The 222,273-nt window shown below is 63.6% G+C and carries 213 protein-coding genes, 1 tRNA gene and 5 pseudogenes (1 of these 219 cut by a window edge); 94 read left to right on the top strand and 125 right to left on the bottom strand.

Annotated elements, in window-relative coordinates:
• From MJ8_RS26195 to MJ8_RS26165, 7 genes are all read left to right on the top strand, one after another.
• Nucleotides 1–94, top strand: partial view of a glycosyltransferase family 2 protein gene (locus MJ8_RS26195; RefSeq protein ID WP_201411525.1) — the final stretch only. Its footprint begins 842 nt before the window's first position; only the last 94 of its 936 coding nucleotides appear in the window; its start codon lies beyond the left edge, outside the window; its stop codon occupies nt 92–94.
• Entirely contained in the window at nt 94–966 is an 873-nt protein-coding gene (locus tag MJ8_RS26190) for a glycosyltransferase family 2 protein (protein WP_201411524.1), read from the top strand. The genes MJ8_RS26195 and MJ8_RS26190 overlap by 1 nt, the downstream gene beginning before the upstream one ends.
• Nucleotides 963–1,706 (top strand): hypothetical protein, encoded by a 744-nt coding sequence (locus MJ8_RS26185; RefSeq protein WP_201411523.1) that lies wholly within the window; start codon nt 963–965, stop codon nt 1,704–1,706. Before MJ8_RS26190 ends, MJ8_RS26185 begins: the two co-directional genes overlap by 4 nt.
• Nucleotides 1,707–1,770: 64 nt before the next feature.
• Nucleotides 1,771–2,862 carry a DNA topoisomerase IB gene (locus MJ8_RS26180; RefSeq protein ID WP_201411522.1) on the top strand — a complete coding sequence of 364 codons (1,092 nt, stop codon included), beginning with the start codon at nt 1,771–1,773 and terminating at the stop codon, nt 2,860–2,862.
• Nucleotides 2,863–2,973: 111 nt separating this feature from the next.
• Nucleotides 2,974–3,348 (top strand): YciI family protein, encoded by a 375-nt coding sequence (locus tag MJ8_RS26175; protein ID WP_201411521.1) that lies wholly within the window; start codon nt 2,974–2,976, stop codon nt 3,346–3,348.
• Complete coding sequence (locus MJ8_RS26170; protein ID WP_201411520.1) at nt 3,345–4,619, top strand: RNA polymerase sigma factor; 1,275 nt, start codon at nt 3,345–3,347, stop codon at nt 4,617–4,619. Before MJ8_RS26175 ends, MJ8_RS26170 begins: the two co-directional genes overlap by 4 nt.
• 226 nt (nt 4,620–4,845) lie before the next feature.
• The gene (locus MJ8_RS26165; RefSeq protein ID WP_201415592.1) at nt 4,846–6,360 is read left to right on the top strand and encodes an aldehyde dehydrogenase family protein; all 1,515 of its coding nucleotides are present in this window, start codon (nt 4,846–4,848) and stop codon (nt 6,358–6,360) included.
• A gap of 149 nt (nt 6,361–6,509) precedes the next feature.
• On the opposite strand, the gene MJ8_RS26160 is transcribed toward MJ8_RS26165, so the two are convergent.
• From MJ8_RS26160 to MJ8_RS26135, 6 genes are all read right to left on the bottom strand, one after another.
• The gene (locus MJ8_RS26160; RefSeq protein ID WP_201411519.1) at nt 6,510–7,586 is read right to left on the bottom strand and encodes an ABC transporter ATP-binding protein; all 1,077 of its coding nucleotides are present in this window, start codon (nt 7,584–7,586) and stop codon (nt 6,510–6,512) included.
• Nucleotides 7,573–8,511, bottom strand: coding sequence for a PfkB family carbohydrate kinase (locus tag MJ8_RS26155; RefSeq protein ID WP_201411518.1), 939 nt, complete (start codon nt 8,509–8,511; stop codon nt 7,573–7,575). The genes MJ8_RS26160 and MJ8_RS26155 overlap by 14 nt, the downstream gene beginning before the upstream one ends.
• Nucleotides 8,511–9,527 (bottom strand): SIS domain-containing protein, encoded by a 1,017-nt coding sequence (locus tag MJ8_RS26150; protein ID WP_201411517.1) that lies wholly within the window; start codon nt 9,525–9,527, stop codon nt 8,511–8,513. Before MJ8_RS26150 ends, MJ8_RS26155 begins: the two co-directional genes overlap by 1 nt.
• Before the next feature lie 2 nt (nt 9,528–9,529).
• Nucleotides 9,530–10,375 carry a carbohydrate ABC transporter permease gene (locus tag MJ8_RS26145; RefSeq protein WP_201411516.1) on the bottom strand — a complete coding sequence of 282 codons (846 nt, stop codon included), beginning with the start codon at nt 10,373–10,375 and terminating at the stop codon, nt 9,530–9,532.
• Nucleotides 10,375–11,259 carry a carbohydrate ABC transporter permease gene (locus tag MJ8_RS26140; RefSeq protein WP_201411515.1) on the bottom strand — a complete coding sequence of 295 codons (885 nt, stop codon included), beginning with the start codon at nt 11,257–11,259 and terminating at the stop codon, nt 10,375–10,377. Before MJ8_RS26140 ends, MJ8_RS26145 begins: the two co-directional genes overlap by 1 nt.
• Before the next feature lie 188 nt (nt 11,260–11,447).
• A complete protein-coding gene (locus MJ8_RS26135) occupies nt 11,448–12,686 on the bottom strand; it encodes an extracellular solute-binding protein (RefSeq protein ID WP_201411514.1) in 1,239 nt (412 codons plus the stop codon).
• A gap of 188 nt (nt 12,687–12,874) precedes the next feature.
• On the opposite strand from MJ8_RS26135, the gene MJ8_RS26130 reads away from it, so the two are divergent.
• The gene (locus tag MJ8_RS26130) at nt 12,875–14,101 is read left to right on the top strand and encodes an ROK family transcriptional regulator (protein WP_412177076.1); all 1,227 of its coding nucleotides are present in this window, start codon (nt 12,875–12,877) and stop codon (nt 14,099–14,101) included.
• 13 nt (nt 14,102–14,114) lie between these two features.
• On the opposite strand, the pseudogene MJ8_RS26125 reads toward MJ8_RS26130, so the two are convergent.
• Nucleotides 14,115–14,839: pseudogene (locus MJ8_RS26125) on the bottom strand (hypothetical protein).
• 245 nt (nt 14,840–15,084) lie between these two features.
• A complete protein-coding gene (locus MJ8_RS26120; protein WP_201411512.1) occupies nt 15,085–15,951 on the bottom strand; it encodes a hypothetical protein in 867 nt (288 codons plus the stop codon).
• Nucleotides 15,952–16,473: 522 nt separating this feature from the next.
• Between MJ8_RS26120 and MJ8_RS26115 the strand changes: the two genes are divergently transcribed.
• The 3 genes from MJ8_RS26115 to MJ8_RS26105 all read left to right on the top strand — a co-directional run bounded on the left by MJ8_RS26115 (nt 16,474) and on the right by MJ8_RS26105 (nt 19,426).
• Nucleotides 16,474–17,244: an SDR family NAD(P)-dependent oxidoreductase gene (locus MJ8_RS26115; RefSeq protein WP_201411511.1), complete on the top strand. Its 771-nt coding sequence runs from the start codon at nt 16,474–16,476 to the stop codon at nt 17,242–17,244.
• An 18-nt stretch (nt 17,245–17,262) separates the two neighbouring features.
• On the top strand, nt 17,263–18,018 hold the full coding sequence (locus MJ8_RS26110; protein WP_225248047.1) for an SDR family NAD(P)-dependent oxidoreductase: 756 nt from the start codon (nt 17,263–17,265) through the stop codon (nt 18,016–18,018).
• Nucleotides 18,019–18,133: 115 nt separating this feature from the next.
• Nucleotides 18,134–19,426 carry an RsmB/NOP family class I SAM-dependent RNA methyltransferase gene (locus tag MJ8_RS26105; protein ID WP_201411510.1) on the top strand — a complete coding sequence of 431 codons (1,293 nt, stop codon included), beginning with the start codon at nt 18,134–18,136 and terminating at the stop codon, nt 19,424–19,426.
• A gap of 129 nt (nt 19,427–19,555) precedes the next feature.
• Here the strand turns inward: MJ8_RS26105 and MJ8_RS26100 are convergent, their stop codons facing one another.
• The 6 genes from MJ8_RS26100 to MJ8_RS26075 all read right to left on the bottom strand — a co-directional run bounded on the left by MJ8_RS26100 (nt 19,556) and on the right by MJ8_RS26075 (nt 29,571).
• The gene (locus MJ8_RS26100; RefSeq protein ID WP_201411509.1) at nt 19,556–22,318 is read right to left on the bottom strand and encodes a hypothetical protein; all 2,763 of its coding nucleotides are present in this window, start codon (nt 22,316–22,318) and stop codon (nt 19,556–19,558) included.
• Nucleotides 22,315–23,517 carry an SIR2 family protein gene (locus tag MJ8_RS26095; protein WP_201411508.1) on the bottom strand — a complete coding sequence of 401 codons (1,203 nt, stop codon included), beginning with the start codon at nt 23,515–23,517 and terminating at the stop codon, nt 22,315–22,317. Before MJ8_RS26095 ends, MJ8_RS26100 begins: the two co-directional genes overlap by 4 nt.
• Before the next feature lie 381 nt (nt 23,518–23,898).
• Nucleotides 23,899–25,932, bottom strand: a complete 2,034-nt coding sequence (locus MJ8_RS26090; RefSeq protein WP_201415590.1) for a YgiQ family radical SAM protein — start codon at nt 25,930–25,932, stop codon at nt 23,899–23,901.
• Nucleotides 25,933–26,014: 82 nt separating this feature from the next.
• Nucleotides 26,015–26,830, bottom strand: coding sequence for an alpha/beta hydrolase (locus tag MJ8_RS26085; RefSeq protein WP_201411507.1), 816 nt, complete (start codon nt 26,828–26,830; stop codon nt 26,015–26,017).
• Between the two features lie 8 nt (nt 26,831–26,838).
• On the bottom strand, nt 26,839–28,287 hold the full coding sequence (locus tag MJ8_RS26080; RefSeq protein WP_412177075.1) for an NAD-dependent succinate-semialdehyde dehydrogenase: 1,449 nt from the start codon (nt 28,285–28,287) through the stop codon (nt 26,839–26,841).
• A gap of 57 nt (nt 28,288–28,344) precedes the next feature.
• A complete protein-coding gene (locus tag MJ8_RS26075) occupies nt 28,345–29,571 on the bottom strand; it encodes an iron-containing alcohol dehydrogenase (RefSeq protein ID WP_201411505.1) in 1,227 nt (408 codons plus the stop codon).
• 218 nt (nt 29,572–29,789) lie between these two features.
• Here MJ8_RS26075 and MJ8_RS26070 point away from each other — a divergent pair, with 218 nt between their 5' ends.
• The 5 genes from MJ8_RS26070 to MJ8_RS26050 all read left to right on the top strand — a co-directional run bounded on the left by MJ8_RS26070 (nt 29,790) and on the right by MJ8_RS26050 (nt 34,731).
• On the top strand, nt 29,790–30,488 hold the full coding sequence (locus MJ8_RS26070; protein WP_201411504.1) for a GntR family transcriptional regulator: 699 nt from the start codon (nt 29,790–29,792) through the stop codon (nt 30,486–30,488).
• 8 nt (nt 30,489–30,496) lie between these two features.
• Nucleotides 30,497–32,068, top strand: coding sequence for a sugar ABC transporter ATP-binding protein (locus MJ8_RS26065; protein WP_201411503.1), 1,572 nt, complete (start codon nt 30,497–30,499; stop codon nt 32,066–32,068).
• Complete coding sequence (locus MJ8_RS26060) at nt 32,065–33,057, top strand: ABC transporter permease (protein ID WP_201411502.1); 993 nt, start codon at nt 32,065–32,067, stop codon at nt 33,055–33,057. Before MJ8_RS26065 ends, MJ8_RS26060 begins: the two co-directional genes overlap by 4 nt.
• 60 nt (nt 33,058–33,117) lie before the next feature.
• Nucleotides 33,118–34,068 carry a substrate-binding domain-containing protein gene (locus MJ8_RS26055; protein ID WP_201411501.1) on the top strand — a complete coding sequence of 317 codons (951 nt, stop codon included), beginning with the start codon at nt 33,118–33,120 and terminating at the stop codon, nt 34,066–34,068.
• A gap of 69 nt (nt 34,069–34,137) precedes the next feature.
• Nucleotides 34,138–34,731, top strand: a complete 594-nt coding sequence (locus tag MJ8_RS26050) for a DJ-1/PfpI family protein (protein WP_071032570.1) — start codon at nt 34,138–34,140, stop codon at nt 34,729–34,731.
• A gap of 73 nt (nt 34,732–34,804) precedes the next feature.
• Here the strand turns inward: MJ8_RS26050 and MJ8_RS26045 are convergent, their stop codons facing one another.
• The 6 genes from MJ8_RS26045 to MJ8_RS26020 form a co-directional block, all read right to left on the bottom strand.
• Nucleotides 34,805–35,539 (bottom strand): ribonuclease activity regulator RraA, encoded by a 735-nt coding sequence (locus tag MJ8_RS26045; RefSeq protein WP_201411500.1) that lies wholly within the window; start codon nt 35,537–35,539, stop codon nt 34,805–34,807.
• A gap of 25 nt (nt 35,540–35,564) precedes the next feature.
• Nucleotides 35,565–36,728 (bottom strand): mandelate racemase/muconate lactonizing enzyme family protein, encoded by a 1,164-nt coding sequence (locus MJ8_RS26040; protein WP_201411499.1) that lies wholly within the window; start codon nt 36,726–36,728, stop codon nt 35,565–35,567.
• Between the two features lie 29 nt (nt 36,729–36,757).
• Nucleotides 36,758–37,855, bottom strand: coding sequence for an ABC transporter ATP-binding protein (locus tag MJ8_RS26035; protein WP_201411498.1), 1,098 nt, complete (start codon nt 37,853–37,855; stop codon nt 36,758–36,760).
• A 12-nt stretch (nt 37,856–37,867) separates the two neighbouring features.
• Nucleotides 37,868–38,758: a carbohydrate ABC transporter permease gene (locus MJ8_RS26030; RefSeq protein ID WP_201411497.1), complete on the bottom strand. Its 891-nt coding sequence runs from the start codon at nt 38,756–38,758 to the stop codon at nt 37,868–37,870.
• Nucleotides 38,755–39,714, bottom strand: coding sequence for a carbohydrate ABC transporter permease (locus MJ8_RS26025; RefSeq protein WP_201411496.1), 960 nt, complete (start codon nt 39,712–39,714; stop codon nt 38,755–38,757). Before MJ8_RS26025 ends, MJ8_RS26030 begins: the two co-directional genes overlap by 4 nt.
• Before the next feature lie 74 nt (nt 39,715–39,788).
• Nucleotides 39,789–41,270 (bottom strand): ABC transporter substrate-binding protein, encoded by a 1,482-nt coding sequence (locus tag MJ8_RS26020; RefSeq protein ID WP_201411495.1) that lies wholly within the window; start codon nt 41,268–41,270, stop codon nt 39,789–39,791.
• Between the two features lie 214 nt (nt 41,271–41,484).
• On the opposite strand from MJ8_RS26020, the gene MJ8_RS26015 reads away from it, so the two are divergent.
• The 5 genes and pseudogenes from MJ8_RS26015 (at nt 41,485) to MJ8_RS25995 (ending at nt 46,454) form a co-directional block, all read left to right on the top strand.
• Nucleotides 41,485–42,195: a GntR family transcriptional regulator gene (locus tag MJ8_RS26015; RefSeq protein WP_201411494.1), complete on the top strand. Its 711-nt coding sequence runs from the start codon at nt 41,485–41,487 to the stop codon at nt 42,193–42,195.
• Between the two features lie 47 nt (nt 42,196–42,242).
• Nucleotides 42,243–43,409, top strand: a complete 1,167-nt coding sequence (locus MJ8_RS26010) for a mandelate racemase/muconate lactonizing enzyme family protein (RefSeq protein ID WP_201411493.1) — start codon at nt 42,243–42,245, stop codon at nt 43,407–43,409.
• Nucleotides 43,410–43,463: 54 nt separating this feature from the next.
• The gene (locus tag MJ8_RS26005; protein WP_201411492.1) at nt 43,464–44,822 is read left to right on the top strand and encodes a mandelate racemase/muconate lactonizing enzyme family protein; all 1,359 of its coding nucleotides are present in this window, start codon (nt 43,464–43,466) and stop codon (nt 44,820–44,822) included.
• A gap of 98 nt (nt 44,823–44,920) precedes the next feature.
• Nucleotides 44,921–45,245 (top strand): annotated as a pseudogene (locus MJ8_RS26000) (NIPSNAP family protein).
• Between the two features lie 9 nt (nt 45,246–45,254).
• Nucleotides 45,255–46,454 carry a mandelate racemase/muconate lactonizing enzyme family protein gene (locus MJ8_RS25995; RefSeq protein WP_201411491.1) on the top strand — a complete coding sequence of 400 codons (1,200 nt, stop codon included), beginning with the start codon at nt 45,255–45,257 and terminating at the stop codon, nt 46,452–46,454.
• A gap of 57 nt (nt 46,455–46,511) precedes the next feature.
• Here MJ8_RS25995 and MJ8_RS25990 read toward each other — a convergent pair whose 3' ends face one another.
• Together MJ8_RS25990 and MJ8_RS25985 are read right to left on the bottom strand one after the other, a co-directional pair.
• Nucleotides 46,512–47,396, bottom strand: a complete 885-nt coding sequence (locus tag MJ8_RS25990; RefSeq protein WP_201411490.1) for an NAD-dependent epimerase/dehydratase family protein — start codon at nt 47,394–47,396, stop codon at nt 46,512–46,514.
• A 61-nt stretch (nt 47,397–47,457) separates the two neighbouring features.
• Nucleotides 47,458–48,615: a mandelate racemase/muconate lactonizing enzyme family protein gene (locus tag MJ8_RS25985; protein WP_201411489.1), complete on the bottom strand. Its 1,158-nt coding sequence runs from the start codon at nt 48,613–48,615 to the stop codon at nt 47,458–47,460.
• Nucleotides 48,616–48,876: 261 nt separating this feature from the next.
• Here MJ8_RS25985 and MJ8_RS25980 point away from each other — a divergent pair, with 261 nt between their 5' ends.
• Complete coding sequence (locus MJ8_RS25980; protein ID WP_318528196.1) at nt 48,877–49,890, top strand: aldo/keto reductase; 1,014 nt, start codon at nt 48,877–48,879, stop codon at nt 49,888–49,890.
• Nucleotides 49,891–49,960: 70 nt separating this feature from the next.
• Here MJ8_RS25980 and MJ8_RS25975 read toward each other — a convergent pair whose 3' ends face one another.
• Nucleotides 49,961–50,656 (bottom strand): FadR/GntR family transcriptional regulator, encoded by a 696-nt coding sequence (locus MJ8_RS25975; RefSeq protein WP_225248046.1) that lies wholly within the window; start codon nt 50,654–50,656, stop codon nt 49,961–49,963.
• Between the two features lie 352 nt (nt 50,657–51,008).
• On the opposite strand from MJ8_RS25975, the gene MJ8_RS25970 reads away from it, so the two are divergent.
• From MJ8_RS25970 to MJ8_RS25950, 5 genes are all read left to right on the top strand, one after another.
• Nucleotides 51,009–52,289 (top strand): ABC transporter substrate-binding protein, encoded by a 1,281-nt coding sequence (locus tag MJ8_RS25970; RefSeq protein WP_201411486.1) that lies wholly within the window; start codon nt 51,009–51,011, stop codon nt 52,287–52,289.
• A 2-nt stretch (nt 52,290–52,291) separates the two neighbouring features.
• The gene (locus MJ8_RS25965) at nt 52,292–53,215 is read left to right on the top strand and encodes a carbohydrate ABC transporter permease (RefSeq protein ID WP_201411485.1); all 924 of its coding nucleotides are present in this window, start codon (nt 52,292–52,294) and stop codon (nt 53,213–53,215) included.
• Entirely contained in the window at nt 53,212–54,090 is an 879-nt protein-coding gene (locus MJ8_RS25960; protein ID WP_201411484.1) for a carbohydrate ABC transporter permease, read from the top strand. The genes MJ8_RS25965 and MJ8_RS25960 overlap by 4 nt, the downstream gene beginning before the upstream one ends.
• 77 nt (nt 54,091–54,167) lie before the next feature.
• Nucleotides 54,168–54,923 carry a ribonuclease activity regulator RraA gene (locus MJ8_RS25955; protein ID WP_201411483.1) on the top strand — a complete coding sequence of 252 codons (756 nt, stop codon included), beginning with the start codon at nt 54,168–54,170 and terminating at the stop codon, nt 54,921–54,923.
• A gap of 26 nt (nt 54,924–54,949) precedes the next feature.
• Nucleotides 54,950–55,999, top strand: a complete 1,050-nt coding sequence (locus tag MJ8_RS25950; protein WP_201411482.1) for an ABC transporter ATP-binding protein — start codon at nt 54,950–54,952, stop codon at nt 55,997–55,999.
• Between the two features lie 29 nt (nt 56,000–56,028).
• Here MJ8_RS25950 and MJ8_RS25945 read toward each other — a convergent pair whose 3' ends face one another.
• Complete coding sequence (locus MJ8_RS25945; RefSeq protein WP_201411481.1) at nt 56,029–56,196, bottom strand: hypothetical protein; 168 nt, start codon at nt 56,194–56,196, stop codon at nt 56,029–56,031.
• A 79-nt stretch (nt 56,197–56,275) separates the two neighbouring features.
• Nucleotides 56,276–56,352 (bottom strand) — tRNA-Met (locus MJ8_RS25940).
• Between the two features lie 251 nt (nt 56,353–56,603).
• Between MJ8_RS25940 and MJ8_RS25935 the strand changes: the two genes are divergently transcribed.
• Nucleotides 56,604–57,569: a Gfo/Idh/MocA family protein gene (locus MJ8_RS25935; protein WP_201411480.1), complete on the top strand. Its 966-nt coding sequence runs from the start codon at nt 56,604–56,606 to the stop codon at nt 57,567–57,569.
• Between the two features lie 18 nt (nt 57,570–57,587).
• Here MJ8_RS25935 and mnmA read toward each other — a convergent pair whose 3' ends face one another.
• Nucleotides 57,588–58,778, bottom strand: coding sequence for a tRNA 2-thiouridine(34) synthase MnmA (gene mnmA / locus MJ8_RS25930; RefSeq protein WP_201411479.1), 1,191 nt, complete (start codon nt 58,776–58,778; stop codon nt 57,588–57,590).
• A 254-nt stretch (nt 58,779–59,032) separates the two neighbouring features.
• Between mnmA and MJ8_RS25925 the strand changes: the two genes are divergently transcribed.
• Entirely contained in the window at nt 59,033–59,308 is a 276-nt protein-coding gene (locus MJ8_RS25925) for a DUF1153 domain-containing protein (protein ID WP_006203587.1), read from the top strand.
• A 62-nt stretch (nt 59,309–59,370) separates the two neighbouring features.
• Here MJ8_RS25925 and MJ8_RS25920 read toward each other — a convergent pair whose 3' ends face one another.
• Nucleotides 59,371–60,297 carry an NADP-dependent oxidoreductase gene (locus MJ8_RS25920; protein ID WP_201411478.1) on the bottom strand — a complete coding sequence of 309 codons (927 nt, stop codon included), beginning with the start codon at nt 60,295–60,297 and terminating at the stop codon, nt 59,371–59,373.
• A 91-nt stretch (nt 60,298–60,388) separates the two neighbouring features.
• Here MJ8_RS25920 and MJ8_RS25915 point away from each other — a divergent pair, with 91 nt between their 5' ends.
• Complete coding sequence (locus MJ8_RS25915; RefSeq protein ID WP_201411477.1) at nt 60,389–60,790, top strand: winged helix-turn-helix transcriptional regulator; 402 nt, start codon at nt 60,389–60,391, stop codon at nt 60,788–60,790.
• A gap of 83 nt (nt 60,791–60,873) precedes the next feature.
• On the opposite strand, the gene MJ8_RS25910 is transcribed toward MJ8_RS25915, so the two are convergent.
• Nucleotides 60,874–61,251: a flagellar export protein FliJ gene (locus MJ8_RS25910; RefSeq protein ID WP_149791168.1), complete on the bottom strand. Its 378-nt coding sequence runs from the start codon at nt 61,249–61,251 to the stop codon at nt 60,874–60,876.
• Nucleotides 61,252–61,700: 449 nt separating this feature from the next.
• Between MJ8_RS25910 and ctrA the strand changes: the two genes are divergently transcribed.
• The gene (gene ctrA, locus MJ8_RS25905) at nt 61,701–62,396 is read left to right on the top strand and encodes a response regulator transcription factor CtrA (RefSeq protein WP_006203583.1); all 696 of its coding nucleotides are present in this window, start codon (nt 61,701–61,703) and stop codon (nt 62,394–62,396) included.
• 67 nt (nt 62,397–62,463) lie between these two features.
• Here ctrA and MJ8_RS25900 read toward each other — a convergent pair whose 3' ends face one another.
• Both MJ8_RS25900 and chpT read right to left on the bottom strand, forming a co-directional pair.
• Nucleotides 62,464–62,832 carry a response regulator gene (locus MJ8_RS25900; protein WP_040997008.1) on the bottom strand — a complete coding sequence of 123 codons (369 nt, stop codon included), beginning with the start codon at nt 62,830–62,832 and terminating at the stop codon, nt 62,464–62,466.
• Nucleotides 62,833–63,055: 223 nt separating this feature from the next.
• A complete protein-coding gene (gene chpT / locus MJ8_RS25895) occupies nt 63,056–63,685 on the bottom strand; it encodes a histidine phosphotransferase ChpT (protein ID WP_040997007.1) in 630 nt (209 codons plus the stop codon).
• Nucleotides 63,686–64,068: 383 nt separating this feature from the next.
• On the opposite strand from chpT, the gene MJ8_RS25890 reads away from it, so the two are divergent.
• Both MJ8_RS25890 and MJ8_RS25885 read left to right on the top strand, forming a co-directional pair.
• Nucleotides 64,069–64,605: a DUF1134 domain-containing protein gene (locus MJ8_RS25890; RefSeq protein WP_225248331.1), complete on the top strand. Its 537-nt coding sequence runs from the start codon at nt 64,069–64,071 to the stop codon at nt 64,603–64,605.
• A 142-nt stretch (nt 64,606–64,747) separates the two neighbouring features.
• Nucleotides 64,748–65,884, top strand: a complete 1,137-nt coding sequence (locus MJ8_RS25885) for a hypothetical protein (protein ID WP_201411475.1) — start codon at nt 64,748–64,750, stop codon at nt 65,882–65,884.
• A 159-nt stretch (nt 65,885–66,043) separates the two neighbouring features.
• Here the strand turns inward: MJ8_RS25885 and MJ8_RS25880 are convergent, their stop codons facing one another.
• The 6 genes from MJ8_RS25880 to MJ8_RS25855 form a co-directional block, all read right to left on the bottom strand.
• Complete coding sequence (locus MJ8_RS25880) at nt 66,044–66,841, bottom strand: TrmH family RNA methyltransferase (protein WP_201411474.1); 798 nt, start codon at nt 66,839–66,841, stop codon at nt 66,044–66,046.
• Between the two features lie 52 nt (nt 66,842–66,893).
• Nucleotides 66,894–67,232: an ArsR/SmtB family transcription factor gene (locus MJ8_RS25875; protein ID WP_201411473.1), complete on the bottom strand. Its 339-nt coding sequence runs from the start codon at nt 67,230–67,232 to the stop codon at nt 66,894–66,896.
• Between the two features lie 167 nt (nt 67,233–67,399).
• Entirely contained in the window at nt 67,400–68,161 is a 762-nt protein-coding gene (locus MJ8_RS25870; RefSeq protein ID WP_201411472.1) for a HugZ family protein, read from the bottom strand.
• Nucleotides 68,162–68,197: 36 nt separating this feature from the next.
• The gene (locus tag MJ8_RS25865; protein WP_201411471.1) at nt 68,198–69,385 is read right to left on the bottom strand and encodes a CaiB/BaiF CoA transferase family protein; all 1,188 of its coding nucleotides are present in this window, start codon (nt 69,383–69,385) and stop codon (nt 68,198–68,200) included.
• A gap of 5 nt (nt 69,386–69,390) precedes the next feature.
• Nucleotides 69,391–70,152 carry a 3-hydroxyacyl-CoA dehydrogenase gene (locus MJ8_RS25860; RefSeq protein ID WP_201411470.1) on the bottom strand — a complete coding sequence of 254 codons (762 nt, stop codon included), beginning with the start codon at nt 70,150–70,152 and terminating at the stop codon, nt 69,391–69,393.
• A 27-nt stretch (nt 70,153–70,179) separates the two neighbouring features.
• Nucleotides 70,180–70,785: a GNAT family N-acetyltransferase gene (locus MJ8_RS25855; protein ID WP_201411469.1), complete on the bottom strand. Its 606-nt coding sequence runs from the start codon at nt 70,783–70,785 to the stop codon at nt 70,180–70,182.
• A gap of 314 nt (nt 70,786–71,099) precedes the next feature.
• Between MJ8_RS25855 and MJ8_RS25850 the strand changes: the two genes are divergently transcribed.
• On the top strand, nt 71,100–72,086 hold the full coding sequence (locus MJ8_RS25850; RefSeq protein ID WP_201411468.1) for a glutathione S-transferase family protein: 987 nt from the start codon (nt 71,100–71,102) through the stop codon (nt 72,084–72,086).
• A gap of 19 nt (nt 72,087–72,105) precedes the next feature.
• On the opposite strand, the gene MJ8_RS25845 is transcribed toward MJ8_RS25850, so the two are convergent.
• Nucleotides 72,106–72,579: an ABZJ_00895 family protein gene (locus MJ8_RS25845; RefSeq protein WP_201411467.1), complete on the bottom strand. Its 474-nt coding sequence runs from the start codon at nt 72,577–72,579 to the stop codon at nt 72,106–72,108.
• A gap of 71 nt (nt 72,580–72,650) precedes the next feature.
• Nucleotides 72,651–73,154: an NUDIX domain-containing protein gene (locus MJ8_RS25840; RefSeq protein WP_201411466.1), complete on the bottom strand. Its 504-nt coding sequence runs from the start codon at nt 73,152–73,154 to the stop codon at nt 72,651–72,653.
• Between the two features lie 68 nt (nt 73,155–73,222).
• Here MJ8_RS25840 and MJ8_RS25835 point away from each other — a divergent pair, with 68 nt between their 5' ends.
• Nucleotides 73,223–74,158, top strand: coding sequence for a metallophosphoesterase family protein (locus MJ8_RS25835; RefSeq protein WP_201411465.1), 936 nt, complete (start codon nt 73,223–73,225; stop codon nt 74,156–74,158).
• Here the strand turns inward: MJ8_RS25835 and MJ8_RS25830 are convergent.
• From MJ8_RS25830 to leuA, 4 genes and pseudogenes are all read right to left on the bottom strand, one after another.
• Nucleotides 74,148–74,765 (bottom strand): hypothetical protein, encoded by a 618-nt coding sequence (locus tag MJ8_RS25830; protein WP_201411464.1) that lies wholly within the window; start codon nt 74,763–74,765, stop codon nt 74,148–74,150. The two genes, MJ8_RS25835 and MJ8_RS25830, sit on opposite strands and share 11 nt — an antisense overlap.
• A 156-nt stretch (nt 74,766–74,921) precedes the next feature.
• Nucleotides 74,922–75,728 (bottom strand): alpha/beta fold hydrolase, encoded by an 807-nt coding sequence (locus tag MJ8_RS25825; RefSeq protein WP_201411463.1) that lies wholly within the window; start codon nt 75,726–75,728, stop codon nt 74,922–74,924.
• Between the two features lie 307 nt (nt 75,729–76,035).
• Nucleotides 76,036–77,817: pseudogene (locus MJ8_RS25820) on the bottom strand (tetratricopeptide repeat protein).
• Nucleotides 77,818–78,012: 195 nt separating this feature from the next.
• Nucleotides 78,013–79,749 (bottom strand): 2-isopropylmalate synthase, encoded by a 1,737-nt coding sequence (gene leuA, locus MJ8_RS25815; RefSeq protein ID WP_201411462.1) that lies wholly within the window; start codon nt 79,747–79,749, stop codon nt 78,013–78,015.
• A gap of 430 nt (nt 79,750–80,179) precedes the next feature.
• Here leuA and MJ8_RS25810 point away from each other — a divergent pair, with 430 nt between their 5' ends.
• From MJ8_RS25810 to MJ8_RS25795, 4 genes are all read left to right on the top strand, one after another.
• Entirely contained in the window at nt 80,180–81,346 is a 1,167-nt protein-coding gene (locus MJ8_RS25810; RefSeq protein WP_201411461.1) for an ATP-grasp domain-containing protein, read from the top strand.
• Between the two features lie 4 nt (nt 81,347–81,350).
• Entirely contained in the window at nt 81,351–82,127 is a 777-nt protein-coding gene (locus tag MJ8_RS25805) for an esterase family protein (RefSeq protein ID WP_201411460.1), read from the top strand.
• Between the two features lie 155 nt (nt 82,128–82,282).
• Nucleotides 82,283–82,597 (top strand): nuclear transport factor 2 family protein, encoded by a 315-nt coding sequence (locus tag MJ8_RS25800; protein ID WP_201411459.1) that lies wholly within the window; start codon nt 82,283–82,285, stop codon nt 82,595–82,597.
• 91 nt (nt 82,598–82,688) lie between these two features.
• On the top strand, nt 82,689–83,834 hold the full coding sequence (locus MJ8_RS25795) for a siderophore-interacting protein (protein WP_225248045.1): 1,146 nt from the start codon (nt 82,689–82,691) through the stop codon (nt 83,832–83,834).
• A gap of 12 nt (nt 83,835–83,846) precedes the next feature.
• Here the strand turns inward: MJ8_RS25795 and MJ8_RS25790 are convergent, their stop codons facing one another.
• The 3 genes from MJ8_RS25790 to MJ8_RS25780 all read right to left on the bottom strand — a co-directional run bounded on the left by MJ8_RS25790 (nt 83,847) and on the right by MJ8_RS25780 (nt 88,820).
• Entirely contained in the window at nt 83,847–85,064 is a 1,218-nt protein-coding gene (locus MJ8_RS25790) for an MFS transporter (RefSeq protein ID WP_201411458.1), read from the bottom strand.
• The gene (locus tag MJ8_RS25785) at nt 85,064–87,175 is read right to left on the bottom strand and encodes a TonB-dependent siderophore receptor (RefSeq protein ID WP_201411457.1); all 2,112 of its coding nucleotides are present in this window, start codon (nt 87,173–87,175) and stop codon (nt 85,064–85,066) included. The genes MJ8_RS25790 and MJ8_RS25785 overlap by 1 nt, the downstream gene beginning before the upstream one ends.
• 109 nt (nt 87,176–87,284) lie before the next feature.
• A complete protein-coding gene (locus MJ8_RS25780; protein WP_201411456.1) occupies nt 87,285–88,820 on the bottom strand; it encodes an MFS transporter in 1,536 nt (511 codons plus the stop codon).
• A gap of 145 nt (nt 88,821–88,965) precedes the next feature.
• On the opposite strand from MJ8_RS25780, the gene MJ8_RS25775 reads away from it, so the two are divergent.
• The gene (locus MJ8_RS25775; protein WP_201411455.1) at nt 88,966–89,871 is read left to right on the top strand and encodes a LysR family transcriptional regulator; all 906 of its coding nucleotides are present in this window, start codon (nt 88,966–88,968) and stop codon (nt 89,869–89,871) included.
• On the opposite strand, the gene MJ8_RS25770 is transcribed toward MJ8_RS25775, so the two are convergent.
• From MJ8_RS25770 to MJ8_RS25745, 6 genes are all read right to left on the bottom strand, one after another.
• Nucleotides 89,872–90,636: an SDR family NAD(P)-dependent oxidoreductase gene (locus MJ8_RS25770; RefSeq protein WP_201411454.1), complete on the bottom strand. Its 765-nt coding sequence runs from the start codon at nt 90,634–90,636 to the stop codon at nt 89,872–89,874.
• Nucleotides 90,637–90,679: 43 nt separating this feature from the next.
• Nucleotides 90,680–91,783, bottom strand: a complete 1,104-nt coding sequence (locus MJ8_RS25765) for an AbrB family transcriptional regulator (RefSeq protein ID WP_201411453.1) — start codon at nt 91,781–91,783, stop codon at nt 90,680–90,682.
• A gap of 52 nt (nt 91,784–91,835) precedes the next feature.
• A complete protein-coding gene (locus tag MJ8_RS25760; protein ID WP_201411452.1) occupies nt 91,836–92,081 on the bottom strand; it encodes a type II toxin-antitoxin system Phd/YefM family antitoxin in 246 nt (81 codons plus the stop codon).
• A gap of 39 nt (nt 92,082–92,120) precedes the next feature.
• Nucleotides 92,121–92,432 carry a putative quinol monooxygenase gene (locus tag MJ8_RS25755; protein ID WP_201411451.1) on the bottom strand — a complete coding sequence of 104 codons (312 nt, stop codon included), beginning with the start codon at nt 92,430–92,432 and terminating at the stop codon, nt 92,121–92,123.
• Between the two features lie 52 nt (nt 92,433–92,484).
• Nucleotides 92,485–93,258 (bottom strand): SDR family NAD(P)-dependent oxidoreductase, encoded by a 774-nt coding sequence (locus MJ8_RS25750; RefSeq protein ID WP_201411450.1) that lies wholly within the window; start codon nt 93,256–93,258, stop codon nt 92,485–92,487.
• Between the two features lie 64 nt (nt 93,259–93,322).
• On the bottom strand, nt 93,323–93,757 hold the full coding sequence (locus tag MJ8_RS25745; protein ID WP_201411449.1) for a DsrE family protein: 435 nt from the start codon (nt 93,755–93,757) through the stop codon (nt 93,323–93,325).
• A gap of 201 nt (nt 93,758–93,958) precedes the next feature.
• Here MJ8_RS25745 and MJ8_RS25740 point away from each other — a divergent pair, with 201 nt between their 5' ends.
• Nucleotides 93,959–95,059 (top strand): hypothetical protein, encoded by a 1,101-nt coding sequence (locus MJ8_RS25740; RefSeq protein ID WP_201411448.1) that lies wholly within the window; start codon nt 93,959–93,961, stop codon nt 95,057–95,059.
• Between the two features lie 144 nt (nt 95,060–95,203).
• Here the strand turns inward: MJ8_RS25740 and MJ8_RS25735 are convergent, their stop codons facing one another.
• The 6 genes and pseudogenes from MJ8_RS25735 to MJ8_RS25710 form a co-directional block, all read right to left on the bottom strand.
• A complete protein-coding gene (locus MJ8_RS25735; RefSeq protein ID WP_201415588.1) occupies nt 95,204–96,133 on the bottom strand; it encodes a cation diffusion facilitator family transporter in 930 nt (309 codons plus the stop codon).
• A 23-nt stretch (nt 96,134–96,156) separates the two neighbouring features.
• Complete coding sequence (locus MJ8_RS25730) at nt 96,157–98,346, bottom strand: anthranilate synthase (protein WP_201411447.1); 2,190 nt, start codon at nt 98,344–98,346, stop codon at nt 96,157–96,159.
• Between the two features lie 239 nt (nt 98,347–98,585).
• A pseudogene (locus tag MJ8_RS25725) lies at nt 98,586–99,637 on the bottom strand (succinylglutamate desuccinylase/aspartoacylase family protein).
• Nucleotides 99,638–99,730: 93 nt separating this feature from the next.
• A complete protein-coding gene (locus MJ8_RS25720; protein ID WP_201411446.1) occupies nt 99,731–100,903 on the bottom strand; it encodes an MFS transporter in 1,173 nt (390 codons plus the stop codon).
• A 114-nt stretch (nt 100,904–101,017) separates the two neighbouring features.
• Nucleotides 101,018–102,394, bottom strand: coding sequence for an FAD-containing oxidoreductase (locus MJ8_RS25715; protein WP_201411445.1), 1,377 nt, complete (start codon nt 102,392–102,394; stop codon nt 101,018–101,020).
• Entirely contained in the window at nt 102,391–102,852 is a 462-nt protein-coding gene (locus MJ8_RS25710; protein ID WP_201411444.1) for a DUF4126 domain-containing protein, read from the bottom strand. Before MJ8_RS25710 ends, MJ8_RS25715 begins: the two co-directional genes overlap by 4 nt.
• A 157-nt stretch (nt 102,853–103,009) precedes the next feature.
• Between MJ8_RS25710 and MJ8_RS25705 the strand changes: the two genes are divergently transcribed.
• On the top strand, nt 103,010–103,567 hold the full coding sequence (locus MJ8_RS25705) for a sugar O-acetyltransferase (protein WP_201411443.1): 558 nt from the start codon (nt 103,010–103,012) through the stop codon (nt 103,565–103,567).
• On the opposite strand, the gene MJ8_RS25700 is transcribed toward MJ8_RS25705, so the two are convergent.
• Entirely contained in the window at nt 103,554–104,540 is a 987-nt protein-coding gene (locus MJ8_RS25700; protein ID WP_201411442.1) for a helix-turn-helix domain-containing protein, read from the bottom strand. The genes MJ8_RS25705 and MJ8_RS25700 overlap by 14 nt on opposite strands.
• A 122-nt stretch (nt 104,541–104,662) precedes the next feature.
• On the opposite strand from MJ8_RS25700, the gene MJ8_RS25695 reads away from it, so the two are divergent.
• From MJ8_RS25695 to MJ8_RS25685, 3 genes are all read left to right on the top strand, one after another.
• Nucleotides 104,663–105,304, top strand: coding sequence for a cysteine hydrolase family protein (locus MJ8_RS25695; RefSeq protein ID WP_201411441.1), 642 nt, complete (start codon nt 104,663–104,665; stop codon nt 105,302–105,304).
• 164 nt (nt 105,305–105,468) lie between these two features.
• Complete coding sequence (locus tag MJ8_RS25690; RefSeq protein WP_127235488.1) at nt 105,469–105,684, top strand: hypothetical protein; 216 nt, start codon at nt 105,469–105,471, stop codon at nt 105,682–105,684.
• A 16-nt stretch (nt 105,685–105,700) separates the two neighbouring features.
• The gene (locus MJ8_RS25685) at nt 105,701–107,014 is read left to right on the top strand and encodes a hypothetical protein (RefSeq protein ID WP_201411440.1); all 1,314 of its coding nucleotides are present in this window, start codon (nt 105,701–105,703) and stop codon (nt 107,012–107,014) included.
• 68 nt (nt 107,015–107,082) lie between these two features.
• On the opposite strand, the gene MJ8_RS25680 is transcribed toward MJ8_RS25685, so the two are convergent.
• From MJ8_RS25680 to MJ8_RS25645, 8 genes and pseudogenes are all read right to left on the bottom strand, one after another.
• On the bottom strand, nt 107,083–108,762 hold the full coding sequence (locus MJ8_RS25680; RefSeq protein WP_201411439.1) for a formate--tetrahydrofolate ligase: 1,680 nt from the start codon (nt 108,760–108,762) through the stop codon (nt 107,083–107,085).
• Between the two features lie 315 nt (nt 108,763–109,077).
• Nucleotides 109,078–110,202 carry a DUF2333 family protein gene (locus MJ8_RS25675; RefSeq protein ID WP_201411438.1) on the bottom strand — a complete coding sequence of 375 codons (1,125 nt, stop codon included), beginning with the start codon at nt 110,200–110,202 and terminating at the stop codon, nt 109,078–109,080.
• A gap of 103 nt (nt 110,203–110,305) precedes the next feature.
• Entirely contained in the window at nt 110,306–111,613 is a 1,308-nt protein-coding gene (locus MJ8_RS25670) for a DUF6638 family protein (RefSeq protein WP_201411437.1), read from the bottom strand.
• A gap of 225 nt (nt 111,614–111,838) precedes the next feature.
• Entirely contained in the window at nt 111,839–113,749 is a 1,911-nt protein-coding gene (locus MJ8_RS25665; RefSeq protein ID WP_201411436.1) for an AAA family ATPase, read from the bottom strand.
• Nucleotides 113,750–113,773: 24 nt separating this feature from the next.
• Nucleotides 113,774–114,922 (bottom strand): hypothetical protein, encoded by a 1,149-nt coding sequence (locus tag MJ8_RS25660; protein ID WP_201411435.1) that lies wholly within the window; start codon nt 114,920–114,922, stop codon nt 113,774–113,776.
• A gap of 136 nt (nt 114,923–115,058) precedes the next feature.
• Nucleotides 115,059–116,147 (bottom strand): hypothetical protein, encoded by a 1,089-nt coding sequence (locus MJ8_RS25655; RefSeq protein ID WP_201411434.1) that lies wholly within the window; start codon nt 116,145–116,147, stop codon nt 115,059–115,061.
• A gap of 385 nt (nt 116,148–116,532) precedes the next feature.
• Nucleotides 116,533–116,922, bottom strand: coding sequence for a c-type cytochrome (locus MJ8_RS25650; protein WP_201411433.1), 390 nt, complete (start codon nt 116,920–116,922; stop codon nt 116,533–116,535).
• 133 nt (nt 116,923–117,055) lie between these two features.
• A pseudogene (locus MJ8_RS25645) lies at nt 117,056–117,615 on the bottom strand (thymidine kinase).
• Nucleotides 117,616–117,863: 248 nt separating this feature from the next.
• Between MJ8_RS25645 and MJ8_RS25640 the strand changes: the two are divergent.
• The 4 genes from MJ8_RS25640 (at nt 117,864) to MJ8_RS25625 (ending at nt 122,101) form a co-directional block, all read left to right on the top strand.
• Complete coding sequence (locus tag MJ8_RS25640; RefSeq protein ID WP_201411432.1) at nt 117,864–118,799, top strand: choline ABC transporter substrate-binding protein; 936 nt, start codon at nt 117,864–117,866, stop codon at nt 118,797–118,799.
• Nucleotides 118,800–118,921: 122 nt separating this feature from the next.
• Nucleotides 118,922–119,776, top strand: coding sequence for a choline ABC transporter permease subunit (gene choW / locus MJ8_RS25635; protein WP_201411431.1), 855 nt, complete (start codon nt 118,922–118,924; stop codon nt 119,774–119,776).
• Entirely contained in the window at nt 119,773–120,954 is a 1,182-nt protein-coding gene (gene choV, locus MJ8_RS25630; protein WP_201411430.1) for a choline ABC transporter ATP-binding protein, read from the top strand. The genes choW and choV overlap by 4 nt, the downstream gene beginning before the upstream one ends.
• A gap of 109 nt (nt 120,955–121,063) precedes the next feature.
• The gene (locus MJ8_RS25625) at nt 121,064–122,101 is read left to right on the top strand and encodes an MBL fold metallo-hydrolase (protein ID WP_201411429.1); all 1,038 of its coding nucleotides are present in this window, start codon (nt 121,064–121,066) and stop codon (nt 122,099–122,101) included.
• 10 nt (nt 122,102–122,111) lie between these two features.
• Here MJ8_RS25625 and MJ8_RS25620 read toward each other — a convergent pair whose 3' ends face one another.
• Nucleotides 122,112–124,121, bottom strand: a complete 2,010-nt coding sequence (locus tag MJ8_RS25620; RefSeq protein WP_201415587.1) for a transcriptional regulator — start codon at nt 124,119–124,121, stop codon at nt 122,112–122,114.
• A 237-nt stretch (nt 124,122–124,358) separates the two neighbouring features.
• Here MJ8_RS25620 and MJ8_RS25615 point away from each other — a divergent pair, with 237 nt between their 5' ends.
• The gene (locus MJ8_RS25615) at nt 124,359–125,444 is read left to right on the top strand and encodes a PLP-dependent cysteine synthase family protein (RefSeq protein WP_201411428.1); all 1,086 of its coding nucleotides are present in this window, start codon (nt 124,359–124,361) and stop codon (nt 125,442–125,444) included.
• A gap of 81 nt (nt 125,445–125,525) precedes the next feature.
• The gene (locus MJ8_RS25610) at nt 125,526–127,007 is read left to right on the top strand and encodes a pyridoxal phosphate-dependent decarboxylase family protein (protein WP_201411427.1); all 1,482 of its coding nucleotides are present in this window, start codon (nt 125,526–125,528) and stop codon (nt 127,005–127,007) included.
• Nucleotides 127,008–127,026: 19 nt separating this feature from the next.
• On the opposite strand, the gene MJ8_RS25605 is transcribed toward MJ8_RS25610, so the two are convergent.
• The 3 genes from MJ8_RS25605 to MJ8_RS25595 form a co-directional block, all read right to left on the bottom strand.
• On the bottom strand, nt 127,027–127,401 hold the full coding sequence (locus tag MJ8_RS25605) for a YciI family protein (RefSeq protein WP_201411426.1): 375 nt from the start codon (nt 127,399–127,401) through the stop codon (nt 127,027–127,029).
• 95 nt (nt 127,402–127,496) lie between these two features.
• The gene (locus tag MJ8_RS25600; protein ID WP_201411425.1) at nt 127,497–128,906 is read right to left on the bottom strand and encodes an ATP-binding protein; all 1,410 of its coding nucleotides are present in this window, start codon (nt 128,904–128,906) and stop codon (nt 127,497–127,499) included.
• Nucleotides 128,903–129,619, bottom strand: a complete 717-nt coding sequence (locus tag MJ8_RS25595; RefSeq protein ID WP_201411424.1) for a response regulator — start codon at nt 129,617–129,619, stop codon at nt 128,903–128,905. Before MJ8_RS25595 ends, MJ8_RS25600 begins: the two co-directional genes overlap by 4 nt.
• Nucleotides 129,620–129,856: 237 nt before the next feature.
• On the opposite strand from MJ8_RS25595, the gene MJ8_RS25590 reads away from it, so the two are divergent.
• The 4 genes from MJ8_RS25590 to clpS all read left to right on the top strand — a co-directional run bounded on the left by MJ8_RS25590 (nt 129,857) and on the right by clpS (nt 131,344).
• Nucleotides 129,857–130,159, top strand: coding sequence for a hypothetical protein (locus MJ8_RS25590; RefSeq protein WP_201411423.1), 303 nt, complete (start codon nt 129,857–129,859; stop codon nt 130,157–130,159).
• Nucleotides 130,160–130,196: 37 nt separating this feature from the next.
• Nucleotides 130,197–130,442: a hypothetical protein gene (locus MJ8_RS25585; protein WP_201411422.1), complete on the top strand. Its 246-nt coding sequence runs from the start codon at nt 130,197–130,199 to the stop codon at nt 130,440–130,442.
• Between the two features lie 150 nt (nt 130,443–130,592).
• Entirely contained in the window at nt 130,593–130,907 is a 315-nt protein-coding gene (locus MJ8_RS25580) for a hypothetical protein (RefSeq protein WP_201411421.1), read from the top strand.
• 131 nt (nt 130,908–131,038) lie between these two features.
• On the top strand, nt 131,039–131,344 hold the full coding sequence (gene clpS / locus MJ8_RS25575) for an ATP-dependent Clp protease adapter ClpS (RefSeq protein WP_040989718.1): 306 nt from the start codon (nt 131,039–131,041) through the stop codon (nt 131,342–131,344).
• 171 nt (nt 131,345–131,515) lie between these two features.
• On the opposite strand, the gene MJ8_RS25570 is transcribed toward clpS, so the two are convergent.
• From MJ8_RS25570 to MJ8_RS25555, 4 genes are read right to left on the bottom strand one after another with little or no spacing between them, the layout of a single operon-like run.
• On the bottom strand, nt 131,516–133,603 hold the full coding sequence (locus MJ8_RS25570) for a hypothetical protein (RefSeq protein ID WP_201411420.1): 2,088 nt from the start codon (nt 133,601–133,603) through the stop codon (nt 131,516–131,518).
• Between the two features lie 3 nt (nt 133,604–133,606).
• A complete protein-coding gene (locus tag MJ8_RS25565; RefSeq protein ID WP_201411419.1) occupies nt 133,607–136,429 on the bottom strand; it encodes a DUF4159 domain-containing protein in 2,823 nt (940 codons plus the stop codon).
• Entirely contained in the window at nt 136,426–137,340 is a 915-nt protein-coding gene (locus MJ8_RS25560; RefSeq protein ID WP_201411418.1) for a DUF58 domain-containing protein, read from the bottom strand. The genes MJ8_RS25565 and MJ8_RS25560 overlap by 4 nt, the downstream gene beginning before the upstream one ends.
• Nucleotides 137,340–138,344 (bottom strand): AAA family ATPase, encoded by a 1,005-nt coding sequence (locus tag MJ8_RS25555; RefSeq protein ID WP_201411417.1) that lies wholly within the window; start codon nt 138,342–138,344, stop codon nt 137,340–137,342. Before MJ8_RS25555 ends, MJ8_RS25560 begins: the two co-directional genes overlap by 1 nt.
• Nucleotides 138,345–138,498: 154 nt before the next feature.
• On the opposite strand from MJ8_RS25555, the gene MJ8_RS25550 reads away from it, so the two are divergent.
• From MJ8_RS25550 to MJ8_RS25540, 3 genes are read left to right on the top strand one after another with little or no spacing between them, the layout of a single operon-like run.
• Nucleotides 138,499–139,158 (top strand): DUF1285 domain-containing protein, encoded by a 660-nt coding sequence (locus tag MJ8_RS25550; protein WP_201415586.1) that lies wholly within the window; start codon nt 138,499–138,501, stop codon nt 139,156–139,158.
• Entirely contained in the window at nt 139,158–139,790 is a 633-nt protein-coding gene (locus tag MJ8_RS25545) for a CoA pyrophosphatase (RefSeq protein ID WP_201411416.1), read from the top strand. Before MJ8_RS25550 ends, MJ8_RS25545 begins: the two co-directional genes overlap by 1 nt.
• Entirely contained in the window at nt 139,787–141,055 is a 1,269-nt protein-coding gene (locus tag MJ8_RS25540) for a CCA tRNA nucleotidyltransferase (protein ID WP_201411415.1), read from the top strand. Before MJ8_RS25545 ends, MJ8_RS25540 begins: the two co-directional genes overlap by 4 nt.
• A gap of 94 nt (nt 141,056–141,149) precedes the next feature.
• Here the strand turns inward: MJ8_RS25540 and MJ8_RS25535 are convergent, their stop codons facing one another.
• From MJ8_RS25535 to hemF, 5 genes are all read right to left on the bottom strand, one after another.
• Entirely contained in the window at nt 141,150–142,115 is a 966-nt protein-coding gene (locus MJ8_RS25535) for a S8/S53 family peptidase (protein ID WP_225248044.1), read from the bottom strand.
• 72 nt (nt 142,116–142,187) lie between these two features.
• The gene (locus MJ8_RS25530; RefSeq protein ID WP_201411413.1) at nt 142,188–142,766 is read right to left on the bottom strand and encodes a hypothetical protein; all 579 of its coding nucleotides are present in this window, start codon (nt 142,764–142,766) and stop codon (nt 142,188–142,190) included.
• 271 nt (nt 142,767–143,037) lie between these two features.
• The gene (locus tag MJ8_RS25525; RefSeq protein ID WP_040989704.1) at nt 143,038–143,223 is read right to left on the bottom strand and encodes a DUF1059 domain-containing protein; all 186 of its coding nucleotides are present in this window, start codon (nt 143,221–143,223) and stop codon (nt 143,038–143,040) included.
• Between the two features lie 295 nt (nt 143,224–143,518).
• Nucleotides 143,519–143,779 (bottom strand): DUF1344 domain-containing protein, encoded by a 261-nt coding sequence (locus MJ8_RS25520; protein WP_201411412.1) that lies wholly within the window; start codon nt 143,777–143,779, stop codon nt 143,519–143,521.
• A gap of 255 nt (nt 143,780–144,034) precedes the next feature.
• A complete protein-coding gene (gene hemF / locus MJ8_RS25515) occupies nt 144,035–144,955 on the bottom strand; it encodes an oxygen-dependent coproporphyrinogen oxidase (protein WP_412177074.1) in 921 nt (306 codons plus the stop codon).
• 113 nt (nt 144,956–145,068) lie between these two features.
• On the opposite strand from hemF, the gene MJ8_RS25510 reads away from it, so the two are divergent.
• A complete protein-coding gene (locus MJ8_RS25510; protein WP_042639873.1) occupies nt 145,069–145,326 on the top strand; it encodes a hypothetical protein in 258 nt (85 codons plus the stop codon).
• A 131-nt stretch (nt 145,327–145,457) separates the two neighbouring features.
• Here MJ8_RS25510 and soxR read toward each other — a convergent pair whose 3' ends face one another.
• Both soxR and MJ8_RS25500 read right to left on the bottom strand, forming a co-directional pair.
• Complete coding sequence (gene soxR, locus MJ8_RS25505) at nt 145,458–145,952, bottom strand: redox-sensitive transcriptional activator SoxR (RefSeq protein WP_201411410.1); 495 nt, start codon at nt 145,950–145,952, stop codon at nt 145,458–145,460.
• 145 nt (nt 145,953–146,097) lie between these two features.
• Entirely contained in the window at nt 146,098–146,559 is a 462-nt protein-coding gene (locus MJ8_RS25500) for a tRNA (cytidine(34)-2'-O)-methyltransferase (protein WP_201411409.1), read from the bottom strand.
• Between the two features lie 461 nt (nt 146,560–147,020).
• Between MJ8_RS25500 and MJ8_RS25495 the strand changes: the two genes are divergently transcribed.
• From MJ8_RS25495 to MJ8_RS25475, 5 genes are all read left to right on the top strand, one after another.
• On the top strand, nt 147,021–147,431 hold the full coding sequence (locus MJ8_RS25495) for a hypothetical protein (RefSeq protein WP_225248043.1): 411 nt from the start codon (nt 147,021–147,023) through the stop codon (nt 147,429–147,431).
• A gap of 26 nt (nt 147,432–147,457) precedes the next feature.
• A complete protein-coding gene (locus tag MJ8_RS25490; RefSeq protein ID WP_201411407.1) occupies nt 147,458–149,332 on the top strand; it encodes an ABC transporter ATP-binding protein in 1,875 nt (624 codons plus the stop codon).
• Between the two features lie 68 nt (nt 149,333–149,400).
• Nucleotides 149,401–151,443 (top strand): ABC transporter ATP-binding protein, encoded by a 2,043-nt coding sequence (locus MJ8_RS25485; protein ID WP_318528195.1) that lies wholly within the window; start codon nt 149,401–149,403, stop codon nt 151,441–151,443.
• Nucleotides 151,440–153,323, top strand: a complete 1,884-nt coding sequence (locus tag MJ8_RS25480; RefSeq protein WP_201411406.1) for an ABC transporter ATP-binding protein — start codon at nt 151,440–151,442, stop codon at nt 153,321–153,323. The genes MJ8_RS25485 and MJ8_RS25480 overlap by 4 nt, the downstream gene beginning before the upstream one ends.
• Nucleotides 153,324–153,332: 9 nt before the next feature.
• Nucleotides 153,333–153,644 carry a DUF6665 family protein gene (locus MJ8_RS25475; RefSeq protein WP_201411405.1) on the top strand — a complete coding sequence of 104 codons (312 nt, stop codon included), beginning with the start codon at nt 153,333–153,335 and terminating at the stop codon, nt 153,642–153,644.
• Nucleotides 153,645–153,706: 62 nt separating this feature from the next.
• Here the strand turns inward: MJ8_RS25475 and MJ8_RS25470 are convergent, their stop codons facing one another.
• From MJ8_RS25470 to MJ8_RS25460, 3 genes are read right to left on the bottom strand one after another with little or no spacing between them, the layout of a single operon-like run.
• Complete coding sequence (locus MJ8_RS25470; RefSeq protein ID WP_201411404.1) at nt 153,707–154,051, bottom strand: cupin domain-containing protein; 345 nt, start codon at nt 154,049–154,051, stop codon at nt 153,707–153,709.
• A 5-nt stretch (nt 154,052–154,056) separates the two neighbouring features.
• Nucleotides 154,057–154,476, bottom strand: a complete 420-nt coding sequence (locus MJ8_RS25465) for a type II toxin-antitoxin system VapC family toxin (protein ID WP_201411403.1) — start codon at nt 154,474–154,476, stop codon at nt 154,057–154,059.
• Nucleotides 154,476–154,766: a type II toxin-antitoxin system Phd/YefM family antitoxin gene (locus tag MJ8_RS25460; protein ID WP_201411402.1), complete on the bottom strand. Its 291-nt coding sequence runs from the start codon at nt 154,764–154,766 to the stop codon at nt 154,476–154,478. The genes MJ8_RS25465 and MJ8_RS25460 overlap by 1 nt, the downstream gene beginning before the upstream one ends.
• Nucleotides 154,767–155,086: 320 nt before the next feature.
• Between MJ8_RS25460 and petA the strand changes: the two genes are divergently transcribed.
• The 5 genes from petA to MJ8_RS25435 all read left to right on the top strand — a co-directional run bounded on the left by petA (nt 155,087) and on the right by MJ8_RS25435 (nt 159,369).
• Entirely contained in the window at nt 155,087–155,587 is a 501-nt protein-coding gene (petA, locus tag MJ8_RS25455; RefSeq protein WP_245431489.1) for a ubiquinol-cytochrome c reductase iron-sulfur subunit, read from the top strand.
• Nucleotides 155,588–155,603: 16 nt separating this feature from the next.
• Nucleotides 155,604–156,905, top strand: coding sequence for a cytochrome b (locus MJ8_RS25450; RefSeq protein ID WP_201411401.1), 1,302 nt, complete (start codon nt 155,604–155,606; stop codon nt 156,903–156,905).
• Between the two features lie 20 nt (nt 156,906–156,925).
• Nucleotides 156,926–157,795: a cytochrome c1 gene (locus MJ8_RS25445; RefSeq protein ID WP_201411400.1), complete on the top strand. Its 870-nt coding sequence runs from the start codon at nt 156,926–156,928 to the stop codon at nt 157,793–157,795.
• Nucleotides 157,796–157,935: 140 nt separating this feature from the next.
• A complete protein-coding gene (locus MJ8_RS25440) occupies nt 157,936–158,631 on the top strand; it encodes an acid phosphatase (RefSeq protein WP_201411399.1) in 696 nt (231 codons plus the stop codon).
• 192 nt (nt 158,632–158,823) lie between these two features.
• On the top strand, nt 158,824–159,369 hold the full coding sequence (locus MJ8_RS25435) for an adenine phosphoribosyltransferase (RefSeq protein ID WP_127236412.1): 546 nt from the start codon (nt 158,824–158,826) through the stop codon (nt 159,367–159,369).
• 163 nt (nt 159,370–159,532) lie between these two features.
• Here MJ8_RS25435 and MJ8_RS25430 read toward each other — a convergent pair whose 3' ends face one another.
• The 5 genes from MJ8_RS25430 to MJ8_RS25410 all read right to left on the bottom strand — a co-directional run bounded on the left by MJ8_RS25430 (nt 159,533) and on the right by MJ8_RS25410 (nt 163,343).
• On the bottom strand, nt 159,533–160,003 hold the full coding sequence (locus MJ8_RS25430) for a MaoC family dehydratase (protein WP_201411398.1): 471 nt from the start codon (nt 160,001–160,003) through the stop codon (nt 159,533–159,535).
• Complete coding sequence (locus tag MJ8_RS25425) at nt 160,000–160,461, bottom strand: MaoC family dehydratase (protein WP_201415584.1); 462 nt, start codon at nt 160,459–160,461, stop codon at nt 160,000–160,002. The genes MJ8_RS25430 and MJ8_RS25425 overlap by 4 nt, the downstream gene beginning before the upstream one ends.
• 103 nt (nt 160,462–160,564) lie before the next feature.
• A complete protein-coding gene (gene ychF / locus MJ8_RS25420) occupies nt 160,565–161,668 on the bottom strand; it encodes a redox-regulated ATPase YchF (protein WP_201411397.1) in 1,104 nt (367 codons plus the stop codon).
• Nucleotides 161,669–161,953: 285 nt separating this feature from the next.
• The gene (pth, locus tag MJ8_RS25415; protein ID WP_201411396.1) at nt 161,954–162,676 is read right to left on the bottom strand and encodes an aminoacyl-tRNA hydrolase; all 723 of its coding nucleotides are present in this window, start codon (nt 162,674–162,676) and stop codon (nt 161,954–161,956) included.
• 22 nt (nt 162,677–162,698) lie between these two features.
• Nucleotides 162,699–163,343 carry a 50S ribosomal protein L25/general stress protein Ctc gene (locus tag MJ8_RS25410; RefSeq protein ID WP_201411395.1) on the bottom strand — a complete coding sequence of 215 codons (645 nt, stop codon included), beginning with the start codon at nt 163,341–163,343 and terminating at the stop codon, nt 162,699–162,701.
• 347 nt (nt 163,344–163,690) lie between these two features.
• Between MJ8_RS25410 and MJ8_RS25405 the strand changes: the two genes are divergently transcribed.
• On the top strand, nt 163,691–164,335 hold the full coding sequence (locus MJ8_RS25405) for a glutathione S-transferase family protein (RefSeq protein ID WP_201411394.1): 645 nt from the start codon (nt 163,691–163,693) through the stop codon (nt 164,333–164,335).
• Nucleotides 164,336–164,377: 42 nt separating this feature from the next.
• Here the strand turns inward: MJ8_RS25405 and MJ8_RS25400 are convergent, their stop codons facing one another.
• The gene (locus tag MJ8_RS25400) at nt 164,378–164,821 is read right to left on the bottom strand and encodes a MarR family winged helix-turn-helix transcriptional regulator (protein WP_201411393.1); all 444 of its coding nucleotides are present in this window, start codon (nt 164,819–164,821) and stop codon (nt 164,378–164,380) included.
• A 149-nt stretch (nt 164,822–164,970) separates the two neighbouring features.
• On the opposite strand from MJ8_RS25400, the gene MJ8_RS25395 reads away from it, so the two are divergent.
• On the top strand, nt 164,971–165,843 hold the full coding sequence (locus MJ8_RS25395; RefSeq protein WP_201411392.1) for an alpha/beta fold hydrolase: 873 nt from the start codon (nt 164,971–164,973) through the stop codon (nt 165,841–165,843).
• 261 nt (nt 165,844–166,104) lie between these two features.
• Nucleotides 166,105–167,385: a glycosyltransferase gene (locus tag MJ8_RS25390; protein WP_225248042.1), complete on the top strand. Its 1,281-nt coding sequence runs from the start codon at nt 166,105–166,107 to the stop codon at nt 167,383–167,385.
• A 191-nt stretch (nt 167,386–167,576) separates the two neighbouring features.
• On the opposite strand, the gene MJ8_RS25385 is transcribed toward MJ8_RS25390, so the two are convergent.
• Nucleotides 167,577–168,806: an MFS transporter gene (locus MJ8_RS25385; RefSeq protein WP_201411390.1), complete on the bottom strand. Its 1,230-nt coding sequence runs from the start codon at nt 168,804–168,806 to the stop codon at nt 167,577–167,579.
• 163 nt (nt 168,807–168,969) lie between these two features.
• On the opposite strand from MJ8_RS25385, the gene MJ8_RS25380 reads away from it, so the two are divergent.
• The 3 genes from MJ8_RS25380 (at nt 168,970) to MJ8_RS25370 (ending at nt 171,656) form a co-directional block, all read left to right on the top strand.
• Nucleotides 168,970–169,839, top strand: a complete 870-nt coding sequence (locus tag MJ8_RS25380) for an AraC family transcriptional regulator (RefSeq protein ID WP_201411389.1) — start codon at nt 168,970–168,972, stop codon at nt 169,837–169,839.
• A gap of 126 nt (nt 169,840–169,965) precedes the next feature.
• A complete protein-coding gene (locus MJ8_RS25375; protein WP_201411388.1) occupies nt 169,966–170,529 on the top strand; it encodes a dihydrofolate reductase family protein in 564 nt (187 codons plus the stop codon).
• Nucleotides 170,530–170,690: 161 nt separating this feature from the next.
• Nucleotides 170,691–171,656, top strand: coding sequence for an IS481 family transposase (locus MJ8_RS25370; RefSeq protein WP_201410648.1), 966 nt, complete (start codon nt 170,691–170,693; stop codon nt 171,654–171,656).
• On the opposite strand, the gene MJ8_RS25365 is transcribed toward MJ8_RS25370, so the two are convergent.
• The 8 genes from MJ8_RS25365 to MJ8_RS25330 all read right to left on the bottom strand — a co-directional run bounded on the left by MJ8_RS25365 (nt 171,653) and on the right by MJ8_RS25330 (nt 178,058).
• On the bottom strand, nt 171,653–172,588 hold the full coding sequence (locus MJ8_RS25365) for a ribose-phosphate pyrophosphokinase (RefSeq protein WP_040989656.1): 936 nt from the start codon (nt 172,586–172,588) through the stop codon (nt 171,653–171,655). The two genes, MJ8_RS25370 and MJ8_RS25365, sit on opposite strands and share 4 nt — an antisense overlap.
• Nucleotides 172,589–172,772: 184 nt before the next feature.
• Nucleotides 172,773–173,396, bottom strand: a complete 624-nt coding sequence (locus MJ8_RS25360; RefSeq protein ID WP_201411387.1) for a hypothetical protein — start codon at nt 173,394–173,396, stop codon at nt 172,773–172,775.
• Between the two features lie 55 nt (nt 173,397–173,451).
• Nucleotides 173,452–174,603, bottom strand: a complete 1,152-nt coding sequence (locus MJ8_RS25355; protein ID WP_040989654.1) for a M24 family metallopeptidase — start codon at nt 174,601–174,603, stop codon at nt 173,452–173,454.
• Nucleotides 174,603–175,391, bottom strand: a complete 789-nt coding sequence (gene pgeF / locus MJ8_RS25350; RefSeq protein ID WP_201411386.1) for a peptidoglycan editing factor PgeF — start codon at nt 175,389–175,391, stop codon at nt 174,603–174,605. The genes MJ8_RS25355 and pgeF overlap by 1 nt, the downstream gene beginning before the upstream one ends.
• Nucleotides 175,392–175,479: 88 nt before the next feature.
• Complete coding sequence (locus MJ8_RS25345; RefSeq protein ID WP_201411385.1) at nt 175,480–176,547, bottom strand: class I SAM-dependent methyltransferase; 1,068 nt, start codon at nt 176,545–176,547, stop codon at nt 175,480–175,482.
• The gene (gene lgt / locus MJ8_RS25340; protein WP_201411384.1) at nt 176,544–177,398 is read right to left on the bottom strand and encodes a prolipoprotein diacylglyceryl transferase; all 855 of its coding nucleotides are present in this window, start codon (nt 177,396–177,398) and stop codon (nt 176,544–176,546) included. Before lgt ends, MJ8_RS25345 begins: the two co-directional genes overlap by 4 nt.
• A gap of 100 nt (nt 177,399–177,498) precedes the next feature.
• Nucleotides 177,499–177,801 (bottom strand): type II toxin-antitoxin system RelE/ParE family toxin, encoded by a 303-nt coding sequence (locus MJ8_RS25335; RefSeq protein WP_201411383.1) that lies wholly within the window; start codon nt 177,799–177,801, stop codon nt 177,499–177,501.
• Nucleotides 177,798–178,058 (bottom strand): type II toxin-antitoxin system ParD family antitoxin, encoded by a 261-nt coding sequence (locus MJ8_RS25330; protein WP_201411382.1) that lies wholly within the window; start codon nt 178,056–178,058, stop codon nt 177,798–177,800. The genes MJ8_RS25335 and MJ8_RS25330 overlap by 4 nt, the downstream gene beginning before the upstream one ends.
• A 135-nt stretch (nt 178,059–178,193) precedes the next feature.
• Here MJ8_RS25330 and MJ8_RS25325 point away from each other — a divergent pair, with 135 nt between their 5' ends.
• The 3 genes from MJ8_RS25325 to MJ8_RS25315 all read left to right on the top strand — a co-directional run bounded on the left by MJ8_RS25325 (nt 178,194) and on the right by MJ8_RS25315 (nt 179,687).
• On the top strand, nt 178,194–178,496 hold the full coding sequence (locus tag MJ8_RS25325; RefSeq protein WP_112126796.1) for an accessory factor UbiK family protein: 303 nt from the start codon (nt 178,194–178,196) through the stop codon (nt 178,494–178,496).
• Nucleotides 178,497–178,808: 312 nt separating this feature from the next.
• Nucleotides 178,809–179,309, top strand: a complete 501-nt coding sequence (locus tag MJ8_RS25320) for a YbjN domain-containing protein (protein WP_040989643.1) — start codon at nt 178,809–178,811, stop codon at nt 179,307–179,309.
• A gap of 18 nt (nt 179,310–179,327) precedes the next feature.
• Entirely contained in the window at nt 179,328–179,687 is a 360-nt protein-coding gene (locus MJ8_RS25315; protein WP_127251739.1) for a tRNA-binding protein, read from the top strand.
• Here MJ8_RS25315 and MJ8_RS25310 read toward each other — a convergent pair.
• The 4 genes from MJ8_RS25310 to MJ8_RS25295 all read right to left on the bottom strand — a co-directional run bounded on the left by MJ8_RS25310 (nt 179,679) and on the right by MJ8_RS25295 (nt 183,714).
• Nucleotides 179,679–180,743, bottom strand: coding sequence for a glycosyltransferase family 4 protein (locus MJ8_RS25310; RefSeq protein ID WP_225248330.1), 1,065 nt, complete (start codon nt 180,741–180,743; stop codon nt 179,679–179,681). The two genes, MJ8_RS25315 and MJ8_RS25310, sit on opposite strands and share 9 nt — an antisense overlap.
• 264 nt (nt 180,744–181,007) lie before the next feature.
• Entirely contained in the window at nt 181,008–182,423 is a 1,416-nt protein-coding gene (locus tag MJ8_RS25305; RefSeq protein WP_201411381.1) for an ATP-binding protein, read from the bottom strand.
• A 51-nt stretch (nt 182,424–182,474) separates the two neighbouring features.
• Nucleotides 182,475–183,194: a response regulator gene (locus tag MJ8_RS25300; protein ID WP_040989639.1), complete on the bottom strand. Its 720-nt coding sequence runs from the start codon at nt 183,192–183,194 to the stop codon at nt 182,475–182,477.
• Nucleotides 183,181–183,714 carry a MarR family winged helix-turn-helix transcriptional regulator gene (locus MJ8_RS25295; protein WP_201411380.1) on the bottom strand — a complete coding sequence of 178 codons (534 nt, stop codon included), beginning with the start codon at nt 183,712–183,714 and terminating at the stop codon, nt 183,181–183,183. The genes MJ8_RS25300 and MJ8_RS25295 overlap by 14 nt, the downstream gene beginning before the upstream one ends.
• A gap of 262 nt (nt 183,715–183,976) precedes the next feature.
• Here MJ8_RS25295 and MJ8_RS25290 point away from each other — a divergent pair, with 262 nt between their 5' ends.
• The 3 genes from MJ8_RS25290 to MJ8_RS25280 all read left to right on the top strand — a co-directional run bounded on the left by MJ8_RS25290 (nt 183,977) and on the right by MJ8_RS25280 (nt 186,096).
• Complete coding sequence (locus MJ8_RS25290; RefSeq protein ID WP_201411379.1) at nt 183,977–184,870, top strand: branched-chain amino acid aminotransferase; 894 nt, start codon at nt 183,977–183,979, stop codon at nt 184,868–184,870.
• 146 nt (nt 184,871–185,016) lie between these two features.
• Nucleotides 185,017–185,325: a hypothetical protein gene (locus MJ8_RS25285; RefSeq protein WP_040989635.1), complete on the top strand. Its 309-nt coding sequence runs from the start codon at nt 185,017–185,019 to the stop codon at nt 185,323–185,325.
• A 129-nt stretch (nt 185,326–185,454) separates the two neighbouring features.
• Entirely contained in the window at nt 185,455–186,096 is a 642-nt protein-coding gene (locus tag MJ8_RS25280) for an MBL fold metallo-hydrolase (protein WP_201415583.1), read from the top strand.
• Between the two features lie 168 nt (nt 186,097–186,264).
• On the opposite strand, the gene MJ8_RS25275 is transcribed toward MJ8_RS25280, so the two are convergent.
• From MJ8_RS25275 to MJ8_RS25265, 3 genes are all read right to left on the bottom strand, one after another.
• Nucleotides 186,265–186,681 (bottom strand): BA14K family protein, encoded by a 417-nt coding sequence (locus tag MJ8_RS25275; protein WP_201411378.1) that lies wholly within the window; start codon nt 186,679–186,681, stop codon nt 186,265–186,267.
• Nucleotides 186,682–186,911: 230 nt separating this feature from the next.
• Nucleotides 186,912–187,124 (bottom strand): cold-shock protein, encoded by a 213-nt coding sequence (locus tag MJ8_RS25270; RefSeq protein ID WP_006202521.1) that lies wholly within the window; start codon nt 187,122–187,124, stop codon nt 186,912–186,914.
• Between the two features lie 236 nt (nt 187,125–187,360).
• The gene (locus tag MJ8_RS25265) at nt 187,361–187,573 is read right to left on the bottom strand and encodes a cold-shock protein (protein ID WP_006202520.1); all 213 of its coding nucleotides are present in this window, start codon (nt 187,571–187,573) and stop codon (nt 187,361–187,363) included.
• A gap of 448 nt (nt 187,574–188,021) precedes the next feature.
• Here MJ8_RS25265 and MJ8_RS25260 point away from each other — a divergent pair, with 448 nt between their 5' ends.
• Entirely contained in the window at nt 188,022–188,414 is a 393-nt protein-coding gene (locus MJ8_RS25260) for a Kazal-type serine protease inhibitor domain-containing protein (protein ID WP_201411377.1), read from the top strand.
• A gap of 295 nt (nt 188,415–188,709) precedes the next feature.
• Complete coding sequence (locus MJ8_RS25255; protein WP_201411376.1) at nt 188,710–190,350, top strand: tetratricopeptide repeat-containing sulfotransferase family protein; 1,641 nt, start codon at nt 188,710–188,712, stop codon at nt 190,348–190,350.
• A 267-nt stretch (nt 190,351–190,617) separates the two neighbouring features.
• Here the strand turns inward: MJ8_RS25255 and MJ8_RS25250 are convergent, their stop codons facing one another.
• From MJ8_RS25250 to MJ8_RS25215, 8 genes are all read right to left on the bottom strand, one after another.
• The gene (locus MJ8_RS25250; RefSeq protein WP_201411375.1) at nt 190,618–190,971 is read right to left on the bottom strand and encodes a DUF1428 domain-containing protein; all 354 of its coding nucleotides are present in this window, start codon (nt 190,969–190,971) and stop codon (nt 190,618–190,620) included.
• A gap of 101 nt (nt 190,972–191,072) precedes the next feature.
• Nucleotides 191,073–191,489 (bottom strand): VOC family protein, encoded by a 417-nt coding sequence (locus MJ8_RS25245; protein WP_095766546.1) that lies wholly within the window; start codon nt 191,487–191,489, stop codon nt 191,073–191,075.
• Between the two features lie 146 nt (nt 191,490–191,635).
• Complete coding sequence (locus MJ8_RS25240; protein ID WP_201411374.1) at nt 191,636–191,818, bottom strand: hypothetical protein; 183 nt, start codon at nt 191,816–191,818, stop codon at nt 191,636–191,638.
• Between the two features lie 91 nt (nt 191,819–191,909).
• Nucleotides 191,910–192,299 carry a nuclear transport factor 2 family protein gene (locus MJ8_RS25235; RefSeq protein WP_201411373.1) on the bottom strand — a complete coding sequence of 130 codons (390 nt, stop codon included), beginning with the start codon at nt 192,297–192,299 and terminating at the stop codon, nt 191,910–191,912.
• Nucleotides 192,300–192,737: 438 nt separating this feature from the next.
• Nucleotides 192,738–193,370: a hypothetical protein gene (locus tag MJ8_RS25230; RefSeq protein WP_201411372.1), complete on the bottom strand. Its 633-nt coding sequence runs from the start codon at nt 193,368–193,370 to the stop codon at nt 192,738–192,740.
• A gap of 139 nt (nt 193,371–193,509) precedes the next feature.
• The gene (locus MJ8_RS25225) at nt 193,510–193,971 is read right to left on the bottom strand and encodes an SEC-C domain-containing protein (protein WP_201411371.1); all 462 of its coding nucleotides are present in this window, start codon (nt 193,969–193,971) and stop codon (nt 193,510–193,512) included.
• A gap of 70 nt (nt 193,972–194,041) precedes the next feature.
• On the bottom strand, nt 194,042–197,176 hold the full coding sequence (gene uvrB, locus MJ8_RS25220; RefSeq protein WP_201411370.1) for an excinuclease ABC subunit UvrB: 3,135 nt from the start codon (nt 197,174–197,176) through the stop codon (nt 194,042–194,044).
• A gap of 177 nt (nt 197,177–197,353) precedes the next feature.
• The gene (locus MJ8_RS25215) at nt 197,354–198,604 is read right to left on the bottom strand and encodes a hypothetical protein (protein WP_412177129.1); all 1,251 of its coding nucleotides are present in this window, start codon (nt 198,602–198,604) and stop codon (nt 197,354–197,356) included.
• Between the two features lie 130 nt (nt 198,605–198,734).
• Between MJ8_RS25215 and MJ8_RS25210 the strand changes: the two genes are divergently transcribed.
• Nucleotides 198,735–199,778 carry a CapA family protein gene (locus MJ8_RS25210; protein ID WP_201411368.1) on the top strand — a complete coding sequence of 348 codons (1,044 nt, stop codon included), beginning with the start codon at nt 198,735–198,737 and terminating at the stop codon, nt 199,776–199,778.
• An 82-nt stretch (nt 199,779–199,860) separates the two neighbouring features.
• On the top strand, nt 199,861–200,832 hold the full coding sequence (locus tag MJ8_RS25205) for a DUF3137 domain-containing protein (RefSeq protein WP_201411367.1): 972 nt from the start codon (nt 199,861–199,863) through the stop codon (nt 200,830–200,832).
• A 3-nt stretch (nt 200,833–200,835) separates the two neighbouring features.
• On the opposite strand, the gene MJ8_RS25200 is transcribed toward MJ8_RS25205, so the two are convergent.
• On the bottom strand, nt 200,836–201,318 hold the full coding sequence (locus tag MJ8_RS25200) for a YegJ family protein (RefSeq protein ID WP_201411366.1): 483 nt from the start codon (nt 201,316–201,318) through the stop codon (nt 200,836–200,838).
• A 177-nt stretch (nt 201,319–201,495) separates the two neighbouring features.
• Between MJ8_RS25200 and MJ8_RS25195 the strand changes: the two genes are divergently transcribed.
• Nucleotides 201,496–202,122 carry a hypothetical protein gene (locus MJ8_RS25195; RefSeq protein ID WP_201411365.1) on the top strand — a complete coding sequence of 209 codons (627 nt, stop codon included), beginning with the start codon at nt 201,496–201,498 and terminating at the stop codon, nt 202,120–202,122.
• Nucleotides 202,123–202,265: 143 nt separating this feature from the next.
• Here the strand turns inward: MJ8_RS25195 and MJ8_RS25190 are convergent, their stop codons facing one another.
• Nucleotides 202,266–202,781, bottom strand: coding sequence for a hypothetical protein (locus tag MJ8_RS25190; protein WP_201411364.1), 516 nt, complete (start codon nt 202,779–202,781; stop codon nt 202,266–202,268).
• 822 nt (nt 202,782–203,603) lie between these two features.
• Here MJ8_RS25190 and MJ8_RS25185 point away from each other — a divergent pair.
• The gene (locus tag MJ8_RS25185; protein ID WP_201411363.1) at nt 203,604–204,542 is read left to right on the top strand and encodes a diacylglycerol/lipid kinase family protein; all 939 of its coding nucleotides are present in this window, start codon (nt 203,604–203,606) and stop codon (nt 204,540–204,542) included.
• 114 nt (nt 204,543–204,656) lie between these two features.
• On the opposite strand, the gene MJ8_RS25180 is transcribed toward MJ8_RS25185, so the two are convergent.
• From MJ8_RS25180 to MJ8_RS25165, 4 genes are all read right to left on the bottom strand, one after another.
• Nucleotides 204,657–205,637 (bottom strand): ankyrin repeat domain-containing protein, encoded by a 981-nt coding sequence (locus tag MJ8_RS25180; protein ID WP_201411362.1) that lies wholly within the window; start codon nt 205,635–205,637, stop codon nt 204,657–204,659.
• Between the two features lie 164 nt (nt 205,638–205,801).
• Nucleotides 205,802–206,713: an NAD(P)-dependent oxidoreductase gene (locus MJ8_RS25175; RefSeq protein WP_201411361.1), complete on the bottom strand. Its 912-nt coding sequence runs from the start codon at nt 206,711–206,713 to the stop codon at nt 205,802–205,804.
• On the bottom strand, nt 206,710–207,921 hold the full coding sequence (locus MJ8_RS25170) for a mandelate racemase/muconate lactonizing enzyme family protein (protein WP_201411360.1): 1,212 nt from the start codon (nt 207,919–207,921) through the stop codon (nt 206,710–206,712). Before MJ8_RS25170 ends, MJ8_RS25175 begins: the two co-directional genes overlap by 4 nt.
• Nucleotides 207,918–209,534 carry a GMC family oxidoreductase gene (locus tag MJ8_RS25165; protein WP_201411359.1) on the bottom strand — a complete coding sequence of 539 codons (1,617 nt, stop codon included), beginning with the start codon at nt 209,532–209,534 and terminating at the stop codon, nt 207,918–207,920. Before MJ8_RS25165 ends, MJ8_RS25170 begins: the two co-directional genes overlap by 4 nt.
• A 188-nt stretch (nt 209,535–209,722) precedes the next feature.
• Here MJ8_RS25165 and MJ8_RS25160 point away from each other — a divergent pair, with 188 nt between their 5' ends.
• On the top strand, nt 209,723–210,118 hold the full coding sequence (locus MJ8_RS25160; RefSeq protein WP_042646168.1) for an acyl-CoA thioesterase: 396 nt from the start codon (nt 209,723–209,725) through the stop codon (nt 210,116–210,118).
• A 489-nt stretch (nt 210,119–210,607) separates the two neighbouring features.
• Here MJ8_RS25160 and MJ8_RS25155 read toward each other — a convergent pair whose 3' ends face one another.
• Nucleotides 210,608–210,976, bottom strand: a complete 369-nt coding sequence (locus tag MJ8_RS25155) for a winged helix-turn-helix transcriptional regulator (RefSeq protein WP_140754492.1) — start codon at nt 210,974–210,976, stop codon at nt 210,608–210,610.
• Nucleotides 210,977–211,066: 90 nt separating this feature from the next.
• On the opposite strand from MJ8_RS25155, the gene MJ8_RS25150 reads away from it, so the two are divergent.
• Together MJ8_RS25150 and MJ8_RS25145 are read left to right on the top strand one after the other, a co-directional pair.
• Complete coding sequence (locus MJ8_RS25150; RefSeq protein ID WP_201411358.1) at nt 211,067–211,672, top strand: NADPH-dependent FMN reductase; 606 nt, start codon at nt 211,067–211,069, stop codon at nt 211,670–211,672.
• A 184-nt stretch (nt 211,673–211,856) separates the two neighbouring features.
• The gene (locus MJ8_RS25145) at nt 211,857–212,222 is read left to right on the top strand and encodes an avidin/streptavidin family protein (protein WP_201411357.1); all 366 of its coding nucleotides are present in this window, start codon (nt 211,857–211,859) and stop codon (nt 212,220–212,222) included.
• A gap of 112 nt (nt 212,223–212,334) precedes the next feature.
• On the opposite strand, the gene MJ8_RS32590 is transcribed toward MJ8_RS25145, so the two are convergent.
• A complete protein-coding gene (locus tag MJ8_RS32590) occupies nt 212,335–212,742 on the bottom strand; it encodes a winged helix-turn-helix transcriptional regulator (protein ID WP_201411356.1) in 408 nt (135 codons plus the stop codon).
• A 98-nt stretch (nt 212,743–212,840) separates the two neighbouring features.
• Between MJ8_RS32590 and MJ8_RS25135 the strand changes: the two genes are divergently transcribed.
• The 4 genes from MJ8_RS25135 to MJ8_RS25120 all read left to right on the top strand — a co-directional run bounded on the left by MJ8_RS25135 (nt 212,841) and on the right by MJ8_RS25120 (nt 217,179).
• On the top strand, nt 212,841–213,821 hold the full coding sequence (locus MJ8_RS25135; RefSeq protein WP_201411355.1) for a quinone oxidoreductase family protein: 981 nt from the start codon (nt 212,841–212,843) through the stop codon (nt 213,819–213,821).
• 148 nt (nt 213,822–213,969) lie between these two features.
• Complete coding sequence (locus tag MJ8_RS25130) at nt 213,970–214,515, top strand: winged helix-turn-helix transcriptional regulator (RefSeq protein ID WP_201411354.1); 546 nt, start codon at nt 213,970–213,972, stop codon at nt 214,513–214,515.
• A complete protein-coding gene (locus MJ8_RS25125; protein WP_201411353.1) occupies nt 214,512–215,606 on the top strand; it encodes an HlyD family secretion protein in 1,095 nt (364 codons plus the stop codon). Before MJ8_RS25130 ends, MJ8_RS25125 begins: the two co-directional genes overlap by 4 nt.
• A 7-nt stretch (nt 215,607–215,613) precedes the next feature.
• The gene (locus MJ8_RS25120) at nt 215,614–217,179 is read left to right on the top strand and encodes an MDR family MFS transporter (RefSeq protein WP_201411352.1); all 1,566 of its coding nucleotides are present in this window, start codon (nt 215,614–215,616) and stop codon (nt 217,177–217,179) included.
• Between the two features lie 28 nt (nt 217,180–217,207).
• Here the strand turns inward: MJ8_RS25120 and MJ8_RS25115 are convergent, their stop codons facing one another.
• The 3 genes from MJ8_RS25115 to MJ8_RS25105 are packed head-to-tail and all read right to left on the bottom strand — an operon-like array spanning nt 217,208 to nt 221,995.
• Nucleotides 217,208–218,959, bottom strand: a complete 1,752-nt coding sequence (locus tag MJ8_RS25115; RefSeq protein WP_225248041.1) for an autotransporter outer membrane beta-barrel domain-containing protein — start codon at nt 218,957–218,959, stop codon at nt 217,208–217,210.
• On the bottom strand, nt 218,956–221,700 hold the full coding sequence (locus MJ8_RS25110) for a beta strand repeat-containing protein (RefSeq protein WP_201411351.1): 2,745 nt from the start codon (nt 221,698–221,700) through the stop codon (nt 218,956–218,958). The genes MJ8_RS25115 and MJ8_RS25110 overlap by 4 nt, the downstream gene beginning before the upstream one ends.
• Nucleotides 221,669–221,995: a hypothetical protein gene (locus tag MJ8_RS25105; RefSeq protein ID WP_201411350.1), complete on the bottom strand. Its 327-nt coding sequence runs from the start codon at nt 221,993–221,995 to the stop codon at nt 221,669–221,671. The genes MJ8_RS25110 and MJ8_RS25105 overlap by 32 nt, the downstream gene beginning before the upstream one ends.
• Between the last annotated feature and the right edge of the window lie 278 nt (nt 221,996–222,273).

Raw genomic sequence — 222,273 nt, 5'->3', positions numbered from 1 at the left:
GGGCGCGGATGCCTGGCGCTGCATGCGCTATCGGCTGAAGATCGCGCTCAGGCGCCGATTCTCGGCGCCGGCCGTCCAACTGCAACGCGCCTGATGGCCGGTAGGACGGATCTTGCGGTCGTGGTGATTGGTTTCCGGGCGCCCGCCTCACTGGCGGCCGCGGTAAGGTCGGTGCTCGACCAGAACGTTCCGCTCGAGATCGTGGTGGTGAATTCCGGCGGCGGCAGCGCCAAGGCGCTGCTTGCCGATTGCGGCATCGAGGTACCAGTGATCGATGTCGAAGAGCGTCTGTTTGCCGGCGCCGCGCGAAATCGCGGCATTGCCGCAACGCAGGCTCCGTTCGTCGCCTTTCTCGCCGATGATTGCCTGGCCTGTGCGGGATGGGCCGAAATTCGGCTGCGGCGTCACCGGGAAGGCGAGGCGGCTGTGGCGAGTGCCGTCCTCAACAGCCATCCGCGCAGTCTGGTTGCCTGCGCGGCGCATCTCGTCACCTATATGCGACGCCTGCCCGGTCTTCCGGCCGGGAAGGCGCAGTGTTACGGCGTTTCGTTCGACAGGACGCTGTTCGATCGATATGGAGCGTTCGACGAGCGGCTGACGACCGGAGAAGATACCGAATTCATGGCCAGGCTGCCGGAGGCTTTGCGGCCGGTCTGGGAACCGAGGGTTCTGACCATCCATCGCAACGAGACGCGCCTGCTCGGCTTGCTTGCCGACCAGTATCGCCGCGGGCGCCGCTACGGCGCTTATCTCCGGTCCCTCGAAACCGGAGAACCCATACGTCCATTCCGCAAGGTGTTCCGCGACCGTCGCAATGTCGGCAAGCTGATTACGGAGGGGTTGTCCGGCAAGGACAGGACCTTCGCAAGGCTGTCGATGCCGATCGTGTGGCTGGCATTGTTCGCCAAATCGCTCGGCGCATCGGTCGGCGCCCGGCATGGCAATGCGGCGGAAGACAGGCGATGATCACCGTCGAGATGAAGCCGCAGCGCCGGCGGCGTGGCCGATGGCTTTGGTCGCGGCGCAAGATCGTCGCTGTCTTCAGCTATCGCTACGATCAGCATCTCGTGCCCGACCTCATCGCCAACCTCGCTCCTGTCGTCGACGGCTGGATCGCCTATGACGACCGCGCCGCGGAGGGGCTTTTCACCAGCGAGCCGCAGAGGCGGCGCGCGCTTATCGCCGCGGCGCATGAGGTGGGCGCCGATTGGGTTCTGGCCATGGATCCCGACGAAAGGCTGGAACAGGCCGTCGCCGGCCGGATCGGCCGGTTGACCAGCGGGTCCAGGCGCATCGCCTGGGGATTCCGCTGCCGGGAGATGTATACGCCGGCCAGCTACAGGGTCGACGGCCCCTGGGGCCAGAAGATGCAGCACAGGCTTTTTGCTGCCTACCACCCCGACCGCTACCGATCGAAGGAGCTGCACGGCGCCTGGTTTCCCGAGGACATCGGCTTCAGCCTGAAGGACAGCGGTCTCAATCTCTATCATTTGAAGATGATCGAGCCCAAGCGGCGGGCGGCGCGTCGCGACCTCTACAATCGCCTCGATCCCGATCGGCGGCTGCAACAGATCGGCTACGACTATCTGGCGGACGAGTCGGGAATGGTCCTCGAGGTCGTGCCGGCCGGGCGAGAGTACTTTCCCGCTCATGCCGACGACGGCGGGCTCTGGATGGCTGACCTCGTCGCCCACCGGCCGGACTGAAAACCTCGTTCGGAACCAGTCTTCGGCGCGCGGCTTTATCTACGGGTCTTTTCGCGGAGCCGGCATGCTGCAGCATTCACAATTGTCATCGGATCGTTCGGCGCGGGACGAGGAAACCCGAAGGAACGGCGCCCGCGCTTCGGCCGAAGGCACGTCGCTCAACTATGTAAGCGATGCGGATCCCGGCATCCGCAGATTGAGGAGGGGTGCGGGATTCACCTATGTCCGGGCCGATGGCGGAACCGTTGACGAAACGACGCTTGCACGCATCAAGGCGATCGTCATCCCGCCGGCCTGGACGGATGTATGGATATCTCCCGATCCGGACGGGCATATCCAGGCAACCGGCCGGGACCAGCGCGGCCGCAAGCAGTACCGTTATCATCCGCAATGGACCGAGGAACGCGACGGCGTCAAATATTCAAGTCTCGTCGCCTTCGCCGAAAGCCTGCCTGCTCTCAGGCGGCAGATCGATGCCGATTTGCGCCGGCACGGATTGCCTCTGGAGCGTGTCGTCGCCTCGGTGGTCTGGTTGCTCGACAACACCATGATCCGCATCGGCAACGCGGCTTATGCGCGCGACAACAAGAGCTTCGGGCTGACCACCTTGCGCGACCGACACGTCGAAATCACCGGATCCAGCCTGCGCTTCGCCTTCAAGGGCAAGTCGGGCAAGGAATGGAAGCTGAAGCTGGTCGATCGCCGGATAGCCAAGGTCGTGCGCGGCGCCCAGGACCTGCCGGGACAGAAGCTGTTTCAGTATCTCGATGAAGAAGGCGACCGGCGGCCGGTGCGCTCGGAGGACGTCAACCGCTATATTCGTGATGCATCCGGCGCCGAATTCAGCTCAAAGCACTTCCGCACCTGGGGCGGCACGATCCATGCTGCGTCGCTGTTTGCCGGGACCGAGTTGCCGGAAAGCAAGACACAGCAAAAACGGGTGATCAACAATGTCGTCGACAAGGTCGCCGAGCGGTTGGGAAACACCCGGGCGGTTTGCCGCAGATGCTACATCCATCCGTTGGTTTTCGAGGCGTGGAGCGAAGGACGGCTGCTCGACGAAATGGCAGAGGCCAACAAGCGCAAACGCCTGATATCGGGCCTCGACGAGGAAGAAACGCTGGTGCTCAGGTGGCTGCAGGCGCATGGCGCCTGACAGGCTGGCGCGGAGATCGCCAAGTCCGTGATCCTTCGATAAATTTTTTTATCGACCTTGTGTCGGGAAGGGTCCTAGTGTCGCGTCCTTTGATACGAAAAGGACAACACCATGCTCTATGCCATCCTTTGCTACGCTTCCGAAGACGTCGTCTGCTCCTGGAGCAAGGAACAGGACGACGAGGTCATGGCAAAGATCCTCGACGTGCAGGACAAATACGCCAAGGCCGGCCGGCTAGGCCCCGTGGCGCGGCTTTTGCCGACGACGGCGGCCACGACGCTGCGAAAGGTCAAGGGCGAGCCGGTCGTGCTCGATGGCCCGTTCGCCGAGACCAAAGAACAATTCCTCGGCTTCTACACGCTCGAATGCAACGATCTCGACGAAGCCGTCGAGTTCGCGCGCGAACTCTCCGAGGTCAATCCGAGCGGCGGCTCCTACGAGATCCGTCCGGTTTCGGTCTTCAATCCGACAAAGGTCGCGGTATGACGGATCTCGCCTGGATAAGCACCGCAATCAGCAACGCCCGTCCGCAGGCGATGGGCGCGCTGCTGCGCTACTTCCGCGACCTCGACGCCGCGGAAGAGGCTTTCCAGGAGGCGTGCCTGAAGGCGCTCAAGAACTGGCCCAAGAACGGGCCGCCGCGCGATCCGGCCGCCTGGCTGATCTTCGTCGGCCGCAACAGCGGCATCGACGCGGTGCGCAAGCGCGCCAAGCAGGCGCCGATGCCGGAAGAAGACCAGGTGTCCGATCTGGAGGATGCCGAGAGCGACATGGCCGAGCGGCTGGACGGCGCGCATTATCGCGATGACATCCTGCGGCTCCTTTTCATCTGCTGCCATCCGGATCTGCCGGCGACACAGCAGATCGCGGTGGCGCTGCGCATCGTCTCCGGCCTCACCGTCAAGCAGATCGCGCGCGCCTTCCTCGTTGGTGAGAGCGCCATGGAACAGCGCATCACCCGCGCCAAGGCGCGCATTGCGGACGCCGGCGTGCCGTTCGAGACGCCGGGCGCGGTCGAGCGCTCGGAACGGCTCGCCGCGGTTGCCGCGATGGTCTATCTGATCTTCAACGAGGGCTATTCGAGCAATGGCGGGGAGGCGCCGGCCCGCGCGCCGCTTTGCGAAGAGGCGATACGGCTTGCCCGGCTCCTGCTCAGGCTGTTCCAGCAGGAACCGGAAATCATGGGGCTAACGGCGTTGATGCTTCTACAGCATGCGCGGGCGCCGGCGCGTTTCGACGAGCATGGCGAGATCGTCCTGCTCGAGGACCAGGACCGCTCGCTGTGGAGTCGCAAGATGATCGACGAGGGCCTGGCGCTGGTCGACAAGGCGCTGCGCCACCGCAAGCCCGGCCCCTATCAGGTGCAGGCGGCGATCGCGGCGCTGCATGCGCGGGCGGCGACGGCCGAGGATACCGACTGGACCGAGATCGACCTGCTCTACGGCCTGCTGGAGCAGATGCAGCCGTCGCCGGTGGTGACGCTGAACCGCGCCGTCGCGGTCAGCAAGGTGCGTGGCCCGGAAACGGCGCTTGCCATGATCGAGCCGCTGGAAGAGCGGCTCTCGGGCTATTTCCACTTCTTCGGGCTGAGAGGCGGGCTGCTCATGCAGCTTGGCCGCAACGAGGAGGCGCGCGTCGCCTTCGACCGCGCCATCGCCTTGGCCAACACTGCCGCCGAGGCGGCGCATATCCGCATGCATATCGACCGGCTCATCAAGGAGAGCGCCGAGAAGTCGTCGATCCAGAAGGCGCGGTGAGGCGCGTTTATATTGGCCTGACCTGAATCTCGACACGCCTTGGCCTCGGTTTGCGGATCTGGCCCAATTTCGCAGCCCGGCCTTAGACCATGCCGGGGTGGCGGTTTTTCCCTGAAACGAGTAATGCCACGCCATCAAAGCGCCCAGGCGTGCCTGAGGGCACACCCAAGGCATGGCGCATGGCTCTATTCCCACTCCATAGAGGCGGGACCTGAAAGGGATGAAAATGACATTAGCGAAGGAAACGGCTTCACTTCTGGAGAAACTCGGCGTTGCCAAGGAGGCGCTGGCCGGAGGCGACCTCGCCGTGCGCAGCCCGGTGACGGGCGAACAGATCGCGGCGTTGAAGTCGATCTCCGCGGAGAATGCCGGCAAGGCCATCGATGCCGCGCACACGGCCTTCCAGGCCTGGCGGCTGGTGCCGGGTCCGAAGCGCGGCGAACTGGTGCGCCTGCTCGGCGAGGAATTGCGCGCGCACAAGGACGAACTCGGCCGGCTGGTCTCGATCGAGGTCGGCAAGATCCCCTCCGAGGGACTGGGCGAGGTCCAGGAGATGATCGACATCTGCGATTTCGCCGTCGGTCTTTCCCGCCAGCTCTATGGCCTCACCATCGCCACCGAACGCCCAGGGCACCGCATGATGGAGACCTGGCACCCGCTCGGCGTCGTCGGCGTGATTTCGGCCTTCAACTTCCCGGTCGCGGTGTGGTCGTGGAACGCGGCCCTTGCTTTCGTCTGCGGCGATGCCGTGGTGTGGAAGCCGTCGGAAAAGACGCCGCTGACGGCGCTCGCCTGCGAGGCGATCTTCAGGCGCGCCGCCAAGCGCTTCGGCGCTGATGCCCCGGCAGGACTGCTGCAGGTGCTGATCGGCGACCGCGCGGTCGGCGAGGTGCTGGTAGACCATCCGAAGGTCCCGCTGGTCTCGGCCACCGGCTCGACCCGCATGGGTCGCGAGGTCGGTCCGCGGCTCGCCAAGCGCTTTGCGCGTGCCGTGCTGGAGCTCGGCGGCAACAATGCAGGCATCGTCTGTCCCACCGCCGATCTCGACATGGCGCTGCGCGCCATCGCCTTCGGTGCCATGGGCACCGCCGGCCAGCGCTGCACGACGCTGCGGCGCCTGTTCGTGCATGACAGCGTCTATGACGCGCTCTTGCCGCGCTTGAAGAAGGCGTATGAGACCGTTTCGGTCGGCAATCCGCTGGAAGGCAAGGCGCTGGTCGGCCCGCTCATCGACAAGGCAGCTTTCGACAACATGCAGAAGGCGCTCAAGGAAGCGCAAGCGCATGGCGGCAAGGTGACGGGCGGCGCGCGCGTCGAGAACGGCCATCCGGACGCCTATTATGTGCATCCGGCGCTGGTCGAGATGCCGAAGCAGGTTTCGCCGGTGACGGAGGAGACCTTCGCGCCGATCCTCTATGTGATGAGATACACCGATTTCGACGAGGCGCTGGAGCTGCACAATGCGGTGGGCGCAGGGCTGTCGTCATCGATCTTCACCCGCGACCTGCAGGAATCGGAGCGCTTCCTCGGCGTCGACGGCTCGGATTGCGGCATTGCCAACGTCAACATCGGCACTTCGGGCGCCGAGATCGGCGGGGCGTTCGGCGGCGAGAAGGAGACAGGCGGCGGCCGCGAGAGCGGCTCGGATGCCTGGAAGGCCTATATGCGCCGCGCCACCAACACGGTGAACTTCTCCAAGGCGCTGCCGCTGGCACAGGGCGTGTCCTTCGACATCGACTGAAACCAAGGCGTTTCACCGTTTCACGGAAACGGCGAAACGCCTTCTATTTGTTTTAACGCAATTCCGGACGGAAAACCGCCTACACTTTTCCTGGAATTGCTCTATCGAGCGGTTCTGCTTGAAGAAGCCGAACCGCTCGCTATTGCTCCTCAGAAAGCCTTGCCGGTCGGCGGGTCGAACAGGCGAAGCGCGTCTTCGTCGAACGCAAACGCGCATCGCTCGCCCTTCGCAACGCGGGCCTGCGGCGGCAGGGTTGCGGTCAGCCTTTGCGCGCCGATCCGGGCGGTCGTGACCTGCTCGGGCCCGGTCAGCTCGACGACATCGATCTCGACCGGCAGAGACAGTTCGGGGCCGCTGCCTGGCCCAAGACGGAGCGCTTCGGGCCGAATGCCGACAACGACTTTCGCCCCGTCGCGGGCCGCTCGCGCATAGCGCGCGGGCAGCGCCAGCCGCGCATCCGTACCGACGACCGCGAGCTTGCCGTCCTCGACCATCGCATCCAGCATGTTCATCGAAGGCGCGCCGACGAAGCCCGCGACATAGAGCGTCGCGGGCTGGTTGTAGATTTCTTCCGGCGTGCCGAGTTGTTCGATCCGGCCGTCGCGCATAACGGCGATGCGGGTCGCCAGCGTCATCGCCTCGATCTGGTCGTGGGTGACGTAGACGACCGTGGTCTTGAGCATCTCGTGCAGGCGCTTGAGCTCGGTGCGCATTTCCAGGCGCAGCTTGGCGTCGAGGTTGGAGAGCGGCTCGTCGAACAGGAAGACCTGCGGCTTGCGCACCAGCGCCCGGCCGATAGCGACGCGCTGGCGCTGTCCGCCGGAGAGCTGGCCGGGCTTGCGGTCGAGCAGGTTCTCGATCTGCAGGAGCTTCGCCGTCTCGCGCACCGCTTTGTCGCGCTCGGCGGCGGGAACCTTGCGCATCTCCAGGCCAAAGCCGATGTTGCGGCTCACCGTCAGGTTCGGATAGAGCGCGTAGGACTGAAAGACCATGGCGATGTCGCGGTTCTTCGGATGCACGCCAAGCACCGAACGGCCGCCGATCAGCACGTCGCCGCTGGTTGCTTCGGCGAGACCGGCGATGATGTTGAGCAAGGTGGACTTGCCGCAGCCCGACGAGCCGAGCAGCACCAGGAACTCGCCGTTCTCAAGCGCGATGTCGATGCCTTTCAGTGTCTCGACGCTGCCGTAGTTCTTGCGGACATCGCGGATTTCAAGCGCGCTCATGGGCGGCATCCTCGAATTGGATCGGCCCGCCATAGTCGCGGGGCAGGGTTGAGATGGCGCGCGACGCCACCTGAATGGCGGCGCAGAGGCAGTCCTCCAGCGGCCGCCCTTGCGCCAGCGCAGCTAGGAAAGCGGCGTTGAAGACATCGCCGGCGCCGATCGTGTCGACGACGGTGACGCGAGGCGCTGCCGCTTCGATGAGCCTGCCATCGGGGCCGATGGCGATCGCCCCATCCGGCCCACGCTTGACGACGACCGTCGCGCCACTCCTCATGCCGTCGCGGATCTTGCGCGCCGCTTCCGCCGGACTTGCGAGACCGGCCAATGTCGTCGTCTCGACCTCGTTGAAGAGCGCCAGTTCGCAGCGCGACAGCCAGCCGCGCGCAGCGGCGCAGTTCGCCTCGGTCCAACCGTCGATCGGCCAGCCCGTGTCGAGCGCGACGGCGATGCGGTGCGCCTCGGCCCAGTCGAAGAAGGCATCGTAATCGCGCGTCAGGTCGTCGGTGAGGAAAGAGCCGCAGAGCAGCGCATAGCCCCCGGAAAGCCGTTTGCCGTCGACCACCGCGAGCACATCGCCCAGGCTGAAGCGTGGCAGATGGCCGCGCGTGGTGAAGAAGGTGCGCTCGCCGTCAGGATGGGTCATGCCGACCGACAATGTCGTGCCTTCGGGACGAACCGGCCATTTCTGCGCCCGGCGTCCGAAGGCTTCGCGCAGCCACCGCCCGAACTGGTCGTCGCCGAGATTGGCCGCGATCTCGAAATCAATGCCCAGCGCCTGCCATGCAAGCGCCGTGTTGCCGGCCTGGCCGCCGACCCGCAGATCGTCATGGTCGACGACGGTCTCGGTGCCGGCCTTCGGCCAGGGCGCGACCGGCCCGACGATCAGATCGACATTGACGTTGCCGATCACCGCGAGCGGCCGCATCACTCGCTCCTGGTGATCTTGGTGGTGCGCACCGGCGTTCCGGCGTTCTCGACGCGGGAATCGGCGAAGGCGATCATCAGGCGTTGCGCCACCGGCAGCATGGCGAAGATCGCCGCCAGGCCCGTGGCGGGTTTGAAGGTCAGTGTCACGGCACCCGCGACCGGCGGTTTGCCCGAAGCGTCGAAGACGATCAGCGGCGCGCCGGTCTCGACCACGGACAGGGCCATGGCGGTGACGAGGTCGGCGGTCGGATCGTTGGCGCGGAAGAGCACGACGCCAATGCTTGGCCCCAGCATCTCCATCGGTCCGTGGCGCAGTTGGCCGCCTTCGAGCGAGAAACAAGGCAGACGCGACAGCTCGGTGAAGCCGAGCGCCAAGGCTTCGGCTACGCCTTGAAGCTTGCGGCCGGACGTGACGATGGTCGCGACCGTCTTAAGCGCCGCGAGCGCGGCATCGATCTCGACCATCTCAGGCGCCTTGAGCACGGCGAGCGCGCCGGCGGGGTCTTCGCCAAGCGAAGCCAAAATGGCGAGATGCAGGGCGAAGGTCACGGTCAGGCTGCGGGTCGCGGCAAAGGCTAGCTCGGTGCCGCCGGCGCCGACGAGGCAAGGCACGGTACGGCCGAGGAAGGAACCGGCCTCCAGCGTCAGGCCGAAGGTATCAGCCTGCGGAACCGTTTCGGAGAACCACCGCAGCACCTCGGCGCTCTCGCCGGACTGCGAGGTCACGATCACCGTCCTGCCGCCAAGTGGCAGCGGCTGGCCAAGCTGTTCCGAGAGCGGCAGCGCGATGGCGTCGATGCCATGCGCGCGATACAGCGGCTCGACGGCGCGGGCGACGGCATGCGAGGCGCCCATGCCGAGCAGGACAAGCCGGCCGGTCTTCCTGATCGAAGCGGCGACCTTGGCGGCGGCATCCCTGTTATTCTCGAAGGAGGCCAGCGCATCCTCGTGCTGGCGCGCCATTTCGCGGTCGATCGCGACGAGCCCTGCCGGGCGTTTCTTTTGAGCAGTCATGATTATCCTTTCACTCCGCCGCTGGTGAGGCCCGAGATCAGCGCGCGTTGCATGACGAGGCCGATCAGCACCGGCGGCAAGGCCGCGAGCACGCCGGCGGTGGCGATCAGTCCGTAGTCGGAGACGCGGCCGCCGGCGAGATCGGCGATGGCGACGGTCAGCGTCTTTGCCCGCTGATCCGAGGTGAAGAGCAGGGCGTAGAAGAACTCGTCCCAGGCAAGCAGCACGGCAAACAGCGCCGATGTCGCCACCACGGGCGCGGCCAGCGGCAAGGTGATGATGCGCCACGTCTGGAGCAGCCCCGCTCCGTCGATCATCGCCGCGGCCTCGATCTCGCGCGGGATGGAATCGAAGCCCGATTTCATCAGCCAGGTGGTGAAGGGCGCGAGGATCGTCAGATAGATCAGCGCCAGGCCGAAGACGTTGTTGAGCAGGCCGAGCCGGGACAGGCCCATGTAAAGCGGCACGGACAGCGCCACCGGCGGCAGCATGTAGGTGGCGATCACCATCGACAGCGACCATCCCACCGAAGGCGTGCGCGAAACGGCCCAGCCGGCGGGCACGGCAAGGACGACAGCGGCAAGCGTCGCCATGCCGGCGACCTCCAGACTGTTGCGCAGCGATGACGTGAAGGCGGCTCCGGCGCTGTTCTCGGCCCTCGACAGAAGCTGCGCGTAACGGGAGAAGTCGGCCGCCTGCGGCCACCAGCGCAACGACTTGGCGGCGAGATCGGCCGCCGGCGATATGCTCATGACGAAGAGCCAGGCGAGCGGCGCCAGGATCACGGCGGCAAGCAAGATGGCGCAGACGTAGACGAAAGCGGTGAAGACCGGACTCTTGCGTTCCATCAGGCGGCACTCCCGGCGGTCTTCTTGACCAAGGTCGCATAGGCAACGGCGAGCACGGTGACGAGCAGCGTGACGATCAGCGCCAGCGACGCGCCCGAGCCGGCGCGCTGGAAGGAGAAGGCCTCCTGGTAGACGAGGATCGACAGCGAGCGCGTGCTGTTGGCCGGGCCGCCGCGCGTCATCACCCAGATGATGTCGAAGACCTTGAAAGCCTCGATGGTGCGCAGCACCAGCGCCACCATCAACGGGCCTGCAAGATAGGGCAGGATGACGAAGCGGAAGCGGTTGAACGGCCCGGCGCCGTCGACAAGCGCCGCGGCGGTGATGTCGCGCGGCACGGCCTGCAGGGCGGCGAGCGCGATCAGCGCGACAAGCGGAAAATTCTTCCAGCAGTCGGCGACGATCAGTGCCGCGAGCGCCGTGCCCGGCTCGCCCAGCCAGGAGCGATAGTCATCGATGAGATGGAGCTGTGTCAGCGCCGCGTTGAGGGCGCCATATTCGGGATTGTAGATCAGCCGCCATAGCGTCGCGTTGACGACGGTGGGAAGCGCCCAGGGCAGGATCATCAGCCCGCGCAAGATGGCGCGGCCGCGGAATTCCTGGTTGAGCAGGAGGGCCGCCAGCACGCCGAGCACCATCTCGGCCGCGACCGAGATGACGGCGAACCAGGTGGTGGTGATCAGGGTGCGGGTGAAGTTGGAGCTCGTCAGCATCTTGGCGTAGTTGTCGAAGCCAACGTAATTGCCCGCGGTGCCGACCAGTTGGGCATCGGTGAAGGAAAGCCTGACGGTATCGACCAATGGCCAGCCGATGACGGCGACCATGACCACCAGGAGCGGCAGCATCAACAGCCACGCGCGAGTCGTCATCCAGGTGCCTGACATCAGAGGCGCCTCTCTCCTTCATCCGGTCAGAGCGGTCCACCGTTTCACGGAAACGGCGAACCGCTCTATCTCTGTGTTTTTACGCAATTCCGGGCGGAAAACCGCTTCACACTTTTCCTGGAATTGCTCTGGAAACAGCACGGGCGGCGCTCGTGGATGAGGCCGCCCGCCTGTCGAGGAACGCCAGGTCAGAGGCCGCTGTTTTCGGCGGCGGTCTTGAGCGCGTCTTCCGGCGTCGTCTGGCCGAGCAGCGATTCCTGGATCGCCTGCTGCAGCGCCGTCGACAGCTGCTGGTATTTCGGCGTGGTCGGGCGCGGATACATCGCTGCGAGACCGAGCTTGGCGGCGGCGATCAGCTCTTCCTGGCCCTTGGTGACGGCCGGGTCGTCATAGGACGAGGCCCAGATCGGCAGCGAGAGCTTGGCATATTGGTTCTGCGTCGCCTGCGAGGTCATGAACTCGATGTATTTCCAGGCTTCGTCCTGGTGCTTCGACACCGCCGTGATGCCGAGCCCCATGGAGCCGTTGACGGCCGAGACCTCGCTGGTGCCGGCGACGCCCGGCGCCGGCACCACGCCGACCTTGCCGGCGACCTTCGAGTCCTTCGGATCGTTGGCCATGTTGTACATGTAGGTCCAGTTCAGCGCGAAGGCGGCATCGCCGTTCTCGAACACCTTGCGGACGTCTTCCTCCAGGAATTCCTTGGAATTCGGATTGGTCAGGCCCGACTTGTAGCTATCGACCATGTATTTCAGCGCCGCGACGCCGCCGCCATTCTGGAAATCGGGCTTGCCGTCCTTGATGAAGTCGCCGCCATAGGCGCTGACCAGCGTGGTGTAATCGCAGATCGCTGCTTCGGCCTGTGACCAGCTCCAGGCGATCGGCGTCTTCAGCAAGCCCTTGTCCTGGATGATCTTGGCCTGCTGGCCGAGCTCCTCCCAGGTCTTCGGCGGCGCCTTGATGCCGGCCTTTTCCAGGATCTCCTTGTTATAGAAGAGGTATTTGGTGTCGAGGATCCACGGCATGCCGTAATACTTGCCGTCATACTGGACGGTGGTCCAGGCGCCGGGCAGCACGCCCTTCTTCATGTCGTCGGTGATCTTCGACGACACGTCGACCAGCACCTTGTTCGTCGCATATTCGGCCGGCCAGATGACGTCGAAAAGCACCACGTCATAGCCGCCGCCGGATCCCTGCGCGAGCACGGTCTTGTCGTGCAGGCCTTCATAGGGGACGAATTCGAGGTTCACCTTGATGTCCGGATTGGCCTTGGTGAAGGCTTCCGTCATCGAGCGCACGTCGGCCTCGCTATAGGCGGCCTGCGCCATGAAGAGCGCGTTCAAGGTGGTTTCGGCGAAGGCGTGGGGGACGAACAATCCGCCGACGAACACCGCGCCCAGAAGTGTCTTACCGATCGATTTCAGCATTTGTCTTTCTCCCATTTTAGACAGCTGCAAGGGAGCGGCCAGCCGCTTCCCCGAATTCGCTTCGCGTGACCGGATCCGTCCTCAGCGGCGTGCGGCGGGCCCGAAAGCCTTGCCGTCTTCTTGTAGAGCCGCGCGGGCCTGACCTATTAAGTCAATTCGCTTGACTTAATTAGTCGATCAATCCTTTAATGGAGTCAAGAGGGGAAGCGACGGTGCACGATATCAGCTCGATCCGCGCCAAGAGCGGCACCAACCAGGAGGGTACCAGCGCGCATAACCGCCGCGTCATGATCGAGGCGCTGCGGCTCAACGGCGCGCTGTCTCGCGCCGATCTGGCGCGGGCGACACAGCTCACCAAGCAGGCTGTCTCCAACATCGTCGAGGATCTCGAGCGGGACGGCCTGGTCGTGGCGCTGGATGCGGTGCGCAAGGGCAGGGGGCAGCCCTTCACGCCTTATCGGCTGGTTCCGGAGGGTGCTTTTGCGATCGGGCTGCAGATCGACAGGCATTTGACGCGGGTGGTGGTGGTCGATCTCGTCGGCAAGGTGATCGCTCGCGCCGAGGCAGGCCTGCCGCTCGATGAGCCGTCCCCCGGCGTCCAGACCATCCTTGGTCTCGTCGCGGATGTCAGGCGCGAGCTGGTCGGCATTTCCGCGCAGTTCGAACGGCGGCTGGTCGGCCTTGGCGTGGCCATGCCGGGACCTTTCGGGCTGAAGGATTCCGACGACAAATGGATGATGCCCGCCTGGCAGCAATTCCCGCTGCTCGAGACGCTTGCCGCTGGCACCGGATTGAATGTCGGGCTGCAGAACGACGCGGCTGCGTGCGCCACGGCAGAGCGCATCGTCGGAGCCGCGCATGGCGTCGATCATGCGGTCTGCCTTTATGTCGGCTATGGCATCGCCGCGGGGCTTATCCTGAACGGCGAGCTTTACAATGGCGGCAACGGCAATGCCGGCGAGATCGGCAGGGCATTGCTGTCGCCGGCCGGTCCCGGCTCGACGCCGTTGGAGCACCGCGCCTCGCTCGCCTCGCTCTACCAGCATCTTGGCCTCGACCCCACCGAGAGTGGGCTCTACGAGACGCTCGGCGCGCTGGCGCTCGCGCAAGACCCGAGGGTCACAAGTTGGGTCGAAAGAGCCGCGTCCGACCTGCGCTGGAGCGTGCATCTGATCGAGACGATCTTCGATCCGCAAACCGTCATCCTCACCAGCAGCGCGCCCGAGGCGCTGGCCCGGCTGCTGCTTCAGGCCATGCATCCGCTGCTGCCCTCGATCGCGGACCGGCCCGTCCGGCGCCTGCCGCGGTTGCAGCTCGGCAGCACCGATCCCTGGGCAATCGCGGTGGGCGCCGCGGCCGAGCCGATCAGCCGGGCCTTCGATCCGCGTTTCTCCGCTATCCTGAAAGCCGGATAGAAGTGCCTGACGATCAGCCGGTCGCTTGCGTCATGCTGGCGGCGAAGGCCGCGTCGATGATGGCGAGCTTGACCGCTTGGGCGGTTACGTATTCGCCATAGAATTTCTTCGATATCCACATGACCGAGTGGCCGCGCCGTCCGAGCCAACCGACGCTGCCGAGCGCCTCGGCGTCACGCAATTTGCGCGCAAGATGGGTGCGCGACAGCTTAAGCCATCTGGCGAAGTCGCCGATCGACAGCACGCCGGTCGGGATGCGCTCCTCGCCGGCATTCCGCGGGTCGACGCCCGAGATCAGCCAATCCATGACGACGCCGCCATTGTTGAGCCATGTGAACAACGAGAAGGTCTGTTGCGGCTCGCGCACCGGCACGGAGGAAATCAGGCCGTCCGCGATCAAAGGCTGCAATCTCGCCAGCATCTGCGGCTTGCCTGGAATGTTTCCAGCCGGTGCCCGCCGTCAAGAGCATCAAGCGTGCTCAGATGCATCTGGATCCAGCCGATCAACGGCTCCAGGGTGATTACGGGCAGCCGCAAGGGACGAATGCGGCCGTCGTCGCCCGCCGGCCCGACCTCGATGAAATTGTAGTGCTGCATTTCCTTGATAAAGGCATGAGCGGTGTTCCGGCTTGCCACCGCATGCTGAACGGTGACGTCGACAAAACGCGCCGCCGTCAGTTCCTTGCGGTAGTCGCTGGGGTCCCTGCGAAAATACAAGGCAAGACCGATATGGGCCATCAGCCAGCGCTGCTGGGTGGCAAAGACCGAGGAGGCCCGCGGATTTGCTTGATAGGCCTGTTGCATCGCCAAGGCTTGTGCGCGCACGCAATCGAGCAATGCCGGGTGACCGGCAATGTCTTCGTAGGTCAACGCCCCCTCCCAGCTTCCACCCAAAGATGCTGTATGCTCGCATGTTGCGGATAGCAGTTTTGGCCGGCACCCGCCAGCGGGGACCGGTTCCGCAGGCTGCGCCGGTGTGGTGGTCAGCGCCCTTTCAGGGCCGAGAGGCAGGCTTCGAAGGCTGCGTCGACAACGGCCAGCTTGGCTGCCTGGACGGCCATGTATTCGTCGAAGAAGGCCCTCGAAACCCACATCACGGAATGACCGCGCTGGCCGACCCAGCCGATGCTGCCGAGCGCCTCGGCATCATGGAGCTTGCGCGCCAGATGCGTTCGCGAAAGCTTCAGCCAGTGAGCGAATTCGCTGACCGAAATGACGCTGGTCGGTATCCTGTCGAGATGGGCGTCCTCCGGATCGATGCCGGACATCAGCCAGTCCATGACGATGCCGCCGTTGTTCAGCCAGATAAACAACGAGAAGGTCGGTCCGGGCTCCCGCACGCCGTCGCTGGTGAGCAAGCCGTCGGCAATCAGCGGCTGCAGGGTGGGCAACATTTCGGGCTGATCGAGGAAGGTTGCCAGCCGTGGTCCGCCATCTATGCGGTCGAGCGTCGTCAGATGCGCGTAGATCCAGCCGGTGAAGGTCTCGATGGTGCCCGCCGTGACCCGTATTGGGTGAGCGCGGCCGTCGCCGCTGGCCGCAATATATTCGGCGATGTTGTAATGCAGCATCTCCTTGACGAAAGCCTCGGCGGTGTTGCGGCTGGCCACCGAATGGCGGCGCACGACCTCGATGAAGCGCGCCATCGTCATTTCGGTGCGGCGGTCGTGGGGGTCGCGCCGGAAATGCAATGCCAGGCCGACATGGCCAAGCAGCCAGCGCTGCTGGGTGGCAAAGACTGCAGCCAGCCGCGGGCTCGTTTCATAAATATGGATGAGCGCCTTGGCTTGCTCCTGCACACAGCGAAGCGCTGCCGGATGACGGGCGATCTCTGCGGCACTCAACGGCATTTCCAGCGGCACTCCATGCGATTCCAAGCAACGACAAATGAAGATTCCCGATCTTCGCCGGTCGTGTCCAGTTGCCCATTGGAACAACGAACGACTAGGCGGTGAATTTGTTGCTAACTCTTTGCATCGTTTCGGAAAACCCGTCCCAATAATAGTCGGGCCCGCAGCCCTGCGTCGAATTGCGACTCTCGACGGACGGACCCGAGCCCCGGCAACGGACGACCTCGCGGACGCAACCGCCGGGTGGGCCATTGCATATCGATGTGCCGGCCGGCCAGGTTCAATTCACCGCCCTGCTGCAGGCCGCCGGCATGGTTCCGGGTTTTGCGACGACACGCATGTACAAGAGCGGCAAGCTCCGGCAACGCCCCGACGACGGTTTTCGGCATCACGACGCTCGAATTGGGATGATCGCGCGGCACGGCGCGCTGAGATCATTGTTTAACCGGGCTGGTCCATGCGACATGGCCCAATGGCGTGGTTGCCTCTGTCAGGCGCTGCGTTGCACGGAGGTTTAGCGAAATGGCTGGAAGGACGGTCCTGATCGGTGGCGGCGCCGGGGGAATGGGTCTCGCGACCGGACTGCGCTTCGCCGCTGACGGCGAGCGGATCGCGCTTGCCGATCTTGCCGGCCCCAAGCTCGACGCAGCCGTGGCGACGATTGTCGCGACCGGAGCGGATGCGGTGGGTTTGCCGCTCGACATCCGCTCCGTCGCCGCCTGCCGCGACGTGGTGGCCAAGGCGAGCGAATGGGGCGGCGCGATCGACATCCTTGTCAACGCCGCCGGCGTCTGGCTCGAAGGGCCGGCAAACGCGGTCGCGGAAGAGCAGTGGGACCTGGTGCTGGACGTCAATCTCAAGGGAGCCTTCTTCCTGATCTCGGCCGCCATAGAGCATCTGGCGGCGGCGCAAGGCGTGATCGTCAACATCGCCTCCGACGCCGGCATCGTCGGCAACAACGGGGCTTCCGTCTATTGCGCCTCGAAAGGCGGGCTGGTGCTCTTGACCAAGGCTCTTGCCCTGGAACTTGCCCCGCAAGGCATCAGGGTCAACGCCGTCTGCCCCGGCGACACGGCGACGCCGATGATCGAATATCAGGCAAAGACCTATGGCGCAGACGACCCCGACGGCTACAAGCGCCGGCTTCTCGGGCACTATCCGCAGGGCGACAAAGCAAGGTTCATCCAGGTGGAAGAGATCGCTTCCTTCATCCACTATCTTTGCCAGCCGGGCGCGGCGCCGATCACCGGGGCCGCGCTTTCGATCGATTTCGGCGTCAGTGCCGGTTACTGAAGTCGTGGAGGGGTGATCGTGTTCCGCAAATCCCGTAGGGCGTTGGTGACCGGCGCAGGCGCCGCCGACGGCATCGGCATCGCGACGGCGCGGGCGCTTGGCGAAGCCGGTCTTTCGGTCGTCATCACCGCCTCGTCCGCACGCGTCGAGCAACGCGCAGAGGAATTGCGGCGGGAGGGGCTCGATATTAGCGCCTTGGTGGCCGACCTGACGCTTTCCGGCGACGTCGAGCGTTTGCGCTCCGAGGCCGGCGAGATCGATATCCTCGTCAACAATGCCGGGATGGGCACCGTCGCCCAGCCGGCATTGCAGCGCCGGTTTCTCGACCTCAGCGAAAGCGACTGGGACCGTGGCATCGATGTCAGCCTGAAGACCGCCTTCTTGAGCACGCGCGGATTCCTGGCCGGCATGGTGCGGCGCGGTCATGGGCGCGTCGTCAACATGGCCTCGGTCACCGGGCCTTACGTGTCCAACGAAGGCGAGGCCGCCTATTCCGCGGCCAAGGCTGGCATGATCGGGCTGACGCATGCGCTTGCCCTGGAGGTCGGCCGCAGCGGCGTCACGGTCAATGCCGTGGCGCCGGGCTGGATCGCGACCGGCGCTTCGACCCCGGAGGAACTCGTCGCCGCCCGGAACACGCCGCTTGGCCGCGCCGGCAGCCCCGCGGAAGTCGCGGCCGCCGTGCTGTTCCTGGCCTCCGATGCGGCGAGCTATGTCAACGGCGCGGTCCTCGTCGTGGATGGCGGCAACATCTTGCAGGAACGCAAGGGGTGAGCGCTGGGACGCGCGACCAATAGTCAGGAGCAGTTCCGTCGACTATACAGCCGTTTTTCAGCCTGATCGCCGTTCCGTGACCCCTGCCGCCCGCCTGCAAGCCACAATCGAACTTATGGATGAAGTCGATAGCGTTCCGCGTCCCGCGGATGCCGTCGTCTCGGCCTGGTTTCGGGCCCGGCGCCATATCGGCGACAGGGACCGTGGCCAGATTCTGGAGTTGCTCTATGCGCTCCTGCGGCATCATGCGCGGCTTGGCTGGTGGTTGGCCAGGCACGGGCGCGAGGATAGGCCCCGCAACCGGCTGCTTGCATGGCTGACGCTGAAGGAAGGCAGGGCGCCCGATCAGATCAAACGCCTGTTCGATGGCGCGAAATTCGCGCCGGCCATGCTGACGGGTCAAGAGCACGCGCTGCTGGTCAAATTGCAGGGATGCGCGATCGACCATCCCGGCATGCCGGAAGAGGTGCGCCTCGAATGCCCATCCTGGGCGGCCGATCCCCTGCGACGCCGTTTCAGGGAGACGTTCGGGAGCGAGATGGCCGCGTTGCTGACGCCGGCGCCGCTCGATTTGCGCGTCAATCCGATCAAGTCGACGCGCGAGGCCATGCTCGGCGCGCTGAAGGATCTTGGCTTGCGGGCGCAGCCGTCGGCCTTGGCTTCGTACGGCATTCGTGTGCAGGAGCGGCCCTCGCTGGCGAGCCTGCCGATGCTGAAGAATGGCGAGGTCGAGATCCAGGACGAGGGTTCGCAGCTTGTCGCCATGCTGGTCGATGCCCGGCCGGGCGAGCGCGTGGTCGATTTCTGCGCCGGAGCCGGCGGCAAGACGCTGGCCATCGCCGCGCAGATGAACAATAAGGGCCATGTCGTCGCCTGCGACGTCATGGAAGGCCGATTGAAGCGCGGCGCCGAGCGCTTCCGACAGGCGGGATTGCACAATATCGAGACCAGGCTTCTGGCCAGCGAGACGGATCGCTGGATCAAGCGCCACAAGGGTGGTTTCGATCGCGTGCTGGTGGACGCGCCGTGCAGCGGCACCGGTACATGGCGACGCAATCCCGACGCGCGCTGGCGCCCGCAGGAGGAACAGGGTTTGGACAAGCTCGTGTCGCTGCAAGCCCGGATACTGGCGAGCGCCGCGCGCCTGGTGAAGCCCGGCGGAAGGCTGGTCTACGCGACATGTTCCATGCTGTCGGAAGAGAATGAGGACCAGGTGGCCGCGTTCCTTGCGGCCCATCCCGCTTTTCGTGCCGTGCCGCTCAGCGAGGCCGCGCCGCAGCTGACGAATTCAGCCCATGCCGACTATCTGTCGCTGACGCCCGCGCGCAATGACACTGACGGCTTCTTCGCCGCTGTTATGCGGCGAGAGGAGGCGCCGCGACCGAGCGAGGCTAAACCAGGACCATGATTGTGTGGCCAGCCAACCGGGCTAATGCTCGAGGCTGCCGAGTGGCCACTCAAAGCAGTTCTCGATCCAGTCTTTGAATGGCCTGAATGGGGCCGAGAGCAGACCGACGGCTTCTGGCAATCACACGGTTCAACGACGAGCGGAGGTGGAGAGGCGCCGGAAGGCAGGTTCATCGGCAAGAGAGGGCGCTACGAACCGAATCTGATCCAACGCATCGGTGAGATCGTCGGGAATGACGGCGCCCTCCGAAGTTCCCACGGTGAGATCGAGCAATCGCAACAATGCTCTTGCCTTGTCCTCGTCGTTGATGATCGCGAGCTTCTTCGCTTCGCCCTCGTCGCCGTAGAGGCCGTAGTTGAGCATCGACCAGCACTCAAAGGGCACGAGGAAGCGTGCGATAGTGTCAACAGCTTCGGCGAAAGCCTCTTCTGAGGTGGCGGGAAGATCGGCAAGTGCGCCGCTGACGCCTGGAGTTGCGAGTGAGCGCTCTTGTGGCCAAACGTCGCGAAGGAAGGGCGCAGCTGCGGACCGGAACAGTGCCGCAGCGGAAGCTGCGTTGTCTGGTTCTTCGCCCTCAGGCCGGCCTTCCTCGGGAACCTTCTTGGACAAATCGCGGACGAATTGCTGGATCGCGCTCGCCGCCGATGCGCGAACCTCGTCATCAAGTGTGCGCAACATTTGTTGAATCCGCGGATTGGGTACGGCGGATTCCCGCCCCTCACGGAAAGCGTGAAGCGACTCGATGACGATGCTGAACACCAGGCTTCGCCGCGTCTCCCGCCCTAGCCGGCGATCTGTCGCTCGCTCCGCCATTGCGCCGCCGATAATCTTCAAGACCTCGGTGAAATGGGTACGCCGAGCAATAGCGCGCCAGAGCGCGAGCGACGCCCCGTCGTCGTTCAGTAGCGGGACAATCAGATGCTCCTGTGTCCAGTCCGGGTCAGCATGGAGGAAGTAAGGCAGTGCCTCGATTAAGCGATGCCGAGCGATCAGTCCGCTTCGCCCGGTTGATGCAATCACGACATCGCGCATCTGTCTTTCAACCGAGCCAATAGCAAATGCCTGTGAATCGGGCGTGATAGTTGGGCATGCCGCCAAGAAAACACCGACAAGTTTTCCAGCGGGCGTGTTGAGCGTGTCGAGATCCATCGGCTCCCGATCGTCGTCCACGGAACGGGCAGTGACGCTGAGATTGGCATCATCGCCTTTCTCTGGCCTGATATTGGTTGCCTCAACGGCAATCGGCCAAGTTCGCAACCACACGGGCAATCCCAGCGGTTTGGAGACGATCTGCTCTTTCCACGCGTCCAGCCAAGCACTGATGCCTTCTATCGACGCTGATAGCGTCTCTTCCGACAGTTGGTTCAGGAGCGCTAGGACTCTTACTGCCTCGCTCTGAAGATCACGTGGCGCCGCGCCCGCAGGTTCTGGCGAATTTGGAGAATGTGCCCAACCGAAACGGTTCCAGACTCTGGGGAAGTCATCTACGCCATTCCCTGCGGCTTCGAAATCTCCGAGGACAAGTGCTGCCTTTTCAGGTTGTTGCAGCCAATCATTCGCCCGTTCAGCGGGGTCGTCATCCCAGCCGCCGCGGCTCGTTGAAAGCGCCGTCTCAAGCGCGCGCAGACGCGGTACCCCCTCAACGATATTGTACCGATCGTCGGGGTTCGGAGGAATCCACCTTGCGGTTGCCGCCTCCGGAAAACCTGCATCGATTGTCATCTCGGCAAGATCGGCAAATTGCGGGATTCGTGCGTCGAGCCATGACTTCGAACTTGGTGGCAGTTGGCCACCCGCCACCTCTATACGCTTCAGCTCGCGAACAGACCAGTAGAGGCGTGCGTTCTTGACTTTTGCCGCCTCAGCCTTCTTTGGCCAATGATCCCGCGGAGGACCGATTTGGATGCGTTCGGTAATGGCTTCTTGGGTTCTCTGATTCAGATCGCCAAAACGCGTTGCCCGAAGCTCAGCGATCTCGGGAAACACATGCAAGTCCCAGAACTTGCGATCATCGAGCCTTACGAGGAAGGACCCGACCTGCTCAGCCGAGGTCAACTGCGAGTTCCGAGACATGGCAGCCCACAGGCGAACGTGCACCGGGGAGTCAACCAGGCTCCATCGCATCAGAAATGGCCGCGCGGCGTCTGGGTCTAGTTCAGCAATCCGCGCGACAACGGCATGGAGGAGCTTTACGGAGGGGGCGATCCCGTGATGGTAGGAATCCGGGTCTTTGCTTTGGCCAGCCTGCGCGGCAGAGGTCACGTAGTAGACCCTCCCCAAATCTCCGAGCTGCCACAAGCGCCGCTGCCCATCCCATCCGAGCCGTCGAGCGATATCGAGGCCGTGCAGAATTGCGGCTTCAAGAGCACTGGCTACCGACTTTAGGAATTGGATGTCTGATACGTTGGCGAGTTGAAGCAATTTCAGATCGATTAGATCGCCGCTCGTCAGGCTCGCAGAAAGGAGATGTTCGAAAGACTTAGGGGACCGCGGCTTCTTGACAAATTGCCAGCGCCAGGAATCAATCGGTTCCACTTTGAGGCGCGGAGCAACAAGATTCACGACGGCGGAAACAACCGCACCAGAACGATCGCCGGCACGCAGGCGCTTCTGGATGCCATAGATCGCCGTTCCATCATCTCTCTCGGAATAACCGGAGGACCAGCTTTCTTCGACCAAGCGCCAAGCAGTTGCCCAGGGTTCCTGCAAGTCCCGCGCGCCGGGACTGTTCAGCAAGTCTTCAACGGCAATTCGTTCAACACGCTGATCCGGTCCCAGGCTCAGTGCCCAGTTGATCGTACCTTGCTCTGCTAAGCGCTTGTGCAGAAATGCGATCGTTGCTCGGAACGTGTCCCGATCCTGCGGGTCGAGATAGGCCCAGGGTCGGATCATGATTTCCGCCCCCGCTCTTTTTCACTAGCGATTTTCACGATGGCATCGAGCCAACCAATGTCCGCCTTCGCGTCAGATACTAGCGATGCTAACCGCACCCGTTCGCTTGCATTGCTTCGGCGAAAAAGGTGATCATATAAGTCGCGATCAGGTTCTGGGGCTGCCGCCCGGGTTGCCTTGACGATGCGGCGAAGCTCCGCGTCGATCTTTGCTTTCCTTCCATTTATGGCCGACAGTTCAGACCATCGGTCAAGCGTTTCCAGTAACGCATTGTGATTGCCATTGGAGTCGTAGTGAACCGGCGTGATCCCGCGCGCCTTCCAGTCCTCCAATGATACTGGATCGGGCGCGTTTGTGCCGAAGAAGGTGAACCGCTCTTTTAAGTCGTCAAAGCGACTGCCATCGGCAGCCACTGCATTCAGCAGGTAACGCATCGGTGGATCGTTTGCGCTATATCCGACCAGGACAAGGTGAAAGAGGCGGGCCGCATCGTATATGAAATCAGGCACGACTCGCCGCCGCAGGTAGAATTCACCGAAATCCTGATCCGACAACACGAGCTCGGAAAAACGAGACAGGTTTTTGTCCAGAGCGCCATGTATGTGAAGCACACCCGAGAAATCCATCTGCCTAGAAGGCCTGGGTATAGAACCCAATGCATAGGTTTGGACGGGCGATCGAAGCCGCTGAGATGCTACTTCGAGTAGCAGATCAAAATTCGTGGTGACAATGGTCCTGACCCCGCCTCGGTCTGCGAGGCGCATGAGTGCCCGATGAATCGGCGCAGGATCGTTGGCGCCGGATCGGAGACGTGCAGCGACTTCACGCCTGACTTGGCTGTCACCGCGGGTTCGATCGTCAAGACGCCGTTCAAGCATGCCCAGGACAACGTCATAGTCGCCGACAATGAACCGCTTAACTTCAGCCGTCTGGCGTTCGGTCAAGCCAGAACAATCGACTTGCCACTGGTTACACACGCCAGCGGGCAAACCTGCCAAGACGGCATGAACGCCAGTGTCCAGACGCGCGTACATGTCGACTACGAGTTCACGAAAATCAGGAAGTCCTGCAGGTCTCGAAATCCCTGCGCCACAAATGAATAGGACTTCGCCACGAGCATGGGCTAAAAGAAGGCGCTCAGGAATCGCAGCTAGCCCACTGCCAAGAGAAATTACGCGATCTTCTATATCCGGCTTCACCGCACAGCCTTTGATCGTTTAGAGCAACTCGAAGTTGCCTTGACGGTCCTTCTTGTAGCTGCGAGGTACTGCGCCACACAATGTCTGGTGGGTGTTCCTCAACAACATAAACTTCACGTGTTATGCCCGCCCAGTCTCCGGCTCGACAGCGATCTCTGCCATGACGTCACAATGTCGCTCCCGACCGGCACCAAGTCGAATCGCACGACGCGCAAAAAAAGCCACCGGAATGTCTGCTCCTGAGCGAAGGCAAGGTTCGCCGCTACGACCGACATGAGGCGCCGAGTTGCCATCGAAGCCAGATCTGCTAGCTCGAACCGCCACTCGGCTGGTCAGCTATGCTGACGGCGCGCTACAGAGAGACCACCGGCCCCTATCGCCTCACTTCTTTGGAAAGGGCACGCCCTTCGTGGTGAACCTCTGCCCTCTGCCGATGGGGCGCACCGGGCGCTTGGTGGCGGCGGCCTTGCCGGTTCCGGGCGGCTGGTGGGCGGGCACGAGCTGGTCGGGGCGAGGGCCGATAAGGTCGGCGCGCCCCATTTCCTTCAAGGCATCGCGCAGCAGCGGCCAATTGTCGGGATCGTGGTAGCGCAGGAAGGCCTTGTGCAGACGGCGCTGCCGCCCGCCGCGAACGGTCTCGACCTTGTCGGTCGCGCCGCGCCTCACGCCCTTCAGCGTGTTGACACCGGTATGATACATGGCCGTTGCGGTCGCCATGGGCGAAGGCAGGAAGGTCTGCACCTGGTCGGCGCGATAGCGGTTCTTCTTCAGCCAGAGCGCCAGGTGCAGCATGTCCTGGTCGGTCGTGCCGGGATGGGCGGCGATGAAATACGGAATGAGATAGTATTTCTTGCCGGCTTCCTTGGCGGCTGCGTCGAACATCTCCTTGAAGCGGTCATAGGTGCCGATGCCGGGCTTCATCATCTTGTCGAGCGGCCCGCGCTCGGTGTGCTCGGGCGCGATCTTGAGGTAGCCGCCGACGTGGTGGGTCACCAGTTCCTTGACATATTCGGGGCTTTTGACGGCCAGGTCGTAACGCACGCCGGAGGCGACCATCACCTTCTTGACGCCCTTGACCTCGCGGACTTTGCGGTAGAGCCGGATCAGGTCGTCATGCGAGGTGTTGAGGTTGGGGCAGATGTCGGGAAACACGCAGGACGGCAGGCGGCAGGCCGCCTCGATCTTGGGGTCCTTGCAGGCCATCCGGTACATGTTGGCGGTCGGTCCGCCGATATCGGAGATCACGCCGGTGAAGCCGGGGGTCTTGTCGCGGATCTTCTCGATCTCGCGCAGGATCGAGCCCTCGGAGCGGTTCTGGATGATGCGGCCTTCATGCTCGGTGATCGAGCAGAAAGTGCAGCCGCCGAAGCAGCCGCGCATCACCGTCACCGAGAACTTGATCATGTCCCAGGCGGGGATCTTGGCATCGCCATAGGACGGGTGCGGGGCACGCGCGTAGGGCAGGTCGTAGACGGCGTCCATCTCGTCGGAGGTCAGCGGGATGGGCGGCGGATTGAGCCACAGGTCGCGGTCGCCATGGCGCTGGACGAGCGGGCGGGCATTGCCGGGGTTGGCTTCGCGATGCAGCACGCGCGAGGCGCGGGCATAGGCATCGCGATCGCCCTCGACCTGCTCGAAAGACGGCAGCCGGATCACGATGTCGCCGGGCTTGCGGCTGGCGCCCTCGTCGGCGGAATCGAGATCGTCGGCATGGAGTTCGGTGAAGTGCTCGGGCACGCGGCGGAACAGGGCGACGCCCCTGATGCTATCGAGATCGCGCGGCGTGTCGCCGGCGGCAAGCCGGTTCGCCACCTCGACGACGGCGCGCTCGGCATTGCCGTAGATCAAGAGATCCGCCTTGGCGTCGGCCAGGATCGAGCGGCGTACCTTGTCGGACCAGTAGTCGTAATGGGCGATGCGGCGCAGCGAGGCTTCAATGCCGCCCAGCACGACCGGCACGTCCTTGTAGGCCTCGCGGCAGCGCTGCGTATAGACAATCGTGCAGCGGTCCGGTCGCTTGCCGCCTTCGCCACCCGCCGTATAGGCGTCGTCATGGCGCAGCTTGCGGTCCGAGGTGTAGCGGTTGACCATGGAATCGAGGTTGCCCCCGGTGACGCCGAAGAACAGCCTCGGCCTACCCAGCGCCTTGAACGGCTCGGCCGACTGCCAGTCGGGCTGCGAGATGATGCCGACCCGAAAACCCTGGGCTTCGAGCAGGCGGCCGATGATGGCCATGCCGAAGCTCGGATGATCCACATAGGCATCGCCCGTGACGAGCACGATGTCGCATTCATCCCAACCGAGCGCCGTCATCTCGGCGCGGCTCATCGGCAGGAACGGCGCTGCCCGCCCGGCATGAGGCTTGCCGCCGGAGAGCGGAGCTATGTTTTTCTGGGCGTCGGCTAGGGTTTCCATCGGCGACGTATAGGACGCCGCCACGGCGAATTCAATTAACCTCGATTTGGGCTTCGAAAGCTGTCGCTCCAACGATTGACCTTCACCTGCCCAGCAGACTGGCCATCAACCGCTCGGCCTGGGTACCGGCCACGCCAAGGTCGCGAACGCTGCTCATGTGGTTGGCCGCCGCAAGACTGGTGCGGGAGACGACCAGCCCCTGCATCTGGAGCCTTTCGGCGAAGGTCGCGGCCTGCCGATGGAAAGGCAGCGTTTCATTGGCGCCGACAGCAAGCTCGACATGCACGGACGGATCGAAGTTATGGTTGATCGGAGAGAACCGCTCAACCTCCTCATCGGTGATAGCAATCTCAGGCGCGAGGAACGACTCCTGCAACGGCCTTAAATCGTAGATGCCACCGAGCAGAAGCGCGCCTTTGATACCCGATGGCCGGCTGGCGTCGTCGAAGAGCATCGTCGCGAGGTGCGCCCCGGCGGAATGGCCGCTAACGGTCAACCTGCCGGGGTCGCCGCCGTGGCTTTCGATGTGTTCATCCACCCAGCGCTTGGCGCGGCGTATCTGGTCGACGATCGTGGCCATCCTCACCGCCGGCATCAGGGCGTAGCCCAGGATGACGGCGATCACTCCAGCTTTGGCTACAGGCTCCGCGACGTAGGAATAGTCCGTCTTGGAGAACATGCGCCAGTAGCCGCCATGAATGAAGATATGCACCGGCAGCCGATCGCGCCTGCCTTCCGGGAAAAATAGGTCCAGAGTTTCAGCGCGATCCGCCCCGTACGCCACGTCGGCGACCATGGGGATTTTCGCCCGAACCTCCTCGCTTCTGCGGCGGATCTCGGCGACGATATCGTCGAACTCCGGGACGTGATCGCGCGTGCGGAATGGATCTTTCGCCATCTGTCTCATCAGATCGTCACGGCGATATACTTCGCCTCCATGAACTCGGCTATGCCGTGCTTCTGGCCGCCCTCGCGCCCAAGCCCGCTCTGCTTGACCCCGCCGAACGGCGCGGCAGGGTCGGACATCAGACCGCGGTTGAGCGCGATCATGCCGGACTCGATCTTCGATGCCATGCGCATGCCTTTGGCAAGATCGCGCGTGTAGATATAGGCGGCGAGGCCATATTCGGTGTCGTTCGCCTTTGCGATGACTTCCGCATCATCCTCGAAGCGGCTGATTGGCGCCACGGGACCGAATATCTCCTCATGAGCCATTGCGGCGTCGGCCGGCACGTCGCTCAAGACCGTCGGCGGGTAGAAAAATCCCTTGCCTTCAGCGATCGCGCCGCCGCACAGGATCTTTGCGCCGCGGGCAACTGCGTCCTGGACGAGCCGATCAATCTTGTCCACGGCCTTCCTGGTGATCATCGGCCCGCATTCGGTGTCCGTGTCCGTGCCCGGGCCGACGGCGAGCGCCGCCATACGCTTGCGCAGGCCTTCCGCGAACGCGTCGTGGATACCCGCCTGGACGTAGAGCCTGTTGGCCGCGGTGCAGGCCTCGCCGGCGTTGCGCATTTTGGCGATCATCGCGCCGTCGAGCGCCGCCTCGAGATCGGCGTCGTCGAGCACGATGAACGGCGCATTGCCGCCAAGTTCCATCGAGCAGGAAATGACGTGTTTCGCCGCCTCGGCCAGAAGCACGCGGCCGATGCCGGTCGAGCCGGTGAAAGACAGCTTCCGCACCCGCGCGTCGGCCAGCATGGCCGCTGTCACCGGCCCTGGTTTCGAGGTGGTGATGACGTTGACGACGCCGGGCGGCACGCCGGCCTCCTCATAGAGGGCCGCAAGCGCGTAAGCCGTCAGCGGCGTCTCGCTGGCGGGCTTCAGGATCACGGTGCACCCCGCGGCAAGCGCCGGCGCGATCTTGCGCGTGGCCATCGCCGCCGGGAAATTCCATGGCGTTATCAGAACGCAAATGCCGATGGGCTGATAGTCGACCACGATCCGGTTCGTGCCCGACGGCGCAAGGCCGAACTCGCCGCTGATGCGAACCGCTTCCTCCGCGTTCCAACGGAAGAATTCGGCCGCATAGGCGACTTCGCCGCGCGCATCGCGCAGGGCCTTGCCGTTCTCCAGCGAAATCAACGCGGCCAAGGTCTCGGCACGTTCGGTCATCAGTTCGAAGCACCGCCTCAGGATCTCCGAGCGCTTGCGCGGCGGGGTCTCGCGCCATCCGGCCGCTGCCTGTGCCGCCGCCTCGACCGCCGCCGCGGCGTCGGCGAGCGTCGCGTCCGGAACCGCGGCGATTACAGCCTCGGTCGACGGGTCGACCACTTCGATGACGCGGCCGTCGGAGGAGGGGCGCCATTTCCCGCCGATGTAAATGCCTTGCGAGAACGGGATGTATTCGGACATGTCAGGATCCTGATCGACTGGTGTCTGGGAAACATTCATTGGAATCGGGCCCCTTCGTCACATCGTCGCGACCGACATGTCGCCGCTATGGGCAGCCCTGACCAGGCGCTGCATTGCGGGCAGATCGAAGGGGCGGGGATTGTTCTTGATCAGCCGGTCGATGCCGAGCGCCTGTTCCGCCGTCCAGTCGATCTTCTCCTCGGGAAGGCCGAGCTCCGCCAGCGTTCGTGTGATGCCGATGGCGTTGAACAGTCGCGCGACTTCCGTGATCGCGGCATCGGCCAGCTGATCGGCATCGCCGTCCTTGCGCGGCAGGCCGAGCGCAATGCCGATTTCCGCGATCTCGGAGGTTGCCGCGGGCAGATTGTAGTGCATCACATAAGGAAGCATCGTCGCGACGCCCAGGCCGTGCGGCGTGTGCGTGAGCGCGCCGACCGGATACTGCACCGCATGCGCAGCCGCCGTTCCCGCGGTGCCAAAGGCGCAGCCGGCGGCCAATGCTCCCATCATGACATCGGCGCGCGCGTCCTCGTTGAAGCCGTCGCGATAGGCTGCTTCGAGGCTGCGGCCCAGGAGCCTGATCGCCAAAAGGGCGAAATGATCGGTCAGCGCGCTTTTACCGACGAAGACATGGCGTTGCGGCAGGTCGGCATCTGCGCCGCGTTTTGCCGCGGTGAAAGCTTCGATCGCATGGGTGAGCGCGTCGGCGCCGGCAATGGCTGTGAGCGATGGGGGACAACTCGCCGTCAGGTCGGGGTCGCACAACGCGACCGCGGCGATGAGATGCGGGCTGGAGATGCCGACCTTGAGCGTCCGCTCCGGATCGGAGATGACCGCGACGGGAGTGACTTCGGAGCCAGTGCCGGCCGTGGTCGGCACCGCGATAAGGGGAAGGACAGGGCCCGGCACCTTGAACTCGCCATAGTAATCCTGGAGCTGGCCGCCATGGCTGATGAGCAGCCCGGCGCATTTGGCCATGTCGAGGCAACTGCCGCCACCGACGCCGATCACCATGTCCGGACCGAATCCCTTCGCCTCGGCGATACAGTCGCCCACGCTGTCACGCGGCACATCCGGCAAGGTGCGGTCATAGACGAGCGTGTCGATCCGGGCAGCCTTCAGCCGATCGAGCATCTCGATGAACTCGGACGTTCCGGCAAGCCGTTCATCCGTGCAGATGAATGCGCGCCGGCCATATCGGCTGGCAATGGCTGGCAGCGCATGGCGCTGGCCTTTGCCGAAGAGGATTTCGCGCGGCAGGCGCGCGGCTGCAAAAAGGGTCATGGACTGAGATCTTTCGAAAGGGACTGATGGAAAGTGTCGTGTGCATCGGGTGAGTGGCCTTCAGTTCGGAGGCCGGTGCGTTGTCGACTTTCGTGCCCGCATCGTTGAATGCGAGCGAGAGGTTTCATCCGTTCATATCCTCTATAAAATCGTATAGGATATCCTATTGAATTGGCCGGAGCATCATGTTAGGGCTTGCTCCTGTCAAGAGGTATCCGATGGAAAATCCCGATCTGACGGTTGAAACCGAAGCTCGCTCAAGCGGCCGCATCCAGCGCGCCAACAGCTTGGCGGGCGATGTTTACGAAGCGATCTTCGCGCAGTTGATGTCGCTGAAGATTCCGCCGGGATCGCGCATTACAGTCGACAACCTCGTCAGGGAATTCGACGTTTCACACACGCCTATTCGCGAAGCGCTCGGGCGGTTGGAGGGCGAGGGCCTGGTCGTCAAGACCCATTTGATCGGCTATCGCGCGGCCCCGCAAATCACGCGGCGCCGGTTCGATGAGCTTTATGAGCTTCGCCTTCTGTTGGAGCCCGCTGCCGCCGCCAAGGCTACGGCGGCGCTGGATGAAGAGCGCCTCGCGGTCTTGCAGGAAGCGGCGGGCGTCATGGCCCGGCGGGTGGGGAAGGACGAGCGCCTGCGCTATTCCAACTTCGCGCGGCAGGACGCGATCTTTCACGACAAGATCATGGAATTCGCGCAGAACGAGCTCATCCGCGAGACGCTGAGCCACCAGCATACCCACTTCCATATCTTCCGCCTGATGTACCACTCGCGGGTCACTGAAGAAGCGTTGGACGAGCACGAGGCGATCCTCTCCGCATTCGCCGCGGGCGACGCAAGCGGCGCCGCGGACGCGATGCGCGTCCACATCGAGAACTCGCGGGACCGGCTCCTGCCTGCCTTCGAGTGACAGGTCCTATGTCCATCGCCGCCCGCATTGACACAGATCGCGTTGCCGCGTCGAGCGACGCGCTGCCGGTCGCACCTGTTTTGCGCGCCGAAGGCGTGTCCAAGCAGTACGGCACCGTCACCGTGTTGTCGGATGTCACGCTCGATATCCTGCCCGGCGAGATCCATGCGGTCGTCGGCGAGAACGGGGCCGGCAAGTCGACGTTCATGCGGCTGCTTTCCGGCTACATCGAGCCGACCCAAGGCGCGCTGTCCATGGCCGGACGGCAGGTGCGCTTCACCAGGCCGGACCAGGCCCAGGCGGCCGGCATCGCGCTGGTTCATCAGGAAATCCTGTTGGCGGAAGCGCTGACGGTCACCGACAACCTCTTTCTCGGTCGTGAGCTCACCAAGGGCGTCATGGTCGACGACGCCCGCATGCGCCGGCTCGCCGCGGCAAAGCTCGCCGAGCTGGGCTGCGAGGTTCCGGCGACGGCTCTCGTGCGCGACATTTCGCTGGCGGATCGCCAGATGGTGCAGATAGCCCGCGCGCTGCTCGACGAGCATCGCGTGGTCATCTTCGACGAGCCGACGGCGGTGCTGACGGGCGGCGAGGTCGAGCGCCTGCTCGCCATCATCTTCGAGCTTAAGGCGCGGGGCATCGCTGTCCTTTACATCAGCCATCGGCTCGACGAGGTGCAACGGCTCGCCGACAAGGTGACCGTGCTGCGCGACGGCAAGATGATCGGCACCTATCCGGGCCACACGCTGAGCCAGATCGACATGGCGCGGCTGATGGTGGGACGCGAACTCAACGCCCTTTATCCTCAAAAGCAGGCGACGCGGACAAGTCAGCCAATGCTGAGCGTCCTGAATGCGACGGTTCCGGGATTTGTCCGGGGCGTATCCTTCAGCGTGCACAAAGGTGAGATCCTGGGCTTCGCCGGGATGATCGGCGCCGGACGGACGGAACTGTTCGAGGGGATCCTGGGACTTCGGCCCGGAACCGCCACGGTGGAACTCAACGGCGCTCCGGTACGAATACGCTCCCAGCGCGAAGCCATGGATGCCGGCATCGCCTATCTGACCGAGGACCGCAAGGGCAAGGGACTGCTGCTGCAGGAGCGGCTTGGGCCAAATCTCACTTTATCGGCGCTCGCCAGCTTCCATCCCGGCCTCGTCGTGAGCCGGGCCCGCGAGGCCGAGGCCCTGGCGCAGGCGGTCGCCACCTACGACATCCGGCTGAAGAGCCTCGGCGCGAGGGCCGGACAACTCTCCGGCGGCAACCAGCAGAAACTCCTGCTCGCCAAGGTCCTTCTGACGGACCCGTCCGTCGTCATCATCGACGAGCCGACCCGTGGCATCGACATCGCCAACAAGGCGCAGATCTACGGCTTCATCCAGGACCTCGTCAGGCAGGGCAAAGCCTGCATCGTCATATCCTCGGAAATGCAGGAACTGGTGGGTATCTGCGACCGCATCATCGTCATGCGGGAGGGCAGGATCAGCGGCGAAGTCTCGGGTGAAACGATGACCGAGAGCCAGATAGCGCTGCTCGCAACCAGCGAGCGCGCGCACGTCGCCCAGGGAGGAATGAAGTGACAGCGCTTACCCAGTCCGTGCCGGCGCGGAACGAGCGGCGGTACCAGTTCTCTTGGGCCGATGCGGGGCCGTTCCTTGCCCTTGCCGCGCTGCTTGCGCTGGGCTTCCTGGTCAATCCGGACTTCCTCTCCGCGACAAACCTCAGCAACGTGATCACGCGCAGCGCCTATATCGCCATTATCGCGGTCGGCGCCACGTTCGTGATCTCATCGGGCGGACTGGACCTGTCCGTGGGTTCGATGGTCGCCTTCATTGCCGGGATCACGATCATGTTCATGAACATGATGGCGCCGAGCCTCGGCCTCTGGGCTATCCCAGCAGGGATGGCGATCGCGGTCGTGACTGGGCTGCTCTGCGGCCTGGCAAATGGCGTCATCGTCACCGTGGGCAAGATAGAGCCGTTCATCGCCACGCTCGGCACGATGGGCATCTTCCGGGCGCTCATCACCTACATGACCAACGGCGGCACCATCCCGATCGACAAGTCGCTGCGCGAAGCATACCGGCCGGTTTATTTCGGCACCCTGGGCGGGATTCCGATCCCCATCCTGATCTCCGTAATCGTCGCGGTGCTCGGCGCCTTCGTTCTCTACAAGACCAAATATGGCCGCAAATGCGCAGCCGTGGGCGCCAACGAGGACGTGGCCCGTTACTCCGGCATCTCGGTGATCAAGACGCGCACGGTGGCCTATGTCATCCAAGGGGTGTGCGTCGCCGTCGCGGCCATCTGCTACGTGCCGCGGCTCGGCGCGGCCACCCCCACGACAGGTCAGCTTTGGGAACTGCAGGTCATCACCGCGGTCGTCATCGGCGGAACCGCGCTTCGCGGCGGCAAGGGACGGATCTGGGGGACGATTGCCGGAGCGGTGATCCTGGAGCTGATCGCCAACCTGATGGTGCTGTCAGACTTCGTCTCCGAATACCTCGTTGCCGCGGTTCAGGGCGTCATCATCATCATCGCCATGCTCGTGCAGCGCTTCTCCAAATAACCCGTCTCGGGACCGGGCGGGTGCCTGTGTTCGATTGGTCCACATCTCTGGGAGGTTGTTATGTTTAGTAGAAAATGGGTCGCGGCAGCCGCTGTCGGCGCCCTTATGGTGGCCGGCCAGGCGCTGGCGGCCGACAAGAAGGTGGTCGCAGTGTCGATCCCGGCGGCGGACCATGGCTGGACGGCAGGTGTCGTCTATCATGCGCAGGCGGCTGCGAAGGAGATCAACGCCGCCTTCCCGGACGTCGAGGTGGTGGTGAAAACCTCACCCTCCGCCGCCGATCAGGTAAGCGCGCTGGAGGACCTTTCCGCAAGCCGTAAGCTCGATGCCCTGGTCATCCTGCCCTACACTTCCGAAGAGCTGACCCAGCCGGTCAAGGCCATCAAGGACATGGGCACCTTCATCACGGTTGTCGATCGCGGCCTGACCGATGCCTCGATCCAGGACCTCTACCTTGCCGGCGACAATATCGCGGTGGGCGCCAACACGGCCAAGTTCATGATCGACAAGCTGGGCGGCAAAGGGGATATCGTCGTGCTGCGCGGAATCCCGACGGTCATCGATGACGAGCGCATCAAGGGCTTCCAGGACACGATCAAGGGCACCGGCATCAAGGTGCTCGACATCCAATATGCCCATTGGAACAGCGACGAGGCGTTCAAGCTGATGCAGGACTACCTCGCCAAGTATCCGCATATCGATGGGGTCTGGGCCAATGACGACGACATGCTTCTTGGCGTGCTGGAGGCGGTCAAGCAGTCGGGCCGCACCGACATCAAGCTGGCGCTCGGCGGCAACGGCATGAAGGACATCGTCAAGAAGGTGATCGACGGCGATTCCGTCACCCCGGTCGAAACGCCTTACCCGCCTTCGATGATCAAGACGGCCGTCTATATGACGGTGGCCAATCTGATCGGCCAGGCTCCGGTGCGCGGCCACGTCAAGCTCGACGCGCCGCTGATCACCCAGGCCAACGCCAAGGAATATTACTTCCCGGATTCTCCGTTCTGAGAGCCGCCAATCACAATCGTGGGCGAGGCGTGTTCACGCCTCGCCGCCCCCAATCAAAGAGGACAGATCATGCCAGCCAAGAAAATCCTGATGCTGACCGGTGAGTTCACCGAGGAATATGAAATCTTCGTCTATCAGCAGGCCATGGAGGCGGTCGGCCACACGGTTCATGTGGTCTGCCCCGACAAGAAGGCCGGCGATGTGATCAAGACGTCGCTGCACGACTTCGAGGGCGACCAGACCTATACCGAGAAGCTCGGCCATTATGCGCTGATCAACAAGACCTTTTCCGATGCGGAAAAGCAACTCGACCAGTACGACGCCGTCTATTGCGCCGGCGGTCGCGGACCGGAGTATATCCGCACGGACAAGCGCGTTCAGGCAATGGTGCGCCATTTCCACGAAACGAAGAAGCCGATCTTCACCATCTGCCACGGCGTGCAGATCCTGGTCGCCGTCGACGGCGTCGTGCGCGGCAAGAAGGTTGGAGCGTTGGGGGCTTGCGAGCCGGAAGTGACGCTCGCCGGCGGCACTTACATCGACCTGTCACCGACCGAAGCCTATGTCGACGGCACGATGGTTTCGGCCAAGGGCTGGACCGCGCTTGCAGCTTTCATCCGGGAGTGCCTGAAAGTGCTCGGCACGGAAATCCGGCACGGCTAAGTTTTTGGTGAGCAAAAGTACTTGGAGCGGGTTCGTACCGCTCCAGGTACAGGTCGTGACTTTCGTCAAGCCACTATCGCCGCGTTTTGCGCCACTCGTCGTACTCTCCACGAGCATCGTCGTGCAGCGGATAATAGCGCTGCAGGGGTGCTCCCTGCATGAGCTTCTCTCGGGAAAACTCTTCCCAGTCGTGATGCTTCTGCGCTTCCTCGATGACCTTCGCCGCCATTGAGACGGGAACCACCACCGCTCCGTCGTCGTCGGCGACGATGATGTCGCCGGGGATCACCGTGACGCCGCCACAGGCGATCGGGACGTTGACGGCATTGGGATAGATGCTGGTCTGCACATGATAGTTCGGTGTCCAGCCGCGCAGCCATAGCGGCAGATCGAGCTTCTCGACATTGGGCCGGTCGCGCATGCACCCGTCGATGACGATGCCGGCGCCGCCGCGGCCCTTGAAATAGGTCGACATCATATCGCCGAAGACGCCCGACCTCATGTCGCCACGTGCGTCGACCACGACCACGTCGCCCTCCTGCGCGTGGTACAGCACATGCCGGTGCAACTGCGTTTCCGGATCGGCATATTCGCCTTCGTTGAAAAGATCCGGCCGCTGCGGCAGGAATTGCAGCGTCAGCGCCGGCCCGACGATCGACTTGCCACGGTTCTGCGCGACCGGGCCGACCATATGCGGGCTGCGGAAGCCCATATGGCCAAGCGTGCCGGCAACTGTCGCGGCGCCGATCTCCTTCAGCGCTTCGATCAGGTCCTTGGGCGGTCGCGTGATGTCGGGCGTATGCGTCATTTGTCGGACTCCGGGTGAGGTGGAACTACCAGTTGGTGACGGAACCGTCGCGGCGCTTGAGATGCGGCGCTTCCCAGAAGCGAAAACTCTGCGCCTGGATCGCCGCCTCGTTGACCTCGACCCCAAGGCCCGGCTGGTCGCCGACCGGGTAATGGGTGCCGTCCAGCCGCGGCTGCACGGGAAAGAACTCGGAGTTGTCGAAGCCCAGCTTCCTTTCCGGCACCCTGGTTTCGAGCCAGGCGAAGTTGGGCACCACGGCGCCGAGATGGATGGTCGCGGCCGTGCACACCGGGCCGAGCGGATTGTGCGGCATCAGGTCGACATAATGCGCCTCGCTCCAGCCGGCGACCTTCATCGCCTCGGTGAGTCCCCCGACGTTGCAGACATCGAGCCGGTTGAACTGGTGGATGCCGCGCTCGATATAGGGCAGGAACTGCCACTTGCTGGCAAACTCCTCGCCGATGGCGAAGGGGATATCGGTCATCCTGCGCAGGGATTCGTAGGCCGCCGGCGTCTCGTCGCGTATCGGCTCCTCGAGGAAATCGAGCACGCCGCGAGCGAGCTTGTTGCAGAAGCTTGCCGCCTCGGCGACTGACAGCCGATGATGATAGTCGATGCCGAGCACGACCTCGTCGCCCAGCGCCTCGCGTGCCTTGTTCAGCATGGCAGCGGTGGAACCTATGGAATCGCGCGGCTCGAAAATGTCCTTGCTGCTTTGCCCGGCGGGGAAGAAGCGGATCGCCTGCCATCCTTCAGCACGCAGTTCGCGCGCCCGTTCGATGGCGGCATCGCCCTCGGCCTCGTCTCCTGTCGAGGCGAAGGTCGGAATCTGGTCGCGCTGCTTGCCGCCGAGCAGTTCGTAGACCGGCACCCCAAGCGCCTTGCCCTTGATGTCGTGAAGCGCGATGTCGATGGCGGAGATCGCCGCCTGCAGAACGCGCCCGCCTTCGAAATACTGGCTGCGATAGAGTTCCTGCCAGATACGGCCGATCTGCATGGCGTCGCGGCCGATGAGAAACTGGCGATAGTGCTCGACCGCGCCCGCCACGGCCTTCTCGCGACCGCTCAGGCCGCTCTCGCCCCAGCCGAAGATGCCCTGGTCGGTCTCGACCTTGACGAGCATCTGGTTACGGGTCCCGACCCACACCGGATAGGGCTTGATCGCGGTGATCTTCATCTTCGTCGTCATTCCCCCCTCATGTTCCAGCGTTCGCTGTCTCAATTGGCCTCGAGCGCCATTTCCGTTTCGCTGTCGAACAAGTGCATGCGCTCCTGGTCGAATTCGAGCCAGATCTGCTCGTCGGGTGCGACGGCGACGTTGGGGGAGACGCTGATATTGACGACGGCGCCGGAGAGAAACGCCTGCACGAAGGTGACGTCTCCGGTCGGCTCCACCGTATAGGCCTTGGCCGGAATGGCGCCGGCAACCGCGCTCTTGTGCAGCTTGATCGTCGAATGGCGCGCACCGAGCACGACCTTCCTGGTGGTCGCTTTCTGGACCTTGCGCGCATTGAGTTGCGACAGATCGAGACTCCAGCCTTCCGCGCTCGTCAGAACGGTGCCGCCGTTTGCGGTGGATGCTTCCAGCGGAATAAGGCTCATCGCTGGGCTGCCGACGAAGCTTGCGACGAACATGTTGGCGGGATGGGCGAAAACCTGTGCCGGTGAATCATATTGCTGCAGATAGCCGCCATTCATCACGGCCATCCTGTCCGCCATGGTCACAGCCTCAAGCTGGTCGTGCGTCACATAGATGATGGTCGCCTTCAGGTCCTGGTGGAACCGCTTGATCTCGGACCGCATCTGCACGCGCAGCTTGGCGTCCAGATTGGAGAGCGGCTCGTCCATCAGGAAAACCGCCGGATCGCGAACGAGGGCGCGGCCGAGCGCCACGCGCTGCTGTTGCCCGCCCGAAAGCTCGCGCGGCTTGCGCTCGAGCAACTGGGTCATGTCGAGGACGCGCGCCGCTTCCCTGACCTTCTTGTCGATCTCGTCCCTGGGCAGCTTGCGCATCTGTAACGGGAAGGCGAGGTTCATATAGACCGACTTCTGCGGATAGAGCGCGTAGTTCTGGAACACCATCGCGATGTCCCGATCCTTGGGGTCGAGGTCGTTGACCACGCGGTCGCCGATGACGATGTCGCCGGACGTGACCGATGTCAGGCCCGCGACGAGGTTGAGCGTGGTCGTCTTGCCGCAGCCCGAGGGGCCGACCAGCGCGACGAACTCGCCGTCGTTGACCGTCAGCGAAACCTCGTTGACGGCTTTGAAGCCGCCATAGGTCTTGACGAGATCTTTGAGGACCACGTGGGACATACAGCAAGCTCCCTAGTGCTTGACCGCGCCCTCCGTCAGGGCGCGCACGAAGTATCGTTGCAGGAGGAGAAACAGCACCACGACGGGCACGCTCATCATGAAGCTGGCCGCCATCAGGCCGGGAAAGTCGGTCGTGTTCTCCGAGAAGAAGCGCTGGATGCCGACGGGCAGCGTCAGCTGCTCGTTCTTGGAGAGGAAGGTGTAGGCGTAGATGTACTCGTTCCACGCGCCGATGAAGGAATAGATCGCGGTGGCGATGATGCCGGGCGTCGAGAGCGGCATCACGATCAGGACGAAAGCCTGGAACCGGGTTGCGCCATCGATGCGCGCTGCTTGCTCGAGCTGCACCGGGATGTTGTCGTAGAAGCCCTTCAACAGCCAGATCGCCAGCGGCAGGCCGAAGGTCAGGTAGGTGAGAACAAGCGAGCCGTGGGTGTTCACCAGTCCGATCGCGCGCATCAGGATGAAGAGCGGCACGAGGAAGATCACCGCGGGGAACATGTTGCGCAGCAACACGGCGAAGAACAGGAAGTTGCGGCCTGGGAAGGTGAAGCGCGAGAAGGCATAGGCCGCGGGGACCGCCACGATCACCGAAAGTATCGTCGTGGCTGTCGAGACCAGAAGGCTGTTCCAGAAGAAGCGGAGGAAGTCCTGGCCGACACTGTTTTGCGGATCGAGCAGCTTCTGGTAGGCCGCCAAGGTCGGTTGGTCCGGCCATAATTGTGGGGGGAATTGCATCGCCGCGAAGCCGGACTTGATCGAGGTGCTCAGCATCCAGACCATCGGCAAGGCCGTGTAAAGCAGCATGAAGACGAGGAAGAGTCGCCCCGCCCACCGCCATCCGTCGACACGCTGGCGGCGACGGGTCTGACCTCGAGGGACGGTCTCGGCAATGGTGCTCATGCGTTCCCTTCCTTCCGCTCGTTGCCGCTCAGCGCGCGGACGTAGAAGTAGCCGAGCGTCATCAGGATCAGGAACAGCAGCACCGAATAGGCGGCCGCCACGCCCCAGCGCTGCCGGCCGAAGGCGAGCTCATAGATATGGGTGATCCAGATATGCGACGCGTTGGACGGTCCGCCGCCGGTCATGATCCACGGGATGATGAAGGAATTGAAGTTGGCAACCGCGAGCAGCAGGATCGTCACCGTCGAGACGTTGCGCAAATGCGGAAAAGTGACGTGCCAGAAGCGCTGCCAGGCATTGGCGCCGTCGACTTTCGCGGCACGCAGCAATTGTTCGGGAACCGTCTGCAGGCCGGCCATCATCATGATCATGGCGAACGGAAACTCGCGCCAGATGTTGACGACGATCAGCGAGGGCAGCACCGTTGAGACGTTGTCGATGAAATTCGGCGGCCTGTCGGCCCATCCGAACTCGACCAGCACCGCGCCGATGATGCCAAAGTCCGAATGGTAGATCCATTTCCAGATATAGGAAGCGGCGACGGCGCTGATGACCCAGGGAATGATCAGGATCGCTCGCAGGACTCCCCGGCCGATGAAGTCGCGATGGAGCGCCAACGCCGCGGCAAAGCCCAAGATGAACGAGATCAGGGTTGAGCCTACCGTCCAGATCAGGGTGTTGAAGGTGACCTGCCAAAAGACCTGGCTGGTCAGGATCGCCGTGTAGTTGTTGAAGCCGACGAAGATCTTGTCGCGAAGCTGCAGGCCGGGCGGCGTGTTGAAGAACGAAAGCTCGATCGTGTAGTAGATCGGATAGGCGATGACGATGAGCATCACCACGATCGCCGGAAGGACATAGGCGTAGTCGGCGCGATGCTCCCAGACCTTGCGCGGTACGCCGGAACTGGCGGGTTGCAATCCTCGGCGAGCCTCGGCCTTGCCGGTCACGATCGTCACTGTGGCGTGCCCTTGTTGTCGGGAGGACCGGCCGGGCGTCGGCCCAGCCGGTCGGATCGCAGCTCAGGCCTGGACTAGAGTCCGCCGCCCATCAGGTCTTTCACCTTCTTGGCCGCGTCGTCCGCCGCCTGGTCGACGGTCATCGCTCCGGTGAGCGCGTTCTGCAGCATGTCCGGGATGATGATGTTCATGATCTCGGGCGACTGCGGCAGCGCCGGGAAGGGGATGCCGTATGGTAGCATTGAGGTCGTGACATCGAGGAATTTGATGCTGTCCAGACGCTCTTTCATCCATTTGGTCTTGAAGCCATTGAGGTTGCCGGGGTTCGAGCCGGCATAGGCCATCTTCAGCGACCATTCGGGGCTCGTCCACATGCAGATGATGGCCTTTGCCGCCGGCTCGTCCACCTTGCCGCCCTCGACATATTCCGGCTTCAGGATGTGAATGTTCGAGCCGCCGAACACGACGGCGCGCTTGCCGTCGGGACCGGTCGGAATGAGGCCGTAGCGCATATTGTCGATGACGGTCTGGGCTTTCTCCTTGTCGGCACCCGTCGCCTTCTTCTGCAGGTCGAGCATGACGTTGTAGTCCGACGGATGCGAGATCATCATGCCGAGCTGGCCGGCGAGGAACAGCGGCTGGTTGTCGGCCTGCTGGTTGGTGAGGGCCGAAACCGGCACCGATTTGTCGCGGACATACATATCGTAGGAAGCCTGCAGCGCCGCCTTGCTCTGCGGGCTATTGAGCTCGATGTCCTTGTAGGTCGGGTTCGCTGCCGCTTCGTCGAAAACGCCGCCGCCATAGGCCCATAGCTGCGGCATGAAGCGGTAAGGTGTGTTGCCGGCATTCTTGCGCGCCACAAGGCCGTACCCAGCAATGCCGAGCTTGTCGTGGATCTGCTTGGAATATTTGACGACGTCGTCCCAGGTTGCCGGGGGCTTATCCGGATCGAGACCCGCGCGCTTGAAGATGTCGGCATTCCAGATGAAAGCCATCGTCTCGTTGTTGGTCGGAATGCCGTATGTCACGCCGTCCCAGGTCACCGCCTTCATGGCGCCGGGCCAGAAATCCTCGGTCGAATAGCCGACGTCCTCGGGTTTCAGCGGCTGCAGATAGCCCTTCGAGGCGAATTCGGTACCACCCAGGATTTGCAGGCGGACCGCCATCGGCGCGGCATTGCCCAGGAGCGCGGTGCGGAACTTGTCGAGCAGGTCGTTATAGGTGAGGGCCTGTTCCTCGAGTTGAATGTTCGGGTAGGTCTTGCGGAAGGTCGCGAAGAAATCCTTGTAGTATTGGCGCAGGAGGTCGGGGTCGCCCTCGAACACGCCCTGATACCAGAATGTCAGTCGCCCCTTGTAGTCGAGCGGCGTGACCTTGGCGCAATCGCCGGCCGTGTCGAAATCCTGCGTGCCGGCAATAGAGCGCACATATTCGGGCGACCACTTGCTCAGGTCGACCGGCGGCGCTGCCAGTGCTGAAGCGGACATCAGCGATACCGTCAAAGCAGTGGAAACAGTGCCGCGCAGAACGGCACCGCCGAGTGTGATCCTCCTCATAGGTCTCCTCCAGGTTCTCCCATGCCGCTCTGCGTCGAGGCAAGCGGTCCTTGGTCGTTCGATCGCAGGGATATTTCTCCGCCCTAATGTATCCCTTCGATCACTTCATACGTTTTCAGATCGCATAATATCTGTCAACGCAACAAATCGTACATTGTTTGTCGAATATGTGCATGATATCGATCGGATCGTGTATTGAACTAGGGGGATGGCCTTGGCGGGAACGAGCGATTTCAAAGCGGAGCCACCCGAGGGGATCGACGCTCTCGGGGCATCGAGCGAGGGCGCCTCGCTTTACGAGCAGATAAGGGAAGACATCATCGAGGGACGGCTGGCCGCCAACGAGCGGCTCGTTGTCACCGATCTCGCTCGCCGTCACGGCACCTCGACCAATCCCGTGCGCGAGGCGCTGCAGCTGTTGCGCGGCGAGGGTTTCGTCACCTTCGTTCCCAACCGGGGCGCGCGCGTCCGGCCCATAGATCAGGATTTCGTGCGCGATATCTACGAGATCGGCGTTCTCATCGAGCCAGCCCTGACGCGCTGGTTTGTGGGGATGGCGACCGAGGAGGACATCGCCGAGCTCGAGCGCCTCCAGGGCCTGATCGAGGAGAACAACTTCGCCGATACGTTCAGGCACAGCGAGCTGGATACCGCCTTCCACACCGTGATGTACCAGCGGCACTACAACCGCCATGCCGCCGAGCTTTGGTGGAAGCATCGCGAGGTGCTGCGCGCCGTGAGCCGTCGTTTCAATTTCACGCTTGCCCGCCGCGCCGCGATCATCCGCGAGCACCGCGAGCTCATCGCGCTGGTCAAATCGGGAGAGGCCGACAAGGCGGCCGAACTCATTGCACGCCATGTCGAGGGCTCCGGCCGGCATGTGCTCGAACACATGCGCGCGCGCAGCGCCGCCCGGGCCGGGTAGCCTAACCGCAACAGCATCAGCCGGCCATTTCAGAGAGGATAGTCCAGATGAAAATCACGAGCATTCGGCCATGGCTGATCAAGTCCGACGCTTCCTACTGGGGAGAGTATCTGTTCGTCGAAGTGACGACCGACGAGGGGGTGAGCGGCTGGGGCGAGATCACCACCACGACGAAGCTCGCCAACCGCGCGCTTTGCACCATCCTGCGGCAGATCGGCGCCGCCGTGGCGGGCGAGGATCCAGCGCGCATCGAGCATCTGTGGCACAAGATCTTCCGCAGCTTCACCTATATGGGCAGCCGCGGCGCCGCTGTGGAATGCGTGAGCGCGATCGACATCGCGCTTTGGGACATCCGCGGCAAAGTCCTAGGCAGGCCGATTTATGAGCTGCTGGGCGGGCCGGTGCGCGATGAAATCGCGCTTTACACTCATCCCAACCAGGCCAAATTCACCAGCAAGGAGGCGGTAGTCCGCGAAATTCGCGACATCGTGGAGTCCGGCCACACCGGGCTCAAGTTCGATCCTTTTCCCCACCAGGGCCCCAGCGTCGATGGCGTGGCCCGCGAAAGGCGGGACGGTTATCTCGACGGCGGCATGACCCGCAAGGACGAGCGCGAAGCTGCCGAGCTCACGGCCCTCATCCGCGAGACGGCGGGCCCCGATGTCGACATCCTCATCGATGCGCATGGGCGCTTCGACGTTCCCACCGCCATCCGCCTCTGCCGCAGCCTCGAAGAGGCGGGCCAGATCGACTGGTTCGAGGAGCCCTGTCCGCCAGAGAGCCTCAACGCCCTCAAGCAGGTTCGCGATAAGGTCAGCGCCGCCATCTCATGGGGCGAGCGCGGCCATACGAAATGGGATTTCGTGCCGGTGCTCGAGAACAAGCTCGCCGACTACATCATGCCCGACGTCACCTGGACGGGCGGCATCACCGAGCTCAAGAAGATTTCCGCCCTTTGCGAAGCCTATTACGTTCCGGTCTCCCCGCATGACGCCGCCGGGCCGATCAACGTGGTCGCGGGAGCGCAGGTGATGATGACCGTTCCCAACTTCTACAAGCTCGAAACCTCGGAGTGGGACCTCTCCAAGTACGACCACCTCATCGACAAGCCGCTCGATGTTTCGAACGGCCACCTCAAGCTGACGTCGAAGCCCGGTCTCGGCGTCGAGATGAACCGCGACTACCTGCAGGCCCACGAGATCGAGCTGGGCTAGCACTGCTTAAGCAGGGCGGCGGGCAGGGCACTCCGAGCGGAACGAGGACAAATCATGCCAAAGACGGATGGAGCCGACGAGGCTCTCAATCGCATCAACACGAATTCCAGGCCCTCCGAGCTTCGCATCACCGACATGCGGGTGGCCGAGATCGTCGGCGCGCCGTTCACCTCGGCGCTGCTCAAGATCTACACCAACCAGGGTATCGTCGGGCTCGGCGAGGTGCGCGACGGTGCCAGCGCCACCTTTGCGCTGATGCTGAAGAGCCGGCTGCTTGGCGAGAACCCCTGCGATGTCGACCGCCTGTTCCGCCGCATCAAACAGTTCGGCGGCCATGGCCGGCAGGGCGGCGGCGTGTCGGCGGTGGAGATCGCGCTGTGGGATCTCGCCGGCAAGGCCTATGGCGTGCCGATCTACCAGATGCTCGGCGGCAAGTTTCGCGATCAGGTGCGCGTCTATTGCGATACCGACGCCGAGAAGCCGAGCGGCACTGAGACCGGCAGGCGCCTCAAGGCGCGCATGGAGCGCGGCTTCACCTTTCTCAAGATGGATTTGGGCCTGATGCAGATCGCCCACATTCCGGGGGCCGTAACAGCGCCTGCCGGCGCGCTCGAAGGGTTTCACGCCAATCCGCGCGGCCGCGGCGGCACGCTCGAGGAGCGCAAGGCCCGCAATCTCGCCTACGATGCGCAGAACGTGCAGCACCCGTTCACGGGCCTGCATTTCACCGAGAAGGGCATAGATCTGCTCGAGCAGTATATCCACGAGGTCCGCGAGGTCATCGGCTATGAGATTCCTCTAGCCATCGACCATGTCGGCCATATCTCGCTGCAGGACGGCATTCGCCTGTCGCGCCGGATCGAGAAATACGTACCGGCCTGGCTGGAGGACGTGATCCCCTGGCAGTACACCGAGCAGTACCGGCAATTGCAGCAGGCGACCTCGGTGCCGATTTGCACCGGCGAGGACATCTATCTCAAAGAGGGCTTCGAGCCTCTGCTGAAGAGCGGCGGCCTCTCCATAGTCCATCCTGACCTGCTCACCAGCGGCGGCATCCTCGAGACCAAGAAGATCGGCGACATGGCGCAGGACCACGGCGTCGCCATGGCCATCCACATGGCCGAAAGCCCGATCGCCGCGATGGCCGCGGCGCATGTGGCGACGGCGACCGAAAACTTCATGGCGCTCGAATACCATTCCGCCGATGTCGACTGGTGGGACGACATCGTCACGGGGCTTCGAAGGCCGCTCGTCAAGGATGGCTTCATCGCCGTCCCCGACAAGCCGGGACTGGGCATAGACGATGTGGTCGACGAGGTGATCTCGCAGCATCTGCAGCCCGGTGTCACGGGGATATGGCAATCCACCGAGCATTGGGACAATGAATATAGCTGGGACCGGACCTGGAGCTAATCCAGGCGCTCCGTCCTCGTTCCCAGGCTCACAGGGCCACCGGCGGTCATTCGTGTCGACCTCTCCACGGAGAGGCGAAGAAGGAAACGGACGAAACCATGATCTACGAACTGCGTATCTATGACTGCCTGCCGGGCAGGCTGCCGGCTTTGCTCAAGCGCTTTTCCGAGCAAACGTTGGCCATCTGGGAGGCATGGCATCCGCCAAGCCGGGTTTTTCACCACGGTGATCGGCGAAAACAACAATCGCCTCACCTATTTGCTCGCCTGGGAATCGCTGGCCGAGCGTGAGGCGAAATGGACGGCTTTCGCCACGGATCCGGTGTGGCACAAGGCCCGGGACGAGTCTGAGCGCGACGGGCAGATCGTTGCCAATATCAGCAGCCAGCTGCTTACGCCGACAGCTTTCTCGTCCGTGAAATAGGACCGCGCCATGAAGATCACCGACCTGCGCTGCGCCGTCATCGGCAAGCACCCGATCGTCCGCATCGTCACCGACGAGGGCCTCCATGGCCTGGGCGAGGTCGAATACACGAAGACCTATCTAAAACCCTTCGTGCTGCATTTCCGCGAGGCGCTGATCGGCGAGGACCCGACCGACGTCGAGCGCGTGATGCTGAAGATCCGCCAGCGCGGCTCGTTCAAGCCCTATGGCGCGGCGGTGAGCGCCATCGAGCATGCGCTGTGGGACATTGCCGGCAAGGCCGCGGGCGTGCCGGTCTACAAGCTGCTCGGCGGCAAGGTGCGTGACAAGGTGCGTGTCTACAACGGCTCGATCCGCCGCAAGCGCACGGGCGACCGCCCGGAGGATTACGCCGCCGACGTCAAATGGATGATGGAGCAGCCGCAGAACTTCTTTATGGTCAAGCAGGGGATTTCGTTCCACTCCAACATGAAGGATACCATCGAGGGTTTCCATTACGGCGTGACGCAGAAGAAGGCCGGCTATCACGGCGCCATGGATCAGGGGGTCATCAGCGAGCGCGGGTTCAACCACATGCTCGACTGCGTGATCGCCATGAAGGAGGTGCTGGGCGACAAGGTCAGCCTGGCGCTCGACTGCGGCCCGGGCTGGATGCTGCCCGATGCGATCAAATTCGCCCGCGCGGTCGAGAAGTACAATCTGATGTGGCTGGAGGACATGTTGACCGGCGACTATGTGCCGTGGGTCAATCCGCAGGCCTATCGGGAACTGACCACCTCAACCTCGACGCCGATCCATACCGGCGAGCAGATCTACCTGCGGCACAATTTCAAGGAGCTGATCGAGACGCAGGCGGTGCGCGTCATCGGCCCCGATCCGGCCGACATCGGCGGCATCGCCGAGCTCAAATGGGTCGCCGAGCACGCCTATATGCATTCTATCCTGATGGCGCCGCACGGCACCGCCAACGGCCTGCTCGGCCTCGGCGCGCTGATCAATATCTGCGCCACCTTGCCCGCCAACTACATCGCCTTCGAATATCCGAGTGCTTCCGACCCGTGGTGGGAGGACCTGGTGATCGGCTTGCCGAAGCAGATCGTGAAGGACAGCATGGTGGACTTGCTGGAGGCGCCGGGGCTGGGCCTCGATATCGACGCCGAGGCTGCCCGCAAGTATCTGCGGGACGAGGATGCGGGCTTCTTCGACTGAGCTTCTTAGCAGCCCCCCTTGGGTGAGGGACACTACGGCGAACTGTGAGGTCGTCGATTACTGTGTCCGCCAGTCATGCTCTTGCCGGAATCCGAGGACGTCGCGCAGCTTCCGGTTGGAGATTGGTCCCTCAAATGCGTCCATAGCGCGGGTGACCGGTATGCCGGGCGCATGCTTCCTGAGAAACTCCGCTGTCGGCAATTCGGACACGATGTTGTCGTTGACGGCGTTGAATATCTGGAATCCCAGGCCGTCCTTCTCGGCGCACAGATCGACGATCTGGCCGAGATCGCGCGCGTCCATATAGGTCCAGGCGTCGCGCCGCCGCTTCGAGGGATCGGCCAGGAATTCCGGAAAGCGGGCATAGTCATGCGGTTCGACGACGCCGCCGATCCGCAGCGCATAGATGTCGGCTCCCGTGCGGGAGGCGAAAGACCGCGCGATCTTCTCGCCCAGCAGTTTGGAAAGGCCGTAACTGTCGGTCGGATCGACGTCGTAATCCTCATCCACCGGAAACGATGAGAAGTCTCGTTCGCCTTCGGCAAAACAGACGCCATAGACCGTTTCGCTGGAAGCCGTGACGATCTTGCGTATGCCGAGCTTGGTGGCGGCCTCGATCACATTGTAGGTCGACTGCACATTGGCGACGAACATGGCGTTGTCCGGCCGCAGGAATATGCGCGGGAGCGCCGCGAAATGGACGACGGCATCGACCGGGCGGGGACCCTTGCCGCCGAAATACTCGCCGAACCCGAAATGCAGCGTCAGCGCATTGTAGGTCTCGCCGGCGTCCGCAAGATCGGTGATGACGGTGTCGACACCCGGCACATCGAGCGGCGTCAGGTCGAGGTTGAGGACCTGATGCCCGCGTTTCAGCAGATAGGGTATGACGTGACGGCCGATCTTGCCGCTGCCGCCGGTGAAGACGATCCGCTTGCCCATGGCTTCCTCCGAACGAATCTATTGGTCGAGCAGCGGATCCCGCCGACCAGCCGGTCTCCCGCTATTCAAAGATGCCGAAGCCGGGCACGGCGTGCTTGTGGACGCCATCCATGTCGAGCTCGATACCGATGCCGGGTACATCGGACACGGCGATATGGCCGTCCTCGACGATGGACCTCGCGCCGTTCGGCAAGCGGACATAGCTGTCCCATGCTTCCCGCTCCTCGAGCGCGTGCCACTCCAGAACCAGGAAGTTCGGCACGCTGGCGCAGACATGGCATGTCGCCATCGTGCCCAGCGGCGTCGACACAAGATGCGGCGCGAAGGGCACGTAGTACATCTCGGCGAGGTTCGCGATCTTGCGGCTTTCGGCAAGGCCGCCGCATTTCGGCACGTCGGGCATAACGACGTCAGCGCCGTAATTCTGGAACAACTCGCGAAAGCCCCAGCGCAGATAGAGGTTTTCGCCAACGCAGATCGGCGTTTTCGTACGCATTCTGATCTGCTTCAGAGCCTCGACATTTTCCGCCGGGATCGGCTCTTCGAGCCAGAGAAGATTGAAGCGCTCCATCTCGGCGGCGATGCGGCTGGCGCTCAGCACGTCGTAGCGCGCATGCAAATCGATGCAGAGGTCGATGTCTGGACCGACTGCTTCGCGCACCGCCGCGACACGTTCCACCATGAAGCGGAGTTCCGCGCCGTTGATGGTGTGGTTCATCCGGTCGAATTTCGTTGGATGGTGCAGATTGTCGATATCGAACTTGAGCGCGGTGAAACCCTCCTCAACCATGCGGCGGGCGCGGGCCGCGCAGCCCTGCGGCGATCCCGATTCGTCATCGCCGTCGCCGCAATCGGCGTAGAGCCTTATCCGGTCGCGGAACTTGCCGCCGAACATGCGGTAGAGTGGCTGGCCGGCGGCTTTCGCCGCCACGTCCCACAGCGCCATCTCGAGCCCGGTAAGGGCGATGAGAAAGACGCCGGCCTGCGCGCCCGAAAACACGTGATCGCGACGGATCTTGTCCCAGCAATATTCGACATTGCGCGGATCCTGGCCGATCAGTTCCGACTTCAGCTCCGAAATCAGCCCGACGATTGCGGCCGCGCCCGCATCGGGATTGGCTTCGCCATAGCCGGAGATGCCGGCGTCGGTATCGATCCGGATCAGGGTCGCCTTGCCGTGATAGGCGACGACCGCCGTCTTGATGTCCACGATCTTCATCGGATCCTCTCCCCGTAATGGCGCCGCGCTCACAAGCGCGAGTTCTGCCTAAGCCACTTGTCTAATAAGCATACAAGATTGGGCAACAAGACGTAAACCCCCCTTGAGGGATTTTGCGTGAATGGACCCTGACGAAGCCACCTGACATTGAATTATTTGAGAAATTTGGAGGCGTCGCGCAAGAATCGTATATCCCGACGAAATGTACTTGTTAGACGAGTATATAAGCGTATAAATTTAACGACCGCAGGATCGTGGTCCATGCGTGCGCCAATCAGGAGGAACAGGATGCAACAGCGACAGCTGGGTTCGTCGCCCGTCAAGGTATCGGAAATCGGCCTTGGGACTTGGGGGATGTCGGGCGCGTTTTGGGGCGCGGCCGACGATAAAGAGTCAATCCGGGTGATCAGACGCGCCCTTGATCTCGGCATCACGCTGATCGACACGGCCGAGGCCTATGGACACGGCCATGCCGAGGAAGTCGTCGGCGAGGCGCTGGCCGCCCGCCGAGACAAGGCCGTCATTGCGACCAAGGTCGCGCCCAATCATCTCGAACCTGCCGCGATCGAGGCGGCGCTGGACGGTTCGTTGAAGCGCATGCGGACGGACTATGTCGACGTCTATTTTGTCCACTGGCCGAACTCGGATTTTCCGATCGGCCCGACCATGGAGATGATGGAGCGGCTGCGCGCGTCGGGACGGATCAAGGCGGTCGGCGTTTCGAATTTCAGCGTCGCCGACATGGACAGCGCCCGTCAGCATGGCGTCGTCGACGTGCTGCAGCCGCCCTACAACATGCTCTGGCGCGAGGTTGAGGCCGAGACACTGCCCTATTGCCGCAAGCACAATATCGGCGTGATGCCCTATAGCGGTCTCGCCCAAGGACTGCTCACCGGCACGCTGTCGCCGGACACCAAATTCGTCGAGGGCGATGAGCGGCGCACGACGGTGCTGTTCCAGCCGGGCACCTATGAGCGGGCGGTGCATGCCGTCGACCTGCTGAAGCCGATCGCGGCGCGCTACGGCAAGACGGTTCCGCAGCTTGCGATACAGTGGCTCACCAGCAGACCAGGCGTCAGCTCGCCGCTGGTCGGCGCCCGCACCGTCAAGGAACTGGAGGAAAATGTCGAGAGCGCCGGCTGGACGATTTCCGACGCGGACATAGCCGCCATCGACAGGATCACCGCGCCCATCTGGGCGGAAATCAAGGACAAGGGCGACATGTTCGGTTTCCGCGCACGCCAGCGCCAGGAACAACAAGCGAAGAGAGCCTAATTCACCGTCAAGCCGTGTCCTCCCGGCACGCTGCGGCGCGGTCAGCGCGAATGCTGGCTGCGCCGCTCCTTCACCGAGGCAAGCCGACGGCGGTGGTCTTCTTGAGGTGCCGGCGCATCGCTTCTTCCGCTCGCCTTTCATCGCGTGCCACGAGCGCCTCGTAGATCGCCCTGTGCATTTCGGTTGCGGAGGGAAGCGCATGGGGCATCTGATTGCTGATGCGCCTGCTCGCCATCTGCCACCACCGGGAGGAATACATGAAGCGGTCGAGAATCCTGTTCTGCGCCGCCCGGCAAATCTCCATGTGAAAGTCCAGGTCGAGCTTCAGATAGGCGTCCGGATTGTCCTCGCTTGCCGACATCGCCGCCAGCAAGGTGCCAAGACGCTCGAGCTTTTCCTTGGTCATATGCTTGGCCGCGATGGCGGCGATCGCCGGTTCGATGATTATCCGCGTCGCGTGCGCTTCGGCCAGGATCTCGCGCATCTGCTCGTGCGGCAGCCAGTCGATGAGCAATGGGCTGAGATAGTCCCACTCCTCGGCCGGGCGCAGCACCACGCGCCGTCCCTGGGCGATCTCGATCATATCCAGCGACGCCAGGATCTTCAGCGCCTCCCGCGCGACCGCGCGCGAGACCCCGAATTCCTGGAGGATCTGCTGCTCCGACGGTCCCTGGCCGCCCGCGACACCGCTGGCGGCGATGCGTCGCGCAAGCACGCCTGCCACCTGCTTGGGCAAAGTTTGAAGCTTGACCTCGACGGTATCCATCATTAACATCCACTTGTCTGATAAGCTTATAGGCTGATAGCTAGATATGCAGTCAACTTATCTCATAAAAACGCTCACTAGCCTATAACACGGCCTGCGGGAAGGGAGGATCGAGCGGTGCAAGCCGCCGTTCCCTGTTGCCGCCGTCCGCGATCACGATCGATACGCTTTCGCAACCGAACGAGGCGTGTTGGAGCGCAGGTGACCGATGGCCCGGAGGCTCGCAAGCGACTTTCCGGGGAGCCAAACCAGGCAGTCTCGCGGCGGGAGGAGCACGCCGGTGGATCGCCGAAGCTGAAAGTCGTCGGCCGTCCTTGAAGCGACCGGCCGATCAAACCAGGAGGAGATTGTGATGTCCGGAAACTTATCGAGACGCAAATTCCTGGCCGCGAGCGCGGCAGTGACGGCCGGCTCGCTTGCCGCGCCGTGGATTGCCAGGGCAGAGGCGAAAGAGATCACCGCATTGCTGATCACCGGCGGTCCGCTCTACCCGAAATATTGGGAGAAGATCGTCCAGGATTTCACCGCCAAGACCGGCATCAAGGTTCGCTACGACCTCCTGGAATTCACGCCCTTGACGGCGAAGGTGGTCACGTTGAGCGCGGCAAAATCGAGCCAGTACGACGTCTACAGCACCCACACGGCGCAAATCGATTCCTACTTCAACCATTTCGCGCCGCTGAACAGCTATTTCAGCGACGCAGAACTGGCGGAGTTCTATCCCGTCGCGGTCAAATACCTGCGCGATCCCAAGACCGGAAATCTGGCGGCTATCCCGCGCAACATGGACGCGCGCGTTCAGTATTACCGCAGCGACGTCTACCAGGAGAAAGGCCTGAAGCCGGCCGAGACCTGGGAGGAACTCGTCGATGTCGGCCTGAAACTCACCGGCAACGGTCACTATGGGCTCGTCGTGCCGGGGCAGGGCGACCCCGCGCAGCGCACCTTCAGCGACCTGCTCTGGCAGGCCGGCGGCGACTGGGTCGACCAGGCCAACAAGCCGGCCTTCAATTCCGAAGCCGGCATCAAGGCGCTGACCTTCTATCGCGACCTGATCCAGAAGCACAAAATCGTGCCGTCCGATGCCGTTGGCTATCAATGGAACGAGAACTCGACCGAATTCTCGTCCGGCACGGTCTATGCCACTTTCGATTGGCCTGGTGCCTTCGCCACCCTGTCCAATCCGGAAACCTCGCGCATCGTCGGCAAGTGGTCGACAGCTCCTTACGTGCGGGACAAAGCAGCGATTTCATGCGCCATCTCCCATGCCATGGCGCTGAACGGCCAATCCGCTCGCAAGGAACCCGCCGTCGAGTTCATCAAATACACGGTCGGCGCGGACGCCCAGCGGCTGCAGTTCGATCAGTTCACCAACTTCCCGAGCAGCCAGGCGATAGCCAAGGAAGTGATCGCCGCGGCCAAAGGCCCGCAGGCCACATGGCTGCAGCAGCTCGAGACGACGATCGCGAACGGCAAGGAATGGCCCAAGCTTGCCGGCTTCTCAAAGGTCTGCACCTTGATGTTCTCGGCCATCGAGCAAGCTCTGTCCGATCAGGTTTCGCCCGCCGATTCGCTCAATCAGGCGGCGACGGAAGCGGAAGAGATCATGCGCCGGGCCGGGGCTTACGACTGAGAATGTCGGCGCTCGCACAGCACCAGGCGCCAGGGCGCCGGCGACGCTCGCCGCTGCCCTACACCTGGCAGAGGGGCTATCTGCTGGCCAGCCCGGCGCTCCTCGTCATGCTGGCCATCCTCATCTATCCGCTCGGATACTCCTTCATCATGAGCTTCTTCCGCTGGGATCTGAGCGGCTCGGCGCCATTCATCGGGACCGGAAACTACACCGACGAACTTTTCGGCCGCCAGTTCAACCAGGCGCTGCGAAACCAGACCATCTTCAGCGTCGTTTCCATCACGATCGAAGTGGTGGCCGGCATGGCGATCGCCGTTCTGGTCAACGGCAAACTGCGCGGCATGCGCCTTGCGCGCACGTTGCTTTTGGTCCCGCCGATGATCGCGCCAGCCGTCGTCGGCCTGAACTTCCGTTGGCTGTTCAACACCCAATATGGGTTGGTCGACGCGTTGCTGCGCATGTTCAACCTGCCCGACATCCCCTGGCTCAACCACCCGGCCTGGGCGCTCGTCTCTGTGATCGTCGCCGATGTCTGGCAGAACACGCCGCTGATGGTGCTTTTGTTCCTTGCCGGCCTGCAATCCCTGCCGCAGGAGCCGCTCGAGGCGGCCACGGTGGACGGCGCCACGCCATGGCAGCGCTTCTGGCACATCGTGTTGCCGCTGATGCGTCCGGTCATCATGATCGCGCTGATGCTGCGCATCATCGACACGTTCCGCACCTTCGACGTCGTCTGGCTGATGACCCAGGGCGGACCCGGCGGCGCCACCAACCTGCTGACGGTCTATTCCTACCTGCTGGCGTTCCAGGCGGTGGATTTCGGACACGCGGCCGCGGTCTCCTACATTGCGCTGGGCATGTCGCTGTTCGTGCTCGGCCTCCTTTACGGAGTGCCATGGCTGATTGCGAAACGGAGGGCGATATGACCGAAGCCGTCATCGTCGGCGCACGCGCCAAGCCGAAGCGGCGGCGCCGCAGGTTCACGGCGGGGATCGCCGGTCAGTATCTGGCGCTGGTGCTGACCGTCGCGCTCACCGTCTTTCCGTTGGTGTGGCTGTTCCTGACCTCGATCCGCAGCTCGGCCGACATCTTCTCGGTGCCGGTGCACATCATCCCAGAGACCGCGACGCTGACGCAGTATGTCTCCGTCTTCGCCCAGTACGACACGATGGGCTATGTCTGGAACACTGTCATCGTCTCGGTGGCGACGGTCGTCCTCGTCCATCTGCCGGCCATTCCCTGCGCCTATGCGCTGTCGCGCTTCAGGATGCCGGGCGCGATGCTGATCTTCGGGCTGCTTTTGATCATGCGCATGATACCGGTCATCGCGCTTGCCATCCCGCTCTTCGCCGTGTTTGCCGCCATGGGGCTGCTCGATACCGTCTGGGCGCTGATCCTCAGCCATACCGCAGCCAAGCTGCCGGTTGCCATCTGGCTGCTTCTGGGCTTCATCCAGGATGTGCCGAAAGAGATCGAAGAGGCCGCCCAGTCGGACGGCGCCGGCACCGTGCGCACGCTGGTCCAGATCGTGGCGCCGCTGATTGCGCCCGGCATCGGCGCCAGCGCCGTCATCACCTTCCTCTTTACCTGGAACGACCTCTTGCTCGCGCTAACGCTGACCTCGAGCAAGGCCGCGCAGACGCTGCCCGTCGGGCTCACCAATTTCGTCTCGCAGTTCGGCATCGATTGGGGCGCCATGTCGGCCGCCGGCGTGCTCATGGTCATCCCGACCTTGGTGTTCGTCTGGTTTGCCCAGGGGCTGCTGGTCAAAGGCCTCACCACCGGCGCGGTTCGCGGCTGAACGGCTTCGACGACGGTTGAACGTAACTGAGTGACGATCGATGAGGTTAGCGCCTCACCGTAGATTGGAGGAACGGAATGGAAGCTGACCAGATACCGGCGATACAGGACATTTCCCGGCCGCCACGAGAACTGGTCGACGCGCTTGCGGCGATCGGTTCGGCGACGCTGGCCAGCGAGCTTTACCACAAGATGGGCATTCGCGATCCGCAGATCCGCGGCCCGCGTCCGTTGCGTTCCGGCAGCACGGCGGCAGGGCCGGCCCTCACGCTCCAGTGCATGCCGAAGCGCGAGGATCTGTACAACGAGACGGAATATGAGGAGCCGGAGCGGCAACTGCACCGACACGTGCTTTATCCCACCCAGCCTGGCGACATGGTGGTGGTCGATGCCCGCGGCGATCTGGGCAGCGGCATCTTCGGCGAGATGATGCTGACCTATTTCGCCGGGCGTGGTGGCGCCGGCGTTGTCGTCGACGGCTGCATTCGCGATTCCGCCCAGGCGGCGGCGCTCGACATCGGCATCTGGGTGCGAGGCGTCACGCCGAATTTCCATGCCCAGACCAACATCGTCCCCTTCGCCGTCAACGTCCCGATCGCCTGCTCGAACGTGCTGGTCATCCCCGGCGACATCATCGTCGCCGACGACGATGGCGTGGTCGTCGTGCCGGTCGGCCTTGCCCCTAAGCTGGTCGAACTCGCGGGCGCGCACATAGAGTGGGAAGAGTTTTCGCGCTTGCGGCTCGCGCAAGGAGGAGACCTGCGGACATACTATCCGTTGAGCCCCGAGGGTGAGGCCGAATACCGCGCATGGCGGCAGGCCCAACGAAAATGAGCCGTGCCGGTACGGGAGAAGAATAGGTGTCCGCAATCGAGATAGAACAGCTCGGCAAGAGCTTCGGCGCGGTGGAAGTCCTGCGCGACGTCAACATCGAAATCGCCAGCGGCGAGTTCGTGGTCCTGGTCGGTCCGTCAGGCTGCGGCAAGTCAACGTTGCTGCGCATCATCGCGGGGCTGGAGGAGCATACGACCGGTGAGATACGCATCGGCGGGCGCGTCGTCGACGAGATGCCGGCCAAGTCGCGCGACATAGCCATGGTGTTCCAAAGCTATGCCCTCTATCCGCATATGAGCGTGGCCGACAATATGAGCTTCGCGCTTCGTCTGGCCAAGGTTCCCCGGGAAGAGATCATCTCCAGGGTGAAGATGGCGGCCGAAATCCTCGGCCTGCAGGACCTGCTCGGCCGCATGCCGCGTCAACTGTCCGGCGGCCAGCGCCAGCGCGTCGCCATGGGCCGCGCGATCGTCCGAGATCCTTCGGCCTTCCTGTTCGATGAGCCGCTCAGCAAGCTCGATGCCAAGTTGCGTGTGAAGATGCGTGCCGAGATCAAGAAGCTGCACCAACGGCTGGGCCGAACCAGCATCTACGTCACGCATGACCAGACAGAAGCGATGACGCTCGCGGACCGCATCGTGGTGCTGAACAAAGGCCGCATCGAACAGATCGGCACCCCCTCCGAACTCTACGAGAATCCCGGCAATCTGTTTGTCGCAGGCTTTATCGGCTCGCCGGAAATGAATCTCATCAACGGTCGCATTCAGAGCGGCGCATTCATCGCGGAGCAGGGCCTACGCCTGCCCTTGCCGCACGAGACAGGGGACAGGCAAGGCGTGGTTTACGGGATTCGTCCGCAGCACATCGCTGTCGGTGGAAGCCACGCAAAGGCAAGAGTCCAGTTGGTCGAGCCGACCGGCGAAGCGCAGGAAATCACCTTAGCCGCCGATGGCGTCGACCTGATGGCGGAGATCCGGGACCGGCCGCCCTTCAAGCCGGATCAGGAGGTGAACCTGGAGATCATGATGCACAAGGTGCATCTGTTCGACGCCGAGAGCGGCAGGAGGATAAATTGAGGGCGGTGTCGAAATCGCGGATGCTGCTCTCATAGGCCGCGCACGGTTTTAAACTCCGCGTACAGGATCTTCCGGCTCATGCCGTCGATGGCGCGTTCGGGGTCGCGGCGTTCGGCGAAGTGATTGGGGTCGATGAGCGGCGCATCACGCAGCTCCGTCGAGCGCAGAGTTGCGCTGCCGCGCGAACGCGGCCGCACATGGCTGCGATCGAGATCGCTTTGCGCTCCAAGAGTGCTTGAGGCCGGAGGCCAAGCACTTTCGCGCGACTTGGGTAAATGGTAGCGGGGGAGGGACTTGAACCCCCGACCCCAGGATTATGATTCCCGTGCTCTAACCAACTGAGCTACCCCGCCAGGGTGGCAATGGCCCGGAAAACCGTCCTGGATGGACGGGCGTCGCGAGGCGTTCGCCGAGGTCGCGCGGATATAAGGTTGCGAGGGTGAACCTGTCAAGCTTGGATAAGGCCGACATGCCGGCATAATCCGGCCGGCTTAATCTCATCCCAGAAAAGCTTTGCCGGACAGGCACTCAGGGCATGTCCCGGGGTTGAGTTCGGCGGGGCACGTCGCTATGTCTCGGCCATGAAATTCTAGAGTTTGAACGAATGAAGCCGCGCATCGCCGTCCTCGGTTGCGGATACTGGGGCAGCAACCATATCCGCACCCTCAAGGCGCTCGGCGCGCTCCATGCCGTTTCCGACGTCAACCGCGCCCGCGCCGAAGGTTTCGCCAGCGAGCAGGACTGCCTGGCGATCGAGCCGGACAGGCTGTTCGAGCGCAACGACGTCGACGCCATCGTCATGGCGCTGCCGCCGCAATTCCATGCCGACACCGCGGTGCGCGCCGTCGAAAGCGGCAAGGACGTGCTGGTGGAAAAGCCGATCGCGCTGACGGTTGCCGACGCCGAGCGTGCGGTGACGGCGGCAAAGGACAATGGCCGGATCTTCATGGTCGGTCATGTGCTGCGTTTCCATCCCGCCTTCGAGACGCTGAAGGCGCTGATCGACAATGGCGAGCTCGGCGAGGTGCGTTATATCCACTCGCACCGGCTCGGCCTCGGCAAGTTCCACACCGAAAACGACGCGCTCTGGGACCTTGCGCCGCACGATTTGTCGATGATCCTCGCCATCACCGGCACCGAGCCGATCGAGGTGAGGGGCGAGGGCGCGGCGCTGCTCGACAATCTCAGCGACTTCGCGCATTTGCATATGCGCTTCCCGAACGGCCTCCGCAGCCATCTCTTCGCATCGCGCCTCAATCCCTATCGCGAGCGGCGGCTGACCGTCGTCGGCACAAAGGCGATGGCGGTATTCGACGACGTCGAGCCCTGGGAGCGCAAGCTTGCCGTCTACCGCCACGCGGTGTGGCAGGACAGCGGCCAGTGGGCCTTTACCGCCAACGAGCCTTCCTATGTGGCCGTCGGCGAGGGCATGCCGCTGACGCGCGAGCTTGCCCATTTCATGCAATGCATCGAGACGCGCGCCGAGCCGCGCACCGATGGCGAGGAAGCGATCCGGGTGCTACGCATCCTGACAGCCGGCACGGTGATCCACACCGGCTCGTCCGCATAGAGCAATCAGACGGAGAATTTACTCGGCGGGAATCTGCACCGGTCTTGCCGCCAGCCTGGACAGCATCGCTTCGGCTTCCGCGCCGCGCTCGGAACGCTCGATGAAACCGCCGCCGAAGACACGCGCCTCGTTGCCGTCGTCGGAATAGAGCACGCAGGCCTGGCCCGGCGCGATACCCGATTCGCCGTCGGCCAGCTCGACGGACGTCACGCCGTCGCGGTGGCGCAGCACGGCCGGACGCGGCGGCCTGGTCGAGCGAACCTTGGCGAAGAGCTCGATCCCGCCGGCCGGAACATCCGACAGCGGTCCGTCGCCCAGCCAGTTCATGTTGCGCAGATAGATCTTGTGCGTCTCCAGCGCCTCGCGCGGCCCGACGATGACGCGGGCGCGGTCGGCGTCGAGATGAACGACATACAGCGGCTCGCCGGAGGCGATGCCGATACCGCGGCGCTGGCCGATCGTGTAGCGCAGGATGCCCTCATGGCGGCCGAGCACGCGGCCGTCGATATGGACAATGTCGCCAGGATTGGCGGCGGCCGGCTTCAGCTTGGCGATGATGTCGGAATATTTGCCCTGCGGCACGAAGCAGATGTCCTGGCTGTCCTGCTTGGCGGCGACGGTGAGCCCCATTTCCTCGGCGATGGCGCGGACCTGCGGCTTCGACAGCCCGCCGAGGGGAAATCGCAGATAGTCGATCTGCGCCTGCGTGGTGGCGAACAGGAAATAGCTCTGGTCGCGGTCGGCATCGACGGGACGGTAGAGCGCGCGATGCGCGCCATTGGCGCGCGAGCGGATATAGTGGCCGGTGGCAAGGGCGTCGGCGCCGAGGTCCTGCGCGGTCGCCAGAAGGTCGGCGAACTTCACTGTCTGGTTGCAGGAAACGCAAGGGATCGGCGTCTCGCCGGCGACATAGCTCTCGGCGAAGGGATCGATGACCGCCTTGCGGAAGCGCTCCTCATAGTCGAGCACGTAATGCGGAATGCCGAGCGTCTCGGAGACACGGCGGGCGTCGTCGATGTCCTGGCCGGCGCAGCACGAGCCGGCGCGATGTGTGGCCGCGCCATGGTCGTAAAGCTGCAGCGTTACGCCGACGACGTCGTAGCCCTCGCGCTTCAGGATGCCCGCGACCACGGACGAATCGACCCCGCCCGACATCGCGACGACGACGCGGGTTTCTTCTGGGCGGCGAGGGAGATCGAGGCTGTTCATGATGCTTTCACTGTGCGGCGCTCAATGCCAATGGCCGGAATATAGGTCAAGCGCCACGCGTGCGCCAGCTTGCGACCCAGGGCGAGATTACCGGCAATTTCAAGGCCTGGAGGCCGGTGTTTCAAATTCTAAACGAAATCCTAACCGGGCGTTCATGATCCTTACCTAGTGATTAGGGTTCGCTTAGGCAATTTTTAAAGCTGTGGCGGTACTGTGGCGGGGATTGGGTCTTTGAGTTTTTAGTAGAGAGTACGATGACCGATCTGGTTAGACCTAGAGTCAAATATGTTATCGGGCCCGACGGCAGCCCTCTTACGATCGCCGATCTGCCGCCGACGAACACGCGGCGCTGGGTTATCCGGCGCAAGGCGGAAGTGGTCGCGGCGGTGCGCGGCGGCCTGCTCAGCCTTGAGGAAGCCTGCCAGCGCTACAAGCTCACCACCGAAGAATTTCTCTCCTGGCAGGCATCGATCGACGAATACGGCCTTGCCGGGCTGCGCACCACGCGGATCCAGCAATACCGGCACTAGGCCGGGAAGAGTTAGACGAAAGGGCGCGGAACATCGCGCCCTTTTCATTTTATGCAAAAGCCTCAGACCGTCAACACGACCTTGCCGATCGGCCGCGTGGCGAGGAAAGCGTGCGCAGCCCCCGCCTGGTCAAGCGGAAACGCTTTCGCCACATGGGGCGCGAGCTTCCCGGCATCGACGAGCCCGGCAAGCTCGACAAGGCCTTCCCGGTCAGGCGTGACCGACATCCGCTCGACACGAATGTTGCGTTCCTTGGCCTTCGCCTTCACGGCGTCGGGGACAGCGAGCAGCGACACCAGGACGCCCCCGTCGCGCAATACCTTGAGCGAATCCGCGGCATGGTCGCCGCCGACCGTCTCCAGCACCAGATCGAGATCGCCGGCCTTTCCGGTGAATTCGCCCTTCGTATAGTCGATGACCTCGTCGGCGCCGATCGAGCGGACATAGTCCGTTTTGTCCGGGCTGGCGGTCGAGGCCACCCAGGCGCCGCGCGCCTTGGCGATCTGCACCGCCAGATGGCCGACGCCGCCGGCTCCCGCATGAACCAGCACGCGTTGCCCTGCTTGCAAGCCACCATGACGCACGAGGCCCTGCCATGCCGTGAGGCCGGCCAGCGGCAAGGCAGCCGCATGCGTATGGTCGATGGCGGCAGGTTTCGCGGCGATCTCATCTGCCGGCGCTGCGGCCAGCTCGGCATAGGCGCCGGCCTGCTTGGGAAAGCGCGGCATGCCGAATACCTCGTCGCCGACCTTGAAGGCGGTCACGCCGTCTCCCAGCGCCGCGACCGTCCCCGAAATGTCCCAGCCCAGGATGAAAGGCGGTTCGCCGAGCAGCGGATAGAAACCGCCGCGCACGGCGCCGTCGACCGGGTTGATGCCCGCCGCCTTGATGCGGACGAGGACTTCACCCGACTTGGGCGCGGGGTCGGGCTGCTCGGCGACGAAAAGGACCTCGGGTCCGCCGACGGAAGTCTGGATAACGGCACGCATGAACGCCTCCTGTTCGAGTGGGTATACCGCTATCATTTGGATAGTAATATTCGATTGTCGAGTATGTACCTTTTCTATATATAGGCACCTCATGGATAGTGAGGATAAATCCCCGTTCGGCTACGACGCGTTCCGGCGCGCCTGCCCGTCGCACACCGTGCTTGAGATGCTGGCCAGCAAATGGGTTTATCTCACCGTCTGCGCGCTGCGGCGCGGTCGGCTGCGCAATGGCGAGCTGGCGCGCAAGCTGGAGGGCATCACGCCCAAGATGCTGACGCAGACGCTGCGTGTGCTGGAGCGCGACGGTCTTGTGCGGCGTGAGGTGTTTGCAGTCATTCCGCCGCGCGTGGAGTACGAACTGACGGAGCTTGGCCAGAACCTGGCGGGATTGCTCAGCCAGATACGCTCCTGGGCGGAAGAGCATGCGCCTGAAATCAAGGATGCCCGGGCCCGGGCATCGGCAGATCATGGCGAGATGGGCGCCGTGCCCTGAAGACGACGAGGCCGACGGCCGCCGATCGCAGGTTCTGAAGATGCCCGGGAGGTCTCCGGCAAGACTGCGACTATGCCCGGCGATCAGCCGATCATGGCGCTGCGGCCGCCTGTTTCGGCGTCGCGGATCTTGGTGTCCCGCGATTCCAGCATTTCCGCCTTGGACAGCTCCGCTTCAGCTTCGCCGAGTAATGATTCGGCGGTGCTTCGCTGCTGGGCGAGGTCGCTTTGCGAGTTTCTGAGGTTGTCGCGGCGCAGGCGTGCCGCCTTGGCGAAGGTCGGATAGGCGAAATGGTTGATGTCGGTGATGCCGGCCTTTTTCTCTTCGGCGATGATCTGCGCTTCCAGCTCGACGGCCATGCGCTCGAACTCGGCGATCATCATGTCCAGCTGCAAGAGCTGCCGCCGTTTCTCATTCACCTGAAATTGCTTCAGTCGAACGAGGTTTTCACGTGACTTCATGACTCGATACTCCGCAGACGCACACTTGCAATACCGCCCAGTCCGCCCGGAACGATCCAAGCGCCGCCCGTTTCCCCCGGCTTTCCCTGGGCTATGGGAAACAAAGCCCTAAAGATTTTTGCCGACGGTAACCATTCGTTTACGGGCATTGTTAATCATACGGGCGAGGACTTAAGGCCGGGTAAAAATTCCGGCTCTCGGCGGAAGCCCGGGCCTGCGAGTCTCTAGAGTCACTTAGGCTGGCTTATTAATGTGGTGCATTAGCAGTTTGGGTCTGTGATTCGTTATTAGATTCAAGTGGGTGTAGAAAGGGGTTAAAAAATCTGGTATCGTGGACGACACGAAATTAGGATTTGTTAACCAGTCGGTGGCACCTTCTGTTCAGGCAATCACTGCTCCGGGTCCCGGACGGGTCGTGAGATGGCTCGGCAGCAGAAAAGGGGAATGAAATGCGTGTTCTGCTGATTGAAGACGACAGTGCAACCGCACAGAGCATCGAATTGATGCTGAAATCGGAAAGCTTCAACGTCTATACGACCGATCTCGGCGAAGAAGGTGTCGATCTCGGCAAGCTCTACGATTACGATATCATCCTTCTGGATCTCAATCTCCCCGACATGTCGGGCTACGAAGTCCTGCGCACGCTGCGCCTCTCCAAGGTCAAGACGCCGATCCTGATCCTGTCCGGCATGGCCGGCATCGAGGACAAGGTGCGCGGCCTCGGCTTCGGCGCCGACGATTATATGACCAAGCCTTTCCACAAGGACGAGCTGGTGGCGCGCATCCATGCGATCGTGCGCCGCTCCAAGGGCCACGCCCAGTCGGTCATCACCACTGGCGACCTGGTGGTCAATCTCGACGCCAAGACGGTCGAGGTCGGCGGCCAGCGCGTGCACCTGACCGGCAAGGAATATCAGATGCTGGAGCTGCTCTCGCTGCGCAAGGGCACCACGCTCACCAAGGAAATGTTCCTCAACCATCTCTATGGCGGCATGGACGAGCCGGAGCTGAAGATCATCGACGTCTTCATCTGCAAGCTGCGCAAGAAGCTCGACGCGGCATCCGGCGGTCAGAACTATATCGAGACTGTGTGGGGCCGCGGCTATGTGCTGCGCGAGCCGGAAGATATCCGCGTCAGCGCGTAGGCGATCCAAACGATTCGAACAAAAAGCCCGGCTCAGGCCGGGTTTTTTGTTGGATCTGTGCGGCGAATCAGGCGGCGATCTTGAGGAAACGGAAGCTCTCAAGCAGTTGCGCGCGGTTGAAGGGCTTCAGCAGATAGCCTTGGGCGCCGGCGCGCTTGGCGCGCATGATCGCAGCCACATCGACCTCGACCAGCGACACCAGGATCTGTGGCTTGACGGGAGCTTCGATGGCGCGGATGCGGCGTATGAGGTCGACCGCCTGGATGTCAGTGAGCCCGCCATCGATGACAATCACGTCCGGCATGTCGTCGGCGCAGATATCGGCAGCCTCGACCCCGGTCGACGCCTCAACGACGATCATGTCCGAGCCGCCAAGAATGCGTTTTGCGACCTTCCTGATGACGCTCGAATCATCGACGAACAGGCAGCGCTTCATGTCCGGGTCCTCTTTGCCCATCTGCCGAACCGGCAACCTCCGGGTAACCGGAAGCACCCTAGGCCAATCTGGTAAAGAAGCCGAAAAGCCGTTAGGTAAAGTTTTCCCAAACAGGCATATCGCGCGGTTTTGGCCCGCGGCGACGTTACATGGATTGCGGCTGGCATTGCTCAACCTGCACTGCCATCGCAAATATCAGCGGTATAAGATACTTCGGCCTTTCTTATGCGGCCGTCAGCACGATCTCGTCGGCGGTCGCGTGGATAGAGATCGTCATATTGGCTTCACGCGCCAAAAGCAGCGTGTAATAAGGCTGGACCGAATGGGCGTCGATCGGCTCCTCCGGCTTGTGACCGGAATGCAATTCGAGGAATTTCGGCGGCACGCGCAGCATCGGGCCGCTGGCCGACAGCGAAAAACGCGGCTCGGTTTCGAGGTTCTCCAGCGTGATCACCAGCTTGCCGCCCCGCGGTATGGCCGCGTTGGCGACGAGAATGAGGTTGAGCAGCAGCTTGACCTTGTTCTTGGGCAGGAGCGCCCGGGAGCCGTTCCAAACCAGTTCCGGCTTTTCGTTCTTCAAGAAGGCGATGGCCACGGCCTCGGCATCGCCGGTGTCGATCATCATGCCGGCGGAACCCGCGGCGCCAAAGGCGATGCGGGCAAACTGCAGCCGCGCCGAGGCGTTCTTGGCGCTCTGGCGAATGAGCTTCATGGCGTCTTCGTCGGCGCCGCCTTCGTCGAGCAGTTCGAGGCCGTTGTTGATTGCGCCGACCGGGGAAATGATGTCGTGACAGACGCGGCTGCAAAGCAGCGCCGCGAGATCAGGCGCGGAAAGGGTGAAAAGCTCGGCCATCGGCGAAATCCCTGCTTAAGTCACTTGTTCATGGCCGAGCGACAATTTTCGCGCCTGCCCACACGAATCACGCTCTTTTCCAAGGCTTTCTGAATACACAGGGCCCGGGCGCGCATCAACAAATCCAAAATTGTCGGCGGCGAAAATGGTGTGTTTGCAGGGGAAACCCGCCGCGGAGGCGCAAACGCAGCCTTCGAACCGCCATCTTCGTGTGGGAGCTTAATGGTTGAAAAAGGATTACGGCATAGTTTGCCTGTGATAGCCACCCTGAACGGCCGGCAAGAGCCGCAGGGGTGCGAGGCGTCGGCGAAAGTGCTCCCTGACGGAGATTTGGAAGCATGTTTTCCCGATACTACGACCGGACATTCGTCCGTGTCCTCACCATGACCATCACACTCCTGGCGGCTTTGGTCCTTTCGACCTCGGCGTCACGGGCTCAGCAGTACACCGCTCAGGAAATCATCGATTCCGGTCATAAATTCTTCGGCGAGACGTCCGGCGGCCTAGCCACCGTCGTCGAGAAGATCTTCGCCTCCTACGGCCTGCCCAATGGCTACCTGCTCGGCGAGGAAGGATCCGGCGCCCTGATCGGCGGCCTGACCTATGGCGAAGGGACGCTCTACACCAAGAACGCCGGCGACCATAAGGTGTTCTGGCAAGGCCCCTCGCTTGGCTGGGATTTCGGCGGCGAAGGCTCGCGGGTGATGATGCTGGTCTACAATCTCGACGACATCAGCAGCCTCTACAACCGCTTTGGCGGCGTTGCCGGCTCCGCCTATGTCATTGCCGGCGTCGGCTTCAACGTACTGCAGAGCAACCGGGTGCTGCTCGTGCCGATCCGCACCGGCGTCGGTGCCCGTCTCGGGGTCAATCTCGGCTATCTGAAGCTCACCGAAAGGCCGACCTGGAACCCGTTCTGATCGGATTGCGCTCGTCACAATCGCTCGGACCGTGCTGATCGCGCCGCGGCAAGCTCTTGCCGCGGCGTTGAATTTCCGCCATGCCAAGGTGGCATAGTCCCGCGATTGCCGCTCCGCCGCTCCGTAAAGTGGATAGCACGCCTTGGTTCAGTCGGTCCTGTTCTTCGTACTCGGTTTCCTTTGCGCCGTTTTCCTGGTGTCGCTGGTCGCGCCGGCCGTCTGGCGGCGGGCCGTTGTCCTGACGCGCAGGCGCCTCGAGGCTTCTTTGCCGCTGACGCAAGCCGAGATCCAGGCGGACAAGGACCGGGTCCGTGCCGAATACGCCATGACGACGCGCCGGCTGGAGATAACCGTCAAGAACCTGCAGGAGAAGGTGGCCGAGCAGCTGGTCGAGATCGGCCGCGGGCGCGAGGCCTTGAAGGAGCTTGCGGTCGAAACGAAGGACAAGAACCAGGCGCTTTCCGATCTGCAGGCCAAAAATGCGGAACTCAGGCAGCGCGAGGAGGATCTGCACCGCCTGTCGGAAAAGCTCGCCCAGACGGAGCGGGCATTGGAGAAGCGGGGGCTGGAGCTGCAGAAGCTCGAGCAGATGTATGACGACGCCAGCTTCGCGTCCTCGAACCGCCAGATCGAACTGGTCGCGCGCGAATCGGAGCTCGAAAAGCTCGCCAGCGACATCGCGCTGCTTAAGAGCCAGCGCAAGGAGGCGGACCGGCGCAACCAGGAAATCGCCTCGGAAAGCAAGGCCGCGCGCGAAGCGTTGAAGGTCGAGAAGAAGAAAACGGCCGAACTCGAGAAGAAGGTTGAGCGGCTGCTCGCCACGCTTGCCGACCGCGAAGAAAAGCTCGACCGGCGCGAGAAGGACCTTGCTCGAATGCGCGAACGTTCGAAGGAGACCGCCGCGGCAAACGGCGTCGCGCGGCCGGGCGCCGGCTCGGATGCGAAAAGCGACGATGTCGACAAGGCAATCGCCAGGCTCGAGAGCGACCGGGAACGGCTGGAGGCGAGGCTGACGGCGCTGGCGCGTGAGAACAAGCGGCTGAAAACCGATCTTGCAGCCTCGGCGACGGCAATGCCGGAATCGGCGGGCGACGCGCGCTCCGGCGCCGGCCTTCGCGAACAGATGAATGAACTGGCGGCCGAGGTCGTCAATCTGACGATGAAGCTCGACGGGCCGGATTCCCCTATCGCCAAGGCGCTGGCGGGCGACGGGCAGCAGAACGGGCGCGGCATCAGCCTTGCCGACCGGGTGAGGGCTTTGCAGAAGGCCGGCAATTGAAACCGATAACCGGAGCGCCCGAGCGTTTTGTCATCCCGGACGGATTCTCCGGACAACCCTAAAGCGCGTCGCGATCTTTCAGATTCGCTCCCCGCTTTGGGCCTTTGACTTTGCGCGGTCCTTGTCCCGAAACCGGTTCCCACTTTCGGGAGGTACGCTTCAGCAATTCGAAAAGTGATGCAGGGCGATCGCCGACGCGGCGGCGACGTTCAGACTGTCAAAACCTTCCGCCATGCCGATCCTCACCGTATTCAGCCGGGCAAGCAGGTCCCGCGGCAGGCCTTCGCCTTCGGTGCCGAGATAGAGCGCCAGCCTCGCTGGCCGCTCCGCGGTTCGGATGTCGGTTCCTCCGCTCGGCGAGAGAGCGAACTGGCTGAAGCCAAGTCGATCGAGCGTCGCGGTGAAGGCGCCGGTGTCGCCGAAGAAGGCGAAGGGAACCTTCAGCGCCGCGCCGACCGAAACACGGATTGCCTTGCGGTAGAGGGGATCGCAACAGGTCTGGTCGAGCAGCACCGCGTCCGCGCCGAAGGCTGCGGCGTTGCGGAAGATCGCCCCCATATTGTCGTGGTTGGAAATGCCGACCAGGACGACGGCCAACGCGCGCCTGGGCAAGGTTTCCACCAGAATTTCGGCGGGCGCCGGCGCGCCGCGCATGCCGATCGCCAGGATGCCGCGGTGCATGTGGAAGCCGGCAATCCGGTCCATGACCTCACCGGCGGCAACATAGACCGGAAAGTCCGGCGGCGCCTTGCGCAGGATTTCCTGCACGCCGGCCAGCCTGTTTTCGAGGATGAGCGCAGACTCGGCGGCGAAGCGCCCGGTCGACAACAGGAGGTCCAGCACCACCTTGCCTTCGGCGACGAAGCGGCCCTGCCGGCCGACGAGATCGCGCTCGCGGATGTCGAGATAGGCGGCGACGCGCGGGTCTTGGGGATCGTCGATAGGAATGAGATTCATACACGCCTCGCCGAAGAGTGGTCGGCGAGGTATGAGCGACTCGAACCGCGGGTCAAGCCCCGGCGCGGCGCAACCGGTAGGCCATCTGGGAAAGATCGCCTTCGCCGAAAATGCCTTCCAGCATGCGCAGCAATTCGCGCACCGCTTCGGATTTGCAGGAATAGTAGATCATCTGGCGGTCGCGCCGGGTTTCGACGAGATCGAGCGCCCTCAGCTTGGCGAGATGCTGCGACAGCGCGGATTGGCTGAGCTGCACCTTCTCGGCGATGGCGCCGACCGACATTTCGCCATCCATTAGATGGGCCACGATCAGCAGGCGCTTTTCGTTGCCCATGAGGGTGAGAAACGCGGCTGCCGATTCCGCATTAGCGATAAGCTTATTTGAGATCATAGATCCCCCAAGGGTCCTGGCTCATCCTGGCGCCAGGGGGCAATGGCGCCTGATTCCACAATGTTCAGATGTCGATGGGCGCTGCTGAATCAGCGTCACAACGAAGGTAGATCATTTTATCTAAATCTCAAGCGTTGCTTTCGTCGGCTCGCGATCAACTATCGCTCTTACTCTGCCGCGCGCCCCGCCTTTGCCATCGCGACAAGCGCCGAACGCAATTCGTGCGCGCTTTGCAGAGGCTGGGGGAAGAAGATCCTGCATGTCGCATCCGGGGCGGCGAGATCCATGCCGTCGGGGTCGAAACCGGTGGCGATCCAGTCGCCGCCCTCGGCACGGCCGAAATGGCGCGCATAAAGGGCAAGCGCGTCGCGATGATCGGCATTCATGTGATCGAGCGCGGCCTGCTCGCTGCCGGCGAACTCCTCGACAAGCGCGGCGCCGGTGATGAAATCGTCGCGGTCTAGAAGAAAGGCCTTGCCGAAGCCGCCATTCAGGCTGGCGCGCTCGGGCTCTAGCCGGAAGAACGAGAAGTCGCCGAGCCCGGCATAAAGCTTCGCTTTCGGATTGCGGTTGAGGTAGCGCCGCTCGGCGCGGATCTGATCGGCCGATCCCCGTTCCAGCCGCGAGGCGCGGCACGCAAGGCTGATGCGCGGATGCGCCAGAGGGTCGCCCTTGCCGGGCTCGCCGAGCAGCAGCGAACAGCGCGGATCGGCGAGCAGCGCCCCGGTGTGCGCGGACAGCATCGAGATCAGGATCAGCGGCGCGCCGTCGATGTCGGTGGCGACGCCAACCCGGCTTGCCAGCGGCGCGCCGGTCCCAGGCTCGATCGCGGCGAGCGCGCCGAAACGCGCCGAGCGCATCAGGGTTTTCGCCAGCCTGACCGCTTCGGCATTGGTCTCGCGGATGACGTCTTTTTTCGATTCGGTCACAGGCTCACCCGAGATAAGTTGATTTTCGTTCTCCGGTTATCGGTCGATTACACCCGCCTTTGCAAGGGTTGCGATCTCCTCTTCGCTGAAGCCGAAACGGGTCAATATGACGGATGGCTCCCGGTCGGCGACGGCCGGCGCCGCGGCAGGCGTTCGCGGGTTTTGCGAGAAACGCGGCGCGGGAGCCGGGCGGTCGAGCCCGCCGGACTTCACGAAGCTTTGCCTGGCGCGGTTATGCGGATGATCCCTGGCTTCGGCCAAGGACAGCACGGGCGCCACGCAGGCATCGGTCGCGGCGAAAAGCGCGGCCCATTCGTCGCGTGTTCTTTCCCTGACCCGGCCGGCAATGGCGGCGCGCATCGCGGGCCACGAAGACTTGTCGTACTGGCTGGCGACAAAACGCCTGTCGAGCGGCAGCAGCCTGGCGAATTCGGCGAAGAAGCGCGGTTCGAGGCAGCCGACGGCAATGTGCCTTGCGTCCCCGGTCTCATAGGTATCGTAGAACGGCGCGCCGGAATCGAGCAGGTTCTCGCCGCGCCTGTCGTTCCAGAGACCCGCGGCCATATAGGCGTGGATGGGTGCTGCGAGCATCGAAGCTCCCTCGATCATCGAGGCATCGATCACCTGGCCCTTGCCGGTCAGGGAACGCTGGAAATGGGCGGCGAGCACGCCTGCGATCAGCATCATGGCGCCGCCGCCTTGATCGGCGACGAGGTTGAGCGGCGGCACCGGCGGCGCGTCCTGCCTGCCGAGAGCATGCAGGAGACCTGCATAGGCGAGATAGGTGATGTCGTGGCCGGCTCGCCCGGACAGCGGCCCGTCCTGGCCGAAACCGGTCAGTCGGCCATAGATCAGCGCCGGATTGCGCTGGAGAACGACATCCGGCCCCAGCCCGAGCCGTTCCATCACGCCGGAGCGAAAACCTTCGACTAGGATGTCGGCCTGTGCCGCAAGGCGCAGCAGCAGTTGCGCGCCCGCCGGACGCTTCAGGTCGAGCTTGAGGATGGAACGGCCGTGGCGGTCGAGATCGTATGCTTCAGGCAGCCTCAGCAGCGGCTGGCCGGAATCGGCGCGTTCGATGCGCAGCACCCTGGCGCCCATCTCGGACAGCATCAGGGCGGCAAGCGGCACCGGGCCAAGCCCGGCCATCTCGATCACTTTCAGGCCGGCGAGCGGGCCGGTCTTTTCGGGAGAGGCACCGGCGCTTGTCGGCGAGCCACCCATCCCGCTTATTTCGGCGCCATGCGGATGGCGCCGTCGAGGCGGATGGTCTCGCCGTTCAGCATCTGGTTCTCGACGATATGGAGAGCAAGTGCTGCATATTCCGACGGCTCGCCAAGCCGGGGCGGGAAGGGGACGGAGGCGCCCAGCGAATCCTGCACCTCCTGCGGCATGCCGGCCATCATCGGCGTCTTGAAGATGCCGGGCGCGATGGTGCAGACGCGGATGCCGGACCGCGCCAGGTCGCGCGCCACAGGCAGCGTCATGCCGACGACGCCGCCCTTGGACGCCGCGTAGGCGGCCTGGCCGATCTGGCCGTCATAGGCGGCGACGGAAGCGGTGTTGACGATGACGCCACGCTCGCCACCGGCGAGCGGGTCGAGCTTCGCCGCCCGGTCGGCGACGAGGCGGATCATGTTGAAGGTGCCGATCAGGTTGATCTCGATCACCTTGCGATACTGGTCGAGCGGATGTGGTCCGTCCTTGCCGATCGTCTTCACGCCGATGGCGATGCCGGCGCAATTGACCAGGATGCGCGGCGACCCAAGCTTTTCAGCCACTTCGGCGATCGCGGCCGTGGCACTGTCGCCGCTAGAGACATCGCATTGGACGGCAATGCCGCCGATGTCGGTCGCGACCTTCGCAGCGCGCTCGATGCCGACATCGAGGATGGCGACGCGGGCGCCCTTGGCGGCAAACGCGCGCGCCGTCGCCTCGCCAAGGCCGGATCCCCCGCCGGTGACGATCGCGATCTGGCCGTTCGGGTTCATGCAAACCTCCCAGGATACCGGATCATGCTACGAAGCGCGCAAAGGCGGCGCAACCGCGATGGGCGGGTCGATCGACGGCTGCGCGCTGGCGACCGAACGCGTCACAGCCGGGGCAAATTCCGCAACCCTTGCCGTGCTGGCATGACAGACATCGCCGGCAAAACGGGCGATGGCTCCGGGCTTGATCTCGTGATGCAGCAGCCGGTCGGGATCGACCGGGCGCGGCATGGTGATCTGTCCGCGCGGAAAGCGCTTGAAGTCGAGCGGTCCGTAATAAGGCTCGTCGCCAACCAGGATAACGGCAGGCGCGCCGGCCTTTCTGGCAGCCTCCAGCGCGATCGCGACCAGCTTGCGGCCAATGCCGAGATTCTTGAAGGCGGGGCGCACCGCAAGCGGGCCGAGCATCATGGCGCGACCGGCGCCCGCGGCCACACGCGTCATGCGCACCGAAGCGATCACCGTGTCGTCCTTGACGGCGACAAAGGACATCGAGCGGTCGTGCCCGCCGGCCTCGCGGATCTTGTAGGCGGCAAGCACGAAACGACCGGGGCCGAAGGCCTCGTCGTTGATGGCTTCGATTTCGGCATCATGGGCCGGGGTTTCCGGCAGGTATTTCACGTCGGCAAGGCTCATGGTCTTTGCGTTCCGGTATGCGAGGAAAGGTTGCTGCAAAGCGGCAGCGTTCGCCAGTCAGCGCTTCCTAAGCGCGGGCGCCCTGTCGTCGTCGGTCGAACCGGATCGAGGCAAAGTCGAGCATGGGCGCTTCCGCTAGCACCAATTTTGTGCCGCTGCAATCGGCGTCTTTTGCCTTTCTTTGCGCCAGCTGGCGAACTGGTTCGCCGTTTTACGGAACTGATTCCTCGTTTGACGAACTGTTCAGTGCCCGAAGGCTTCGCCCGTCCGCCTATCGGCCTAGATATGTGTGGAGTAACAGGGAGATTTTTCGCATGGGATTGCTGATCGAAGGCAAATGGCGGGATCGTGGGCCGAACACCGACAGCGGTGGGCGCTTCGTGCGAACGGAGTCGCAATGGCGCGACTGGATCACGCGCGACGGCAGGCCAGCGGAAGGGCGCACGCGGGGCTTCAAGGCGGAACCCGGCCGCTATCATCTCTATGTATCGCTCGCCTGCCCCTGGGCGCATCGCACGCTGATCTTCCGTGCCCTGAAGAAGCTGGAGGGCATCATCTCCGTCTCCGTGGTGCACCATTTCATGGGCGAAAACGGCTGGACCTTCAAAACCGAGGACGGCGCCACCGGCGATACGCTGTACGGCCTCGATTTCCTGCACCAGATCTATGCCAAGGCCGATCCGGCCTATTCGGGCCGCGTAACGGTGCCGGTTCTGTGGGACAAACAGGAAAAGACGATCGTCAACAACGAGTCCTCCGAGATCATCCGCATGCTCAATTCCGCCTTCGACGAATGGGGCGACGCGGGCCTCGACTTCTATCCGGCGGCGCTGCGCGCGGAGATCGACAAGATCAACGCGCTGGTCTATCCGACGATCAACAACGGCGTCTACCGGGCCGGCTTCGCCACCACGCAGAAAGCCTATGAGGAAGCGTTCTGCGAGTTGTTCGCGGCGCTCGATACGATCGAAGAGCGGCTTTCGAAGCGACGCTATCTAGCCGGCGAGCGCCTCACCGAGGCGGACTGGCGGCTGTTCACGACGCTGGTGCGCTTCGATCCGGTCTATGTCGGCCACTTCAAATGCAATCTGCGCCGCATCGCCGACTATCCGAACCTGTCGAACTATCTGCGTGATCTCTACCAGGTGCCCGGCGTCTCGGGCACGGTCAACCTGCATCACATCAAGGCGCATTATTACGGCAGCCACAAATCGATCAACCCGACGGGAATCATCCCGGTGGGGCCGGAGCTCGACTATGCCGCGTCGCATGACCGGGACAGGTTCAGGAAGGCGGCGTGATATTCGCTTCTAGCGGGGGCTATCGGAATGGCTCGGTGTCGAGCTGGATTTGCCTCTTTTTATGGGCTTTCAAAATGATTTTGCCGAACCGGTTGGAGAAGCCGGCGGCGTTAAGTACGAAAACAAAAACCACTTGCGTAATCACCAGCACCCACATGCTAGGTGAAAGGTTGCCTGCGGGCCAGATTGCAGAAAAAAATACGAAGGAAATAATCGTAAACAGCAGGGATGCCGCGGTCGAATAAGAAATCATTCTCCAATATTCTGATCGGGTGAAAAGCCTGCCATGGCGCCTAATGAATGCTGCGCATGCTGTCGCCGTCGACCCAAATACGATGCCGGCGTTTGCGGCCACGACCACGCTGTCGTTTTCCAAAGCGGATGGGACGAAATACCAGTATCCGGTCCATGCTAGCGACAATATTGTCGTCGTCAGAAAATAAAATCCAACATATGGCCAGAGATTTGGAAAATCTCGTTGATCTACAGCCATACCGCTTCCTCCCCCTAATCGAGGAAATAATAGTAATTTGGCTGAAGAGAGCAAGATGACGCTCTCGAAGATTACCAGTAGGGTGAAGGTCTTGCGCCCCCGAAAATCTCCGCTATCCGCCGGAGCGTCGCCGGAGTCGTGCCCTCGGGCAGGCTGTCGATCGGGAAGAAGCCCGCTTCGGCGATCTCGTGGTCCGGCCGTTTCGGCGCGGTCTGGCTGAAGGCTTCGATCAGATAAAGGCCGACATGATCGCGCCTGCTGGAGCGGCGGTTGAAGTGCATCGACTTCAGGACCGGCGGAGCCGTCAGGGCAATGTTGCCTTCCTCGGCCAGCTCGCGCGCCAGTGCTTCCTCGAGCGTCTCGCCGATCTCGACGCCGCCGCCCGGCAATTGCCAGCCTGGAACATAGGTGTGGCGGATCAGGAAGACGGAATTGGAGGCGCGATCGTAAACCAGCCCGCGCACGCCGAGCGTCATGGGGCGGCGCAGCAGGAAGTACAAATGGAACAGCCTTGCCCGCACTCCCGGCCAGCCGGTCTGGCGGAACGCCTCTTCCGGATCGGCTCGGTCGTTCATCCTCAGATCCCACGGCGAACAGCAAAGGGTGAGTGGAAAGCCTCGCCGGCGTCGCTTAAGAAGGGACCATGTTCAGGCTCGCGCATATTTCCGACGCTCATCTGGGACCGCTGCCCGATGTAACCTATCGCGATCTCGCGTCCAAGCGGGTGCTGGGCTATGTCAACTGGCAGCGCAACCGACGCCGCCACATGCATGACGCCGTCATCGACACCATCGTCGCCGACATCAAGGCGAACGCGCCGGACCATCTCGCCGTCACCGGAGACCTCGTCAACCTGGCGCTCGACGGCGAGATCGAGATGGCGAAGCACTGGCTGGAGACGCTTGGATCGCCACACGACGTTTCCGTGGTGCCAGGCAATCACGACGCTTATGTGCCGGGCGCCTTCGACAAGGTCTGCCGGGCGTGGGCTCCCTGGATGACGGGCGACGGCGTCAACAGTCCGGTCGATCGCAATTCCTTTCCGTATCTGCGCGTTCGCGGCAAGGTCGCGCTGATCGGCGTCACCACGGCGCGCGCCACGGCGCCTTTCATGGCCAACGGTTTCTTCATGGAAGGACAGGCCGAGCGGCTCGGCAAGGTTCTCGACGACGCGGCGAAACAAGGGCTGTTCCGCGCCATCATGATCCACCATCCGCCGGTGCGCGGCGCCGTCCAGCAACATAAGCGGCTGTTCGGCATCGCCCGTTTTCACAAAGTCATCCGCCGGCATGGCGCGGAGCTGGTCCTGCATGGCCATTCGCATCTGCCGTCCTTGTTCAACATCGGCGCACGTGGCGCGAAGGTGCCCGTGGTCGGGGTTGCCGCCGCGGGCCAGGCGCCTGGCGGCAAGCACCCGGCCGCTCAGTACAATCTGTTCGAGATCGACGGCGAAAAGGGCGCCTGGCGCGTGCGCTTGACGCGGCGGGGGCTGACCGGACCGGCGCTGCCGCCTTCGGATTTGCAAACGACGGATCTCGACATGCCGGCCGTAAAGGACCGCGAACTCGTCAGAAGCTGATCTTCATGTGCGCGATCCGATCCCAGAACATCGCCAGCGAGAGCGCCAGGCCGACAAGGGCACCGGCGGCTATCAGGCCGAGGCCGGCGAAGAAGGTTGTCCAGCCATTGAGGCGGCTTTCGGACCGAATGGGCGGCTCCGCTTCCCGTACCGCGGGACGATGCAGGCCGGGAACGGCGCTCTCCATGCCGCCCTCCATCAAGCGCTGCCGCTCGACGACCCGTTCGGCCACGTAGCGCGTCACCGCATCGGCGACGGCTTTCATCTCGGTCGTCTCGGCCAGCACGACGCGGCCGACGCGCGTATCCTTGAGGAAGCGGTAGGTGCGGCGGTCGCGTCCCATGGCAACATGGCTCACCGCGTCGATCCATAGCCGCGGCTGCAGGCCCGACGAGACGGCAAAGTCGAAGCTGTCGATGTCGGCCGGTACATCGGCAAAGACCGGTGCAAGCTCGGTTGCCAGGAGATCGAGCCGCATGCGGTGCGCCTCGCGCATCTCGACGACCACATCATCGCGGTCGGCGAAGGCGTTCTTGACGTCGCGTATGGCATCCGAGAGCTTCCGCGACGGCTCTATCGGAGTGATCTTGTCGCCTGCATCCTTCATGGGCGGCTGCCTCGTTGTTGGTTAACAGCGAGTTAACACAGTCACCGGCAAAATGCACTGCTAACGATAAGCGGGGCGGACGCTGGTCCGCATGAAGCGCGTCGCGGACGCTTTCGTGATGGCTCCGGGAGCCAATCCCGGCAGGGCACCCGGCAATCAGCTCGCCGCGGCATCCAGCGGTGGATGCGGCGACCGCCTGGCGCGCCGCCGCGTGTTGCGACGCACGATCTCGGCAACCAGGGCCGGAGCCTCCTCGACCAGCATATGGCCCGCGTCAAGAACATGATGCAGGTGGAAATGCGAAGGCAGAGCCTCGGTCTGCGAGGCAGGCAGGAGCGGATCCTGCGCCCCCCAGACGACCATCACCGGCATATCCAGCGCATCCAATTGCGCTGCGGGAATGACCCCTTGCCGGTCATCCCTGGTCATTGCAGCAGCCATATCGATCAAGGTCTGAAACTGGCCCGTCCGTTCGCGCATCCGGCAGAGCGCATCGACCACATGGTCAGGCGGCAGGCTGCGCGGGCCCGACATGGCCGCAAGGCAGGCCCGGATCTCGTTCCTTCCGGTCGCGGCGGCATAGCGGCGCAGCAAGCCCGCGTTGATTTCCGGGCCGAAACCACCGGGCGCCAGCAAAGTCAGCGAAGCAATCCGGCCGGGATCGGCAAGCGCCATCAATGTCGCGATCGCGCCGCCCATGGAGTGACCGACGAGATGGACCTTGCCCAACCGGCGCTCGGCCAGATCGGCGAGAATGGCTCGTGCCGCCGGCTTAGGCCCGCCCATGCCCTCGCATTCCAGGGATTGCCCATGGCCGGGCAGGTCATAGGCCAACAGTCTCGCTTCGGCCGCCAGCGATGCCATGACGTCACGCCAAATCTCACCGCAGGCTCCGAGGCCGTGCAGAAAGACGATCGTCTTCGGACCAGCGCCGCCCTCGACGGCATAAGGGAACGGAAGCATGAAAATGGAGCGGTGAACAAGACAGGCAGCAATTAGAAATTGTGGCTGAATTGCTCCCGATCCAGCGCCATGGCCAGTAAAATTTTTGCGACCGCAACGCCTGTCAGACGCCCGAGGCGCAAGCATGTCCTCAAGCGCTTCGCGGTCTCTCGGATTCGCTCATGCGCTTTAGGTTTTTGATTTTGCACATGTCTTTATCCCGAAACCGGTTCTCACTTTCCCGAGACATGCTTAATACCTGCCGGATCACAGTGCCTTACTTTTGTGGTTGCGGTTCGCGTGGCCCAAGCACGGGCGCAGGGCTGGATTAGCTCGGGTTGCCGATCCCGGCGGCCCGCAAGGACTGCACCAGCCGGTCAGTGAGATCGGCGGGGTATTTGCGGTCGACGAACGTCGCGCGCGGGTCCGCGACGAAGTTCGGGAATTCGGCGGTGAGCTCGTTCGCAAGCTCGCCCGCGAGCTTGTCGCGCCCTGAAATCTTGGCGCCGATCAGGCGCGCTGCCAGATAGTGCGACTTGGATGCGGTCGTGCGCAGCGACTCGCTGGCGATCGCGGCCCTCTTCATATCGCCCTGCATGAAGGCGCCGACGAACAGGCCGTAATCCCACCAGGTCGGATGGCCACTGAAGGCTTCGACCGCGTGACCCAGGATCGGCGTTCCCTCGTCATATTTGCCGGCGAAGATCAGCCCGTAGCCATAGGCGGCGGCCATGCCGAGATCTTAGGGATTGAGTTCGTAGGCCTTGCGCGTCAAGCGGATCGCCTCGTCCGCATTGCCCAAGCGCGAGTTGAGGTAGCCGAGGGCGCGATGCGCGTGAGGGTTCATAGGCCCCATCTGGACAGCGCGATGCGCCAGCGACATGGCCTTTTCCAGCGTCGCTTCCGGCGGATAGGGATAGTGGGCGGTGACGGCCTCCCCATGAAGCGCGGCCAACTCAGCGTAGACGAGCGACGATTTGGTGCCTTCCCCGACCAGCTTCTCCAGGCAGCGATAAGCGGCCTCGTGCGTCTCAGCGCTCATATCGAGAAAATAGCGGTCGTCGAGGACCAGGCATCCGATCTGGGTGGTCCGGATGTCGCTCTGGTCGATGTAGCTGTAGATCGCGCCAGAGGCGGGAACGGTCGAGGTGAGGAGGCTGGCGATGTTGCTTTCAACCACGCCAGGGGCGCTTTCGGCCGATGTCAGGTTGCGCGACAGGAGAACCCGGCCGGTCGCGACGCTCTGCAATTCCACCGTGACGTCGCCGGCAGCGGGCCCGGGAACAATCTCGAAAACGAAACTGATCGGATCGGCGGAGCGATTACGCGTCGAATCCGCATCGCGCCCAATGAAATCGATGCTGTCGAAACCGGCAAGGCCGGCGCGCAGCGACGACGCGACGCGAGCCGCCTCCGGCCCGTCGGCTTTCACCGCGATGTAGATCAGCGGCAGGGAGTCGAATGTCGGCTGGGCAGCGATGCTCGCCGTGCCGGCCGTTTCGACCGGTGTGGTTGTGTCGCCGTCGCCAAGGAATGCATTGCCTTGACGCGCGATGAGCACGCCGAGCATGACGATGACCAGGACCATGGCGGCCCAGAAGAAGCGCAACTGCCGTGTCAGCGACTGCGCGGGTGCCGCCGGCGCCACAGGCTCGCCCGGCACAGCGCTGTTGAGATGCTCGGACACAGCCGGAGCGGCTTCGGCCGATGCGTCGGGCCGCTGCGCGACGGTGTCGGAGGCGGGCCTGGCGTTGCCAGGCAGCCGAATCGCGTTCGGCTCGTAGGACGGGACATAGCCGCCGCGCGGGATCGCGATGCGGACCGGCTCGGCGATACCTTCGTTGGCGAAGTACTGGTCCAGGAGCTCGCGCAGCCGACCGGCCTGCACCCTGACCACGGCATCGGTGGAGGCGTCGAAATCGCCGTCCTTGCCGAAGACGTCCATGGCGATGGAAACGCCCTTCAGCCTGTCCGCCTCGCCGGCCTGCTCGCGTTCCACCAGATAGCGTAGCAGCCGGCGCGCACGCTCGGAACGTCCGAACGTTTCGCTGGCAAGCAGTCGCTCCAATGTCTCGCGCACTGCGGGGGCGGCAGGCGGGGCATGCTCCAAGTGTCGATCCTCTCGAAGTCGGCACAGGTTAGGGCGCGATAATATAGCGCTCGCGCCGGCGCACAAGGATGCTTGTATTATGCGATCGCGTAAGCCACCGGAAATTCCCCCGGCGGTTAACGAAGGGCCGCTCTAGCGTCCGTGGCTGAAGCGTGGTGCAAGCCGGGCTGCGCCACGCTTCATCACTGGATCAGATCAGCCGGCTTTGCGGCCAACGATACGGTTGGCGGCCGAAACAACGGCCTCCAACGAGGCGGCGACGATGTTGGTGTTGATGCCGGCGCCGAACAGCTTGCCGCCCGGATATTCCATTTCGACATAGGAGATCGCCGAGGCGTTGGAGCCGCGCTGCAAGGAATGCTCGGAATAGTCGAGCACCGACATGTCGACGCCGACATGGCGCGAGAGCGCGTCGACGAAGCCGTCGATCGGACCGGTGCCCGAGCCGGTGATGGTCACTTCCTTGCCGTTGTCGAGGATATCCGCCTCGACCATGCGCCTGCCCTTCACCTCTGTATCGGGGAAGGTGCGATGGTCGAGGAACTTCAGCCGCGCGCCGGGCTGGTCGACATAGGTTTCGAGGAAGCGTTCGTGGATGCGCTTGGCAGGGACTTCCTTGCCTTCCGCATCGGTGATCGCCTGGATCGCCTGGCTGAACTCGATCTGCAGATTGCGCGGCAGATTGAGGCCGTAATCTGCCTGCAGCACATAGGCGATGCCGCCCTTGCCCGACTGCGAGTTGATGCGGATGATCGCCTCGTAGGTGCGGCCGACATCGGCTGGATCGATCGGCAGATAAGGCACTTCCCAGAGCGGCGTGTTGGCCTTCTTCAGCGCCTTCATGCCCTTGTTGATGGCGTCCTGATGCGAGCCGGAGAAGGCCGTGTAGACCAATTCGCCGACATAAGGGTGGCGCTCCGGGATCTTCAGCTGGTTCGAATACTCGTAGACGTCCTTCATCCGGTTGATGTCTGAACAGTCGAGCTCGGGATCGACGCCCTGTGTGTACATGTTGAGCGCCAGGTTGACGATATCGACATTGCCGGTCCGCTCGCCATTGCCGAACAGCGTTCCCTCGACCCGGTCGGCGCCGGCCATCAAGGCGAGCTCGGTTGCGGCGACGCCGGTGCCGCGGTCGTTGTGCGGGTGCAGCGAAATGATCAGGCTGTCGCGATTGTCCAGGTGCCGGATCATCCATTCGATACGGTCGGCGTAGACATTCGGCGTCGAGGATTCGACGGTCGAGGGCAGGTTGATGATCAACTTGTTGTCGGGCGTCGGCCGAACGATCTCGGTGACGGCGTTGCAGATTTCCAGCGCGACTTCGAGCTCGGTGCCGGGAAAGCTTTCCGGCGAATATTGGAACCGGTAGCCGCCGCCAGCCTTGGCGGCCATGTCGGTGATCATCCTGGCGGCATCGGTAGCGATGCGTTTGATGCCGGCAACGTCCTTCTCGAAGACGACACGGCGCTGCAATTCGCTGGTCGAGTTGTAGAAGTGCACGATCGGAGTCTTGGCGCCTTTCAGCGCCTCGAAGGTGCGTGTGATGAGCTCCGGACGGCACTGGACCAACACCTGCAGGTCCACATCATCGGGGACATTGCCCTCCTCGATGCACCAACGGGCGAAGTCGAAATCGGTCTGCGAGGCAGATGGGAAACCGATCTCGATCTCCTTGAAGCCCATGTCGAGCAAGAGCGCCAGCATGCGCGCCTTGCGCTCCTGGCCCATCGGGTCAATCAGCGCCTGGTTGCCGTCACGCAGATCGACCGAGCACCAGATCGGTGCCTTGCCGATAACCTTGTCGGGCCAGGTGCGGTCGGCAAGGCCGACGGTTGGATAGGGTTGGTATTTTCGGGTCGCGTTGGGCATGCCTCGGGCGGCATGCTTGCCTTCAGCCTCGCCGGCGCGGATTTCTTCTCGTGCGTTCATCGTCTCTTCTCCGGGCGGCTCGCATGTTCGCCTTGGGCGGATTGATGGCGAGCGTCGCCTCTACCAGAATTTCATTCGCTTGTTTGTGACTTTGCCAAGGAGCATGCGCCTGAGGCGGCGGGTATCGACCGCCGGGCGCTCCTTCAGCGAACCCGGCGATCGCCGATAAGGCCGAGAAGAAGCAGGGTCGAAGCGAGTGCGCGCGCCGTCTCGCCGGCAAAGCCGGTGCGAGAAGAAGGGACGGAGCGGACGCGCGTGGTCATGGCGGCTCTCTTACAGGAGCGGCACGGCTGAGGCAAGCGGGACGCAGGGGCGAAAGCGCTGAGCCTGGTTCCTTCGCCGGCACTGGCGTCTTCCCCAGGCCTCGTAAATGCGCCAGACTTGGTTCCGAAGGCTTGGCTACCATGCGAAGCCGGGGGAGGGGTTGGCCATGAATTTCGTATTCTTCTCGCCGCATTTTCCAGCCAACGGCGCCGATTTCTGCGACCGGCTGAAGAAGGCCGGCGCCACGGTGCTCGGCATCGGCGATGCGCCTTACGAGACCTTGAACGGCAAGCTGAAGACAGCGCTTTCGGAATACTACCGGATCGCCGACATGGAAGACTACGATGCCGTGTTCCGGGCGATGGGGCATTTCATCCACAAATGGGGCCGCATCGACCGCTTCGAGTCGCTCAACGAGCATTGGCTGGAGCTCGAAGCCAACATCCGCACCGATTTCAATATTTACGGCACCAAGGTCGATTTCGTGAAGAACTTGAAGCGGAAGAGCCGCATGCGCGCCTTCTTCCGCAAGAGCGGCGTCGAGACCATCCCGCAGCGCAAATGCTCCGACCGCGCCGGGGCCATGACCTTCATCCGGCGTGTCGGCTACCCGGTCGTGGTCAAGCCGGATTCGGGTTCCGGCGCCTCGAACACCTTCAAGATCTCCAACGCCAGGGAGCTCGACCAGTTCTTCCGTGACAAGCCCGAGGGCGTCACCTTCGTCATGGAGCAGTTCATCGAGGGGCTGGTGGTGACCTTCGACGGGCTGGTCAACCGCGACGGCGAGGTGGTGCTGGCGGCCAGCCACCGTTACGACCAGAGCATCATGGATGCGGTCAACAAGGACCGCCATATGAGCTACACCTGCTTCCCCGAGATCACGCCGGCCGTGGAAGAGGCGGGCCGCAAGATCCTGAAGGCGTTTGATGTGCGCGAGCGCTTTTTTCACATCGAGCTGTTCGAGACCAGGGACAAGCGCATCATCGCGCTCGAGGTCAACATGCGCCCGCCCGGCGCCTGGATGACCGACGCCATCAACTACACGTTCGACATCGACGTCTATGCAGCCTGGGCCGAGATGGTGGTCAAGGATGCGGTCGGCGGGCCTTACAAGGGCAAGTATTTCACCGCCTATGCCAGCCGCAAACGCCATATCGACTATTTGCACAGCCATGCGGACGTGCTAGCCGCCCACGGCGACAAGATCGTCCATCACCAGGCCATCGAAGAGGTCTTCAGCCGCGCCATGGGCAATTACGCCTACCAGATGCGTTCGAAGGATCAGAAGGCGCTGCGCCAGGCGGTCGACTATATCCACGCGGAAAAGGCCTGAGCCGATGGACGTCTCCTATCACAAGGGCCATGCCCGCAATCTCGGCCGGGACATGGAATACAAGCGTTACGGCCATGCCGGGCGGCCGGTGGTGGTGTTCCCGACCTCGCAAGGGCGGTTCTACCAGTTCGAGGATTCCGGCGGTGTCGCAGCACTTGGCGAGTTCATCGACACCGGCCGCATCCAGCTCTTCACGCTCGACGGCATCGATTCGGAATCCTTCTTCAACAAGCATGCCGACGCGGCGCACCGCATCGCCCGCCATGAAGCCTATTTCCGTTATGTGCGCGAAGAAGCGCTGCCGGAGCTGCAAGCGGTCGCCGCCAAGTCCAATGGCGGGCGCAATCTCAAGCCGCTGTTCAGCGGCTGCTCGATGGGCGGCTACCACTCGTCCAACTTCGTGTTCCGCTTCCCCGAGCTGGCGAGCGGCGTGATCTCGCTGTCCGGCGTCTACTCGGCCCGCGACTTCTTCGGTCGGGCGCTTGAAGGCAATATCTATTTCAACTCCCCGCTCGATTACCTGCCCGGCATCGTCGACCAGAAGCTGCTCGGGCGGCTCAGGGCGCTCAGGCTTATCTTCTGCTGCGGCCAGGGCGCCTGGGAAGAGCGCATGCTGGTCGAGACGCGCGAGTTGGAACAAGTGCTGCGCGACAAATCCATCCCGGCCTGGGTCGACTATTGGGGCGGCGACGTCAGCCATGACTGGCCTTGGTGGCACAAGCAGCTTGTCTATTTCTTCGGCCGCTGGCTGGATGACGATCTCATGCACAGGCTGGATTGAGGTGCGTTGATATTCAGGTGAGGCCGCCTGCAAATGACGGTTTCCTGCGCTTCCGGTGCTCACGTACATGAAGTACGGTCCGTTCCGGTTCTCGGAAATCGTCATTTTCGACTCGGCCTGACCTGAATCTCAACACACCTCAAGCGCCCAGACCAATGACCACGCCCGACCCGATCCGCCGCTTTGTCGAAGCCACCAATGCCGGCGATACCGAGGCCTTTCTGGCTACATTCACCGACAACGCCTTCCTCAGCGACTGGGGTCGCGAATTCCATGGCCGTGACGGCATCGCCCGTTGGAACCGGTCGGACAATATCGGCGTGCAGTCCAACCTTCGCATCGTCCGCATCGCGCAGCGCGACGGCGTCTATCATGCCCGCGTCGCCGTGACGGGCAACGGCTTCAACGGCGAAGGCGACATGGCCTTCACGCTGGACGGCGACCGGATCGCGCGCCTGGTCATAAGCTGAAAACGGACGCGTCGCCGACCTTCGTGCGGCATTGTCCAAAAATATGACTCTTGTAATCATGTTTTAGTGGCAATGCCGCTGGCGCTGTGGCATGCCGACGCTCGGCGACATCGGGCTTCGGCCGGCGCCGCCGCACTCGATATCGGAAGGCCCGGCGATGAAGCTCTTGAGCGCGCAAACCCGTATCCAGAACGATGGCATCCGCGCAGTGATGGACAGGCTGCGCGCCGAGCATAGCGACCATGAAATCGACACCGGCATTGCCGGCCAATGGGAATTCCGCATGCATTACGGCTCGTTGAATGCCTCGTTCGAGGACGACGGCGTGCTGGTCCGCGTCGCGGCGGAGGACGAGACCTGCCTCTCCTACATGAAGATGATCTTCGCCGGCCACATCGCCGCGCATCTGAGCACGACCGAAGGCCTGCGCTGGCAAGGCGATGGCTCGGATGCCGGGACGCCGGTGTTCTTCCGCGAGATATCGGTCCTGTCCTCGACGCGGTTGTCGCCGCAAATGCAGCGCGTGCGCTTCTCCGGTCGCGACCTCGGCCGCTTCGCCCGTGGCGGATTGCATGTCCGGCTTCTGCTGCCGCCGGCAGGGCGGCAGGCGGTCTGGCCGACCATGGGCGTCGACGGGCTGATCGTCTGGCCGTCGGGCGAGGATGCGCTCACGGTGCGGGTCTACACGATCCGCGCGCTGGACGTGGCCAAGGGTTGGCTCGACATCGACTTCGTCCTGCATCCCGGCGCCGAGACACCGGCCGCGAGTTTCGCGCAGAATGCGAGGGCCGGCGACATCATCGGCATGATCGGTCCCGGCGGCGGCGATGTGCCCGAGGCATCGAACTTGCTTCTTCTGGGCGACGATACCGCGCTTCCGGCGATCGGCCGGATCCTGGAAGAGCTTGCGCCGTCCACTCGCGCCGAAGCCATCATCGAAGTCGATGGTCCGCAAGACCGAGTGACGCTGGCGGCGAGCGAGAACATCGCCGTCCGCTGGCTTTATCGGCATGGTCGCGAAGCAGGCTGCGCCGGCCTGTTGCCGGAAGCGCTGCGCGAGCGCGGCCACCTGCCACGCCCTGACGACCCCTATGTCTGGGCAGGATGCGAGTTCGCCGACTTCCGCGAGATCCGCTGGATCGTGCGCAAGGAATGGGGTCTGTCGCGCGACCGGCACCTGGTCACCGCCTATTGGCGCCGCGGCGCGCCCAGCGAAGACGGGGCCGGCGAGGATTAGCGCCGTCTCGTCTCAGCCGCGGTCGCTGACCATGGCGATCGCCGGCGCCGCCAGCAGCGCGACGACACCTGCGCCGCCGAACAGCACGCCATAGCCGAGATGCTGCGCCGCATAGCCGGCCAGGATGCCGCCGGCCATGCTGACCAACGCGTCCATGCACTGGAAAAGCGTGAAATCGACGCCTGCCTGCCTCGGATCCGACCAGCGCATGAACTGCGCGTAGAGCGCCACGAAGCCGAGCGCCATGATGGCGGAAGAACTCAGCATCGCGACAGCCGCCAGCGGACCGGCCGGGAAAATGCCGGAAAGCGCGAAGGCGGCGAGGATGAACAGCGATCCGGCCTGCAAGATGAGCGCGAGCACAAGCACGCTGCGCGTGCCCAGCCATCGCACGAGAGCACCGCCGGCAAGTGCTGCCGCGACGCCAAGGATCATGCTGCCGGCGCCGTTGACCAGGCCGATCGCGGAAAGGCTGAGCCCGGCATCGACCAGAAACGGGCCAAGCATGGTCAGCGCCGCCTTCTGCGCCAGTACGTAGATCGCCGACGCCGCCAGGCCGCGGCGTATCTGCGGGCGCCGCAATGCTGCAGTGAGCGCGGGAACGTGTTCGCGCACTTCCTCACGCGCTTTGGTGGCGATGCCGAGCAGGAAGGGCAGGCCGAGCAGAACAAGCAGCGAGGCCATCGCCGACACTGCCGCGCGCCAGCCGTGGATTTCGACGAGATAGAGGAACAGGCCGGCGCCGATCGCGGAGCCGAGATAGGCGCCGCCGACCTGGGCGGCATTGCCCCAGCCGAGATTTTTGCCGGCAAGGTTCTGCACCGCAAAACCGTCGCAGGCGATGTCGACCGTCGAGGCTGCAAAGGCTACCACCGTCAGGCAGGCGACGACGGGCCAGAAGGCGGCGGGGCCGAACTGGGCGACGGCCAGCAGTCCGGCGATGGAAACGAGGCCGCCGATGAGGACGATCGCGCCGGTTTGGTTCCTGCCTGTCGGCGGAAGCCGGTAGCGCTCCACCGCCGGCGACCACAAGAACTTCAGCGCCCAGGGCAGGGCGATCAGGGTGAGCAGGCCGATGCGGTCGAGCGGCAGGCCCTGCTCGCGCATGACGGCCGGGAGACCCGTCCAGGTGATGCCGCCGATCACGCTCTGCGCCACGTAAAGACCGCCGATCGCAGCGACGATGGCGGCCGGCGACGAGGCGGCCCGGTTCGAGACGGAGACCGACATCAGAAGCGATAGCGCAGGCTGCCGAACAGCGAGCGGCCTTCGTCGCGGTAGCAATAGCCGGCCGAGCAGATCGTCTGCCGGTTGTCGAACAGGTTCTTGGCGTTGATCTGCAGCTTCACGCCTTCGAGCTTCGGGTTGCGATAGCCGAAATCGTAGGACAGCGAGGCATCGACGAAGGCGCGCGCGTCGTTCTTGAAACTATTGGTGTCGTCGCCGTAGCTCGCGCCGGCGAAACGCACGCCCGCGCCGAGCCCGAGCCCTTCAAGCGTGCCGTTCTCGAACTGGTAATGACCCCAGAGCGACAGAATGTGGTTCGGTGTCGCCGACAGTTCCTTGCCGTCGGTGCCTTCGGCGCCGCGTTCGATCTTCACGCGCAGATAAGTGTAGGAGGCGATGACGCTGAAGCCGTTGTCGAGCGAGGCATTGGCTTCCAGCTCGACGCCGCGCGAGTTTAGGTCGAGCTGGCGCTGTTTGTTGATGCCGGTGGAGGCGTCGAAGACGACACCGTCCTTCTGGTCGATGTCGAACAGCGCGGCGCTGACCGTCGCGTTGTGGTCGGGGATCTCGTATTTGACGCCGATCTCCTTCTGCGTGGCGATGGTCGGGCGGGCGACGCGGCTGACGGAACTCGATACGTCGTCATAAACAAAGCCGATGTTGGGAGAGAACGAGGTCGAATAGTTGACATAGGGGATGATGCCCCATTCGGTCCGGTAGGACAGGCCGACGCGGCCGGAGAAGGCGCTGTCCTTCTGCTTCGACTGGCTGAAATCGGCCGCGGTGGAGGTGGTGTCGACCCAGTCGTAGCGGCCGCTGGTGAAGAGAGTGAAATCGTTCCACTCCATCTGGTCGTGCAGGTAGACGCCGAGCTGGTTCATCTCCTGCCCGCCGGAATGGGGAACGGGGGCGGCCTTGATGTCCTCGACAGAGACATAGGAGAGCCCGCTGCCGGCGTCATAGTCCGACCAGGCATAGTCGATGCCGGCGATCGCTGTGTGCCGTACCGGACCGGTGTCGAATTCAAGCTGCGCCATGTTGTCGACGACGAAGTTCTTCATCGTCTCGGTGTAGTGGCCCCAGTAGCGCTCAAGCGGCTGATCGGCGCCGATCGAGTAATGGCCGCTATATTCGATGTCCGAATCGACGGCGTTGTAGCGCAGGTTCTGGCGCACGGTCAGCCAGTCGTTGAAGCGGTGCTCGAACTCGTAGCCGATGCGCCCCTGATCCTGGGTGAAATCGTTCCAGGCCGGATCGCCTTCATAGACGTTCGACAGCACGCCATAGGCGGAATTGTAGAAAGCCGCTGTGCCGCCGGTGACGGACTTCGAATATTCGCCGAGGATGGTGAGCTTGGTGTCCTCGTCCGGCTTGAAAGTGACGGCCGGCGCCAGATAGAGCTTGTCGTCGGGGTAGGCGGGCAGGCCAGTCTCGCTCAGGCGGCCGAGGCTGGTGAAGCGGTAGAGGATGCTGCCGTCGTCATTGACCGGCCCGGAGGCGTCGAGCGCCGCCCGGAAGCGGTTGTGCTCGCCGGCCAGCAGTTCGATCTCGTGGAACGGCTCGTCCTTGGGGCGCTTGGTGACGACGTTGACGATGCCGCCCGGACCGCTGACGCCGTAAAGCGAGGAGGCCGGTCCCTTCAGGATGGTGACGCCCTCGATGCCGTAAGGTTCCGTCTTGAACCAGGCGGAAGGGCCGTTGTACTGGCGCAGCCCGTCGCGGAACATGCCGTTGTAGAAGGCCTGGAAGCCGCGCAGGAAGAAGGCGTCGTAGCGCGTGTCGAAACCGAAGCTGTTTGGATTGGCACTGGCCGTATAGCCCAGCGCATCGTTCAGCGTCCGCGGCTTCTGGTCCTCGATCTGCTTCTGCGTGACAACCGAAACCGCCTGCGGGATTTTTGCAATCGGCGTGTCGGTCTTGGTGCCGATGCGGTCCTTCTTGGCGACATAGCCGTCCTGCTTCAGGATCTCGTCGCTCTCGGCGGTCACCTCGATCCTGTCGAGAACGGTGGCGCCGCCGCCATCCTGCGCAATCGCCGGCCAGGTGTGGCCGAGGATGGCGCTGCCCGCCAGCAATGATAATCCCCGGCGCCACGTCGTCGACCGCTTCGGCATTAACCTGTCTCCAGTTCTCATGTTTTGTAGCGCTTTCGCGCTCTCAAATATGAGTTAGAGAGTCAAGTATTTTTTGGCACCTCGCCAGGCTTGACGGCGTCACGTCGCGTCAGCCTTCCTGGCCGGCCGGGACAGGCGCGACGTGTTGCTCCGATGCCGATCCGCGACGCAAGCCGAGGAAGACGACGATCGCGGTGAGCACGGTGATCGTCGCCAGCACGATGAGCAGCCGGTCGAAAGCTGCCTCATAGGCTTGGACCAGGGCAGTCGCGTCGGCCAAGTGCAGATGTTGCACCGTTTCGCTGACATTGCCGGTTGCCAGCAGCTGCGCCGCTGCGGCCGCTTCGGCAGGCGAGGCCAGTCCTCGAGCGATAAGCTGCGTGGCCGTGAAACCGGACAAGACCGCCATGACGATCGCCAGGGCCACGCCCTCGCTGGCGACGCGGGTGGTGTTGAAGATGCCGACCGCCATGCCGGCGCGCTCCTTCGGCACGACGCTGACCGCAAGCCCGTCCATCAGCCCCCAGGGCAAGGCGATCCCGATGCCGATCAGGATCAGCGGGGCCATCAGCGTGCTGCCCGCCGCGGGCACGCGGCTCAGCCAGATCAGGCCGGCCGCGGCGACGAGGAGGCCCACACCGCAGATCGTCGCCGGAGCGATCCGGCGTGCCGCCTGGCCGGCCAGCAGCGGTAAGATCAGCAGCGGGCCGGAGAGGCAGATCATCAATTGCCCCGCCTTGATCTCACTCATCCCCCCGACGCCGATGAAGCGGATCGGCAAGAGCACGAGCAGCACGACGAAGGCATAGGCTGGCGCCGCGGCCAGGAACTGGACGCCGACGAAACGCGGGAAGCGAAACAGCGTCAGGTCCAGCATCGGCCGGCGCACGCGCCGCTCGACGATGACGAAGGCGGCAAAGAAGATGGCAGCGACGCCGAGGAGCACGATGACGAAGGGATTGGCCCAGCCGCTCTGCGGTGCCTGCAGCACGCCGTAGGTCAGCGCCGCAAGCGCCATGGTGAAGGTGCCGGCTCCTGCCCAGTCGAGCCCGGTTGCATCCGGGTCGCGCGATTCGGCGAAAGCGCGCAGGCCGAGCGCGGCGGCAGCAGCGCCAAGCGCCGCCACGAGAAGAAAGATCGAGCGCCAGCCGAATGCGCCGATGAGCAGGCCGGAGGCAACGGGACCGAAGGCAAGGCCGATGCCGAAGCTGGTGCCGAGGAAGCTGAAGGCGCGCAATCGCGATTGCTCGTCGAATTCCTGCGCGAGCGCGGAGGCACCGCCGGCGAAAGCGGCGGCGCCGCCAATGCCCTGCAGAGCCCTGAACGTGTCGAACCAGACGATGCCCGGCGCCAGCATGCAGCCCAGCGCGGCAAGGAGATAGGCGGCAAGGCCGGCAAGGAAGATCCGCTTGCGCCCATGATTGTCGGCCAATGCTCCGGCGGCCATCAAGCCGGCGCCGAAGGTCAGCATGAAGGCGTTGGTCACCCAATTGAGGGCGAGCGGACTGCCGCCGAGATCGGCGGCAATGCGGGACAGCGCCACGGCGGGACCGGTGAAGCTCAACGGCATCGTCATGGCGGCAAGGCAGACCGACAGCAGCACGAGCCATCTGCCGGCCGGGCCGGTTCTGGTCATCAAAGTCATGGATTTTCCTATCTCAGGCGGGTTGCCGGCGTGCCGCCGGCTGGCGGCGCCGATCGCAACGAGAAGATAGGGCGGCGACATTTACGGCAGAATAGTATTAGATCTCCGGTCATCCCGGAATAAAACGCTCGAATGGATTCAAGCGATGGATCGTCTCAACGGCCTTCTTGCCTTCGCCCGCACCGCCGAGTTTGGCAGTTTCGTCACCGCCGGACGGGCACTCGGCATCTCGGCTTCCGCCGTCGGCAAGAGTGTCGCCCGGCTCGAGCAAGAGCTCGGCGTGCGGCTCCTGCAGCGCAGCACGCGGCGCATCGGCCTGACCGAGGAGGGCAAGCTGTTCAACGAACGCGTGCGACGCATCCTCGACGACATCGACGACGCGGAGGCGATGCTGTCGCGGACACGCGAGACGCCACGCGGGCGACTGCGGATCTCCACCCCGATCGTCACCTACCATCTGCTTTTGCCCGTGCTGTCGGAATTCATGGCGCGATACACGGAAATCGAGCTCGACATCGATTTCAACGATCGCATCGTCGACGTCATCGAAGAGGGCATCGACGTCGCGATCCGCAGCGGCGAGCTGCCCGATTCACGATTGGTGTCGAGGCCGGTCGCGCCCTTCCGCATGATCTTGTGCGCCGCATCGTCCTATCTCGATCGGCATGGCACGCCCGGCACGCCGGCGGACCTCGCGGCCCATTTCGGCATTCACTTCCGCTTCCTCAACAGCGGCAGGCTGCTCAACTGGCCGTTCATCACCGGGAGCGCCGCGCCCCAGATCCGTTCGACGCTGACCTGTAACAACATGGAGGCGCTGAAGGGCGCGACGATCGCCGGTCTCGGCATCGCCTGCATGCCCGATTTCCTGGTGCGGGAAGCGCTCAATGAGGGAAAGCTGCGCACCGTGCTCGACGAGCATGTCGACGGCCGCGGTCAGTTCCGCATGCTATGGCCGTCCAACCGCCACCTTTCGCCGAAGGTCCGCGTCTTCGTCGATTTCCTGCCGGAGCGGCTTGCGGCTGGGCGCGACGAGAGCCTTCGGCGATAATCAGTAGGTCGTGCGTCCGCCGGAGAGATCGAAGGTGGCGCCAGTGGTGAAGGAGTTCTCGTCCGACAGCATGAAGACGACCATGGCGGCGGCCTCCTCGACCTCGACGAAGCGGCCGCGCGGCACTTTGCCCAGCATATAGGCGACCTGGGCCTCGGTGAGCTGCTCGAGGATACGGGTGCGGGCGGGCGAGGGCGTCAGCGCGTTGACGGCGATGTCGTGGCCGGCGAGCTCCTTGCCGAGCGACTTGGTCAGCGCCAGCACGCCGGCCTTGGCGGCGGAATAGGCTGCGGCGTTGGGATTGCCTTCCTTGCCGGCCACCGAGGAGATGCTGACGATGCGGCCGTAATTGCGCGCGATCATGCCCGGAACCAGGCGCCGGCAGCAGTAGAAGACGCCGTTAAGGTCGATATCGACGATCTGACGCCAGGCGGCGGGGTCGTAGTCCACCACCGTCGCCGCCGGTCCGGCGATGCCGGCATTGTTGACGAGGAGATCGACGGGGCCGAGCGTCCGCTCGGTCTCGGCGGCGGCGCGATCGACGGCCTCGATCTGCGATTGATCGCAGAGGATGGCTTCGACGCGGCCGAGCGAAGCCAGCTCGGCGGCGGCTTTGCTCATTGCGGCCTGATCGACATCCCAGATGGCGACGCCGGCGCCGGACGACAGCAGGCGTCGCGCGACCGCCAAGCCGATGCCTTGCGCACCGCCCGTCACCACGGCGACACGGCCGGAAAGATCGACGGCATTCCGACGGCGGTTCATGGGCAATTCTCCTCAGCTCCCCTGCACTCTTGGATATCGCGGATCAGGCCCTGACGTTTCGCGCCACCAGCCTGGCTACGCTTGGCCCAACGAGCAGCACGACCAGAAAGCGCGCCGACTGCAACGCCATGACGAAGGAGATGTCGACGTTCCGCGCCGCGGCGGCGATGATGGCGACACTGTCCATGCCGCCCGGGCTGGTCGCCAGGTAGGCGGTCAGCGGATCGATGCCGAGCAGGCGGCTGATGACGAAGGCCATGCCGCCGCAAAAGGCGATCAGCGCCACGATCGAGCCGACGATCTGCGGCAGGGCGCGCGCCGCATGGCGCAGGATAGGCCGGGTGAAGTTCAGCCCGATCGACCAGCCGACCATGGCGTAGCTGGCCGCCAGCAGCCAGGGCGGCAATTGCATCGGCACGCCGAGGCCGAGATGGATCACCGCGCCGAAGATGAAGGTGCCGAGAAAGAACGGCGAGGGCAGCCTGACCAGCTTTCCGGTTAGGCCGCCCACCACAGCAATGCCGATGGTGGCGGTAAAGGCGAAGGCATCGATCGGGGGAAACCAGACGATCGGCGGCACTTCGACGCCGGATGTGTCGACCCACATCTTGGCGACGAGCGCGGCCGTCACCGAGACGAAGATGACACGCAGATATTGCATGAAGGCGACGAGACGCTGATCGGCGCCAAAGGCGCCGGCCATCAGCACCATGGCGGTCGCGGCACCGGGCGAGGAGCCCCAGACCGCGGTGGTGCCGGGCAGGATGCGCCAGCGGCTGATCAACCAGCCGAGCAGGCTGGAGGCGGCGACGGTTGCGACCACCACGCCGAGGAAAAGCGGCCATTCGCGATAGAGCACCGGAAAGATGTCGGCCGAGATCGAACCGGCGACCAGGCAGCCGACGATCGCCTGGGCCGAGCCGAACAACGGTCGCGGCACGCGCACCGTGGCCCCGTTGGTGCCGGCAAGGATCGCGGCAAGCATCGGGCCGATCAGCAGTGCCGCGGGCAGGGCGGCGAGCTCCAGCGCGCCGGCGAAGAGCAAGGAAAGCGCCAGCAGCGCCAGCCACTGTAGCGGCGGGCGCAGGCGCGCCATGCGCTCGATGGGCGCGTGGCCCCGGGATGGTTGCTCTGGCGAGGAGTCCATATTTGGCTCTAGGCGAACCCTACGGCACCTTGTTGGCAGGGCCGCAACGCCCTCACTTGTTCATGTCAAACAGCGCTTCGACTTCTTCGCCGCCCATACGGTCGAAACCTTCGGGGACGGAAAACTGGCCAGCCATAAAGCCCAGACGCCGCATCTGTGCAGCGGTAGGTCGATCGATAGGCACGACCTTGACCAACGGCCTGCCCGCTTTTGTGATGATGAACGCCTCGCCTCCGGCGGCTTGGTCTACAAGACGTGACAAATTGGCCTTCGCATGCTGGATGCTCACGGTCCGCATTATTTGGTGCTCCAATCAAACGACAGAGCTATTCTCTGGTCAGCCGGCCTTTTCCGGCGTCGGCAATCCAAAGCCGCCGACCGGATGGGTCTCGATCTGGAATTCGAAGCCGGCGATGAAGGGGCGCGCCCTGGCGATCGCCGCCTGGACTTCCGGCAATTGCAGCGAGGCCTTGTGGCTCGCCTGGTCGGTCCATACTTCGGTGACCCAGATCGCGTCGGCGTCGGCCGGATCGGTGGCGATGATGTAGCTCAGGCAACCGGGGAGCGCGGCGGTGCTTTCGCGCAGCACGTCCATGACCGCATCGCGCTGGCCGCGCGCCGCCCGCATCTTGCCGATCAGTCCGTACATGCCCTTGCTCTCCTTCCAGATTGCACGCTCAATCAAGTATGCAATCGCCGGCTCACGGCATCAACTGGCCGCCATTGACCTCGATTACCTGACCGATGATGTAGCCGCTCAACAGATCGGACGACAGGAACAGGTAGGCGCCGACGCAGTCCTCGGGCGTTCCGGCGCGCCCTTGTGGAATGGTGGCGACCATGGCCTTGATCTGCTCGGCGTTCGAATAGCGTTCGTGGAAGGGCGTCAGAATGGTGCCCGGCGCCACCGCGTTGACGCGGATGCCGAAGCCGATCAGCTCCTTGGCCATGCCGCGCGTCACGTTGGAGACGAAGGCCTTGGACGACCCGTAGAGGCCGGCGCCACCGCCAGCGCCGTTGCGCGCAGCGATCGAGGTGGTGTTGATGATGAAGCCGCCCTGGCGCTTCAGCCATGGGATCGCCTTGCGCGAAGCGGTGAGCACCGAGCGGGCGTTGAGGTCCATGACCGCGTCATAATGCGCCTCGTCCTGGTCGGCATAGGCGACGCGGCCAAGCATGCCGCCGGCGTTGTTGACGAGGCCGTCGAGCCGGCCGAAACGGTTTGCGCTCTCCTCGACGACACGCTCGACGTCGGCAGGGATCGAAAAATCGCCCTGGACCAGAAACACCTCGCCGCCATCGTCGCGGATCGATTGGGCCAGGTTCTCGGCGGCTGCGCGGCTCGCATTGTAGTGCAGCGCGACGAGACATTTCTGCGCCGCGTAGGCACGAACAAGGGCGGCGCCGATGCCGGTCGAAGCGCCGGTGACCAGCACCGCCTTGCCGGCAAGATCGGGGATGGCAAGTGTCGTCATGTCCGCTGGCCTCCTGCCATCCTTCGTAGGCCATTGCCGGCCTGCCGTTCAAGTGTTGGCGCTTTCAGGGCCTGATATAGACATAGCCCTGGTGCTGCAGTTCGGCGAGCTTCACGACGCCGCCCTTCTCCGCGACCTGAAAGCCCGACAGCAGGTCGGTCACCGTGATGTCCATGCCATGGAGGGTGTTGCCGCAGGCTTGCGGAACGAGTCCCTGCTGGACGAGGCCCGCAAAGCGGCTGGAAATAGCGCCGGAAGCGCTCTCGGCTTTGAAGGCGGCCAGAGCCGGGCCGTGCACCACAAGCACGATATCGACATTGCCGCCGGTGCCTTCGTAGTGGTTCTTGATGTTGCCGAGGACGAAGTTGACCTTGTCCGCGTCGCTGAGGTGATAAACGACTTTCAGCCTTCCCTCAGGCGTTGCCGCATTTGCCCGGCTCAGACCGAAAAAGCCTGCGGCGCCGGCGAGACCGGCGCGAAAAATGTCACGGCGCAGCATCCTATCCTCCCTTGCCTCGCCCGTTCGCGCAATTTTGCATGGTCCGGGCGGCGCTCCTAGAGCGGTTTAGCGTTTCAAGGAAATGCTAAACCGCTCTATTTCTTTGTTTTTGCCGCATTTGTGCGACGCCAAGCGATTCCGCTTGGCTGCAAAATGCTCTAGATTAGCATAAGCCAGTCCTGTCGGTGGGAGGAGGGTCACATGGCATCGAGGACCGTTGTGGGGAGGACCATGGCGGGCGCGGTGCTTTGCGCCGCCCTTGCCGTTTTTGCCGGCGCGGGGCGCGCCGACAGTGCTCTCAGCCTCAAAGAACTCAGTCCCAATGGCGCCGACGCCTGTTTCGGCCGTGTCTACGACGCAGCCCATCTCAAGGCGCATCCGCATCAGAAGGTCGCGCGCATCTTCTTCTACTATGGCCATGATCCGGTCAGCCGGCCCAACGAGGAGCCGCCCGCCAATCAGGATAACTCCTATAACGGCTTCCTCACGACCACGGTGCGTGACGCCGAGAAGCCGGAATGGGCAAGCGGCTGGTGCAACAAGAACGATGCGAGCGACCCGTCGAGCGGCATCCGCTGCGGCATGGATTGCGACCGCACGCTGGCGTCGCTGAAGGTCGATGACAAGGGCAAGCTGCTTCTGTCCGATCTGTCGCCCGATATCTATCTCGATCCCGACGCCTCGGAGTCGATGAGCAAAGCCGAATACAACAAGCAGGCGCTCGGCAGCGAGGACGACAATTTCAAGCTCGACCCGATGCCGGCCGACAGCTGCAAGGCGGAATTCGCGCGCATCGATCCGATCGATCCGGCGCTCGGGGATCCGCTGCGCGTGCGGCTGAAGCCCGATCAGCCCTTCTGCTTCGGACGCGATTACGACGATCAGCATCTGAAGTCGCATCCCAGCCAGCTGACGAAATCGATCCGCGTCTTCCGCGGACCCATCGAGCTTGCCGCCTTCGCCGCCGGCGGCGATGCCGCGAACTGGCCCGACGGGGCGGATATCGCCGTTTCGGTGACGACAAGGCAGAAAGGCGCCAAGATCACGCAAACCTATTCCTGCCAGGGCGAGGCCGACCAGTGGCGCTGCTCGGCCAGCGCGAAGATGAGCGATTTTCCCTGCGACATCTCGCAGAAGGAGATTTTCCTAAAGCGCGGCCCCAACGGCACGATGATGGTCGCGAACCCCAACAATGCGGTGGCGGCCGTCGATCTCTGTTCGAAGACGGCGAACGGCAAGACGAAGTCCGACGACAAGGTCTTTCGGCTGCAGCCGATGCCGCAGTCGGCATGTGCTCCGTAAGTCTGGCGTATTCAGGTGAGACCGGCCTGCGAACAACGGCTTCCTGCGCTTCCGGTGCTCACGTACTTTTGGTCCGCTCCGCTCCGGTTCCCGGAAGCCATCGTTCTCGGCCTGACCTGAATCTCGACAGACCTTCGCGCTCTACTAAGCGAAAGGTACTGCCGTCGTGCCTTTTGGCAGCTTCGCCTCGTCGTCCGGCTCGACATGGATGGTGACGCGCACCGAGGGAATCTCGGCCTTCAGCGCGTCCTCGATGCGGTCGCAGATGACGTGACTGGCGCCGACCGTCATGTCGGCATCGACCACCAGGTGAAACTCGATGAAGGTGGCGCGGCCGGCGATGCGGGTCTTCAGGTCATGCACCTCGAGCGCGCCCTTCGAATTGGCCGAGATGATGTCGCGGATCTGCATGTTTTCCTGGTTGTCGACGGCGCGGTCCATCAGCCCGTTCATCGACGAGCCGATGACATGCCAGCCTTGCCACAGGATGTTCAGCGCGACGATCACGGCGAGCGTCGGATCGAGGATCTGCCAGCCGGTCAGCACTGCGCCGACAAGGCCGCCGAACACGCCGATCGAGGTCACCACGTCGGTCATGATATGCTGGCCGTCGGCAACCAGAGCCGGCGATTTGGCGTTCCGGCCGGTGCGGATCAGCATCCAGGCCCAGATCGCGTTGATGACAGTGGCCACGCCGTTGACGGCAAGGCCTTCCCACGGCTGTTCGAGGGGCGCGGGGTGCTGCCAGGACCGCCAGACCTCGTTGAGGATCAAGAGCGCCGCGACGACGATCAGCACCCCTTCGAGCACGGCCGAGAAATACTCGGCCTTGTGATGGCCGAACGGATGATCCTGATCAGCGGGCTTGTAGCTGACCTGGATCGCCCAGAACGCGGCGGCCGAAGCAATCACGTTGACGATCGATTCCAACGCATCGGAATAGAGCGCGACCGAGCCGGTTATGTACCAGGCGGCAAGCTTGAGGACGAGCACGACGCCGGCGACGACGATCGACCAGAAGGCCAGCCTTGCGACCTTCTGTCTGGTCGCGGCTTTCGCCGCGGCCGTCGTCATGTCCGGCGCTTCCGTCATCGTTCCTACGCGGCCTTTTCCTTGGCCTTGCGCGGCAGATGCGCGACGATGTTCTCAATGATGCGCATGCCGGCATTGTGGCCGAGCGTCATGATCGATTCCGGATGGAACTGCACCGCCGCGATCGGCTCCTTGCGGTGCTCGAAGGCCATGATGATGCCGTCCTCGGTCTCCGCGGTGACCACGAAGCCATCGGGCAAGCGCACGGGATCGGCGAAGATCGAGTGATAGCGGCCGACCGTCACTTCCTTGGGGAGCCCTGAGAAGATGATGCCGGGCTTGGAGACGCGGATACGCGACGGCTTGCCATGCATCGGGATGTGCAACTGCCTGAGCTCGCCGCCATAGGCTTCGGCAAGCGCCTGCAGGCCGAGGCAGACGCCGAAGATCGGCAGATCGCGGCTCCTCGCCTTCTTGATGGTGGCGGCGCAATCGAAATCCGTCGGCGTGCCCGGTCCGGGAGACAGCACGACGAGATCGGGCTTCAGCCGTTCGAAGATCTCGTCCGGCACCGGCGTGCGCACGGTGGAGACATTGGCGCCGGTCTGGCGGAAGTAGTTGGCGAGCGTGTGGACGAAGGAGTCCTCGTGGTCGACGAGCAGGATGTTGACGCCGTCGCCGACTCGCGCGGTGGTGCGCTCGGCTCCGGTGGCGTTGCCGGTCTTGGCGTCGCGGATGGCGGAGAGCATGGCGGATGCCTTCAATTCGGTTTCGGCTTCTTCTTCCTCGGGCACGCTGTCGAAAAGCAGCGTGGCGCCGGCGCGCACCTCGGCGATGCCGTCCTTGATGCGGATGGTGCGCAAGGTCAGCCCGGTGTTCATGTCGCCGTTGAAGTTGACCATGCCGATGGCGCCGCCATACCAGGCGCGCGGGCTCTTCTCGTTCTGCTCGATGAAGCGCATGGCCCAGAGTTTCGGCGCGCCGGTGACGGTGACCGCCCAGGCATGCGACAGAAAGGCATCGAAGGCGTCCATGCCTTCGCGCAGCCGCCCCTCGATATGGTCGACGGTGTGGATCAGACGCGAATACATCTCGATCTGGCGGCGGCCGATGACGCGCACCGAGCCCGGCTCGCAGACGCGCGACTTGTCGTTGCGATCGACATCCGAGCACATTGTGAGCTCGGACTCGTCCTTCTTCGAGTTGAGCAGCTTCAGGATCTGCTCGCTGTCGGAAATGGCGTCGTCACCGCGTTTGATAGTGCCGGAGATCGGGCAGGTCTCGACGCGGCGGCCATTGACGCGCACGAACATCTCCGGCGATGCGCCGATCAGATATTCGTTCTCGCCGAGATTGATGAAGAAGGAATAGGGAGACGGGTTGATCGATTTCAGCTTGCGGGAAATGTCGGAAGGCTGGGTCTCGCAGCGCTCGTAGAACATCTGTCCGGGCACCACCTCGAACAGGTCGCCGCGCTTGAAGCTCTCCATGGCGCGGCGCACCAGGTTCGCATATTCGCCCGGTTCATGGTCACCGCGCGGCGGGATGCGGTCAGCGGTCTTGAATGGCTCGACATGAGCGTCGCGGGCCAGACCTTCGGTCGAAAAGCCGTCGCCGGAATAGTCGTAGCGGTCGGTCCAGGCCTTGGTCGAATAATGGTCGACGACTAGGATCTCGTCGGGCAGGAACAGCACCAGGTCGCGCTGGCTCTCCTTGCGCTCCAGCTTGTAATCGACCGGATCGAACTGGAAGGCGAGGTCGTAGCCGAAGGCGCCGTAGAGGCCAAGATTGGCGTCCTCGGCGGTCTTGAACAGGGCGGTGACGGCGCGCAGCACCGTGAAGACGGATGGAACGCGGCTGCGCTCCTCCTCGGTGAAGACCCGGCCGGGCTTGGCGACATCAAGACGAATGAGCGTCCTCGAGGTCTCGGCGATCGTCACTTCGCTCAAGCTGGCCAGCGCCTTGCCGATCACCGGCAGCAACACTTCGCCGCGCTTGTTCAGCGCCTCGATGCGCATCGTGCGGCCGCGCGCGGAGATCACCAGCGGCGGATCGATGATGGCCGTGTCCCAGCGCGTGTAGCGTCCTGGATACTCGTAATTGGAGGAGAACACGGCGCCGCGGCGCGAATTCAGGCCGTCGATATAGGTGTCGATCGCGCCTTCGTAGGGCCGGTCGTGCCGCTCGCGGGTGATCGTCACGCCGCCCGCGGTGACGAAGCGCTCGGCTCCGTTGTCCAGAACTTTAGTCGTCATTGCCGTCTCCATCAGCGTTTTGGGCAACGGACCCGGGAATGGCTCTAAAAACAAATGGCCGCCCGGAGATTCCGTTGCGGCCACCCTCTACTTTCACGCGCACACGCACGAACAGGCCGCTGTCAGCAGCCCCACCACCAAATGGTCTTGTTCGAACGCATGTTCATGGCGACTCCCATAGCGGCGAATGGAGATGCATGCAACTGGATTTCACGCCGACGCCGTGGCCCGCAAGGCCCTCAATCCTCCAGCGTGCCGGAGCGCGCGTCGCCGCTCCTGCCATCGCCGGCGAGCTTCAGAAGGTCCTCGCCGGCGCGGATGATGCGGCGCGCGCGGCGGGTCAGGATGAAGCCAGACTGCGGGGCAAGCACTTCCGTGCGGCCGCCGGCCTCACCGGGGGCATGCACGATCGTCGCCAGCCTGTCACCCTTCTTGACGCGGTCGCCGGGCTTAACGTCGTAGAGGACCGCGCCGGCCCTGGGCGAGGGCATCATGTCGATGTTCTCGAGCGGCACGACAGGGCCGGAAAATCTCTCGAATTTCGGTACCGATGCGTCCTGGACGACGCCGCGCGCCACCAGCAGACGGTAAAGTCCCGCGGCATCGGACGCCGCCAGGTCGGCATCGACATCGAGCATGCCGCGATATTCCACCGTGGTGACGGCGCGGCGGTCGAAGCGCGCGACGCTTGCGGGCGCGTTCTGGTAGGGCATGATCGAGGCGCCTTCGAAGGTGCCGCTGTTGTCCTCGCTCCACAGCAGGACGGCCTCGGCGCCCATGGCGGCCGCGCAGTCGGCCATATGCGGCCACAGGCTGGTGTGGATGTAGAGATAGGCGAGACCTTCGTCGTCGCAGTGGAGATCGAGGACGATGTCCTGCCCAAGCGACAGCTGGACGAGCCGGTTCTTCAGCCGGCGATCGGCGCCGCCGAGGCTGACGTCCGGCAGAAGCCTGGCGTCGGGTGTGGCAAGCAGCGGGAAGGAGCGATTGAAGTTGGTGCGGCGAGATTGAAGCGGCCCTGGTGCTCACCGAAATGATATTGCGCGCGGCCGATCGGGTTGGCCCAGGGCACGATGGTGATCGGACCCTTGATGCGGCCCTCGGCCTCCGCCTTGGCAAGCATCGGCATCAGCGCGTCGATGGCGACGACGCCCGGCAGCTCGCCGGCATGGAGAGCGGCCTGCAGATAGGCGGATGGGGCCGCCTTGTCCTTGCCCTCGAAGCGGAAGACCGGGAATTCGTAGGCGACGCCTTCGCTGTCGCCGGCGATGCGCTCGATCGTCTTCTGCATGGGATACCTCCGCGTGAAGAGGTTCCACCCATGCATTTTTGCGATCGGGCTGTCGAGTGGTCCAGCCGCTCCGGGCTGTCGGGGCAGACGCCGCTATTCCGCCGGCTGCGGCTGCAGGGCTGTGCGGCGGTCGAGTGCCTGTGACAGCACGGCCACAGCGACGGCGAGAACCGCGAGCGCCGCGCCGACCAGCGGCAGGTTGGCGTAGGACACGCCCCACGAGATAGCGAGGCCGCCGATCCAGGCGCCGCCGGCATTGCCGACATTGAAGGCGCCCTGGTTGAGCGTGGCGGCCAGGTTCGGTCCTTCGGCGGCCGCCTCGACGACGCGGATCTGCAAAGGCGGCACGACGATGAAGATCAGCATGCCCCACAGGAAGACGATGGCCACGGCCACGCTTGCGATAGTGCCGAGCCCGGTGAAGACGACGAACAGCAGGGCCATGGCGAGCAGCGTGGCGATCACCGTCGGCATCAGCTTCCAGTCCGCCAGCCTGCCGCCGATGATGTTGCCGATGGTCATGCCGGCGCCGAAGAGCAGCAGCACCCAGGTGACGGTCGCCGTCGACAGGCCGGAGATGCCGGTGAGGTAAGGCTTGATGTAGGTGAAGACGGCGAACAGGCTGGCGGAGGCGAGCGAGGCGATCAGCATCGCCAGCCAGACCTGCAGCTTGCCGAGCACGCGCAATTCGCCGACCAGGCCGCCGCCGCTGGGTTCCGCGACATCGGACGGCACCAGCCAGGCGATGGCGGCGACCGAGACGAGGCCGATGCCGACGACGGCGAGGAAAGTGGCGCGCCAGCCGAACGCTTCGCCCAGCGCCGTACCGGCGGGGACGCCGAGGATGTTGGAGAGCGTCAGGCCGGCGAACATCAGCGCAATGGCGCTCGCCCGCTTGTTGCGCGGCACGAGGCTCGCGGCGACCACGGAGCCGATGCCGAAGAAGGCGCCGTGGCCGAAAGCGGTGAAGACGCGGGCCGCCATCAACAGCCAGTAGTTCGGGGCGATGGCGCAGAAGAGGTTGCCGATGACGAAGAGGGCGGCGAGGCCGACAAGCACCGGCTTGCGCGGCAAGCGCGCGGTCGCCATGGCGACGATCGGCGCGCCGAAGACGACGCCCAGCGCGTAGCCGGTGACCAGGAGGCCGGCGGAGGGGATCGAGACGCCGAGATCCGCCGCCACCTCCGGCAGCAGGCCCATGATGACGAATTCCGTGGTGCCGATGCAGAAGGATGCAATGGCGAGCGCTAGGATCGGCAGCGGCATGGGATATCCGGACTGAATCGGTTCAAGATCGAGACTGTCCCGCAAATATGCCGACGCGCAAGCGCCATTGTTGCAACGCAGCAATGCAGAAACGGGAGAACGCTGCCGCGGACCTCAGCCCAGCGGCTTGAGCTCCTGGGCGATGGTCGGCAGGAGCTCCGAGACGGTCGGATGGATGTGCATGGCGCGCGCCAGCGTCGAGATCGGCGCCTTGGCATACATGAGGTCGAGCACGCAATGGATCGCCTCGTCGCCGCCCGGACCGAGCACCGAGCAGCCGAGGATCTCGCCAGTGTCGGCATTGGCCAGGATCTTCATGAAGCCTTGCGTCTCGCCCTTCTCGACGGCGCGGCCGACACGCGTCATTGGACGCCGGCCGACCAGCGCGCGGCGGCCGGATTTCTTCACCGCCGCTTCCGTCATGCCGCAGCGTCCGAGCGGCGGGTCGATGTAGAGCGCGTAGGCCTCGATACGGTCGCTGACCTTGCGCGGATCGTTGTCGAGCAGGTTGGCGGCGACGATCTCGAAGTCGTTGTAGGAAGTGTGGGTGAAGGCGCCCTTGCCGTTGCAGTCGCCCATCGCCCAGATGCCGGGTACGTTGGTGCGCAACTGATCGTCCACAACGATATAGCCACGCTGGTCGACCGCGACGCCGGCCTTGTCGAGGCCGAGATCGTCGGTGTTGGGCACCCGGCCGAGCGCCAGCAGCACGTGCGAGCCGACCGCCGGCGGCTTGCCGGCGGCGAAGGTGACGGCGACGTCGCTGCCTTGTCTGGCGAAGCTGATGTCGCCCGCGCCGACATGGACGGCGATGCCTTCGTTCTCGAGGATGGCGAGGATGGCGGCGGAGGTGTCCTCGTCCTCGCGGCCGGTCAGTCGCGGCGCCTTCTCGATCACCGTGACCTCGGAGCCGAAGCGGCGGAACATCTGCGCGAATTCGAGCGAGATGTAGCTGCCGCCGACGACGATCAGATGGCTGGGCAGCACATCGAGATCCATCATCGAGGCGTTGGTGAGGTAGGGCACGTCGTGGACGCCGGGCAGGTCGGGCACGGAGGCGCGGCCGCCGGTGTTGAGGAAGATTTTCGGCGCGGTGAGCAGCTCGTCGCCGACACGCACGGTGTCGGCGGTGACGAAACGCGCATGGCCGCGATAGAGCGTGCAGCCCTTCATGCCGCCAATCCACTTTTCGAGATTGCCGCGGGCGTCGTTGGTGACCTTGTCCTTGCGCGCCTTTATCCGCTTGTAGTCCACGCCGACGGGGCCCGAGAGCGCGACGCCATAGTCGGCGGCGCGGCGGGCGAGGTGCGCGGCATAGGCGCTCGCCACCATCGTCTTGGTCGGCATGCAGCCGGTGTTGACGCAGGTGCCGCCGATGAACTTGCGTTCGATCAGCGCGACTTTCATGCCGGCGGCCTCGAGCCTGCCGACCAACGGCGGCCCGGCCTGGCCGGCGCCGATGACGATGGCGTCGAAGCTCTTTGCGCTCATGCGACCGCCGCCACGACCAGCAGGCCGCCGATGATGGCCACCGCGTCCTCGATGAAGGCGGCGGGCGGATCCTTGCCGAAGGCCGCTGCCAGTCGCGCACGCGCTTCCGCGCCGCCCAGCGTGCCGATCACCGCGCCGATCGCGCCGGCGATCAGGCCGCCGATGGTGGCGCTGGCGGTCGCGCCGATGACCGCGCCGCAGAAGGCGCCGACGACGACACGCGTGCCGAACTGCGGCGGCACCTTGCGGCTGGGCGTCGACGGCAGTTGATCGGCAATGAGTTCGACTATGGCCAGGATGGTGAAGATGCCGACGGCGATCCAATGGCCCGTGAAGCTCGCCCAGGTGTTCGCGACAGGCAGCCAGCCGAGCCAAGCGCCCCAGGCTGTGACGGCAAGCGCCGTTCCGACACGAAGGCCGGTGACGACGCCAATCAGCAATGCAACAAGGTAAAGCATGATCCCCCTCGTCACGGAACCTCGCTCGGTTCCGTGATGGCAAGCTAGCATAAGCAGGTCGTTTGGCCACGAGGCTTTGTCAGACAATCGACTATGCCTTGGCTACTATGCCTTGGCGACTATGCTTTGGCAGCAGACGAAATCCGGAGGTGTCGCCATGACGGCAAGTGAGCGCATGAAGATGGCGGCGGGCGAGTGGTACAGCTGCATCGACGATGAGCTGGAAGCGTTGCGCGTCACCGCGCGCGATGCGGTGTTCGAGCATAACGGCCTGCCGCCCCGGCAGCGCGGCAATATCGCTCCGGCCTTGCGGGCCCTGCTCGGTAGTGCGGGCGAGGGAGCGCGCATCGAGGCGCCGTTCCATTGCGCCTATGGATTCAACCTGTTTCTCGGCGAGGGCGTCTTCCTCAATGCCGGCTGCACCATCCTCGACACCGCTCCGGTGCGCATCGGCAAGCGGACGCTGCTTGGCCCCAATGTGCAGATCTACTGCGCCGAGCATCATCGCGAAGCCGCTGGACGGCTGGCCGGGCTGGAGATCGCAAAGCCGGTGACAATTGGCGACAACGCCTGGATCGGCGGCAGCGCGGTGATCCTCGCCGGCGTCAGCATCGGCGCGGGCGCCATCGTCGGCGCGGGCGCGATGGTGACCCGCGATGTGGCGGCCGACACAACCGTTGTCGGCAACCCGGCACGGGCCACTACAAGAGGCTGATTGCGCCTGGCGCCTTGGTGTTTCGGGAAAACTCGCGGCGGTATTGCCGCGGCGAAGTCCTAAGCCGCGCGGCAAAGTGCTGGCGCAGCGAAGTGGCGCTGCCGAAGCCGGCTTCGAAGGCCACGATGTCCATCGATTTGTCCGTCTGCTCCAGCAGCCTTTGCGCCAGCGCCACCCGTTGGTCGGCCAGCCAGTCGCCGAAGCTGGTGCCGGTGGTTTTCTGGAAGCGGCGCGTGAAGGTGCGGCGGGTAAGGCCCGCTGCTTCGGCGACACTGTCCAGGCTGTGGGCTTCGCCGAGCGATGCCCGCACATCATCGAGGGCCTTGGCGAAGCGGTCGGCGTTCGGCGTCGGCGCAAGCGGGCGCTCGATGAACTGCGCCTGCCCGCCCTGCCGGTGCGGCGAGAGCACGACATGGCGCGCAAGCCGCAGCGCCGCCTCCGCGCCATAACGCGCACGCACGATGTGCAGGCAGCAGTCGAGCCCGGCGGCGACGCCGGCGGAGGTGATGATGTCGCCCTCGTCGACATAGAGCACGTCGGCGTCGATTGAGATGTCAGGGTGAAGCCTCTGCAACTGGTCCGTATAGGCCCAGTGGGTCGTTGCCTTGCGCCCGGCCAGCAATCCGGCGCCGGCAATGGCGAAGGTGCCGAGGCACAAGCCGACGATCAGCGCGCCGCGCCGATGTGCGCGTTGCAGCGCCTCCTTGAACGGCGCGGCCAAGGGAGCCTCGAGATCCTTCCAGCTTGGGATGATGACGATGTCGGCCTCGTCGAGCGCCGAAAGATCGTGTGGCACGACGATGCTCAGCCCCGCATCGGTATGAATGGGTCCGTCCTCCATCGCGCAGACGCGGAAGTCGAAGCGCGGCAGCCCGAGCCTGGTTCGATCTGCGCCGAACACCAGGCACGGCACGGAAAGGTGGAACGGGCTGATGCCATCGAAAGCGACAGCGGCGATGATCGGGTTCCTCATGGCATCGCTCCATTAAAAGCCGAATGTCTCAATTCTTTCGAATGATGTCAATCGGGCCACTTTCTCGACCCGAAACATCCGCCTAGCTTTGCGCCATCAACCCGGTCGAAAGGAGAACCGCCATGTCAGCACCAGCCACCCACCCGCGCCGCGCGCTTGTCGTCGTCGATGTCCAGAACGACTATGACGGCGGCAATCTCGCCATCCAGCATCCGCCCTTCGCCGAGACCGTGGCCAATGTCGCGCGCGCCATGGACGCGGCCGCGGCGGCCGGCATCAAGATCGTCGTCGTCAAGCAGATGGCGCCCGAGACCTCGCCGATCTTCGCCAAGGGCAGCCATGGCGGCGAGTTGCATGCCGAAATCGCCGGGCGAGGCCGCGACCACTATGTCGAAAAGACGCTGCCTTCGGCCTTCACCGGCACGGATCTGGAAACCTGGTTGCGCGGCAATGCCATCGATACGATCGCCGTCGTCGGCTACATGACCCACAATTGCGACCTGTCGACCATCATCCACGCCGTGCATATGGGCTTTGCGGTCGAGTTCCTGTCGGATGCCAGCGGCTCGGTGCCCTATGCCAACAGCGCCGGCTATGCGTCGGCCGAGGACATACACCGGGTGGTGAGCGTGGTTCTGCAGTCGCGCTTCGCCGCAGTGCTGAAGACCGCCGAATGGATCGATTGCCTGAAGACCGGGAAGCTGCCCGAACGCGACACGATCTACGCGTCCAACCAGCGGGCCTTGCAGCGGAACGCCGCCTAGCTCGAATCGTTTTCGGGCGAGAAAGAGGCGCCGCCGGACGCGGCGCCTTTGCCTTTAGCGGCCGATTTCCAGGCAGAGCGTGAGCCATTTCACGGAAGCCGTTCCGGTATTTTCGCAAAGTCGCCGCGCATGCGAGTAAGCGCGGTTGGCTTTTGGGGGCTGGATTGGAAGCGCGCGTTGCACGAACCGTGGTCGTCCTGATCCTCGCCGTCGGCGCGGCGCTGTTGCCGTGGCCCGCCTTCGCACAGGTCCCGCCCCACGCGCCGGGTACGATCTGCTTCACCCAATTCTTCTGGTGCTGGGCGCAGCCGCCCGGGCCGGCGGGCTATCCGTGCGGGTGCCCGTCGCAATATGGTTTCGTGCCGGGTTATCTGGGCTAGTCGTCGAGGGGACGCGATGACGACATCCCATGATCCTCTTGTCTCCGGGTTGCTTGCCGACGCCAAGCTGGTTGCCGGCTATGGCCGCTACGGCGTGTTCAAGGACAGCGCACTCTTCGCCGCGATCGGCGATGCGGAAAAGCTCTGCGATGCGACGGCTAGCCAGCCCGAGGTCGTCAAACTCCAGACGGTGCTCAACGAGTGTTCCAACACCGTGCCGTTTTCCACCCTGGCTGCGCTGCGCACCGGCTGGTCGCCGGGCGACATGTCACGCCGGACCGCGCTCGCGACCTATTTTCTCATCGCCCTGTCGGTGACGATGATGGTCGTCATCGGCAAGCTGACCTATGTCTACAACAGGGGCGTCTCGATCAATGCGGAGCTGCAGGAGATCGACAACAATGATTTCAGCGCCCGGTTCGGACAGTCGATCCGGCAGGTCTGGGCGACGAAGAAACAACTGAGCTCGGCCATCGCCCAGCCGGCGTCGACCACCGACCTGACGCTGTTGAAAGACGCCTATTACAATTCCGTCGACAGCCTGCATTCGCTCGACCAGCGCTTCTCCTCGTTGCTGGTGCGGGCGCAGGGGTTCATGACGCAGGAGGCGCCGTTTCCGCTCTGGGGCATGCAATGGGCCTATTGCAAGCTTTCGGCTTCCTCGGCCAAAGCGGGCGCGCCGCTCGATTTCTCGAATCCCCGTCAGATGGCCATAGACCAGTTCTGCGGCCAGCAGGTCGCGCTGGCGCAGCAGCAAGGCGGGACCGGAAACAGCCAGCCGCTCAAGCAGTCGGATTTTGATTGCAGGAACAACGGCAACCTGCAGGGCGGCATCCAAGCCGTGAGCGCCACCGGCGCGGCCGGCCAGGTGGAAGACGTGAACGCGGATTTCGACGAGGCGACACGCGACCTCCAATGCGAAGGCGTCATCACCATCACGCCGAATTCGATTTCGACGCTGACATTGCAGGCCAAGACGCTGAGCGAGGTCCTCAGCCCGTATGCGCTGTGGATCCTGCCCGCGCTCTACGGCGCGCTTGGCGGCATCATGTTCCACATGCGCATGATCCTGAACCCGCTTCTGCCCAATCCGCCGCTGTCGCGCCTCATCCACCGGATCGCGCTCGGCGGGCTTGCCGGCATGATCCTCGCCTGGTTCATGGCGCCCGGCACCAAGCTCGGCGGCGAGGTCACCGGCATTGGCTTCAGCCTGTTCACCTTCGCTTTCCTGTTCGGCTTCAGCCTAGACATCTTCTTCGCCATTCTCGACCAATTCGTCTCGATGTCGGTCGCCGGCATCAAGAAGTTCGGCTCGCCCACGGTGGCGTGAAAGCCGGCGAAGCAAAAAGGGCGCCGCGATGAGGCGGCGCCCTGGATCGTGCCCGGCCCGAAGGATGTTTAGAACAGGCCTTCGATCTGACCTTGCTCGTTGAGGAAGATCTTTTCCGAGGACGGCGCCTTGGGCAGGCCAGGCATGGTCATGATCTCGCCGCAGATGATGACGACGAAGCCGGCGCCTGCCGAGAGCCTGACCTCACGCACCGGCACGGTGTGGCCGGTCGGCGCGCCGCGCAGGTTGGGGTCAGTCGAAAACGAGTACTGGGTCTTGGCCATGCAGACCGGCAGGTTGCCGTAGCCGGCCTGTTCCCAGGCATGCAACTGGTCGCGGATCGACTTGTCGGCGATCGCCTCGTCGCCGCGGTAGATGCGCTTGACGATGGTGTTGACCTTGTCGAACAGCGGCATCTCGTCAGGATAGAGCGGCGAGAACTGCGAGGCGCCGGATTCGGCGATCTCGACCACCTTGTGGGCGAGGTCCTCGATGCCGGCCGAGCCTTGCGCCCAGTGCTTGCACAGGATCGCCTCGGCCCCTTGCGCCTTGACGAAGTCCTTCATCGCCTGGATCTCGGCCTCGGTGTCGGTCGTGAAGTGGTTGATCGCCACCACCGCCGGCACGCCGAACTGCTTCACGTTCTCGATGTGACGGCCGAGGTTGAGGCAGCCCTTCTTGACCGCCTCGATGTTCTCCTTGCCGAGGTCTTCCTTCTTGACGCCGCCGTTCATCTTCATGGCGCGCACGGTGGCGACGATGACCGCCGCCGCCGGCTTCAGGCCCGCCTTGCGGCACTTGATGTCGAAGAATTTTTCCGCGCCGAGGTCGGCGCCGAAGCCGGCTTCGGTGACGACATAGTCGGCGAGCTTCAGCGCTGTCGTGGTGGCGACGACCGAGTTGCAGCCATGCGCGATGTTGGCGAACGGGCCGCCATGCACGAAGGCCGGGTTGTTCTCCAGCGTCTGCACCAGGTTGGGCTGGATGGCGTCCTTCAGCAGCACCGCCATGGCGCCGTCGGCCTTGAGGTCACGGGCATAGACCGGCGACTTGTCGCGGCGATAAGCGACGATGATATCGCCGAGCCGCTTCTCGAGGTCCTTGAGATCGGTGGCCAGGCACAGGATTGCCATCACTTCGGAGGCGACGGTGATGTCGAAGCCGGCCTCGCGCGGGAAGCCGTTGGCGACGCCGCCCAGCGAGCAGATGATCTCGCGCAGCGCCCGATCGTTCATGTCCATGACGCGGCGCCAGGCGACGCGGCGGATGTCGATGCCGAGCTCGTTGCCCCAATAGATGTGGTTGTCGATCAGCGCCGAAAGCAGGTTATGGGCGGTGGTGATGGCGTGGAAATCGCCGGTGAAGTGGAGGTTCATGTCATCCATCGGCACCACCTGGGCGAGGCCGCCGCCGGCCGCACCGCCCTTCATGCCGAAATTCGGGCCGAGCGAGGCTTCGCGGATGCACACGATCGCCTTCTTGCCGATGCGGTTCAAACCGTCGCCGAGGCCGACCGTGGTCGTCGTCTTGCCTTCGCCGGCCGGTGTCGGATTGATGGCGGTGACGAGGATCAGCTTGCCGTCCTTGTTGCCCTTCACCGATTTGATGAACTCGGCCGAGACCTTCGCCTTGTCGTGGCCGTAAGGCAAAAGGTGCTCATAGGGGATGCCGATCTTGGCGCCGATCTCCTGGATCGGTTTCTTCTTGGCGGCGCGGGCGATCTCGATGTCGGACTTCACTTCGGCCATGACGGCTTTCCTCTGGAGTAGGCGGTGGAGGGGAGGGGTTCGATCATTCGTGCATGGTCGAAACGCCGCCCGGACGCAAGGGCATGTAACCCTGTCGCTGTGACGGCGTCAACTTCCATGCAACTATGTTTCCTGTTAAGAAAGAGCGTTCCTGTAGCCTGGGTTCTTCAAGGCGGTCATCTCGGGCCCGGTCGTTGCGCCGTATAGAAGCCAGAGCGGATGCCGCTCCGCCGTCTCAAAACAGCCGCCTAATGCGCGAAAAGCGACAGCGGCGACGACGCAAATCCGCCATCGCCCTGTCGCCCGGGGACGGCGCTATTGCGTCAGCACGTTGCTGATTTCGACCATGTTGGAGCGAACGCGCAGGATATAGAAGCCCATCGTCGTCAGATGCGTCGGCAGGAGCCAGCCATCCTCGCGGCCATTGGCGATGATGAAAGGCTGGATACGCAGCGCCGACACGAATTGCTGGTCCATCGTGTCCCACAGGCTCTGCAGGTGCTTTTCCTTGATCACGTCCTCGAAGTCGGCCTGGGCGCCCTTCATCAGGCCGTAATAGGCGTAGAGCTGGCCGTAGGCGAACCAGAAGCGATCGTCGGCACGGAAGTCGAACCAGCCGTCATTATGGTTCTCGGCGCGTTCCTTGAGGATCGCCGAGGTCGAGCCGATGTCGGAAGCGATGCGGTCGATATATTGCTTGAGATTGTCGGCGCGGGCGTCGAACGTCGCCTGGCAGGTGGCAAGCCGGGCGTTGAAGGAGCGCAGCTTACGCACCGCGTCACGATAGTAGCTTGGCGTCGGCGTCTTGGGGCCGAACGGGTTGAGGCCAAAATACCAGGTGTATTCGTCGAACTGCAGGTTGCCGCGCGCATCCTGCAGGTCGGCGTCGATCTGGGAGGTCGTGCGCACGCGGCCGAGATTGTCGGCAAGCTCGGTCGCGGTTCGCCGCACGGCCTGATTGATGCCGCGCTGGAAGGACGCCTTGTTGTCCATCCATGGCGTGTTGTCCCAGTTGATGCCGAACAGGCCGAGCTTGTAGAGGATCATCGACGAGATCCAGGCATTCTGGTTGACGTTGAAATCCGTCAGATCGGCGGCGACCTGGGCGATGGCCGAGTTGCCGCAGGTCTTGGCTGTGTCGGTACCGCTGCCGGCCGAAACCTGCTCGCCGGCTGAAACGTTGCGTTTCTCGAAGGTGTATTTGTCTGGATAATTGGGATCGAAACTATTCCACCACTGCGTAGCGTAGAAGAAATTGGCGTAGAGGCCGATCAGCACCAGGAGGGCGAGACCGACCACGGCCTTGAGGATCCAGCCGCGCTGGCCGTACCAGCGGCCGACCCACATGAACGGCCACAGGATGACGCCGATGAGGAAGCCTATGCCACGGCCGATCCACTGGAATATCCGGGTAAAGAAATTCACGATCGGGTCGAGCATGGCTGTGGCACCCCCTTAGCATGACGCCAAAAAGCGGCAGACTTTTTGGATAACATCATGCGCCAAAACAAAAAGTTAGAACGAAATGACCGGTCATTTCGTTCTAGTCAGTCAAGCCGTAAAGACGCGCGCGGAACGCCGCCTTATCCTTCAGATATGTGGTTTTCAGAACGTCCACAACATGGCTTCGCCATGCGTCGCTGAAGCCGTCATAGTCCTTGTAGAAGCCTGGCTTATTGAAGACGTAGCGCGAAACGAAGTCCTGCGGCACGAAGTCCGAGATCAACTGGTTGGTCAGCCAGGCGTCGGGATGATCGGGCTTGGCGCGCACGACCAGGAAGCGCTGGCGCGGCGGCACGTCCTCGATCTTGAGATGGCCGAACTGGGCGATCTCACGCTTGGCGGCATTGAGGAACGGGAAATTGCCGTCGCTGGCGATCAGGTCGGCATGGCTGTGGATCCAGGTCTGCAGCCAGACCTTGTCGACATCCGTCAGGTTGCGGTTGGGCTCGGCATCGCGGATCAGCGCGCGCACGATCATCTCGGCGCGGTGCTCGAGATAGCCGGAGGCCTCGATCCAGGAAGCGCGCGGCAGGTCGAGGCGGCCGGTGGCGGCCAGGAAGCGGAACACCTTATCGGCGTCGTTGATCGACAGATAGCTCACCTGCCAGGGCCGCGAGCGGCGGAAGCCGGGGGCGGCAGGGTCGCTGATCACCGTCGTCATGTCGGGGTCGACGAAGACATAGAGCCCGCCGAAATGGCTGGTCCAGTAGGCGTTGTGGCGGAAGATCACCTGGTCGGGCACCAGCGCGTTCTCGCGGATGTCGCCGCAGACCTTGGCAAGATCGACCATGCGTTGCAGCATCGCATTGTCGCGCCAGGCGTCGGGCTCCTGCTTCAACCGGTCGACCAGCTTGCCGAGCTCGGCCGCCTTGCCCAGCACATCCTCGGCCGACAGCACCTTGAATTCGACCTGGTTGATCGACAGCAGGTCCTCGATGTCGTTGACCTTGGGAACCGAGTCCTCGATCTCGCCGTAGATCACGTCCTTGATGGTCAGCGCGTCGATGGCGCGCTGGTTCTTCGACATGAACTCGAACATCAGCTGCGAGGTGTTGGAGAAGGCGGTGTGAACCACCGGCAGCTCGATCTGCGAAGGCGTCAGGATGATGAAGCGGCGGTTGACCTCGTTGGGGTCGAGATAGTCGAAGTCGCCGCATTCCTCGGCGATCTCGGGCGAGAAGCCGGTGCGGTCGATCTGGAAGGTCTTAAGCTTGGTCGGTTCGAGGCCGAACGCGGCAAGAGCCTTGTTGTAGCGCTGGACGAGATGCGGCTCGTCCACGGTCAGCAGGCGGCCGTAGATCAGCTCGTTGTCGCGCAGGAGGTCGGGTTTCTTGGCGGGGCGGGTCATCTTCCCTTCTCCCCGTTCACGGGGAGAAGGTACCCGAAGGGCGGATGAGGGGCGGCGCAGCCTTTCCTTCTCCCCTTGTGGGAGAAGGTGGCCGCGAAGCGGCCGGATGAGGGGTGCTCCAGGGAACGCCGAAGTCTCACTCCGCTGGAACACCCCTCATCCGTCTCGGCGCTATCGCGCCGATCCACCTTCTCCAACAAGGGGAGAAGGGAAGGTCCGCGCGCTTCAAGCATTCCACGCCCCCTTCTTCTTCAGCTCTTCCATTTCACGCGCGGCCCTCTCGCGCAGCCTTGCGTCGCGCAGCAGCTTCTCCACCGCGGCATCATCCGACTTGTCGGAATAGCGGAATTCGGAATCGGCGTAGCGGTTGATCTCCTGCATGACCATATCCATCGAGAACGGCCCGCGCAGTTCCTCGATCATCGCCTTCTTGTCGTCGTAGCTCTTGTGCATGAAGGCTTCCGGCTTCTCGAACCAGTCGTCCGGCAGCTCGATGTCCATGGCGCGCATCTTGATGGCGTCGGTGACGTTCTTGATGGCGCGGCCGGTGAAGCGCGGTTCGGCGTCCTTGATCATGTGCAGATAGGTGCCGACATCGGCCATGGTCTTGGGCGCGCCGTTTTCCTTCATGTAGCGCTCATAGACCTTCATCAGCCCGTCTTCCTGCGGCTTCTCGTGCTCTTCATAGGCTTCGGCCACGGCGCGTTGGATTTCCTGCGCGGCATAGAGCTGATGCTGCCCGAGCGGAATCTTGTGGTTCTTGCCGGCCAGCAGCACGAAGATGTCGATATAGTCGTCGCGCGTCTGCGGGCCGTCGACCAGCCAGCGGGCGCCGGCGCGCTGGCGCAGCGCGTCGTCGACATTTTCCGGATAGTTGGAGAACATGCCGAAGGAGCAATTGCCGCGCACCACTGTCGAGGCGCCGGCGAATGCGTCCATCAAGACGCCGGTGATCTCCTGCTGGCCGGCCGATGCGCGGTCGTCGGAGCGGCGCGCCGCCACCTGGTCGATGTCGTCGATGGTGCCGAAGCCGATGACGCGCGGATTAAGGATATTGTTGATGAACTGGCGGCAGTTCTGGCCCGACTTGCCCTGGTAGGACGAGATCTGGTCGACGCCGAAATTCTCATAGGCGAACGGATAGCCGGCGATCTGGCAGTAGCCATTGACGAGGCCGGCGATCATCTGGATCAGCGTCGTCTTGCCGGTGCCCGGCGCGCCATCGCCGATGAAGGTGAACAGGAAGCCGCCGAGCTCGACGAAGGGGTTGAGCTCACGCTCGAAATCGTAGGCCATCAGCATCTTGGCCAATTTGACCGACTGGTATTTGGCGATGTGGTTGCCGACGACCTCTTCCGGCTTCTTGAAGGTCATTACCAGCGGCTTTGAGCGTTTGCCGGGCGCGACGTCGAAGCCATCGAGGGTGAAGTCGTCGACATCGATGCGGATATGCGCGTTCTCGAACGGGCCAATGCCGTCGAAGCGGCCCTTGCGCGCCAGCAGCCCGTCGATGGTGACGCGGGCAAAGGCCCGCGCCCGTGTCGCCAGGTCGGCGTCATCCTTGGAGCCGGCAATCGCCTTGTCGAGACCTGCGACGATCGACTTCACCGCGTCCTGCGGCGTGTCGAACAGAAAGTCGGGCTCGGGAATATCGTTCGGCGCCTCGCCGTCGCTGTCGATCAGCTGGAACAGATAGGAGGCGAAGCTGAAGGCCGAAACGTAAGCCGAGGCCGACAGAAGCTTCTTGAAGGTGGCCGCCTCGTCGCCTTCCAGCGGCGCGCGCGCGTTTTTCGCCTGCAGGCTTTCGAGGTCGGAGCCTTCGGCGAAGACATCAGATATTGCGAGCGCGATCGCCAGGCCACGGCGGGCGCGGTAGAGCAGCGTGTGCTGCGGGATCGTCATCAACTGGTCGTCGGGATGGATCGCGGCAACCGTCTTGGTGAGCTCGACCTCGCGCGTGCGCCGCACCGAGCCGACCGACACGGTCGAGACGAAGCGGCGGTTGGTGCCGGCAAGCGCCGTGCCGGATTCGCGCGCAGGATCCTCCAGCACGACGATGCGGGTGATGAAGCTCTGCGCGGTCGCGCGATGCTTTTCGATTGCGGCTTCCGAGATCGTTGTCAGGCCGGTGTCCATGAAGGATGCTCCGCGATTTGACGGTCAGACGTCGCTGATCACCTGCCCGTTGGACAGGATGTGGACCTTGTACCCGGAAAAGATCTTCTGCGCCTCGCCCGCGGCGTAGAGTGCCTGGTAGGCCTCGTGCGGGATCAGCGCGTGCTTCTCGTAGCTCGAAACGCCCTGTCGCGCCGCTTCGAGATCGTCGGTGTTGATGAAGAATTCCTGCGTTGTCTTCTCGCTGGAGAACAGTCCCTTGCGGCCGGGTTTCTCGCTCTTGGAAAAGACCTCCTGAATGGTCCAGGTGAGCAGCCAGGCATTCTCGGGCTTCCGCACCTTGGAGAGCACCTCGGCCACGGTCGAATTGTTGTCGGTGATGCCGGCCGAGTAGAAGGGCCCGAGCACGACGCGCCGCAACTGCTTGGGATGCAGCGGCTCGAAGTCCTTGTCGAGATTGACCGCGATCGTCGCCGGCGAGAGCGTGTAGGCGGAGTTCTTCTCGGTGAAGTCGTCGAAGCGGTGCGCAAGCTCGGGATTGAGCAGGCCGTCGACGGGCAGCGGGATCTCGACCTTCTCGTTCAGCTTGCCGGTGCTGTTGTCGACCAGCTGGCGCACCATGCTCTCGGAGGAGTCCTCTACCGTCACCATGTAGATCAGCGGCAGGTTGGCGCTGCCGTCGAACGTGGCCCAGTGGACGAGATAATAGGGCCGCATGGTCTTCGGGTTGACCGAGACCTTGGCCGTCTGCGCAAGCGTGAACGGACCGAAGGTCGCCTCGCTCTTGACGTCCTCCAGATAGAGCCGCTCGGCCATCGACTTCTGCAGCGCCTCGGGAAATTCCTTATGGCGCAGGATGAAGTCGGCCATCTCCTCGCGCAGCTCGCCGGCCTGTGGGATGTTGGCCAGGCGGGCATCGGCCTGCTGGCGGTCGTTTTCCAATTCGAGCAGGTTCTGGAAGACGGGATAGCCGCTCTCGGCGCGCGAGATGCGGAAGGTGTCCATGAAACCCAGCCGGTTGCGCCAGCAGGCAAAGGACTTGTCGAGCCGCGCGATATACTCGGCGACGATCCTGGCGACGATGCCGTGCCGGTAAAGCGGCGAGCGGTCGTCGCGCATGAACACTTCCAGCCCGCTCAGCGCCGCCGTGATGGCGGAGAAATAGCGTGCCGCCGCGTCGTTCTCAGATGTCATGGGACTGCCGTTGCAATGAAATCAGCGGCGCCGCCCAAGCAGATATTCGTGGGATGCCCCACGAATATCTGCCCGGATTCCTTTGATTTTCGCAGGTTCTGACCGCAAAACCCTGGAACACTTTTGCGGAACCTGCTTAGGACTGCACATAGTTGGCGGCGTTGTGCTTCTTCATCACCTCGTCGAAGCGGCGGGCGAAGGCATCGTCGGCAAGCTTCTTGCGGCGCTGGATGTCGGCTGAAGCCACCATGTTCTTCTCATGCATCTCGAGCAGGTCGCCGATGTGCTTCTGCGAGGCGGCGCCGATGCCGGCCATGGTCTCTTCCGCCGTGTTGTCGACCTGGCTGCCCAGCGTGTTGATCTTGTGGGCGACGTCCTGCTGGGCGGCGGTCTTCAGCGAATCCTCCAGCGCCTTGTAGAGGACGATGCGCTGCTCGGTGTCGATGGTCAGCTTGTTGATCAGCGTCGACTGCGCGGCGATCTGGTTGTTGAGCGAATCGACAAAGGTCTGGAACATCGAGGTGTAACGCTCGAGCGTCTGGCTTTCGGCCAGCAGCTCCTGCTCCTTGGCCTGTTTTTCGTTGTATTCGGTCGCCATTTTCGAGCGCTCGCCCTCGAGCTCGGTGCGCTCCTTCTGGGTCGTGGAGGAGGCGATCTTGTTCTCGATGTCGAGCAGCAGAGGGTTCAGTTCCTCGATGCGCTTCTGCACAGCCTCGAGGTTGGACATGGTCGCCTTGCGGCGCTCGATCACCTGCGACAGGCTGGTTTCGGAAGTCTTGTAGCGCTGGTCGAGGACCTGCTTCTGCGCCTTCAGGATGCCGACGATGGTATCCGATTTCGCCAAAAGCTCCTGCAGATTGCCGGCTAACGACATGTTGCGCACGCGGTCGGTGCGCATGCGCTGCTTGCGCTGCGCCGAGAAGATGCCGACGAAGTTTTCCCAGCCGGTGTAGTTCTTCATGCTCTCGAATTCGGCGCCGAAGACGTTGGTTGCGTCCTCGAGCCCGATGATCAGGTCGGCGATGTTGCCTTCCATGACCTTCTGCTGCTTGAGCACGTCCTCGATGCGGGCGTTCTCGATGTCGAAGTTGGCGTCGCCGATCTTCTTGTCGGCCTGGGCAAGCGTGTCGAGCACCGTGCCGGACTGCTCGATCTTGGTGCGCATGTCCTGCACGACCTGCTTGGTCTTGGCAATTTCGGCATCGAAATTCTGCAATGTCGCCATTGGGGCCTCCCGCTTCGGCATCCGTTTCCGTGTCGTGGCGGCGAATATATGTGGGGCTTCAAGGGATTGAAAGAAGGAAGACAAACAGAGGCGTCAAAACAAAAGAATTGGTTAGACCCTTGAAAGACAAGGCAAGCATGCGCATGGTGTCCAATAATGCGCGCCGCCATCGAACAGCTTCAGCTTATATGCCTTAAGTTGTTGTTTTTACGGACGGCCAAGGCGATTAGACAGCGCCGGAAATCTCTACAGCGGTTCACCGTTTCCCAGAAACGGCGAGCCGCTCTATCTCTTTGTTTTTTGCCCAATTCCGGACGGCAAACCGCTCACACCTTCCTGGAATTGCTCCTGCGCCGGCGGCAATACCGGTTTCTTCCAATAGCGATCAGGGCTTGGGGTTGGCCTTGAGATAGGCAACCACGTTGGCGATGTCGTCATCGCTGGTCAGGCCGGTAAAAGCCATCCTGTTGCCGGGAACCTTCTGCCTGGGCGCCTTGAGATATTCGGTGAGGTTGGCTTCGTCCCAGAGGAGGCCTGCTGCGCCGGCATCCTTCATGGCTTGCGAATAATGGGTCTGAAAACTTTCCGCCGAGCCGGCTTTGCGGCCGACGACACCCAGCAGATGCGGGCCGACCTTGTCGCGATCCGTCGCTGCCTCATGGCAAGCGATGCAACGGTTGAAGACCTTCTTGCCCAGCGCAGCATCGCCACCGGCATGCGCGGCAAGGCCGCCGGCAAGCAGGAAGACGGCGGCGGACGAGATGGCTCGAAACATTGCGGATTCTCCGGCTGGTTCTGGCTGGCTGGAAATTAGGACGCCGACCTTAACAAAGCAGCATAAAACCGCGCAATTGCATCCGGGTGGCAGCCGGCTACCCGACGGCCGGCAACCCGAAAAGGCTTTCGGTTCATGCCCTGACGAAGCCGATGAAGTCATCGGGTTCGGCCCTGCCCATCTCCTCTTCCCAATGGCGGCGGCAGAGCGAGACATAGACGTCCTTGCCGATCGCCACCTGCTCGCCCTTTTTCGCCACCTTGCCGTCGGGTCCGAGCCGCACCACCATCGTCGCCTTGCGGCCGCGCGCGAGCCGGAGAACAGATTGCCCTGGAAATCGGTGCGCAAGCCGTAGCACATGACCGGAATACCCAGGCGATCGGCGATGCGGGCGAGCTGCCAGACCTGCTCCTCCTCGAGGAACTGCGCCTCGTCGACGAAGATGCAATGCACCGGGGCATGCCGGTGATGCTCGGCGACCCTGGCATAAAGATCGTCGCCGTCGCGGAACATCTCGGCCTCTGATTCGAGGCCGATGCGCGACGAGATCAGCCCGCTGTCGCCCTTGCGATAGAGGCCGGCGACGAACAGCATCGTCGACATGCCGCGTTCGCGATAGTTATAGGACGCCTGCAAAAGCATGGTCGTCTTGCCGGCATTCATCGTCGCGTAGTGGAAGTAAAGCTTGGCCATGCCGTCCTTCTAAGCTCACATGTCGGCGCACGGGGAGGGGGCCTGCGGCTCCGTCCACCAAAAACTCCTGCCGTCTAAATCCGATGTCGTTCAAAAGCTCGTCATGTCGCTTAATGGCCAGCCCGCGCCGTTCGTCGTGATGTTGAAGCGCTTGAAACGGCTTCAAAATGGTGTTTGGCTGACGAAACAAGGCGGGCGCAAGAACCGTGACTTCGCTTTGCCTCGAAGTTCCAATGGGAGAAAAGTTCATGTCGCGTATGAAATCCTTCGTCGCAGGCCTCGGCCTTGCGGCGCTTCTGTCCACGACCGCCGCTTATGCCGGCGATCCGGCGAGCTGCAAGGCGGTCCGCCTGTCGGACGTCGGCTGGACCGACATCCAGGCCACCACGGGCCTCGCCTCGGTGCTGCTCACCGCGCTCGGCTATGAGCCGCAGACGATCCAGCTTTCGGTGCCGGTGACCATGGCCTCGCTGAAGAACAAGGACCTCGACGTCTTCCTCGGTAACTGGATGCCGTCGATGACCAACGACATCAAGGACTACACCAAGGAAGGCTCGATCGAGACGATCAGCACCAACCTGACGGGCGCCGGCTACGGCATCGTCGTGCCGACCTATGTCGCAGATGCCGGTGTCAAGACGCTGACCGATCTCGGCAAGTTCAAGGACAAGTTCAACGGCAAGATCTACGGTATCGAGGCCGGCAATGACGGCAACCGCATCATCCTCGACATGATCAAGAACCCGAAGGACAATCTGGCCGGGTTCGAGCTGGTCGAGTCCTCGGAGGCCGGCATGCTGACGCAGGCCGAGCAGTCGATGAAGAACAATGAATGGATCGCCTTCCTCGGCTGGACGCCGCATCCGGTGATGGGCGCCATGAAGATCACCTATCTCGACGGCATGGGCGACAGCGGCTTCGGCGCCGCCACGGTCTACACGATCGTGCGCAAGGGCTACACCACCGAATGCCCGAATGCCGGCAAGTTCATCGCCAATTTGAAGTTCAATCTGGATATGGAAGGCCAGATGATGGACGCGATCCTGAAAGGTGGCGACCCGCAGACTGTGGCGACCGACTGGCTCAAGAAAAATCCGGATGCCGTCAAGCCATGGATCGCCGGCGTGACCACTTTCGACGGCGGCGACGCCGCAGCCGCGGTCAAGACCGCGCTCGGGGGCTGATCCGCTTGGGACCGGCATGATTCCGGAAAAGGGCAGCCCTTGAAGAGGCTGCCCTTTTTCATATGCCTGGAGACGTGAGAGGATGACCGTGCGGCAAGCGCGGCGAAGCCGAGAGGGGAAAGATGGATCCGATTTCTAAATTCCTGACCGACTACAAGATCCCGATCGGGCCATGGGGCAAGGCCTTCTTCAGCTTCCTGACCGACAATTTCGACACCATCTTCCGGGCCTTCTCAAACGGACTGAATTTCATCCTCGACGGGTCGGTGAACCTTTTGCTGATGGTGCCGCCCGTGCTGTTGGCGCTGGTCATCGCGGTTATCGCGTGGTTTTTGCAGCGTTCGCGGCCGCTCGCCATCGGCGTCTTCCTCGGCCTGATCTTCATCATCAACCAGAATCTCTGGAAACAGACCGTGCAGACGCTGGTGCTGGTCGTTGCCGCCGCCGCCATGGCCATGGCGATCGGCGTGCCGCTCGGCATCTGGGCCGCGCACAAGCCGAAGGTCTACCGCGTCATGCTGCCGGTGCTCGACCTGATGCAGACGCTGCCGACCTTCGTCTACCTGATCCCGGTGCTCACCCTGTTCGGCCTCGGCAACGCGCCCGGTCTTATCGTCACCATCATCTTCGTCATTCCGACGGCCGTGCGGCTCACCCATCTGGGCGTGGTTTCGGTGCCCAAGGCGATCATCGAGGCGGGCGAGGCCTTCGGCGCCACCAAGCGCCAGCTTCTGTGGAAGGTGGAGCTGCCCTCGGCGCTGCCGACCATCATGGCGGGTCTCACGCAATCGATCATGCTGTCGCTGTCGATGGTCGTGTTCGCCGCGCTCATCGGCGCCGGCGGTCTCGGCACGGAAATCAACCGCGCGCTCGGCTCGCGCCGCATCGATCTCGGGCTTGAGGCCGGCCTCGCGATCGTCGTGCTCGCCATCGTTCTCGACCGCATGACCCGCATCGGCGTTGGAGGCAAGAAATGACCGTCGCGGTTGATTTCAAGAACGTGGACATCGTCTTCGGCGCCGACCAGGCAGGTTCGCTGGCGCTGATCGACCAGGGCGCCACCCGGGCCGAGATACTGGAAAAGACCGGCAATGTGCTTGGATGCGCCGGTGCCAGCCTCACCGTGCACGAAGGCGAGATTTCGGTACTGATGGGGCTGTCCGGCTCGGGCAAGTCGACGCTGCTGAGGGCCGTCAACCGGCTGAACGTCGTGTCGCGCGGCCAGGTGCTGGTCAAGGACGGCGACCGCATCGTCGATGTCGTCACCTGCGACGAGACGACCTTGCGGCGGCTGCGGCAGAAGCAGGTGGCCATGGTGTTCCAGCAGTTCGGCCTGCTGCCCTGGCGCACGGTCGAGGAAAATGTCGGCTTCGGCCTCGAGCTTGCCGGCGTGCCGGAGGCGGAGCGCAAGGCGCGGGTGCAGAAGCAACTGCAGCTTGTCCATCTTGACCAGTGGTCGAAGAAATACGCCCATGAGCTTTCAGGCGGCATGCAGCAGCGCGTCGGCCTCGCCCGGGCTTTCGCCACCGAGGCGCCGATCCTTCTGATGGACGAGCCGTTCTCGGCGCTCGACCCGCTGATCCGCACCAAGCTGCAGGACGAATTGCTGCAGCTCCAGGCGGAGCTGAAGAAGACCATCATCTTCGTCAGCCACGACCTCGAGGAGGCGCTGAAGATCGGCAGCCACATCACGATCATGGAGGGCGGCCGCATCGTGCAGACCGGCGCGCCGGAAGACATCGTTCTGCGGCCCGCGAACGACTATGTCCGCGACTTCATCGCCAATGTGAACCCCTTGTCGGTGCTGACGGCGTGGAACGTGATGCGGGACCGCCGCGACCTGGAGCAGGGCGACAATGGCTGGGTGTGGCTCGACCGGCGCAAGACGACGCGCTTCAAGATCGACGAGCATGGCCTGGTGGCCGCGGCCGAACGCGACGGCAAGCCGGCGGTGTGGGTCTCCTGCGCCGATGTCGAACGTCAGCCGGAGGAAGGGGCTCAGGTGTTCTGGGCCAATCCCGGCACGCCGCTGAAAACGGTGATGCTCGCTATGCACCGCTCGCAGACGGCGCCCGTGGCGCTGTTCGACGAAGGCTCGCGCTTCGTCGGCGCGATCGGCATCAGGGACGTGCTGAGCGCCGTGCTGAGGCGGTAGGGGCTTCCAGGCCTTTGGACGGGCAAGCGGTCTGCCGCTGGCGGGCTCAGCGCGCTTGTTCTAGACTGGCCGACAGCCGGGCCATCGGCCTCAGGCGAGAGAGGCGCGAATGATCTTCCGTCAGCTGTTCGATTCCGTTTCCGGCACCTATTCCTATCTGCTCGCCAGCCGGCGCGGCGGCGAGGCGCTGATCATCGATCCGGTGCTGGAGAAGGTGGATCGCTATCTGCAACTGGTCAACGAGCTGGATCTGAGATTGGTAAAGGCGGTGGACACGCATCTTCATGCCGACCACATCACCGGCCTTGGCGCGCTGCGCGACAGGACGCATTGCGTGACCGTCATGGGCGAGCAGACCAAGGCCGACGTGGTGTCGATGCGGCTTGCCGACGGCGACAAACTCGGCATCGAGGGGCTGGCGCTCGACGTCATCTACACGCCCGGCCACACCGACGATTCCTACAGCTTCGTCCTGCCCGACCGGGTCTTCACCGGCGACACTCTGCTCATCCGCGGCACCGGCCGCACGGATTTCCAGAACGGCGATCCGCGCCAGCAATATGAATCGATCTTCGGCCGCTTGCTCAAGCTGCCCGACGAGATGCTGATCTTTCCGGCGCATGACTACAAGGGCGAGACCGTGTCGACGATCGGCGAGGAAAAAGCCTTCAATCCGCGCCTGCAGGTGAAGTCGGTCGACGAGTACGTCCACATTATGAACAATCTCAACCTGTCCAATCCGAAAATGATGGATGTGGCCGTGCCCGCCAACATGCGGGTCGGGCTGCACCAGGATGATATCGCCGCCCGCGGCTGGGCGGTGAGCGCGGAGCAGGCGCTGGCGCTGGTCGGGCGGCCCGACGTGGCGCTGATCGACCTGCGCGAGCAGTCGGAACGCGAGAGGCACGGCGTCATTCCCGGCGCGATCCACCTGCCCTATGGACGGCTGCAGGAGAATATCGCCGCCGGCGGCATGCTGCATGAGTTGGCGAAATCGACCAGCAGGCAGATACTCTTCTATTGCGCCTTCGGCGAGCGCTCGGCGATGGCGGTGCAAGCGGCGCAGGATGTCGGCATTTCCAGCGCCCGCCACATCCAGGGCGGCATCGATGCATGGCGGAAGGCCAGCGGGCCGCTGATGCATTAAGCTGAATGGCTCAATTCAGTCCGATCAGCTTGGCGCCGTTGCGGAACAAGGCTTCCCCGTCCCGGTCGAAGCGGAAGGTGGCGATGAAATCGTCGGCGCGATAATCAGGCCACGTGTTACGGATCCTGGCGGCGAAGCTGCGCGCCTCGTCCTGCCGGCCAGCCAGCGCCAGGCAATGGGCGGCGATCGCCAGGATGATGACGTGGGCGTTCGGTCTTGCGGCCGCCTTGAGCGCCCATTCGGCCGCCGCGTCGAATTCGCCGAGCCGCGCATGCGCCATGGCGCGCGCGCCCATCATGCCGAACAGCAACGGATCGAAGGGGCTGAGATGGCGCGAATGGTCGGATGAGCCGATCGCCGATCGCGGATCGCCCGACTGCGAATGGACGAAGGACAGCGCGTAATGGCCGAGCGCGAAATTGGGGCTGAGATCGACAGCATTTGCGAGTTCCAGCAGCGCGCCGTCCTGCTCGCCGCGCAGCCATAGCGCGCGGCCCATCGCCCAGTGGGCGGCAGGGTTGCGGTCGTCGACCAAGAGGCTCTGGCCGGCGCTTTCGAAAGCCAGCGCGGTCTCGCGGTCGCGGTCGCCCCAGCGCTGGAAAGCGTTCTGCCAGTGGGTGAACGACATGCCGGCATGGGCGCGCGCGAAAGTGGGGTCCAGCTTCAGCGCCTCGCCGAAGAAATGCTGCGCCAGCTCGTTTTCCTGGCGGGTGAAGCGATACATGTGCCAGAGGCCGCGATGATAGGCCTCCCAGGCATTGAGCGAGTTTGGCGCTTTCAGCAATGCGCGGTTGCGCTCCACCGTCGCGATCTCGGCGGCGATGGAAGAGACGATGCTGTTGCCGATATTCTCGCTGACGATGAAGATGTCGTCGGGCTTGTGCTCGAAGGTCTCGGCCCAGACGACCCTTGCCGTGCGAACCTCGACAAGCTCGACCGAGATGACGAACCGACCCGGCAGGCTGCGCACCGCGCCTGTCGCGACATAGTCGACATTCAGCCTGCGCCCGGCGTCTTCCGGCGCTATGTTCTTCTCGGCGAGCGCAAAGACCGAGCCACGGGCGATGACGAAGAAATCGCGAAGCTTGGCAAGCCGCGTGATGATGTCATGCGTGAGGCCGTCGGCCAGCCCGCCACGGAAGCCGCCGGTACCGGCGCTCTCCGCAAACGGCATCACCGCGAGCGACGCCCGGCGCGTCGCCGCCGGTTCGGTTTCGATCTCGGCGACCGGCAGGTCCGGGGACGGGAAAGCCGGTCCTGATCGGGCGCATGGCGTTGCGCTGGCATTGCGGGCTTTTATCTCCTGCCACGCCTCACGCAACGGCGTGAAATCCAGCTCTTCAGAGTGAAACAGCTCCGCCGCGGTGGCAAGGTGCTCCTCGCCGGCGCCGATTTGTCCGCGCCGGGCCAGGTTTTCCAGCAGCGCCACATGGGCACGGCCGTCGAAGGGCGCAAGCTCCAGCCATTTGTCGATATAGGCGCCGGCCTCATCGGCTCCCTGTGGAACAAGGCTGATGATGTGCTCCAGAACCGCGACATGGCAGGCGCTGAAGCGGCGGCGCTGCGCCGTCAGCCAGCTGCCGAAATGCGGGCTGCGATCGAGCTCGAGCCCGTCGAGAAAATCGCCGGCGAACAGTTGCGCAAGCGCCCGCAGACGGTCGAGGCGAAGCGTCTCGATCCCGTTCGCCACCGCCGCGGCGGCCTCCACGGCATCGACGCTCGCTCCGCCGAGGCGAAGCGCCACGGTGTCGCCTTCCGTCTCGACCCGGCGCAAGCCCGGTTCGTCCAGCGCGGCACGCAGCTTGCTCAGACACCAGCGCAACTCGCCGCGCGGATCGTTGGGCACGTCCCAAAGAAGTTCGCAAAGACGGCTTCGGCTGACAGGGTGGGGCGCCAGCGCCAGATAGGCGAGCAGCGCGCGCAGCTTGCGCGAGGAAGGGAGCCTGACGGGCACACCGTCACGGGCGATCGTCAGCTTCCCGAGCAACCGCACGGAAAGGCTGCCTGAGCTGCCCTCCATGCACGGTCGAGCGGATTCCACGTATGTTTCCACGCTTTCTCCAACGCTCACCAGTTGGTCCATATTCTATCACCAAAGACGACAGGAGGCAGCCGGCAGCCCCATTCCGTGCCGGAATGCCGCCGTTGCCGCGTAGGCGGCAGGTCGACCAAACCCTATCGCGGCCAGGTGTCGAAACCGCGCCGCCAAAACTGCCGGTCTGTAACCGGCACGTGAGGACATCGAGGAGAAAGCAGCATGTTGCATCAGTTGAAAATCAGGACTACGGCCGGGCGCGGCCGGCTATTCGACAGCATTCTCGACACGGTCGGCGACACGCCGGTCATCCGCATCAACAATCTCGGGCCGGGTCACGCGACGATCTATGTAAAGGCCGAATTCTTCAATCCGGCGGCCTCGGTGAAGGACCGGCTGGCCCTCAACATCATCGAGGAGGGCGAGCGAAGCGGTAAGCTCAAGCCTGGCCAGACGGTGATCGAGGCGACGAGCGGCAACACCGGCATCGGCCTCGCCATGGTCTGCGCGCAGAAAGGTTATCCGTTGGTGGTGACGATGGCCGACAGCTTCTCCGTCGAGCGCCGCAAGCTGATGCGCATGCTCGGCGCCAAGGTGGTGCTGACGCCGCGCGCCCAGAAGGGCTTCGGTATGTATAAGAAAGCGGTCGAACTGGCCGAGGCCAATGGCTGGTTCCTGGCGCGCCAATTCGAAACGGAAGCCAATGCCGCCATCCACGAGGCGACGACGGCGCGCGAGATCATCAACGACTTTGCCGGTTCCAGGCTGGACGTGCTTGTCACCGGCTACGGTACCGGCGGCACGGTCGCCGGCGTCGGCCGGGTGCTGCGCCGCGAGCGGCCGGAGGTGAAGATCGTGCTTGCCGAGCCGGCGAACGCGCAACTGATCGGCAGCGGCAAGGCCCAGGAGCGCGGCGCCGGCGGCGCGCCGGCCGCCAGCCATCCGGCTTTCGAGCCGCATCCGATCCAAGGCTGGACGCCGGATTTCATCCCCAATGTGCTGCAGGAAGCGATCGACCAGCGCTACTATGACGAGGTGGTGCCGATCCCTGGTCCCGAAGGCATGAAATGGGCGAAGGCGCTGGCGCAGCAGGAAGGCATCTTCACCGGCATCTCCGGCGGCGCCACCTTCGCCGTGGCACGCCAGATCGCGGGCAAGGCTCCGGCCGGTTCGGTGATCCTGTGCATGCTGCCCGATACCGGCGAGCGCTACATGTCGACGCCGCTCTTCGACGGCATCGAGGCGGAGATGGACGCCGAGGAGACGGCGCTGTCGCGCTCGACGCCCAGCTGCCAGTTCGACGGCTGAAAACGGATACCGCGACGCCGCCATGAACGGCGGCGTCGCCATTGTGGCACATGATCACCCACACGCCGGCGGGAGATACCGATGGACGGCTTTCAGGAAGCGGCGACCGCGGACGAAACGCTCGATCCGCCGGACTGGACCGATGCTGGGGCGCTCTCGCACCGGATCCTCGACGACGCCATCACCTATCTCAAGGATGTCCGCAAGCGCCCGGTCTGGCGTGAGATGCCAGCCGAGGTGAGCTCATTCTTCTCGGCGCCGTTGCCGCGATCGCCGGCGCCGATGGCCGATGTCTATGACGATGTCGCCCGCAACGTCATGCCTTACCCGATGGGCAACGTGCATCCGCGCTTCTGGGCCTGGTATATGGGAGCCAGCAACTTCACCGGCGCGCTCGGCGATTTCCTGGCGGCGATCCAGGGTTCCAATCTCGGCGGCGGCAACCATGCCGCAGGCTTGATGGACAGCCAGGTCGTCAACTGGATGAAGGAGACGGTGGGTTTCCCGGCCACGGCCGGCGGCACACTGGTCAGTGGCGGCTCGATGGCCAACATCATCGGCCTGACCGTGGCGCGCAACGTCAAGGCGGGCGTCGACGTGCGCGAGCGCGGCGTCGGGGCAGTGCCGAAACCCCTGCGCTACTACGCCTCGGACCAGGTCCATTCCTGCCACCGCAAGGCGATGGAGGCGCTGGGCCTCGGCAACCGGGCTCTGCGGCGGATCCCGACCGACGCAGGGTTGCGCATCGATATCGCCGCGCTCAAGGCGGCGATCGCGGAGGACCGCGAGGCGGGTTTCGAGCCGGCCTGCGTGATCGGCACCGCCGGCACGGTCAACACCGGCGCCGTCGACGACCTTCAGGCGCTGGCGACGGTGGCGGCCGAAGAAGACCTCTGGTTCCACGTCGACGGCTGTATCGGCGCGCTGATCGCGATCGCGCCTCAAAACCGATCGCTCGTCGCCGGCATCGAGCAGGCGGATTCGATCGCGCTCGATCCGCATAAATGGCTGCACGCGCCGTTCGAGGCAGGCTGCGCGCTGGTGCGGGACGCATCCCAGCACCGCAACACCTTTGCAGTCACGCCGGAATATCTGGAATCGACGCCGCGCGGCCTTGCCTCCGGGGCGTGGTTGCACGACTACGGGCTACAGACGTCGCGTGGTTTCCGGGCGCTGAAGATCTGGATGGCGCTGAAGGAGCATGGCGTCGATAAGTTCGGCCGGCTGATCGACCAGAACATCGCCCAGGCCCGCTACCTTACCCGATTGATCGAGGCGGAGCCGGCGCTCGAACTGATGGCGCCGACCACCATCAACATCGTCAGCTTCCGCCACCGGTTGGCCGGCGCGTCCGAAGAGCGGCTCAAGACCTTCAACACCGAGATTATGCTGAGACTCCAGGAAGAGGGCATCGCGGCTCTGTCCGACACGACTGTGCACGGCCGGCACTGCCTCAGGGTGGCGATCGCCAATCACCGCACGCGACGCGACGATCTCGACCTGCTGATGCGCGAGATGCTTCGGCTGGGACGGGAAATCGCGGCTGTCGCGACACCAACCTGAGACGCGGGCCTAGTGTATATCAACCGGCCTGCAGCGCGGCGCCCGGCAAATAGAGCATGATCGGCCGGATTTCGTAGACGGCGGTTGGATTGACACGCTTGAGATCGCGCGCGGCGGCGATCGCTTCGTCCTGGTTCGCGCAGTCGAGGACATAGAGGCCGAGCAACTGTTCCTTGGTCTCGGCGAAGGGACCGTCGATGATCATGCCGTCGCCCGGGCCGCGCAGCGTCACGGCCTTGGCCGTCGCGTCAAGCCGGGCCGCCGGCCCGAGCTTGCCCTCGCGGGTAAGCCTGTCGTTGACCTCGAGCAGGTCTTTCATCAGTGCCGCATCCTCGTCGGGCGTCCAGGACTGCACGGTGTCTTCCACGTGATAGGCAAGGACGGCGTAGAACATGGATGGATTTCCCTCGTGACCAAGCGGGCCGCACTATCACAAGGAAGAGGCGGCCGATCCAGTGGCGCAATACGGCGGGACAACCGGCTGCTGACTCAAGCTGCCACCGGCAGCCTCAACTCCGTCAAGAGGCCCCCGCCGGGGTAGTTCGAAAGGTTGACCTCGCCGCCGGCGCCGCGCGCGATGTTGCGGGCGATGGTGAGGCCGAGGCCGAGGCCGCCGGTGGTGCGGTTGCGCGAACCCTCAAGCCGCACGAAGGAGCCGAACACCGCATCCAACTGCTCCTGCGGGATGCCGGGACCTTCGTCACGGATCGACAGCGTGATCGTGTCGCCCGATCGCCGCACGCCGAGATGCGCCTTCTTGCCGTAGGTCACCGCGTTCTGGATGAGATTGGTGACGCAGCGGCGCAGCGCCACCGGCCGCGCGATGCAGATCAGGCCGCGCGAAGGGACCACGTCCTCATCGAAGCACGCGCCGTCGAAGGAGTCCGCCACCGATTCCACCAACGACCAGAAATCGATCCGCTCGGCCTTTTCCTCGGTCACCTCGAACTTGGCGAAGTCGATGACGGAGCTGGCGATGCTTTCGATGTCGGCAAGGTCATGCGCGAGCGCTTCGCGCGCCGGCGATCTGCGCAGCAGTTCGAGGCGCAGGCGCATGCGGGTCAGCGGCGTGCGCAGGTCGTGCGCCAGCGCCGCCGCGAGGTGTTCGCGATCCTCGACATAATCGCGCAATCGCATCTGCATGGCGTTGATCGCCTTCGCCGCGGCGCGGATCTCGCGGCTGCCGCTCTCTGCGATCGGCGGGCTCTTGAGATCATTTCCGATGCGCTTCACCGCGGTTTCCATCATGCGGTAGGGCGCGGTCAGGCGGCGCAGCGACCAGATCGACATCACCACGATCAAACCGGCGATCAGCGAGTAGAGCGGCAGGCTGTCGGGGCTGAGGATCGGCCCCGGAGGCGTGATCGGCTCGGTGAAATTCAGCCACTGCCCATCGGAAAAGCGCAACGATGCGGTCAGCTTGTCGCTCTGGGCGAAATCCGCGCCCAGCACCAGCAGGTCGCGCTCGACCTGGCCAACATCTTTGTTCATCGCCTCGCCGTCAGGTACATCCGATTCCTGCGTGGCCGGATCGCGCCGCACGCGCGCGTCGGTGACGCCGAATTTCGACAAGCGGCCGACCAGGATGTCCTCCAGCTCCGCCAGTTCATCGTCGCCGGCGATCGAAGAGGTGACGGCGGGCGTGTCCGAAACCGTCAGCGCATAGGTCGAGTTGAACAGGCCCGACGCGGTCGCCTTGCGCTCTTCGGGCGTGGCGTCGTGCATCAGCTGCACCAGCGAGTATGCGCGGTCGTTCAACCGGTAGAGGTCGACGATATCGTTGGCGGCGGCCCGGTCGCGCGCCACGATGTAAAGCGTCGCCACCTGGCTGATCATGAGGCCGGCAATGACGATGAGCAGCACCCAGACTGGCAGGGTCTGCGGCAGGAAGCGTCTCATTCGGACGTGGTCTCGGGCAGGAACTGATAGCCGCCGCTGCGCACGGTCAGGATCAATTTCGGCGTCTTCGGGTCGTCTTCCATCTTGCGGCGCAGACGGCTCACCAGGATGTCGACGCTGCGGTCGAAGCTGTAGCCGGTGTCGCCGCCGGAAAGCTCGATCAGCTGCTCGCGGGTAAGCACGCGCTGCGCGCTCTTGACGAAGGTCTGCAGCAGGTTGAACTCGGCCATCGTCAGCTCCACCCGGACGTCGTCGGGCGCCGTCAGGCGGCGCCGCGCGCAATCCATCGTCCAGCCGGCGAAGCGGTAGACCTGCTTGGCGGCGGGACGGCGCGGCTCGGCGCTGCCGTTGCGTCTGAGCACCGCGCGGATGCGGGCCAGAAGCTCGCGCGGATCGAAGGGCTTGGGCACGTAGTCGTCGGCGCCCATTTCCAGGCCCACCACGCGATCGGTCGTTTCGGTTACCGCGGTCAGCATGATGATCGGCGTGGTGTAATTGGCGCGGATCTCGCGGCAAAGCTCGAGGCCGCTTTTGCCGGGCAGCATCACGTCGAGAACGATCAGGTCCACCGGCGTGCGGCGCAGGATCGCTTCCATCTCGGTGCCGTCGCCGGCCACCGTCGTGTGCAGGCCGCGCTTCTGGAAGAATTCCTGCAACAGGTCGCGTATGCCCTTGTCGTCGTCGACGATCAGTATGTGCGCATCGGATTTCACTCGAAACCTATCATTCTATTTGCCGGACATCCCTTCGCGAAACACCCACACGATAGAATTCGGGCCACATCTTGGCCAGTGGCCGCGATCGCCGCGCCGGCCGGGTTTCCCAGAAACAATCCAGAAACAAAATTCTACAGTCGGGAAAAACTGGTGAAAAATTTCAAGGTCATAACCGGTGCCGTGGCGGTCAGGTCATCGGCTGCGACGCAAGTTTCGGAGTAACGGGCAAGACCAATGCAGAGGTTCTGGATCAGCGTGATGGGTGCTTTGCTCAGCATATCGCTCATCACAGCCGCGGCCGGCGCCTCCACCGCAAAGGTAGCCCCGCTAACCCGGACCGAGCGCTGCACCAATCTGAGCCGTCAGGTTGACGAAGCCCTCGAAACCCATGCCGCGGCAACGCAGGTCACCGCGGCGAAAGCACTGCAAAGAAAGGGAAACCGGTTCTGCGCCAACAAGAAACAGGCACAGGGAATCCGGATGCTCGCAAACGCTTTGAAGCTGCTTGGAGTGACGCCGGTCGATCCCGACCAGTGACGCTCATCCAGACCTGCAAAAAAAAGGAAATGAAGCCATGAAGAAGTCCATCCTCTCCGCCCTCGGCCTCGGTGTTGCTCTCGCCTTCGCGATGCCGGCTCTCGGCAACGCCCAGACGACGACCACCGCTCCGGCTGCTTCGACCGCGACCACCACGACCGCTCCGGCCGACAGCACCGCCAAGCCGGCGAAGAAAGTCGTCAAGAAGGCCGCCAAGAAGCACAAGAAGGCTGCCAAGAAGGTCGTCAAGAAGACCGACAAGAAGGACGCTCCGAAGACCTGATCCAGGCTTCGGCATCATCTTGCAAAGCCGTTCCGGCCATCTCGGTCGGAGCGGCTTACGCGTGACGGAAGCCCTCTCAGCCGGCAGTTTCCGCCGCGCCTAGCGCGACCCTTAACCTGATCGCAATGCCGGTGCTGTAGGACAATCCGCATGAAGAAGCGGCTTTCGTCCCTGATGCGTTCGCTGGCACTCGGCGGCCTGATCGCCACCGCGGCCGCGCGATCGCTGATCATCTTTACCGCAAGCCCCGTGCCGGATCCCGCCAGCGGCAGGACCGAGCCCGAGCTGTTCGCGCCGCTGATCTCTTCAAGCTTCGACTACATCACGCCGGCGCAGTCGTGGATTCTGCTCGTGCTGACCGGCGCGACGATGATCGGCTTTGTCGCCTGGATGCTCTTCGCGCTCCTTGAGCGCGGACCGGGTGGCCCCGGCAGGTCGCGCACGGCCGGGCGGCAGGGGCGTTGACCGGCAGGCGACGCTTCCCCACATATGGTTTTCATCACCTCGGCTCCGTTGCCGTCGCGCGGGGCAAATGGACGTGCGCGTTCCTGCGTGACGAGTGAAACGAAAACCCAGTTCATCACTGGTGGATTCCGATGCCTGAAACCGTCCTCAAGCCCCGCACCAAGACTCAGCCGAAGACCGAGCGGCCGAAGCTCTACAAGGTCATCCTCGTCAACGACGATTTCACGCCGCGCGAATTCGTGGTGACGGTGCTCAAGGGCGAGTTCAAGCTCAGCGAGGATCAGGCGCACCGCGTCATGATCACCGCGCATACGCGCGGCGTGTGCGTAGTCGCCGTGTTCACGCGCGACGTCGCCGAGACCAAGGCGGCGCGCGCGACCGATGCCGGCAAGGCCAAGGGCTATCCGCTGCTGTTCACGACCGAGCCGGAAGAGTAGGGGCGGGCGCTTTCCTTCTCCTCCTCTGTGGGAAAGGTGGATCGGCGCGCAGCGCCGAGACGGACGAGGGGTGCTCCGGCGCCAAGCTTATCCCTCACCCGGATTGCCAGCCGATTTGTGAAGGACAAATCGGGGCAATCCGACCTCTCCCACAAGGGAAGAGGTAAAAACTCACCGTCCCTCGCGATACCACATCGAGCCGATGGCGAGCAGCAAGAGGCCGAGGCCGAGGAAGCCGCCGAACAGCGGCACGCGTGAAACCGCCTTGAGCGTGCTGTCGTCGGTCGTGCGCAAGCCTATCCAATCGTCGCCCGAGGCGGCCGCCGAAGAGCGGACCGGCACGATCGACGGCAGGGCCACGCCGCCGGCGAGATTGGCGAGCGTCGATGACGGCGCCAGCCGCCGCACGCTGCCGCCGGTCGCTTCAGCGGGCGCCTTGAGCCGGTTTTCGGTCGAGACCACGTCCTGGAATTCCGGCGCGTTGATCGGGCCGACATGGGCAAGCGCCGTGAGATCGCCATTGCCGATCTGGTAAAGGCCGATCTCGCTGGCCCGCAGGCTGCCGGTGAAGATGCCGGGCTCGGCTTTATCGAGCTTCACGGTCACGGTCTTGCCGGAGGGGGTGATGACCTGAGCGGGACCCGGTTCGTCGCTCATCGTCTGGCGGCGGATTTCGAGCACCATGCCGCGGCCGTCGGCGGTCAGCCGTTCCTCCTCCAGTTCCGGCTCCTTCATCAGCCAATGCGCGATGCGCCGGTAGAGCTGGACATGTGGGCCGCCGCCTTCGAAGCCGCGCGCCCACAGCCAGCCCTGGTCGGAGAGCAGCATGCCGACACGGCCTTCGCCCTTGCGGTCGAGCAGGAGCAGGGGCCGGTTGTCGGCGCCCTTCATCACCACTTCGCCTTCCGGGTTCTTGACGCCGATGGTGCGGAACCAGCGGCTCCAATGCGGCGGCTCGCTCGCCGAGCCGTCGAGCCCGCGCGTCACGGGGTGGCGCTGGCCAAGATCGGTCAGGCGCGGATAGAAGGCCTTGTCCACCACTTCGCCGGTCGGCAAGGCCGGCAGCGCGGCGTTCAGCGGCGTGCGGGCAATGGAGTTTTCGCCGGCATATTCGGGGCCGGCGGCAATCAGCAGCGCGCCGCCCTTTTCGACATATTCGGAGATGTAGTCGTAATAGAGGATCGGCAGCACGTCGCGGTGCTGGTAGCGATCGAAGATGATCAGGTCGAAATCCTTGATCTTCTCGACGAACAGCTCGCGCGTCGGGAAAGCGATCAGCGACAATTCGTTGATCGGCGTGCCGTCCTGCTTTTCCGGCGGGCGCAGGATGGTGAAGTGGACGAGATCGACCGAAGCGTCCGACTTCAAAAGATTGCGCCAGGTGCGTTCGCCGGCATGCGGCTCGCCGGAGACCAGGAGCACGCGCAGGTTCTCGCGGATGCCGTCCACCAGGGCGATCGCCCGGTTGTTGGCGTCGGTCAGTTCGCCGGGCTCCCGGTCGATGCCGAGCTGGACGATGTTGCGGCCGGCATTGGGTATCGTGACCGAGAGCTTCATCGGCTGGCCGACGGTCGCATGCTCGACCGAGACCTGTTCGCCATTGACAGAGACGCGCACGTCCACCGGCGCGCCGTCGCCTTCTGTCGAAATGACACGGTAGGTCATGTCGAGCGGCTTGCCGACGAGACCGAAGCGCGGTGCGTTCTCGAAGCGGATACGGCGGTCCTTCTCGTGCTCATTGCCGGTGATCAGCGCGTGCAGCGGCGCGTTGAACTCCGGCGCGCCGGCAGGCGCGTCATGCACCTCGCCGTCGGTGATCATGACGGCGCCACCGATGCGCGACGGCGGCACGTCGCGGAAGGCGCCCTCAAGCGCGCTGAACAGTCTGGTTTCGGTACGGTCGTCCGCGGCGTCGGACTTGCCGGCCTCGACGACGCGGACGTCGAACTGCTTGAAGCGGGCAAGACGCTGCTCAAGGCCGGCCAGCGCCTCGTCGGTCTGCTTGGCGCGGTCGCCGATGTCCTGGCTCTGGCTGCGGTCGACGATCAGGGCAACGACGCTCTTCAGCGCATCGCGCTCCTCGGCGAGGAAAACGGGATTGAGCAAAGCCGCGGCAAGCGCGAGCAGCGCGATGAAGCGCAATGCCGAGCCGCGCTGGCGGAACCACAGGCCGACCAGCGCCAGCAGGAGCAACGGCACGAAGAGCAGCCCGAAGAGCGGCCAGGAGACCAGCGGTTCGAAGGAGATCGACCAGTTCATGACCTACTGCCCCAGCCGTTCGAGCAGCACCGGCACATGCACCTGGTCGGATTTGTAGTTGCCGGTCAGCATGTACATCATGATGTTGACGCCGGCGCGCAGCGCGTAGACGCGCTGCATCGGATCCGGCGGCACCGTCGGCAGCATCGGATCGCCGTTCTCGTCGATCGCCCAGGCACCGGCGAAATCATTGGCGGTGATCATGATCGGCGAGACGCCGTCGCCGGTGCGCACGGGGCGGTTCTCGGTATTGCTGGCGTCGAGTGAAGCCTCGACCCAGAGCGGGCTGCCGTTGAAGCGGCCGGGGAATTCCGGAAGGATGAAGAAGGATTTGGTCAGCACGTGGTCCGAGGGCACCGGCTCCAGCGGCGGCACGTTGAGATTCCCCAATATGTCGCGCAGCCGCTCGGTCGCAGGGCTTGCCGAGCCGGCGCCGATGCCGTTCGAGAACTGGTCGCGCGTGTCGAACAGAACCGTGCCGCCCTGCTGCATGTAGGCATCGATGCGGGCGATCGCCGCTTGGCTGGGCATCGGCGCCGTCGCATCGATCGGCCAGTAGATCAGCGGGAAGAAGGACAGTTCGTCCTTGGCGATATCGACGCCGGCCGGCGGACCGGGCTCGAGCGCCGTCTTCTCGATCAGGAAACGCGTGAGGCCCTCGAGGCCGGCGCGGCTGATCGAATCGACGCCCGGCTCGCCGGTGATGACATAGGCGATGCGGGTTTTCGAAATATCCTCGATCGCCTGGGTGTCGCCGGGCTTCGAATCGTCGGCGCGAGCAGGATCGGCATGGCCGAAGAGGCCGCCCAGCACGGCCAGAACGGCTGCGGCTGTCGCCGCCGTGCCTGCGCGGCGTGGCCGGCGCGCCAGCAGGCCGCCCATCCAGAACACGGCCAAACTGTCGAGCGCCATCAACAGCAGCGCGACGGCGACCAGCGGCCCCTTGAGATTCTGCGATTCGTCAAAGGCATAGGGGATGGCCGTCACCGGCAGCGAAACCTGCGGACGAACCAGCGGTGCGAATGTGCTCGACGCATCGAGCAGATTATGCGCGAAGACGCCCGTTTCGGAACCGTAGAGACCGGGCGGATTTTCCAGTGTCACCGGCAGCGGGCCGGCGCCGGGCACCAGCGGCCGGGCATCCGGCGAGGGCGGCGTCAGCATGCCGTTGGCGTCGATCATGCGGTACGGCGCGAGCGACGCGGCGGTGGCCTCGGCATTGGCGATTGCCGCGCCCTGGTTGCGCGACAGCTGCACGATGCGCCGCAGCATTTCGACGAAGCTGCCGGAGATCGGTAGGTTCGACCAGGTCGCCTCGGGCGTGACATGGAAGAGCACCAGCGTGCCCTTGTCCTTCTTCATGCCCGTCACAAGCGGCGTGCCGTCAGCAAGCGTGGCCCAGGTGCGTTCGACGATGTCGGGTGTCGGCTCGGCCAGAACCTGCCGGCTCACCGTGACCTCGGAAGGCGGTGCAAGATCGGCGAAGGGACCGGTCTTCGGGAATTCGGTCACAGCCTGCGGCGTCGTCCAGGACAGCGCGCCGCCAAGCGCCCGCTCGCCGCTGCGTAGCCTGACCGGCAAAAGGTCGTCGTCATTGCCGGCGGCGGCAAGGCGGGGACCAGCAAAACGCACCAGCGTGCCGCCCTTGTCGACCCAATCGACCAGCCGTTGCTTGACCTGCGCCGGGATGGTTCCGACATCGGCCATGATGATCATCGCCGGCTTTTGGTCGAGAAGCTGCGGAATCGCGTCGGCAAGGTCGGCGCTCGATGGCTCGACCAGGTCGGCGAAGGGCTGCAGGGCGCGGCGGATATAGTAGAGCGGCGACAGAAGCGGCTGCGCCTGGTCGGCCTCGGCCTGCGACAGAAGGCCGACGCGGCGGCGTTTCGAGCTCTCGTCCAGCACGCGCACGGCGCCGGCGTGATGCTCGCCGTCGAGCGCGATCGAAGCGAAATCGTTGCGCAACTCGAACGGAACCGCCATCGTCCCCGTGGCGGTGGCTTCGCCCGGAGCGAAGGTCAGCGTCGCATCTGCGATGCGGCGGCCCTTGTCGTCGAAGGCGCCCGCGGTGATCTGCGCCGGAGCCGGGTTGCCCGGCGCGCGGATGGCGGTCAGCGCGAAACCGTCGACCTGATTGTCGGCGCCGACCAGGCCGGTCACGGAAGGCCGGTCGGACGTGGCCCAGACCAACCGTGTCGCGTTCTTTTCGAGCAGCGTCTTGAAAGCGGCCCCGTCGCCTTTGGCGGCAAGCCCATCGGCGAGCACCGCGACGCTGGCGCCCGGCAGGCGTTCCAGCGCGGCGGCGACGCGGGCATAGACGGCGGGCCTGTCGGTGGGGATCGGCCGCGGCTTGGCGGCGCGCAGGTGGTCGAGCGCGGCCGAGGCGTCGAAAGGACCGATCTCGGCATTGGGCTTCTCAGCGGTGAAGGCGATGACGACCGGCACGCCGTTCGAGCCGGCGTCGGCGATCAATCGCTCCGCAGTGGCGACGCGCTTGTTCCAGTCGGCGGCGCTCGCCCAGCCATTGTCGATGACAAGCGCGAGGGCGGCACCTTCCGCCGGCAGTTTTTCGCGCGGATTGAAGACCGGCTCGGCCAGCGCCATGACGACGAGCGCGGCCATTAGCAACCGAAGCAGCGTCAGCCACCACGGGCTTTGCTGCGGGGTTTCCTCGCGCCTCAGGACCCGGGCGAGGATTCTCAGCGGCGGAAAAACCTCGGTCTGCGGCCTGGGCGGGGTGAGACGCAGCAGCCACCAGATCACCGGCAGTGCCAGAAGGCCCCACAGCACCATGGGCGCCCCGAAGGAAAGCGGCAGCCAGCTCATGCGACCGCCTTTCCGAAATTGGCGCCGTCAGCGGTCATCGCCAGGTGGACGCGCACCAGCGCCTCGGAGGCGAGGCGGTCGGTGTGGTTGACGGTGTAGCTCCAGCCAAGACGCTTGCACCAGGCGGCCAATTCCTCGCGGCGGGCACGGTAAAGCAGCCGATATTCCTCGGCCAGCATCTCGGCGCGACCGGCGGTCAGCTTGTCGCCGGTCTCGGGATCGGTGAACTCGGTGCGGCCGGCATAGGGGAAGGTTTCCTCAGCGGGGTCGGCGACCTCGATCAGATGCGCGCGCACGCCGTGGCGGGCGAGCACGTCGAGCCAGGCCTTGGTTTCCTCGGCCGGATCGAGGAAATCGCTGACGAGCACGATATCGCAGAAGCGGCGGATGGCCGACAGGTCCGGCTTGGCGGGCAGCGCGGCGGCGTGGCTGAGCTGGGCGGCGATGCGCTCGGCGCCGTTGCGGGCGGTGAACGGGTCGGTCAGGCCCGGCCAGGCAATGCGCTCGCCGCTGCGCGACAAAAGCTCGGCCAAGGCCAGCGCCAGCACCAGCGCGCGCGATTCCTTGGAGACGCTTGCACCGGCGGATTTGTAGAGCATGGAAGGCGAGGGGTCGGCCCAGAGCCAGACGGTGTGCGCGGCTTCCCACTCGCGGTCGCGTACATAGGTATGGTCGTCCCGCGCCGAGCGGCGCCAGTCGATGCGCGAGGAATCGCCTTCGACATAGGGCCGGAACTGCCAGAAATTCTCGCCGATGCCGCGCTTGCGGCGGCCATGCCAGCCGGCGATCACGGTGTTGACGATACGGCGGGCCTCGACCAGCAGGTCCGGCACAAGTGAAGCCCGCAACCGGCCGCGGGCGAGCGCGTCGCGCGTCGCAACCGGTGCCTGGACCTCGCCTATTCGACCCATCAGACGCCTTTTGCCAGCTTCGCCACCACGTCGCGCACCGAGGTGCCTTCGGCGCGGGCGGCGAAAGTCAGCGCCATGCGATGCTGCAGCACCGGTTCGGCCAAGGCACGGACGTCGTCGACCGAAGGCGCCAACCTGCCATCATATAGGGCGCGGGCGCGGGCGCACAGGGTCAGCGCCTGACTGGCGCGCGGGCCCGGCCCCCAGGCGACATGCTTGTCGGTCTCGGCATTGCCCTGGCCCGGCCGGGCCGAACGCACCAATTTGAGGATCGCCTCGACGACGCTTTCCGGCACCGGCATGCGGCGGATCAGCGTCTGTATTTCCCTGAGCCTGGCCGGCTGCAGCACGTTGTCGGCCTTTGCCTCGTCGACGCCGGTGGTTTCGAGCAGGATGCGGCGTTCCGCCTCGATTTCCGGATAGAGGATATCGACCTGCATAAGGAAGCGGTCGAGCTGGGCCTCGGGGAGCGGATAGGTGCCTTCCTGCTCCAGCGGGTTCTGCGTGGCCAGCACATGGAAGGGCGAGGGCAGGTCGTGGCGGACGCCGGCGATGGTGACGTGATATTCCTGCATCGCCTGCAGCAGCGCCGACTGCGTGCGCGGCGAGGCGCGGTTGATCTCGTCCGCCATCAGCAATTGCGTGAAGATCGGCCCGGAAATGAAGCGGAAAGAGCGCTTGCCGAACTCGTCCTGTTCCATCACCTCGGAGCCGAGAATGTCCGACGGCATCAGGTCGGGCGTGAACTGGACACGGCGGGAATCGAGGCCAAGCACGATGCCCAACGTCTCCACCAGCTTGGTCTTGGCGAGGCCCGGCACGCCGACCAGCAGCGCATGGCCGCCGGCCAGCAGCGCCACCAGCGTGCGCTCGACGACGGATTCCTGACCGAAGATCACCCGGCCGACCGCATCGCGGACCCTGGAGATGTCGGCCAGCGCCTTTTCGGCTTCCTCGATCATCGCTTTTTCGCTGATCGGGCTTTCCTTGATCATCACGCTCATGCCGCTCGATCCTTGTGGTTGGAGATACCGGCCTGCATTCTCGATGCCGCAGAATGCCGCGATTCGGCCTGACCTGGCGCCTGCAATTGAACTTAAATCACAGACTCGGGCGGACAAGGCTGACAATCGGGAGAACAGTGACTATTTCGTGACCATGGCCGAACGCAGCGAACATCGTGAACAGATCCCGGGCGAGCGGAAGCTGAGCCAACAGAGCCTGACAAGCGCCACCGAGGCTCGCGGCCTGGAGGCGCTGATCTCGCGCGCGGCGCGGGCCGGCAAGGGGCCGGCGCCGGTCGAACGCTGGAATCCGGACTTCTGCGGCGACCTCGACATGGAGATCAAGGCCGACGGCACCTGGTTCTACCTCGGCACGCCGATCGGACGCATGCCGTTGGTGCAGCTTTTTTCCAGCGTGCTGCGCAAGGATGCCGACGGCAAAACCTATCTGGTGACGCCGGTCGAGCGGGTCGGGATACGCGTCGCCGACGCGCCCTTCATCGCCGTCGAGATGAATGTATCCGGGAGCGGGGACGACCAGGTCATCACCTTCCGCACCAATGTCGGCGACGTCGTCGCCGCCGGGCCCGGCCATCCGCTGCGCTTCGTCGACGAGGACGAAACCGGCGGGTTGAAGCCCTATGTGCTGGTGCGCGGGCGGCTGGAAGCCCTGGTGGCGCGGCCGGTGATGTACGAACTGGTCGAGCATGGCGAGGAGATCGACATCGACGGCAAGACGATGTTCTCGGTCCGCTCGGGCGGCGAGGTTTATCCGATCATGCCGGCCGAGAAGCTGAAGCGGCTGAGCGCGTGATGGACCAGGTGACGCCGGCGCCGTTTTCAATTGCGGATTTTCGGGCGCGCGTCGCGGCGCAGGCCGAGGCGCAGCCGGGTGACGATTTCGGCGATCATCGCTTCAATCCCGGCCATCCCAGGCTCGAACGCGTCAAGCCGTTGCGCGACGCGGCGGTGCTGATCCCGGTGATCGACCGCGCCGAGGGCGCCATGGTGCTGCTCACCAAGCGCGCCGAGAAGCTGCGCAGCCATTCCGGCCAGGTGGCTTTTCCGGGCGGCACCATCGACGCGACCGACGAGAGCCCCGAGGCCACCGCCTTGCGCGAGACCTTGGAGGAGATCGGCCTCGGTCGCGACCACGTCGAGATCATCGGCCGCATGCCGGACTATGTCTCGGGCAGCGGCTATCGCATCGTGCCCGTGCTTGCCATCGTGAGGCCGGGTTTTTCGCTGACGCTCAATGCCGACGAGGTGGACGCTGCCTTCGAGGTGCCCTTGAGCTTCCTTATGGACCCGGCCAATCACGCGCGCGACAGCCGCATGTGGAATGAGCTCGAATGGTTCTTCTACGAGATGCCCTATGGCGGCCAGCGCATCTGGGGCGTCACCGCGGGCATCATCCGCACGCTCTATGAAAGGCTTTATGGTTGAGCGCTGAGGCGTCACTCCGGGGCAGGGCTGATTGGCTGGCTGAAAAGCATCTGCAGAAGCTTCTTGCGGCGCTGAAGCAGGGCGGCGAGGAAGCGCGCGTCGCCGGCGGGGCGGTGCGCAATGCGTTGATCGGCCAGCCGGTCGCCGACATCGACATCGCCGCGACCACCGTGCCCGAGGAAACGATCCGACGCGCCGAGACGGCCGGCTTCAAGACGGTGCCGACAGGCGTCGAGCACGGCACGGTCACAGTGATCGCGGGTGGCAAGCCTTATGAGGTGACGACGCTCAGGGCCGATGTCGAGACCGACGGGCGGCGGGCAAAAGTGATCTTCGGCCGCGACTGGGAAGCGGACGCCGAGCGGCGCGACTTCACCATCAACGCGCTCTATGCCGAAGCCGACGGCACGATCGTCGACCTCGTCGGCGGCATCGCCGATATCGAAGCGCGGCGGCTGCGCTTCATCGGCGACGCGGAAGCGCGCATCCGGGAGGATTATCTGCGCATCCTGCGCTTTTTCCGGTTCTTTGCCTGGTATGGCGAGGGACGGCCGGACGCGGAAGGGCTGAAGGCCTGCGCAAGGCTGAAAGACGGGCTTGCCCAGCTTTCCGCCGAACGGGTCTGGTCCGAACTGAAGAAGCTGTTGTCGGCCGAAGATCCGTCGCGCGCCTTGCTTTGGATGCGCCAGGCCGGCGTGCTTTCCGCCGTGCTGCCGGAAAGCGAGAAATGGGGCATCGACGCCATCCATGGCCTGGTCAAGGCCGGGAAAGATCTCGGCTGGGCCGCCGATCCGATGCTGAGGCTGGAGGCGATCGTTCCGCCCGATGCCGTGCGCATGAAGACGCTAGGCGAGCGGCTGCGATTGTCGAACGACGATGCCGACCGTCTGCGGCATTGGGCGCTGACCGTTGCGCCGGATGCCAAGGCGACCGAGACCGAACTGGCCAAGAAACTCTATTACGGCGATCGCGACGGCTATCTCGATCGCATCCGGCTGGCGCTCGCCGCCGCGCGGACGCGCGCCGTCGAGGATAATCAGGCGATGATGGAGGCCGGCGGCTTTTCACGCCTGCTCAATTTCACGCTGAAATGGCAAAAACCGGTGTTTCCGATCAAAGGCGCCGACCTGACCGCGCTTGGCGCCTCGCCGGGGCCGAAGCTCGGCGCCACGCTGAAGAATCTGGAGAAGGAATGGGTCGAGTCGGGCTTCACGCTGGAACGCGGCGCGCTCATGAGACGCGCCGCGCAAGCGCTGGAGATCTGAAAGGCACGGAAACGGCGAACCGCTCTATCTCCTTGTTTTTACGCAATTCCGGACGGAAAACCGTCACATTGTCCTGGAGTGCTTTAGGCGCCTGTCAATGGATCGCCACAGGGGCGAGCGCGCGGGAAAGGCTTGCCTCGCCCTTGCCGTAAATGGACGGGTTGTAATTGGCCAGCGTGTCGGTGCGGGCGGTGTTGAGCAGGTCATTGGTGATCTGCACCGGCGTCGCCTTGGTGAACTTGCTGCCGATGATCGCTGCATAGCCTGAGATGATCGGCGCGGCGAAGGACGTTCCGTAGAGACCGGTCTTGTCACCCTCAACGCCGACCACCAGGAAGTGGCTCTGCACGGCCGGGTTCGAGCCGGCGTAGTCCGAATACCAGGCGAGTTGGGCCTTGTTGGCCGTGGTACCGTTCGTCGACAGCGCGCCGACGAAGATCGCCGTCGGTTTGCCGATCAGGGCGAGGTCGAGATAGTCCTGCTGGCCATCCGTCACCCCGCCGACAGCGACGGAATCGTTGCCGGCCGCCTTCGAGACGATGGCCGAACCCTTGGTGGCGTAGGAGATGATCGAGGACTCCTCCGGAGCCCACCAGATCTGGTTCGGGCTGTAGCCCGCGGTGGTGTACATGCCGTAGCTGAGGTTCAGCACGTTGCGGCCGCTCGCCAGCGAGACGGCCGTGCCGGTGGAGAAATCCTTTGAGCGTATGGTCGCGGCGGGAGCGATCATGCTTGCTTCCTCGCGCGTCCATTCGCCGTGCCGCTGGGTCTGCACGCCGATCCCGAAATTGCCGGAAAAACGCGACGTGCTGCTGAAGTCGTCGACCATTGTGATGGTGACGCCCTTGCCCTTATAGCCGGCTGCCCATGCGGCGCCGACGTCGGGGCTCATCCAGCTCTGAACCGTTTGTGCCGTGCGCGCGACAGGGATCGTCGCGCTCACGCAGATGGAGCCGCCGCCATGGCAGAGCGCAGCCGTCTCGTCCGCGCTGAGAGCCTCCTGTGCCGAGGCAATCGGCGCCCAGAGGAGGGCAAAGGCGGCTGCAACGCCCAACTTCATTCCCCGGTTCAACGGGAACCGGGACGGGCGCGAATTCGGGCACGAGATGATGTTCATTTGCGGCTCCTGCGATCAGAAAGTGAGACGGTAATTCAACCAGAGATGCATGGTCTCAGGCTTGGCGCTGACCAGGTATTTCAAGGTTTCCTCAGGCGCCGTCACGCCGGCCGCGAGCCGGCAATTGACGCTGTAGGTGCCAAGGTCGCCATAGTCGGCTTGGCAGGGCTTTTCAGTGAGGCCGCCGCCGATGGTCGAGGTGACCGACAGCGACAGGGTGCTGTTCGGGTTGGGGTGGATCTGGGTAAGAAAGCCAAGCTTCAGGCTGGGCTCGATGCGGTATTTCTCGGCCTGCTCGCCTGTGCCGAATCCCCAGAGAATGCCAGTATCGGGCGTGATCTGGGTGAGAAGGTCCACATGCATGTCGACCCAGTTGGCACTGTACCAGTGGTTGAACGACACCCAACTGCCGCTCTGCAACTCGTAGCCGCCGTTGCCGAGGCCCCTGGCCTTGTCGCTGAGTGGGGAACCCTGATGGATATCGACGAGCGAGGTCGTCCATTCCTGGGCGGCCGCCGCGGAGGCAAAGAGGAAGGCGCACGACAGGAGCGCCGCCGCGCTGAGACCCGCTCCGATGTTGGACCGCTCGCGCATGCGCGCAGCACCTCGCCCCACCATTCCGGACAGCGCCTTGACGGCGAAGGCTCCTCGGGCAGCCTCTTTGGCCGGATCATGAGTTGGAGAGTTGCACGCGCAGCGTTACCGCAAGGTTATCCAAGCCGCTACGAATATAAGAATTTGCTTGAATTATGCGGAAATATTTCTGCCGGCGACCCCAGCGATCGCCGGCGGAAAATTGGCATGGACGCAAGCGCGCTTCCTCCTGCGTGCCGGCCCGTGCGATCGAATTCCTGACGTTGGCCGCTCAGGCGGCGTCGCGAACCTTCTGGATGCGCGAGCGGATCGCCTCGATCATCGTCTCGCGGATGATTGTTTCGCCATGCGTCTCGCGCATATGCTCGACGGCGCGGCGCATGACCTCGGCTTCCTCCTCGGCGCGCGTGTGCCAGTCGCAGCCAGGAACCAGCGATCCGCATTGAAATTCCTTCATGATTCTTCCTTTCCTAGAGCGTTACGCAATTCCTGGCGGAAAACCGTGTCACACTTTTCCCGGAATTGCTCCGGCGCGGGGTGGTTCGGCCTTGGCCGCCCGCCCCTGGTATTTTGTCTTGGCGGTCCGGGAGGGAACGGCGCGCCTCTTCCCGTTGCTCTGCCGGAATACCATAACACGCGTCGGCCGGTTCGGTTGCATTGAAAGTGCCCTTGTCCCGGATCGGAAAGGAAAGGCGGAGCAATATGCCCCGCCTTTCCTGCTGCCTGAGAGCTGGACCTTCGGAGCAAGGCCGTTACTTCATGATCTTGACGGCCTCGGCGATCTTGTTCTTGCCGCTCATGTCCCAGGACACGCGGACTTTCTCGCCGGCCTGAATGCCTGGATCCTTGAAGGCCTTGGAGAGCTTGAATGTCGATCCATCATCCAGAACAAGGCTCATGGCCGTTCCGTCAAAGCTCTTCACCGTTCCCGTGGTGTGCTTGACCGCCGCGAACGCGGCGCCACCCGAGGCGAGAAAGGCGGCCGTTGCCGCCGTCACGATAAGCTTGCGCATGGCATGCTCTCCTGGAATGTGGGCGTCCGCTTGGTAAGGCGCCCGCATTGGTCAGGGCCGTCAAGACGCGTCGAGTCACGGCCGCGGGAGCGATCATCGCCACCTCTGCCGCCGGCGCTTCCCGACCCGGCGATCTTAAATAGCTCAATTTTTTCAAAAGGATATTAGACGAAAAAGATATTGCTGCTGCCACATTGGCTGCCAAGATTCGGCGAATGGGACAGCAATGCGGCCATCGCCGCGCTCACTGGATCGTTACGGCCATTTTACCTCGGGCGGCAGGCTGGACAGGATCGAGGCGACATTGCCGCCGGTCTTCAGGCCGAAGATGGTGCCGCGATCGTGAAGCAAGTTGAATTCGACGTAGCGGCCACGCCGGATCAGCTGTTCGTCGCGCTCGGCATCGGTCCAGTTCTGGTTGAAGTTGCCCCGCACAAGATGGGCATAGACGACGAGGAAGGAGCGGCCGACGTCCTGGACGAAATTCAGATCGGCGTTCCAGCCGCCCTTGTCCTCGTCCGAATGCAGCCAGTCGAAGAAGATGCCGCCGATGCCGCGCGGCTCGTTGCGGTGCGGCAGGAAGAAATACTCGTCGCACCAGGCTTTGAATTTCGGGTAGTCGGCGACGGCGGCGTTCTTCTCGCAGGCGAACTGCATGGCGCGATGGAAGGCGATCGTGTCGGGATCGTCCTGGACGCGGCGGCGGTCGAGTACCGGCGTCAGATCGGCGCCGCCGCCGAACCACTGGCGCGTGGTGACGACCATGCGCGTGTTCATGTGCACGGCCGGGACGTTGGGGTTCCATGGATGCGCGATCAGCGAGATGCCGCTTGCCCAGAAGCGCGGATCTTCCTCGGCGCCGGGGATCTGCTTCCTGAACTCCGGCGAGAATTCGCCATGGACGGTCGAGGTGTGCACGCCGACCTTCTCGAACACGCGGCCACGCATCATCGACATGGTGCCGCCACCACCTTTGCCTTCGTCGCGCTCCCAGGGCGTCTTCTCGAAACGGCCGGGTGACCATGAGGACAGCGGTCCCTGAAGCTCCTGCTCGAGCTGCTCGAAGGTGGCGCAGATGCGCTCGCGCAGCGCTTCGAACCAGAGGCGGGCCTTCATCTTCTTCTGCTCGATGTCGGCCGGCAGCCCCACCGGAAGGTCAGGTCGTTCCAAATCCATCTCCAGTCACAGGCGCTTGCCTGACAAATGACTCGTTTTTTCCGCCCGCGATCCCTAATCTCTTAAAGGCAAGGGTCAAGTCCTGTCTGACCCAGGTGCAAAGGAGTTCCTTCGTGCGCACCCCGGCAAGACCGCCGCTGGATGGCTTGAAGAAGAGGCTGGAGCGCTCGCGCGCCGAGCGCGCAAACCTGCCGCGCGACGGTTTCCTGCGCGAGACCTTCGTGCTGCCGCGGCCGGCGGCGCGCCTCAAGGCCAAGGAATGGTTCGAGCGCTTCCCCAAGCAGGCTTATTGGACCGAGATCGAAAGCTGGTTCGAACGTCCGGGCGACGTGATCGAGTTCACCATGCGGCGGCTGCCGGCGGCGGATTAGGATTTCCTCGCCCCGTTTACGGGGAGAGAGGGTGCCGGTAGGCAGGTGAGGGGCGGCGCCGGCCTGTGAGGTTATCGCGTAGCCAGACGATAGTTTTTGGCGCCGCCCGGGGGTGCTGCCAATGGCCGAAGTCAGCGCTGCCCCTCATCCGCCCTTCGGGCACCTTCTCCCCGTGAACGGGGAGAAGGAAGAACCAGCCGCCTCGCCCCCGTACCCTCCCGGGCCAGCCGGTCTTCCTTGTTTCTCAGCGGACACTTGTCGATCGACATGCAGCCGCAACCAATGCAGTCGGTCAGGCCATCGCGCAATTTCTTGAGTTGGGCGATTTTCTGGTCGAGGTCGTCGCGCCAGGCTGTCGAAAGCAGGTGCCAGTCCTCGCGGTTCGGCGTGCGCTCTTCGGGCAGGGACTGGAACGCCCGGGCGATGTCGGCAAGCGAGATGCCGACCTCCTGAGCGACGCGGATGATCGCCACGCGCCTGAGCACATCGCGGCCGTAGCGCCGCTGGTTGCCGGACGTGCGATGGCTGCGGATCAGCCCGCGCGCCTCGTAGAAATGCAGCGCCGACACCGCAACGCCGCTGCGCATCGCCACCTGGCCGACCGTCAATTCCCTCACCGGAGCCATCTTCGAATTCCCGCTTGACCTCAAGTTAAGTTGAGCTTGTAGCCAGGAAAAATCGATAGGGCAACCGCAGGAGAAGGCGATGTGCGCCTGGGTGAGAATGACGGCGGAAGGGGTGGCGGTTCGGGATGGCGTGGAAGCGCAAAGATTATTTTCCGAGCTGGCGGAGCGCTTCGCCCGCGACCATGGCGACCGAAAGCGCGACATTGATGCTGCGCGCGCCCGGCCGCATCGGAATGGTCAGTCGCGCATCCGCCGCGTGGTGGACCTCTTCCGTCACGCCCGCGGATTCGCGACCGAACAGAAGAATGTCGCCGGCGGCGAAAGCGAAATCGGTATAAGCGGTCGCGGCCTTGGTGGTGAGCAGCACAAGGCGGCGCGCATGCGCCTTTCGCCATTCCTCGAAGGCGTGCCAGTCGGCATGGCGGGAGAGCGCCGCCATTTCGAGGTAATCCATGCCGGCCCGTTTCAGCGCCCGGTCGGAGAGCGGGAAACCAGCCGGCTCGATGATATCGACGCCGATCTCGAGGCAGGCGGCGAAGCGCAGGATTGTCCCGGTGTTGCCGGCGATATCCGGCTGGTAGAGCGCGATGCGCAGACGATCGTTCATTTCCGCATCCTGCTAATAAGTGGCAGATCGGCCACAGGCATCTCCGGCTTTCGGCGATTTCTGGGCTGGCGGGTGGCCATTTTCTGCGAAGTCGAGTATATGCCCACCATCGTCAACCCGAACCGAACGGAGGGGAACACATGATGACCATGCACTTCCAGCTCCTCTCCGGGCAGCTCCCATCCGGGGCTCGCGTATGCCCGCCGGCGGTTTCGGTACGACGATTCTTCTGACACTTTAAGTCCTCATCGCACCGATTCCCGCCGAACCCAATTTTCGGCCTTCGAAGGAATCTTGCGATGTTTTTCAAACTGCCAAAGGGGCGCCGCGCCCCCGCCGAACGTGTCGAGGCTGACGCTCGTCGTCTGGTCCCGACCGATTCTGTCCGCGCCTTCGGCCGAATGCCGGTGGTCGAGGCCGCATCACCCTTTTTAACGCATTTGCATATGGAGGACGGACCAATGTTCGATCCCTACAAGATACCAGGCTCAAGAAGCCTGCATGAGCGCAAGGTGGCGACCTGGGCGCTGCTGATCGGCGAGACCTATTCGTCGGCGGTGCATGCCGAGGAACGGCGCAGGCCGCATCGCGGCATGCTGCCGGACGTCGATTTCTCGCGCGCGGTGCCCGACCACAGCCGGCCCACGCTGGTGCGGCGGATCATCCGCCTGATCCGGCCGGGCGACAGGAATCGGGCAGGCTCTTTGTCGGCAAGTTCGGGGCCGTCAGGATCGTCGAACGAACCTGTCGGCGAAATGCCGGCGAAACCCTATATTGCGAGCAGCAGGGCCGGCGACACGGATGATTCCGTGTCGCCGGCCCGCAATGCCGCGCGGCTGCAAAACCTACCCTATCAATCCCGCGCCGCGTGAGCGCGCACAGCATCGTGAGTGCCGGAATGTTCCGCTGGTTTGAAAACAGGCTCAATCCCTTCCCGGCTGCGGAGCCGGTCGAGCCGCCGAAGACGCTGATCGCGTTCTGCGTGCATTATACACGCGGCGCCTGGCCCTATATCATCCTCGATGCGGTGCTGGTGACGGCGATCGCTTTCACCGAAGTCTGGATGTTCGGCTTCCTTGGCCGCATCGTCGACTGGCTGTCGGCGCAGAACCGCGAAACCTTTCTGCAGACTGAGCACTGGAAGCTCGCCGGCATGGCTTTCGTCGTGCTGTTCGCGCTGCCGGGCACGGTCTGGCTGCATTCGCTGCTCAACCAGCAGACGCTGATGGGCAACTATCCCATGCGCATCCGCTGGCAGGTGCATCGCTATCTGCTCAAGCAGTCGATGGCCTTCTACCAGGACGAGTTCGCCGGCCGCATCGCCACCAAGCTGATGCAGACGGCGCTCGCTGTGCGCGAATGCGTGATCAAGCTGATCGACGTCTTGAACTACGTCATCGTCTATTTCCTCGGCATGCTGTTCATCGTCGGCTCGGCCGACTGGCGGCTGGCGGCGCCGCTTGCCGTCTGGCTGGTCGGCTATGTTGGGCTTTTGCGCTTTTTCATCCCGCGGCTGGGCAGGGTCGGCGAGGAGCAGGCCAATGCGCGCTCGACCATGACCGGGCGCGTCGTCGACAGCTACACCAACATCCAGACGGTGAAGCTGTTTTCGCATGCGCGGCGCGAGGCGACTTTCGCCAGGGAAGGCATGGCGAGCTTCCTCGACACCGTCTATCGCTCGATGCGGCTGGTGACGGTGCTGTACGGACTGCTCTACATCCTGAACTCGCTGCTTCTGTTTTCGGTGACGGCAATCTCGCTCTGGCTGTGGTTGGGCGAGGCGGTGACGATCGGCGCCGTCGCCGTGGTCATCGGCCTGGTGCTGCGCATGTGGGGCATGTCGCAGTGGATCATGTGGGAGATGTCCGGGCTGTTCGAGAATATCGGCACGGTGCAGGATGGCATCCAGTCGATCTCGCTGCCGCGCCTGGTCGAAGACAGGCCGGGCGCGAAGGACATCGCCGTCAGCCGGGGTGAAATCCGCTTCGAGGACATCCGCTTCCATTACGGCAAGCAGAAGGGCGTCATCGAGAACCTGTCGCTCACCGTGAAGCCCGGCGAGAAGGTCGGCATCGTCGGACGCTCCGGCGCCGGCAAGTCGACGCTGGTCAACCTGCTGCTGCGTTTCTACGACCTGGAAAGCGGCAGGATCCTCGTCGACGGCCAGGAGATCGCGGCCGTCACGCAGGATTCGCTGCGCGCGCAGATCGGCATGGTGACGCAGGACACCTCGCTGCTGCACCGCTCGGTGAAGGAGAACATCCTTTACGGCCGGCCCGATGCGACCGACGAGATGCTGATCGAGGCGGCGCGCCGGGCGGAGGCGCTCAATTTCATCGGCGGGCTTTCGGACCACAACGGCCGCAAGGGATTCGACGCCCATGTCGGTGACCGGGGCGTCAAACTGTCCGGCGGTCAGCGGCAGCGCATCGCGATCGCCCGCGTCATGCTGAAAGACGCGCCGATCCTGATCCTCGACGAGGCGACCTCGGCGCTCGATTCGGAAGCCGAGGCGGCGATCCAGGAGAACCTCTACAAGCTGATGCAGGGCAAGACCGTGATTGCCATCGCGCATCGGCTGTCGACGATTGCGGCGATGGACAGGCTCGTCGTCATGGACAAGGGCCGCATCATCGAGGAAGGCTCGCATGAGGAACTCGTCGCCAAGGGCGGGCTTTACGCGCAGCTCTGGCAACGCCAGTCGGGCGGCTTCCTGCTCGATGACGCGCCGGCCGACGCCAAAGCGCCTCAATCCGAGTTGGCGGCGGAGTGACGCGATCGCAGCAATTCCAGGAAAAGCGCGTAGCGGTTTTCTGTCTGGAATTGCGCAGGAACAAAGACTTGGAGCGCCCGACGGCTCCGTCGGGCCGCTCCGGCATCAAGGTTACGGGCGATTGCCGGGAATCGATCCCGGGCGTAACCACGACCTGGTCAGAGGCTGGCGGCGACCAAATCAGGCGCCGGCGGGTTTCCGGCGCCTATGAGAGAAAAATGCTCGACCGCATCTTCACCTGGTTCGAAAGCCGTTATTCGCCGGTGGCGCTGGCCGACGACAGGCAGCCGCCAATGGGGCTTTGGCGCTTCTACTGGTATTTCATAAGGCAGTTTCGTACCGCCTATTGGCTGCGCATCGTCATCGTTGCGGTCGCGGCAATCGTGGACGCGATGCTGCCGATTTTCGTCGGCTTGATCGTGGGCCTGCTCTCCAGCACCAGGCCGGGCGAATTCTTCGCCGCGCACGGGCCGCTGCTCATGCTGATGGCGTTCGTCGTGCTGCTGCGCCCGTTGTCGATGGTCATCGACGCGCTGATCCGCAACCATGCCATCGCACCGAACCTCATCGACCTCATCCGTTGGCAAAGCCATTGGCATGTCGTGCGCCAGGACTGGTCGTTCTTCCAGAACGACTTCGCGGGCCGCATCGGAACCAAGGTCATGCAGAGCGGCGATTCAATGGAGATGAGCGTGAACCTCACCGTCGACGCCGTTTGGTATGCGCTGGTCTTCGTCGCGGTCGCCATCGTCGTGCTGGCGCGGCTCGACCCGCTGTTGCTGGCCGTGGTGGCGGTGTGGCTGGTGTTCTATTGCCTGATCTTCTGGTCGGCGATGCCCAGGATCACGCAACGCTCGTCCCAACTGTCGGAGCGGTGGTCGCAGGTGAGCGGCCGCATGGTCGACAGCTACACCAACATCCTGACGCTCAAGACGTTCTCGACCGGCGAGCACGAAGACAAATATGTCTCCGAGGCGGTGGTCGAGCACGCCGATACGTTCTACCAGCTGATGCGCGTTTTCACGCTGATGTGGTCGGCCCTGTTCATCCTCAACGCGGCGCTGCTTATCGCGGTGAGCTGGCTCGCGCTCGCCGGCTGGAACGCCGGCGCCATGACCACCGCGGCCGTGGCGACCGCGATACCGTTCGCGCTGCAGATCGCCAACATCTCCGGCAGGATCCTCGATGTCGGCGCCAACGTTTTCCGGCAGATCGGCGTCGCCAGCAATTCGATGACGACGATCGCGCGGCCGATCGTGATGCAAGACCGGCCCGACGCGCCGGCCCTCGTCGTGACCGCCGGCGGCATCGAGTTCGACCGGGTGAACTTCAACTACTGGCGCAAGGACGGCAAAGGCGGCGTCATCGACAATCTGTCGCTGAAGATCGCGCCGGGCGAGCGGGTCGGCCTGATCGGCCGTTCCGGGGCCGGCAAGTCGACGCTGGTCAATCTCGTGCTCAGGCTGTTCGACGTGCAGGACGGCAAGGTGCTGATCGACGGGCAGGATATCCGCAACGTCTCGCAGGAAAGCGTTCGCGCGGCGATCGGCTTCGTCAACCAGGACACCTCGCTCTTGCACCGGTCGGTTCGCGAGAACCTCAAATATGGGCGCCAGTCGGCCAGCGACGAGGCGATGTTCAGCGCCGCCAAGGCCGCCCAGATCGACGATGTGATCGCGGGGCTGACCGATCCGCATGGGCAGAGCGGCTATGAGGCGCTTGTCGGCGAGCGCGGCGTGAAGCTGTCCGGCGGCCAGCGGCAACGCATCGCAATCGCCCGCGTTATGCTGAAGGACGCACCGATCCTGATCCTCGACGAGGCTACGTCCGCGCTCGATTCGGAAGTGGAGGCCGCCATCCAGGAGAACCTCTACAAGCTGATGCAGGGCAAGACCGTCATCGCCATAGCCCACCGGCTGTCCACCATCGCGGCGATGGACCGGCTCGTCGTCATGGACAAGGGCCGCATCGTCGAGGACGGCTCGCATGAGGCGCTGATCGCCAAGGGCGGGCTCTACGCCCAGCTCTGGCGGCGCCAGTCTGGTGGATTCCTGCTGGAGGAGAAACCGGTCGCCGACGATCTGCCGACGAAAGGTGAAGCCGCCGAATGATGCAAGCCATCTATCGCTGGTTCGAGCACTGGGTCTACCCGTTCCGCGAGCCCGCGAATCTGCGGCCGCCCGCCGGCGTCGGCGGCTTCCTCTGGCACTATGTCGGACAGGCGAAGCTTGCCTTCTTCGCCATGCTGATCATCGGCGGCATCGCGCCGCTGGTCGAGGCAGGCCTGTTCTATTTCGTCGGCAGGCTGGTCGACATCCTCGACCAGCTGCCCGGCGAGCGCAGCTGGCAGGCGCTTTGGACCGCCGCCGGCCCCGAGCTCCTGTTCATGGGCGCGGTGGTGCTCGTCATCCGCACGGCGATCGTCGGCCTGTCGGCGCTGGTCGACGAGCAGACAATCACGCCCGGTTTCTACAATCTGGTGCGCTGGCAGGCGCACCGGCACGTCTCCCGGCAGTCCTACGCCTTCTTCCAGAACGATTTCGCCGGGCGCATCGCGACAAAGGTCTGGCAGGCCGGGCAGGCGACGGGCGACCTGATGGAAAGCTTCATCGAGGTGGTCTGGTTCATGATCGTCTATACGGTAACCACACTGGCGCTGGTCGCTGGGCTGGATCTGCGGCTGGCGGTCATGGTGGTGGTGTGGATCGCCGCGTTCGGCTGGCTGGCAAAACTCTACCTGCCGGCGATCCGCAAGCATGCCGAGGCGACCGCCGAGGCCGGCTCGATGATCACCGGCCGCATCGTCGATTCCTATTCCAACGTGCAGACGCTGAAGCTGTTTTCGGCCGATGGCGACGACCGCTACATCCGTAGCGGCTTCGACATCTATCTCGACGCGCTGCGGCCGTTCACGCGCCGGCTGACCGGCGTGCGCATGGCGCTGACCATGCTCTCCGGCGTCATGATCACGGCGATCGCTGCCTTCGCCGTCTATCTGTGGGTCGAAGGCTCGATCACGGTCGGCGCCGTCGCCTTCACACTGTCGCTGGTGCTGAGGCTCAACATGCTGCTCGGCCGGCTGATGATGCAGCTCAACGGCATCCTGCGGAATCTCGGCGTGCTGGAGAATTCGAAGGCGTTGATCTCGCAGCCGCTCGGCCTGACCGACGCGCCGGACGCCAGGGAGCTGGTCGTCACCGGCGGCCGCATCGACGTCAGCAACGTCATTTTCCACTACGGCAAGGGGGCAGGCGTTCTCGACGGCATCGACCTCGCCGTTCGTCCGGGCGAGAAGGTCGGCCTTGTCGGCCCGTCCGGCGCGGGCAAGACGACGTTGGCAAACCTGATCCTGCGCCTTTACGACCTCGAAGGCGGCCGGATCCTGATCGACGGCCAGGATATCGCGCATGTGACGCAGAACTCGCTGCGCGGCAATATCGGCGTCGTCAGCCAGGACACCGCGCTGTTCCACCGCTCGCTGCGCGACAACATCAAGCTCGGCATGCCGGACGCCACCGACGCGCAAGTGATTGCGGCGGCGAAAAAGGCCGAAGCGCACGACTTCATCCTGGGACTGCGCGACACCAGAGGTCGCGCCGGCTACGAGGCCTATGTCGGCGAGCGCGGCGTGAAGCTCTCCGGCGGGCAACGGCAGCGCGTGGCGATCGCACGTGTCTTCCTCAAGGACGCGCCGATCCTCATCCTGGACGAGGCGACCTCGGCGCTCGATTCGGACATCGAGGCGGCGATCCAGGAGAACCTGACCAGGCTGATGGAAAACAAGACCGTGATCGCCATCGCGCACCGGCTCTCCACCATCGCGGCACTTGACCGGCTGGTGGTGCTCGACGGCGGCCGCATCGTCGAACAGGGCACGCATGATGAGCTGGTGGCGCTCGACGGGCTCTATGCGCGGCTCTGGAAACGGCAGTCCGGCGGTTTCCTGTTCAACGAGGAAAGCGCGCTGGAAGAGACGCGGCCGGCGGAGTAGAACGGCGTCATGTCGGTACGCATGCCCACCAATTTCGGACGGTCAGGCGCGCAGGAAAGCGCGCTCGACCTGCTCGGCCACGAAATCCTCGCCGAAAAGGCCGCCGCCCTCGGCCGCGCCGGTCAGCGTGTCGAGGAGACCCTGGCGAAGTTGCGCGACCATGGCGAGGGCGAGCATCGCAACCGGCTGCTCAAGGAAGCCGCCGCGGCCGTCCATGCCTACTTCATTCAGCGCGAGCTTTGCGGCTTGCGCAAGCACGATGCGGTGATCCGCGAATACGATATTCCCAGAGCCGTGCTGGTCAGGCTGGGCGCCAGTTAGGCGCTCTTTGGTTTGACCATAATCTTTCCCGAAAACCGGTTCCCACTTTTCGGGATTATGGCCTATTCCAGCCACCCGGTGATGAAGTGGCCGTTCTCGTGAATGTCGGTGCTTTCGAGCGGACCGGGGCCGAGATTGGTGAATTTGTGTGGCGTGCCGGGCGGCACGATCAGGATCTGGCCGGCCGTGGCCGTGATCTCCCGGTCGCCGATCGTGAAAAGACCAGTGCCGGACCGGATGACGAAGATCTCGGCGTAGGGATGCTTGTGCAGGCGCGGGCCGCCGCCGATCTTTTCCTGATAGTTGAAGATCAGGCAGGAATTGGCGCCGAACTGGCCGCATTGCAACTCGCCTTTCCACAGGTCGGGAGATTCGGCCCAGCTGTCGCGTTCAATGACATGCGCCATGGCCTCTACCCTTTCGCCGGTATCCAGGGATTGAACAACCTCACGCCGGTGCCTTCGAAGTCCTTGGTATTGCGGGTCACGATCGTCATGTTGTTGACCAGCGCCGTGGCAGCGATATAGGCGTCGCGGTCAGGCTTTGGATCCGGGACGTGGAGCGGCGCACAACGCAGCACGACGGCGAGATCCACCGGCAGTATGCGCTCCGCGATTTCAGCGACCAACCTATCCACCCAGGCGCGCAGAATCACTCCCTTCTTCTCGTCTTTTCGCTCCGCTTTCAGGGCGCCGATCTGGGCTTCGAGGATGCTGACGGCCGAGACATAGAACTCTACCGGACTTCGGCTTTCCGCCCAGGCCAGAACGTTCGGATCGCATCGGTCTCTTCGCCTGAGCTCGGAGATGACATTGGTATCGAGCAGATACATCAGTCGAACTTGGCTGGGCGGAGGGACATGCTCTTGAGTTCCGGTATGTCGAAATCGAAATCCGCTTCCGGGCGATCATCGGCAATCGCATCCGCGAGACTTCTATGTTTCTCCGGCTTGCCCTGGGCTTTCAGTTTCTCATATTCCTCCATCGACATCAGCACATGCGAGGACTTGCCGCGGTCGGTGATGATGACTGGCCCGTTCCTGGCTGCCCGCTTGGCGCGCGCCGTATCCTGGTTGAATTCACGGCTCGACATGAAGGTTGTCGTCTTGGTCGAGATGTTCATTTCAGCACCTCCATCCTGGAGATGTAGATATATTGCTACATCCGGCCAGTCCCGTCAAATTTCCGCCTATGCTGGACACCCGCGACAATCTGCCCTTGTGGCCTCACCCCGCTGGACAAAAACGGGCCGCACGCATAAACCGAAAATCCAAATGCCGGAGGAATTCGCTAGCCTGTTCGCCATGCGCTGTCGGGCAGGTGCGATTGAGCGGGGACAAGGCTCGGCCTCCGGTTAGGAAGAGGCGAAAGGATCAGGCACCCGTGAGCGCAACCGACATCCACGATCCCAACCGTCGCGATTTTCTCTACGTTGCCACCGGCATGGCCGCCGTTGTCGGCGCCGGAGCCGTCGCGTGGCCGTTCATCGACCAGATGCGTCCCGACGCCTCGACGCTGGCGCTGGCCTCGGTCGAGGTCGATGTCTCCTCGCTGCAGCCGGGTTCTTCGCTGATCGTCAAATGGCGCGGCAAGCCGGTGGTGGTGCGCAACCGCACCGAGAAGGAAATGAAGGACGGCGAAGCCGTCAATCTCGCCGATCTCAAGGACCCGATCGCGCGCAACGCCAACCTCCCGGCCGACGCGCCGGCGACCGACGCCAACCGCACCACGCCCGGCAAGGAAGCCTGGATGGTGATGGTGCAGGTCTGCACCCATCTCGGCTGCATCCCGCTCGGCCAGGAAGGCGATTTCGGCGGCTGGTTCTGCCCGTGCCATGGTTCGCAATACGACACCGCCGGCCGCATCCGCAAAGGCCCGGCGCCGGAGAACATGGCGATTCCGGTATTCAAGTTCATTTCCGACACCAAGATCCTTATCGGTTGAGGCAGGGGACATTTCGATGAGCGAGGGACACTCGACCTATACGCCCAAGACCGGTATCGAGCGCTGGTTCGACGCCCGCATGCCGCTGCCGCGGCTGATCTATGACAGCTTCGTCGCCTATCCGGTGCCGCGCAACCTGAACTACATGTGGACGTTCGGCGGCATCCTGTCGATCATGCTGGCCTCGCAGATCCTGACCGGCATCGTGCTGGCGATGCACTACACGTCCGACACCAATCTCGCCTTCGATTCGGTCGAGAAGATCATGCGCGACGTGAATTCGGGATGGCTGCTGCGCTATCTCCATTCGAACGGCGCCTCGTTCTTCTTCGTCGCCGTCTACATCCACATCTTCCGCGGCCTGTTCTATGGTTCCTACAAGGCGCCGCGCGAGCTGCTGTGGATCCTGGGCTGCATCATCTACCTGCTGATGATGGCCACCGGTTTCATGGGCTATGTGCTGCCCTGGGGGCAGATGAGCTTCTGGGGCGCCACCGTCATCACCGGCTTCTTCAGCGCCATCCCGCTGGTCGGCAACTGGATCCAGCAGCTTTTGCTCGGCGGCTTCGCCGTCGACGACCCGACGCTGAACCGCTTCTTCGCGCTGCATTACCTGCTGCCGTTCATGATCGCCGGCGTCGTCGTCCTGCACATCTGGGCGTTGCATGTCGTTGGCCAGTCGAACCCGACCGGCATCGAGGTCAAGTCGAAGACCGACACCGTCGCCTTCACGCCCTACGCCACCATCAAGGACGCGTTCGGCATGATCGTGTTCCTGTTCTTCTTCGCGTATTTCGTCTTCTATCTGCCGAACTATCTCGGCCACCCGGACAACTACACGGTCGCCAATCCGCTGAAGACGCCGGCCCATATCGTTCCGGAATGGTACTTCCTCCCGTTCTACGCGATCCTGCGCGCCATCACCTTCAACATCGGCCCGATCAACTCCAAGCTCGGCGGCGTGCTGTGCATGTTCGGCGCCATCGCCATGCTGTTCCTGGTGCCGTGGCTCGACACCTCCAAGGTGCGCTCGGCGGTCTACCGTCCGTGGTACAAGCTGTTCTTCTGGCTGTTCGTCGCCGACGCCATCTTGCTCGGTTGGCTGGGCTCGCAGCCGGCGGAAGGCTCTTACGTGTTCATGGCGCAGATGGCGACTTTGTTCTACTTCGCCTTCTTCCTGGTGATCATGCCGGTGCTCGGCCTGATCGAGACGCCGCGCAGGCTGCCGAACTCGATCACCGAGGCGGTGCTGGAGAAGAACAAGGGCGGCAGCGGACATCCGGCAGGCGCGACCGCCGCGCCGGAAACCAAAGGCTGAGGATCTGAGGGGATTTGGGTATGAAGAAGATTCTCACCTCGCTGGCGCTGCTCGGCCTGGTGGCCACGGGCACTTGGATGTCAAGTGCCGGGGCCATCGCCGCGGAAGAGCAGAACCCGGCCGCTCCGACGCATTTCCCGATCAACGAGCCGAAGGAAATGAGCTGGAGCTTCGCCGGCCCGTTCGGCACCTACGACAAGGCGCAGCTGCAGCGCGGCCTCAAGGTCTACAAGGAAGTCTGCTCGGCCTGCCATTCGATGAACCTGGTGGCCTTCCGCACGCTGGAAGGGCTCGGCTATTCGGACGCGCAGATCAAGACGCTCGCCGCCGAATACACCATTCATGACGGCCCGAACGATGCCGGCGACATGTTCGACCGCCCCGGCAAGCCGTCGGACCACTTCCCGGCGCCGTTCCCGAACGAACAGGCCGCGGCATCCGCCAATGGCGGCGCCGCTCCGCCGGACATGTCGCTGCTCGCCAAGGCGCGCGGTGTCGAGCGCGGCTTCCCGCGCTTCATCTTCGATATCTTCACCCAATATGCGCAGGGCGGCCCGGATTACATCCACTCGCTGCTCACCGGCTACGACCAGACGCCGCCGGCCGGCATGGTGATCCCGGAAGGCACGCACTACAATCCGTACTTCCTGTCCGGCGTGTCGCTGAAGATGCCGAAGCCGCTCTCGGACGGCCAGGTGACCTATGACGACGGCTCGCCGCAGACCGTCGACCAGTATGCCCGCGACGTCTCGGCCTTCCTGATGTTTGTCGCCGAGCCGCATCTGGAGGACCGCAAGAAGACCGGCTTCCGCGTCATGGTCTTCCTGCTGCTCTTCGGCGCGCTGGTGTACATGACCAAGCGCAGGGTATGGGCAGACGTCGCGCATTGAGGCGCGATAAAAGCGAAAAGCTAGAAGGGCGCCCCTGAGGCGCCCTTTTCGTATTTCGAGATCGCTTGATCCGGCCATGTCACATGGCCGTCATTGCGCGTGGCGATCCTGTCTTGCCCCTACTTCAAAGGATCCTACCCATGAAAAGATTCGCATCGCTCGCGGCAGGTTTCCTGCTGCTTGTCACCGGACATGTCGCCCATGCCGACGAGGCGCAGCCCTTCGTCACCAACAAGGACATCGATCTGACGATGATCCTGCCTCCGCCGCCCGCCAACGATTCGGCTGAGACCAAGGCTGAACTCGGCGAGGTGCTGACCCTTCAGGTGACGCGCACGCCGGAAATGGAAAAGCGCGCCATCGGCGATGCCGAAGAGAATGTGTGGCGATTCGCGGATGTCATGGGACCGAAGTTCAGTAAGGAAACGCTGCCGAAATTCAGCGCCTTCTTCGATCGCGTCGTGGCCACCGAAGGCGCGGTCGTCGATCCGGCCAAGGATGTCTGGAAACGTCCGCGCCCGCATCAGCTCAGCGATCTGGTCAAGCCGGTCGTGAAGCTGTCGAACTCCGGCTCCTGGCCGTCTGGCCACGCGACGGTCGGCACGATGATGGGCATCATCCTTGCCGACATGGTGCCGGAGAAGCGGGCAGAGATCATGGCGCGCGCGGCCGAATTTGCCCATAACCGCGTGGTCGGCGGCATTCACTATCCCTCCGATATCGAGATGGGCAAGATTTCCGGCAGCGTGATCGCCGCGGTCCTGCTCAACCGTCCCGATTTCAAGGCCGAGTACGAAGTCGCGCGCTCCGAACTGCGCTCGGACCTAGGCATGTAGCCGCACGGTAGCGCCTGCTTTTCGAAGGGCGCCTTCGCGGGCGCCCTTTCCTTATGGCCGCGACCGGTCGGCGCCGATCCTTTGCCGGATGTGCTTGTCTCTGGCGCGACATCGCGGTAGCCCTTGTCGGTCGCGTCGGGCAGCAATGGCCGACGCCGTCAAATCCGACAGCCGGACATGCGGAAAGCCTCGATGAAATCCTCCCTCGAAGACACGCTGCTTGCGGCTATCCGCACCATTCCGGACTATCCGAAGCCCGGTATCCTGTTTCGCGACATCACCACGCTGCTTGGCGACGCGCGCGCCTTCCGCCGTGCCATCGACGAGCTGGTGCATCCTTATGCCGGGCTGAAGATCGACAAGATCGCGGGCATCGAGGCACGTGGCTTCATCCTCGGCGGCGCCGTTGCGCACCAGTTGTCGGCGGGCTTCGTGCCGATCCGCAAGAAGGGCAAGCTGCCTTACGAGACGGTGCGCGTGGCCTACAGCCTCGAATACGGGCTGGACGAGATGGAGATGCACAAGGACGGCGTCTCGCCGGGCGAGAAGGTGATCGTGGTCGACGACCTGATCGCCACCGGCGGCACGGCGGAAGCGGCGGTGAAGCTGCTCAGGCAGATCGGCGCCGACATCGTCGCCGCATGCTTCGTCATCGACCTGCCGGACCTCGGCGGCCGCCGGAAGCTGGAAGCGCTCGGCGTGCCGGTCAGGACGCTGATCGGGTATGAGGGGCATTGAGCAGGCCTGCCCCTTCTCCCCTTGTGGGAGAAGGTGTCGCCGAAGGCGACGGATGAGGGTGCTCCAGGAAAAGCCAGCATCTCACTCCGCTGGAACACCCCTCATCCGTCTCGGCGCTATCGCGCCGATCCACCTTCTCCCACAAGGGGCGAAGGAAGAGATGCTACTCCACCTTCACCAGCACAGCACTGTCGAACTCGATGACCTTGTCGCCGGTGGAGTCAAAACCTTCCGAGCGCAGCGTGAGCAGGTTCCAGCCCGGGCGCCCGGCGAGCGGGCGGTGCGCCAGCGCGGTACGCGTGAACGTCACGGTTTCGCCGGCATAGACCGGCTTCAGCCATTTGAGATTGCGGAAGCCGGGCGAGGGGCCGAATTCGGGCTGCGGGCCGGGGCCTGTCCAGCGCACGCCCTCGGTCTCCATGCGCTTTTCGAGATTGTATTTCATCCAGGTGGCGGCGGTGTGCCAGCCAGAGGCGCAGAGCCCGCCGAGCACGCTCTTCCTCGCCGCCTCTTCATCGACATGGAAGATTTGCGGATCGTATTTCCTGGCGAACGCCTTGATCTCTTCCGGCTCGAACTTGTGCGAGCCGAGCGTGACCGTCTGGCCGATCAGGAAGAATTCGTCGAGGGTCATGTCGCGGCCTCGCGGGTCAGAAACATGCCGGTGTTCTCCAGCTCGAAGACGCTTTCGCCGCGCTGGTTGACCAGTTCGCTGCGCATGGTGATCAAGCCGAGCTGGGGCCGCGATTTGGACTGGCGCTTGGACAGGATCGTGACCGTGCCGCGCAGGGTGTCGCCGGCCAGAACCGGCTTCTTCCATTTTACATGCTCGATGCCGGGCGACCCTTGAGAGGTCGAATCGAGCAGGAAGGCGTCGCACAGCATGCGCATGAACATCGCGCAGGTGTGCCAGCCCGAAGCCGAAAGCCCGCCGAGGATGCTGGCTCTGCCGGCTTCCTCGTCGAGATGCATCGGCTGGGCATCGAATTCCGAGGCGAATTCGATGATCTCGGCAGCGCTTACGGTCTTGCTGCCGATGTCCAGCGAGGCGCCTTCGACGAAATCCTCATAGGCCCAGGTCTTTCCGGTCATGTCGGCAATCCGGTTGACGAATGTGCGATCCCGCAAGTCGGGCATCCCGGATGAAGGCCCGGGACGATTTGGTCAAGCCCTTTCTGGTAAGCCAGCCAGGCACTCAGGTGTTGAACTTGAACAACATGATGTCGCCGTCCTGGACGACATAGTCCTTGCCTTCGTCGCGCGCCTTGCCGGCTTCCTTGGCCGCGACTTCGCCGCCCAGCGTGACGAAGTCGTTGTAGGAGATCGTCTGGGCGCGGATGAAGCCGCGTTCGAAGTCGGTGTGGATGACGCCCGCCGCCTGCGGCGCCTTATCGCCCTTGTGGATCGTCCAGGCGCGCGTCTCCTTCGGCCCGACGGTGAAGTAGGTAATCAGATGCAAGAGCTCGTAGCCGGCGCGGATGACCTTGTTGAGGCCGGGCTCGTCGAGGCCGATCGAGGCCAGGAACTCCATTTCCTCCTCGTCGGAAAGCTGGGCGACTTCCGCCTCGATCGCCGCCGAGATCACCACCGTGCCGGCGCCCTGCGCCGCCGCCATCTTCTCCACGGCCCTGGTGTGCTCGTTGCCGGTGGCGGCATCCGCCTCGGCGACGTTGCAGACATAGAGAACGGGATGCGAGGTGAGCAGGTTCAGCCCCTGCAGGATGCGCAGGTCCTCCGGCGCGATGCCGTTGAGCAGGAAGCGCGTCGGCTTGCCGGCCTGCAGCAATTCGAGCGCCGCCTCCATCATCGGCAGGACCGCCATCGCCTCCTTGTCCTTGCCGGCCGCGCGCTTGCGGAACTGGACGATGCGGCGCTCGAGGCTTTCGAGGTCGGCAAGCATCAGCTCGGTCTCTACCGTCTCGGCGTCGGCCACCGGATCGATGCGGCCCTCGACATGGGTGATGTCGTCATCCTCGAAGCAGCGCAGCACATGCACGATGGCGTCGACCTCGCGGATGTTGGCGAGGAATTGGTTGCCCAGCCCTTCGCCCTTGGAGGCGCCGCGCACCAGGCCGGCGATGTCGACGAAGGAGATGCGGGTCGGGATGATCTCCTTCGACTTGCCGATCGCCGCGATCTTCTGCAGGCGCGGATCCGGCACCGCCACCTCGCCGGTGTTCGGCTCGATGGTGCAGAAAGGATAGTTGGCGGCCTGCGCGGCGGCCGTTCTGGTCAGCGCGTTGAACAGCGTCGACTTGCCGACGTTGGGCAAGCCAACGATGCCACATTTGAAACCCATGTTCGTCCAGTCCTGTCGGAATTCGATTTTGGTGAGGGCTATGGGCGATAGGGGTGACGAACGTCAAGCCCCGATCGGCCGGGCCACCTCATGGCGGCTAATCTGGTTATCGCGGGATCACCGCGCAAGCCGGCGAAGTCCGGTGGGACGTCGGGCGGTGCTCGCGCGGGCGGTGCCATTCCTAAAGCGCGTCGCGATCTTTCAGGTTCGCTCCATGCGCTTTAGGTTCCTGATTTTACGCATGTCTTTATCCCGAAACCGGTTCCCACTTTCGGGAGACATGCTTTAGTCTTTTCCGAACAGCTTCTTCAGCATGGCGGCCATCGGACCGCTTTCGGGAATTTTTGCCGCCGACTGCTGCGGGCGCGCCTGGCGGATATGGCTTTGCTGCTTCGGCGGCTTGGGCGGCGGGCGGTCGTCGTCGCCGGTCGGCACGAGTTTTTCACGCAAGGCGAGCGTGACGCGGTTCATGAACGAGCTGTCGTCGCCCTTGGCGAGCAGCGCGGCGTCGTCGGCGATCGCGTCCAGCAGGACATCGAGCCACTCACGGTCCGCCTTGGCGAAATCGCCGAGCACATGGCCGTGCACCATCTCCTTGACGCCGGGATGGCCGACGCCGATGCGCACCCGGCGATAGGCATTGCCGACATGCTGGTCGATCGAGCGGATGCCGTTGTGGCCGCCGGAGCCGCCGCCCACCTTGACCCTGAGCTTGCCGGCGGCAAGGTCGATCTCGTCGTAGAAGACGGTAAGCGCGGCCGGTTCGAGCTTATAGAAGCGCAACGCCTCGCCGACCGACTGTCCGGACAGGTTCATGAAGGTTTGCGGCTTGATCAGCAGGATCTTCTCTCCGCCGACCGTTCCTTCTGAGATCAGGCCCTGGAATTTTCTCGACCAGGGCGAAAAGGAATGGCGGCGGGCTATCGCGTCCGCCGCCATGAAGCCGACATTGTGCCGGTTGTTCTCGTATTTCGCGCCCGGATTGCCGAGGCCTGCAAAGACAAGCATCGCCGCCTCCAAGCGTGGAGAATTACTTCTCTTCGGCCGCCGGGGCCGCCGTCTCGGTCGCCGCCGCCTCGGTGGTGGCTTCCGCCTCCGGCTTCATCGCCGACGAGCCGGCGATGGTCGCGATGGTGAAGTCGCGATCGGAGATGACCGGCTTGACGCCGGCCGGCAGCTTGACCGCCGAGATGTGGATCGAGTCGCCGATGTCGGTGCCGGCGAGATCGACGGTGATGAATTCCGGGATCGCGTTGGCCGGGCAGTGGAACTCGACTTCGTGGCGAACGATGTTGAGCACGCCGCCGCGCTTGATGCCGGGCGACTTGTCCTCATTGATGAAGTGGACAGGCACGTCGACATTGACCTCGGTGTCCTTGCCGATGCGCAGGAAGTCGACATGGACAGGAAAATCCTTGACCGGGTCGAGCTGGAAATCCTTCGGCAGGACCTGGATCTTCTTGCCGTCGACATCGATCGTGGCGACCGTGGTCAGGAACCCGCCGCCGTGGATCTTGTAGAAGATGTCCTTGTAGTTCAGCGCAATCGCCAGGGGAGGCTGCTTGTCGCCGTAAATGACTGCAGGCACTTTACCGTTGCGGCGAACTGCACGGGCGGACCCCTTACCGACCTGTTCGCGCGCTTCGGCCTTGAGCTCGTAGGTATCGTGGCTCATGGCATTTCCTTTCGCGTGTTATGGAGCGCTTGCGGCAAGCACGAGGCCAACCGTAAACGTCGAAAGCCGTCGCGGCCTTGCACGATCTGTCCGATGCGTTTGGCGATCCAAATGCGTCTGGGGATCATGCGAGGCCTGGCCGGCCTTCCTCCGCGTTGCCTCCAAGGGTGTCTACGCGGGTGGCGGCTCTATAGCGGAAGGCGGGCAAGGGTGCAAGCGGTTGGGCTGGAAGGCTTGCAGGGTGGTTTCCGGTGCCGAGCATAATCCGGAAATCCATTTGCGACAAATGTAGGATCGGGCGGTTCCCGAACGTCCTGCGGCGCGTGACCAGATCCGTGGGGACCACTATGAAACTCCTGTTCAGCCGCAATCCCAATCCTCGCCTCGCGGTCGCGACGGCGCGCCATCTCAAGGCGGAGATCGCGTTCGAATTCGCGTCGCCGATGGCGCAGGGGCAGGCCGAGCGTTACCGCGCGCTCAACCCCAATCTGACCTTGCCGATATTGGTCGGCGCAGGATGGAGCCTGTGGGAGGCGGACGCCATCGCCTGCCGGCTTTCGCGCGAGACGCGTTCGGATTTCTGGCGCCACGGGGACGACGAGCCGGACATGATCCGTTGGATCAGCTGGGGCAAGGAACGTTTCGCCTTCGCTTGCGACATGGTGCATTTCGAACTTGGCACCAAGCAGCGCTATGGCCTCGGCCCGATCGATCAGGCGCTGGTCGAGGAGGGACTGAGGCAGTTCCATAAAGCCGCGGCGGTCCTCGAGCCTGAGCTTTCCGGGCGGGAATGGCTGGTCGGCAATTCGATCTCCTATGCGGATTTCCGCATGGCGACGTTCCTGCCGTTCAACGACGTCGCCGGATTGCCGCTCGACGAATATCCGTCGATCCGCCGCTGGTATGGCCGGCTGGAAGCGATCGATGCCTGGCGCGACCCGTTCCAGGGGCTGGAAGCGCCGCCGCTGCCACCGGTGAAGATTGAGGCGTGACCGCTGCTTTCGCGCGGTTCCGGACACTTTCCTGGAATTATTCTAGGCGTCGTCGTTCGCCTGGCCGCCGTTCAGCGCATCGCGCAATGCCTGGATTTGCCGGTTCAAGGCATCGAGTTCAGCCAATTTCATGCCCGAGCGCTCGATCAGCGTCTCGTTCAGGCAGTTGCACTGGACGAGCAGGGCTCGTCCGCTGGGAGTCAGGTCGACCTGCACCTGACGCTCGTCGGCCCGGCTGCGCTGCCGGGTGACAAGGCCAGCCTGCTCCATTCGCTTCACCAGCGGCGTGATGGTGCTCGATTCCAGGGCGAGCCGATGCGCGATGCTGCCCACCGACATGCCGTCCGCCTCTGCCAGCACATTGAGCACGAGATATTGCGGATAGGTGATGCCCATCTCGTCCAGCATCGGCTTGTAGGTGCGGTTGATCGCCATCGAGGTGGCATAGAGCGTGAAGCAGAGCTGATTGTCCAACGGGAGAGGCACTGCGTATTCCTTTTGCCGACTGATCATCTGCTGTGTACCACGAAAAATGATATCGCGATACATATTTCGATGGACAAGGCTTTCGATCTTCGTTACGAAATCAGTTATCGCGATATTGTTTATTGCGGTATCAACCAAAGGAGATTGAGATGAGCTTGCAGACCACATCAGGGCAGACCAAGCCGGGCTCGGGCAGCGGTACGATCACCGCCAAGGACGGAACGCAGATCTTCTACAAGGATTGGGGGGCGGGCCAGCCGGTCGTCTTCCATCATGGCTGGCCGCTGAGCAGCGACGACTGGGACGCTCAGATGCTGTTCTTCCTGGCACAAGGTTACCGCGTCATCGCGCATGACCGGCGCGGCCATGGCCGTTCCAGCCAGACCGACACCGGCAATGAGATGGACACCTATGCCGCCGACGTGGCGGCGCTCGCCGCGCATCTCGGCCTCAAGGACGCCATCCATGTCGGTCACTCGACGGGCGGCGGCGAGGTGGCGCGCTACGTCGCGCAATATGGCGGCGCAGGCCGCGTCGCCAAGGCCGTGCTGATCGGCGCGGTGCCGCCGATCATGTTGAAGACGCCGGCAAATCCAGGTGGTCTGCCGATCGAGGTGTTCGACGGTTTCCGGGCGGCGCTGTCCGCCAACCGCGCCCAGTTCTTCCACGACGTGCCGGCCGGACCGTTCTACGGCTTCAACCGCCCGGGCGCGCAGGTTTCCGAAGGCGTCATCGACAATTGGTGGCGCCAGGGCATGATGGGCGGCGCCAAGGCGCATTACGACTGCATCAAGGCCTTCTCGGAAACGGACTTCACCGAAGACCTGAAGACAGTCGACGTGCCGGTGCTGGTCATGCATGGCGACGACGACCAGATCGTGCCGATCGCGGACTCCGCGTTGCTTGCGATCAAGCTGCTCAAGAAGGGCGAGCTCAAGGTCTATAAGGGCTTTCCGCACGGCATGGCAACGACTCATGCGGACGTCATCAACGCGGACCTGCTGGCCTTCTTCAAGGCCTGAGCTTGCCTGCTGAAACCCGCGAAAGCACCCGCCTTTGGGCGGGTGCTACAAAAGGGGAAGGACCGTCGTGAACGGTTGAGCAGGATGGGTCGACCCATGTCGTTCTTTTGACATCCGTGAGAGGCCAGCACCCACCCGCCATTATCATGTCCGGACTCGACGCCGAAAATGGTAGTGTCCCCTCCGAGGTGGGGGCAACAGAATGGGTATCGGCTTGGGACCGCTGCCTTACGCCAGCGGCTGTAGCGTCAGGTCGACCCGATGAGGTATGTTTCGCTGGGAACGTTTCCGATTTGGCGGCCGGTCCATGGCGGCCAATTGAGGGCAAATGCCATTCACAAGGTCCTGCGGGATTGTGGATGGGAAACACGCCATGTCGTCGTTACTCCCCACCGCGGCGCCAGGCGGGAAATGGAGACCGGCGATTTTTTCATCGAGATGCCACGCCGCTTTCGCAAGAAGATGGCCAGGCGCAAATGGCGTTCCGATGTCGCCAGCGCCGAATTCGTGGTGCGCAGCAAATCCAGTCGCCGCGCAATCGCAAAATTCCTCGATGACTTCAGGCCGGATGTCATCGCCCTCGAGCAATGCTGGCTTTGGCCGGCTTTGCGCGAGTATGTCGAGACGGGCTCGCCGGAGGCACGCTTTTCAATCGTGTACAGTTCGCACAACTTCGAGCAGCAGTTGCCGGCGCAAGAGGCTGCGACAGCCGGCGCGGGGACGGACCTGTGGAGCGCGCAACGCGCGGCGGAGATCGAGTCCGATCTTGCCGCAAAGGCAGATCTGGTCGTCACCGTCAGCGAGCAGGACGCAGCCTGTTTCCGCAAGCTCAATCCAAGCGTGGTGATCGCCGCCAACGGCATATGGCCGCGCGAAACGTCCGCCGGCTTCGCTCGTTGGGCGTCGCGCTTCGCCGGCCTGCGCACCGCGCTGTTCGTCGGGTCGGGCCATCCGCCCAACGTACGCGGTTTTCTCCAGATGACGGGTCCGGACCTCGGCTTTCTCTCAGCCTCGGAGCGGATCGTCGTGGTAGGCGGCGTTGCCGACCAGATCCGGAACGATCCCGGATTCCTGCGGCACCGCGGTGCCGACAATGCCCGGATCGAGCTGCTCGGCGTGCAGGACGGCGCGACCCTCAGCGCGCTGATCGAGCTTGCCGATGCCGTGATGCTTCCGATCGTCGAAGGCGGCGGCACCAACATCAAGACCGCGGAAGCGCTGTACAGCCGCAAGCCGATCGTGGCGACGAGCTTCGCGTTTCGCGGTTATGAGCAATTCAAGCATTGGCGAAATGTCCGGCTGGCGGACAGGCCGGAAGATTTTCGGGATTTGCTTGCGCAGGCGCTCAGAAGCGAACCGGAAGCATTGACGCAGGCAGACATCGCACAGCTCGACACGCTGCTTTGGACCGAGACGCTCCAAAAGCTTCCCGGGCTATTCGCAGCGCTGCCGAGGCGGCGGCACCAGGCGCCTGCCGTCGATGATCCCGGCGGCTTTCTGCCCGGCCTGCTGCGGCGCATGGGCTTGTGGAGAAAAAGCTGATTTCGCGTACTGGCGGGCGCTGAGGAAAGAACTGCCGTTTGGGGGCGTTGCACTATGGAAATTCCGCCGAATCCGGAACGGTCAAGGTTCCGAACCCGGCGGCGATTGTTGCCAGAGCAATTCCAGGAAAAGTGTGAGCGGTTTTCCGTCCGGAATTGCATACAAGGAGATAGAGCCGCTATCCGGCCAGTTCAGGCCTTCCGCGCTTCCTTCATGTTGGGCAGGAACACTGTCAGCAGGCCGAGGAAGGGCAGGTACGAGCAGATCTGGTAGACGAAGTCTATGCCCTTCATGTCGGCGACGACGCCGAGCACCGCGGCAGCGATGCCGCCCATGCCGAAGGCGAAGCCGAAGAAGATGCCGGCGATCATGCCGACGCGACCCGGAACCAGCTCCTGCGCGAAGACGACGATGTTGGAGAAGGCCGACGACAGGATCAGGCCGATCAGCACGGTGAGAACCATCGTCCATTCCAGATTGGCGTAGGGCAGCGCCAGCGTGAAGGGCAGCACGCCGACGATCGAGAACCAGATCATCGCCTTCTGTCCGTAGCGGTCGCCGAACGGGCCGCCGAGCAGGATGCCGAGCGCCGAGGCACCGAGGAACAGGAACAGCATCACCTGGCTCGTTTGCACCGAAACGCCGAACTTATGGATGGCGTAGAAGGTGTAGTAGCTGGAGAGCGAGGCGATATAGGCATTCTTGGTCAGCACCAGCAGCGTCAGCACGGCCAGCGCCCACATGACCTTCTTGCGCGTGAAAGGCGAGACGTGGGCAGCCTGCTTGCGGCTGGCCATCGAGGCGCGCAGCCGGCTGTACCAGCCGCCGACCTGCCACAGCACCACGATGCCGATCAGCGAGCCGACGGCGAACCAGGAAATGCTGGTCTGACCGAACGGCACGACGATGAAGGCGGCGAGCAACGGTCCCATGGCTTGGCCGAAATTGCCGCCGACCTGGAACAGCGACTGCGCGAGGCCGAAGCGGCCGCCCGAGGCGAAGCGGGCGATGCGCGAGGATTCCGGATGGAAGATCGCCGAGCCGATGCCGATCAGCGAGGCGCCGATCAACAGCAGCCAGTAATGGCCGGCATGAGCGAGCACCACCAGGCCGACCAGCGAGGAAGCCATGCCCCAGGGCAAGGAGTAGGGCATCGGCTTCTTGTCGGTGATCATGCCGATCACCGGCTGCAGCAGCGAGGCCGTCACCTGGAAGGTGAAGGTCAGAAGGCCGATCTGCCAGAAATCGAGACCGTAATTGTCCTTGAGCAGCGGATAGATCGCCGAAAGCAGCGACTGCATGATGTCGTTGACACAGTGGCAGAAGCTCACCGCAAGAATGACGGTGAAGGCCGTCGCTTGCGCCGAGATGTTGCTTGCCGGCGCCGGCGTGGCGACGGAGGTGGCGGTCGTATCAGTCAAGGCAATGCTCCGTAGTCTTGTTGGAGCATGATCTTTTCCGAAAACCGGTTCCCAGGTTTCGCGATCATGCTCTAGGCGGCGAACCGCAGCCGGCCTTATAGGCTTGTTGCCAAGTGACGTCTTTCGTGGTTTGGTCCAATAGTTTCGCAAGTGGGCCACATCGATGCCGCATGGCAAGGAGATATTCAAGGGCAATGCCGCCGAGTTAGGCAGGTTGCATGAAAGCCGGTGGCAATGGCTGGAACAGGCCGTCGGGCCGGCCGTGGCGCTGCCGACGGAATACCCGGACGGCTACCATGTGCCGCGGCACCGCCACAGCCGCAGCCAGTTGCTGCATGCGCTGGTCGGCGTCGTCTTGGTGACGACCAGGCATGGACGCTGGATGGTGCCGCCCGACCACGCGATGTGGATACCGGCCGGCACGGAGCATTCCGTCGAGATGCTGGGCGACGTCTCGATGCGCTCGGTCTATGTCGTGCCGGATGCGGTCGCTGGCCTGCCGAAAGGCCTGCGGGTCGTCGGCATCACCGAATTGATGCACAGCCTGATCGTGGAATCCGAGAAGCTGCCGCAGGGCGGCGAGCTCGAAGGGCGCGCCGCGCTCGTCATGGGGCTCCTGCTGCACGAGATCCCGAATCTGCCGGAACGGCCGCTCGGCCTGCCTTTCCCGTCCGATCCGAAGCTTGCGGCACTTTGCCGGCGCTTCGTGGCGGCCCCGTCGCCGCATGCGACGATCGACGAATGGGCTGATGCCGCGGGCATGAGCCGACGCTCCTTCACCCGTGCCTTCCACCGCCAGACCGGGCTGTCGCTGTCGACCTGGCGCCAGCAGGCCTGCCTGTTCGCGGCGCTGCCCAGGCTCGCCGACGGCGAGCCGATCACCAGGGTGGCGCTCGATCTCGGCTATGACAGCGTGCCGGCATTCACGACCATGTTCAAGCGCATGCTCGGCACCTCGCCGCGCGGCTATATGCGCGGCGCGCGCGATTTCGGTGAAAACCCGCGCCGCACAGGCGGTCCGATCGCCGCGTGAGCGAGGCCCCGTCAGCATTGAGTTGACGTGTCGGTTCTCAGTCCGGGTTCCGCTTGCCAGTACCGATTGCAAATTGCAATCGGTTATGTTCCTCTTTTCTGGGGAGGCAAAAGCGGAGGAACGCTGGTGGCAACGATCGTCTATGCAATGCTGACATCGCTGGACGGCTACATTGCCGGGCCGGGCGGAGACATCGGCCTGCCGGTTCCCGAGGAAGAATTGCATCGGCATTTCAACGGCGAGATGCGGCGAACTTCAATCGCGCTGTGCGGGCGCAGGATGTATGAAACCATGCGCTTCTGGGACAGTCCGGAGCGGGAGATCGGCGCTGAAGACGTCGAGCGTGATTTCGCTCGCGCCTGGCGACAGACGCCGAAGGTCGTGTTTTCGACCACGCTTGGGGAGGTCGGGCCGAATGCCCGTCTGATGAAGAGTGATGTCGAGAAGGTGGCGAGATCGCTCAAGGCGGAGGCGGACGGCGAAATTTCCGTCTCCGGCGCCCAGCTTGCCGGGCAGCTTGCGCGCGCGGGCCTGATCGACGAGTACCGGCTCTACATGCATCCGGTCGTGCTGGGCGGCGGCAAGCCATATTTCCAATCCGGCCTGTCGCTGGCGTTGAAGCCGCTTGGCGCGGAGCGCCTTGCGCAAGGTGTCACGCTGCTGCGTTACGCGCCCTTGGAAATCGATTAGAGCAATTCCAGGAAAAGTGTGAGCGGTTTTCCGCCCGGAATTGCGTAAAAACAAGGAGATAGAGCATTTCACCGTTTCCGTGAAACGGTGAAATGCTCTAGGTGTCTAGTCCCGGAGTGTGGGGGAATCAGTCAAGCTGATCCTTCATTCAGGGATGAGCTATGGGACAGATACTCCACGGCAGCGCCACGACCACGCACGCCATCCGAGCAGCGATACAGCGATCGGAGGCTCCGCTCAAAGAACTCGCAGCGCAGCACGGTCTAAATCAGAAGACTGTCGCCAAGTGGCGAAAGCGGGCCTTCGTCCATGATGCGCCGATGGGTCCGAAGATTGTACGCTCCACCGTTCTGACGGCTCAGGAGGAGGCGATGATCGTCGCCTTCCGCAAGCATACGCTGCTGCCTCTGGATGACTGTCTCTATGCGCTGCAAGCGACAATCCCGCACCTGACGCGGTCGTCCTTGCATCGTTGCTTTCAGCGCCACGGGATCAGCCGCCTACCCGAGGTCGCCGGCGACAGGCCGGCCAAACAGCCCTTCAAGCGCTACCCGATCGGCTATTTCCACATCGACATCGCCGAGGTTCGAACCGAAGAGGGTAAGCTCTACCTATTCGTGGCAGTGGATCGGACCTCGAAGTTCGCTTTCGCTCGGCTGATGCAGAAGGCGACCACAGTCACTGCAAGAGCTTTCCTCGACGAATTGGTCGAAGCCGTCCCCTACAAAATCCACACCGTGCTCACCGACAATGGCATCCAGTTCGCCGACCTGCCCAAGAACCGGAATGGCCCTACCGCGCGTTGGCGCGGCCATCCCTTCGACCGGACCTGCTGGAGGCATGGCATCCAGCACCGTCTCACCAAACCCAACCATCCATGGACCAACGGTCAGGTCGAACGGATGAACCGAACGCTAAAAGAGGCAACTGTCCGGCGATATCACTACGAGACCCACCGACAACTTGAAAATCACCTTGCTGCCTTCCTCAACGGATACAACTTCGCCAGGCGGCTAAAGACCCTTCACGGCCTTACACCTTACGAAGCCATCTGTGCGGCATGGGCCAAACAGCCAGAAAGGTTCCGGCTCAATCCCGTCCACTTGACCTCGGGACTGAACACCTAGTCGAACAGGCTCGAGACAGACTCTTCCGTCGCCGTGCGCGAGATCGCTTCGCCCATCAGGTCGGCGATCGAAATGACGCGGATGTTCGGGGCGTCGAGCACGCCCTGCGTCGGCTGGATGGAATCGGTGATCACCAGCTCCTGCAGCTTCGAGCCGGCGATGCGGGCGACGGCGCCGCCGGAGAGCACGCCATGGGTGATGTAGGCGGTGACGGAGGTCGCGCCGTTGGCGAGCAGCGCGTCGGCCGCGTTGCAAAGCGTGCCGCCGGAATCGACGATGTCGTCGATCAAGAGGCAATCCTTGCCGGCGACGGCGCCGATGATGTTCATGACTTCCGATTCGCCCGGGCGCTCGCGGCGTTTGTCGACGATGGCGAGTTGCGCATCGAAACGTTTGGCCAGCGCGCGCGCCCGCACCACGCCGCCGATGTCGGGCGACACGACGACGACATTGCCGAGCTGCTTGTACTTGGCCTTCACGTCACGCGCCATCACCGGCACCGAGAACAGATTGTCGGTCGGGATGTCGAAGAAGCCCTGGATCTGGCCGGCATGCAGGTCGAGCGTCAGCACGCGGTTGGCGCCGGCGCGGGTGATCATGTTGGCGACCAGCTTGGCCGAGATCGGCGTGCGGCCGGAGGCGCGGCGGTCCTGCCTCGCATAGCCGAAATAGGGGATGACCGCCGTGATGCGTCGCGCCGAGGAGCGCATGAAGGCGTCCATCATGATGAGCAGCTCCATCAGATGGTCGTTGGTCGGATAAGAGGTCGACTGCAGGATGAACACATCCTCGCCGCGCACGTTTTCCTGGATCTCGACGAAGATTTCCTGGTCGGCGAAGCGCCTGACGCTGGCCTTCCCTAGCGGGATGTTGAGATAGCGAGCGACCGCCTCGGCCAGCACCCGGTTGGAATTGCCCGCGAAAAGCTTCATGCACCGTTCCTGGTGAAGGATGGAGAGGCCGGAGAGACTCTCATGAGCCTTTTATGCGGGCTTTTAGCGGCCCGCGCCGGTATTGCAAGCCTCGTTGTGGGGATTCCTTCCGGCGAGCGCAACAAACAGGGAAAACATCGTAAGCCAGCAACAGTTTTGGCCGGCAGCAGTTCGGCCGGTCCGGTCAACCGGCGCCGCCGCTGCCAAGCCAGGCGGCGAACTGGTCGATCGTCTGGTCGGCGATGGCCTGCATGGTGGCGGGCGCCACCGTGGGCCAGCCTTCGCCGCTGCCGACGGCGGGCGCCTTCTGCTGGCCGTTGATGCGATGCAGGCGGTTGCCGGAAGGGTCGTAAATGTCCCAGACATAGATGACGGTCGTGTCCTTGCCCTCGGACATCGTCGAGAAATAGCCCTTCAGCACATGCGTCGCCGTCTGGTCCGTGCTGCCCACAAGCGTCAGGCCGCGCTGTTTGGCACGGGCCTGCAGTTCCGCCGTCAACGGTGCCGCCGCGTCCACCGACGCGCCGACGATCGGCGCCACCTGCAGCCGCGTCCTGGCGAGGGCGGCGGTCTGGGCCGGCGTCGCTGTTTTTGCCGATGTCGTCGTCGCGGTGGCGGTCGAAGGAGCCGGCGCGGTCGTGGTCGGTGAGATGGCTGTCGTCGATGTGCCCTGCGGAGTGGCCGAAGACTGGACCGAACTTGCGGGCGGGGTGATCGCCGAAGGTTCGAGCACGTCCTTGGCGTTGGTGCAGGCGCCGAGCGCCAACGCCGCAAGCAATGACACGGTCGTCACCCACGATCGTCTCATTTGCCTGAAAACTCCCTAGTGACGAACGCCCCCGCGTGAACCAACCATTATGGATTCACTGTACGATCAAGTCGAGATCATGGCGCGACAGCGGCTTCGGCGCCGATTCTGTGGTGAGGTAGGTGCGGCCGAGCGTCATCGCGGTCTCGGTCTCGGAGTCCATGATGATCATATGCGCGAACAGCGTCATGTTGGGCGCGATCGGCTCCGGATTGCCCTGGTAGAACATCGGCATGTCCATCCAGGACGGCGTGAAGCGGGCGCCGACAGAATAGCCGCAGGCGTTCAGCCGGTGCTTGGTCAGATTATGCGCTTCGAGCGTACGGGCATGCGCATCGAAGACATCGCCGAAGGTGTTGCCCGGCGTCATCGCCTTTTCGACCGCGAGCAGGGCGGCACGGGAAGCATCGAACAACTCCTGATGGCGCTTCGACACCTTGCCCGTGAGTACGGTGCGCATCATGGGAGCATGATAATGGTGGAAGACACCGGCCCATTCCAGCGTCAGCTGGTCGTTCTTGGTGAGCTTGCGGCGGCCGGCCTTGTAGCGGCAAAGCAAGGCATCGGCGCCGGAGCCGATGATATATTCGTTGGCCGGGTAGTCGCCGCCGCCGGCAAAGACCGCGCCCTGCATGGCGGCGAGGATGAGCCCTTCGTCGCCGCCTTGCTTGATCAGCGGCAGCGCCGCGTCCAGCGCGTCGTCGGATAGATTGGCAGCCTTTTCCGCCTTGGCGATCTCGGCCGGGCTCTTGAACAGGCGCAGCCGGCCGACGATGCCGGAGGCATCGGCTATCTGGCCGAAGGTCTGCAACTGCTCGTCCAGCCGGCGGCCATTATAGGCCGTCAGGCCATGGGTGTCGTATTCGACGCCGATGCGGGCGCCGAGCAGATCGAGGTCGTTGAGCAGGTTGCGCAGGTCGATCGCCGGGTTGGCGCCCTGCCGATCGGTCCATAGCACGATGTTTTCGATGGTCGAGGTATGGCGCGCTTGCCTGAGATCGGCCGAACGGGTGAGCAGCACCATCGAGCCGTCGGCCTTCACCACCAGGCACTGGAAGAAGCAGAAGCCGAACGTGTCGTAGCCGGTCAGCCAGTACATGCTCTCCTGCGCGAACAAAAGCACGGCGTCGAGCTTCTTCTCGGCCATCTCGATCAGCAGCCGGTCGCGCCGCGCGTCGAATTCCGAACGTTCGAAATGCAGCGCCATTACTCTTTCTCCAGAACGATTGCCGAAACCTGGCGCCCGTAATCCGCTTCCTTGCGGTGTGTGGTGCGCCGGTAGGAATAGAAGAGGTCTTCTTCCGCGTAAGTGCAGCGGCCAAGGCCCTCGGCGGTCACGCCAGCTTTACGCAGCCGGTCGACCGTATATCGGTTGAGGTCGAACATCGAGTGGCCAAGGTTTGCCGATGGCCTGAAATAGCGGAGATTGCCGGCGTCGGCCTCGACGAAGCGGGCGACGAATTCCGGCCCGACCTCGTAATTGTCGGGACCGATCGAGGGGCCGAGCACGGCGACGATGCGTTCGCGGCGGGCGCCAAGGGCTTCCATCGCGGCGACCGTGTTTTCGAGCACGCCGGTGAAGGCGCCCTTCCAACCGGCATGCGCGGCGCCGATGACGCGCGCCTCGGCGTCGGCGAACAGGACCGGCCCGCAATCGGCGGTCGAGGCGCCGATGGCGATGCCGGGACGGTCGGTGACGATGGCGTCCGCCTTCGGTCGAGGGCCGGCGAAGGGTTCCCTGGCGACAACGACATCCGGCGAATGGATCTGGTGCGCGGTCAACAGATGATCCGCCGGCACGCCCATCCAGTCGGCAACGCGGCGCCGGTTCTCGGCGACCAGCGTCTGATCGTCGCTGGAGCCGGTGCCGATGTTGAGCCCTCGATAGATGCCGTCGGAGACGCCGCCGACGCGGGTGAAGTAGCCGTGGCGCGTGCCTTGCGCCTTTTCAAGCAGCGGCGAGCGTACTGGATCGGGTCTGGTCTGATTCAGCATGGTTGGGTTTGTCGTCCGTGCGAGGCGGGTTCGTCAAGGCGAAGTTCGGAGAACGAAGCGGACCAGGCGGCTAGGCCGCTCGCCGATCTCAGCCGGCTTTCTTCGCCGGCAGGACCTGCATGACCTTGAACAACTCCCCCATCGCGTCGGGACCGGCCAGGCGTTCGACCGCGTCGGAAATGGCTTGACGTGTCCCGAGATCGGCATCGGCGCCGAGCGTGCCGGCGCGCTCGAGCAGGCCCATGCCGAGCAGGAATTCGCCTTGCGTCGACAATTGCACATCGAGACCATGAGCTCGCGCCATTTCGGCAAGGGCGGCGAAGTCGACATGGGCAGTGAGGTCGGCTTCGCCAGGATTGGCCAAAACGTCCTCGCGCTGGTGCCGGCGCAGCGCCTGGAAAGTGTCGCCAATCCCTGGCTGCAGATGGCCGTAATCGATGAAGAGGCCGGCGCCGCCGTGGCCGGCAATACGTTCTGCGATCCGCGACATCAGAGCCGAACGGGCTGGCGCCACTTCGACGATGGCGCCTTGCGGCGGATCGGCTGCGGCTGCCGGCAGCAGCGCCGGGTCGACGGACCCAGCGCCGGCGAAGAAATGCAGTTCATCGGCGCCGTCGAGGCCGACAACGCGCTCGCGCCAACCCGTGCCGACATAGACAAACTGCCGGATCGGCACCGCGTCGAACAATTCGTTGCCGACGATGAAGAGCGGCTGCGGCGGCAGCGTGTCGATGGCCTGGTGCCAGGCAAGCGCAACGCTCTGGCCGGCGAGCGTTTGCTTCTGGATCTCGGCCAGGCGCGGGCTAGTCTCGATCAGGGCGAAGGAAGCGCCGGCGACGAGCGCCGGGTCGAGCCGCGACCAGGTGCGCAGCATGTCCTTCATCAGCGTGCCGCGGCCGGGACCGATCTCGGCAAAGGTCGCGGGCAGAGGCCGGCCGGCGCCTTGCCAGGCTTGGTAGAGCCAGACGGCGACAAGCTCGCCGAACATCTGGCTGATCTCGGGCGCGGTGATGAAGTCGCCGGCGGCGCCGAAGGGCTCGCGCGTCGTGTAATAGCCCTCCTCGGGATCGAACAGGCAGAGCGCCATATATTCGCTGACCGGGATCGGCCCCGCCGCGCCGATCAGGCCTGTGATGCGCTGCTTCAGCCGGGTCATGCCGCCCGCGGCTCGGGCACCGGCTTCGCCGTGGCCATAGCCCAGATGCCGGCGAGCACCATCGGCGTGGAGAGGATCATGCCCATGGTCAGCCAGCTGGTGCCGAGCAGGTAGCCGAGCTGCTGGTCGGGCTCGCGGAAGAACTCGACGAAGATGCGCGACAGGCCGTAGCCGCAGATGAAGGCGCCGCCGACGAAGCGCGGCGTCTTCAGTTTCAGGCGCGAATGGGTGAGGAAGCGCAGCACAAGGAACAGCACGAGGCCTTCGAGCAAAGCCTCGTAGAGCTGGCTGGGATGGCGGGTGAACGGGCCGCCATTGGGGAATTCGATCGCCCAGGGCACGTCCGAGGGCCGGCCCCAAAGCTCCGAATTGATGAAGTTCGCGACACGCACCAGGCCGAGACCAACAGGCACGCCGGCTGACACCACATCGAACAGTGTCCAGGTAGGAATGCGGCGATTGAGCGAAAACAACGTCATGGCGAGGATGACGCCAAGCAAGCCGCCATGGAACGACATGCCGCCCTGCCAGACGGCGAAGATGTCGAGCGGATGCGCGATATAGCGCGGCAGGTCGTAAAACAGCACATAGCCGGTGCGACCGCCGAGCACGACGCCGATGGCCGCCCAGACGATGAAGTCGTCGAGGTCCTCGGGTTTCATCGGCAGCTTGCCGTCGGGCCACAGGCCTGGGGTGGTGACGAGGCGCTTGGCGTACCACCAGGCAAAGAGGATGCCGACGATGTAGCCGACGCCGTACCAATGCACCGCCAGCGGCCCGATATGGACGATGACCGGATCGATGTTTGGGAAGGGCAGGGAGGCCAGCGGCAACAGGAAATATTCGCTCAAGACGGGATCCCCGGAGACGGTCACGATTGGGCGCGGACCATGCGGCAGGGTTTTGGCGCGGTCAAGGCAAGGTCGATGTCGTGAGTAAGCGAGCTTACTATCAGGCTCCCGGGAACAAAATCTGTTCGTAGTCCATCGCGCCATGCAGGACGTGCAGGATCTCAACGGTGTCAGTGCCGACGTGGAAGAAAATCAGATAGTTATCGTGGACACGACGCCGAATTCCTGAAGATTGATAGCGCGGAATCAGGGAATAACGCTCCGGCATCGCGCGCAGTTCGAAGCAAGCACTGCGCAGTTCCTGAAGAAAGGTCACGGCCCGGAACGGGTTGTCCTTGGCAATGTGTTCTGTGATGGCCTCGAGGTCCGTCTCGGCCTGTGCGGCAAAGATCAGTCGCCTCACCTGCTCCTCGCGGCCATCGCCTTGTATTTGGCCTCCAGGCGGTCAAACACTTCCTCGGCTGGCTTTACGCGTCCCTCGGCAATGTCGGCCATGCCTTTCGCGAGCGCAGCATCCAGTGCGGCGAGTCGCTTCTCCCGCTCCTCAACGAGGCGAACGCCTTCGCGCAAAACCTCGCTCTTCGAATTGTAGCGGCCGTCGCTGACGAGTCGGTTCACGACATCCTCCAGGCGATGACCCAGATCTGCACTGATGGCCATGATGTGCTCCCTTGCGGTTTCGCTCGGTATAATAATAGTTATTGGCCGTACAATCCAGTGGCGATTGCTCGCTTGGACATGCTTGCATTCCGCGCCGCGCGCCACTACGTCAAAACGACAAAGCGAGGATCTGCCATGGCGACCGGACCGAACCGCATTCTCGACGAATTCGCGAAGATCATGACCGACGCCGCGGGCGCCGCGCAGGGCGTGCGGCGCGAGGTGGAGACGGCGTTCCGGGCGCAGGCCGAGCGCATGCTGAACTCCATGGATGTGGTGCAGCGCGAGGAATTCGAGGCCGTGCGCGAGATGGCGGTCAAGGCGCGGGAAGACAACATCCAGTTGGCGACGCGCGTCGAGGCGCTCGAGGCCAAGCTCGCCGAACTGACCGGACAGGCCGCACCTGCGGGTGCCGCAAAGCCCCGCGCAAAAAAATAATCGTTAAACTTTTCCACATAGCGCGATCCGAAAAATCGCTTTGCCGTGAATCGCTTACCGGCATTGCATGAATCTTCGTGACAGCCACCTTTCCACATGCGGATGACGCAGTGCGAAAAATTGGGCTGTTCACGCGACTCCCGATCAATAGACTGAATTTGTTGCATGATTCGAGCAGGGTCATGCGCCGGGCGGTGGGGTCCGGTTGGGTCTTTGCGTTGGAAAGTCCTGACCGTCCGAGTTCTAGACAAGATTGTTCGTCGTGTGTGCCCCGCGGAGCGTGTGGCGCTCCCCTGAACACAGGAAGCATTCATGGAACTCCTCGAACTCGAATTCTCCCGCGAAATCCACCCGGTGGATGTCATCGAGCAGGTGGCCCACAACAACGACTGGTCCTTCGAACGCGCCGGTGACGACGAGATTTCGATTTCGGTCGCCGGCAGTTGGACCGACTACCATGTCTCCTTTTCCTGGATGGAGGATTTCGAGGCGCTGCATCTGGCCTGCGCCTTCGACATCAAGGTGCCGGAGACGCGGGCGCTGGAAGTGATGCGGCTGTTGTCGCTCATCAACGAGCAGATGCTGTTCGGGCATTTCGATCTGTGGGAGCAGGAAGGTGCCATTATGTTCCGGCAGTCGCTGCTGCTTGCCGGCGGGGTCGAGCCTTCGAGCCAGCAGGTCGAGGTGCTTCTGTCGTCGGCGCTCGAGGCCTGCGAATGCTATTTCCAGGCCTTCCAGTTCGTCGTCTGGTCGGGTACATCGGCCAAGGACGCGCTCTCCAGCGTGCTCTTCGAGACCCACGGAAACGCCTGAATCAAACCGATACCGCCGATGAGTTCCAGCAGCGAGCGCAAGCCCGAGATCAGCTTTGCCGATTTCGACCGGGTCGATATCCGTGCCGGCACGATCGTCGAGGCCGAGCCGTTTCCGGAGGCGCGCAAGCCGGCCATCAAGCTGAAGATCGATTTCGGTCCGGCGATCGGGGTGAAGAAATCGTCGGCGCAGATCACCAAATACTACGCGCCGGAGACGCTTATAGGCCGGCAGGTCTTCGCGGTGGTCAACTTCCCGCCGCGCCAGATCGGCCCGTTCATGTCGGAAGTGCTGACGCTGGGCTTTCCCGATGAGGAAGGCGCCGTTGTGCTCGGCGCCATCGAGCGCAAGGTTCCGGACGGCGGGCGTCTATTCTAGGACGAGCCTGGGGCGACCCGGAGCCACCCTGTCCTGGCCAGCGCGCTTGCTTGGCATGCCCAGCGCCTCATCGACCGCATCGAGGAACATTTCGGCGCAGGCCTGCCAGCTGTAGCGCATGGCGCGCTGGCGCGCTTCGGCGCGATCGACTTCAAGCGCCTTCGTCGCCGCTTCGCCGAGGTTGTTCGACACGGCTCCGCCGACGCCATCGCCGACGATGTCGATCGGTCCGGTCACAGGATAGGCGGCCACCGGCGTTCCGCTGGCCAGCGCCTCGATGATGACGTTGCCGAAGGTGTCGGTGCGGCTCGGGAAGACGAAGACGTCGGCCGAGGCGTAGATCTCGGCCAGTTCGTCGTTCGGGCGATGGCCAAGGAAATGCGCGTCGGGGTAGCGCGCCTTGAGCTTTGCCAGTTCCGGCCCTTCGCCGACGATCACCTTGCTGCCGGGCAGGTCGAGATCGAGGAAGGCGGTCAGGTTCTTTTCGATCGCGACGCGGCCGACGCACAGGAAGACCGGGCGCGGAAATCCGGTTTCCTTGCGCTTGTCAGGCCGGAAATGGTCGGTGTCGACGCCGCGCGTCCAGGGCCTCAGCTTGTTGAAGCCGCGCGCCGCGAGATCGTCCGCCAGCGATTGCGTGGCGACAAGCGTGCCCTGTCCGGAATTGTGGAAGTCGCGCAGCCAGTTATAGGCCCAGCTTTCCGGCACCGGCAGGCGGGCGCTGAGATATTCGGGAAAGCGCGTGTGGTAGCTGGTGGTGAAGGGCCGGCCCACCTTTCGGCAATGGCGGCGCGCCATGATGCCGAGCGGACCCTCGGTGACGATGTGGATGTGGTCGGCCCTAGCGGCCTCGATCAGGCGCGCGACACGGCCAGGCGTCGTCAGCGCGAGCCGGATGTCCGGATAGGTCGGCATCGGCAAGGTACGAAAGAGGTTCGGCGTCAGGAAATCGAGCTCGACGTCGAACGGTTTCAGCGCCTCGGTCAGGCGCTCCAGCGTGTGCACCACGCCATTGACCTGCGGCCGCCATGCGTCGGTGACCATCAGGATGCGCATGGCGATCCCGATGCGAATGACGATGTTCTGTAGTTCCTGAGCGCGGCGGCGCGGTGCCGGAACGGCAGCCACGCAGCAGCCCGCGCCTCGCTCCAGCGCACCCGGGCGGGCACGGGATCGAAGCGGGGAGGCAGGGCCGAATCAACGAAGGTCGCGCGCTTCATGCGCGCTCTTGACCATGATTTCATGACGGGCGGATGAAGCTGTTTTTGATTGAGCATGATCTCGTCCCGAACCGATGGTCGGTTCGGAATCGTGCTCTGGCTATGCGGGCACCTTGATGACGGCGCGCAGGCCGCCGAGCGGGCTGTCCTCGAGGCTGATGTCGCCGCCGTGGCTGCGGGCGATGTCGCGGGCGATCGACAGGCCAAGTCCCGTGCCGCTGGCGTCGAGGTTGCGTGCCTCGTCGAGCCGCAGAAAAGGCTTGAACACCTCTTCGCGCTTGTCGGGCGCGATGCCGGGACCGTCGTCGTCGATGGTGACGGTGAGCGAGCCGCGACCGTGATTGGCGTGGACCTCGACGGTCTTGGCATAGCGGAAGGCATTGCCGATGACGTTCGAAAGCAAGCGGGCAAAGGCGTTCGGCCGCACATGCACGGCCGGATCGCCCGTCAGTGTCGTCGTGAGCTTGCAGCGACGCAATTGCGCTTCCTCGCCGAGCTTCTGGAAATAGGCGTTGAGGTCGAAACGGCCGGTATCCTCCGCGGCCTCGCCACGGGCAAAGGAAAGATAGCCTTCCAGCATCGACTGCATGTCGTCGATGTCCTGGTTCAGCGCGGCCTTGGTCTCGGCCTTGCCGCCGGCCAGCGCCAGCTGCAGCTTGAAGCGGGTGAGGATGGTCCTGAGATCATGGCTGACGCCGGTCAGCATGGCGGTGCGCTGCTCGATCTGGCGCTCGATACGCTCTCGCATCTGGATGAAGGCGAAACCAGCGCGGCGGACTTCCTCGGCGCCGCGCGGGCGGAAATCGCGCGGCATCGGCCGGCCCTTGCCGAAACTCTCGGCGGCCTCGGCGAGCGTCAGGATCGGCCTGATCTGATTGCGCAGGAAGGGAATGGCGATCATCAACAGGACCAGCGAGGTGCCGACCATCCAGATCAGGAAGATGTGGGTGTTCGAGGCATAGGCCTGGCTGCGCCGAACGAAGACGCGCAGCACCTTGCCTTCAAGCTGAACGCGGACTTCGACCACGTTGGAGTTGCCGACCGTGTCGATCCAGAACGGGCGGTTGATCTGCCTGGTGATCTCCGACGACAGCGCCTCGTCGAGGATGGAGAAGAACGGCTTCGGGCCGGGTGGCGGCAGCGGGTCGGGTGGCAGCAGGTCCACCTTCAGCTGCATGCGATCCTGGGCGATGCGGATGATGTTGGCGTAGTCGGCGTCGTGCGGATAGGTCTCCATCATGTCGATGACGGCCGCTATGTCCGAGATCGTCGCCTGCGACAGGCGCTGGGTGACCGTCTGCCAGTGCCGTTCCATGAAGACGAAGGCCACCACCGACTGCAGCAGGATCATCGGCGCGATGACGATGATCAGCGAGCGGGCGTAGAGCCGCTTCGGCATGTAGAGCGCGATCAGACGCCAGAACCGGTTCCAGGCGCGCGGCATTGCCCTCAGCGTCCGCAGTGCGAGATCGCCGAGGCCGCCTCCTTTCGGCTTGTCCAGTTGCGTGGTCGCCATTCGCCCTTCCGCTCGTCGATGGCCGTTCAGCAAAGGGCCTTCGACGATAGTTTATTCGACGCTGAGCCGATACCCAATACCGCGCACCGTCTGCAGCCACACCGGATTGGACGGATCGCGTTCGATCTTGCGGCGCAGGCGGTTGATCTGCACGTCGATGGTGCGCTCGCCGACATCCGATTCATCGCCCACCAGCTCATGGCGCGGTATCGTCTCGCCCGCCCGCGCGGCGAAGATCGCGAGGATCTCCTGCTCGCGGTCGGTCAGCTTGAGCGCCTCGCCGCCGCGCTTCAGTTCGCGCTTGGCGATCTGGAACGTGTAGGGTCCGAACACCAGCTGTTCCACCTTCGGCGTCGCCGCCGGGCCGCCACGGCGCAGGATGTTGTTGATGCGCAGGATCAGCTCGCGCGGATCGAACGGCTTCGGCAGGTAATCGTCGGCACCCGCCTCCAGCCCGGTGATGCGGCTGTCGGTCTCCGACAGCGCCGTCAGCATCAGGATCGGCACGTTCTTCTCGGCCCGCAGCGCCTTGGTGAGATCCACGCCGGTCTCGCCCGGCATCATCACGTCGAGCACCAACAGGTCGAAGTCGAGGCCGGCGAGCTTGCGCCTGGCCTCGCCGGAATTGCCGGCGACGGTAACGCGAAAGCCGTTCTCCGACAGATACTGCTTGAGCAGGTTGCGGATACGCGTGTCGTCATCGACAACCAAGAGGTGCGGCGCGTCATCGTCGGGCGCGGCCGGATGATCAACCTTCTCAATGGTCTCCATGGTTCTTCCCCGATGTTTGCGCAGGCACAATGTCGATCTGCGCTCTTAGTTCCGGATTGACCATCGCTTCCAGGAAACGCTCGATCGTGGCGCGTTCGGTGGCTCCGGAATCCTCCAATGCCGCACGGATGCGGCGCGACTGTGGCCGCGCCAGCGCCAGGGCCAGCGCGCGACCCTTGGCGGTCGGGTACAGCTCGCGCTGCCGGCGGTCGCGCGGGCCCTGAACCTGGACGATATGATCGGTGTCGATCAACTGCTTCAGGACCCGCGCCAGGCTCTGCTTGGTGATCTTCAGCACATCGAGCAGCTCGGCGACGGTGAGGCCGGGTCTGCGGTTGACGAAATGCAGCACACGGTGATGGGCGCGGCCGAAGCCGTATTCGGCGAGGATCTGGTCGGGGTCGGAGGTGAAATCGCGGTAGGCGAAGAAAAACAGTTCGATGATGGCGAAGTCGATGCCGTCCTCGTTTGCGATCGCCGTCCTGATCGGTTTTCCGGCTGCGGGGCTTGGATCCGTCATCATTTCTCCATGCAAGGCGGGAATTATGTCAGTACTATTGACGTAATTCCCGGGCAATGATAATTTTTGACAAGCTTTTCGGCGGATTGCGAACGAAAAGGCAAGCGGAACCCGTTTTTCCGGAACTTCCTGAGTTTGCCACGAATTGAATATCCGCCTACGTTTTCAAGCATTGGCCAGCGTTTCGGAACCCGGGGCGGGGTCGATACGAAAGGCTTTTAAAGGACAACGATTTGCGGGCGCCCGCCCGCGGGAGGTTTCCATGGCATCCGTTCCCTTCGATCAATTGGACGGCTTCATCTGGATGAACGGCGAGTTCGTCAAATGGGCCGACGCCAAAATCCATGTGCTGACCCATGGCCTGCACTATGCCAGCGCCGTCTTCGAAGGCGAGCGCGCCTATGGCGGCCAGATCTTCAAGCTGACCGAGCATAATGAGCGCCTGCATGAATCGGCGCGCCTGCTCGGCTTCAAGATTCCTTATCCGGTCGCCGAGATCGACGAGGCCTGCCGCACGCTTTTGAAGAAACAGGGTTTCCAGGACGCCTATGTGCGTCCGATTGCCTGGCGCGGCAGCGAGCAGATGGGCGTCTCGGCGCAGAACAACCGCATCAACTGCGCCATCGCCATCTGGCAGTGGCCGAGCTATTTCGACCCCGCGCAGAAGCTCAAGGGCATCCGCCTCGACATCGCCGAATGGCGCCGGCCCGACCCGCGCACCGCGCCGTCAAAGTCGAAGGCCGCCGGCCTTTACATGATCTGCACGCTGTCCAAGCACGCCGCCGAGGCCAAGGGCTACGCCGACGCCATGATGCTCGATTGGCGCGGCCAGGTGGCGGAAGCCACGGGCGCCAACATCTTCTTCGTCAAGGACGGCAAGATCCATACGCCCACGCCCGACTGCTTCCTCGACGGCATAACCCGCCGCACGGTGATCGGCCTGGCGAAGGATCGCGGTTTTGAACTGGTCGAGCGCGCCATCATGCCTGAGGAGCTCGAAGGTTTCGAGCAGTGCTTCCTCACCGGGACGGCAGCCGAGGTCACGCCGGTTTCGGAGATTGGCCCGTACCGATTCGAGGTCGGCGAGATCGCCAAGACTTTGATGAATGACTATTCGGCTGCGGTGCAGCCAAAGCATGCGGTAGCCGCAGAATAGCGATAGTCACAGCTTTTTTACGCAATAGGGGCGGTTTTCGGGCCGCCCCTTTTATTTAAGCTTTCACGCATTTGACTTTCGAACGGTTCGGCGTCTCATGATGGTGTCGGCCCTTGGAGGCAGGCAGCTATGGAGGGACTAGTTACATGGACAGCAACACGATTATTCAGATCGTTGTACAGGTAATTGCCGGCGTTATCGGCGGCCAGGCGGTTGGCGCGGCGCTGAAGCAGGCAGCGATGGGCCAGCTTACCAAGATACTCGGCGGCGCGATCGGCGGCGTCGGCGGTGCGGCTATCCTTGGCAGTCTGCTCGGTGGCGGTGGAGTCGACGCAGCCGCAGCGGCGGGCGGAATCGGCAGCGCGCTCGACCTGAAGAACCTTCTCGGCGGCGTGGGTGGCGGCGCCATCCTGACCGGCATTATCGGCGCGGTCATGAACGCGATGAAGAAGTAAGGCCTGTCGCTTCAAGTTTGCAAATGGGCGGCTCCGGCCGCCCATTTTCGTTTCCAGGATATTTGTGCCGAACAGTGGACGGCGTTTGCCCACCTGTCTACATCAGGACGAAACTTGGAAAGGAACGTTATGGGTCAGCTCAATGCCGGTATCGTGCCGGTCACGCCGTTCCAGCAGAATTGCACCATCCTGTTCGATATGGACGACAAGACGGGCGTCGTCGTCGATCCCGGCGGCGATGTCGACCAGATACTGTCGGTGCTGAAGGACAATGCCATCACCGCCGGCGCGATCTGGATCACGCATGGTCATATCGACCATGCCGGCGGCGCGATGGAACTGAAGGACGCGCTGGGCATCGACATTATCGGCCCGCACGAGGCCGATAAGCCGCTGCTTGCCAATCTCGAGAACCAGGCCAAGCGTTTTGGTCTCACCGATCCGGTGCGCAATTGCGTGCCCGATCGTTTTCTGACCGAAGGCGAGGTCGTGTCCTTTGGCGGCCATCGGTTCGAGGTGCTGCATTGCCCGGGACACGCGCCGGGCCACGTGGTCTACTACAACCGCGCGGCCAAATTCGCCCACGTCGGAGACGTGCTGTTTCGCGGCTCGATCGGGCGCACCGATCTGCCCGGCGGCGACCACGCCGCCCTGATCGCCTCGATCAAGCAAAAGCTTCTGCCGCTCGGCGACGATATCGGCTTCATCTGCGGTCACGGCCCAGGCAGCCGTTTTGGCGATGAACGGCGGACCAATCCCTTTCTCACCTGACCCGCAGGCAAAGAAAAGCGCCGCTGGAGGCGGCGCTTTTGTCCGGGGCACGGAACCCTGGGTTTGTTTAGAGCAATTCCAGGAAAAGTGTGAGCGGTTTTCCGTCCGGAATTGGGTTAAATCACAGTGATAGGGCGTTTCGCCGTTTCCGTGAAACGGTGAAACGCTCTAGTTGGCGACGCAGAAATGCTGGGCGCCGTCATTGCCGGTGAAGGTGCCGGTGCGCGAGTTGAAGGTGCGGTAGCGGTCCGAGCAATATTCGTACCAGCCGCGGGTCCACGGTTCGGCGTAGCGGTCGGCATAGACCACGCGGGGCTGCTGCACGTAGTAGCGGCGCACCACCGGCCGGTCGACATAATAACCGTCATCATAGGCCGGATCGTAATAACGAGGGCCGGGGTTGCTCAGCGCGCTGCCGATCAGGGCGCCCGCCGCGAGGCCGACAACACCGGCGGCGAGGGCGTCGCCACCGTGACTGCGATGATGGTGCCAGCGCCAGTCGTCGGCATTGGCCGCCGAGAAGGTGGCCAGGGTGGTCGCGGCAATGCCAACGCTCAGGATGGCGGTCTTGAGAAAACGGTTCATTTTGGTCTCCTTCGCGCCGGCCCGCGCATTTTTCAGGGGATACGGACCGGCTTTAGCAAAGGTTAATAGAAGACCGTGGCTGAACGGAGGCTGAACGAAACTCGGCCCAAGCGATTTTTTGAGGCCGGCAATTTTCGAGCTGGGGCGATTTCGAGACTTGGGCACAGCCCGGTACCGGGCGGGAGCGGTCCCGCCTGGCATAGCCTCCGTCGGATCCGTCGCGAGCCGGCTTAGCCGATCGACAGATTGACGGCCTTCGGACCCTTGCCGCGCTTGTCCGGCTCGGTGTCGAATGTCACTTTCTGCCCATCCTCAAGACCGGGAAGGCCCGACGCCTGCACGGCCGAAATGTGGACGAAGACATCCTTCGCGCCATCATCGGGCGTGATGAAGCCGAAGCCCTTGGCATGGTTGAAGAATTTGACGGTGCCGGTCTGCGGCATGGGAAACTCCTTTGATCCCATCAAGTCAAGTCTCGGGCCGGCAAACTGCCCGAGAGGAAATTTGTCCTTTATTTTAGCGCTATCGGCAAGAGAAAGTTTTCGCCTGCCGACCCAGGCATTTGCGCGCGAAAAAGGCGCGACGGAACCGTCGCGCCTTCGCAATTTCGGGCCTGCCCGCAAGCCGATTTATGATCCCGCCGCACCATCGCGTCCGTAGGGACAGGCTGTTCCGGCGATCAGGCGGCGCGCAGGTTGACCGCCTTCGGGCCTTTGCCCATGCGGTCCGGCTCGACGTCGAAGGTGACCTTCTGGCCGTCGACCAACGTGCGCAGGCCGGAAGCCTCGATCGCGGAGATGTGGACGAACACGTCCTTGGCGCCACCATCCGGCGTGATGAAGCCGAAGCCTTTGGTGGCATTGAAGAACTTTACGGTACCGGTCTGGGCCATTGGGGAAAACTCCTTCACCCGTGTCAGTCTTGTGGTTTGCCCCGCTGCCTCGCGCCTTGGGCAAATCCCGGTGGTTGCTTCGGCGGTCATGCATTCGCGCATGGTCGAACCCCCCGCCGAAAAACGGGGTTGTCAGAGATTCACACTTGTCGGGGAAAGGTCGTCCAAAACGTGCCGCTCTCCGGGTCGCAAATGCCCGAACGGCGAAATTTATTACACGGAAACGTGATGGTTGCAAGATGACGCTCGCGGGCGGCCCGCGGCGCGTCCAACGCTGGGGCCTCGATAGACCCGGCCTCATCACCGGTCATCGGCCAGAGACGGGCCAAGCATGGGCCAGAACGAAGGTGGCGGCCGCCCCCGCTCCGCAAACAGTGGTTGCGTTTACCGCGCAGGATGCGAGGATACCGCGAGCCGGCGTCACCCCGCCGGAACGGAGGAGGGACATATGCGATTTCTTGCGGTCTCGCGTCAGGGCGTTGTCGTCTTCATCCTGTCCGCGCTGCTGGCGGCCTGTACGGTGGTCGTCGACGACGGCCCTCGGCCGCGCCCGCCCCGGCCGCATCCGCAGCTCTGCACCATGCAGTACCAACCGGTCTGCGCCCGGCGCGGCGGCGACCGCCAGACCTTCGCCAACGCCTGTCTTGCCGAGAGGGAAGGCTACCGCATCGTGCGGGAAGGTGCTTGCCGTGATGGCGGCGGCGGTGGTGGCGAGCAGACGTTCTGCACGCGCGAATACGCTCCGGTCTGCGCGAGGCGCCATGGGCAAATGCGCACCTTTCCCAACGCATGCGAGGCCCGCGCGGCGGACTATCGCATCGTAGGCGACGGGCCCTGCTGAAAAGACGGCGGTGTCCATCCGCGCAATGGACACTGCGACGCGCGCTGATGCTTAAAGCGCGTCGCGGTGAAACGGATTCAGGCGACGCGCTTTAAGTTTTTGTTTTGATACATGTCGTTGTCCCAGAACCGCTGCGCACTTCTGGGCGACATGCATTAGTCTTGAATCTGTTGGCCGTATGGCTTAGGTCCGGCGGACCAACAAATACGGCAGGTTTCCCATTAGCAAAGATCACAGAAGAGCGGCAAACGCCGGCGGCAGGCCAGGTGGCTCGCCCAGCCCGCTCGACCCGTATGTGCAAAAGGCGCTGCAATTCCACCAGGCGGGGCGCCGCCAGGAGGCCGAGGCGCTCTATCGGCAGGTCTTGGGGCAGCAGCCGAACCATGCTGCGGCACTGCATTTCCTCGGATTGCTGCTGCACCAGACCGGCAGGAGCGAGGAAGGGCTCGATCTCATCGAGCAGTCGGTGACGCTGCAGCCCGAGAATGCCGACTTCCTCAACAATATGGGCACGGTCATGCGCGATCTCGGGCGTGTGGCCGCCGCGATCGATTTCTTCCGAGGCGCGGTGGATATCCGCCCCGACCAATTGGCCGCGCGCGACAATCTCGGTTCGTCGCTGACGCAACTCGGCCAGTTCGAAGCCGCCGAGGAGATCTATCGCGGGACGATCGGCCGCAACCCGTTCCACGTCCGTGCGCGCATCGGCCTTGCGGAGACGCTGCAGGAAGCCGGCCGGCTGGACGAAGCGATCAAGCTGTTCCGTGAGGCGCTGTCGATCCGGCCGAAGGATGCCGAGCTCCTTTACGGGCTGGGCGTCGCGACGATGGAGAAGGGCAAGCTCGACGAGGCGGCCGATCTCGCCCGCCAGGCGCTGGCGATCGCCCCGAACATGGCCAAGGCCTGGCTGTTGCTGACGCAGGTCAAACGCCAGACCGAGCGGGACAAGGAGCTCGCCGGCATGGAGGCCGAGCACGCCAAGGCGCCGCGGGACAGCCTCGCGCGCATGCAGCTCTCCTTCGGCCTGGGCAAGGCCAACGACGATCTCAAGGACTATGGCCGCGCCTTCGACTATTTCGCCGAGGGCAATGCCATCCGCCGCAAGGCGATCTCCTACGATCCCGCGCGCACGCGCGCCGAATTCGAGGCGATGAAGGCGGCCTTCGACACCGCCTTCTTCGAGAAGCACCGGACAAGCGATATTTCAGACGACACGCCGATCTTCGTCGTCGGCATGCCGCGTTCCGGCACCACGCTGGTCGAACAGATCATCGCCAGTCACCCGCAGGTCCTTGGCGCAGGCGAGTTGAACATCCTCAAGACGGCCGTCGGCAAGCAGTTTCCGATGAGCATGCCGGGCGGCTTCCCCGGCGGTATCGCCGACATGCCCGACAAGGCCTTCGCCGAGGCGGGCCAAGCCTATCTCGACATGCTGCATGCCCGCTATCCTGGCTACCGCCATGTCACCGACAAGATGCCGGGCAATTTCCTGCTGGTCGGCTTCCTGCACATGATGCTGCCGAAGGCCAAGATCGTGCATTGCGCGCGCGATGCGGCGGCGACGTGCCTGTCGATCTTCAAGGTGCATTTCCGCGGCGACAGCCACCGCTACGGCTACGACCTCGGCGAGCTCGCCGATTTCCACAACCTCTACACCGACATCATGGCGCATTGGCACAAGGTGCTGCCGGGCGTCGTGCACGATGTGCGCTATGAGGATTTCGTCGCCGACCAGGAGGGGCAGACGCGGGCACTGATGGCGTATCTCGGCCTGCCCTGGGACGACAAGGTGCTGTCGTTCCACGAGACGGACCGGCCGGTGCGCACCGCTTCCGCCGCGCAGGTGCGGCAGCCGATGTATCGGGGCTCGGTCGACCTGTGGAAGCGCTATGGGGATCGGCTGAAGCCGCTGCTGGACAAGCTCCAGAACGGATAGGGCGGCATTATACTGTTATGCCGCTTGCTCTGGCCATCGCAGACCTCTGCGATTAGCAGCTGCCTTGCAACGTCGTCATTCCAGGGCGAAGCAGGAGCGCAGCTCCGTCGCGAAGACCCTGGAATCCATGCCGTTACCTGCGCGAAGATTGCGGCGGAGCAGAATTCTGGACCGTAGCGGCGCCTCTATACCACGGCATGGATCCTCGGGTCTGCGCAGGAGCTCCGCTCCTGCTCCGCCCGTGGATGACGACCGATGGGGCTGTGCTCAAAGCTCGATAAACGGCTGGAAGCCACCGAAGATCATGCGCTTGCCGTCGAACGGCATGGCGGACCAGTCCATCTTGAGACGCTCGTCGGCCATCACCTTGCCCATGACCGCGTCGCGGCTCTGTCTGGATTCGTAGACGACCCAGGCGAAGATGACGATCTCGTCGTCCGTCGCCTGCACGGCGCGCGGGAACGAGGTCAGCTCGCCATAGGGCACGTCGTCTGCGACGCATTCGACATAGGAGAGCGCGCCGTGCTCCATCCATATCGGACCCGCAGTGTTGGCCAGCTTCTTGTAGTCATCGAGATTCGCCTTCGGCACGGCAATCACGAAACCATCGACATAGGACATGATGAAACTCCATTGCTGAAAACGAGCGCCGGGCCGGCGGGGAACGACCCGGCGCGAGTGAGCGCGTCGTCCCTTGAGGCGACGTCTGCTCGCTAGGAAATTCACTTCACCGGCGCGTTCATCGCCCAGGCGACGCCGAAGGGGTCTTTCACCTGGCCCCAGCGGTCGCCCCAGAACATCACCTGCAGCGGCGTGACGACTTCGCAGCCGGCATCGACCGCGCGTTGCCACCAGGCGTCGATATCGTCGCTTCCGAGATGGAGCTGCAGCGTGTAGCCCTGCGCCGCCTGATGCGGATGGCCATGCTCCGGATAGGCGTCGCCCAGCATCAGCGTCGAGCCGTTGACATAGAGATGGATGTGCATGGTGCGGCCCTTGTCGTCCGGCGGATAGGCGAACACTTCCTCCGCGCCGAAGGCCTTCTTGTAGAATTCGGCGGCCTTGATGGCGCCGTCGACCTGCAGGTAGGGAGTCAATCCGCCAAGAACCTTGGCGCGGGGAGGGGTCTGGTCGTTCATTCTCGTGTTCCTCTTCACGGGTTGATCTGGCTTGCGGCCCAAGGACGGACGAAGCGGCGGCGATCCTACATCGCTTCAGAAATTCTTTTTAAGCGCCTTGCCTTGCAGCCGCGCGGCCGCAAGACAGTTGCATTGAAAGCATCATTTTATATGACCTTCCCGGAGAAGGTGGCGGCGCGGCGGCTTTCCCGCGTTTCGAAAATCTCCGGAACGCCGATGTCCTTGCGCAGCTCGGCCGGCAGCGAAAGCAGGATGCGCTCGCTGCGGTGACGGGCGCGGGCCTGGGCATACCGGTTGGCGAGGCGGCCGATGGATGACAGTACCGACATGTTGCGTCTCCCTGGTGACGCCGGCACCATCGTGTCGGCATCCCAAGGACGAGGCGGCAATCGGCGATCCGACAGGTCGCCTCAATCTTTTTCAGAGCACCGACGCCGCAAGCGCGGTGTCGTAATATTCCACCATCTCGACGATCTCACCGTCGCGCACCGTCCAGAAATTGGCGGTGCGCATGATGAACTCCTGGCCGGTGGCGCGGTGCGTCATGTGGATCTCGACCTGTGCCGCCACCTTGTCGCCGCCGTCGACGATCTCGACCGGGACGAAGTGCCGGTATTCGAAGTCGTCGTCGAGCGCCAGCAGCCTGGACAGGAATTCCTGCTTGCCATGCGCGGTGCCGGCATGACGCGATTGCCGCGGATCGGCAATCCAGCGGAACACGACATCCTCGGAGCACCGCGCCAGGGCACCCTCGATATCGCGGTCCGCATAGGCCTGGTAGAGATTGCTGACGATGTCCACCGCACGCATGGCCGTTCCTTCCATGGCTGGGCAGTTCAGCATGCGCTTTTTTTAGAAAGTGGAAAAGTATCGCCAGGCCGGCGGTGACGGCCCGGTCGATGTATCGTGTCTCAGTCCGGCGTTTCGGCGACCGAGCGGAAGAACGCCTCCGGGTCATCGACCTCGGTCAGCCGCCGCTTGTCGATCAGCCAGAAGCGGTTGCCGACGGCGCGGATGAAGGAGCGGTCATGCGAGGCAAGCAGGCAGCTTGCCTGGTGCTAACCCGGACCGTCCTGGTCAGCCCTGCAGCAAGCTCGCAGGGCACAAATCGGGCCCCGCTGACGATGGTAGTTCACGCAGCTTTCCTAGACGTCTAAGGTGAGACTGGGCTATACCACTGATTGGCAGATAGCAAGCCCCATTGAGACGCCAACGACGACTTCTTCTATAAAATGTTAAAATGACCAGCTATTTAAAGATGAGCGGAACTCTTCCAGCTCTTATCTCCTTATTTTCCGATACTATTTCAAGATTTTCTTCCAATTCATTTAACTTGTACATTATATCTCGTCTAGCCAAGCCCTTTACCCAATCGTTCTTGACGATCTCTTCAAAAAATAGAAAAATCAAAATCCCAATAGTATAAGGTCCGGCTACCTCATCGTCGATTAGCTCTAGGGATAGCCTTCTATCCATCAGAGTGTTAATCAATGCGTAGCTAACGTCTCTGTGAACGTAGTGGGACAACTCTCTATACAGAACGTCATATAAATATATATCATACTCGTCCCCCGAATTTTTTGCGAGATCCGAATAGCTTATAGATACATCAACAATTTTCTTGTCGAAATTTACAACCTTTGAGTAGTCTACCCTCCCATTCTTCTTCTTTGAAAACTCAAGGATCCCATGGCTGGCCAGAGATGCGCAGAATATCGCCTCAGGAGCAAGGAATCCGACTCGTAGCGCTTTACACCGAAGGTATTGCTCAAAAATACCCCGTCCTATTGATAGACAATCATCACTGTATCTCTCCTCAATAATTGTTATGATAGTTGTAATAGCATATAGAACTGTATTATAACTCAACAGGATAAACATTTTTTTATCGGCGTGAGATTCTATCTTAACAGATGTTGAGATCTTATCGAAAGCCAAATCTCCGACCGAAACAAACTCCTTAATTATCTCCTTTATTCGCGTAAGGGAATCGAACTCTTTTCCATTTAGATAAGTGAATTTATGAAAAGGGTTTACCTTTACGCTTTATTCGCCTGTATTCTTGTATGGCTAGTTGCCATTCCTTTTTGTCTACGTTAGGGATAAGGTGTGAATTCTGCTCAGCAACAATAAGTCCAGTCTTTCTCCAAGCGTATATGAGTTCCTCATCTACACCCGCCAAATTGGCTACTTTTAGTGCGGCTTGGAATAATAGAGGCTCTTTTCCTGCAAGAAATTTCTCAAATAAAATTGGTTCATTTCCCCTCTGTTTTCGCCCAAAAACTTTTCTGAATCTTGCGGACGTATCTTCGAGAAGGCCCATTAACTCGTTAGATATGGGTATATTGTAAGAAATGTCTCCTTTGTCATCCTTAAAATATTTTACGGCCGTCAGTTTGTGGCAATGGGAATAAGGTTCTCCCGAACCGCAGCCGCAGAGGTCATCAGGTTCCAGTTCTCGTAAATTCTGCTTTTTTGCCATGCCATTGGTTCTACGTTCCTCAAAGATATTCGAGCAAGATAGCTCTGTTTTTTCATCCACAAGGGCCGTGTTATCTTCCTGGCCGCCCCGTCTTGCTCGGCCGCCGTTTCTGACGGCGCTCGTCGGCCGGATCCTCGTAGGAACCGATGCCGGAACGCTGACGAACGATGGGCTTGCCGGAATCGTCGCGGTCCTTCGCGTTCCCCTCTGTCCTGCCGGACATCTCCCCTCCAACGGGGGAGATTGGCTGCGGCTTCACCGGCTTCTTGCCTTCGACCGGCTTTTCCGTCCGCCGCACCGTCATTTCGTCGAGCGAGTTCTTGCGGAACAGCGGCTTGGTGCGGTCGCCGGGAATGCCGAAATCGGAGCCGTGCGCTTCCTGCGCCGTCTGCTTCTTGAACAGCGAGCGCGACACCGCGCCGGCGGGCGTCGCCATGTCGGTGCCTGGACCCATGTCGTCGAGCGAAGGCTTGGCGAAGAGCGGCTTCTTCACCGGCACGGCTCCGTCGGCGCCCATCTCGTCGAGATGCGGCTTGCGGAACAGGTTGGGCCGGGCCGCCTTGGCCGCCTCCTCAGCGGCGCGTGCTTCGTCGAGCCTGCGGAAACGCTCCTGCTCCTCGGCCGTGCGGTGTCTGGCCACGCCCTTGTTGTGCTTGCCCTTCTCGCGGCCCGACGCGGGGCTTTGGCTTTCCACCTCGCGCGCCAGCGGATCGTCGGAGATGGCAAGCTCCATCTCGCGCAGCCGCTTGATCTCGTCGCGGATGCGGGCGGCCTTCTCGAAGTCGAGATTGGCGGCGGCGTCGCGCATCTGCTTGTCCAGCGCCTCGAGATGGGTCTTGAGGTTGTTGCCGATCATGGCGCCGGCGTCGTCGGTGAACTGCGAGATGTCGGCGCGCACGTGGTCCTTCTCGTAGACCGAGTCGAGGATGTCGGCGATGCGCGACTTGACCGATTCCGGCGTGATGCCGTTGGCCGCGTTCCACTCCATCTGCTTTTCGCGGCGGCGGTTGGTCTCGGCCATCGCGCGCTCCATCGAGCCGGTGATCTGGTCGGCGTAGAGGATGACCTTGCCGTCTACGTTGCGAGCCGCACGGCCGATCGTCTGGATCAGCGAGGTCTCCGAACGCAGGAACCCTTCCTTGTCGGCGTCGAGGATGGCGACGAAGCCGCATTCGGGAATGTCGAGGCCTTCGCGCAACAGGTTGATGCCGACCAGCACGTCGAAGGCGCCGAGGCGCAGGTCGCGCAGGATCTCGATGCGCTCCAGCGTGTCGATGTCGGAATGCATGTAGCGGACGCGGATGCCGTTCTCATGCAGATATTCGGTAAGGTCTTCCGCCATGCGCTTGGTCAGCACGGTGACCAGGGTGCGGTAGCCGAGCCTCGTCGTCTCGCGGATCTCGCCGACGACATCGTCGACCTGGCTCTTGGCCGGGCGCACCTCGACCGGCGGATCGATCAGGCCGGTCGGGCGGATGACCTGCTCGGCGAAGACGCCGCCGGACTGCTCCAGCTCCCAGGCGCCCGGCGTCGCCGAAACCGCGACCGACAGCGGGCGCATGGCGTCCCATTCCTCGAAACGCAGCGGCCGGTTGTCCATGCAGGAGGGCAGGCGGAAGCCATATTCCGCCAGCGTCGCCTTGCGGCGGAAGTCGCCGCGATACATGCCGCCGATCTGCGGCACGGTGACATGGCTCTCGTCGATGAAGATCAGCGCATTGTCCGGCACATATTCGAACAAGGTCGGCGGCGGCTCGCCGGGACGGCGGCCGGTGAGATAGCGCGAATAGTTCTCGATGCCGGCGCAGGAACCGGTCGCCTCCAGCATCTCCAGGTCGAAGCGCGTGCGCTGCTCCAGCCGTTGCGCTTCCAGCAAACGGCCTGCCTTTTCAAGCTCTTGCAGGCGATGCTGCAATTCTTCCTTGATCGACTTGATGGCTTGATTCAACGTCGGGCGCGGTGTCACATAGTGCGAATTGGCGTAGATCTTGACGCTTTTCAGCTCGCCGGTCTTCTGGCCGGTCAGCGGATCGAATTCGGTGATCGCCTCGATCTCGTCGCCGAACATCGAGATGCGCCAGGCGCGGTCCTCAAGGTGGGCCGGGAAGATCTCGATCGTATCGCCGCGAACGCGAAAAGAGCCGCGAACGAAGTTGACGTCCTGGCGTTTGTATTGCTGGGCGACAAGGTCGGCCAGCAGCGAGCGTTGGTCGAGCCGGTCGCCGACCTGCATCTGGAAGGTCATGGCCGTATAGGTCTCGACCGAGCCGATACCGTAGATGCAGGACACCGAGGCGACGATGATGACGTCGTCGCGTTCGAGCAGCGAGCGCGTCGCCGAGTGGCGCATGCGGTCGATCTGCTCGTTGATCGAGGATTCCTTCTCGATATAGGTGTCGGTGCGCGGGACGTAGGCCTCCGGCTGGTAATAGTCGTAGTAGGAGACGAAATACTCGACCGCGTTTTCGGGAAAGAACTTCTTGAACTCGGCGTAGAGCTGCGCGGCCAGCGTCTTGTTGGGCGCCAGGATCAGGGCAGGGCGCTGCGTCTCCTCGATCACCTTGGCCATGGTGAAGGTCTTGCCCGAGCCGGTGACGCCGAGCAGCACCTGGGTGCGGTCGTTCTGCTGGATGCCTTCGACGAGGTCCTTGATCGCGGTCGGCTGGTCGCCGGCCGGCTGGAAATCCGACACCATCTTGATGGCAATGCCGCCTTCGGACTTTTCCGGCCGGGCCGGACGGTGCGGTGTCCAGAGCTGGCCGTCCTTGTGCAGCGGATTGCCGGATTCGATTAGTTTCGACAGCGCCGCGACGGTCGCCGTGACGCCGCTGGAGGAAACCTGCTCGGCGTCCTCCAGGCTGATGTCGAGGCCGGCGACCGGGTTGAGGCCGGCGGCCGCGCGCTCCTTGGCCGAGGCGGCGCCGCCCATCGAGGTGCCGCGCGCGGTGCGCCCGGGCGCCGACGAGCGCTCGGGGATCTTTTTCGGGGCTTTCGGCTTCGGCTGCCTTTCCGCCTCGCGCTCGATCTGCCCGGCCCAATCGGAGATCGAACCGGTCAGCGGAGCGCCGATGAAGTCGGCCTGCGGCGCTTCCGCGAAGCCGCCCGGCTCCAGCGGCTCGGCGGCGTCGAGGAATTCGGTCAGCGGGCTGCGCCGCTTCGGCGCGCCGTCTTGCGAAGGCGTCTTCTTGTCAGGATGTCTGGCCATGGCCCGAATATGGGTGGACTCGGCCGAAATGGAAAGAGCCGAGTGAAAGGGCTTCGACCGGGCGTCGAGGCTGCTGACAGAAGGCTGTCAGGAGAGGCGTCATGATCCGATGGGAAAGGCTAACGCCGACCAGGTTCCTCTCCTCCATGGTGACGAGGAACCCAAGATTTGCGGCCCTCAATTGAACCACAGCGCGAATGTCAAAAACCCTGCGCCGCCGAACTCGCGCTGGATCTGGTCGAAATCGTCGCTGGTGAGGATCTTGCCGCTTTCGAGATAGGGCGCGATGCCGGGGCCGGTGATCGACAGGACGAGGTCGAAAGGTTTCGGCTCGTCGAAGAAGCGCTTCATGTTGATGCCCCTGCCGGTAATGCGGAAATGCGGCAGCAGCACGCGGCCTTCGAGAAGATCCTCGGCCACGGTCAACGTGGCGAGCCAGGCCTGCACCTGCTCCTCGCCGACCTCGAGGCCGGTCAGCGGATTGACGCCTTTCTGCTGCGGTCCCGGCAGCCATTCGCGGTCGTTGTCGGTCTCGGCCAGGATCGCCTTCCAGTCCTCGCGCGACAGCCGGATCATCTCCAGCAGGTGGCGCCGCGCGGCCTGCCGGCGGTCCGGCTCGATCACCGGCCAGTTGACGAGATGCACCAGCGAGATGAAATCCGCGAAGCGCCATTCCGAGGCGAACATGTTGCCGCTCATGCCGCCGTCCAGCGGCACCAGCGCGTCCTGCAGCGGCAGCTTGGCGTGCGGGAACAGCATGTGGAAGGAGCCGTCGAAGGCGTTGCGGAAATCATGCGCCAGCCAGAAATCGGCCTGAGCCATCAGGAACTCGGCATAGCCTTGCAGCCAGAAACCGTCGGTGCGGTCGAAGCGGAAGGTGAGCGAAGGCGCGGCATTGCCCGTGTCGATGCTGCCGCGCGAGAGCGAGGCCATGATGGCGGCGAAGCTTTCGTCGGGTGCGATCGTGCCGTCTTCGTTGAGATCGATGCCGACGCGGGTGAGATCGACCACCATGCCGATGTCGGCGTTGGCCGGGACCGAGCCGAGCGTTGCGGCGGATTTCTCGAGCCGGTCGCGGAAGGCCACCAGGATGGCGCGGAATTCTTCGTAGGTCAGCGGCTGCGGGTTGGGATTGTCGGGCACGGGCAGCTGCATCAGCGGCAGCATGAAGGATTTCGGGCTCTCGAAACCGTGGCGATGCAGGCCGCCGGCGAGGAGCTCGAGCGCGGTGAAGAATTCGCCGGCGCCGGCCGCATAGGCCGAGGCCGGGTCCTTGGCGGCCGCCGCTTCCAATGTCGACAGCGCCGTGTTCCGCTCGGCCACGCTCCTCGCCTCGAACAAGGACTTGGCCGCGTCCGGCATTTCCGCCCAGGCAATGGACGCCGGCAGGACTGCAAACAAGGCTGCTGCAAGGATCGCTCTAAGCATCGTCATCGCCCTCCGCTGCCGGCGAGCATACACACATTTCGGTCGGCCCGAGAGCCCGCCGCAAGATCGCGGGGGAGCCGCTTCAACCGGCCCGCCAGACAGTCTACACAGGGCGAAAATGGATGGACCCGTGTCGAACTATCCGCTTGCCTACAAATTGTCGTGGCTGCCGCGCCTGCTGAGACCGTCGCTTGCCGGCGACCGCAACGGTTTCGCGGCACCTGCGGCGATGTTGCTCGATCCGCAGCCTGTGCGGAGGGTGCGGCTGGCCTTCGTCGGCGACATCTCCGCGGTCGCCAACCGCGATGCGCCGGAATGCGATCCGGCGATCACGACGCTGCTTTCCTCCGCCGATCTCGTGGTCGGCAATTGCGAAAGCCCGATCGTCGAGCGCGCACATGCGGCGATGGGCACGCGGCTCGGCACGCATCACGCGATGAGCGAGCGTTTCCTGGCCGATGCGCTCGCGGCCGCCGGCATCGCGCGCGACAGGCTGGTGCTGTCCCTAGCCAACAACCATGTGCTCGATCAGGGCATCGCCGGTTTCGAGGAAACGCTTGCGGCGCTGAACCGGCTCGGGATCCGCACCATCGGCACGCTTGCCGGCGGACCTGTCCAGCGTCATGCGGCCGGATCGTTGACGATCGGGCTCGCGGCCTTCACGCTCTGGCGCAACACGGATGCCGCGCCGTTCGAAGAACGCATCTCGATGCGTGCCGCCGAATGGCCGAGCGACACCGTTTCCGGCATCGACCTCACTTGCGCGGTGCCGCATTGGGACTGGGAGTTCCGGCATTTTCCACGGCCTGCGACCCGGGCGCTGGCGAGGCGGCTGACGGATCACGGCGTCCGGCTGGTCGTCGGGCATCACGCACATGTCGTGCAGCCCATCGAGCGCATCGGCGGCAGCGCGATCGCCTACGGCCTTGGCGATTTTCTCGGCACAGCCTTTGCCAGGCTGCCGTGGCCGGCACGTGTCGGCTCCATTTTCGTTGTCGATGTCAGCACCGATCCGGCCACGCGCGGCATGATCGCCGCCTACAAGATGCATTTCTTCATGCGCTTCGCCGATAAAGGCCATGAACGGCTGGTGCCGGCCGAGGCTCTGGACGGCGCGCTCAAGCAGCGGGCCGCGGCCCGGCTGGAGGCAATCTATCCCGCCTCGGAGACATAGCCGCCGACCGTCGCAAGCGCAGGCGACTTTCGCGTGAAAAGCGCTATCATGCGCCCATCTCAGCGGCGGCCGGGGGGGGGCCATGGAAGCAGCGGATTTCATGCCGAGCGAGGCGGTGATCGCGGGCATCAGGCGCGGCATCGAGGATTATGAGGCGAAACGGGCGTCGGCCCAGAGACAGGTCCGCTGGCGGGTGCCGGTGTTCGTCGGCCTGGTCGTCGTCTTCGTCGCGCTGACAGCCTGGCTGTTCAACGCCGCCGCCGATCCCCACGAACAATGGCTCTCGACGCCGCATGTCTTTCTCTATCTCGGCGGCATGGTCGCCGCGATGCTCGTCTATTTCCGGGCGCTAAGGCCGGCGACGCGGCTGCAGCAATCCTTCCGCGACACGCTGCTGCCGATGATCTTCGGCTTCGTGCGCGACGTGCGCTACCAGCATGGCGCGCGGCCAAACTCCTTCGACAGAATGCCGCGCGAAACGGTCGGCGCCTTCAACCGGCAGAGCTTCGACGACGTCATTTCCGGGCGTTACGAGGATTTTCCGTTCGAGCTTTACGAGGCGAAACTCTGGGAAGGATCCGGCAAGAGCGAGACGATCGCCTTCAAAGGCGTCATCGTGGCCTTCGAGACCATCGAGCCGTTCCCGGGAACGCTGGTTGCGGCGCGCAAGGCGGGCAAGGTGGCGCATTTCTTCCGCGGCATGTTCGCCTCAAAGATGCAGGAGCTGTCTTCCGGCGTCGAAGACCTCGACGACACTTATGAATTCCGCACCGACAATGTCGAGGCGGCGCGGCCGCTGGTGACCGGCCGGATGGCGCAGGCGCTGACCTGGCTGCGCGAGACATGGCCCTACGACCAGGCGCGGGTCGCGCTCAGCGGCAGCGACGGCTTTCTGTTGATGCCGCGGTCGAAGAACTTCTTCGAGCTTCCGGATATTGCGCAGCCGATCGATTACAACGCGCATGTCGCGCCGATGATCGCCGATCTCGGCGCGATGCTGGCAACGGCAGCGCTGGTGCGCAAGATCGGCGCGAGGGACGAGGTTGCCACATAGGCTTCAGCAGTCGAAGCCGTATTGGGTGCGCATATAGTCGGCCTCTTCCTTCGACATCTTCTTGAGCATTACGCAGACGGTGAAGCTGCCGACCTGATGACCGTTTTTGGTGTAGCCCCAATCGGAAATATCGTCCCGGGTGAATTCGATGTTCTGGCCGAGGACGACATTGCGGACGATTTCCGGCTCGTTCGCCAATGTGCCGACGAAGCCCGTCTCGGTCCGCTTGAAAGGGATGACCCAGAAATGCTCCGTCGCATCTCCATCGGCGATCATCACCTTGAGCTTGAACTTGCCGGTACCCGGCGGCGGAGTGTCGGACAAAGCCAGGAATTCATCGAGGCTCGACCGCGCCTTCTCGATCGCCGCCGCCATCTCGGCGTCGTCGGAGGCGATCATCATCGCCTTGTCGTCGCTTTGCGCGCGAGCATGCAAGGGAGCGAGCGCCAGCAGCAGGCATAGCGCGATACGAACGGCACTTGTCATGACCCCCCCGGTCAAGGCCAATATCCTCGCGCATTATCTTCGGGCAACGTGTCGGCTTTATCAATCAAGAACTGGCCCACGCCAATTGTCATCGGACAATGATAACGGAGCGCTTGGGCTGCTGAAACGAGGCCGCTATCGAACGCGGTAACCAGAACTGCGCGGAGAGTACAGGACATGCGACTGAGATTGGCGGCTGCGGCGTTCGCCGCGATCATGCTTTGCGCCGGACTTGCCCGTGCCGAGGACCCGAAGGCCTTCAAGCTGACCATCGACGGCGTGACCGTCGACATCGATCCCGGCGAGGATATCGACGTGAAGCTTCCCAGCGGCAAGACCAGCAAGGTAAGGCTCGAGCACAATGACTTCGTTACCTTCTCCGGCGGCACATTCTCCTTCGTCCATCCAAGCGATTATTCTGTCACCAAGACCGATCTCGGCGACGGCATCGCCCAGTACCTCATGGCTTCGGCGCTCGGCACCCTCGTCGTGGTGCAGAAATACGACAAGATGAACCCGGTCTCCCTCAACCAGCTGATGCTGCAGGAGATGACCAAGGAAACGATCCAGGCCGGCGGACGGCTGGCGCAGCAGCCGACGAGCCGCAAGCTCGCCGACGGCAAGGAACTGACGGGCCTCAAGGCCACCGTGAAGACGCGCACCGACAGGGCGGATTTCGAAATCGTCGGCTTCGGCACCGCCGATCAGGGGCTGCTCTTCATCACGCGCATCGGCGATCAGGACAATGCGACCGAGCAGCCGCTGATCGACAAGTTCTGGGAGACCCTGAAGATCAAACTGTGAGGCGTGTCGATATTCAGGTGAGGCCGGCCTGCCAAAGGCCGCTTCCTCCGCTCCCGGCGCTCACGTACACGCTCCGCTCCGGTTCTCGAAAGCCACCACGCTCGGCTCGGCCTGACCTGAATCTCAACACGCCTCGAGCCGGATCAAAGACCTGTCAATCCGGCAAGCCAGCTTGCCGAGCGCTTCGCCGCGTCCACCGTCGCGCCGGCGGCGCGGCTGAGATCGGTCTTGACCACGGCATAGCCGGCCTTGGTGCGGTAAAGCACCGCGCGCCCGCCATCGACCGATCTGTCGAAGGCGACCGGCTTCGCCGATTCCGTTTCGCCCGCGGTTACCGTTCCGCCGACCGGGACGCTCGGGCGATGGTCGAGCTCGGGCGGCAGCGGGGCGATGGTTTCGACGACGCGATTCCTGGGCGTCAGATCCGGCCGGGAGGCTTTCGCGGCAAGCTCGGAGGAAGAGGCCGAGCCCTTGACGCGGCAGATGCCTGAAACCAGCGGATAGTTGAAATTGCGCTGATGCAGCATCTGGCTCTTCATCGCCGCTTCGCAGTCGGCGATCGTCGCCCATTTGGCCGGCGTCTCGCCGATATATTCGCAGAGCTTCGCGTCGCAGTCGCAGCCGACGATGGTCATGGCGACAAGGGCGGTCTTGATCACGGTCTTGTCCCTTCGAAATCGCTCCCTTTCCCCACTTGCATCAATCCATGCCGAACAAGGCGGGATTTGGCCGCGATTGTGAAATGTGGATGACGGGACATTTCCGAAGGTTGCCTGGACGGTGACTGTGACCGAAATGCCTCAGGCAGGCTTGGTTACCCCCAAAAAGACAGTCGGCGCTGGGATTTCTCCCAGCGCCTCCCTGTCAGATCAGGAACCGGTTAAGGCAGCAACTTCCGTAAAGTCGTCGCGCCAGGCCGGCCTTGATTTTGACGGTCCTGCCAGTCGCCACCCGAGGGCAGCGCCCGTTCCAGACCACGCCGATCTCCACCCTTGCGAGCTTCGCCAGCGTGCCATCGAAGGTTTTTCCCGGCCTTCATGGCAGCATCGGTCCGCCGTCGGCGTTGGCACGCTTTCCGCGGCACCCGTAGGTCTCGGCATCCGTCCCTCCTGCAAGCGAACCTGCTTTCGTTTCGGGCCGTACGGGCCTCAGGAAATCCGCCTTGCGCTTTTGCCTTTCGGCTGGGGCGTTCAGTGGCCGCCTGAGATGGGTTGAATCTACGCCGGGTAAGCGGTTCGGGGAATGCCCGTGGCCCTGTGGATAGCGGGATTATCGGGGACCGCCGGCAAAAGCCCGGGAATTCGGCGGCCGAACCCCTTAGACAGCCTGCCCCGCTTTTTAGCGACCTTGGATGTTGGAGCCTTGCTCCGCCGATCCGTCCGCGTTTCAATGCCGGCAAAAGGATATGCGTCGGCAAGAGACTTTGGGCGCCAGCAGGTTCCGCCGCGCATTTTACGCGACGTGCCTCGGGGGAGGTCGGTTTGAAGGTCGGGGTGGTTCTCAATCCGATAGCCGGCGGCGGCCGGCTCAAGCGGCGCTGGGCCGAGGCGGCGGCGTCGCTCAAGGCCAATTTCGGCGGTTTCGACCTGCGTGAGACGCAAGCCGCCGGCGACGCCGAGCGGCTGGCGATCGACCTCGCCGCCGGCGGATGCGAACTGGTGATCGCGGCTGGCGGCGACGGCACCGCCAGCGAGGTGGCCGACGGGCTGCTGCAGGCGCGGGACGAGATCGGAAGGACGAGCGAGCTCGGGCTTCTGCCATGCGGCGCCGGCATCGATTTCGCGCGCGGGCTCGGCTTGCCGCGCGGCATCGACGCCACGCTGAAACTGATCGCCGATGCCAAGGCGCGGAAAGTCGACGCCGGGCGGGTCTGCTACATCGACGATCATGGCAAGCTGGCCAGCCGCCACTTCATCAACATCGCCAGCCTCGGCCTGTCCGGCGCGACGGATCGCGCCGTCAATGCCGACAAGCGCAAGGGCAGGGTCTCGACCAAGGCGCTGTTCTTCTGGCGCACGGTGCTCGAATTCGTCCGCTACCGCTTCCAGGACGTGAGGATCACCATCGACGATGGCGAGCCGGTCGAGGCGCGCATGGCGCTGGTGGCGGTCGCCAACGGCAAATTCTTCGGCGGCGGCATGATGATCGCGCCGGACGCCGAGCTGTCGGACGGACAATTCGACATCGTCATCGTGCGGGCCGCGAACAAGATCGGACTGATAAGAGACATCCGGCTGCTCTATGGCGGCCGCCACCGCAACCATCCGGCAATCACCATCCTGCGTGGGCGCAAGGTGCTGGTCGAGCCGCTGGGCGATGTCGAGAAGAATGGCGCGCTGGTCGATATAGACGGCGAGTCGCCTGGCCGGATTCCGGCGACGTTCGAGATCCTCCCCGGCGCGCTGACGCTGAGGTGTTGATGTTGCGGCCGATCTAGAGCAATTCCAGGAAAAGTGTGAGCGGTTTTCCGCCCGGAATTGCGTAAAAACAAGGAGCTAGAGCATTTCACCGTTTCCGTGAAACGGTGAAATGCTCTAGCGTTCGGTCTTGGTCTTCAGCAGTTCGACAATGCGCTGATCGGCCTTTGTCCGAACGGCTATATCGACGGGCCTTTCTCCGTCGCTGTCCGGAATGTCGGGATTAGCCCCCTTCTCAAGCAACCATTTTATGTAGGCAAACTGCTGGTCGCCGTTCGGCTGGCCCGGGTCGTTGCAAGAGGCGTTGGCGAGCAGCGTCTTTCCGTTCTCTACTCTGTTGATATCCATTCCATGATCTAGCATGAGCTGGGTTATTTCGATGTCCCGCCTATAGCCGGCGCCCGATACCGGCCCCCATCTTTGCCCATCATTTACTTCGAAGTCCGCTCCCTGGATCAGAGCTTGCCTCACGCCTTCCACATTCCCCCAAAAGGCATAGGTGCCAAGCATGGCCTTGGCGTTTGACCACTGAGGGGCGATGCCGTGCGCCTTGGCAGTTTTCACCCTCTCATAGTCCACAACCGCTTTTTGATACTGCGTGGAGCTTTTCAGTCTGGCCATGTAGGTGATTTTCTTCTTGTGCTTAGGCGAAAAGTTCTCGCCGCCGTAACCACCCCTTTCGCCACAACTCATTGCCCGGCATTGACCGGTCGGGTCATCCAGGCTGATGCCCTTGGACGTCGGAACGACATGCAGAACGCAGCCGTTGCCGTAGGTCGTGTCATAATAGGTGAGTTGCGCTCCGTTCCGCTCGGCTATGCCGTAGATGGAACAGCTGTGACCATTGTAGAACTGCAATGATGCCCTGAAATACAACGAATCCTTGTCGTACCGGACCAGCTCAAGAACATTTGTGGACTCATACTTCGTGCCGTCCACAAGGCCGTTGCTGAAGTTATGCCAATACATCCCCTCCAGCTTCCGCAAGTCCTTGAGGTGAGCGGAAGAATTGGCTCGCGTCTCCCCGCATAGGATGCCGCCAAGTCCGAGCAGGAGCAGAAACGCGAGTAGAGTTTTTCTCCTTCCGTGCGATTCCACCGCTAAACCCCTAAACCCACGAGTTGCCGCCTTGAGACACTGTAGCAGGCCAGATAGTGCCGCGTCAGGCGTGATCGCGATGCAGGCATAGGTACAAGCCGACCTCCCGAAAAGCCGGCAGGCGTCGAATGGATGTAACCTTCGGCTTCAGCCTGCTGTCAAAATTAGAGCCTGGCCGGAAAGCCCGGGGCGCGGAGCTCCGTGCCGACCGCATCCTCGAGCAGCTTGACGATCTTGGTCGACCAGGCATCGCCGCCATAGGCGCGCTTGCCCTCCTCGAAGATCGCGTTGACGCGTGTTGCCAGATCGAGCGGCGCACCGAAATCCCGGCCCATGGCGAGCGCGAAGCCAAGGTCCTTCAGCGCCAGGTCCATGGTGAAGCCGATGTCGTAGGAGCCGTTGAGCACGAGCTGGCTTTCGGTTTCGTGGACGAAGCTGTTGCCGGAAGAGGCGACAATGGCGTGATAGGCTTGCGCGAGGTCGAGCCCGCCTTGCTTGGCGAGCATCAGCGCTTCGCCCGCGGCGACGAGATGGATGAAGGCGAGCATGTTGGTGATGACCTTGATCACCGCCGCCGCGCCGACGGGACCCATCAGGAAGGACTTCGCGCACATCGCCTCTAAGGCCGGGCGGTGCCGCTCATAGAGCGCGGCGTCGCCGCCAACGAGCGCGGTGATCTTGCCCACCGCGGCCAGATGCACGCCGCCGGTCACCGGGCATTCAAGCGTCTCGATGCCTTTGGCCGAGGCGAGGGCCGCCAGCCGCAGGATATCGTCGCGGCCATTGGTCGACATCTCGATCCAGGCGCCGCCCGCCGGCAGGCCCTGGAGCAATCCGTCCGGGCCGGCGAGCACCGCTTCGCTGACCTTCGGCGAGGGGAGGCATGAGATGGCATTGCCAGCCCGGGCGGCGGCTTCGGCCGGGCTCGCCGCCGCCGAGGCACCGAGCGCGACGAGGCGCTCGACCGCCGCCGGATCGCGGTCGAAGACGGTGACGGCAAAGCCGTTGCGCAGCAGGGCGGCGGCGAGGTTACCACCAAGATGGCCAAGGCCGATGAAGGCGTAAGCGAGGCTCACGGCATCAGCGGCGTCTGCATCATCTGCAGATGCAGGTCCTTGCCGCTATAGGGATGCGCGTCGCAGACCGCCTCGTCGAGCTCGACGCCGAGGCCAGGCTCCTTCGAAGGGATGACGTTGCCGTCCTGCCATTCGATCTTCTTCTTGAGCAGTTTTTCGTGAAAACCGTCCCACTGCTTGAGCGATTCCAGGATGAGGAAGTTGGGCAGCGTCACCGCGAGCTGGATGTTTGCGGCGCCGACGATCGGGCCGCAATAACAATGCGGCGCCACCTGGATGTGATAGGCCTCGGCCATGGCGGCGATCTTCTTGGTTTCCAGTATACCGCCGGAGCGGCCGAGATCGGGCTGCAGGATGGTCGCGGCGCGGTTCTCGATGACGCGGGCGAACTCGAACTTGGTCGTCAGCCGCTCGCCGGTGGCGATCGGGATCGAGGTGCCGCGGGCGACCTCAGCCATCACCTCGGGCATATCCGGCGGCACCGGCTCCTCGAACCAAAGCGGGTCGTAAGGCTCGATGGCTCGGGCAAGACGCAATGCCCCGGAGGCGGTGAACTGGCCATGCGTACCAAACAGGATATCCGCCCTGTTGCCGACCGCCTCGCGGATCGCCTTGATCATGCGCGCCGAGAGGTCGATGTCGATCAAGCGCGGCTGGTGGCCGTCATAGGCGGTGTAAGGGCCGGCCGGGTCGAGCTTCACGGCGTTGAAGCCCTGCTCGACATATTCGAGCGCGCAGGCGGCGGCCATGCCGGGGTCGTTGTAGACATTCTGGCCGCGCGCGTCCTCCGAATGGACGCTGCCGGTGTGCGGATAGAGATAGGTGTAGGAGCGCAGCGTCTCATGCACCTGGCCGCCGAGCAGCTTGTAGATCGGCTTGCCGGCCTCCTTGCCGATGATGTCCCAGCAGGCCATTTCCAGCGCCGAGAAGCAGCCCATGCCGGAGACGTCGGGACGCTGGGTGAAGCCGGAGGAATAGGCGCGGCGGAAGAAGTTCTCGATATCGTGCGGATCGCGGCCGACGAGATAGCGTTCGGCCATGTCCTCGATCATCCTGGCGGTGACATGCGCCGAGAAGGTGGCGTTGTAGGCCTCGCCATAGCCGACCACGCCTCCGTCGGTGGTGAGCTTGACGAAGATGAAATACTTGCCGCCGATGCCGGGCGGCGGGTTGCCGACAACCCAGGTCTTGACGTCGGTGATTTTCATTTGTGGTCCTCCAGAACCAGATCGGCGCCTTTCCATCCGGTGAGGATCGAGGCGGCGTTGGTGTTGCCCGTGATGTTGTCGGGGAAAATCGACGCGTCGATGACACGCAGGCCCTCCAGCCCATGCACCCGAAGCCGCGGGTCGACGACGGCGCGCGAAGCGTCCGGACCCATGCGGCAGGTCGAGACGGGATGGTAGACCGTACCCGAACGCTTCCTGAAATCCTGAATCAGATCGGCATCGGAAGTGATTGACGGACCAGGCAAAACCTCTTCCTCGATGATCTCGGCCATGGCCGGCATCGCCGCGATCCTGCGCACGAACTTCACCGCCGCCAGCATCTCGTCGACATCGGCATTGGTCGAATAGGCGTTGGCCCTGATCCTCGGATAGTCGTGCGGATTCCTCGAACGGATCATGATCTCGCCGCGGCTCGAAGGGCGGCAGTTGGAGAGACCGATCGAGAAGCCCGGCCATGGGTCGGGCGTCAGGATCGGACGCTCGCCGCTCTTCGGTATGACGGTCGAGAAGGCCTGGAAATAAAGCTGCATGTTCGGCCGCGCCATCGACGGATCGGTGCGGAAGAAGCCGCCGGCATTGTTCATCGACAGCGACAGCGGACCGGAGCGCAAGAGGATGTATTGCATGCCGACCAGAAGCTTGCCCCACCATGGCCGCAGGATCTGGTTCAGCGTCGGCAGCTTGCCCTTGAAGGTATAGTTGATGCCGACATGGTCCTGCAGATTGGCGCCGACATTGTCGTTGGCATGGACCACCGGGATGCCGAGATCGCCGAGGAGCGCGGCGGGGCCTACGCCGGAGAGCTGCAGCAATTGCGGCGAGTTGATCGAGCCGCCGGAGAGGATCACCTCGCGGCCGGCGCGGACAGTTTTCCGCTCGCCGTTCTGCTCATATTCGACGCCGACGGCGCGCTTACCCTCGAACAGGATTCTTGTCGCCAGCGCGTTGGTCTCGACGCGAACGTTGCCGCGCTTCATCGCCGGCCGCAGGAAGGCTCGGGCAGCGGACATGCGGCGGCCGTTCTTGGTCGTGATCTGGTAGACGCCGACGCCTTCCTGGGAGGCGCCGTTGAAGTCGGGATTGAAAGGCAGCCCGGCCTGCTGCGCAGCCGCGAGATAGCGCTTGGTCAGCGGGTGCACCGCGCGCGAACAATTGGTGACGTGCAAGGGTCCGCCGACGCCGCGCCATTGGTCGGCGCCGGCTGCATTATCCTCCATCGCCTTGAAGGAGGGCAGGAGGTCGTCATAGCTCCAGCCGGGATTGCCGGCAGCCGCCCAAGCGTCGAAATCCTCGCGCGCGCCGCGGATGAAGACCATGGCGTTGATCGAGCTGGAGCCGCCGAGCAATTTGCCGCGCGGCCAATGGTCGGCATTGCCGGCGAGACCTGGGTCCGGCTCGGCCTTGTAATTCCAGTTGACGGCCGGATCGAAGAAAGTCTTGCCGTAGCCGAGCGGCATCTGGACATAGAAGCGTCGGTCGGTTCCGCCGGCTTCCAGCACCAGCACCGAGAAGCGGCCTGAAGCCGACAATTTGTCGGCAACGACCGAACCGGCCGAGCCGGAGCCGACGACGATGAAATCATAAGTCTGCATGATAAGCGGGCGCGCTCCGAAATCCGCACCTAGCCTAGACATTGCCGGTTCACGTCGTCGCCGGACCTTCCGGCATGGCTTGTGAAAAAAGCGACCGGCGCGCTGACGCGCATTTCGCTTTCGCCGGAGCTTGCGACATCGTGGTCGCATTGCTACGCAACAGCAACTGACCTCGTAAGGATTTCGCCATGGTGCATTATGCGGACGGAAAACCCCTCGGCGATCTTACCTTGAGGACGCTTGCCATGCCGTCCGACGCCAATGCGGCCGGCGACATTTTCGGCGGCTGGGTGATGGCGCAGATGGACCTTGCTTGCGGTATCCGCGCCGCCGAGCGCGCCAAGGGGCGGGTGGTCACCGCGGCGGTGAAGGAAATGTCTTTCGCCAAGCCGATGAAGATCGGCGACACGCTCTGCATCTACACCCATGTCGAGCGCGTCGGCCGCACCTCCATGGTGCTCAAGGTCGAGGCCTGGGCGCAGCGCTACCTTTCCGACCTGATGGAAAAGGTCACCCATGCCGATTTCGTCATGGTGGCGCTCGATGGCGAGGGCAAGCCGAAGCCGGTTCCGGCCGAGAGCTGACAGGCTCCGATTCCCCCAAGCCCGCCCTTTGTAACAACGCCCGCGCGGAAGATGCGCTTCGCGACATCCATTGGTTGCCTTCGCGCCCCAGTTTGAGGTCGCGAGGGGGAAAACAATGCGTCAACACATGCTGAACGGCTGGCTCGTGGCGGCCCTTATCGCTCTCGCCTGCCTGCTTGGCATAACGGCCTACACGGAGGTCAGCAAAGATCTTCCACGCGTCGCCTGCATGAGGGATCCGAAGGCGATCGAGAAGAAGGCCGCGCGGCCGGAGGATTGCTTGACGGTATGCTGCGGCGGTACCACTCCAAGCGCCTGATCGGTGGCCGGCTAAAAACAGACTTCTTTGTCGAGGGCGGCTGCGCGGCGACACCTGCCTGGCTGACCGCGGGGCCGTGGCCGGTCCGGCCAAAACCGGAAAGTACGACAGGCCGACGCCGAGTCGCTCGGCTCATCCAATGGTTCAAAAACCTTTGAATTACAGCGGTTTCAGCCTTGCCTGCTGTCGAATTTCGCGCGCGCCTCGCGGACCCGATTTGTGTTCTTGCGCGCCCATTCGCCGAGCGCACCGACCGGCACGAGCAACTCGTGGCCGAGTTCGGTCAGCTCGTAATCGACACGTGGCGGAATGGTCGGAAACACTTTTCGCGTGACGAAGCCGTCGCGCTCCAGTCCGCGCAGGGTGGTGGTCAGCATCTTTTGCGAAATGCCGCCGACGGCGGCGCGCAATTCGTTGAAGCGCATCGCGCCGTCGCCCAGCTTGCCGACCACGAGCACGGTCCATTTGTCGCCGACCCGTTGCAGGATTTCCGACACGGCACGGCAGTCCTCGGTGATATGCGGGTGCCTCAGTAACAAAAACGTGCCTCCTTGCGCGCCGATTTGTCAGTATCACATATAGCGCCGGTATCCAAACGATACCAGAAATTCCCGCAAGGAGAGCCCCTTATGTCCAAGCCCAAAATCGCCATCGTCGTCGGTTCGACGCGCGCCGCCCGCTTCGCCGACGTGCCGACGCAGTGGATCGCCAAGATCGCCAAGTCGCATGCCGATATCGACGTCGAGATCGTCGACCTGCGCGACTGGCCGCTGCCCTTCTTCGACGAAGTCGCTTCCTCCGCCTGGGCGCCATCGCAGAACGAGGTGGCGCAGCGCTGGCAGAAGAAGGTCGCCGAGTTCGACGGCTTCATCTTCACCGCCGCCGAATACAATCACGCGCCGACCGGTGTTTTGAAGAACGCCATCGATTACGCCGCCAATGAATGGAACAAGAAGCCGGCCGGCTTCGTCGGCTACGGTTCGGTCGGCGGCGCGCGCGCGGTTGAACAGCTCCGCCTGATCGCCGTCGAGCTGCAGATGGCTCCCGTCAAGTCGGCCGTCCATATCGCCTGGGGCGATTTCCTTGCGGTCCGCCAGGGCGAGAAGAAGCTCGAGGACATCGAGCATCTGAACCAGGCCGCAGCCGCGCTGATCAACGACGTCGCCTGGTGGGCGAAGGTGCTGAAGGCTGCGCGCGCCGCCGACGCTATCACCGGCGAAGCCCAGGCCGCTTAAAGAGCCTGCGTTAACCATCCTCCCGAAGGGCGGCGCTTGCGCCGCCCTTTTTAGTTTACCGAGGCCTCGGTGGCCGCTGCCCTGCTTGGTCCCGACCACGTCTTAGCGGTCACTTGATCGCCTAGAACGGCGCGTTAGATCAAGTCCGAATCCGGTGAAGACGGTTTAGTCACGGAGCAGCGTAATGCCTTGGCTTGGCAGATGGCGCAATCAGTATGGGTCCGTCCTTGAAATAACCGGCGAGGAGGGCGGCCGGATCGAAGGCACGTTTCGCACTGCGCTCGAAGACAGCAGCTTCTATGGACGGACGGTGCCGATATATGGGATCGCGCATGGCGATGTGATTGGAGTAACGGCCGCCGGCGAGGGTACGGCCGGCCCCGCCGCGGTGAGCTACACCGGCATATTGCGGGACGGCAAACTGGCGACGATGTGGCTGACGGTGGCGGGCAGCATCATCACCGGTAAGGAGGGCGAAACCGCTTCCCGCAAGCAGGTAGGAACCTGGCGTGCCTTTGGCACCAGTCTCGACACCTTCGTCCGAGAATAGCCGATCAGCCAGCAGGCACTAGGCGCCTTTGCTTCGCGCTCCAGTATCTCGTCTTTTTGGCAGTGCTTGGCGATCAGGCTGACCTACGCCGAGCCATCGCTTGCGCCCCTTTTTAGTTTACCGAAGCCTCGGTGGCCTGCCTTGGCCTGATGATGCAGTCGGCAAGATGCGCCCGCTCGTCCAGCGCGTCGGCATGGTGCTGGCCCCACCGGCAGAGCGCCAGCAGGATCGGCTCGAGGCTGAGGCCGAGCGGCGTCGCTGAATATTCGACGCGCGCCGGAATTTCCGCGAAGATCTTGCGGCTGACCAGGCCGTGCTCCTCCATCTCGCGCAACTGGTCGATCAGCACCTTCTGGGTGACGCCGGGTATCAGGGCTTTAAGCGCCGACAGCCGGCGCGGACCGTCGAAGAGATAATAGAGGATCACCACTTTCCAGCGGCCCGAGATCACCTTCAGCGCGCGTTCTACGGGAAGCATCGGCAGTCGCTTGATCGTGCGTCCTTTGGTGATTTGGGCCATGGTCACCTCCTGGTGTGCAGCGGACGAATCCGTGTGTAGCGGCGACTGCGCAGATAGTGGCAAAGACCGGCCGGTGCCATAGCGATCGGAGCCTTGCCATGAAAACCATCCAGTTCAACCGTTTCGGCGGTCCGGACGTGCTGGAGGTCGTCGACGTGCCAACGCCCGTCGCGGCAGCCGGCGAGGTTCTGGTCAAGGTGGAAGCGGCCGGCATCAACTTCTTCGAAGTGCTGATGCGCGCGGATCGCTACGCGGTCACGCCAGCCCTGCCGGCATTCCCCGGCGTCGAAGTTGCCGGCACGGTCGAGGCGGTCGGCGAGGGTGTCGATCCAGGCCTGTTCGGACGCCGCGTGGCGGCGCCGCTGTTCGGATCGGCCCGGCCATTCGGCGGCTATGCCGACCATGTGACGATCGACGCCGGCCTCATCGTGCCGCTGCCGGATGCGCTTTCGTTTGAAGATGCGGCCGCCCTGATGGTGCAGGGGCTGACCGCCTTGCATCTCACGCGGCAAAGTCCTCCGGCCGGCAGGACGGTGCTGGTTCCCGCGGCCGCCGGAGGCGTCGGTTCGCTGCTGGTCCAATTGGCCAAAGGGCAGGGTGCGCGTCGCGTCGTCGCGCTGGCCGGCGGGGCCGCCAAGCGCGATTTCGTTCTCGCGCTCGGTGCCGATGTTGCGATCGACTCCAGCGCGGCGGACTGGCCGGCGCGAATCTGCGAAGCGAGCGACGGCTTGGGCGCCGAAATCGTCTACGACACCGTCGGCGGTGCGTTGACCCAGCAGGTTCTCGACGCCCTGGCGCCCGGCGGCGAACTGGTGTTCGCGGCGCTCGGCCGGTTTCAATTGTCGGCGTCGGACCTCGAAGCGATGATCGGCCGCAATCAAGCGCTCAGGGGGTTTGCTCTGCTGCCGCTCTTGTCCGCGGATAGTCTCGGGGCAAGTCTAGGCGAGTTATTTGAGCTGGCGTCCAGCGGCCGGCTGAAGGTGGCGATCGGCGGCCGCTTTCCGCTGCATCAGGCAGGCGAGGCGCATCGATTGCTGGAGGAGCGCCGTGCCATAGGCAAGGTGGTGCTGCTGCCCTGACCGCCGTCGCCGGCTGCCGCTTTCCCAACTCGTTGCCGCCGCTCACGACTTTGTGTCGGCCGGACCCTGAGACACGCCTCAGGAGTAACTTGCATTATGCAACTAACTTCGCTATTTGTGACTTGCATCTTGAAAGTGAGTCGCGAGAATGGTTGCCAGGACAAGCTTCGAAACGCGCCCATGTCCCATCGCACGCAGCCTCGATGAGGTCGGCGAGTGGTGGAGTATCCTGTTGCTGCGCGACGCGTTCCAGGGCCTCACGCGCTTCGATCAATTCCAGAAGAGCCTGGATATCGCGCCCAACATCCTGACCCGGCGGCTGAACAGCCTGGTCGAGCGCGGGCTGTTCGAGAAGCGCGCTTACTGCGAACGGCCGCTTCGCCATGAATATGTGCTGACCGCCAAGGCCCGCGATTTCCGACCGGTGCTGCTTACGCTGCTTGCCTGGGGCAACAGGCATCTGGCGCCCGAAGGCCCGAGCCTTGTCGTGGTGGACACGGCGGACGGGCGCTGGGCCGATCCGGTTCTGGTCGACCGCGAGACAGGCAGGGAGCTCGACAGCGGCGGCTTCACCATGGCGACCGGGCCTAAGGCCAGCGACCGCATGCGGCAACGCTACCGCTTCAGCAGCGAGGGCTCGGGCCTGCCGCTGGTCGAGAACAAGCTGAGCCAGGAAGAGGCGAAAAGCAGATGAACAAGGCTCTCTCCCCGGCCGAATTGCAGGCCACGGCCGTCGATGTCCCGAAGCCGGTCAGGAAGCGTCGCAAGCCATTGCTGGCCGGCGCCGCGCTGATCGCGATCGCTGCCGCCGGATGGTATGGCGTCCAGTGGTGGCAGGCCAACCGCTTCATGGTGACGACCGATGATGCCTATGTCGGCGGCAATGTCACGCCGCTGGCGCCGCGCGTCGCAGGCCATATCGACCAGGTGCTTGTCGAGGACAACCAGCATGTCACCGCCGGCCAACCCATCATCCGTATCGATGACAGACCCTTCAAGGCGGCATTGGAGCGTGCGCGGGCATCGGTGCAACAGAAGCAGTCGGCGCTCGACAATCTGCGCGCCCAGGTGTCGCTGCAGAACTCGCTGATCGAGCAGGCCAGCGCCGACCTCGAGGCCAAGAGCGCCGCGGCGGCGTTCACCGCGCAGGACGCCAAGCGCTACGCGGTTCTTGCCAGCGCCAAGACCGGCTCGCAGCAGGATGCGCAGAAGAGCGCCGCGGCCGATGGCCAGGCGCAGGCATCTGTCGCCGCCGCGCGGGCGGCGCTTGCGGCGTCGAGACAGCAGCTCGACGTCCTCAACACTCAGATTTCGGAAGCCACCGCGGAAGCCGCGGCCGCCAAGGCGGATCTCGACACCGCGCAACTCGACCTCGGCTTCACGGAAATCCGCTCTCCGATCGACGGCATCGTCGGCAATAGGCTGGCTCAGGTCGGCACCTATGTCTCGCCGGGCAGCTATCTGCTGACCATCGTTCCTGCTTCGGGCCTGTGGGTCGACGCCAATTTCAAGGAAGACCAGCTGCGCGCGATGGCCGACGGCCAGACCGCGACGGTCTATGCCGATATCGCTCCCGACCAGCCGCTCAAGGGCCATGTCACCAGCCTGGGGCCGGCCACCGGAGCGATCTTCAGCGTCATCCCCCCGCAGAATGCGACCGGCAATTTCACCAAGATCGTGCAGCGTGTGCCGGTCAGGATCACCATCGACGCCGACCAGGGCGGTAAAGTCGTCCTGCGGCCCGGCCTGTCGACTGTGGTCACGGTCGATACCGGATCGCGCTGAGGGCGCCATGTCAGCGCCGGCCGCACCGCAGCAATCCTTCCTCGCCAGCATCGTGCCGTTCATGGTGATGTGCGTGGGGATGTTCATCGCGCTGCTCGACATCCAGATCGTCGCCTCCTCGCTGCAGGATATCGGCGGCGGCTTGTCGGCGGCGCAGGACCAGATCGGCTGGGTGCAGACCTCCTATCTGGTGGCGGAGATCATCGTCATCCCGCTCTCCGGCTGGCTCACCCGCGTCTTCTCGACCAGATGGCTCTTCACCATCTCGGCGGCGGGTTTCACTTTGGCCAGCATGCTGTGCGGCTTCGCCTGGAACATTGAAAGCATGATCGTTTTCCGGGCGCTGCAGGGGCTGCTCGGCGCTTCGATGATCCCGACGGTGTTCACCTCGTCCTTCCATTATTTCCAGGGCCCGCGGCGCGTCTATGCCGCGGCGGTCGTCGGCAGCATCGCCTCGATCGCGCCGACGCTCGGCCCCGTCATCGGCGGCTGGATCACCGACACCTTGAACTGGCATTGGCTGTTCTATGTGAACGTCGTCCCCGGCGCGCTCATCACGGTCCTGGTCGCGCTGCTGGTCAGGATCGACAAGGCCGATCCGTCCTTGCTGAAGGGCGCGGACTATATCGGCATGGCGTTGATGGCGGTCAGTCTGGGTACGGCGGAATACGTCCTTGAGGAGGGCTCGCGCTGGAACTGGTTCGACGACGCCACGATCCGCAACGGCGCCGTCGTCGCCGTGGTGACGCTCGTCCTGTTCGTCGTCCGCAGCCTGACCTATGCGCAGCCGGTGGTCGACTTCCGCGCCTTCGGCAACCGCAACTTCGCCATCGGCTGCTTCCTGTCCTTCATCACCGGCATCGGCATCTTCGCCACGATCTACCTGACGCCGCTGTTCCTCGGCTATGTGCGCGGCTATAACGCGCTCGAGACGGGGCTGGCTGTGTTTTCCACCGGCGTCGCCTCGATGGTGGGCGTTCCGGTCTACATCTTCCTCGCCAAGCGCTTCGACACGCGCTGGCTGATGATGTTCGGGCTGGCCTCCTTCGGCGCCTCGATGTGGAGCTTCAGCGCGATCACCAGCCAGTGGGGCTCGGCCGAGCTTCTCATCCCGCAAGTTCTCCGCGGCTTCCCGCAGGTCTTCGCCGTGGCGCCCAGCGTCAATCTCGGCCTCGGCAGCCTGCCGCCGGACCGGCTGAAATATGCCAGCGGCCTGTTCAACACCATGCGCAATCTGGGCGGCGCGGTCGGCATCGCGATCTGCGGCGCGATCCTCAACAACCGCACCAATTTCCACTTCCTGACGATCGCCTCGCATCTGACGCCACAGAACGAAGGGGCCATGCGTCTGGTCCACAATGTGGCGCAGCGCTATGGCCAACTGCCCGGCGCCATCGACGACGGCCACGCCGCCGCGCTGAAACAGCTCTGGCAGCTCACCTATCGCGAGGCTTCGACGATGGCCTATGCGGATGCGTTCCTGGTCATCATGGCGGCTTTCGTCATCGCCACGGCGCTGGTGCCGTTCCTGCGCAACGTGACGCCGAAGGCGCCGCCGCCGGATGCGCATTGATCGGTGCCCGCAGTGGTCGGTTCGTGATCTACCACTTCACGCTGAAGCCGACGGTGCCGCCGAAAGCATGGCTGTCGCCGAAATCCTCCAGGCTCGAGCGGGCAAGCAACTCGCCATGCACGGAATAGCGGTCCTCGGCCCAGCTCAGCGCGCCGCCGACGTCCAGCCCGCCCCACAGTTGCTGCGGCTTGCTGGTCAGTCGGGTGCCTGAGACATCGACATCGGTGCCGTCGAGGAAATCATAGTAGAGATTGGCGATGCCGTAGACATGCGAGCGGCTCGTCTCGCCTGTGCGATCCTTCCACTCGCTCTCATAGTCGGCGGAGAGGCCGATGCGGCCGATCAGGCTACCGCTGGTGTCGCTGGAGACTAGCGCCCCATAAGGATCGGTGAAATTGTCGAAATCGCCGGAAGCGTAGCTCAACTGCGCCTGCGGCGTCAGCGACCAGTTGCCATGAAGCGCGATCTTCTGCCCGGCCTCGATGCTGAGGCCGTAGCCGAAGCCGTTGTTGCCGTCGGCGAGCTTCTTGCCGAGCGTCGCGGAAGAGAGATCGCTGTCGAACCAGGTCAGCTCGGCCTGCGTGTCGACATAGAAACCGTTCCTGCCGTACCAGGTCAGCGTGCCGCCGAAGCCATAGCCGGTTGCGTCGATCGAGCCGGTGCCGAAGGACGAGGAGACGTCGGACTTCACCGTGCCGTAGTGGACGGTGAGGCCGCCAATCAGCGTGCCGGAGGTGGTTTCGGAGAGCAGCACGTCGAGGCCGGCCTGCAGCCGCCAGAGATCGGCGTCATAATCGGTGCCGGTGGTGCTCGTGCCCGGCTCGAATTCGCTGTGCGAGGCCTCGATGCGTCCCCAGATCGGGCCTTGGTTTGCCCCGCCTGTCGCTGACGGGGCGACGACAGTCCAGGAGCGATTGCCGATGCGCTGCTGCAGTGTGCCGAGCTGGGTGAAGCTTTGCAACGCGCCGGCATAGGCCTCGTAGATAGGCGCGGCCGGTGAATAGAGCGGCGTCGTCGGGCCGCCAGGGGTGATCAGCGCCGAGCGCAGATACCAGTCGCCGTCGGCAGGCGTGTTGACGCCGTTCTGGTAGAGCCGGTAGGCATAGGCGCCCGCCACCACCGCTTGGTCGCCTTGGAAGATATAGTCGCCCTGCAGGTTGAAGGTGCCGGCCGAGGCGCCGCCGACATCGATGATCTTGATGCCGTTGACGGTTTGTGCGCCGGCGCCGCCGACCGGGATTACCTTGATGATGGCGGTGCCGGAAGTATCGCCGGTGATGATCACCTTGTCGGTGGAGGAGGCATCGCCGTCGAGCATCGCCTCGATCTCCACCGTGCCGCCGGCGCCGGCGAAATTGCCCTGGATGGTCAACTGGCCGATCGAGTTGCCGGGCGCGATCACGCCGCCGGCTTGCAATGTCGTCGACCCAACCGTGCCGTTGCCGCCAAGCGCGCCGCCACTCAGGATCGTCACGGCGGAATTGGCGAGCGAACCGATGACCGAGAGCTTGCCGGCCTCGATCGTCGTGGCGCCGCTGAGCGTGTTGGCGCCGGTGAGGTTGAGATTGCCGCTCCCCCTCTTGGTCAGCGTGCCGGTGCCGTCGATGACGGCGGCAAAGCTGGCGTCGAGCGGCTGGTCGAAGACAAGCGCCGCGTTGTCGTGGATGTTGCCGGTGCCGAAACTCGTCGCCTGGCCCGTCAGCGTCCCGGCCGAGACGGTCGTGCCGCCGCTGTAGGTGTTGGTGCCGGAAAGCACCAGCGTACCGGAATCGGTCTTCACCAGACCGCCGCTCCCGGCGATCTCCGCGGCGATTGCGCCGTCACGCCGGCGTCCGTCTTGATCATCGTGGCAGCGGTGTTGGTGGTGAGCGTGCCGCCGTTGATCACATAGCCATCGGTCATGAACTGCATGCCGGTGAAGCCGACCGTGCCGGCGGAATTGTCCACCGTGACAGTGCCGGCCCGACCGCCGAACACCGCGAAATCCTGACCCCACGGCCCGTTGATCTCGCCGTCGGCCTCGGTCCAGTTTCGGTTCGCCGCGGCCCACACACCATCGCCGCCGTCGATCAAGCCATTGTCATGCAGCCCTGCATTGCCGCCGTCCCAGAAGCTCAGAGTTGCCCCGGCCGCGGAGATCAGATTGACCTGTCCGTTGATTGCGGTCTGGATGAAGAGATCGCTCGCGGCGACGGGCGTGGTCCCGAACTGAAGGCCGTTGTCGGTCAACGCACCGCCGTAGTTTATGAGCCGATAGACGCCGGGGCCGAAGCCGCCGACGTCGGTGATGTTCAGCGTGCCGTCGAGGGTGAGATCACCGTTGACCTCGATCAAGTCGTTGACGCCGTTGCCGATCGTCCCGGGAATGCCGAGCTCGTAATCGAGTTTCGCGCCCGCGTTGAGCGTCAGCGAACCGACTGTGAGCGTGCCGGGGCTGTTGCCCGGCGCGACGGTGCCGTCCACCGTCACCGGCCCTGCAATCGTTCCGACCCCCGACAGAGTGCCGGAACTGTTGACGCCGACGGCTGTATTTCCAAGCGAGCCGTTCACGCGCAACACGCCTGCGTCGACCGTCGTTGCGCCGGTATAGGTGTTCGTGCCTGAGAGCGTGAGCGTGCCGCTGCCCAGCTTGGCAAGAGAGCCTCCGGTGCCTGAGATCGAGCCGGAGAACGCGGTGCTGGCGTCGCCGCCGATCGTCAGTTTCCTGTCGCCGAGATTCACATTGCCGGCACCCGACAAGGAGCCGATCGTCTCGTCATCGCTGTCTATGCCGGTAAAGATAGAGGAGATAGGAGGCCGCACGAGCGACAGCGTGGCGCCGCCCGCCACCGTGACGGCCGAGGCGTCGGGAATGGAGTCGATCCCCGCGCCGACCGCGAAGAGCGTGCCGCCTAGGATTTGCGTCGCGCCCTGATAGCTATTGTTGCCGGCCAGCACCTGGCGGTAGGCGCCGGTCTTGACGAAGCCGCCGGCTCCGGTGATGCCGCCGTAGAACAGGGCAGTCGTGTTGGCGAAATTCGTGCTGGTCGTGAGGTTGCCGACAAGCTCGACCGTGCCGGCATCTCCCGAGAGCGTGCCGATTGTCTCGTTGCCGAGGACGCGGAACACACCGGCCTGGGCGATCACGGCGGACTGGTCGCCGATCGCGTTGCCGCCCTCGGCCTCGAGGGTTCCCCCCAGGATTCGCGTGCCGCCGGTGTAGCTGTTGTTGCCTGACAAGGTCAGCGTATCGGCGCCTGTCTTGGTGAAAAGGCCGGCGCCGCTGATGGTGCCCGTCAGATCAAGGTTGGCATCGGTCTGGAATGTGCCATTGCCGGTCAGCGTGACATTGCGGCCGCTGGTGAACGCGGACGTCGTCTGCAGCGTGCCGCCGTTGAAGGTCAGGCCGCCTGCAGTGTCGCCGAGATTGTCGTCGGCGGAGACCGACAGCACGCCAGCCGAGATCGTGGTTCCGCCGCCATAGGTGTTGGCGCCGGTGAGTTTGGTCGTGCCGCTGCCGATCTGCTTCACCGCGCCGCTGCCGGAGATGGTGCCGGCAAAGGTGGAGACGTCGGAGCGGTCGAAGGCCAAGGTGGCGTTGTTGGTGACATTGCCGAGAATGCTGCCTGTCGTGCCCCCATTGCCGATCTGCAAAGTGCCCTGCGAGATCGTCCAGGCCTGCGTGGCGGTGTTGTCCGCCGTCAGCGCCCAGGTGCTATTGCCTGTTTTTTCGAAGATGTCGAAGTTCTGGTACTGGCCCGTGTCGCCGATCACGCCGTTGAGCACCGCGGAGCTATTGCCGCCGAGCCGCAGCGTGTCGCCGGTGCTTAAGGTGCCGGCAATCACGTTGCCGATGATCTGCGAGCCGGCCTGAAGCTCCAGCGTCGACGCGGAGCCGACATTGTTGGAAAACAGGATAGCGGTGGTCGAGCCGGCGCCCGCGCGGATCGTGCCGGCGTTGACGACCGAAACCGTCCAGGAGGAGTTAATATCGGGGCCGATTGCCGCCGAGCCGTTGCCGCCTTCCAGAGTCCCATAGTTGGTTATCGAGATGCCAGCTCCCCGGCTCCTGATCGCGAAGTTGCCGGTGCCGACGCCCGTCAGGTCAGAGCCGCCACGGATCGTACCGTAGTTCACGACCGACCCGGGCTTGGTCGCGGTGCCCGTTACATAGATGCCGGCGCCGGCATATCCGCCATGGGTGTTGCCGCCCTGGATCGTGCCGGTGGTGTCGTTGATGACTGTTGCGCCGGCGCCGGAGATGCTCACGCCGGCCGCGGCCGCTCCTGTAAGGGTGCCGTTCGTCCCAGTGCCGCCGTTGACGGTGCCGTTGTTGACAAAAGTCACGACGTTCGTGAGTGTCACACCAATGCCGCCATTGGTGCCGGAGGTTCCGGCGCCACCCGATACCGACCCGTTGTTGACGACCTGCGCCGTGGTGCCTCCCACAGTCGTTACCCCGCTGTTGAAGACAAGGCCGGTGCCGGGCGTTGTGGTACCAAGCTGGTCGCTACCGGTGAGCGTTCCCGAGAAAGTGACCATTCCGCTGGTCAGAGGGCCGCCAGTGAAGCGGACAGTGCCCGAACCTGAGCCGGCAGGCGTGCCCGACAAGATAAAGCCCTGTGTGTCGATCGATAGCGACTTGGTCGGTGTCGGCAGCGAGTTCGGAGCCGCCATTGGCCAGGGTGATGGCGTTACGCAGTTCCGTCTCGCTGCTGACGAAATAGGTCATCGCCGAGGCCGCACCCGGAAGCAGGCAGGCGATCGCCGCGCCGCTCACGCCGGCAAGGAGCATCCCGCCCCGCATGCGCCGAAGCGCGCCGCCGCTCGTCTTCATTGGCCTGCCTCGCCCGAAATCCGCCGCCCGCCATGCCGGATCGCCGGGACGGCGTGCCGACGAAAGCGTCAAGAAGTTAACTTGGCGTTTGATTCCTGTCGCGAAGTTGAATCGTCGATTACTGATTTATTTCCCGCCGTTACTTAAAAGCAACATTAGGTTTCAGGAATATAAGCAGTATAAATATAAGCTTTGAATCGAATACGCGGATAGTAGCCGCCAGCGAAAGGAGGGCGGAGCCCGGGCGGTCGGCCCGCTTACCATGGTGACACAGGATT

This window comes from Mesorhizobium sp. J8, assembly GCF_016591715.1.
In the GTDB taxonomy this organism is placed as follows: Bacteria; Pseudomonadota; Alphaproteobacteria; order Rhizobiales; family Rhizobiaceae; genus Mesorhizobium.
Note: the sequence above shows the minus strand (reverse complement) of the source record. Positions and strands in the feature narration are given on the sequence as shown.

What these genes read in the sequence shown, in the direction of transcription:
- MJ8_RS26190 (WP_201411524.1), top strand. Translation starts at nt 94, where the DNA reads ATGGCCGGTAGGACGGATCTTGCGGTCGTGGTGATTGGTTTCCGGGCG.
- MJ8_RS26185 (WP_201411523.1), top strand. Translation starts at nt 963, where the DNA reads ATGATCACCGTCGAGATGAAGCCGCAGCGCCGGCGGCGTGGCCGATGG.
- MJ8_RS26180 (WP_201411522.1), top strand. Translation starts at nt 1,771, where the DNA reads ATGCTGCAGCATTCACAATTGTCATCGGATCGTTCGGCGCGGGACGAG.
- MJ8_RS26175 (WP_201411521.1), top strand. Translation starts at nt 2,974, where the DNA reads ATGCTCTATGCCATCCTTTGCTACGCTTCCGAAGACGTCGTCTGCTCC.
- MJ8_RS26170 (WP_201411520.1), top strand. Translation starts at nt 3,345, where the DNA reads ATGACGGATCTCGCCTGGATAAGCACCGCAATCAGCAACGCCCGTCCG.
- MJ8_RS26165 (WP_201415592.1), top strand. Translation starts at nt 4,846, where the DNA reads ATGACATTAGCGAAGGAAACGGCTTCACTTCTGGAGAAACTCGGCGTT.
- MJ8_RS26160 (WP_201411519.1), bottom strand. Translation starts at nt 7,586, where the DNA reads ATGAGCGCGCTTGAAATCCGCGATGTCCGCAAGAACTACGGCAGCGTC.
- MJ8_RS26155 (WP_201411518.1), bottom strand. Translation starts at nt 8,511, where the DNA reads ATGCGGCCGCTCGCGGTGATCGGCAACGTCAATGTCGATCTGATCGTC.
- MJ8_RS26150 (WP_201411517.1), bottom strand. Translation starts at nt 9,527, where the DNA reads ATGACTGCTCAAAAGAAACGCCCGGCAGGGCTCGTCGCGATCGACCGC.
- MJ8_RS26145 (WP_201411516.1), bottom strand. Translation starts at nt 10,375, where the DNA reads ATGGAACGCAAGAGTCCGGTCTTCACCGCTTTCGTCTACGTCTGCGCC.
- MJ8_RS26140 (WP_201411515.1), bottom strand. Translation starts at nt 11,259, where the DNA reads ATGTCAGGCACCTGGATGACGACTCGCGCGTGGCTGTTGATGCTGCCG.
- MJ8_RS26135 (WP_201411514.1), bottom strand. Translation starts at nt 12,686, where the DNA reads ATGCTGAAATCGATCGGTAAGACACTTCTGGGCGCGGTGTTCGTCGGC.
- MJ8_RS26130 (WP_412177076.1), top strand. Translation starts at nt 12,875, where the DNA reads ATGGAGTCAAGAGGGGAAGCGACGGTGCACGATATCAGCTCGATCCGC.
- MJ8_RS26120 (WP_201411512.1), bottom strand. Translation starts at nt 15,951, where the DNA reads ATGCCGTTGAGTGCCGCAGAGATCGCCCGTCATCCGGCAGCGCTTCGC.
- MJ8_RS26115 (WP_201411511.1), top strand. Translation starts at nt 16,474, where the DNA reads ATGGCTGGAAGGACGGTCCTGATCGGTGGCGGCGCCGGGGGAATGGGT.
- MJ8_RS26105 (WP_201411510.1), top strand. Translation starts at nt 18,134, where the DNA reads ATGGATGAAGTCGATAGCGTTCCGCGTCCCGCGGATGCCGTCGTCTCG.
- MJ8_RS26100 (WP_201411509.1), bottom strand. Translation starts at nt 22,318, where the DNA reads ATGATCCGACCCTGGGCCTATCTCGACCCGCAGGATCGGGACACGTTC.
- MJ8_RS26090 (WP_201415590.1), bottom strand. Translation starts at nt 25,932, where the DNA reads ATGGAAACCCTAGCCGACGCCCAGAAAAACATAGCTCCGCTCTCCGGC.
- MJ8_RS26085 (WP_201411507.1), bottom strand. Translation starts at nt 26,830, where the DNA reads ATGGCGAAAGATCCATTCCGCACGCGCGATCACGTCCCGGAGTTCGAC.
- MJ8_RS26080 (WP_412177075.1), bottom strand. Translation starts at nt 28,287, where the DNA reads ATGTCCGAATACATCCCGTTCTCGCAAGGCATTTACATCGGCGGGAAA.
- MJ8_RS26075 (WP_201411505.1), bottom strand. Translation starts at nt 29,571, where the DNA reads ATGACCCTTTTTGCAGCCGCGCGCCTGCCGCGCGAAATCCTCTTCGGC.
- MJ8_RS26070 (WP_201411504.1), top strand. Translation starts at nt 29,790, where the DNA reads ATGGAAAATCCCGATCTGACGGTTGAAACCGAAGCTCGCTCAAGCGGC.
- MJ8_RS26065 (WP_201411503.1), top strand. Translation starts at nt 30,497, where the DNA reads ATGTCCATCGCCGCCCGCATTGACACAGATCGCGTTGCCGCGTCGAGC.
- MJ8_RS26055 (WP_201411501.1), top strand. Translation starts at nt 33,118, where the DNA reads ATGTTTAGTAGAAAATGGGTCGCGGCAGCCGCTGTCGGCGCCCTTATG.
- MJ8_RS26050 (WP_071032570.1), top strand. Translation starts at nt 34,138, where the DNA reads ATGCCAGCCAAGAAAATCCTGATGCTGACCGGTGAGTTCACCGAGGAA.
- MJ8_RS26045 (WP_201411500.1), bottom strand. Translation starts at nt 35,539, where the DNA reads ATGACGCATACGCCCGACATCACGCGACCGCCCAAGGACCTGATCGAA.
- MJ8_RS26040 (WP_201411499.1), bottom strand. Translation starts at nt 36,728, where the DNA reads ATGACGACGAAGATGAAGATCACCGCGATCAAGCCCTATCCGGTGTGG.
- MJ8_RS26035 (WP_201411498.1), bottom strand. Translation starts at nt 37,855, where the DNA reads ATGTCCCACGTGGTCCTCAAAGATCTCGTCAAGACCTATGGCGGCTTC.
- MJ8_RS26030 (WP_201411497.1), bottom strand. Translation starts at nt 38,758, where the DNA reads ATGAGCACCATTGCCGAGACCGTCCCTCGAGGTCAGACCCGTCGCCGC.
- MJ8_RS26020 (WP_201411495.1), bottom strand. Translation starts at nt 41,270, where the DNA reads ATGAGGAGGATCACACTCGGCGGTGCCGTTCTGCGCGGCACTGTTTCC.
- MJ8_RS26010 (WP_201411493.1), top strand. Translation starts at nt 42,243, where the DNA reads ATGAAAATCACGAGCATTCGGCCATGGCTGATCAAGTCCGACGCTTCC.
- MJ8_RS26005 (WP_201411492.1), top strand. Translation starts at nt 43,464, where the DNA reads ATGCCAAAGACGGATGGAGCCGACGAGGCTCTCAATCGCATCAACACG.
- MJ8_RS25995 (WP_201411491.1), top strand. Translation starts at nt 45,255, where the DNA reads ATGAAGATCACCGACCTGCGCTGCGCCGTCATCGGCAAGCACCCGATC.
- MJ8_RS25990 (WP_201411490.1), bottom strand. Translation starts at nt 47,396, where the DNA reads ATGGGCAAGCGGATCGTCTTCACCGGCGGCAGCGGCAAGATCGGCCGT.
- MJ8_RS25985 (WP_201411489.1), bottom strand. Translation starts at nt 48,615, where the DNA reads ATGAAGATCGTGGACATCAAGACGGCGGTCGTCGCCTATCACGGCAAG.
- MJ8_RS25980 (WP_318528196.1), top strand. Translation starts at nt 48,877, where the DNA reads ATGCGTGCGCCAATCAGGAGGAACAGGATGCAACAGCGACAGCTGGGT.
- MJ8_RS25975 (WP_225248046.1), bottom strand. Translation starts at nt 50,656, where the DNA reads ATGGATACCGTCGAGGTCAAGCTTCAAACTTTGCCCAAGCAGGTGGCA.
- MJ8_RS25970 (WP_201411486.1), top strand. Translation starts at nt 51,009, where the DNA reads ATGTCCGGAAACTTATCGAGACGCAAATTCCTGGCCGCGAGCGCGGCA.
- MJ8_RS25965 (WP_201411485.1), top strand. Translation starts at nt 52,292, where the DNA reads ATGTCGGCGCTCGCACAGCACCAGGCGCCAGGGCGCCGGCGACGCTCG.
- MJ8_RS25960 (WP_201411484.1), top strand. Translation starts at nt 53,212, where the DNA reads ATGACCGAAGCCGTCATCGTCGGCGCACGCGCCAAGCCGAAGCGGCGG.
- MJ8_RS25955 (WP_201411483.1), top strand. Translation starts at nt 54,168, where the DNA reads ATGGAAGCTGACCAGATACCGGCGATACAGGACATTTCCCGGCCGCCA.
- MJ8_RS25935 (WP_201411480.1), top strand. Translation starts at nt 56,604, where the DNA reads ATGAAGCCGCGCATCGCCGTCCTCGGTTGCGGATACTGGGGCAGCAAC.
- mnmA (WP_201411479.1), bottom strand. Translation starts at nt 58,778, where the DNA reads ATGAACAGCCTCGATCTCCCTCGCCGCCCAGAAGAAACCCGCGTCGTC.
- MJ8_RS25925 (WP_006203587.1), top strand. Translation starts at nt 59,033, where the DNA reads ATGACCGATCTGGTTAGACCTAGAGTCAAATATGTTATCGGGCCCGAC.
- MJ8_RS25920 (WP_201411478.1), bottom strand. Translation starts at nt 60,297, where the DNA reads ATGCGTGCCGTTATCCAGACTTCCGTCGGCGGACCCGAGGTCCTTTTC.
- MJ8_RS25915 (WP_201411477.1), top strand. Translation starts at nt 60,389, where the DNA reads ATGGATAGTGAGGATAAATCCCCGTTCGGCTACGACGCGTTCCGGCGC.
- MJ8_RS25910 (WP_149791168.1), bottom strand. Translation starts at nt 61,251, where the DNA reads ATGAAGTCACGTGAAAACCTCGTTCGACTGAAGCAATTTCAGGTGAAT.
- ctrA (WP_006203583.1), top strand. Translation starts at nt 61,701, where the DNA reads ATGCGTGTTCTGCTGATTGAAGACGACAGTGCAACCGCACAGAGCATC.
- MJ8_RS25900 (WP_040997008.1), bottom strand. Translation starts at nt 62,832, where the DNA reads ATGAAGCGCTGCCTGTTCGTCGATGATTCGAGCGTCATCAGGAAGGTC.
- chpT (WP_040997007.1), bottom strand. Translation starts at nt 63,685, where the DNA reads ATGGCCGAGCTTTTCACCCTTTCCGCGCCTGATCTCGCGGCGCTGCTT.
- MJ8_RS25890 (WP_225248331.1), top strand. Translation starts at nt 64,069, where the DNA reads ATGACCATCACACTCCTGGCGGCTTTGGTCCTTTCGACCTCGGCGTCA.
- MJ8_RS25880 (WP_201411474.1), bottom strand. Translation starts at nt 66,841, where the DNA reads ATGAATCTCATTCCTATCGACGATCCCCAAGACCCGCGCGTCGCCGCC.
- MJ8_RS25875 (WP_201411473.1), bottom strand. Translation starts at nt 67,232, where the DNA reads ATGATCTCAAATAAGCTTATCGCTAATGCGGAATCGGCAGCCGCGTTT.
- MJ8_RS25865 (WP_201411471.1), bottom strand. Translation starts at nt 69,385, where the DNA reads ATGGGTGGCTCGCCGACAAGCGCCGGTGCCTCTCCCGAAAAGACCGGC.
- MJ8_RS25860 (WP_201411470.1), bottom strand. Translation starts at nt 70,152, where the DNA reads ATGAACCCGAACGGCCAGATCGCGATCGTCACCGGCGGGGGATCCGGC.
- MJ8_RS25855 (WP_201411469.1), bottom strand. Translation starts at nt 70,785, where the DNA reads ATGAGCCTTGCCGACGTGAAATACCTGCCGGAAACCCCGGCCCATGAT.
- MJ8_RS25850 (WP_201411468.1), top strand. Translation starts at nt 71,100, where the DNA reads ATGGGATTGCTGATCGAAGGCAAATGGCGGGATCGTGGGCCGAACACC.
- MJ8_RS25845 (WP_201411467.1), bottom strand. Translation starts at nt 72,579, where the DNA reads ATGGCTGTAGATCAACGAGATTTTCCAAATCTCTGGCCATATGTTGGA.
- MJ8_RS25840 (WP_201411466.1), bottom strand. Translation starts at nt 73,154, where the DNA reads ATGAACGACCGAGCCGATCCGGAAGAGGCGTTCCGCCAGACCGGCTGG.
- MJ8_RS25835 (WP_201411465.1), top strand. Translation starts at nt 73,223, where the DNA reads ATGTTCAGGCTCGCGCATATTTCCGACGCTCATCTGGGACCGCTGCCC.
- MJ8_RS25830 (WP_201411464.1), bottom strand. Translation starts at nt 74,765, where the DNA reads ATGAAGGATGCAGGCGACAAGATCACTCCGATAGAGCCGTCGCGGAAG.
- MJ8_RS25825 (WP_201411463.1), bottom strand. Translation starts at nt 75,728, where the DNA reads ATGCTTCCGTTCCCTTATGCCGTCGAGGGCGGCGCTGGTCCGAAGACG.
- leuA (WP_201411462.1), bottom strand. Translation starts at nt 79,749, where the DNA reads ATGAACGCACGAGAAGAAATCCGCGCCGGCGAGGCTGAAGGCAAGCAT.
- MJ8_RS25810 (WP_201411461.1), top strand. Translation starts at nt 80,180, where the DNA reads ATGAATTTCGTATTCTTCTCGCCGCATTTTCCAGCCAACGGCGCCGAT.
- MJ8_RS25805 (WP_201411460.1), top strand. Translation starts at nt 81,351, where the DNA reads ATGGACGTCTCCTATCACAAGGGCCATGCCCGCAATCTCGGCCGGGAC.
- MJ8_RS25800 (WP_201411459.1), top strand. Translation starts at nt 82,283, where the DNA reads ATGACCACGCCCGACCCGATCCGCCGCTTTGTCGAAGCCACCAATGCC.
- MJ8_RS25795 (WP_225248045.1), top strand. Translation starts at nt 82,689, where the DNA reads ATGCCGACGCTCGGCGACATCGGGCTTCGGCCGGCGCCGCCGCACTCG.
- MJ8_RS25790 (WP_201411458.1), bottom strand. Translation starts at nt 85,064, where the DNA reads ATGTCGGTCTCCGTCTCGAACCGGGCCGCCTCGTCGCCGGCCGCCATC.
- MJ8_RS25785 (WP_201411457.1), bottom strand. Translation starts at nt 87,175, where the DNA reads ATGCCGAAGCGGTCGACGACGTGGCGCCGGGGATTATCATTGCTGGCG.
- MJ8_RS25780 (WP_201411456.1), bottom strand. Translation starts at nt 88,820, where the DNA reads ATGACTTTGATGACCAGAACCGGCCCGGCCGGCAGATGGCTCGTGCTG.
- MJ8_RS25775 (WP_201411455.1), top strand. Translation starts at nt 88,966, where the DNA reads ATGGATCGTCTCAACGGCCTTCTTGCCTTCGCCCGCACCGCCGAGTTT.
- MJ8_RS25770 (WP_201411454.1), bottom strand. Translation starts at nt 90,636, where the DNA reads ATGAACCGCCGTCGGAATGCCGTCGATCTTTCCGGCCGTGTCGCCGTG.
- MJ8_RS25765 (WP_201411453.1), bottom strand. Translation starts at nt 91,783, where the DNA reads ATGGACTCCTCGCCAGAGCAACCATCCCGGGGCCACGCGCCCATCGAG.
- MJ8_RS25760 (WP_201411452.1), bottom strand. Translation starts at nt 92,081, where the DNA reads ATGCGGACCGTGAGCATCCAGCATGCGAAGGCCAATTTGTCACGTCTT.
- MJ8_RS25755 (WP_201411451.1), bottom strand. Translation starts at nt 92,432, where the DNA reads ATGTACGGACTGATCGGCAAGATGCGGGCGGCGCGCGGCCAGCGCGAT.
- MJ8_RS25750 (WP_201411450.1), bottom strand. Translation starts at nt 93,258, where the DNA reads ATGACGACACTTGCCATCCCCGATCTTGCCGGCAAGGCGGTGCTGGTC.
- MJ8_RS25745 (WP_201411449.1), bottom strand. Translation starts at nt 93,757, where the DNA reads ATGCTGCGCCGTGACATTTTTCGCGCCGGTCTCGCCGGCGCCGCAGGC.
- MJ8_RS25740 (WP_201411448.1), top strand. Translation starts at nt 93,959, where the DNA reads ATGGCATCGAGGACCGTTGTGGGGAGGACCATGGCGGGCGCGGTGCTT.
- MJ8_RS25735 (WP_201415588.1), bottom strand. Translation starts at nt 96,133, where the DNA reads ATGACGACGGCCGCGGCGAAAGCCGCGACCAGACAGAAGGTCGCAAGG.
- MJ8_RS25730 (WP_201411447.1), bottom strand. Translation starts at nt 98,346, where the DNA reads ATGACGACTAAAGTTCTGGACAACGGAGCCGAGCGCTTCGTCACCGCG.
- MJ8_RS25720 (WP_201411446.1), bottom strand. Translation starts at nt 100,903, where the DNA reads ATGCCGCTGCCGATCCTAGCGCTCGCCATTGCATCCTTCTGCATCGGC.
- MJ8_RS25715 (WP_201411445.1), bottom strand. Translation starts at nt 102,394, where the DNA reads ATGAGCGCAAAGAGCTTCGACGCCATCGTCATCGGCGCCGGCCAGGCC.
- MJ8_RS25710 (WP_201411444.1), bottom strand. Translation starts at nt 102,852, where the DNA reads ATGCTTTACCTTGTTGCATTGCTGATTGGCGTCGTCACCGGCCTTCGT.
- MJ8_RS25705 (WP_201411443.1), top strand. Translation starts at nt 103,010, where the DNA reads ATGACGGCAAGTGAGCGCATGAAGATGGCGGCGGGCGAGTGGTACAGC.
- MJ8_RS25700 (WP_201411442.1), bottom strand. Translation starts at nt 104,540, where the DNA reads ATGAGGAACCCGATCATCGCCGCTGTCGCTTTCGATGGCATCAGCCCG.
- MJ8_RS25695 (WP_201411441.1), top strand. Translation starts at nt 104,663, where the DNA reads ATGTCAGCACCAGCCACCCACCCGCGCCGCGCGCTTGTCGTCGTCGAT.
- MJ8_RS25685 (WP_201411440.1), top strand. Translation starts at nt 105,701, where the DNA reads ATGACGACATCCCATGATCCTCTTGTCTCCGGGTTGCTTGCCGACGCC.
- MJ8_RS25680 (WP_201411439.1), bottom strand. Translation starts at nt 108,762, where the DNA reads ATGGCCGAAGTGAAGTCCGACATCGAGATCGCCCGCGCCGCCAAGAAG.
- MJ8_RS25675 (WP_201411438.1), bottom strand. Translation starts at nt 110,202, where the DNA reads ATGCTCGACCCGATCGTGAATTTCTTTACCCGGATATTCCAGTGGATC.
- MJ8_RS25670 (WP_201411437.1), bottom strand. Translation starts at nt 111,613, where the DNA reads ATGACCCGCCCCGCCAAGAAACCCGACCTCCTGCGCGACAACGAGCTG.
- MJ8_RS25665 (WP_201411436.1), bottom strand. Translation starts at nt 113,749, where the DNA reads ATGGACACCGGCCTGACAACGATCTCGGAAGCCGCAATCGAAAAGCAT.
- MJ8_RS25660 (WP_201411435.1), bottom strand. Translation starts at nt 114,922, where the DNA reads ATGACATCTGAGAACGACGCGGCGGCACGCTATTTCTCCGCCATCACG.
- MJ8_RS25655 (WP_201411434.1), bottom strand. Translation starts at nt 116,147, where the DNA reads ATGGCGACATTGCAGAATTTCGATGCCGAAATTGCCAAGACCAAGCAG.
- MJ8_RS25650 (WP_201411433.1), bottom strand. Translation starts at nt 116,922, where the DNA reads ATGTTTCGAGCCATCTCGTCCGCCGCCGTCTTCCTGCTTGCCGGCGGC.
- MJ8_RS25640 (WP_201411432.1), top strand. Translation starts at nt 117,864, where the DNA reads ATGTCGCGTATGAAATCCTTCGTCGCAGGCCTCGGCCTTGCGGCGCTT.
- choW (WP_201411431.1), top strand. Translation starts at nt 118,922, where the DNA reads ATGGATCCGATTTCTAAATTCCTGACCGACTACAAGATCCCGATCGGG.
- choV (WP_201411430.1), top strand. Translation starts at nt 119,773, where the DNA reads ATGACCGTCGCGGTTGATTTCAAGAACGTGGACATCGTCTTCGGCGCC.
- MJ8_RS25625 (WP_201411429.1), top strand. Translation starts at nt 121,064, where the DNA reads ATGATCTTCCGTCAGCTGTTCGATTCCGTTTCCGGCACCTATTCCTAT.
- MJ8_RS25620 (WP_201415587.1), bottom strand. Translation starts at nt 124,121, where the DNA reads ATGGAGGGCAGCTCAGGCAGCCTTTCCGTGCGGTTGCTCGGGAAGCTG.
- MJ8_RS25615 (WP_201411428.1), top strand. Translation starts at nt 124,359, where the DNA reads ATGTTGCATCAGTTGAAAATCAGGACTACGGCCGGGCGCGGCCGGCTA.
- MJ8_RS25610 (WP_201411427.1), top strand. Translation starts at nt 125,526, where the DNA reads ATGGACGGCTTTCAGGAAGCGGCGACCGCGGACGAAACGCTCGATCCG.
- MJ8_RS25605 (WP_201411426.1), bottom strand. Translation starts at nt 127,401, where the DNA reads ATGTTCTACGCCGTCCTTGCCTATCACGTGGAAGACACCGTGCAGTCC.
- MJ8_RS25600 (WP_201411425.1), bottom strand. Translation starts at nt 128,906, where the DNA reads ATGAGACGCTTCCTGCCGCAGACCCTGCCAGTCTGGGTGCTGCTCATC.
- MJ8_RS25590 (WP_201411423.1), top strand. Translation starts at nt 129,857, where the DNA reads ATGCAGAGGTTCTGGATCAGCGTGATGGGTGCTTTGCTCAGCATATCG.
- MJ8_RS25585 (WP_201411422.1), top strand. Translation starts at nt 130,197, where the DNA reads ATGAAGAAGTCCATCCTCTCCGCCCTCGGCCTCGGTGTTGCTCTCGCC.
- MJ8_RS25580 (WP_201411421.1), top strand. Translation starts at nt 130,593, where the DNA reads ATGAAGAAGCGGCTTTCGTCCCTGATGCGTTCGCTGGCACTCGGCGGC.
- clpS (WP_040989718.1), top strand. Translation starts at nt 131,039, where the DNA reads ATGCCTGAAACCGTCCTCAAGCCCCGCACCAAGACTCAGCCGAAGACC.
- MJ8_RS25570 (WP_201411420.1), bottom strand. Translation starts at nt 133,603, where the DNA reads ATGAACTGGTCGATCTCCTTCGAACCGCTGGTCTCCTGGCCGCTCTTC.
- MJ8_RS25565 (WP_201411419.1), bottom strand. Translation starts at nt 136,429, where the DNA reads ATGAGCTGGCTGCCGCTTTCCTTCGGGGCGCCCATGGTGCTGTGGGGC.
- MJ8_RS25560 (WP_201411418.1), bottom strand. Translation starts at nt 137,340, where the DNA reads ATGGGTCGAATAGGCGAGGTCCAGGCACCGGTTGCGACGCGCGACGCG.
- MJ8_RS25555 (WP_201411417.1), bottom strand. Translation starts at nt 138,344, where the DNA reads ATGAGCGTGATGATCAAGGAAAGCCCGATCAGCGAAAAAGCGATGATC.
- MJ8_RS25550 (WP_201415586.1), top strand. Translation starts at nt 138,499, where the DNA reads ATGGCCGAACGCAGCGAACATCGTGAACAGATCCCGGGCGAGCGGAAG.
- MJ8_RS25545 (WP_201411416.1), top strand. Translation starts at nt 139,158, where the DNA reads ATGGACCAGGTGACGCCGGCGCCGTTTTCAATTGCGGATTTTCGGGCG.
- MJ8_RS25535 (WP_225248044.1), bottom strand. Translation starts at nt 142,115, where the DNA reads ATGAAGTTGGGCGTTGCAGCCGCCTTTGCCCTCCTCTGGGCGCCGATT.
- MJ8_RS25530 (WP_201411413.1), bottom strand. Translation starts at nt 142,766, where the DNA reads ATGCGCGAGCGGTCCAACATCGGAGCGGGTCTCAGCGCGGCGGCGCTC.
- MJ8_RS25525 (WP_040989704.1), bottom strand. Translation starts at nt 143,223, where the DNA reads ATGAAGGAATTTCAATGCGGATCGCTGGTTCCTGGCTGCGACTGGCAC.
- MJ8_RS25520 (WP_201411412.1), bottom strand. Translation starts at nt 143,779, where the DNA reads ATGCGCAAGCTTATCGTGACGGCGGCAACGGCCGCCTTTCTCGCCTCG.
- hemF (WP_412177074.1), bottom strand. Translation starts at nt 144,955, where the DNA reads ATGGATTTGGAACGACCTGACCTTCCGGTGGGGCTGCCGGCCGACATC.
- soxR (WP_201411410.1), bottom strand. Translation starts at nt 145,952, where the DNA reads ATGGCTCCGGTGAGGGAATTGACGGTCGGCCAGGTGGCGATGCGCAGC.
- MJ8_RS25500 (WP_201411409.1), bottom strand. Translation starts at nt 146,559, where the DNA reads ATGAACGATCGTCTGCGCATCGCGCTCTACCAGCCGGATATCGCCGGC.
- MJ8_RS25495 (WP_225248043.1), top strand. Translation starts at nt 147,021, where the DNA reads ATGTTCGATCCCTACAAGATACCAGGCTCAAGAAGCCTGCATGAGCGC.
- MJ8_RS25490 (WP_201411407.1), top strand. Translation starts at nt 147,458, where the DNA reads ATGTTCCGCTGGTTTGAAAACAGGCTCAATCCCTTCCCGGCTGCGGAG.
- MJ8_RS25480 (WP_201411406.1), top strand. Translation starts at nt 151,440, where the DNA reads ATGATGCAAGCCATCTATCGCTGGTTCGAGCACTGGGTCTACCCGTTC.
- MJ8_RS25475 (WP_201411405.1), top strand. Translation starts at nt 153,333, where the DNA reads ATGTCGGTACGCATGCCCACCAATTTCGGACGGTCAGGCGCGCAGGAA.
- MJ8_RS25470 (WP_201411404.1), bottom strand. Translation starts at nt 154,051, where the DNA reads ATGGCGCATGTCATTGAACGCGACAGCTGGGCCGAATCTCCCGACCTG.
- MJ8_RS25465 (WP_201411403.1), bottom strand. Translation starts at nt 154,476, where the DNA reads ATGTATCTGCTCGATACCAATGTCATCTCCGAGCTCAGGCGAAGAGAC.
- MJ8_RS25460 (WP_201411402.1), bottom strand. Translation starts at nt 154,766, where the DNA reads ATGAACATCTCGACCAAGACGACAACCTTCATGTCGAGCCGTGAATTC.
- petA (WP_245431489.1), top strand. Translation starts at nt 155,087, where the DNA reads ATGGCCGCCGTTGTCGGCGCCGGAGCCGTCGCGTGGCCGTTCATCGAC.
- MJ8_RS25450 (WP_201411401.1), top strand. Translation starts at nt 155,604, where the DNA reads ATGAGCGAGGGACACTCGACCTATACGCCCAAGACCGGTATCGAGCGC.
- MJ8_RS25445 (WP_201411400.1), top strand. Translation starts at nt 156,926, where the DNA reads ATGAAGAAGATTCTCACCTCGCTGGCGCTGCTCGGCCTGGTGGCCACG.
- MJ8_RS25440 (WP_201411399.1), top strand. Translation starts at nt 157,936, where the DNA reads ATGAAAAGATTCGCATCGCTCGCGGCAGGTTTCCTGCTGCTTGTCACC.
- MJ8_RS25435 (WP_127236412.1), top strand. Translation starts at nt 158,824, where the DNA reads ATGAAATCCTCCCTCGAAGACACGCTGCTTGCGGCTATCCGCACCATT.
- MJ8_RS25430 (WP_201411398.1), bottom strand. Translation starts at nt 160,003, where the DNA reads ATGACCCTCGACGAATTCTTCCTGATCGGCCAGACGGTCACGCTCGGC.
- MJ8_RS25425 (WP_201415584.1), bottom strand. Translation starts at nt 160,461, where the DNA reads ATGACCGGAAAGACCTGGGCCTATGAGGATTTCGTCGAAGGCGCCTCG.
- ychF (WP_201411397.1), bottom strand. Translation starts at nt 161,668, where the DNA reads ATGGGTTTCAAATGTGGCATCGTTGGCTTGCCCAACGTCGGCAAGTCG.
- pth (WP_201411396.1), bottom strand. Translation starts at nt 162,676, where the DNA reads ATGCTTGTCTTTGCAGGCCTCGGCAATCCGGGCGCGAAATACGAGAAC.
- MJ8_RS25410 (WP_201411395.1), bottom strand. Translation starts at nt 163,343, where the DNA reads ATGAGCCACGATACCTACGAGCTCAAGGCCGAAGCGCGCGAACAGGTC.
- MJ8_RS25405 (WP_201411394.1), top strand. Translation starts at nt 163,691, where the DNA reads ATGAAACTCCTGTTCAGCCGCAATCCCAATCCTCGCCTCGCGGTCGCG.
- MJ8_RS25395 (WP_201411392.1), top strand. Translation starts at nt 164,971, where the DNA reads ATGAGCTTGCAGACCACATCAGGGCAGACCAAGCCGGGCTCGGGCAGC.
- MJ8_RS25390 (WP_225248042.1), top strand. Translation starts at nt 166,105, where the DNA reads ATGAGGTATGTTTCGCTGGGAACGTTTCCGATTTGGCGGCCGGTCCAT.
- MJ8_RS25380 (WP_201411389.1), top strand. Translation starts at nt 168,970, where the DNA reads ATGCCGCATGGCAAGGAGATATTCAAGGGCAATGCCGCCGAGTTAGGC.
- MJ8_RS25370 (WP_201410648.1), top strand. Translation starts at nt 170,691, where the DNA reads ATGGGACAGATACTCCACGGCAGCGCCACGACCACGCACGCCATCCGA.
- MJ8_RS25365 (WP_040989656.1), bottom strand. Translation starts at nt 172,588, where the DNA reads ATGAAGCTTTTCGCGGGCAATTCCAACCGGGTGCTGGCCGAGGCGGTC.
- MJ8_RS25360 (WP_201411387.1), bottom strand. Translation starts at nt 173,396, where the DNA reads ATGAGACGATCGTGGGTGACGACCGTGTCATTGCTTGCGGCGTTGGCG.
- MJ8_RS25355 (WP_040989654.1), bottom strand. Translation starts at nt 174,603, where the DNA reads ATGGCGCTGCATTTCGAACGTTCGGAATTCGACGCGCGGCGCGACCGG.
- pgeF (WP_201411386.1), bottom strand. Translation starts at nt 175,391, where the DNA reads ATGCTGAATCAGACCAGACCCGATCCAGTACGCTCGCCGCTGCTTGAA.
- MJ8_RS25345 (WP_201411385.1), bottom strand. Translation starts at nt 176,547, where the DNA reads ATGACCCGGCTGAAGCAGCGCATCACAGGCCTGATCGGCGCGGCGGGG.
- MJ8_RS25330 (WP_201411382.1), bottom strand. Translation starts at nt 178,058, where the DNA reads ATGGCCATCAGTGCAGATCTGGGTCATCGCCTGGAGGATGTCGTGAAC.
- MJ8_RS25325 (WP_112126796.1), top strand. Translation starts at nt 178,194, where the DNA reads ATGGCGACCGGACCGAACCGCATTCTCGACGAATTCGCGAAGATCATG.
- MJ8_RS25320 (WP_040989643.1), top strand. Translation starts at nt 178,809, where the DNA reads ATGGAACTCCTCGAACTCGAATTCTCCCGCGAAATCCACCCGGTGGAT.
- MJ8_RS25315 (WP_127251739.1), top strand. Translation starts at nt 179,328, where the DNA reads ATGAGTTCCAGCAGCGAGCGCAAGCCCGAGATCAGCTTTGCCGATTTC.
- MJ8_RS25310 (WP_225248330.1), bottom strand. Translation starts at nt 180,743, where the DNA reads ATGCGCATCCTGATGGTCACCGACGCATGGCGGCCGCAGGTCAATGGC.
- MJ8_RS25305 (WP_201411381.1), bottom strand. Translation starts at nt 182,423, where the DNA reads ATGGCGACCACGCAACTGGACAAGCCGAAAGGAGGCGGCCTCGGCGAT.
- MJ8_RS25300 (WP_040989639.1), bottom strand. Translation starts at nt 183,194, where the DNA reads ATGGAGACCATTGAGAAGGTTGATCATCCGGCCGCGCCCGACGATGAC.
- MJ8_RS25295 (WP_201411380.1), bottom strand. Translation starts at nt 183,714, where the DNA reads ATGACGGATCCAAGCCCCGCAGCCGGAAAACCGATCAGGACGGCGATC.
- MJ8_RS25290 (WP_201411379.1), top strand. Translation starts at nt 183,977, where the DNA reads ATGGCATCCGTTCCCTTCGATCAATTGGACGGCTTCATCTGGATGAAC.
- MJ8_RS25285 (WP_040989635.1), top strand. Translation starts at nt 185,017, where the DNA reads ATGGACAGCAACACGATTATTCAGATCGTTGTACAGGTAATTGCCGGC.
- MJ8_RS25280 (WP_201415583.1), top strand. Translation starts at nt 185,455, where the DNA reads ATGGGTCAGCTCAATGCCGGTATCGTGCCGGTCACGCCGTTCCAGCAG.
- MJ8_RS25275 (WP_201411378.1), bottom strand. Translation starts at nt 186,681, where the DNA reads ATGAACCGTTTTCTCAAGACCGCCATCCTGAGCGTTGGCATTGCCGCG.
- MJ8_RS25270 (WP_006202521.1), bottom strand. Translation starts at nt 187,124, where the DNA reads ATGCCGCAGACCGGCACCGTCAAATTCTTCAACCATGCCAAGGGCTTC.
- MJ8_RS25265 (WP_006202520.1), bottom strand. Translation starts at nt 187,573, where the DNA reads ATGGCCCAGACCGGTACCGTAAAGTTCTTCAATGCCACCAAAGGCTTC.
- MJ8_RS25260 (WP_201411377.1), top strand. Translation starts at nt 188,022, where the DNA reads ATGCGATTTCTTGCGGTCTCGCGTCAGGGCGTTGTCGTCTTCATCCTG.
- MJ8_RS25250 (WP_201411375.1), bottom strand. Translation starts at nt 190,971, where the DNA reads ATGTCCTATGTCGATGGTTTCGTGATTGCCGTGCCGAAGGCGAATCTC.
- MJ8_RS25245 (WP_095766546.1), bottom strand. Translation starts at nt 191,489, where the DNA reads ATGAACGACCAGACCCCTCCCCGCGCCAAGGTTCTTGGCGGATTGACT.
- MJ8_RS25240 (WP_201411374.1), bottom strand. Translation starts at nt 191,818, where the DNA reads ATGTCGGTACTGTCATCCATCGGCCGCCTCGCCAACCGGTATGCCCAG.
- MJ8_RS25235 (WP_201411373.1), bottom strand. Translation starts at nt 192,299, where the DNA reads ATGCGTGCGGTGGACATCGTCAGCAATCTCTACCAGGCCTATGCGGAC.
- MJ8_RS25230 (WP_201411372.1), bottom strand. Translation starts at nt 193,370, where the DNA reads ATGTTTATCCTGTTGAGTTATAATACAGTTCTATATGCTATTACAACT.
- MJ8_RS25225 (WP_201411371.1), bottom strand. Translation starts at nt 193,971, where the DNA reads ATGGCAAAAAAGCAGAATTTACGAGAACTGGAACCTGATGACCTCTGC.
- uvrB (WP_201411370.1), bottom strand. Translation starts at nt 197,176, where the DNA reads ATGGCCAGACATCCTGACAAGAAGACGCCTTCGCAAGACGGCGCGCCG.
- MJ8_RS25215 (WP_412177129.1), bottom strand. Translation starts at nt 198,604, where the DNA reads ATGCTTAGAGCGATCCTTGCAGCAGCCTTGTTTGCAGTCCTGCCGGCG.
- MJ8_RS25205 (WP_201411367.1), top strand. Translation starts at nt 199,861, where the DNA reads ATGGAAGCAGCGGATTTCATGCCGAGCGAGGCGGTGATCGCGGGCATC.
- MJ8_RS25200 (WP_201411366.1), bottom strand. Translation starts at nt 201,318, where the DNA reads ATGACAAGTGCCGTTCGTATCGCGCTATGCCTGCTGCTGGCGCTCGCT.
- MJ8_RS25195 (WP_201411365.1), top strand. Translation starts at nt 201,496, where the DNA reads ATGCGACTGAGATTGGCGGCTGCGGCGTTCGCCGCGATCATGCTTTGC.
- MJ8_RS25170 (WP_201411360.1), bottom strand. Translation starts at nt 207,921, where the DNA reads ATGAAAATCACCGACGTCAAGACCTGGGTTGTCGGCAACCCGCCGCCC.
- MJ8_RS25165 (WP_201411359.1), bottom strand. Translation starts at nt 209,534, where the DNA reads ATGCAGACTTATGATTTCATCGTCGTCGGCTCCGGCTCGGCCGGTTCG.
- MJ8_RS25160 (WP_042646168.1), top strand. Translation starts at nt 209,723, where the DNA reads ATGGTGCATTATGCGGACGGAAAACCCCTCGGCGATCTTACCTTGAGG.
- MJ8_RS25150 (WP_201411358.1), top strand. Translation starts at nt 211,067, where the DNA reads ATGTCCAAGCCCAAAATCGCCATCGTCGTCGGTTCGACGCGCGCCGCC.
- MJ8_RS25145 (WP_201411357.1), top strand. Translation starts at nt 211,857, where the DNA reads ATGCCTTGGCTTGGCAGATGGCGCAATCAGTATGGGTCCGTCCTTGAA.
- MJ8_RS32590 (WP_201411356.1), bottom strand. Translation starts at nt 212,742, where the DNA reads ATGGCCCAAATCACCAAAGGACGCACGATCAAGCGACTGCCGATGCTT.
- MJ8_RS25135 (WP_201411355.1), top strand. Translation starts at nt 212,841, where the DNA reads ATGAAAACCATCCAGTTCAACCGTTTCGGCGGTCCGGACGTGCTGGAG.
- MJ8_RS25130 (WP_201411354.1), top strand. Translation starts at nt 213,970, where the DNA reads ATGGTTGCCAGGACAAGCTTCGAAACGCGCCCATGTCCCATCGCACGC.
- MJ8_RS25125 (WP_201411353.1), top strand. Translation starts at nt 214,512, where the DNA reads ATGAACAAGGCTCTCTCCCCGGCCGAATTGCAGGCCACGGCCGTCGAT.
- MJ8_RS25120 (WP_201411352.1), top strand. Translation starts at nt 215,614, where the DNA reads ATGTCAGCGCCGGCCGCACCGCAGCAATCCTTCCTCGCCAGCATCGTG.
- MJ8_RS25110 (WP_201411351.1), bottom strand. Translation starts at nt 221,700, where the DNA reads ATGGTCACTTTCTCGGGAACGCTCACCGGTAGCGACCAGCTTGGTACC.
- MJ8_RS25105 (WP_201411350.1), bottom strand. Translation starts at nt 221,995, where the DNA reads ATGAAGACGAGCGGCGGCGCGCTTCGGCGCATGCGGGGCGGGATGCTC.